Here is a 181,626-nt window from a genome sequence, read left to right as displayed (position 1 = left end):
GAGACGGCCCGGCAAAAGGGGGCGGGCCACCGGAACAGAACGGACAGGACGAGCGCAGACGCATCCGACGGCGACGCGAACTCCGTTTGAAGCAGGCCAAGCTCGGCAGGTCACGGGGCGGGCTGACCAGCAAGGTCCATCTCGCCTCCGACCGCCGGTGCCGTCCGCTGGCACTCGTCCTGACCGCCGGGCAGGCCGGAGACAGCCCGCAGTTCGTCCCCGTGCTCGACAAGGTGCGCGTGCGCCTGCCCGTCGGCCGGCCCCGTACCCGGCCCGGCGCGGTCGCCGCGGACAAGGCCTACTCGTCCCGCGCCAACCGCGCCTACCTGCGTAAACGCGGCATCAAGGCCGTCATCCCGGAGAAGAAGGACCAGGCCGCCAGCCGGAAACGGAAGGGCGGCAGGGGCGGCCGACCCGTCGACCACGACACCGACCTCTACAAGGAGCGGAACACCGTCGAGCGCCTGATCAACAGGCTGAAGGCCTGGCGGGGCATCGCCACCCGGTTCGACAAGAAGCCCGAGAGCTACCTCGCAGGCCTCCACCTCCGCGCCTCAATGATCTGGATAGACGACCTCGTGCGACCACCCAACTGATCACAACATCACACAGGCCCTAGTACGGACACGGCCCGACCGGCATTCACCAGCCCTCCCCGGACCGGGGCGCCCTACCTCTCACGCGAACGACGAAACGGCAAGGCGTGGCTGCCGGGCCCGTGAGGGTCTCGGGCCCGGCAGCCGACCGGCCTACTGTGCCGCCGTCTTCATGTAGGTGCTCCAGATGCGGGTCGGGAGGGCGGCGTCGGAGGTGTCCGGGGTGGCGCCGCCGAGGCCTTCGAGGGAGAGCAGCTTCATGTCCTTCAGGTCCGCGCGGAAGATGGTGACCGCCGTCGACAGCTGCCCGTTGTAGCCGACGAACCACCCTGCCGTACGGTCCGCGGTGGTGCCGGGTTTGGCGGCCAGGCCGGGGCCGGCCTCCGCTGCCGGCTTGGCGGCTCCGTCGCGGACGGAGCCCTTGAGTGCCGCGTCCACCTCGGCCGCGACCGACGGGGTCAGTGCCTGGGTGGCGGCGGGCAGGCGCAGGGGGAGCTGGGCGCCGTTGCGGGAGATCCTGAGGACGGAGTACGGGTCGGTGTGGCTGCCGCCGGCCGCGAAGGCGGCGTACGCGTCGGCGGTGCGGACGGCGCTGGGGGTGGAGTTGCCGACGCCGAGGGCGGGGACGAGTTCGCCCAGGCTGTTGGGGAGCAGGCCGAGGTCGGTGGCGGTCTTCTGCACCCGGTCCAGGCCGACGTCCATGCCGAGCTGCATCAGCGGCCCGTTGACGGACTGTTCGACCGCGTTCCGCAGGGTGACCGTGCCCCAGTTCCGCCTGCCGTCGTTGGCGGTCTTGACGATCTTCCCGTCCCGTCCCCAGTACGGCCCTTCCGGGGTCATCACGTTCACCCCGTCGTCGCCGTTGTAGGGGGTGGCGGGCGTCACCGGGGTGCGGTCGCCGCCCCGGTGACGCTGCACTCCCTGGCCGAGCCCGGCGGCGTACACCACCGGTGTGAAGGCCGAACCGATCGGCACCGTGGTGGTGTTGGCGTTGTTGAAGCCCTGCTTGAGGTAGTCGGTGCCGCCGTAGAGCGCGACGATCCGGCCGTCCGGGGCCACCGAGGCCGCGCCGACCTTCAGGAGCTTGTCGGCCTCCCGGTTGTCCGGGTCGATCCCCGCGGTGCCCTCCCGTACGGCGGCGGCCAGGGCGTCGACCCTCGGCTTCTCGAAGGTGGTGCGGATCTGGTGGCCGCCGAGGTCGAACTGGGCCGGGGTGATGTCGCTGTGGCTCTCCACGTAGGCGCGGGCCATGTCCACCAGGTACCCGGTCTGGCCGCTCAGCCCCGCCGACTTCGGCTGCGGCCTGGGCTCGGGGAACACGGTGTACTTGGCGCGCTCGGCGGCGGACAGCTTGCCGACCTCCACCATCCGGTCCAGGATCCACGACCAGCGCTCCTCGGCCCGCTCCCGGTTCTCCGCGCTGACCGCCGGGTCGTACTGCCCGGCGCCCTTCAACAGCGCTGCCAGGAAGGCGCCTTCGCTCGGGTCGAGCTGGGAGACGTCCTTGCCGTAGTACGCCGCCGCGGCGCGCTCGATGCCGTAACTGCCGCGCCCGAACCAGCTGGTGTTGAGGTAGCCGGCCAGGATGTCCTGCTTGCTCATCCGGTCGTCCAGCTTGATCGCGATGACGATCTCGCTGAGTTTGCGGGACATGTCCTGGCGCTGGTTCAGGTAGATGTTCTTGACGTACTGCTGGGTGATGGTGGAGCCGCCCTGGGTCTCACCGCCGGTGACCATCTGGACGACGGCGCGCCCGATGCCGGTGACGGAGATGCCCGGGTCGTCGTAGAAGGTCTCGTTCTCGGCGGCCAGCACCGCCCACTGCACCGGCTCCGGCACCTGGCCGAGCGGCACCTCCTGCCGGTTGGTCGGACCGATCCGCGCCATCTCGCTGCCGTCCGCCCAGTAGTAGACGTTGTTCTGCTGGGTGGCGAAGGAGTTCAGGTCCTCCGGGACGGCGGTGTGCGCGTAGAACCAGAGCAGCCAGCCGCTCAGCCCGGCCGCGCCCGTCCCGGCCACCAGCAGCAGTTGCCGCCAGGACGGGAGCCAGCGGCGGACGCCGCGCCGTCCGCGGCGCGGGTAGTCGATCCGCAGGGACGGGCGCCGGCCCCGGAACGGACGCGACCCGCGTAACGGCCGGGGGCGCGGGCGCGGCAGGAAACGTCGGCGTCGGCGCCCGGGCGTCTCCTTCTCGGCGGTCTCGCCGGCGGTCTTCTCGGCGGTCTCGCCGGCGGTCTTCTCGGCGGTCTCGCCGGCGGTCTTCTCGGCGGTCTCGCCGGCGGTCTTCTCGGCGGTCTCCTCGGCCACGCCCTCGGCCGTCTCCCCGGCCCCGTCTTCGGCCACGTCTTCGGCCCCGCCGTCTTGCTGAGCACGCACAGTCCGGTCTCCGATTCGCTCGTGGGCTGACCCTCCGTACACATAGACGTGATGAGAACATCAGTACGTATGCCTGGCTTTGGTGTGATCATGGTCATACTGCGCTCAACGGGTGGGACGTGAGCGTCCGGCGGGCGGGCCGCGGACCGTGGACGAACAGCCTGCGGACGCCCGCCCGCGCCGAACCCGGTCCGCGCCAGCCCCGACGTGCCGCCAGAATGGCGCCATGAGGATGATCCAGACCGCGCTCGGCACGCTGCTGCTCCTGCTGATCATCGGCAGCATCCTGCGCACGCTGGTCGTTCCGCGCGGCCTCTACTCGGCGCTGGTGATGCGGCTCTGGCGGGTGCTGCGCACGCTGCTGCGGCTGTCCGCCGGGCCGAACCGCGGCTACCTCGCGCAGGACCGGGCGCTCACCTGGCTGGCGCCGCTGGTGCTCCTCGGCATGCTCGGCGTCTGGCTCAGCTGCATGCTGACCGCCTACACCCTGTTGCTGCACGGCACCTCCGAGCTGAGCTGGTCGGTGTCCGTGCGCGAGGCCGGGTCCAGCCTGTTCACCCTTGGCTTCGCGAGCGGCGAGCGGCTCCACCTCTCCGCGATCGACTTCCTGGCCGCCGCCAGCGGCCCGCTGGTCATCGCCCTCCAGATCGCCTACCTGCCGACCCTCTACGCCGCCTACCAGCGCCGCGAGACCGAGGTGACCCTGCTGCAGTCCCGGGCCGGCGAGCCCGCCTGGGGCCCCGAGCTGCTGGCCCGCCAGTCCCTGGTGGACACCGAGACGGCGCTCCCCCAGCTCTACCGGGACTGGGAGCGGCTGGCCGCCGACATCGGCGAGAGCCACTCCAACTACCCGGTGCTGCTCTCCTTCCGCTCCCCGCAGCCCCACCGCAGCTGGGTGGTCGGACTGATCGCCGTGATGGACGCCGCCGCCCTGCACCTGGCGCTCTGCCCGCGCTCGGCCCCGCCCGAGGCCCGGCTGGTGATCCGGGCCGGCTTCACCGCGCTGCGCGACATCGGCCGCTCGCTGCGGATCGACTTCGAAGCGGACCCGGACCCGGACATCCCGATCCGGCTGACCTACGCCGAGTACCTGGGCGCCGTCGCGATGATCACCGCGGCCGGGTTCCCGCGCGAGCGCCCGGTCGAGGACGCCTGGGCGCACTTCCACGGCTGGCGGGTCAACTACGAGGCGCTGGCGTACGAACTGGCCCGGCGCAGCGACGCCGTCCCGGCGCTGTGGACCGGCCCGCGCGACTTCCGCGCCCCTGTCATCCCGCCGAGCCGCCCCACCGACCGCCGCCCGTCCTCGACCCCGCCTCCGGGGACACCGCTGCCGCCGCTGCCGCCCGCCTGAGCGGACGGACCGGACGGACCGGGTACACTCGTCCGCAGTACGTGCCGTTCAGGAGTACGCAGGAGCAGAGGAGGAAGAGGGAGGTGGGGTTGATGACCGCGCTCAAGGCCGCCATGCGCAGCGTCCGGGTCTCCCTCACGTCCCGGGCCGCGGCCTGACCTCCTCCTGTCCCGCCTCGCCGGGGGCGTGAGCCCGCGGGGCCCGCACGAACACTCCTCAGGAACGGATCTCCGTCCACCATGCGCAACTGGATCACGCGTGCCGAGACCGGCACCGACATCCCGACCATCCGCGACATCAACCTCGCCGCCTTCGGGACTCCCGCCGAGGCCGACCTCGTCGACGCGCTGCGCGCCGACGCCTCCTGGATCGAGGGCCTGTCCCTCGTCGCCACCACCGAGCACGGCACCGACGAGCAGGGCACTGGTGAGCAGGGCACTGGTGAGCACGGCACCGCCGTCGGCCACGCCCTGCTGACCCGCTGCCACATCGGCGACGTCCCGGCCCTGTGCCTGGCCCCGTGCGCCGTGCTCCCCGCGTACCAGCGCACCGGCGCCGGCTCCGCCGCCGTCCGCGCAGCACTGGACGCGGCACGGGACCTGGGCGAGCGCCACGTCGTCGTCCTGGGGCAACCGGACTACTACCCGCGGTTCGGCTTCACCCGCGCCTCCGCCCACGGCATCGGCCTGAGCATCGAGGTCCCGGACGAGGCGCTGATGGCCCTCGCCCTGGACGCCGGCCACCCGCTGCCCGCGGGCACCGTCCGGTACGCCGCGCCGTTCGGCATCTGACGGACGACGCCGGGCGGGGCACGTGGGTGCCCCGCCCGGCGTCCTTCCCTACTGTCAGGGACTGTCAGGGCCCTGCCCGACAGCAGGCCTCAGACGGCCACCGTGGCGCCGGTCGCCAGCGAACGCTCGGCGCCGACCAGGATCTCCACCACCCGCAGGCCGAAGTCCGCCCCGCACGGGTGCGGCTCGCCGGAGGCCGCCGAGGCCCGCAGGGCGTCCAGCGCCCGGTGCAGCGCCGCGGCCGGTCCCTCGCCGCGCGGGGGCAGCTGCACCACGCCGTGCTCGCCGCGCAGCTCCATGCCCGTCCCGCCGGCCGCGAGCGGCGCGGTCAGACTGAGCGCGAGCGTGCTGGAGGCGCCGCCGGCGTGCCGTACCACCAGGTGGACGGTGTCCAGCGGGCCGGCCGCCGCCGTCACGTGCGTCGCGTCGCCCAGGACCGGCAGCAGGACGGACAGCGCGTGCGGACCGACGTCCCACAGCGCGCCCTTCTCGACCCGCCACGGCGAGGCCGCGTACGGGCTGGTGCTGCCGGGCGCGAACACCGAGCCGAGCCAGTCCGAACGGCCGGTGAACCAGCCGCCGAGCTCCGCCTGCCGCTCGATCCACGGGATCTGCTCGCCGCCGAAGCGCACGGTGAAGAAGACCACCGAGGCGACCTTGTGCTCGCGCACCGCCTCGGCCACGGCCTCGGCGTCCGGCACCGTCAGCGCGACCGGCTTGTCCAGCAGCAGGTGGCAGCCCGCCTCGGCGGCCCGCACGGCGAGGCCCGCCTGGACGGTCGGGGGCAGCGCGATGGAGACCGCGTCCACCTCGGCCAGCAGCCGGTCCAGGTCCGCGTACCCGGGCACGCCGTGCGCGGCGCCCAGCGCCTCGGCCGCCTCCGGTCGGCGGCCCCAGACGCCGGTGAACTCCAGCCCGGGGTGCTCGGCCAGGACGGGCGCGTGCACCCGTTCCGCCCAGGGGCCGGTTCCCAGCAGTCCGATCCGCACGATGTCTCCGTTTCCTTCGTGTTCCGTCGCGACGCCCGTGTTCTGTCGCGTTCGTGTTCCGTCGCGCCGCCGCCGCCGCTTGGTCGCGGCGCGTGATTCGCGGCGCGCTCCGTAGGTCAGCCCCGGACGCGGGCCAGGGTGAAGCCGTCGTAGCCCTTGCTGCCGACCGTCTGCACCGAGGTCGCGGTGACCGTCGGCTCGGCCGCGATCAGCTCGTGCAGCGCCCGGGTGCCGACCACCGCCGGGTCGGTGCTGTCCGCGTCGGCGACCGCGCCGCCGCGCACCACGTTGTCGACGATGATCAGCGAGCCGGGCCTGGTCAGCTGGAGCGCCCGGCGGAAGTACTCCGGGTTGCTCGGCTTGTCGGCGTCGATGAAGACCAGGTCGAAGGGCTCCACGCCCTGCTCGACCAGCTCGGCCAGCGAGTCGGCGGCCCGGCCGACCCGTACCTCGGCGACCCCGGCCAGCCCGGCGGCCGCCAGGTTGCCCCGGGCGACCTCGGCGTGCCGGGGGTCCAGCTCCAGGGTGAGCAGGGTGCCGTCCGCGGGCAGCGCCCGGGCCAGCCAGATCGCGCTGTAGCCGCCGAGCGTGCCGACCTCCAGGATCCGCTTCGCACCCTGGGTCAGTGCCAGCAGGTGGAGCAGCTTGCCCTGGTTGGGGGCGACCGCGATCTTCGGCAGTCCGGCCGCGTCGGCGGCGGCGGTGGCGCCCTCCAGCACCGGGTCGTGCCCGACCAGCTGCTCGGAGAAGTAGGCGTCCACGGCGTCCCAGGTCGGCTGCGAAGACATCGGGCCCTCCAGAGTGCAAGATCGGCAGCTACCCGGCCGATGCTACTCCGAGGGCCCGAGGGCACCACGACGGTGGTTGTGGACGGCCGGTCGCACGACCGGCCGTACGGGAGGTCAGTCGGCGACCGGCTCCTTGGTCGCGGCGGCGGCCTTGGCGGCCTCCTCCGCCTCGATCTTGGCGTGCGTCTTGGCGGCGCGGCGCTTCATGATCCAGGCCGAGAGCAGGCCGATCACCAGGGCCGCCCCCAGGCCCGCCCAGGAGAACCGGGCCAGCCAGGGCTCGATGCTCTTGCCGACCTTGTAGACCAGCAGCGTCGTGCCGCCGGCCCAGACCACGCCGCCCAGCACGTTGGCGATCAGGAACTTCCAGTACGGCATCTTCAGCGCGCCCGCGAGCGGACCGGCGAAGATGCGCAGCAGGGCGATGAACCGGCCGAAGAAGACCGCCCACATGCCCCACTTCTGGAAGGAGCGCTCGGCGGTGGCCAGGTGGGAGGGCCCGAAGTGCTTGGGGAACTTGCGTCCCAGCTTCTCGAAGAGCGGCTTGCCTCCCTTGCGCCCGATCGAGTAGCCGATCGAGTCGCCGATGATCGCGCCGGCGATCGCGCAGATGGCGACGCCCCACGGGCTCACCACACCCTTGACCGCCATCAGGGACGCCGTGACCAGGGCGATCTCGCCGGGCAGCGGAATGCCCAGCGACTCCAGCCCGATGATCAGACCGACCACGGCGTACACCGCTGTCGGCGGAATCCCCTCGATCCAGGCGTCGATGTGCAAGGCCAGTCCCTCCGTGGCAGGACGGGACCGGCCGCGCTCCCCCTGGAGCCGCGTGCCCGTCCCGGCAGTTCGTCCGATGGCGGCACCCAGGCCGCTCCCCCGGAAACGAGCCTAACGTGCCGGGCGGCCTGTCCCCCCGGCCGATCACCCGTGGTTACGACGTACGCCCCCGCGCCATGGTTCCAGCTCGACCACCGTTTCTTCAAGATTCGGCAAAAAGCAGTGCGACCACGGACGGGCGCTGCTTGATCCGGCGCGCGAACGGCAGCAGGGCGCTCACCGGCCACCGCCCGCCCTCCGGGTACACCTCGCGCACGTCGGTGACCCCCGGGTGCGCGGTGGCCAGCTCGCCGCGCTCGTCCGCGTCCATCCCGAACGGCATCGGCGGCGCCTGGTAGTACCGGTCCCGCAGCTTGCCCTCGACGGCCCGCCGGCTGAACCAGCGCGGCACCGCGTCCAGCACCATCGCACCGCCCGGGAAGCGCTCGGCGCAGGCCGCGATCAGCGCGCGGACCTCCAGCGGCCGCAGGTACATCAGCAGGCCCTCGGTGCTGATCAGCACCCCGTTCGACGGGTCCACCTCGTCCATCCAGCCCGGGTCGGTGGCCGAGTGGGCGACGATCCGGTGCCGCTCGTCCGGCGGCAGCAGCCGCCGCCGCAGCGCGACCGTCTCCGGCAGGTCCACCGACAGCCAGCTCGCCCGCCCGTTGTCGACCCGCCAGGCCTGGGTCTCCAGGCCGTCCCCGAGCCCGACCACGGTGCCGCGCGGGCAGCGGGTCAGGAAGTCCGCCACCTCGCGGTCGAAGCAGGCGGCCCGCAAGGCCTGGAGCTGGCTCACCAGAGCGCTCTCCCCGAACCGCGCCGCGAACGGGTAGTCGATCCGCTCCACCAGCTCGACCGCCTTCGGGTCCGGCAGCACGGTGTCCGGCCGCCGCGCCTCCACCGCCCGGTGCCACAGCGTCCACAGCGCCGTCTCCGGTACCTGCCCCAGCTCCGGCCGCTCCCCGCCGCCACTCATCGCTCGCTCCTTCGGACGTGGTCCCGTCGCGGTCCGACTCATTCCGTCGCGTTCCCGCCGTGTTCCCGTCATGGGCATGAACCCGCCGATTCTGACACCCCGTCCGCACCTCCCCTCCCGCCGACGCGCCGACTCACCGACCCGTGGAGCTCTACGACGGCAACCATCGACCGGGCCTTCCAGGCGACCTGGAGCGCGCGAACTCGTTCTCCCGCGTGGGCACTTCTCACCCCACGGGGTGGAGAACCGAACGACGGAGGGCCACGTGCTCGGGCACCCGCGCGAACCCGGCACCCGGAACTCCTCGACTTCGCACTCCAGCACACCGGCAAACAGCTGATGGAACGCGGTGACCTCGCGCAGGCCCGGACCCATCTGCAGGAGGCGCTGCGGCTGCGGATCGCCAAGGGGGACGGCGAGTTGATCGAGTCCACCCAGGCCGCACTCGACAGGGTGGAGCTGCTGCTCGACCGCCCCTGACCGCCCCCTGCCGCTGCCCCTGTCCCCGTTCTGCGCCAGGAGGACATAGCGGGGCCGGCGGTCAGCCCAGCCCGTTCGACCAGTCCGCCAGGAGGGCGAAGTCCTCCGCCGTCAGGCCGGCTTTCGGGTCGATGTGGTGGAGGAGTGCCGGGGCCGGGTGGTGGGCTTCGACCCAGGTGCGGTCGGCGTCCGTGATCAGGTCGTCGACCCAGGCGAACGGGCGGCCCTGCGCCCAGGTGACGATCTGTGGGGTCTTCCAGAACACGCCGTCGTCCGGCTCGGGCCGTGGCTCGGACCAGGGGATGTACGGCAGGGCGGGCAGCCCGAGCAGGGGGGCGATGAAGGTGTTGGCCTCCTCCTGCCACGTCGTCGCCCATGCCAGGTCGAAGGGCAGCGCGGCGAGGGCCGGGCCGTGGGCCGGGTTGAGCCAGACCCGCAGGGGCTTCGGGGCCTTGTGGGGAAGGCCCCAGGCGGTGAGTCGGCGGCGCTCGGCCGCTTCCCAGCGTGGTGTCGTCAGCCGGTGGGTCCGGTAGCCCTCGGGCCGCCGGTAGGGCTTCGCCGCGCACGGGTTGAGCGGTCCGTCGACGTCCAGCAGGAGCAGCGGTCGCACCGGCTCACCTCCCTTGATCGTCCCCGCAGGCTACCGGCGGGGACGGGGACGGACCAGCGGATTTCCGCGCCAGGGGCCGCGAGGGGGCCGAGGCTCAGCCGATGCTGAAGGCGCCGTCCGGCGGGGGCGGGGAGTCGGTGGCCTCGGCGTCGGTGACCGGGGCGGTCCGGCCGACCAGGGCGGCCAGGTCGTCCCCGTCGGTGAGCCGGGCCGGGAAGATGTCGCCCGCGAGCAGCCGGGTCAGGTCGGCCACCGGCAGCGGCGCGGTCGAGCCGGCCAGCAGGATGTTGCCGTACCGGCGGCCGCGCAGCACCGGTGCCTCCGCCACCAGGCAGACGTACGGGAACACCGCGCGCACCGTCGCCGCCTGCGCCTTGGCGAAGGCCAGTGGCGGGCCGTCCGCCAGGTTCGCCGCATAGCAGCCGCCGGGGCGCAGCGCGGCGGCCGCCAGGCGCAGGAACTCCACCGAGGTGAGGTGGGCCGGGGTGCGCGAGCCGTGGAAGACGTCGGCGATCACCAGGTCCTGCGAGCCGGCCGGGGCCTCGGCGAGGGCTGCCCGGGCGTCGCCGACGGTCGCGGTGATGTCCGCGCCGGGGCCCTGCCAGGGCAGGTGTTCGGCGACCAGTTCCAGCAGCGGCCCGTCGACCTCCACCACCCGCTGCCGCGAGCCGGGCCGGGTGGCGGCCAGGTAGCGGGGCAGGGTGAGCGCGCCGCCGCCGAGGTGCAGCGCGTCCAGTGGCTGCCCGGCGGGGGCGAGGGCGTCGGCGAGGTGGCCGAGGCGCCGGGTGTACTCGAACTCCAGGTGGGTCGGGTCGGCGAGGTCGACGTAGGACTGCGGGGTGCCGTCCAGGGTGAGCAGCCAGCCGCCGTCCCGGTCGAGGTCGGGCATGAGCTTGGCGAAGCCCAGGTCGGTCCGCCGCCCGACCGGCACCGGCTCGTCCCGCTTGTCCCGCTTGTCCCGCTTGTCCCGCGAATCGTGCTCGGAGGTCACGCGTGCTCTCCGACGGGCTCGACGTCGAGGTACGCGGCGAGCCAGTGGTCCAGCTCGGCGAACACCTCGGTGCGCGCGGCCTCCCCGGAGAGCACCAGGTCGTGCATGCCGCCCTTGATCCGCACGATGGTGACGTGCCGGCCCAGCCGCGGCCCCTGCGCGGCGATGTCGTCGGCGCGCAGCACGGCGTCGGCGTGGTGCAGCGCGCTGTGCCACTTGGTGGTGGAGATGGAGCGGGTCGAGGCCATCAGCAGCACCGGCACGTCGATGCCCAGTCCCCGGTGCAGCCGCCGGTGGCCCTGGTGGATCGCGGACAGCCAGCCCGCGTACAGCGGGAAGCTCTCGGGGCGCTTGAGGGTGAGGTCGAAGTCCCACTCGCCCTGGTGGTCCTTGTGCAGGCTGTGGGTGTAGTGCGGGTTGAGCGCGGACGGCAGGACGCGGGTCGGCGCCAGCCGCCCGAGCGCCGTGACGGCGGGGCCGCCGAGGGTGCGGACGGCGGGCCCGGCCGGCATCGACAGGAACGGCGAGTTGAGGAACAGCCCGTCCACCAGGCCGCGCCCGGCGCGCCGGGCGGCCCACAGCGCGCCGATCAGCCCGCCGGTGGAGTGCCCGTTCAGCAGCAGCTGCCGGTGCCCGTCCACCTCGCGGATGATCCGGACCGCCTCGTCGATCTCCTCGTCGTACTCGGCAAGGTCGCGGACGAAGTTCGGCGACTGGTGCGGGCGCAGGGAGCGGCCGTACTTGCGCAGGTCGAGGGCGTAGAAGGAGAAGCCGAGCGCGGCGTAGTGGTCGGCGAGGTTGGTCTGGAAGAAGTAGTCGTTGTACCCGTGGATGTAGAGCACGGCGCGCTCCGCCCCGGGCAGCGGCCGCCGGACGAGGGTCGCGCACACCGGTCCCTCGTCGTCCGGCCGCAGCGTCAGCTCGGCGGCCTCGTAGGGGGCACCCAGGATGTCTTCACGGAACTCCATCTGCTTGCCGCACCCGTCCTCTGCTCTGTCTGCCTGTACCGGCAGGTGGCCGCCTGTTCCTTCCCCGACCATACCGGCCGGTAGCCGCGGGCCGCTCGGCGGTGGGCCGTCATGTGTGGATCCACACTGCGGCGGCCCGGGTGGTGTCGGGGGCCCGCAGCCACCTGGCGTCCGCCCGCTCCACCCCGAGGGCCCGGAAGATCCCGCGGGCCTGCCCCTGCGCCCGGGCCGCCTCCTCGTTCCGGTCCAGTGCCCGGAGAGCCGATCCCGTGCTCTCCCAGGCCATGGCCTGGCAGAACCGGTCGTCGCACTCCTCGCAGAGCACACAGGCGCGTTCGAGGAACTCGAGTGCTTCATCGAGGCGGCCCATGACCCTCAGCCGCTCGCCGAGGTTGAGCAGCGCGATCGTCTCACCCTCCCGGTCACGACGGCTGCGCGCGACGGCGAGGGCACGTCGATGGGCTTCCACCGCCTCCTCGCAACGGCTCGCGAGGCCGAGCGAGATCCCGTGGTTGTTCCAGACCTCCGCTTCGACGTCGCTGGTCCCCATGGAGTCGGCCGCCCTCAGTGCCGCCTCCGTGACGGCGATCGCCAGATCGGCCCTGCCGCCGTGGATCAGCCCCGGCACCACCACGGGCGAGAGGCGCGCGACCCCTCGGTGGATTCCGACCTCCGCCAGCCCCAGGATCATGGCCACCATGTTGGCGCGCTCGCGGTCCAGCCAGGCCAGTGCGGCGGCCCGTTCCGGGAATGGGCCGGCGTCCGAGCGCCCGGGCGATGACGCGGCCCGCCGGTTGGCGGCGTGGGCGGTCGTCACGTAGTACTCCGTCAACCGGCTCAGCCCGCGCGCCCCCAGCTCCGGGTCCTTCCCCAGCTGTTCCAGCGCGTAGAGCCGGACCAGGTCGTGCAGGTACCACCGGCCCTTCGACGGGCTCTGCTCGATCAGTGCGGCGCCGACCAGTTGGGCGAACAGGGGCCGGGTCTCGCGGACCGTCCTTCCGATGAGCGCCGCCCCGGCTTCGGTCGAGACGTCGCTTCCGACGCAGACCGGGAGGAACCGGAAGAGCTCGGCCTGCGCGGGGGTGAGGCGACGGTAGGAGCGGTCCAGGGTGAGGCGGATGCCGGTCTCGCCGTCGTGCAGGAGGTCGAGGCGGCCCGTCCCCCCGGCCAGGTCGTCGGCGAGTTCGGCCGCCCCGAGGTGCTGGTCGAGGATCAGTTGGGCGGCGGCGAGCCTCAGTGCCAGAGGGAGGTGGCCGCAGAGTCTCGCGGTGCGCCGGCCGCCCTCCACGTCGATGGCGACGCGCCCGTCCGCTGGTCGGGCGGCCCGGACGGCGGTGTCGAGGAGGGCGACGGCCGCCTCGGCGTCGAGGACGCCGAGGCGGTGGAGGCGGGCGCCGAGGCCGGGGAGGGTTTCGCGGGAGGTGACCAGGAGGCGGTGGCGGGTGGCGGGCGGTGGCTGGAGGGGGCGGACCTGGTCGGCGGCGGAGGCGTTGTCGGCGATGACCAGCACGCCGCCGCCGTGCTGCTCCAGTCGGGCGCGGTAGAGGGTGGCGCGGCTCTCCCGCTCCGGCGGGATGTGTTCGGCGGGGACGCCGAGGGCCCGGAGCAGGGTGTCGAGGGCCTGTCCGGCCTCGACCGGGGTCTCGTCGTAGCCGCGGAGGTCGACGAAGAGGGCGGCGGAGTAGCGGCCCTCGCCGAGCAGCGCGTGGCCGGCGGCGAGCGCGAGGGTGGTCTTGCCGATGCCGCCGAGGCCGGTGACCGTCACCGTCGACGGGCCGTCCGGGGCCAGCAGGGCGCGGAGTTCGGCGAGGTCCTGGTCACGTCCGGTGAAGGCGGGGGTGACCGGCGGCAGCCCCGCGATCGTGGGCGGGCGCGCGGTGACCGTGACGTGCGCCGTGGCCGCCTGGACGACCGGGGCGTGGAAGGCTCCCCCGCGAATGCTGTTGTGCACCCCGTGAGCGTAGTCGCCCGCCCCTCGTGCGCCTGCTGTGCGCCGGTGGTTCTGTGGAACGCTTCCGGGACAGACCAGGCGAGTTGGGGAGTTTGCATGCAGCACGGGCACACCGATCCGTCGCTCTACCGTTCGGCCGCCGAGGCGATCGCCGCCCCGCCGGAGAGGCTGGCGTACGTGGCCGGGTTCGACCGGTCGGGGCGGCGGCCGGACGCGTTGCTGAGCGTCGACACCGATCCGGACTCTGCGAGCTACGGGAAGGTCCTGAACTTCGCCGAACTCCCCACGCTCGGCGACGAGTTGCACCACTTCGGCTGGAACGCCTGCTCCAGCGCCCTCGCCCACGCCTGCCACGAGAACCCGGAGCGGCGCTACCTGCTGCTGCCGGGGCTGCGCTCCTCCCGGCTGCACGTCATGGACACCTATCCCGACCCGGTCCGCCCGCGGCTGGTCAAGACGGTGGAGGCGAAGGAGCTCGCCGCCAAGGCGGGCTACTCGCGCCCGCACACCCTGCACTGCGGCCCCGACGGCGTCTTCCTGTCCTGCCTGGGCGGCGGCGACGGCAACGACGGCCCGGGCGGGGTGGCGCTGCTCGACCACACCACCTTCGAGGTGCTGCGCGCCTGGGAGACCGAGCGCGGGCCGCAGCACTTCGCCTACGACGTCTGGTGGCACCTGGGCACCAACGTGGGCATCACCAGCGAGTGGGGCACCCCGTCGATGGTCGAGGGCGGGGTGGTGCCGGAGCTCCTGCTCGGGCGCAAGTACGGCCACGCGCTGCACTTCTGGGAGCTGGACTCCGGCCGCCACCTCCAGCGGGTGGACCTCGGCGACCAGTACCAGATGGTGCTGGAGCTGCGCCCGGCGCACGACCCGCAGGCGGAGTGGGGGTTCGCCGGGGTGGTCACCAACGTCGAGGACCTGTCCTCCTCGGTCTGGCTCTGGTACCGGGACGGGCCGGCGTTCACCGCGCGCAAGGTGATCGAGATCCCCGCCGAGCCGGCCGCGGCCGAGGACCTGCCGCCCGCGCTGCGGCCGTTCGGCGCGGTGCCGCCGCTGGTCACCGACATCAACCTGTCGGTGGACGACCGCTGGCTGTACGTGTCGGCCTGGGGCACCGGCGAGCTGTTCCAGTACGACGTCTCGGACCCGTTCCACCCCCGGCTGGCCGGCTCGGTGCGGCTCGGCGGGATCACCGCCCGCACTCCGCACCCGGCCGAGCCCGGCCGTCCGCTGAGCGGGGCGCCGCAGATGGTGGAGATCAGCCGGGACGGCCGGCGGGTCTACCTCACCAACTCGCTCTACGGCGCCTGGGACGACCAGTTCTACCCGGACGGCATCGAGCCCTGGATGGTCAAGCTGGACGCCGACCCGGAGGCCGGCGGGCTGAGCGTCGACGAGCGCTTCTTCCCGCACGGCGCCGACTTCCGGGGCCTGCGCGTCCACCAGACCCACCTGGCGGGCGGAGACGCCTCCTCCGACTCCTACTGCTTCCGCTGAGCGGTCCTCACCAGCTGAGCCGACCCGACCGGACGGGCAGGCGTCACCGGTCAGGCGGGCGTCACCGGAACAGCGCCTGGTCGAACCGCACCTGCGCCGACGGCAGCCCCGCCGCCGTCAGCCGGGTGCGGACGGAGCCGACCATGCCGGCCGGCCCGGTGACGCAGGCCAGGTGCTCGCGCCAGTCCCCGGCCGTCGCGACGGCGTCGGCGAGTTCGCCGACGGTGACCGGGGTGACGGTCAACCACGGCTTGTGCAGGCCGAGTTCGGACAGCGACTGCCAGTCGTAGAGGTCCCGGCGGTCCCGGGCGCCGACGAACAGGTGGACCCGGCGGCCGGTCGGCCGGTGGGCGGTCTGCTGCTCGATGATCGCCTTCATCGGGGCGAGGCCGGTGCCGCCCGCGACCAGCAGCAGGTCGCGGGCGTCGCCGTCGGGCAGCAGGCTGCCGCGCGGCGGGCCGAGGCGCAGCCGGTCGCCGACGCCGGTGTGCTCGACCAGGGCGGCGCTGACCCCGCCGGGGGCGGTGCGGCGGACGTGGAACTCCAGCTCGTTGTCGGCGCGCGGGGCGCAGCCCATCGAGTACTGCCGCCAGGTGTGCGGCAGCGCCGGGTGCTCGACGGTGCCGTACTGCCCGGCCCGGTACGGGTACGGTTCGCCGGTGCGCACCCGCAGCACGGCGAGGTCGGGGCGGCGGCGCTCGTGGCCGGTCACCACGGCGTGCCAGTACGGGGGTTCGGTGAGCGCGGAGTCGGCGCCGGCCACCATCGCGCCGACGGCGAAACGCAGCATCCGCACCCAGGCGCCCTCCAGCTCCTCCGTCCAGCGCTCGCCGGCCCGGTGCCGGACGGCCGCGCACAGGGCCTCCTCGAAGGCCTCGTAGTGCACCGGCCGGACACCCAGTTTCCGGTGGTCGCGGCCGAGTTGGCGGAGCGTCTGCTCCAGTTCGGCCGGCCGGTCGAGGTGGTCGATGAGATGGTGGAAGATCCGTTCCAGGTGGAGCTGCTGGAACTCCATCGAGGCGGGGAAAAGCGGTCGCAGGTACGGGCGGTGGCTGAACATCACCGCGTAGAGGTGGTCGATCAGGTCCGCGAGCGGGGAGATCAGGTCGAGGTCGCGCCGGATGACGTGCTGGTCCGCGGCGCCGTCGTAGCCGCCCTCCTCCCCGTACGCGTTGCACCCGAGGTCGCCGCCGGCCGAGGTGGAGGGGGCGAGGAGTTGGCGTCGCAGGCGCATCGCGTGATGGCGGGCGATCAGGCGGTCGTACTCGGCGGTGGCGGTGGCGGTGGCGGTGCCAGTGCTCATGCTGCTGCTGTTGTCCATGTCCCGCCCAGTGAACTGCCGGGCCGCCGGACACGAGAAGGGCCGATCGCCCCGGAGAGACCCGGGACCAACGACCCCTTGCGGTGGTACGTCCGGACCGGGACGCTTTTCGGCCACAGCGCGCACGGACCCCCACCGCGCGCACGCACCCCCACCGCGCACGGGCCCCATCGCGCGCACGCCCCCCCGGAACGGGCGGGGAGGACGGAAGGGTGCCCCGCGCCCCGGTGCTCTCCTACCACCAGGACCCGGGGCACCGCCGTCGTCAGACTCCTGCCCGGCGCGCCTCCCGGCGCTCCAGCCGCCGCTGCCGGCCCTGGCGCAGCGGCTGGTCGGGCAGCCACCCGAAGGTGAGACAGGCACCGACCACCCCGAGCAGCATCCCGATCACGAAGCCGCCCAGGTTGGAGGTGACCCAGCTGGCCAGCGAGGCCAGCACGGCGAGGATGGAGTAGAACAGCCGCTGCGCCGGGTTGAACAGGATCAGCAGGCCGCACAGCAGCATCACCGCGGGCACCAGGTACCCGGCCAGCCCCTGCATCCCGATGTGCAGGATGACGGGCAGCGGGGCCTTCAGGGTGAACAGGACCTCGGCGCCGCCGAGTGTCACCAGCAGCCCGCCCCAGAACGGTCGCCGGCCCCGCCAGTCGCGTGTGACCGGGCGTGCGGCGGGCTCGGCGACGGGGGCCGCCACGGCCTGGGCGGGTGCGGCCGCCGTCCCCTCGGCGGCCACCCCCTCGGCCCGTGCCGCGGTACCCTCGCCGGTGCCGGCCGGCTCCGGTACGGACTCCGCCATGCTCAGCAGCCCGTGGAGCTGAAGCTCAGCCGCAGGTTCGGCAGTTTGAACCCGACGGCGGTGCTCGCGTAGTTGTGCTGGTTCAGGTGGGTCAGCGTGACGTGGTCGGCCTGCTGACCGAACACGCCGGGGTTGCCCTTCCCGACCGGGCCGGCCTTGGTGTACGTGCTGGCGTCGCCGCCGATCTCGATGTTCTTGAACTCCGCGTCGCCGGACAGCATGTCGGAGTCGGTGGTGAGGTCGGAGGCGGTGACGGGGGTGCCACCGTCGCCCGCGTGGATCACCAGGTTGATGCCGCCGAGGTCGACGCTCTGGCACAGGTTGGTGATCTCGGCCTTCTTGATCGCCGACACCGCGACCAGCACCTGGCCGCCGGTGGAGCCCGCGTTGGGGCTGTCGGGGATCATCGAGTCCAGCGAGCCGAACTGGGCGAAGCCCTCGCCGTCCAGCTTGTCGGCGGTGATGGTGAACGGCATGCCGGAGATGGAGAACTGGGCGGCGAGCACGCCCTGGGCGGTGAGCGCCATCAGGACGCCACCGGCCGCGATGGCCGGTACGGCCATCAGGGCGCTGCGCTTCAGCCGGACCCGTCCTCTTCTCGGCCCGCTCGGCGTCTGCGGGGTCTCGGCCGCCGTGGCGGCGTCCTCGGACATGGCCATGTGTGTGCTCCCTGTGGGTGGAATGGGTGTGCAGGCACTTGGCACGTTGTCCTGGCGCGGACAGCGTTCCCCGGCCCGACCGGGCTGTCCGCCCCTCGGCAGCGGGGCGGACCGGTCGGCGCCGGTAGGTAACTGGGAAGCTACTGCCCGGTATTGGCCGGGTCAATACAGGTGCACGAAGGATCTTCACCAATCCGCGACCCGCTTCGGCCAGTCCCGCACCCCCAGCCGCTCGGCCGCTTCCGCCGGGCCGAGGAAGGGCGACAGGCAGAACAGGCTCAACAGCGGCAGGAGCTCCAGCAGTTGTTCGGTCCGGCCGGAGTCGATCCGCCGGTAGATCGCGCTGTAGACGCCGCCGACCACGGCATCCACCATCTCCTTCGACCCGACCCCGCCCGGAAGTTGGGGCACCTCGGCGAAGAACGAGCGGAACCTGGTCAGAAGTTGGGCCCGCTCCCGGCGGCCGGCTGGACCGACCGCCTCGATCTCGATCACCGCCATCGTGGCGAACGCCGGTGTCCCCGCCAGCAGTTGCAGCATCACGCCGAGCGCCTTCCGGATGCCCCGGCACCAGTCGGATTCGGCCGCGAAGGCCGCCGCCATCCGCCGGATCACCACGCCGGTGCCGTGCCGGTGCGCGGCCAGGAAGGCGTCCTCCTTGCCGTTGAACAGCTCGTAGAAGACCGGCCTGGTCACGCCCGCCGCGCGGCAGATGTCGCTGATCGTCGCGTGCTGGTAGCCGCGCTCGGCGACGGTCCGCACCAGCCCGTCCAGGAGTCGATCGCGCTGGGTCGCGGCGACCACGCCGGCGGGCAGTCGGCGCGGGCCCGGCTTGATCGAGCGGGCCGGATCGCGGCCGGTCCGGGCACCCGGCAGCAGGACCACGTCGGCTCCGCGGAGGTGTTTCCGATCCATCACCAACTCCTGTGTCCTGTATTGACATTGATGGAACACCGGGTTTACAACACTGACAGGTTTCCAACCGGTGGGCCAGCAGGCGCCCACCGGCCGGACCTCCGGGGGCTCCGCGGACCGGGGCGAAAGCCCGGGCCACGGGACCACGGCGGGGACGGGACCGCGACGGTGGCAGTCGTCGAGGGCCCCGACGGCACCGCACGTCCCCGACCGAACGGCGCGGTGCCGCGGTGTTCCACGCCGCCGTCCGTACGCAAGGCCGCACCGCAGTACCACCGCACCGCAGTTCCACCGCACCGCCGTACGCCCACCCTCGCGTACGTCCGCACCGCCGTACCGCACGGACGGGCCCGTGGCGCCGGGCCCGCCCGCCCTCGGCATGGGCCGAGGCATCCGGTGTGAAGACCGGAGCGCGGCCCGGAGAGCGACCCGGGGAACGGTACGAAGTCTCCGGTGCGAAGCCTCCGGCACCCGTCACGCCCCTCCCCCGTCGTGCACACCACCACACCCGCACGCCGGGTTTCCCCCACCCCCGTCCACCGGACGGAGAGAGGTACCCTCATGCGCATCAGCCGCACCCTCGCCACCGCCGCCCTGGCCGCACTCGCCCTCACCGGCGCGGCCGTGACCCCCGCCCAGGCCGCCGGCGCGGTCCTGACCACCGGAAGTCCGAGCGGCCCGGACGTCGCCGTCGGCGACGTGCTGACCGCCAACCTGGTCTCCGGCACCACCGCGAACTTCAACAACAGCGCCACCGGGTCGACCGGCGTCAAGTGTGCCGCCTCCTCCTTCTCGGCGACCGTCACCGCCAACCCCGCCGCGCCGGGCAGCGCCGTCGAGCGGCTCGACACCCAGACCTTCGGCTCCTGCACCTCCAACGTCATCGGTGTCACCGGCGTCAAGAGCGTCACGGTCACCAGCCTGCCGTTCACCAACACGGTCAGCGACGCCCCTGGCAACCCGGTCAAGCTCACCCCCGGCGCGGCCGGCGTGATGGGCACCACCGTGGTGCTCAACACCATCCTGGGCAGCATCAGCTGCAACTACCAGAACAGCACCGGGATCAACGGCACCACCTCGAACACCGGCAACACCATCGGCTTCGCCGGCCAGCCGTTCGCCCTGGTGTCCGGGCCGAGCCTGTGCTTCTCGACGGGCTACTTCAGCGCCACCTACGGCCCGGTGCTCGACAGCTCCGTCGCCGGCAGCCCGGCACTCTTCGTCAACTGACGCCGGGGCCCCCGCGGCCCGTCGTGACGACGGCGGCGTACGGCACCCTCACCGGGCCGTACGCCGCTGCGCCGGCCCCGTCCCCGAACCGGAACGCCCGCCCCCGAACCCGGGCGCCCGTCCCCGAGACAGCGAAGTGACCGGCCGGTAGGGTGGCGCCGCACGGAGACGGCGAACCGGAACGGGGCAGGCGGATGAGCGACGACGGCGGGCACGGCACGGGCTTCTTCACCTCGGTGGCGGACGCCTCCGAGCAGTTGGCCGCCACCGGCTACCTGGCCTCCACCTCCGTGGCCACCACCGTCTTCCTCGCCGACCGGCTCGGCAAGCCGCTGCTGGTCGAGGGCCCGGCCGGGGTCGGCAAGACCGAACTCGCCAAGGCGGTGGCCGCGATCGGCCGCGCCCGGCTGGTCCGGCTCCAGTGCTACGAGGGCATCGACGAGGCCCGCGCGCTCTACGAGTGGAACCACGCCAAGCAGCTGCTGCGGATCACCGCCGGCCGCGACGAGGGCTGGCAGGAGGCCCGCACCGACATCTTCGGCGAGGAGTTCCTGCTCGCCCGCCCGCTGCTCACCGCGATCCGCGGCGAGGAGCCGACCGTGCTGCTGATCGACGAGATGGACAAGGCCGACGTCGAGGTGGAGGCGCTGCTGCTGGAGGTGCTCAGCGACTTCCAGGTCACCGTCCCCGAGCTGGGCACCATCACCGCCGAGCGCCGCCCCTTCGTGCTGCTCACCTCGAACGCCACCCGCGAGCTCTCCGAGGCTCTGCGCCGCCGCTGCCTCTTCCTCCACCTCGACTACCCCGAGGCCGAGTTGGAGCGCCGCATCGTCCGGCTCAAGGTGCCCGGACTGGACGAGACGCTGGCCGAGTCGCTGGTCCGGGTGGTCGGCGCGCTGCGCGCGATGGAGCTGCGCAAGGCCCCGTCCGTCGCCGAGACCATCGACTGGGCCCGCACCCTGCTGGCGCTCGGCGCCGCCACCCTGGACGAGACGGTCGTCCGGGACACCCTCGGCGTGATCCTCAAGCACCAGGACGACGCCCGCAAGGCCGCCCAGAAGCTCACCCTCGCATGACGACGCCCCGGGAGGCCGACACCGCCGCCCGCCTCACCGGCCTGGTCCGCGCCCTGCGCGGGCACGGCCTGCGGATCGGCCCGGCCGAGACGGTGGACGCCGCCGCCGTCCTGGACGTCCTCGGCTTCGCCGACCGCGAGCAGATGCGGGCCGGCCTGGCCGCCGCCCTGCTCCGCTCGGAAGCCCAACGGACCGTCTACGACGCCGCCTTCGACCTATTCTTCCCGCTCGGTGTCGGCACCCCGGAGGCCGTCCGGGCCGACCCGCCGCCCGTCCCCGACGACCCCGAGCCGCCGCGCTTCGGCCGCCCCGACCCGCTGCGCGAGCAGCTGCGCGAGCGCCTCGCCGCCGCGCTGGCCGCCGACGACCGCGCCGCCCAGGCCCGGCTGGCCGGCGAGCTGATCGAGGCCTTCGGCCGGTACGGCACCGGAGGCTCCCCCGGCAGCGGGGGCTCCCCCGGCTCCGGCGGCTGGTCCGCCCAGCAGGCGCTCGGCCGGCTCGCCCCCGAGACGCTGCTCGCCCGCGTCCTCGCCGCCCTGCGCGAACGGCCCGGCGACCAGGGCCCCGCCGACCGGGACCTCTCCGACCGGGTGCTCGCCGACGAGATCCGCCGCCGCATCCGGGACTTCCGCGCCATGGCCGCCGGCGAGGCCCGCCGCCGGGTCGCCGAGCTGCGCGGCCCCGAGCGGATCGCCGAACGCGCCGTCGCCCCCACCGCCGACCGGGTCGACTTCCTCTACGCCGGCCGCGACCAGCTCGCCGAACTGCGCCGCACCGTCCACCCGTTGGCCCGCAAACTGGCCACCCGGCTGGCCGCCCGCCGCCGCCGAGCCGCCCGCGGCGAGATCGACCTGCGCCGCACCCTGCGCCGCTCGCTGGGCACCGGCGGGGTGCCGCTGCGCCCCGCGTACCGGCGGCGCCGCCCGGCCCGCCCGGAGCTGGTGCTGCTGTGCGACGTCTCCGGCTCGGTGGCGGGCTTCGCCGACTTCACCATGCTGCTGGTGCAGGCGATGGGCGAACAGTTCAGCAAGGTCCGGGTGTTCGCCTTCGTCAACCGCACCGCCGAGGTGACCGGCCTGCTGCGCGGCGGCGACGACCCGGCACGCCTGGCCGCCCGGATCCTCGCCGAGGCCGAGGTCACGGGCTACCACGGCAACAGCGACTACGGCTCCGCACTCGGGGAGTTCGCCGAACGGCACCTGGACGCCGTCGGCCCGCGCACCTGCGTGCTGGTCCTCGGCGACGCCAGGAACAACCACCGCGACCCCAACCCGGACGCGCTGCGCCGGATCGCCGCCCGGGCCCGCCGGGTGTTCTGGCTCAACCCCGAGCAGCCCTCGCTCTGGCCGACCGGCGACTCCGCCGCCCTCGTCTACGCGGGCGTGGTGGAGATGCACTCCTGCCGCAACGCCCGCCGCCTCGGCGAGCTGATCGCCCGCCTCCTGCCGGTCTGACACCGGGCGCGGCCCCCGAGGCCGCGCCCGGTGCTCCCGCCGGCTACTTGTCCAGGTGCGCCAGGAAGTCCAGCAGCGCCTCGGTGACCTCGGCCGGGCGCTCCTGCTGCGTCCAGTGGCCGGTGTCCGGCAGCCGGACGTGCCGGTGCAGCCGGGGCGTCAGGTGCGTCAGCAGGTACTGGACCGCCTCCGGCGCGATCATCGCGTTCACCAGGTCCCGCTCGCCGACCACGAACAGCGCGGGCACGTCGATCCGCTGGCCGACGAACGCCGTCATCAGCTCGCTGTTCCGGTCGATGTTGCGGTACCAGTTGAGGCCCCCGGTGAAGGCGTGCTCGCCGTGCCGGGCGTAGTCGGCGGCGAACACGTCGAGGTCCTCGTCGGTGAGCCAGTCCGGCAGGCTCTCCGGCTCCGGGACGGTGTCCAGCAGCTTCTTTCCCTCGGGGACGATCCACGGTCGCGGCTCGCCGTCGGGCTGGATGCCGCAGAGGATGCGGCGCAGGCTGGACTTGACGTCGGCCGCCAGCTCGGCGTCGGCGCGGCCCGGCTCCTGGAAGTAGATCTGGTAGAAGCCCTCGCCGAAGTTCTCCCGGGCCGCGGACAGGGTGCCGGGCCCGGCCGGCAGCGGCGGCACGCTCAGCCCGGCCACCCCGCGCACCAGGTCCGGCCGCAGCGCCGCGGCGGCCCAGGCCACCGGCGCGCCCCAGTCGTGCCCGACCACGACGGCCTTCTCCTCACCGAGCGCGGCGATCAGCGCCGTCACGTCGCCGACCAGGTGCAGCAGGGTGTAGGCGTCGATCCGCTCGGGCTGCTCGCTGCGGGCGTACCCGCGCTGGTCCGGCGCGACGACCCGGTAGCCGGCCTCGGCGAGCGGCGCGAACTGGTGGCGCCAGGAGTACCAGCTCTCCGGGAAGCCGTGCAGCAGCAGGACCAGCGGCCCCTCGCCCTGCTCCGCGTAGTGCAGCCGTACGCCGTTCACCACGACCTCGCCGTGCTTGATCGCGTCGTTCAACTCGCAACTCCCCATCCGGTGACAACATCCGGTGACAACATCCGTTCACTCCCGACCCTGCCCAGTCGGCCGCCCCCGGAACCCCGGCCGCCGAACGCGGCCGAGTCCGGAAACCCGGTGACCGAACGCGGCCGAGACCGCCCCGGAACCCCGGGACGGCCTCGGCCTGACGTCGGCTGACGTGGCGTCAGTTCACGGTGTAGCTGTACGGGATCGCCGCGAGCACCGAACCGGTGGTGTTCAGGGCGTTGTTGGCGGTGGCCACGCCGGTCGGGCCGGACACCAGGTACAGCACGCCCTTGACGGTGCTGCCCTTCGGGCCGGTCGGGGTCAGCGTCACCTGGAGCGTGCCGGTGGCGCCGGGGGCGACGGTCACCGGGGTGGCGGCCGCGGCCGAGGCGTTCACCGAGGCGGCGTACGGGTCACCGGTGCTGGAGGTCAGCGCCGGGTCGAAGGCCTGGGTGTGCGCGGTGGCCGTGATGGTGGAGGTGCCGGCCGGCGCGCCGCCGGTGCCGAACGGGCCGATCTGCTGGACGAAGGTGCTCCAGGTGCCGGGGACGACCGGCTGCTCGGCGGTGCCGTTGTCGGTGACGACCGAGACGGTGGAGCCGTCCTGGGCCTTCTTCAGGTCGCCGAACAGGTCCGGCGAGCCCGTGGTGGCACTCAGCTCGATCTGCGCCGGCGTCGAGGACGCCGCCACGGCCTTGAGCCGGTCGGTGCCCGGCGGCACCAGGAAGGACGGCACCGCGGAGCTGAGGCTCAGCGGCAGGGTGACGGTCGCCGAGGTGCCCTGCGGCACCAGCGGCACGTCCACCCGGCGGTCCAGCCGGCCGTCGGCCGCGATCCGCTGGGTCGCGACGGTGTTGTTGGTGTAGTTCACCTGGACGGTGACCGGCTTGCCGGCCGCCAGCTTGCTGCGGGCGTCGTTGGGCAGACCGGCCGCGGTGGCCTGGTTCTGGTTGAACGCGATGGTGCCGGTGAAGTCCTGGGCGAGCTCCTGGCCGCTGACCGGGCCGAGCACGTTCAGGACGAACCGCCAGCGGCCGGCGGCCGGGTTGACGGCGGTGGCCGAGACGCCGTTGCCGGTGCCCGCCAGGTTGCCCTGGGCGTCGAACTGCCCGTTGCCCTCGATGTCGACCGGGGTGCCGTTCGGGCTGATCAGCGCGCCCTGCATGAGCAGCTTCGGGTCCTTGCCGACGGTCAGGCCGACCCGCAGGTCCTTCTGGCCCTTCGGGACGTCGAAGGCGTACGAGAAGCTCTGCGTCGGCGAGGCGCTGCGGCCGTTGCCGCCGGTGATGGTGCCGGTGAAGGTGCCCTTGCCCTGGTTGACCGGGACGAGGCTGCGCAGCACGACCGGGACGCTGGTGGTGTTGCCGTTGGAGCCGGAGACCAGGACGGCCGCGCTGGAGTCGCCGCTGGTGGCCGGGGTGGTGAGCTGGACCTTGAGGGTCTTGGTCTGGCCCGGCTTCAGGTCGGTGGTGCCGGGGCTCACGGCGCCGGCCGGCACCGCGCGCTGGGTGGCGGTGCCGAGCTCGACGGCGCCGTTGTAGCCGGTCTGGCCGGCCGGGGTGTAGAGGACGGCGGTCCACTCGCCGGCCACCGGGTGCGGGACGTCCACCAGGCCGAAGTTGGCCGGGGTGGCGCCGCCCTGCGGACGGGTGTTGGTCTCGAAACGGCCCGAGGGGTCGAGCAGCGTCATCCGGACCACCGGCCCGTTGGTGACCGGGTTGGGCGCGCCCTGCCAGGCGATCGAGGCCGCGAGGCGGTCGGCGCCGGCCGGGACGGTGAACTTGACCTGCTTCTGCACCCAGTCCGCGCCGTTGGTCGCGTACTTGAAGGTGTCCTTCGAGGACGGGTCCAGCTGCACGGTCTGCCGGTTGCTCGACTGCGGGGCGAAGCCGCGGGTCGTGGCGCTCACCGTCTGGGTGCTGTCACTGGTGTTGGTGACGGACACGTCGGCGGTGTGGGTCGAGCCGGGGGCGCCGGCGATGTCGACCTGGCCGGTGTTGACCACGACGGTCTTCGCACCGTCGGTGCCGTCCCCGTCGTCGTAGCCGCGGGCGGCCTCGACGGCGGCGCGGACGTTCAGCAGGCCGGCGCCCTGCTCCTCGGCCGGCACGCCGAGGTCGGTGGCGGTGCCGGTGAGGAACTTCTTCACCAGCGCCGGGGCGGGCGAGTCGCCGCCGTGGGTGTCGCGGTAGGCCTGGATGACCAGGGCCGCTGCGCCGGTGACGAACGGGGCCGACTGGCTGGTGCCGCCGAACGGCTGGATCGGCGAGGGCTGCCCGTTGTAGCCCGTGCAGTCCGTGTACTTGCTGGTGTCGGGCGTGCACAGCGCCCAGTCCGACTCGCCCGGCGCGACCAGGTCGACGGTCCGGCCGGCCTGGGTGAAGCCGCCCGAGGAGAGCGCGGAGATGCGGCTGTTGCTCCAGGTCTTGTTGGAGAACTGGGAGGCCGCGTAACCGGTCTGCTGGTAGTTCTGGTTGTCCGTCGAGGCGCCGACCGCGATCACGGACGGGTCGGTGGCCGGGGTGCCGATCGTGCCGCTGAGGCCGGCGTCACCGGTGGAGACCGCGACGGTGACACCGGCCTTGACGGCCTGCTCGTTGAAGAGCGAGATGGTGTCGTGCGCGCCGCTGTCCGGGGTGACGTTGCCGCCGAAGGACTCGTTCAGCACGTCCACGTGGGCGACCCGCACCGCGTAGTCGATCGACTGGAGGATCGACGAGTTGGACATCATCTCGCCGCCGGCCTTCAGCGCGACCAGGTCGGCGTCCGGGGCGAGGCCGCGGATGCGGATGTTGCAGCCGGCCGGCAGCGGGTGCGAGGAGTTGACGAACTTGGAGACGTCGTAGACCTGGCGGCCCTGGGCGATGACCGCCGAGGCGTCGCCGAAGGCCTCGGCCGCGCCGGTCGGCGCGTCCCAGCCGTCGCCCGCGAAGTCCTGGTAGTCGACCACGGCGTGCGAGCCGTCGGCCCGGATGAAGTCCGGGTTGTTCGGGTCGAGGCCGTCCGCGATGTAGGCGACCTTGACGCCCTTGCCGGTGGCGAGGTCCTCAACGCCGGGCTTGCCGTTGCCGGTGACGGCCCGGGTCGAGTAGAGGCCCTCGGGCTCCAGCAGCGGCTTGGCCGGGTCGGCGGGGCAGACCGTGTTGGTCGCGTTCTCCTCCGCCCCCTGGCCGTTACTGCCCGAAACGGCCTGCGGAGCGGCGTCGACCTTGGGCGCCTTGGCGGCGGCGGTGTCCTTGGCCGCCTTCGCCTTGGCGGCGGCCGGCGGGGCGACCTGGACCTGGGCGTCCGCCACCACGGAGGAGACGGCCGGGTCGGCCTGGAGCTGGGCCCGCAGGGCGGGGCTGACCGTGGCCGAGAAGGCGTTGCCGACCACGAAACTCTTGATATCGGTGCCGCCGCCGGCCTTGACCTTGTTCAGCAGCGGCGCCTGTGCGTCGGCGGTCTTCTGCTGCCGGGCGCCGAGGTGGCCGTGGTCGGCCGGGGCGTCCGCGATCTGGTCCTTCATGATGACGATCACCGGCACCGGGGACCCGTCCGTGGACGCCGCCTGGGCGTTCTGCGGTTCGGGGGCCGGGGCCGCGGTCGCGATGGTCCCGAGGCTCAGGACCATGGACGCGGCGGTCACCGTGACGGCGGCCGCTAGCTGGGTTTTCCGCCAGCCGATCATATAAATCCTCTCGTCAGATGGACAGCTGACGCATTCCAACGCACCTGAGAGGATCACGACAAGGGGGTAAATCCCCATCAGAAAGTAAAGTTGACCATCAATCAGTAAAATTCGGAGAGGAAATCGGGTCGAATCCGCATCTTTCAGCCGATCGGCCCTTGCCGGATCCGGACGGCCGGCACGGGAGAGCCCCGGCGGACTCCCTTCCCACGCCGCCGCCCGGCGAAACGGCCGCCACGGCGCCCGGGCGTCCCGCGGCGGGACGCCCGGCCCGGTCTCAGGTGCCGGCCAGCCGCTCCTGAGCGTCCGCCAGGTCCTCGGCGGTGGGCGCGTCGTCCTGGGTCAGCCGGTGGCGCCAGTAGCCGGTGAAGTCGATGTCCTCCTTCGGCACCCCCTGCTCCTCGATCAGGAGCCGGCGGACCTCCCGGACCGCCCCCGCCTCCCCGGCCAGCCAGACGAAGGGCTCACCCCCCGGCAGCACGCCGTCCCGGAACGCCTCGGTCAGCACGGTGCCCGGGGCCGCGCCGTCGCGGTACAGCCACTCCACCTCCAGCTCGGCGCGGCTCTCCAGCTCCTGGCGTTCCGCCTGGTCGGCGACCTCGATCCACACGTACGCCCGCACCCCCTCGGGCAGCACCCCGAGCAGCGTCGCGAGCGCCGGCAGCGCGGTCTCGTCGCCCGCCAGCAGCACCCAGTCGGCCTCCGTGGCGGCCTCGACGAAGGGGACCCGCGGGGCGTACAGCGCGGAGGGGCCGACCATCCCAAGCCGGTCCCCCGGCGCGGCCCGCTCCGCCCAGGCGGCGGCCGGGCCGGAGTCCCCGTGCAGCACGAAGTCGATCTCGACCAGCCGGGTGCCGGGCCGCCGGCCGCGCAGGGTGAAGCTGCGCAGCAGCGGGCGCTCGGCCTCCGGGATCGCCAGGTAGGCCTGGTACCAGCCCATCGGGTCGTCCTGCCGGGCGGGCAGCACCGGCTCGCGCTGCCCGGGGCGCGGGAAGCAGAGCTTCAGCTGCTGGTCCGGGGCGGTCCCGACGGCGTCGGGGAGTTCCTCGGCGGCGAAGGTGATCCGGGCGGTGCGCGGTGTGGTCCGGCGGACCTCGACGACCTCGACGAAGGTGACGGGCAATGTCATCGCGAAACCCCTTCGATTGGTAACCTTACGGCATAAAGAGTTGCCGTCGAACGATACTTTACGCCATAAGGAGATGTCGGATGACCGTCTACGCCGGGCAGGGCGACGCCCACCGCGCGCTCGCCCTGCTCTGGGGCGCGCCCGAGGAGCCGCGCGCCGGGCGCAGCGGCCCCAAACCGGGTCTGAGCGTCGACGCGATCGTGTCCGCCGGAATCGCGGTGGCCGACGCCGAGGGCATGGCCGCGCTGTCGATGCGCGCCGTGGGCGAACGGCTCGGCCGCACCGCGATGGCGCTCTACACCTATGTGCCCGGCAAGGTCGAACTGCTCGACCTGATGCACGACCGGGCGCTCGCCGAACTCGCCACCGAACCCCGCTCGGGAGTTCCCGCCGAATTCCCCGGCGGACTCCCGGTGGCCGACGGCTGGCGGGAAGCCGTCACCGCCTGGGCCGAGGCCCTGTACGCCTGCTACCTGCGCCACCCCTGGGTGCTCCAGGTCTCACAGGCCCGGCCGGTCCTCGGCCCCGCCGAACTCGCCGCGATGGAGGCGCTGTTGCGCGCACTGCGGCCGGCCGGCCTGGCGCCGGCGCGGCTGCGCGGGGCGGTCGCCGCGCTCTGGCAGTTCGTCCGCGGCCTGGCCGCCACCACCGCCGACGCGCGCGGCGCGGCCGCCGCCACCGGGATCGCCGACGAGGACTGGTGGGCCACCCGCTCCGCCCGACTCGCCGAACTGGCACCGGACTTCGCGGAACGCTTCCCCCTGCTCGTCGCCCTGCAGAGCACCGGCGGCGGCGCCCCCGAGGACGGCCACCGGGAGGCCTTCCGTACCGGGCTCGCCGTCCTGCTAGACGGCATCGCGGCGGGGGCGCCCTCAGACGATCCGGGCGTGCGCTGACCGTGCCGGGCGCGTTCCAGCCGTGCCGCGCATCCCCTAGCCGTGCCGGGCGGCGGGGAGCGCCAGCAGGACACCCAGCACCACCAGGGTGGAGTACCCGGCGATCTCGTGGCCGGCCGGCACCAGGACCCGGACGAAGCCGAACAGCCGGAAGCCCTCGATCCAGGTGGACAGCAGGCCGGAGGCGCCGCCGACGATCAACACGGAGCCGAGGTAGCCGAGCAGGGTCTTCATGCTCCCGAGCCTAGGAATCCGGCCCTCCGCCGGACATCCGACTTTCGGTGCGGGCCGACGCCACCAAAGTCGTCCCTTCCGCGCGGCTCCGCCCCGGCTCCGGACGGTTCCTCACCACCCGGCCCGACTCCGGACGGCTCCGGACGGCTCAGCCCGGCTCCGGACGGAGCAGCAGGCCCGGCGGCCCGGCGGCGGCGCGGGTACGTTCGCCGTGTGTTCCCCACCCGCACACCCCTGAAGTCGCCCTCCGCCGCCGTGACCGCGGCCGGAGCCGCCGCCTGCGCCGTCCTGGTCCTCGCCGTCACCGCCCCGGCCTCCCTCGCCCAGGACTCCGTCCCCGCCGTCGGCGGGGAGCGGCTCGGCCGCCCGGCCGTCCAGGTCGCGCCGCTGGCCGGGGCGCCCGCGCTGCCGTCCGACCTGACCGGCCGCTCCTGGCTGGTCGCCGACGCGGCCACCGGCGAGGTGCTCGCCGCCCGCGACGCCCACCTGCCGCTGCCCCCGGCCAGCACCCTCAAGATGCTGTTCGCGGACACCGTGCTGCCCAAGTTCGACCGCACCACCGAGCACAAGGTCACCACGACCGAGCTCGCCAGCCTCGGCGCCGGCAGCAGCCTGGTCGGCGTCAAGGAGAACCTGCCGTACCGGGTCGAGGACCTCTGGCGGGGCGTCTTCCTCAGCTCCGGCAACGACGCCGTCCACGTCCTCGCCCACATGAACGGCGGCATCCAGCAGACCGTCACCGAGATGCAGGAGCGCGCCCGGGCGCTCCAGGCCCGCGACACCAAGGTCGTCTCCCCGGACGGCTACGACATGGACGGCCAGGTCTCCTCCGCCTACGACCTCACGCTCTTCGCCCGGGCCGGGCTGCGCAACGCCGACTTCCGCTCCTACTGCGCCACCCGCACCGCGCGCTTCCCCGGCGGACTGGACAAGCTCACCGGCCAGCGCACCAGCTTCGACATCGCCAACACCGACCGGCTGCTCGGCAAGTACCCCGGCCTGATCGGCGTCAAGAACGGCTACACCACCAACGCGGGCGCCACTTTCACCGGCGCCGCCGAACGCGACGGCCGCACCCTGCTGGTGACGGTGATGCACCCGGACGCGCAGGGCAGGGTCTACGACGAGGCCGCCAGCCTGCTCGACTGGGGCTTCGCGGCCGCCGGGAAGGTCCAGCCGGTCGGCAAGCTGGTCGACGACACCGCCGCCCCCGCCCCCGCCGGGCCGTCCGCCTCCGCTGGCGGGGCCGAGGCCGGCGAGCAGTTGCCGCCCTGGTCCCGTCCCCCGCTGACCAGCGGCTCCGGCTCGGGCCTCGCCCCCGCCGTCTGGACCGCCGCCGTCCTCGCCACCGCCCTCGCCGCCTGGGCCACCGCCCGCGTCTCCGCCCGCCGCCGCACCGCGTCCGCCGCGTCCGCCGCGGCGTACGACGGGGGCGGGGCGACCGCCGTCGGGGGCGCCACCGGCGCCACCGGCGTCGGCGGCCACGGCCGGCACCGCCTCACCCGCCGCGCCCGCACCCTGCTCCGCACCGCCCGGACCCGCGGGCCCCGCTGACAGGACAGGGCGTTCCCGTGGAACTCTGGCTGCTGAACCACTTCTCCACCGCCCTGCTCGCCCTCCTGGTGGTCGGCGGCTTCGTCGTCCTCGCGGTGACCGCCAGCCTCGTCACCACCCGGCGCTTCCCCGCCCTCGTCGGAGGCGAGAACAACGACATGGTCGGCGTGGTGCTCGGCATGTTCGGGGCGATCTACGGGATCATCCTCGCCTTCGTCATCGTCAACCTGTGGACCGAGCTCCAGGACACCCAGAAGATCGTCTCCACCGAGGCGACGGCGGTCTCCCAGATCGCCCGCGACGCCAAGGCCTTCCCGCCCGACGTCCAGACCGCCGTGGACGCCTCGGTCCGCGGCTACGTGCACGGCGTCGTCGAGCTGCAGTGGCCGCTGATGCGGGCCGGCCACGGCGACTTCACCGTGACGGCCTCGAAGATGGACGCGATGTACACGGCGCTGCGCGCGTACGAGCCGCAGTCCCAGTCCGAGCAGGCCTTCTACACCGAGGCCCTGAGCAGCCTCAACGACGCGGTCGGCCAGCGCCGGGACCGGATCAACGCCAGCCGCGAGGAACTGCCCGTCCTGCTCCAGGTCCTGATCGTGGGCGGCGCGCTGGTGATCCTCGCGCTGACCCTGCTGTACGGCATCCGCAGCCTGAAGGTGCGGATGCTGTTCGTCGGCTCGGTGGCCGCCCTGATCGGGTTCAGCCTGCTGCTCGTCCTGGTGCTCGACCGGCCCTTCGCCGGGGAGCTCAGCGTCTCGCCGGCACCGTTCAAGGAGAGCGCGCTGGCCAGGTTCTGGTGACGTGGCCCCTAGAATTCGGGCCATGACCACGCCCGACCCCTCCGCCGCGGACCGGCTCGCCCGGATCGTCCAGCTCTCCTCCGGGAGCTACCTGCTCGTCACCACGTACAGGAAGGACGGCACCGCCGTGCCGACCCCGGTGTGGGTGGTGCGCGACGGGGAGGCGCTCGGGGTCTGGACCGTCGCGGACTCCTGGAAGGTCAAGCGGATCCGCAACCGCGCCGACGTGCTGGTCGGCCCGTGCGACGTCAAGGGCCGCCCGACCGGCGAGCAGTACCCCGCCACCGCCGAGCTCCTCGGCCCCGAGCGCACCGCCGCCTACCGCACCCTGCTGCGCCAGAAGTACGGCCTGCTCGGCGTGCTCACCCTGCTCGGCAGCCGGCTGCGGCGCGGCGAGCGCGGCACCGTCGGCATCCGGATCACGCTGACGGACTGAGCGCTGACGGACTGAGCGCTGACGGACCGGGCTACGGGTGCGGGCCCGCCAGTGCGCTGGGCAGCCCGACGAACCCCGACTCCGGCCCGAACCGCTCCTCCAGCCCGTCCGCCAGGGCGGTCAGCGCGGCCGCGCCGTCGCCGTGGAAGGAGGAACCGTGCATCACCGCCAGGGTGCGCGGGCGCAGCTCGGCGAGGGAGCGCAGCGCGGTCGCGGCGGCCGTCAGGCAGGAGGTCTGGCGGAACAGCCCCTCGGATTCCAGGGCCGATTCGACCAGGTCGGCGTCGGTGACGGCGGGCCCGTTGCCGAGGTGGGTGAACAGGTCGCCGCAGAACAGGGTGCGGGTCTGCTCCTCGAACAGCACCCGCGCCTCCCAGCCGTGCGGCACGTGCGCGGTGTTGATGTTGCGCACCCGTCGGCGCACCTGGCGCCCGCCGAGGTCCAGCACCTCGCCGTCGTCCATCGGCACCGGCGGGCGGTCGGCCAGGTCGTTCAGCGAGACCAGGCAGCCGAGCGTGTTGTGCGCGACCCGCGCGTGCGGGGCCGCGGCGAGGAACTCGTTCATCGCCCCGCACTCGTCCGCCTCGACGTGGCCGAAGGTCACCCACCGCAGCCGCTCCACCGGCAGCACCCGGCCGACCGCCTCGGACACCGCCGGGAACAGCGAGCGCATCCCGGTGTGGAAGATCAGCGGTTCCTCGGCGTCGACCAGGAACTGGTTGAAGGTGAACCCGGCGGGCGGGGCGATCTCCGGGACGAAGGTCGAGATCCGGTAGATGCGTTCGGCGATCTCGTCGATGCGTGTGTCCATGGGCCCGTTGCCTACCCGAGCCGCCCGGGGCCGGCGCTCAGGCGGCACCGGACATGCCGCCCGCGTCGCCGGTTCGGCCGAGCGGCGCGGCTCCGACCGGTCGCCGCGGAACCCGCCCTGGCGGCGTGGCAGGCTGGCGGCCATGGACGAGAACGAGGCCGGGCCGCTCCCGCTGCTGGTGGTGGACGGCGCGAACGTGGTCGGATCGGTGCCGGACGGCTGGTGGCGCGACCGGCGGGGCGCCGCCGAGCGGCTGCGGGACGCGCTGGTGGCCGTCGCCGAGCGGGGCGTGCCGGAGCACCCCGGCCCGTTGGAGGTGGTGCTGGTCGTCGAGGGCGCGGCCCGGGGGGTGGACGGCGTGCCCGGAGTACGGGTGGTGGCGGCGAGCGGCAGCGGCGACGACCGGATCGTGGAGCTGGTCCGGGCCGAGAAGGCCCGAGACCCCGCCCGCACCTGTCTGGTCGCCACCGCCGACCGCGAACTGCGGGCCCGGGTCGGCGTGTCGGGTGCCACCGCCATCGGGCCGCGCAGCGTTCGGCCGTAGCCCTGCGATATGTCTAGTCGGCCTGGGTGGCGTACATGCCCCAGTGGATCGACGGGTCCGAGGTGTGCGCGGTGAACAGCAGGTCCCGGCCCGGGCGGGCGGGGACCTCCACCGAACCGACGCCGGTGGAGTCGACCGGGCACTGGACCGTGAAGTCGACCGGCGCCGCGCCGCCGATGTGCACGTCCACCGAGCCGCCGCCCCGGCAGCCGAGCGTGAACGTGAACGGCTGCGACGGGTTCACCGAGGCCGTCACGGCGCCGCCGTCGCCGATCCAGTCCGGTATCCAGATCAGCCCCTCCGGCCCCGGGTGCGGCAGGATCTCGCCCGTCCCGGGCTGGCCGGGAACCGCGGCGGGCGCCTCGGCCCCGCTCCCGGCCGGCTGCGCCACCGCCGTCCCGGCGAGGGCGAGCACCGCCCCCACCGCCCCGGCCACCGCCGCGAAGCCCTGCTTCCCCGTACGCTTCATCGCTGGTTCCCCCTTCGGTGTTCCTCGGTCCGCACGCCCGGTGTTCGGCGTGCGGAGCAAACCTACGACGCCCCACTGACAAGGGACACCCGCCGGGGCGCCGCCCGGCGGAGCGGCCTGGCACCGCCGGTTCGGGAACGTACGGGAACCGGTTCCGGAACGTACGGGAACCAACCGCGTCGCCCGTCCGACTGCTGGGGGGTGAGTGCGAAGTCGCCGGGAGTCCGGCCGTTGAGTGTGCTGGCGGGGTTCGTCCTGCTGCTGGTGGTGGTGTTCGTGGTGGCCTACGGGGTGGGGCGCCAGGTCGGCCCGGTCGCGCCCGGGTTGCGGCCCGGTAGCGGGGGCGGCGGGTCGCCCGGGATGGACGGGCACGGCATGGGCGGGATGCGGTGAGCGCCGTCGCCGAGCCCGTGGTCGCCACCGATCTGGCGGTCGGCGGGATGACCTGCGCGGCGTGCGTGGGCCGGGTGGAGAAGCGGCTGGCCCGGATCGACGGGGTGACGGCCGGGGTGAACCTGGCGACCGGACGGGCCCGGGTGCTGCACCCGGCCGGGGTGCCGGTCGCGGAGCTGGTGGCGGCGGTCGAGCGGGCGGGCTACACCGCCGAGCCGCTGCCCGCGGGGGCGCCGGTCGGGGTGGCGGCGGAGGAGCCGGACGAGCGGTGGCGGCTGCTGGTCACCGCCCTGCTGGCCGTCCCGGTGCTGGTGCTGTCGATGGTGCCGTCGGCGCAGTTCACCGCCTGGCAGTGGGTCTGCTTCGCGCTCGCCGTCCCGGTGGTGACCTGGGGCTCGGCCGGTTTCCACCTCCGCGCCCTGCGGGGGCTGCGGCACGCGGCGGCGACCATGGACACCCTGGTCAGCCTGGGTGTGGTGGCCTCCTTCGGCTGGTCCGCGTACGCGCTGTTCCTCGGCGGGGCGGGCGATCCGGACATGCGGATGCCGTTCTCGCTGACCGCCGACGGCGGCGGCACCGCGCACGTGTACCTGGAGGCGGCGGTCGGCGTACCGCTGTTCGTGCTGGCCGGGCGGCTGCTGGAGGGCCGGGTGCGGCGGCGCAGCGGGTCCGCGCTGCGGTCGCTGGCCGAGCTGGGCGCCAAGCAGGTGTGCCTGCGGGGGGCGGACGGCGAGGAGCGCCTGGTGCCGATCGAACTGCTGCTGCCCGGGCAGGAGTTCGTGGTGCGGCCGGGCGAACGGGTGGCCACCGACGGGGTGGTGGTCGACGGGGGTTCGGCGCTCGACCTGAGCCTGCTGACCGGGGAGAGCGTGCCGGTCGAGGTCGGCCCCGGGGACCGGGTGGCGGGCGCGACGGTGAACGTGGGCGGCGCCCTGGTGGTGCGGGCCACGGCGGTCGGCGCGGACACCCAACTGGCCCGGATCACCGCGCTGGTGGCGGAGGCCCAGGCCGGCAAGGCGCGGGCGCAGCGGCTGGCGGACGCGGTGGCCGGGGTGTTCGTGCCCTGCGTGCTGGCGGTCGCGGCGAGCGTGCTGGGCTTCTGGCTGGGCGCGGGCGCGGCCCCGCAGGCGGCGGTGACGGCGGCGGTCGCGGTGCTGGTGGTGGCCTGCCCGTGCGCGCTCGGGCTGGCCACGCCGACGGCGCTGCTGGCGGCGACCGGGCGGGGCGCGGAGCTGGGCGTGCTGGTGCGCGGCCCGGAGGTGTTGGAGAGCCTGCGCCGGGTGGACACGGTGGTGATGGACAAGACCGGGACGCTGACCACCGGCCGGATGGAACTGGCCGCCGTCACCACCGCGGACGGTCCCACGCAGGACGAGGCCCTCCGGTTGGCCGGCGCGGTCGAGCACCGCTCCGAGCACCCGATCGGCCGGGCCGTCGCGACGGCGGCCCGCGAGCGCTGCGGGCCACTGCCGGCCGTGACCGGCTTCGCGGCCGCCACCGGGCTCGGGGTGACCGGGACGGTCGAGGGCCGGGCCGTCCGGGTCGGGCGGCCGGACGACGCCGCGCTGCCGCCGGCCCTGGCCGAGGCGGTGGCGCAGGCCGGGGAGGCGGGCCGCACGGCCGTCGTGGTCGAGCTGGACGAGCGGCCGGCGGCCGTCCTGGCGGTCGGCGACACGGTGCGCTCGGGGAGCTGGCGGGCCCTGCACCGGCTGCGCGGGCTGGGCCTGGAGACCGTACTGCTGACCGGGGACGGCCCCGGCGCCGCCCGGGCGGTGGCCGCCGAGCTGGGCATCGAGCGGGTGCACTCCTCGGCCTCCCCCGAGCGCAAGGCCGAGGTGGTGGCCGAACTGCGCGCCGCCGGACGGACGGTCGCGGTGGTCGGCGACGGCGTCAACGACGCGGTGGCACTGGCCTCGGCGGACCTCGGAGTGGCGCTGGCCTCCGGCAGCGACGCCGCGATCGGCGCGGCCGGGCTGACCCTGGTGCGCGGCGACATCGAGGCGGTGGTGGACGCCGTACGGCTGGCCCGGCAGACCCTGGCGACCATCCGGGCCAACCTGCTCTGGGCCTTCGGCTACAACCTGGTGCTGATCCCGCTGGCGGCGGTCGGACTGCTCAACCCGATGCTGGCGGCGGTCGCCATGTCGCTCAGCTCACTGCTCGTGGTGGGCAACAGCCTGCGGCTGCGCACCTGGGAACCGGGGCGGGGACAGCGCAGGGGCCAGGGACAGGGACAGGGACAGGGACAGCGCAGGGGAGGACGACGGTGAAGGCCTGGCAGCGTCTCGGGGCGGTCGGCCCGCCGGTCGGCGCGGCGGCGCTGGCCCTGGTCCTGCTCACCGGCTGGACGGCGTTCGGCGGGGCCGGCCGCGACCGCCCGGTGGAGGCCGGACCGGGCTGGGTGCTGCTGCCGACGGCCGGCGCGGCCTCCGCCACGGCGGCCTTCTTCACGATCCGCAACCCGGGCGACATACCGGACGAACTGACCGGCGCCAGCTGGGAGTTCGGCGGCCGGATCACCCTGAAGCGGCACCTGCACCAGGGCGCGGCGGGCCGCTGGGAGCCGGTCCCGGCGCTGCCGGTGCCGGGCCGCGGCGAGCTGCGGATGACCCCGGAGGACGCGGACCTGATGATCGCCGACCCGCCGCCGCTGCGGGCCGGCCAGTGGGTGGAGTTCACCCTCACCTTCCGGCACAGCCCGCCGCTGCGGCTCGCCGCCCAGGTGCTGCCGGCGGCCGAACGGCCGCGCTGAACGGGCGCGCTGAGCCGGCGCGCTGAAAACGTCAGGGCGTGTCCCGCGGATCCTTCCGGTCTGCGGGACACGCCCTACGTCATCGGCTCAGGAAGGCCGCTCCCCGAGCGTCTCCTCGACCGCCCGGCGCGGGGTGGCCGCCCCGGGCGGGCCGTACCCGGCCCGCAGGACCAGTTGGACGTGGCCCGGCCCGGCGGCCGGGTCGCGCAGCGCCCAGCGGGTGTCCGGCCACTCGATCGCCTGGTGCCAGACCGTGAGCCGGACGCCGTGCAGCGTGGCCAGCAGCCAGACCCGCTCCAGCGCCTGCCCGGTGCGCAGCCAGTCCGGCGGGCCGTCGCCGTGGGTGGTGAGGGTGCACAGCTGGGGCAACGCCTCGAAGCGCTGCGAGGGCGGCTGCTCGGGGGCCTCCGGCGGGCGGCCGCCGAACTCGCGCATCGGCACCCGGGCGTCGTGGTCCTGCGGGCCGAGCGCCGACCGCGGGATGCCGTCCTCGGCGGTGCCGTCGTCGGGCCGCAGCCAGGCACGGGACTCGGCGGCCCTGGCCGGGTCGGCGGCGTTGCGGCGCTCGGCGTCGGCGGTGAGCTGCTGCACCCGCCGTACGCCCTCCTCCTCCAGCGCGGCCAGGGTGACGCCCTCCTCCCGGGCGGCGGCCATCAGCTCGCCGATCACCGCCTCGGGCACGTCGCGCTGGGTGAAGGGCTCGCGGCTGGAGTGCCGGGCGGCGATGGCGGGGTAGAGGTCGCGACCGAAGGGCGCCTCCGCGACGGCCGGGCGGGAGAGGTCGAGCACGGCGAGCAGCCCGGGCTCGGCGACGTCCGGCAGCAGCCGGACCAGCGGTTCCCGGTCCAGCCGCCCGGCCGCCACCCGCAGGTTGAACACGGCCGCGCCGACCGCGATGTGCACGGCCGCACCGGCCGGGTCGGCCAGCGGTACGGAACGATCGGTGTCGGCGTACACGGCGATCCCGCGCCCGTCCGGGGTCGGCACGAAGCGCCAGGGCTGGCTGTTGTGCAGCGACGGCGCCGCGCCGCCGGCGGCGGCGAGCAGGCGCAGGTCGGCCGCGCTGAGCATCTGGGTGAGAGCCGGGTCGAGCGTCATGGCGATCCACTCCTTCAGCCGCTGGGCTTCGGCATCAACCGCGGGGTCAGGACGGGCCCGGAGGTCCCGCTGCTTCCGAGCGTGCGCGCCCGGCCGCGCGGACGACAGGGCCCTTGGGCCCGTCCTCACGAAGGCCGGGCGGGGGGGCCTTGGCGGGCACAGGCCCGTCCGGTGGATCGGGACGGGGGCGGATCCACCGGACGGGCCTCCGTCACCCGTGCGGGACGACCGCGACGGGAGCCTCGGCGTGGTGCAGGACGGCGTGCGCGACCCGGCCGAGCCGGGGGCCGAACTCGATCGGGCGGCGGCCCCGGCCGACCACCACCAGGGCGGCGCCCGCGGAGGCCTCGACCAGGGCGCGGGCGGCCCCGAGCTGCACGTCCTCGACCACCTCGACGTCCGGGTACCGCTCGCGCGGTCCGGCCAGGGCGAGCGAGAGCAGCTCGGCCTCCAGCGCCTCCAGCTGGCCGAGCTCGGCGGCCGGGACGGCGCCGCCCGCGTAGCCGAACACCGGCGGCAGGTCCCAGCCGTGCACCGCCCGGACCCGGGCGCCGCGCAGGGCCGCCGCGCGGAAGGCGAAGTCGAGCACCTCCGGCTCCGGGGTGTGGGCGTCGACGCCGACCACCACCTCGCCCTTGCCGCTCTCGCCCGCCGTTCCGGCCTCGCGCACCACGACCAGCGGCACGGTGCTGCGCCCGGCCACCGAGATGCTGACCGAGCCCAGCAGCAGCCCGGTGAAGCCGCCGCGGCCGCGCGAGCCGAGCACCAGCAGCTCCGCCTCCGCGGCGGCGGCCAGCAGACCGTCCACCGGCGCGTCCAGGACGGCGTCGGTCTCCACGGTCAGGTCCGGGTGCAGGCCGCGGACGTCCTCGGCGGCCTCGGCCAGGGTGCGGCGGACGGCCTCGGGCAGGTCGTCCGACTCGGCGAAGGAGGACACCCCGTCGGTCAGCCACGGCCAGGCGTGCACCAGGCGCAGCGAGGCGCCCCGGCGCACCGCCTCGGCGGCGGCCCAGTGAACGGCCGCGGTGCTCTGCGGCGACCCGTCGACCCCGGCCAGCACGGTTGACGTCATGTCTCTTCCTCCACACTGTCGACACGCTGTCGACGCTCGGCGGTTCGGTGCGGGCCGCGGTGCGCTCTGACGCCCCGTCCGCTCCTCCCCCACCCTGGCACCCGCACACGGCCCGGCGGCAGAGGCCGCAGGACCCTCCGCGACGGGACGAAAGGCCCGCCCGACGGAGCCTACGGCCGACCCCGCCGTCCCGGCCACCGACACCGGGGCACTACCTTGAACACGGCAATCCCGCTGGTCGGACGGCACCCGAGTCGGGTCGGGCGGCGGGGGCCGTCCGGACGGTGGACGGGCTGGTCAGGGCAGGACGACGAGGAGGACAGCGGTGGGCGGAGCGGACGGCGGCGCGGCGGGTGGCGGCGCGCGGATGCCACGGCTGCGCCTGGACGAGCTGCTGGAGGAGCTCCAGTGGCGGATCGACGCGGCGCGCGGCACGCAGAACCGGGTGCACAGCCTGTTGGAGGCGGTACTGGCGGTCGGGCGTGAGCTGGACCTGGCGCAGGCGCTGCACCGGATCGTGGAGGCCGCCGCCGACCTGGTGGACGCCCGGTACGGGGCGCTCGGGGTGATCGGGCCGGACGGGCACACCCTGTCGCAGTTCCTGACGGTGGGCCTGAGCGAGGAGGAGATCGCCGAGATCGGCCCGCCGCCGTCGGGCCGGGGCATCCTGGGCGAGCTGATCCGCGAGCCGCGGCCGCTGCGCTGCCCGGTGCTGTCCGACCACCCGGCCTCGGCCGGCTTCCCGGCGAACCACCCGCCGATGCACACCTTCCTGGGGGTGCCGGTGCGGGTGCACGGCGAGGTGTTCGGCAACCTCTACCTGACCGACAAGCGCGGCGGGCTGGACTTCGACGAGGACGACGAGGCGGTGATCTCGACCCTGGCGGTCGCGGCCGGGGTGGCGATCGACAACGCCCGGCTGTACGAGGAGGCGCAGCTGCGCCAGCGCTGGCTGCGGGCGAGCACCGAGATCACCCGCAGCCTGCTGTCGGGGGCGCCGCGGCTGGAGGTGGTCGAGCTGATCGCCCGCCGGGCCCGGGAGATCTCCGGTGCCGAGCTGGCGGACGTCTCGGTGGCGCTGGCCGGCCCGGAGGAGCGGGCCGAGGAGCTGACGGTGGAGGTCGCGCTCGGCGCCGATCCCTCCGCGCGGCTGGGGGTGACGGTGCCGGTGGACGGCACGCTGTCCGGCGCCGCGTACGCCTCCGGTTCGCCGGCCACCAGTGACGAGCTGGCCTCCGACACCCGTTTCCCGGCCGGTCCGGCGGGCCGCTTCGACGGGCTGGGCGCGGCGGTGGCGGTGCCGCTGGGCACCGGTGCCGGGTACGGGCGGGGCGTGCTGCTGCTGGCCCGGGCGCAGGGGCAGCCGGCCTTCGGGCCGGAGGAGACGGGCCCGCTGCTGGGCTTCGCCGACCAGGCCGCGCTGGCCCTGGAGCTGGCCGAACGGCGGCGCGACGCCGAACAGTTGAACCTGCTGGAGGACCGCGACCGGATCGCCCGGGACCTGCACGACCTGGCGATCCAGCGGCTGTTCGCGACCGGGATGACGCTGCAGAGCGCGGGCCGGCTGATCGAGAGCCCGGCCGCGGCGGACCGGGTGGCCCGGGCGGTGGCCGACCTGGACGAGACCATCAAGATCATCCGCTCGACCATCTTCGGCCTGCGCGCCCACAGCGAGCCGGACCGCGGCCTGCGCGCCCGGGCCACCCGGGTGGTCACCGAGGCCCAGGGGCCGCTCGGCTTCGCACCCCGGCTGAGCATGGAGGGCCTGCTGGACACCGACGTGCCGCAGGAGCTGGCCGGGCACGTGGTCGCGGTCCTCGCCGAGGCGCTCAGCAACGCCGCCCGGCACGCCGGGGCGTCCCGGGTCGAGGTGACGCTGCGCGCGCTGGCTGGGCGGGTGGCCCTGACCGTCACGGACGACGGCGTCGGCGTGCCCGAGGGCGGGCGGCGCAGCGGGCTGCGCAACCTGGCCGAGCGCGCCGACCGGGTCGGCGGCTCGTTCACCGTCGACCCGGCCGAGGGCGGCGGCACCCGGCTGGCGTGGGAGGCCCCGGTCGGGTCCTGAGGCCTGCTCGGACCGCGCGGCCTCCCTCGCCGCGCGGCGGCCGAGCCCGCGGCGGCCGCGGGGCGGTCAGCCCCGCAGGGCGCCCAGGAAGGCGAGCAGGTGGGCGTTGAACTCCGCCGGCCGCTCCATGTTCGGGTAGTGCCCGGTGCCCTCGACGGTCACCGCGCGGCCGTCGACGACGGTGCGGACGACCCGTTCGGCCAGGTTGACGTGGTCCGCCGAGTCGATGCCGCCGTTGATCGCCAGCAGCGGGACGGTGATCCCGGTCAGCCGCTTCCAGGTGTCGGTGACCGGCACCAGGTACTGGGGGTCGTCGGGGGTGTGCTTGGAAATGGTGTTCCGGGTCATCTCCTTGAGCCGGCGCACCACCTCCGGGTCGACCTCGTCCAGGCGGCGGTGCGGCCCTGAGGCGAGCCGGGTGAAGGAGTCGATCCAGCCCTCGCCGTCGCCCTCGGCGAGGGCCGCGGTCTGGTCGGCGGCGAGTTCGCCGAGCCACGGGTCGGTGAACTCGGACTCGCTGGTGCCGTTGCCGCTGATCACCAACGCGCGGACCAGCTCCGGGTGTTCGAGCGCCAGGTCGAGGGCGATCGTCCCGCCCATGGACAGTCCGATCACCGTCAGCGGGCCGAGGCCGAGGTGGCGCAGCAGGGCCGCCAGGTCGTCGGCGGGCCGGAACGGCCGGCTCGCGTTGTCGGAGGCGCCGTGGCCGCGGGTGTCCAACGCGATCACCCGGTACGCGGGCAGCAGGGCGGGGAGCTGGTCCGCCCAGCTCCGGTGGTCCAGCAGGCCGCCGTGCAGCAGCACCAGCGGCTCGCCCGTACCGGCGTCGAGGTAGGCGAGGCGGCCGTGGCCGCTGTCGAAGAAGCACAGGTCATCGGTGGAACCGGTAACAGTGGATTCAGTCATGACGACAATTTTAGGTCGTGTGACCTATATTTGTCTCCATGAGCACCGAACCCGTTTCCGGCGGCATCCCCGTGCACCCCACCTTCCCCTCCGACCGCCTCCGTCACAACCCCGACGGCCCCGTCCTGCTGGTCGGCGGCTACGGCACCGTCGGCACCGAGCTCGCCCGGCTCGCCTCCCCCTCCTGGCCGCTGCTGCTCACCGGCCGCTCCGAGCAGCGCGGCGGCGCCCTCGCCGCCGAACTGGACGACGCCACCGCCCGCCGCTGGGACCTCGCCGACCCCGAGCCGTTCACCGCCGCCGTACGGGCGGTGGTCGGGGTGGTCAACGACCCGGACGACCGGGTGCTGCGGGCCGCCGTCCGCGCGGGCGTCCCGTACGTGGACGTCACCCGCTGGACCGCCCGGCTCCAGCGGGCCGCCACGCTCGCCGCCCTGCTGCGCCCGACCGCCCCGGTGCTGCTCTCCTCGGCCTGGATGGGCGGGGTGACCAGCCTGGTCGCCGCCGCCCTGGCGGACCGGCTGGGCGGGGCCGAGCGGATCGAGACCGCCATCCGCTGGGACCTCGCGGACCGGGCCGGCGCCGACTCGGTCGAGTTCATGGACCGCCTGGGGCTCGACTACGAGGTGGTGCAGGACGGCCGGCGCCGCTCCGTCGTCCCGCTCAGCCGCCCGCGGACCGTCCGGATCGGCGACGCCCCGACGCTGGTCGCCGGGATCGACACCCCCGAGCAGTTCACCCTCCCGCTCACCCTGGGCACCACCACCGCCGCCACCCGGATCGGCTTCAGCTCGCGCTCCTCCACCACCGCCCTGCTCGCGGCCCGGCACGCCGGCTTCTTCCGCTGGGGCCGCGGTGACCGCTGGGAGCCGGCCCGCCGCGCCCTGCTCTACTCCCCCGGCGAGGGCGGCACCGCCCTGCTGCGCACCGACGTCACCTCCGGCGGACGCACCCTCACCGCCACCGTCGAGGACCGGGCCGGCCAGGCCAGGCTCACCGCCGTCGGCGCCCTGCTGGCGCTGCGCCGGGCGCTCGGCACGGACGGCGCCCCGCCGCCCGCCGGGGTGGCCTTCCCGGAGCAGACCCCGCGCCCCGGGCGGGTGCTGGAGGACCTGGCGGCCCTCGGCGTCACCGTCACGGTCACCGCGGCCGACGGCGCGCGCGGCGGGGAGGCGGCGGCATGAGCAGCGTCCGGGGCCTGAGCGGCAAGGGTGCCCAGAAGCGGGAGCAACTGCTGGACACGGCGGAGGAGTTGCTGGTCACCACGGGCAGCGGCGAGCTGTCCATGCGGGCGGTGGCCGCCGCCGCGGGCGTCCGCCTCGGGCACCTCCAGCACTACTTCCCGACCCACGCAGAGCTGGTGGCCGCCGTGCTGGAGCGCGTCCTCGCCCGCTCGGTGGAACGGCTCGCGCCGCTGCTCGACCCGGGCCGCGACGAGGACGCCCTGCTCCGCGAACTGCTCGCCGAGCAGCAGGACGCGCGCCTGGTCCGCCTGTTCGCCGAACTGTGGGCGCTGGCCGCCCGCGACCCCTCGGTGGCCGCCGCCGTCCGGGCCTTCTACGACCGCTACCAGGAGCTGGTCGCCTGCTTCCTCGCCGAACGCCGCCCGGCCCTGACGGAGGAGGAACGGCGGTCCCGCGCCCGGGTGTTCGTGATGCTGATCGAGGGCGCCTCGCTCTTCCGCTCCGGCCTGGCCGGCACCGCGGACGCGGCGGCGGACGCCGAACTCCTGCGCACCGCCGGGGCGTTGCTGGGCCCGTAGGCCCTTTCAGGCCAGGCGGCGGCCGATGACGAGTTCCGGGCGGATGCGGATGCGGACCGTGCCGCCCGGGTCGGCCGCCCTGGTGGCCGGGCGGACCTGGGCGCGGCCGAGGACGGTGACGAACCAGCCGGAGCCGTCCCGGCCGTCCACCTCGTCGGCCTCGAAGGCGATCACGGCGCCGTCCACCGCCCGGGCCAGTTCGGAGCCGGCCGGGGCCGAGAGCAGCACGCCGCCGGGGGCCAGCCGGAACGGCACCGGCAGGACGGCCGGGAGGGCGTCCACGGTGTAGACCACCCGGCCGACGTCGGCCCGGGCCAGCAGCTCCAGCGACCGCTTCCGGTCGAGTTCGCGCAGTTCCGGAAGGTCGGGACGGTCGGCCGGGACGGGGCGGTCGTGCGGGACGGGCCGAGGGGACGGAACAGGCCGGGGGGACGGGACGGGCCGGGGAGACGGGACGTGGTCGCGGTTCATGCGAGCGATGCTCGCCCGGGCCCGGGCCGGGCCGCGAGGGCCGATGGTCCCGGCGGGGCCCGGCGAGGGCCCCGCCCGGCGGGCCGTCGGCCCCGGGCCCCACGGCCCACGGCCCACGGCCCCGCCCGACAGGACCCGGAGGACCCGCCGGGCAGGGCCCGGGCCGGTCTTCGAACTCCCGTCGTCCGCCCGGAGGGCGGGCGGGGCGGCGTTGGGGTGCGTGCATCGCAAGGCGGAGGAGGGAGCCACTGCGGTGGGGGCACCTCCCGGCCGAAGGCTGGGGGCCATTGGCGACCGACGACAACGCGGCGAGGTGCGCTTGTGCCCTGGGGGTACCTCCCGGCCGAAGGCTGGGGGAGCGTCGCCCCGCAGACGCGAGTTCGAAGACAGGCCCGGGATCAGTACCGGCCGGAGCGCAGCACGGAGGGCTGCGGGGCGGCGGAGGCCTGGCGCAGCTCGGTGGCGATCAGGGCGGCCTGCACCCGGCGCTCGACGCCGAGCTTGGCGAGCAGCCGCGAGACGTGGTTCTTGACGGTCTTCTCAGCGAGATAGAGCCGCTCGCCGATCTGCCGGTTGGTCAGGCCCTCGCCGATGAGTTCGAGGACCTCCTGCTCGCGCACGGTCAGGCCCGGTCCGGTGGTGACCGGCTGGGCGGGCTCGGCGTCGCTGCGCAGGCGGTTCAGCAGCCGGGTCGCGGCGCCGGGGTCGAGCATCGAGCGCCCGGAGGCGACGGTGCGGACGGCGGCGACCAAGTCGGTGCCGCTGATCTGCTTGAGCACGTACCCGGCGGCGCCCGCCATCACGGCGTCCAGCAGCGCCTCCTCGTCGTCGAAGGAGGTCAGCATCAGGCAGGCCAGCCCGGGCATCCTCGAGCGCAGCTCACGGCAGACCGAGACGCCGTCGCCGTCGCCCAGCCGGACGTCCAGCACGGCCACGTCGGGCCGCAGGGCCGGCACCCGGACGAGCGCCTGCTCGGCCGTCGCCGCCTCGCCGACCACCTCCAGGTCCGGCTCGCCGTCCAGCAGGTCGTGCACCCCGCGGCGCACCACCTCGTGGTCGTCCAGCAGGAACACCCGGACCGGTGCCGAAGCCTCGGCACCCTCCGTCTTGGTCGCCATCACGCGGCTCCACCTTCGTCACCCCCGCACACTCCCAGCGGGGCCCAGGGCATCATCCCCCCGCGACCGGCCGCGGGCCCAGGGCCCAACGGCCCCATTCGGACCGGGCCGCAGGACCCGTACGGGCCCCGACCCCGACCGGGCCGGTCCGGGCGCCCTCAGCGCCCCTGCCGCCGGACGTTCCCCAGCCCCATCAGCAGGAAGGCGAGCGCGACGCCCGCGCCGCTGACCGCCGCGAGCACCACCCGGGGCACGACCTCGCCGCCGCCGGACAGCAGGATGGCCGCCGCTCCGAGCAGGGCGACGGCCGCACCGACCACCAGCCAGCCCGCCAGGGCCAGCGCCGGCGGCCGGTTGGAGCGCGGGGCGGGCCCCGCGTCCAGGGCGGCCCAGCGGACCGCCGTCTCCCGTACCTCCCGGCGGCGGTCCACCAGGGCCCGCACCCGCAGCGCCGCGCCGCCCACCAGTCCGGCGAGCGCGATCTGGGCGGCGGGCCGCCAGTCCGACAGGACGAGCAGCAGCCCGCCCGCGAGCGCGAGCCCGGCCCACCAGAGCACGCAGGCCGCGGCGGCCGTACGGGTGGAGCGGGGCCGGTCGGCGCCGGCCTGGAGGTCGGCGATGGCGGGCAGGTACCAGACACAGCCGCTCGCGGTGAGGGCGGCGGTGCCGATGGCGAGAACGGTGTGGTTCACGACCCGGCCTTCCTGGTCACGAAGGGGTGAGGAGGGTGAGGAGCGGAGCGGACGGGGCCGTCCCCGCCCGCCCGGGGGCAGCGACGCGGGCGGGGACGGCGTTCGGGGGGAGCGGACTCAGCCGTCCGAGGAGGGCGAGTCGGTGGAGGCGGACGCCACCCGCGCCCGGTCGGCCCGGCTCAGCGGCCGGTCGTACTTCGCCGGCTCCACGTCGCCCAGGTGCGTGGCGGGCTTGCCGCTGTGCTCCAGGACGTCCCGGGCCGCGATGTCCGGGTGGTGGAGGTCGAAGGCCGGGGATTCGGAGCGGATCCGCGGCAGCTTGACGAAGTTGTGCCGCGGCGGCGGGCAGGAGGTCGCCCACTCCAGCGAGCGGCCCCAGCCCCACGGGTCGTCCTCGGTGACCTTCTCGCCGTACTTGGCGGTCTTCCAGACGTTGTAGAGGAACGGCAGGATCGACAGGCCGAGCAGGAACGAGCCGATGGTGGAGACGGTGTTCAGGGTGGTGAAGCCGTCCGAGGCCAGGTAGTCGGCGTAGCGGCGCGGCATGCCCTGGGCGCCCAGCCAGTGCTGGACCAGGAAGGTCGCGTGGAAGCCGACGGTCAGGGTCCAGAAGGTGATCCGGCCGAGCCGCTCGTCGAGCTTCTTGCCGGTCATCTTCGGCCACCAGAAGTGGAAGCCGGCGAACATCGCGTAGACCACGGTGCCGAACAGCGTGTAGTGGAAGTGCGCGACCACGAAGTACGAGTCGGAGACGTGGAAGTCGATCGGCGGGGCCGCGAGCAGCACGCCGGTCAGGCCGCCGAAGAGGAAGGTGACCAGGAAGCCGACCGTCCAGAGCATCGGGGTCTCGAAACTCAGTGAGCCCCTCCACATGGTGCCGACCCAGTTGAAGAACTTCACCCCGGTCGGGACGGCGATCAGGAAGGTCATGAAGGAGAAGAACGGCAGCAGGACCTGCCCGGTGACGTACATGTGGTGCGCCCACACCGTCACCGACAGGCCGGCGATCGCGATGGTGGCCGCGATCAGGCCGGAGTAGCCGAACATCGGCTTGCGGCTGAACACCGGGATGACCTCCGAGACGATGCCGAAGAACGGCAGCGCCAGGATGTACACCTCGGGATGGCCGAAGAACCAGAACAGGTGTTGCCAGAGCATCGCCCCGCCGTTGGCCGGGTCGAAGACGTGCGAGCCGAACTTGCGGTCGCACTCCAGCGCCAGCAGCGCGGCGGCCAGCACCGGGAAGACCAGCAGCACCAGCACCGAGGTCAGCAGCACGTTCCAGCAGAAGATGGACATCCGGAACATGGTCATTCCGGGCGCGCGCATGCAGATGATGGTGGTGATGAAGTTGACGGCGCCGAAGATGCTGCCGAAGCCGGACAGCGTCACGCCCATGATCCACATGTCGGCGCCGACGCCGGGCGAGTGGATCGCGTCGGACAGCGGCGCGTAGAGGAACCAGCCGAAGTCGGCGGCGCCCTGCGGGGTCGCGAAGCCGGCCGCGGCGATCAGCGAGCCGAACATGAACAGCCAGTAGGACAGCATGTTCAGCCGCGGGAAGGCGACGTCCGGCGCGCCGAGCTGGAGCGGCATGATCCAGTTGGCGAAGCCGGTGAACAGCGGCATCGCGAACAGCAGCAGCATCACCGAGCCGTGCATGGTGAACGCCTGGTTGAACTGCTCGTTGGAGAGGATCTGCGTTCCGGGCCGGGCGAGTTCGGCGCGCATGACCAGGGCGAGGATGCCGCCGATCAGGAAGAACGCGAACGAGGACACCAGGTACATGGTGCCGATCGTCTTGTGGTCGGTGGTGGTCAGCAGTCTGACCAGGGCCGAACCGGGCCTCCTGGCCCTGACCGCCCCCACGGGGAGGGTCGTCGGCGGTGAGGTGGGGTCGCCCTGTGCCTGGGTGGCGCTCAAGGACGCACTCCTTCGGAACGTCGTGCGAATGGGTGGCGCTCCATGATCCGAACAGGCCGCCTCCGCACCCCAGGGCCCTTCGGCCCGCCCGTCCGGGGCCGCTGGGCCCGAGTTCCCGGCCCCCGACCGGGACCTCCCGACCGCGCGACCGGGACCTCCTGTCCGCTCGCCCACCGCCTGCCGTCCGCGCGTACGCGGCCTCCTGACCGGCCGTCGGGCCGCCTCCCGCGACCGCGCCGCCCGCTCGGGCCGCGCTCGCCGCGGCGCTGAGCCCCGGTCGAGAACCGCCGGAACGCGCCCCTCCCCACCGCCCCGCGCACCCGTCCGGCGGCGCCCCGCGCGCCCTCCGTCCGCCCGGTCCGGCCGGCCCCCGCCACCCGGCCCGACCTGCCGGAACGCCGTCCGCACAGTCGTACGAAACCCCCCGTCGATCCCACCTTCCGGCACCCCGGTTGTGCGGCCGATGTGACCGAAGCCGGTCGATTCCGTGGCCTTCAGCGCCGATCGGCCGTCAAGTAGCCTGCGCCCACCACCGCACGGCCCCCACCACCTGCTACACCGCCGCACTGCCGCCGCCCACGCCCCGGAGGTACGCCGATGCCCCTGGCCCAGCCCGCCACCCCCACCCGGCTGCGCTTCGCCGTCCTCGGCCCGCTCACCGGCGAGGCCGGCGGCCGCCCGCTGGCCCTCGGCCCGCTGAAGCAGCGGCTGGTCCTGGCCGTCCTGCTGAGCCGCGCCAACACCGCCGTCCCGGTCGACCTGCTCACCGACGCGGTCTGGCCCGAGGAGCCGCCGCGCACCGCCCGGAAGAACCTCCAGGTCTACATCTGCACCCTGCGCACCCTGCTCGGCCGCGAGGAGGGGCCCGACCGGCTGTCGCACTCGGCGGCCGGCTACCTGCTGCGGGTCGCCGAGCCCGAGCTGGACCTGCTCCGGTTCCGGGCCCTCGCCCGGGCCGGCCGGGCCGCCGCCGACGGCGGTGCGCTCGCCCCCGCCGCCCGGCTGCTGCGCCAGGCCCTCGACCTCTGGCAGGGCCCGCCGCTCGCCGACCTGCGCCGCTCCCCCGCCGTCGCGGCGGAGGCCGACCGACTGGAGGCCCGCTGCCTGGGCGTCCACGAGGACTGGGCGGAGACCGAGTTGGAGCTCGGCAACGCCGGCGCCGTCGCCGAGGACCTGGCCGAACTCGCCGAGCGCCACCCGCTGCGCGAACGCCTCCAGGCCGCCCGGATGAACGCCCTCCACCTCTCCGGCCGACAGGCCGAGGCGCTCGCCGTCTACGACACCCACCGCCAGCTGCTCGCGCGCGAGTTGGGCCTGGAGCCGAGCCCCGCGCTGACCGCCCGCTACCGCGAACTGCTGGCCCGCGGCCGCTCCCTGCCCACCGCCGCCCGCCCGGACCGCGGCACCGGCCCGGGCGGCTCCCTGCTGCCCGCCGACACCGCCGACTTCACCGGAAGAACCGACGAACTACGCCAGCTCGTCGACGAGTTGGGCTCCGGCGGCGGACGTGTCGCGGTGCTCACCGGCCCGGCCGGCAGCGGCAAGACCGCGCTCGCCGTACACGCCGGCCACCTGCTCGCCGACCGCTTCCCGGACGGCCGGGTTCTGGTCCGGCTGCGTACCGAGGACGGCGCCGCCCGCCCGCTGCCCGAGGTGCTCGCCGAACTCGCCGCCCTCACCGGCCGCCCGGGCGCCGCACCGGCCGCGGCCGACCGGACCGCCCCCGGCCCCGCCGACCCGGCCCAGCCCGACACCGCCCGGGCCGACACCGCCCGGGCCGCCGCGCTCTGGCGCGCCTCGCTCGCCGGCCGCCAGCTGCTGCTGGTCCTGGACGACGCCCCCGGCGAGGCCGTGGTCCGCGAGCTGCTGCCGGGCTTCGGCCCGAGCGCCGTCCTGGTCACCTCCCGCGGCCAGCTGGCCGGCCTCGCCTCGGTGCGCCGCATCGCCGTCCCGCCGCTCGCCCCCGCCGAGGCCCTGGACCTGCTCGGCCGCATCGTCGGCACCGGCCGCACCGGCGCCGACCGCGCCGCCGCCGCCCGGATCGCGGCCGCCTGCGGGCTGCTGCCGCTCGCCGTACGGGTCGCGGGCACCCGGCTGGCCGTGCTGCGCCACCTCCCGCTGGCCGAATACGCGGCCCGGCTGGAGGACCCGGCGGGCGCCCTGGACGAACTGGTCGCCGGGGACGTCACCGTCCGGGCCCGGCTGGACTCCGGCTGGCGCGACCTCACCGACCAGGGCCGGCTCGCCCTCGCCCGGCTCGCCGCCCTGCCGCTCGCCCTGCTCTTCACCCTCCCGGAGGCCGCCACCGCCCTCGGCCGGCCCGAGCGGCTCGCCCTGCGCACCCTGGAGGCGCTCACCGACACCGGGGCGGTCACCTCTCCCACCGGCGAGGTCACCGCCCACGCCGCGCTGTACGCCCTGCCCCGGCTCACCCATCTGCACGCCCGGGAGCGGGCGGTGCGGACCGCCATCGGGGCACCGGAGACCGTCGGGGCACCGCAGACCGCCGTCGCGGCGCCCGCGCGGTCCCCGGAACCCGTGTGACAGCCCCGGGCCCCGCTCACCCCAGGGTCAGCAGGTCCAGCACGTCCGCCCGCTCCGCCCCGCGCCCCTCCGTCAGCCCGGACAGCGCCAGCAGCACCCCGGCCGCGCCCGTGTGCAGGTCCGCCGAGAAGCGCCGCAGCCGCAACCCCGGCACCAGCAGCCCCTCCGGCCGGGCCACCAGGTGCCACTGGAGCCGGCCCACCTGGCCGAGCACCGCCTCCCGGGCCGGCGCCCCGCCCAGCCGGTCCAGCGCCAGCGTCAGCCCGACCCGGCCCCGGAACAGCCCCGGCTCCCGGATGAACCCGGGCGCGCAGACCTTCCGCACATCGGCCAGGAAGGCCTCCCCGCCCGGCAGTTCGCCGTGCTCCAGGTACTCCCGCAGCACCAGTGCGATCCCGCTGCTGCCCCGGTCCAGGTAGGCCAGCCTGCGCCCGGACTCCAGCACCTGCGCGGACCCGTCGGGCACCCGGACGCACCGCGCCACCGCCCGCTCCAGCGCCACCCGCCCGGAGTCCAGCAGCCACCGCTCCCCGGTCCGCCGGTACAGCCGCAGCTGGAGCAGCGCGACGCCCGCCAGGCCGTACAGCAGCCCGGCGGCCGCGGGCTCGTCCAGCCCGGGCACCGGCCCGCCGCCCAGCACCGCGGCCAACTCCCGTGCGTCGTCCAGCGCGTGGGCCAGCTCCCGGGGGCTGTCCAGCGCGTCCGCCAGCCGCAGCCGGGCCAGCGCCGCGCCGGCCCGGCCGCCGAACAGGCCCGCCGCGCGCGCCGGGAGGGCCGTACGGGCGCGCCCGGCCAGCTCCTCGGCCGCCTCCGTCCGGCCGATCCGGGCCAGCGCCAGCGCGATGCCGAGCGGCCCGTCGTACAGCCCGCCGGCGGCCGGGCGGTCGGCCCGCCGGCGCACCGCCGCGACCAGCCAGTCCGCGTACTCCTGCGGCCAGTCGGCCCCGGCGCGGTGCAGCGCGTACAGCACCCCGGCCGCGCCGTGCGACACGCCCGTCCCGCCGTCGGCGAAGCCTGCCACGTCCCCGGGGAAGAGCCGGTCCGGGCGGTCCGGGGTGGCGCCCGCGTGGATGCCCGCGACCAGCTCCCGGCACACCGGGTCGAGCGAGGGCCCGGCCAGCAGCTCCCGGCCGCGCCGCTCGCTCGCCGACTCCACCCGTGCCACCGCCGCGGGCCGCACCGGCCCCTCCTCCGGTCCCAGTCCGAACCACTCCCGCGCCCGCCGTTCCAGCGCCGGGAGCTTGCCCGGGTCGCAGTCGGCGAGCTCCATCACCGGCATCAGCAGCATCAGCCAGGTGGCCCACAGCAGGTAGCGGTCGGCCTCGGCGCCGCCCAGACCGGGCGGGACGTGCTGCCCGGCGGCGCCGGCCGTCGGCACCCGCCGGTCGTCCAGCTCGGCCGCGTACTCGAAGTCCACCAGCACCACCGACCCGTCCGGCCGGAGCACCACGTTGGCCGGGTGGAGGTCCCCGAACCGCACGCCCCGCGCGTGCAGGGCGTCGAGCGCCTCCGCCAGCCCGTCCACCACCCCGCCGACCCACCGCGCGTACGCGGCGCGCTGCTCGGCGGTGCAGTTCTGGTGCACCAGCGGGTAGCGCCGGATCGCCTCGGCGAACAGCTGGACGCCCTCGATGTGCTCCTGCACCAGGAAGGTGTGCTCCCACACCGTGCGCACCTCGTGCAGCCGGGGCACGCACGCCAGCCCGGCCAGCCGCTCCAGCGCCCACCGCTCGCGCCGCAGCCGGGTCAGGGCGTCCGCCCCGGTGCCGTCCAGCCCGGCGTACGGGCGGGCCTCGCGCAGCACCACCCGCTCGCCCGTGCCGTGCTTCTCGGCCAGGTAGATCCCGCCCGCGTTGGAGACCTGGAGCACCTCGACGATCCGGTACGGCAGCTCCCCGCCGGCCGCCTCCCGGGCGGCCAGGTGCGGGCGCAGCGCCGCCGGCGGCTCGACCCAGGCGGGCAGCCGGAAGGCCGGCTCGCGCGGGTCCGGCACCAGCGCGCCGGACGGGTCCCGCAGGGCCGGGACGGTCCTGCCCTCCGCGTCCCGGCACCACAGCTCGACGAAGGCCCCGTAGCGGGCGTACACCGGGGCGTCGCCGATCCGCAGGTCGGTGAGCACGTACGGCCCGGGGAAGCCCGCCAGCGCCTCGGCCAACTCCTCGGCCAGGGAGAGAAATTCGGCGTCCGTGGCCGGGTAGACGGTGACGAACTTGCCGCTGCCGCCGCGCCCCGCGTACTTGCCGTTGGCCACCCGCAGCGCCACCGGGCTGCGCAGGAACTTGAACGCCACCCGGCGGGCGGTGCAGATCCCCGCGACGACGGCCAGCGTCCGCTCGGCGCCGTCCTGCGCCGCCGACACGTGCAGCTTCCAGCCCTGCTCGGGCAGGTGGCCGCCGTCGGGCCGCAGCACCGTCCACAGCCCGCGCTGCTCCCGCCGCCAGCCCTCGGGCGGCTCGCCGAGGCCCAGCGGGTAGCGGCTGTCCCCGTCCCGCAGCCGTCCGGGGGTGTCGTAGTACGTCGGGTCGGCGAGGCAGTAGAGCTGGGTCTCGTGGACGTCGGCCATCGTGGGCCTCCTGTTCCGAAGTCTTCCGGGGTCGTCCGGGAGCGGGCGGTGCCTCGGTGGGCGGCGCCTCGGCGGGCGATGCGTCGGCGGGCAGTGCGTCGGCGGGCGGTGCGTCAGACGGCGGGGCTGAGCACCGGTCCGCGCCGCACCGGCGGCGCCCAGGTGACCACGGCCGCGCAGAGCGCGATGGCGAGGGCCAGCAGGGCGAAGGTCCGGGTGCCGCCGAGCGAGCCGAGCAGGACGCCGCCGACCAGCGGGCCGAACGGCTGGACCAGGGTGGACAGGAAGCCGGCCGCGCTCTGCACCCGGCCGATCCGGTCGGGCGGCGCGGCGGTCAGCATGCCGGAGACGAAGCCGATGCTGGCGACGGTGGACAGGCACATGCAGACGGCGCAGAGCAGCCCGATCACCAGCGGGGCCCTGGTCAGCACCAGCACCCCGGCGGTGAGCGCGCAGGCCCAGCAGGCGAGCGCGACCAGGCTGCCGTCGCGGGCCCGGGCGGCGAGCCTCGGGGCGAGCAGCGCCCCGGCCAGGGCGCCGGCCGCGGTGCAGGAGACGACGGTGCCACCGCCGAGGCCGGAGCGGCCGCCGTCGGAGGCGACGGCCAGGGTGGTGAACATCAGCGCGCTGAACGCGAAGTTCATCCCGAGGCCGAAGACCAGCAGCAGGGTGCGCAGGTAGGGCCGGTGCCAGACGAAGGCCAGTCCGGCGGTCAGTTCGGCCCGGCTGAACGCCGGTCCGCCCGTCGTGGCGGGCTTCGCGCGGGTCCGGATCAGCGCCACGCAGACGGTGGACAGCAGCAGGCCGACGCCCTCGGCGAGGAACGGCAGCACCGGGTGCCAGGCGAACAGCGCCCCGCCGCCGAGCGGTCCGGCCAGCCGGGCGGCGGCGCCGCGCGCCTGCATCCGGGAGGAGGCCTCGCGGGCCTGCCCGGTGGGCACCACCGCGCGCAGCAGGGCGCCGGCGGCCGGCCCGTAGACGCTGGAGATCAGCGCCCCGGCGGCGGCGACCAGCAGGACCAGCGGCAGCGGGGTGTGCCCGCGCAGCACCGCGACGACCAGGGCGGCGACCGCGAGCAGGCTGAGGACGTCGCAGATCCGCATCAGCCGGCGCCGCTCGATCCGGTCGGCGAGCACCCCGCCGGGCAGCGTGGTGATCAGCAGCGCGCCGACCGAGACGGTGCCGATGGCGCCCGCCCGGGCCGCCGACCCGGTCTCCCGCAGGACCAGCAACGGCAGGGCGATCGAGGCGAGTTGGGAGCCGAGGGAGGCCAGCAGGCCGCCGGCCCAGAGCAGCCGGAAGTCCCGGTTGCGGGAGAGCGGGGTGGGGTCCATGGCCGTCCTCCGTGGTCGGCGGGGCACCCGGGGGTGCGGATCGGGCCGGGGCGGCCCCGTCTCGGCGGGACCGCCCCGGAAGCCTTGCGGTGACCGATTGCCGGTGACCGGTGACCGGTGAACCAGTGACCGGGAACCGGCGACCGGGTGTCGGCGGCCGGGGGCGGCGGTGCGTCCGCCCCCGCGCACGGCCCGGTGTCCGGGCTCCGGTCAGACCGTGGTCTCGGCGCCGTGGACGTAGCTGATCAGGCTGAAGCAGAGACCGTCCGAGGACTCGCTCAGGACCTTCATCGCCTGGAGGTCCAGGATGTTGGCGACGTGCGCCTCGACCTCCGGGGTCTCCTCGCCGCTCTCGCCGACGTTCTGCTGCTCCATGTTCTCGGCCATGGTCGAACTCCCTTCCGCGCGGGGGTGGTTACGGCTCCGGCGGGCGGCTGCCCGCCGTTGCCGACCACCGTGGCCCGAGCCGCCTGCGCCCGGCTTCGGGGCCGGTTGGAAACCGGTATGGCCGCAGGTCGGAGCGGCCGCGCCGGCCCTCCGGGCCCCGGGCGGGCCCGCCCGGGAGGCTGCCGCACCCCGTCCCACCTGCGGCCATACCGCCTACCAGGCGTTCCCGAACCGGGCCCGAAGCCGCGCCCGCGACCCTGGCCCGGAACGCTCGCGCCCCCGTACCACCGCCCCGCCGCGCACACCCCGCACCACCGCCCGGCCCGCACCACCGGGCCGCGCCAACCGCCCCGCCGCGCACACCCGTTCCGCTTCGCCGCGCACGCCCCGCACCGCGAAGGACGACCGAAGGACGGCCACCATGCCCTGCCCACTCTGCGCCCAACTCGTCGGCACCAACGACCAGTTCTGCCCCTCCTGCGGCACCCCCCGGGCCGCCGCCCTCGACCTGGCCGCCGAGGAGCGCAAGCTGGTCACGGTGGTCTTCTGCGACCTGGTCGACTCCACCGCCCTGTCCGGCGCGCTCGACCCGGAGACCCTGCGCGAGGTGGTCCTGCGCTACTTCGAGCGGATGCACCACCGGATCGAGGCGCACGGCGGCACCCTGGAGAAGTTCATCGGGGACGCCGTGATGGCCGTCTTCGGCGTCCCGGTGATCCGCGAGGACGACGCCCACCGGGCGCTGGCCGCCGCGCTCGCCATGCTGGAGGACGTGGAGGACCTCAACACCGAGCTGGACGCCACCCTCGGCGTCCGGCTGGACGTCCGGATCGGTGTCAACACCGGCCAGGTGGTGGCGGGTTCGGACGCCTCGGCGCGCCAGGCGCTGATCTCCGGCGAGACCGTGAACATCGCCGCCCGGCTGCAGACCCGGGCCGCCCCCGGCCAGGTGCTGATCGGCCCGCAGACGCTGCGCGCGGCCGGCCCGGCCGCCCAGGTGGACGAGGTCGGCCCGCTGCACCTCAAGGGCAAGGCCGAGCCGGTCACCGCCTACCGCCTGGTCGGCCTGGACGAGGACGACCCGGAGCTGCTGCGCCGCTTCGACGTCCCGCTGGTCGGCCGGGAGCGCGAACTGGCCCTGCTGGACGCCGCGTTGGCCCGGGTGGCGGGCGGCCAGGGGGCCGAGCTGCTGCTGGTGGCCGGCGAGGCGGGCATCGGCAAGACCCGGCTGGTGCGCGACTGGCGCGAGCGGGTGGGCCGGCGCACCGCGCGCTGCGGCACCGCCCGCTGCCGCAGCTTCGGCGGGCAGGGCGTGCTGGCGCCGCTCGCCGAGGCGGTCCGGACCCTGCTGGACGAGCCCGAGGGCGCCGCCCCCGCCGAGGCGCTGGCCCGGCTGGACGAGGCGACGGCGCCGGGCATCGACGCCGGCCGCTCGCTGGAGCTGCTGGCCGCGATCCTGCGCGGCCGCACCGTCGAGCGCCCGGCCGTCCTGGTCCTGGACGACTGCCAGTGGGCCGGCCCGGTGCTGCTGGACGCCGTCGAGCGGCTGGCCGCCGAACTCGGCGCGGCCCCCGTGCTGCTGCTCTGCCTGACCCGCCCCGAGCTCCCGGCCGCCCGCCCGGAGCTGCCGACGCTGCCGGTCGGCGGCCTGTCCTGGGACGAATCCGCCCTGCTGGCCGCCCAGTTGACCGAGCTGAGCGCCCACCAGGACGCGGTGCCCACCCGGCTGCTGGAGCGCGCCGAGGGCAACCCGCTGCACCTGGAGGAGCTGCTGGCCGCCCTCACCGAGACCGAGGGCCCCGCACTGACGGACGAACTGCCGCCCACCGGACGGGCGTTGCTCAGCGCCCAGATCGACGGGCTGGAGCGCGACGAGCGCGCCACCCTCGACCTCGCCGCCGTCCTCGGCCGCGCCTTCACCGCCGCCGAACTCGCCGAACTCGCCCACGGCGGCAGCGACCAGGACGCCTTCGCCGACCCGCAGGACGACGTCTTCACCGGCCCGATCGACGGCCTGCCGGCCGGCCCGTCCGCCTGGGTCGACGACACCCCGCCGCGGCTGCACGCCGCGCTGGCCCGGCTGGCCGAGCTGCGGCTGGTCGAACCGACCGGCACCGGCTACCGGTTCAGCAGCGGCCTGGTCCAGGAGTCGGTCTACCAGTCCATGTCCAAGCGGGCCCGCGCCGAGCGCCACGAGCGCGCCGCCGACCTGCCGGCCGTCCGCTCCACCGGGGACGCCGCCGTCGGCGGCCACCTGGAGCGCGCCCACCGCTACCGACTGGAACTCGGCCTGCTGGACACCCGCACCGACGTGCTGCGCACCCGCGCGGCCACCGCCCTCGGCACCGCCGGGGCCGGTGCGCTGGCCCGCGCCGACCTGCCCGCCGCCACCGACCTGCTGGAGCGCGCGGTGCGGCTGCACTACCCGGGCGAGCGCGCCACCGGCCCGGTGCTGCGCCGCCTCGGCGAGGCCCGGCTGGCGCTCGGCCGCGCCGAGGAGGCGCTGCCCGTCCTCGCCCAGGTGCGGGACGCGGCCGCCGACCCGCTGGACGCCGCGCACGCCCGGCTCGCGCTGGCCGCCCGCGGCCTGCCGCCCGGCCAGGACCAGCCCGCCGCGACCGCCCGCGCCGTGCTGCCGCTGTTCACCGACACCGGGGACGACCTCGGCCAGGCCCGGGCCGGGCTGCGGCTGGCCGAGGAGCACCTGCTGGCCGGCCGCCACACCGAGGCCGAGCAGCTGCTGGACCGGGCGCTCGGCCAGGTCTCCCGCACCGACGCCGAGCTGGACCGGGCCGCCGTGCTGGCCGCGCTGGCCGCCTCGCTGCTGGCCGGCCCCGAGCCCGTCCCGAACGCGACCTTCCGGCTGCGCGCCCTGCTCGCCGAGCACGGCACCGGCCGGCGGACCGTCCGGGTCGCGCTGAACGGCCCGCTGGCCGTCCTGCTGGCGCTGCGCGACCGCCCCGAGGAGGCCGAGCTGCTGCTCGCCGAGGCCAACGGCCTGGCCGGGGAGCTGTCGCTGGCCGAGGCGATGATCGCGCTGCCCGCGCTGACCGCCCAGGCGGCGGCCGCGCTCGGGCAGGGCGGCCAGGCGCTGGACCTGCTCGCCGACGCCGCCGAGATCGCCCGCCACCAGGGCAGCGCCGCCCCGCTGCCGCGCCTCGCCCTGACCACCGCCCGGGTCCTGCTGGACACCGACCGCCCGGCCCAGGCCGCCCGGCACCTGGACGGCGCGGACGCCGTCGCCGCGCTGCCGCCGGTGCTCGCGATCGAGCTGGACGCGCTGCGCGGCCGGCTCGCGGCCGCCCGTGGCGAGGCCGCGCCGGCGCTGGACCTGACCGCCGCCGCCCTGTCCGCAGCCGAGGCCACCGAGTCGCTGCTGCTCCAGGCGCTGACCGCGCTCGACCGGGCGCACGCCCTGCTGCTGCTCGGCCGCCCCGCCGAGGCCGCGGCGGCCGCCGCCACCGCCCGGGACCGGTTCGCCGCCAAGGGCCACCTGCCGGGCGTTCGGCGCGCCGAGCGGCTCGGGGGCACCCGGTGAGCGGCCCGGCCGGCCTCACCTGGAGCCTGCGCGACCGCACCCCCGCCGACCTCCCGGTGCTCGCCGACGCCGTCGCCAGCGACGCCGGGGCATCCGACGCCGGGGGCACCGGCAAGGGCGTCCGGGTCTGCGTGGTCGACTCCGGGATCGAGCCCGACCACCCGCTGGTCGGGCCGGTGCAGGGCTCCTGGGCGGTGGTCAAGGACCCGGTCACCCGGGAGCTGACCGTCCGCCCCGACAGCGCCGGCGACACCTGCGGGCACGGCACCGCCTGCGCGGGCATCATCCGCCGCACCGCCCCGGACTGCGAGCTCTACAGCGTCCGGGTCCTCGGCGAGCGCTTCACCGGCACCGGCGACATGCTGATCGCCGGGCTGCGCTGGGCCGTCGGGCAGGGCTTCGACGTGGTCAACCTCAGCCTCTCCACCACCCGGACCCGCTTCCTGGAGCAGCTGCACGCGATCGCCGACGACGCCTTCTTCGCCCGCACCGCGATCGTCGCCTCCGCCCACAACACCCCGGTGGAGAGCTACCCGTGGCGCTTCTCCTCGGTCATCTCGGTGGGAAGCCACCAGGAGGAGGACCCGGAGCTGCACCTGTACAACCCGGCGCCGCCGGTGGAGTTCTTCGCCCCCGGCCAGAACGTCCGGGTGCCCTGGCTCGGCGGCGCCACCATCCGCACCACCGGCAACAGCTTCGCGACCCCGTACGTGGCCGGGCTCTGCGCCCGCATCCTGTCCCGGCGGCCGAGGCTGACCACCTTCCAGCTGAAGAGCGCGCTCTACCTCACCGCGGCCAACGTCCAGGTCCCTTCCACCCCCACCCCGGAGGCGCCCGATGACCCTCAGCACTGACCCCGCCGTCGACCCGCTGGCCCGCGAGCTGCTCCAGTCCGTGGTGGACGTCGCCCGGGCGATCTTCGGCGCCCAGGCCGGCTCGGTGTGCCTGCTCGACGAGGCGGCCGGGGAGCTGGTCTTCCAGGCCGTCTCCGGCCGGGGCGAGGAGTCGCTGGTGGGCCGCCGCTTCCCGGCCGGCCGGGGGATCGCCGGCTGGGTGGCCGCCTCGGGCGAGCCGATGGTGGTGGACGACCTGGGCGCCAACCGCACCTTCGACCGGGACTTCGCCGAGTCCACCGCGTACGTCCCGACCGCCCTGATGGCCGCCCCGCTCACCCACGGCAGCCGGGTGCTCGGCGTCCTGGAGGTGCTGGACCCGGCCCCGCAGGCCCGCGCCAGCCTGCCCGAGCTGGACCTGCTGGCCATGTTCGCCCGTCAGGCCGCCGCCGCCCTGCGGGTGATCGCCGAGCGCTCCCCCGCCCCGGAGCCGGCCCCCGACCGGGCCGCCGCCCTCGGCCTGCTCGCCGACCTGGAGGAGCTGCTGCGGCGTCAGCCCTGACCGGGCGCGCCGTCCAGCCGGGCGAGCTGCCCGCGCTCCAGCGCCGCGTACACCGTGCCGTCCGGGGCGACGGCGATGCCGTGCGGTTCGGCGCCCCCGCCCGGGAGGGGGTGGCCGCCGAGCCGCCCGTCCGGGCCGAGCACCCCGATCCGGCCGGCGCCCCACTCGGTGAACCAGAGCCGGCCGTCCGGCCCGGCCGCGATCGCGTGCGGGCGGGCCGCGCGGTCGGCCAGCGGGTACTCGGTCACCTCGCCGTCCACGGTGATCCGCCCGACCAGCCCGCCGCCGATGCCGACGTACCAGAGCGCGCCGTCCGTCCCGGCGGTGATGCCGACCGGCGCGGTGCCCCCGGTGGGCAGCCCGTGGACGGTCACCCGGCCGTCGACGGTGATCCGGGCGACGGCGTCGGCCTGGTTGAGCGTGCACCACAGCGCCCCGTCCGGCCCGGCCGTGATCAGCGACGGGAAGGCCCCGGCGAGCGGCAGCGGGAACTCCGTGACCTCACCGGCCACGGTGATCCGCCCGATCCGGCCGGCGTTCAGCTCGGTGAACCAGAGCGCCCCGTCGGGCCCGGCGGCGATCCCGTACGGCCCGGCCTCCTCCGTCGGCAGCGCGAAGGACGTCGCCGTCCCGTCCACCGTGATCCGACCGATCCGGTGGTCCCGCATCCGGCTGAACCAGAGCGCCCCGTCCGGCCCCGCCGTGATCACCGCGGGCCCGCACCCCGGCGCGCCGAGGCCGAAGCGCTCGACCGTCCCGTCCGCGGCCAGCCGCCCGATCTCCCCGGCGTGCACCAGGGTGAACCACACGCCCCCGTCGGGCCCCACGGCCACCCCGTACGGCCCGGCCCCCGCCTCGGCCACCTCGAACAGTTCCACGCAACCCCTCCGCATCACTATCGCGACTCAAATCGCATTAGCGATGCTCGCACAACGGGTCACGGCCCGGCAACCGACTTCTCCCGCGCGTCCGGGTCCCCCCGCAGCACCGAGATGACGCCCATCACGGCGGCGCAGACCGGCACCGCGAGCAGGGCGCCGATGATCCCGGCGATGCCCGAGCCGGCCACCACGGCGACCATGATGGTGGCCGGATGCAGCTCCACCGTCCGGCTCTGGATGACCGGCTGGAGGACGTTGCCCTCGATCATCTGCACCGCGAGCACCACGCCCAGCGCCCAGAGCGCCGTACCCAGGCCGCCGTCGGCGAGCGCCACCAGCACGGCCACCGTGCCGGACAGGAAGGCCCCGACGAAGGGGATGTAGGCGCCCATGAAGACCAGCGCGCCGAGCCCGGGCGCGCCCGGCACCCCGAGGGCGATCAGGCCGATGGTGATGAAGCCCGCGTCGATCAGCGCGATCAGGGTGGTGCCCCGCATGAACCCGGCCATCGCGTCGAAGGCCCGCTCCGCGCAGGCGATCACCGTCGTGGCGCTGCGCTCGGGCAGGTAGGAGCGGATGGCGTCGCCGGTGCGGTGGCCGTCCCGGAGGAAGAAGAACACCAGGGCCAGCGCCAGCACCCCGCCGGTGACCAGCTGGGTGAGCAGGCCGAGCCCGGAGAGCACGCCGTTGGTGAGGGTGGAGACCAGCGAGTTGGTCTCGCCCTTGGCGTTGTCCAGGCCGTGCCGGATCTTCGCCCCCAGCGGGCCCAGCCAGTCGGCCAGCCGCTGCCCGGCCTCCTGGAGCGAGGAGGCGATCTGCGGGGCGCTGTGCACCAGCGAGTTGACCAGCAGCGCGATCACCCCGCTGACCGCGACCACCAGCACCACGCAGGTCAGCCCGGCCGCCAGGCTCCGGCTCACGCCCCGGCCCACCAGCCACGGCACCACCGGGTAGAGCAGCGAGGCCCCGAGCAGCGCCAGGACGAACGGCACGGTCGCGGCCCGCAGTTCGACCAGCGCGAAGACCACCAGCGAGGCGACGGCGATCAGCAGGATCACCGCCACCGACCAGGCCGCCGCCTGCCGCAGCCCGGGCGGCAGCATCAGGTACGGCCTGCGGTCGTCCGGCTGCCGCTGCTCGCCGGGCGCGCGCTCCACGGACACGGCCACCTCCGCCGGGGGTCGTCGACGATTCCGAACCGCCCCAGCTCAGCAGAGGTTCCGACGGGCCGCGCGGCGGATCGGCCGGGAGCACCCGAACGGGCGACCCGGGCGCCCTCCGGCCGAGCACCGCTCCGGTCAGCGGCGGCCGTCCAGCACCGAGCGCAGGACGCCGATCCGGTTGGAGGTGATGGACGCGACCCCGGTGTCGCGCAGCCGGCGCATGGTGCGGCGCAGGTCGGCGGTCCAGGTGGAGACGGCGAGCCCCCGCTCCGCCGCGGCGGCCGTGAACTCGGGGGTGACCAGGCCGAACGGCGGGTTGAGGTAGCGCGGGCGCAGGTCGTCCAGCAGGGCGCGCACCGGCATCCGGGGCTGCTTCCAGGTGAGCGCGATCTCGGCGTCCGGGCTCAGTTCGCGCACCGCGAGCATGGCGGTGGTGGGGCCGCAGAAGGCGACCGCCGCCTCGGCGCCGAGCCCGGTGACGACCGACCAGGCGGCGGCGGCCGGGCCCGCGTCGTCCAGGTCGATCAGCAGCCGGCGGCCCTCGACGGCCGTCACCGCCTTGACCGCCTCGGCCAGGGTGGGGACGGCGAGCGGCCCCTGCCGCAGCTCCTCCAGCTGGTCGGCGGTGACCCGGTCGATCGACCGCGCGTCGCCCCAGAGCCGCTCCAGGGTGCGGTCGTGCAGCAGGACGGGCACCCGGTCGCGGGTGAGCTGGACGTCCACCTCGACGGCGTCGGCCCCGGCGGCGAGCGCGGACTCGACGGAGGGCAGGGTGTTCTCGCGGAAGCGGTACGGGTCGCCCCGGTGGGCGACGGCCAGCGGCTTGGCGGCGAGCGTTCCGGCGGCGAGCGGCTTGGCGGCGGCGTTCATCGGATCCTTCCCGAGAGCCAGGGGGTGAGGCTGTGGACGCCGATGTCCTCGCGGTGGCTCGGCTCCCCGGGGACGGTGACGATCAGCGTGGTGGACGGCGGGAAGGTGCGCGCCTTGACGTGCACCAGGTCGGACCAGACGGCGTTCAGGAAGCCGGGGACGCGGTCGCGGTCGACGTCGAAGGCGATGCCCTCGACGGTCACGGCGACCTCGTCGTGGGTGAACAGCCGGACGGTGACGGCGGGGCGGCCGTCGAACTCCAGCAGCGCCTCGTGCGGGATGGCGTCCAGTTCCCCGAGCGAGCCGCCCGAGCCGCCCGGACCGTCCGGGCCGACCAGCCCGGCGAAGGTCCGGTCGCGGCCGATGTCGTGCTGGGCGCGGACGGTGCGGCCGTGCCGGGCGGCCACGGCCTCGATCGCGAGCACGGCGCTCTGGGTGGTCGGCAGGTGCGGGGGTGGCATCCGGGCGCCTCTCGGTTCGTTCCGGGACTCGTACGAAGGGGGTTACAGGGGGCTGCGGAGGGATCCGCGGGGATCCACCGGGCCGGCTAGCGGCGTTCGATCATCACATTGGTGGACTTGATGACCGCCGTGGCGGGCGCACCGGGGACCAGGTTGAGCTCCACCGCCGAGTCCCGGCTGATCAGGGACACCACCCGGAACGGCCCGGCCTGGATCTCCACCTGCGCGGCCACGTCGCCCAGCACCACGTCGGTGACGATCCCCGGGAAGCGGTTGCGCGCCGAGGACGGCCGGCCCTCCGCCTCGGCGTTCTCCGGCCGGGCCAACTCCCGCGCGAAGGCGGCGAGTTCGGCCCCCGGGATGATCCGGTGCCCGTGCTCGTCCCGCGCGGCGGCGACCCGCCCGGCGTCCACCCAGCGCCGCATGGTGTCGGCGCTGACGCCGAGCAGCGCCGCGGCCTCGCCGATGCGGTACGGGTTGGCCGGCACCTCGGGCTCGCCCATGTGCGTCTCCTGACGGTGGTTCGGGTTCTCGGGGCGGGCGCCCCCGCGCCATCCTGCCGTACCCGCGGTACGGACGATCATGTGAGGGCCGCCCCACGGCATACCTTATGGCTCGCCGAAGAGGTCGCGCCGTGCCGCGTCCCCGGCGGTGAGCACCGCCCCGGCGAGCACCGCGCCGCCGCCCGCCGTACCGGCCCGCACCTCGGTGCTCAGCGGGGAGAGCAGCGCCAGCCGCCGCTCGACCCGGCCGGCCAGCTCCGGCCCGCCGGCCCGGCCTATCTCGCCGCCGAGCACCACGCAGCCGGGGTCCAGCACCACGCAGACGCTCGCCGCGCCGATCGCGATCCGCTCGGCCAGCTCGTCCAGGAAGCCCCCGCCCGCCTCGCCGGCCGCGAGGGCGGCCCGGACGGCGGCCTCGGCGGCGGGGGCGTCCCCGGCCGGGTCGGCGGGCAGCCCGTGGGCGCGGGCCAGCGCGCAGATCGCGGCGCTGCCGACCAGGCCGTGGAAGCCGCCCTCGCAGCTGTCGGCGCTGGGCAGGCCGACGGTGCCGGGGACGGGCAGGAAGCAGATCTCGCCGGTGCCGCCGGAGAAGCCCCGGCGCAGCCGCCCGTCCAGGATCACGGCGGCGCCGACGCTGTGGCCCAGCCAGAGCAGGACGAAGGTGTCGCGGTCGCGCGCGGCGCCGACCCGGTACTCGGCCCGCCCGGCCAGGTTGACCTCGTTCTCCAGGATCACCTCGGTGCCGGGCAGCCGCCGCAGCTCGGCGAGGAGTTCGGCGTGCCAGGCGGGGAGCTTGCCGGTGCTCTGCAGCCGCCCGGTGGCCGGGTCGACCAGCCCGGGGGCGCCGACCGCGACGGTGTGCAGCCGGTCGACGCCGGCGCCGCGCGCGGTCTCCAGCAGGGTGGCGACGATCTCCCCGGCGGTGTCCGGCCCGCCGTCCCCCTCGACCGGGACCTCGGCGGTGGCCAGGCTGCGCCCGGCCAGGTCGGCGACGACCAGGCTGACGCCGCCGGAGCGGACGTCGAAGGCGGCGAGGTGGGCCCGGGAGGCGACCAGCGCGTAGAGCCGGGCGTTGGGGCCGCGCCGCTGTTCCCCGCGCTCGCCGACGACGGCCACCAGGCCGGTGCGCTGGAGCCGTTCGAGCAGGTCGGCGACGGTCGGCCGGGACAGGCCGGTGAGGCCGCGCAACTCGGTCGCGGTCAGCGGACCCTGTTCGAGCAGGAGGTTGAGTGCCAGCCGGTCGTTGATCGCCCGGGCGGTGCTCGGCGTGGCCGTACGCGCGATGGTCATGGCGGATCATCCTTCCAGAGTGTTTCTATCAGGGTCCCTTCCTGATAGTTTATCGACCGTCACAGGGCACTGTCGCGCCCCACACCGCGCGACCGGGAGGGAACACCCCATGAACGGGACCACCGCGCCACCACCGCCACCGCCGGAACCGCTGAGCGCACCCCGCCGCGCCCGGGCCAGCATCGCCCTGGTCTTCTGCGTGCACGGGGCCGTCAGCGGCAGCTTCGTCACCCGCATCCCGTGGCTCCAGGACCGCCTCGACCTCTCCACCGGCCAGCTCGGCCTGGCCCTGGTCATGCCCGCCATCGGCTCCTCCCTCGCCATGCCGCTGGCCGGCCGCTTCGTGCACCGCTACGGCGGCCGGGCCGCGGTGCGCGGGCTGATCTCGCTCTGGTGCCTGGCCCTCGCCCTGCCCGCGCTCGCCCCCTCGCTGCCGGTGCTGTGCGCGGCCCTGCTGGTGTACGGCGCCGCGGCCGGGATGGCGGACGTCGCGATGAACGCCCAGGGCGTGGAGATCGAGGAGCGGCTCGGCCGCTCGATCATGTCCGGACTGCACGGGATGTGGAGCGCGGGCGGCCTGCTGGCCTCCGCCTTCGGCATCCTCGCCGCCCACCTGGACCTCGACGCCCGGCTCCAGCTGGCCGTCACCGCGCTGGTCCTGCTCGCCCTCGCCCAGCCGGTCTGCCGCGGCCTGCCCGACATCCGGGCGCACGAGGGCGCGGAGGAGCCGCCGCGGTTCGCGCTGCCACCGCGCAGCTCGCTGGTGATCGGGCTGGTCGGCTTCTGCGCGGTCTTCGCCGAGGGCGCCTCGATGGACTGGAGCGGCGTCTACCTGCGGGACGTCACCGGCGCCTCGGCCACCGTCGCCGCCGCCTCGTACACCGCCTTCTCGCTCACCATGGCGGTCAGCCGGCTCGCCGGGGACGCGGCGATCCGCCGGCTCGGCGCCGTCCGCACCACCCGCATCGGCGGCGCCGTGGCCACCGTCGGCGGCCTGCTGGTGGTCGCCGCCGACAGCCCGGCGCTGGCCATCCCCGGGTTCGCCCTCCTCGGCATCGGCATCGCGGTGATCGTCCCGCTCGCCTTCGCCGCAGCCGGCCGGATCGGCAGCAACCCCAGCCAGGCCATCGCGGGCGTCGCCACCGTCACCTACACCTCCGGCCTGATCGCCCCCGCGGTCATCGGCGCCCTCGCCCAGGCCACCTCGCTGACCGTCTCCTTCGGACTGGTCACCGCGCTCGCCTTCGCCCTGCTGCTGAGCGCCGGGGCGCTGCGGCTGGCCGAACGGAATTCCGGCGGCGAAAACGTGACCGCAACGTCACCGGAAAAGCCTTCCGGAAAAGATCTCTCCACGATATGATGATGAATTCCTGAGGGAATTCCCCGCTAAAGTCTCGAACCGCCGGGCGCGCCGCGTCCGGCGGTTTTCGTGCTCCGCGAGAGGGATTCCCCGTGTGCTACGACCCGGACGCCGCCCCGCCCGCCCCCGGTCCCGCCCCGTGGCCGCTGGCCGAGGCCGCCCCACTGACCCTGACCTCGGCCGACGGCACCCGGTTCGGCGCCTTCCTGGCCCGCCCGGAGGTCGCCACCGGAGTCGGCGTGCTCGTCCTGCCGGACAACAGGGGCCTTTCCCCGTTCTACCGGCAGACCGCCGCCCGGCTCGCCGAACAGGGCCACCCGGCGCTCGTCCTCGACTATTACGGCCGCACCGCCGGAGCCTTCCCGGAAAAGCGCCCGGCGGAATTCGGCGAACTGCCGGACCTGCTCCCCCACCTGCTCGCGCTCACCCCCGAGGGATTGGACGCCGACATCACCGCAGCGCTGGAACGGCTGCGCGCCGCCGGGCCCGCCGAGGTGGTCGCGCTCGGCTTCTGCTTCGGCGGCCGACAGGCCTTCCGGACCGCCGCGCCGCGCTTCGGCCTGGCCGGCGCGGTCGGCTTCTACGGCTACCCGGACACCCTCCACGGCGCCCCGGGGCCGACCCAGCTCGCGGCGGAGCTGACCGCCCCGGTCCTCGCCCTCTGGGGCGGCGCGGACGAGCACATCCCGGCCGCCGCCGTCGAGGCCTTCGACGCCGCGCTCACCGCGGCCGGCTGCCCGCACACCTTCGTCACCTATCCGGGGGCGCCGCACAACTTCTTCGAGCTCGCCGCGGTCGACCACGCCGACGCGGCCCGGGACGCGTGGCAGCGCCTGCTGGGCTTCCTCGCCCGGCCGCGCTGAACCCGGATCCGGCCCCCGCCCCAAGCCTTGGACCGGGGCATGGACGGCGGCGGGGCCGGGGCCCGGGACCGGTTAGGCTCGGGCGGTGTTCGAGCCCGATGCCGTTCCCGTCCCGCCCCTCGCACCGCAGGTGCCCGCCATCGCGCCGCGTTCCCCGTGGTGGCGGTTCGCCCTGCTGGTCGCGGTGCTCGCGGCGGCGGCCGGCTCGCTCCTGTTGTGGAGCCCGACGGAGCTGCTGTCCGGCGGGCTGGCGGACCGGATGCCGGGCTACTGGTTCGGCCCGCTGTTCGCCCTGGTCTACGCGGTGGGGACGCTCGCCTTCGTGCCCCGGCCGGCCCTGAACGCCGCGGCCGGGCTGCTGCTCGGCATCCAGCAGGGCGTGCTGCTGGCGGTGCTCGGCACCACGGTCGGCGCCGCCCTGGCCTTCGTGCTCGGCCGGGGCCTCGGCCGCGAGGCGCTCCGCCCGTACCTGCGCGGGAAGGTGCTCGGGGCGCTGGACCGGCGGTTCACCGAACAGGGCTTCCGCAGCGTGCTGGTGCTGCGGCTGCTGCCCGGCATGCCGTTCCAGGCGGCCAACTACGGCGCGGCCTTCTCCGGGGTCCGCTTCCTGCCCTTCGTGCTCGCCACCGCGATCGGCGTGGTGCCGACCACGGCGGTGTACGTCACGGCGGCGGCCAGCGCGGGCCGGCCGGGCTCGGCGGCCTTCCTGCTGTCGGCGGGGGTGATCGCGCTGCTGGTGCTGGGCAGCGTGGTGGGCCTGTGGCGGGCGGCCCGGACCCGCCGCCGGGCGACGGCCGGCTGAACCCGGCCACCCTGTCCACGGCCGCCCACCAGGACAAAATCGTTCGCGCCGGTGCGCCGCCGGAGGCCAGGATGGCGCGCATGACTGCACCGGACCCGCGGGTGGACCCGCCGATGACGGCCGACGAGGCCGCCACCCTGCACGCCTTCCTCGACTACCACCGCCACACCCTCGCGCTGAAGACCGAGGGCCTGACGGACGACCAGCTGCGGCTGCGCTCCGTCCCGCCGTCCAACCTCTCGCTGCTGGGCCTGGTCCGGCACATGGCCGAGGTGGAGCAGTACTGGTTCCAGTCCGTCCTGCTCGGCCAGGAGAACGCCGAGGGGCACTTCTGGACCAAGGAGAACGAGGACGGCGACTTCGACGACGTCGACACCGCCGACGTCGCGGCCGACTTCGCCGTCTGGCGCGCCGAGGTCGAGGCCGCCCGCAGCGCCGCCGCCGGCCTGCCGCTTGAGACCGTCGGCAAGAAGCCGCGCCGCGGCCGGCCGGTGACGCTGCGCTGGATCCTCACCCACATGATCGAGGAGTACGCCCGACACAACGGCCACGCGGATCTTCTGCGCGAATTGATCGACGGATCGACCGGCGAGTGACCCTGCGGGTGACACCGCGGGTGAAATCGTTTCCGCATTGTTGACAGAAGGTCAATTACGCCGTGACCGCGACCGATAAGGTCAACGCGCGCAACCGTACGGCGCTGCGCCGCGTCAGTGGGAGTGCCCGGGTTCGCCCGGGTTTCCGGCGCGGCACGACTCGTACGGGGGTTGCGAGCGGGCACGGGACCGGTGAACAGTGCGATACTCGGACAGTTCCGACGAGTGGATGACGTGTCAAGAACGGCACGCACCCCCGGGGGACCAGGACGGGACGAGGCAGGGAGGCGCGGCATGGGAGCACTTCGCGACGAGCACCACAACGGGTGGCTGATGCCCTCGGGGAACTACCCGGCCGCGGTGTACGACGACGAGTGGGTCGATCAGGAGACGGTTCCGGCCGCCCCCGCGCCCACGAAGATCGTCTCCCTGCGGCCGACGGGCTTCGAGGCGGCCCGGACGGTCGGTGAGCACATCCGGGCGAGCATCCCGGTGGTCATGGACCTCACCGAGATGTCGGAGGCCGAGGCCAAGCGCATGGTCGACTTCGCCTCCGGGCTGATCTTCGGCACCCGGGGCGGCATCGAGCGGATCGCCCGGAGGGTCTTCCTGCTCACCCCGGCCGACGTCGAGGTCATGGTGATCGACCGCCCGATGGACGACACCGGCTTCTACAACCAGAGCTGAGCCGCCGCCCCGCGAGGGCTCACCGCACAGGCATCCCGGAACCGGGGACGGTACACCACCGTCCCCGGTTTTTTGCTGTCCGAGCACCGAGGGTCTGCGCCTCACCTGAGAGCTCGAACAAAAGAATGAGACATCGGTGTCTCATATGAACTAGACTCGGTCCATGGCCACCGACCGCGACACCGTCCTCGAAGCCGCCGTCGGCGTGCTCTCCCGCCGCCCGACCGCCCACCTGGACGAGATCGCGCGCGCCGCCGGCATCAGCCGCGCCACGCTGCACCGGCTCTTCCCGGGGCGCGACGCGCTGATCCGCGAGGTCGGCCTGCTCGGGCTGCGCCGGTTCGCCGCCGCACTGGACACCGCCGAGGTCGAAGAGGGCGACGCCGAGGCCGCGCTGCGCCGTCTGGTGGACGCCTCCGTGCCGGACGCCATGCTCTGCGCCTTCCTGGCCGGAGAGAACCAGCTCTACGAGAACGACGACATCAACGACCTCTGGGAGGTCCAGATCGCCCGGCTGCACGCGCTCTTCCTGCGCGGCCAGCAGCAGGGCGTGTTCCGCATCGAGCTGAGCGCCGCCTGGCTGAGCGAGGCCTTCTTCGACCTGGTGGCCGGCGTCGGCTGGTCCATCCAGGACGGCCGGCTCGCCCCGCGCGACGCCGCCTTCTCGCTCGCCGAGCTGTTCCTCGGCGGCGCGCTGCGCAGACCGGACGCGCGGACGCCCGTCCCTGCCGCCCAAAGCGCCACCCCCAGCGCCGTCGACCGCAGCACCGCTGCCGTCACCACCCCCATCCACAGCACCGCCGACCACAGGCCGGACACCGATACACCATGAACACCCTGACCGCCCGCCAGCGCTGGACCGGCCTCGCCGTCCTCGTCCTGGCCGTGACCGTGGTCGCCCTGGACGCGACCGTCCTCTCCCTCGCCATCCCGTCCATCAGCGAGACGCTGCGCCCCAGCGGCACCCAGCTGCTCTGGATCGGCGACTCCTACTCCTTCGTGCTGGCCGGCCTGCTGGTCAGCATGGGCGCCCTGAGCGACCGGATCGGCCGCAAGAAGCTGCTGCTGGCCGGGTCCGCCGCGTTCGGCGCCGCCTCGCTGCTGGCCGCCTACGCGCCGAGCGCCGGCTGGCTGATCGTGGCCCGCGCCCTGCTCGGCGTGGCCGGGGCGACGATCATGCCCTCCACGCTCTCGCTGATCCGCGGCCTCTTCCCGGACGACCGGGAGCGGGCCACCGCGATCGGCATCTGGGGTGCGGCCGCCACCGCCGGGGCCGCCCTCGGGCCGGTGGTCGGCGGGGTGCTGCTGGAGCACTTCTGGTGGGGTTCGGTGTTCCTGCTGAACATCCCGGTGCTGATCCTGCTGCTGGTGTTCGGCGCCTGGCTGCTGCCGGAGTCCAAGGACCCGAAGCCGGGCCGCTGGGACGTGCTGAGCGTCGTCCTGTCGATGGCCGGCGTGATCGGCGCGGTGTACGCGGTCAAGGAGGCCGCCGCGCACGGCGTGGACCGCTGGGACGTGCCGGTCGCCTTCGTGCTGGGCACCGCCGCGCTGTTCGTGTTCGTCCGCCGCCAGCTGCGGCTGGAGACCCCGCTGCTCGACGTCCGGCTGTTCCGCGACCGGCGGTTCACCGCGGCCGTGTCGGCCTCGCTGATCTCCCTGATCGGGCTCTCCGGCGTGATCTTCGTGGTCTCGCAGTACCTCCAGCTGGTCCGCGGCTACCAGCCGCTCCAGGCGGGCCTGGCCGAGCTGCCGGCCTTCGCGGGATCGGTGGTCGGCGGCCTGCTGACCGCCCTGATCGCCCGCCGCTACGGTGCCCGCAAGGCGCTGACGGCCTGTCTGCTGGCGATGGGTCTGGGCGTGGGCGCGCTCGGCTGGCTGGAGCAGGACACCACCTACCTGCTGCTGGCCGCCTCCTTCCTGCTGGTCGGGACGGCCGAGGGCGTGGTCTACACGCTCGGCGCCGACCTGGTGCTGAACGCCGCGCCCGCCGACAAGGCCGGCGCCGCCTCGGCGGTCTCGGAGACGGCGTACGAGCTGGGCACCGCGCTCGGCATCGCGCTGGTGGGCTCGGTGGTCGGCTCGATCTACGCGAACGGGCTGGCGGTCCCGGCCGGGACGGACCCGGCGGCGGCCGCCCGGGCCGGCGAATCGCTGGGCTCGGCCGTCGAGACGGCGCAGGGCCTCTCCCCGGAGCTCGCCCAGCCGCTGCTGGCGAGCGCCCGGGAGTCCTTCGTCCACGGCATGAACAGCGCCGGGCTGCTGGCCGCCGCGCTGCTGGTCGGCGCGGCCGTGATGGCCTGGCGGCTGCTGCGCGGGCTGTCCGAGCCGACGGCCGGGGCGGAGGCGGGCGCCGGGACCGGCCCGGAGGGCGCCGTCGACGTGTCGGCCGCGCAGCCGAGCGTCAAGGCGTAACAGCGCACCGAGAACGGCCGTTCCCCCGGGGGGAACGGCCGTTCTCGTGTACGGAACCACCGTTCCTTACGGGACCTACGAGACCCCGAAGGGCAGCTCCAGCTCGGCCCAGACCACCTTGCCGTCCCGGGTGAGCCTGCTGCCCCAGCGCTGGGCCAGCTCGCTGACCAGGAACATCCCGCGCCCGCCCTCGTCCTGCTCGGCGAACGGGCGCAGCTGTGGGGTCTGGCCGCCGGCGTCGGCGACCTCCAGGGTGAGCACCCGGTCGCGGAACAGCCGAAGCCGGCGCGGGGCGTCGGCGTGCAGCAGGGCGTTCGTGACCAGCTCGCTGACCAGCAGCTCGGCGTAGTCGGTGAGCGCGGCCAGGCCCCAGGCCTCCAGGGTGGCGCGGGTGAAGCGGCGGGCCCTGCCGGGCAGCCGGCCGCCGCCGGACAGCGGCAGGGTGGCGACCCGGTCGGCGGGCAGCGGCAGCACCCGGGCCATGATCATCGCGATGTCGTCCTCGGTGCCGTCGGTGACCAGCGCCGCGAGGACGGCGTCGCAGTTCTCCTCCAGGGTCCGGCCGGGGCCGGAGAGGGTGCTGGCGAGCCGGTCGATCCCGGCGTCCAGGTCCTCGCCGCGCCGCTCGACCAGGCCGTCGGTGTAGAGCGTGACCATGCCGCCCTCGGGGATGGTGAACTCGATCGACTCGAAGGCCACCCCGCCGACGCCCAGCGGCACCCCGGGCGGCACGTCCACCCGGGCGGCGGTGCCGTCGGGGGCGACCCGGACCGGCGGCAGGTGCCCGGCCGAGGCGACCTGGACGGTGCGCTCCAGCGGGTCGTACACCGCGCAGATGCAGGTGGCGAACTGGCCCTCGCCGATTCCCGAGGCGGTCTCGTCCAGCCGGGTGAGGACCTGCTCCGGCGGCATGTCGAGGGTGGCGAGGGTCCGGGCGACGGTGCGCAGCTGGCCCATCGTGGCGGCGGCCCGGATGCCGTGGCCCATCACGTCGCCGACCACCAGGGCGACTCTCCCGCAGGACAGCGGCACCACGTCGAACCAGTCGCCGCCGACCTCGCTGACCACGCTGCTGGGCAGGTAGCGGTAGGCGATCTCCAGGCCGAGGGTGCGGTGCACCTCCTGCGGCAGCAGGCTGCGCTGGAGGGTGAGGGCGGTCTCCCGCTCGCGGCGGTAGAGCCGGGCGTTGTCGAGGGCCAGCGCGGTGCGGGCGACCAGTTCCTCGGCGAGGGCGACGTCGGCGGCGGTGAACGGCTCGGGGTTGCGCATCCGGATGAACTCGGAGCCGCCGAGCACCATGCCCCGGGCGGTGATCGGCACCATCAGGTACGAGTGGATGCCCGCCGCCATCCCGGGGGCCACCCGGTCCTCGCTGGAGACCAGCCCGCGCAGCACGTCCTCGTCCACGTGGGTGCGCAGCAGCGGCTTCCCGGCGCGCAGGCACTGGGTGTAGCTGCGGTCGGGGGCGTACTCGGAGGTCTCGCCGACCACGTCCACGGCGTGCGCGAGGCCGCTCTCGTAGGACTCCCCGACGGCGACGGCGCGGAGCGTGACGTTCCGGTCGGAGGGGATCGCGGTGGGCTCGGCGCCGCGCAGCACCGGCTCCAGCAGGTCGACGGTGGCGAAGTCGGCGAACCGGGGGACGACGGCCTCGATCAGTTCCTCGGCGGTGCGCTGGAGGTCGAGGGTGGTGCCGATCCGGGCGGTCGCCTCGGCGATGGTGGCGAGCCGTTCCTGGGCCCGGGCGGCACGGGCCTCGGCCTGGAAGCGCTCGGTGACGTCGATGATCGAGGAACAGACCCCGAAGATCCGGCCGGTGGAGTCCTCGAGCCGGAAGTAGGAGGCGGACCAGGCGCGGTCCCGCCGGGGGTCGCCGGGGACCCGGCCGTGCGAGCGGGCGTCGACGACGGGCTTGCCGGTCTTGAGCACCTGGCGCATGATCTGCTCGATCTCGGCGCTGTTGATGCCGGGCAGGACGGCGGATATCCGGCGGCCGAGGTGGGCGGCGACGGGCACCCCGTTCATCCGGGCGAGTGCCTCGTTGATCCGGATGTAGCGCAGTCCGGTGTCGTAGACGGCCATGCCGATCGGTGAGCGGCCGAAGATGCCGTCCAGGACCGCGAGGTCGGCCTCGACGGCGTGCAGGGCGCGGGTGTCGGAGGCGGTGGCGAGCAGCAGCAGGGTGCCGGCCGGGCCGGCTATCGGGTAGGTGCGGAACTCCAGCTCGACCTTGTGGCCGTCGCGGTGGCGCACCGGGAAGACGCCGGACCAGCCGCTGCCGGTCATGATCCGCTGGAAGAGGCCGAGCACCTCGGAGCGGTCGGAGCCGTCGGTGAGCAGCTGGGCGGCGTAGCTGCCGACGGCCTCCTCGGCGGAGTAGCCGAGCAGGGCCTCGGCGTCCTCGCTCCAGTGCAGGATCAGTCCGTCGTCCTGGAGCAGCGCCGTCGCGAGCGGGACGAGCCGGTGGCCTTCGGGGTTCGCGCCCTCGGGACGTACCGGGGCACGGCCCGGTGCCGGGTCGGCGGCGGTCGCGTCCCACTCGTGTCCGTGCATGATCAGGCAGCACCCCGGTTCGGCTCGTGCCCGGCCGGGTGGGCCTCGCGGTCGGTGCCGGCCGGGATTCTTCTCCAGACTGCACGGACATCGGCCGCCCGGCGACCCCTTTGGTCAGGGGGCGTCCGGTCGCTCCGGGTGTACGGGCGTCATGGGCGTACCGGCCGCAGCGTACTCTCCAGAACGCCCGCCCACTGCCGGATCACGCCGGAACGTCGGTGGCTGTCGTCGGTGAGCAGGTTGGCGAGGCCCAGTCCGCGGGCGAGGTCCAGCGTGGCCTGCACGGATTCGCGCACTCCGGGGCGGCTCTCGTCGGCGTCCAGGAACTCGACGGCGGCCCGGTGGGCCTCCCGGCCGACGTGGCCCTCCAGGGCGATGATCCGCTCGCGCAGCGCCTCCTCGGTGGCGGCGGCGGTCCACAGGTGCAGGGCGGCGCGGAACAGCGGGCCGGTGTAGAGCCGCACGATCATGTCGACCACGGCCCCGGTGCGGTCGGGGCCGGCGGTCGGCAGCTCGTCCGCGTGGGCGCGGACGGCTGCCAGCCGCTCGGCGGTGACGTGCTCGACGGCCGCGGTGAAGAGGTCCTCGCGGGTCGGGAAGTGGTGCTGGGCCGCGCCCCGGGAGACCCCGGCCCGTTCGGCGACGACGGTGACGGTGGAGCCGTGCCAGCCGAGCTCGGCCAGGCAGTCCACGGCCGCCGCGAGCAGCCGGGCCCTGGTCGCTCGGCTGCGGTCCTGCTGCGGGGTGCGGGCGGCGGGGTGGCTGGTCATGGCGGCGGGCGGTTCCTGTTCCGGTCGGGGCGCGGCGGGTGCCGGTCGGGGCGCGGCGGGACGATCCTCACAGACGCGCCCCGGTCCCCGGCCGCCGGGGCGGCCCCGGCCGGTCAGCGGGCGGCGGCGCGCCCGGCCTCGCGGGCGCGCAGTTCGCGGCGCAGGATCTTGCCGGCCGCGGACTTGGGGACGGTGTCGACGAACTCCACCAGGCGGACCTTCTTGTACGGGGCGACCTGTCCGGCGACGTACCCGGTGACCTCCTCGGCGGTCAGGGTGCTGCCCGGGGCGCGGACCACGAAGGCCTTGGGGCACTCGGTGCCCTCGGCGTCCGGGACGCCGATCACGGCGGCGTCGGTGATCTGCGGGTGGCCGAGCAGGACGGCCTCCAGTTCGGCGGGGGCGACCTGGTAGCCCTTGTACTTGATCAGCTCCTTGACCCGGTCGACGATGTACAGGTAGCCGCGCTCGTCCACGAAGCCGACGTCGCCGGTGTGCAGCCAGCCCTCGGCGTCGACCACCGCGGCGGTCTCGGAGGGGCGGCCGAAGTAGCCCTTCATCACCTGCGGGCCGCGGATCAGCAGCTCGCCGGGCTCGCCGGGCCCGAGGTCGCCGTCGGAGCCGTCCAGGGCGGTGATCCGCAGCTCGGTGGAGGGGACCATCCGGCCGACCGAGCCGGGCGAGGGGTCGCCCTCGCGCGGGGAGACGACGTGGGTGACCGGGGAGAGCTCGGTCATGCCGTAGCCCTGGAGCAGGTGCGGCAGGCCCAGGCGCCGGGCGCAGGCGTCGGCGAGTTCGTGGTCGAGCGGGGCGGCGGCGCACAGCAGGTACTCGACCGAGGAGAGGTCGTACTGCTCCACGACGGGGTGCCGGGCCAGCGCGAGGGCGATCGGCGGGGCCACCACCAGGGCCTGCACCCGGTGCTCCTGGACGGTGCGGCAGAACTGCTCCAGGTCGAAGCGGGGCAGCACGACCACGGTGGCGCCGCAGCGCAGCGGCTGGTTGAGCAGCGCGGCCAGTCCGTAGATGTGGAAGAACGGCAGGACGGCGAGGACCCGTTCGCCCTCGGCGGGGCGGTAGAGGGCGTCGCACTGGGAGAGGTTGGTGGCGATCGAGCGGTGGGTGAGCATCACGCCCTTGGGCAGGCCGGTGGTGCCGCTGGAGTAGGGCAGCACGGCGATGTCCTCGCCCGGGTCGATGGCGACCTCGGGGGCGGGGCCGGTGGCGGCCAGCAGGTCGGCGAGCGAGCGGTGGCCCTCGGCGCCGTCCAGGACGACGGTCTCGGCCAGCGGGCGGCCCTGTTCGGCGAGGAGTTCGGCGGCCGCACGGGCGGTCGGCAGGAAGCGGGAGACGGTGACGAGCCAGCGGGCGCCGCTGTCGCGCAGCTGGCCGGCGAGGTCGGCGGGGGTGGCGAAGGACGAGACGGTGGTGACGGTGGCGCCGGCCCTGGTCGCGCCGTAGTAGGCCATCGGGTAGGCGGTCGAGTTGGGGCTGAAGAGGGCGACGACGTCGCCGCGGCGGACGCCTGTCTCGGCCAGTCCGGCGGCCACCCGCTCGACGGCGTCGGCGAGTTGGGCGTAGCTGGTGGTCTCGCCGGTGACGCCGTCGATCAGGGCCGGGCGGTCGCCGTACTTCGCCGCGGCGCCGAGCACCGCCTCGTGGATCGGCAGGTCGACCACGGCAACGTCGGGGAACTCGCTTCGGAACACCAAGGTGGGCCTCCAGTATGGAAGTTGACGTAGCAACAAAACCGGCTAGCAGTTCCGTGCGGGGCGCGTTCAGGAGCATACGGACAGTAGGGGGCCTGGCTCGGCCATTGTGGGGAACCCGTAATGGACCATCCGTGGCACGGTCGCTCCCGGGGGGCGCCCGACCGGAGGGCGCGCACCACGGCCGCCCGCCTCCGGGAGCGGCCCCGTCCCCCGAACTCCCCGCTGTGGGGCCCCTGTCCGGCCCCGTCCCGCTCCTGCCGCTCCGGCCGCGCCCGGTGGCGAGGGCTACGTCAAGGCCTGCGCCGGCGCCACCCTGGCGGGCGACACCGAACGGGTGGCCGACCGGGGTGGCGGGTGCGGCGGCGGCTGCTCGGGACCACCGGCGGCGGCCGCTCAGTACGACTTCGGCAGCCCGAGGGTGTGCTGGGCGACGTAGTTGAGCACCATCTCGCGGCTGACCGGGGCGACCCGGCCGACCCGGGTGGCGGTCAGCAGCGCGCCCAGCCCGTACTCCTGGGTCAGGCCGTTGCCGCCGAGGGTCTGCACCGCCTGGTCCACCGTCCGGGCGGCGGCCTCCCCCGCCGCGTACTTGGCCATGTTGGCGGCCTCCCCGGCGGCGAGGTCCTCGCCCGCGTCGTAGAGCAGCCCGGCCTTCTGGGTCATCAGCCGGGCCAGTTCGATCTCCACCGCGCACTGGGCCAGCGGGTGGGCCAGGCCCTGGTGGGCGCCGATCGGGGTGGACCAGACGGTGCGGGTCTTCGCGTACTCGACGGCCTTGCCGAGGGCCTGGCGGGCGAGGCCGAGCGAGAAGGCGGCGGTGAGGACGCGCTCGGGGTTGAGACCGGCGAACAGCTGGAGCAGACCCGCGTTCTCGTCGCCGACCAGGGCGTCGGCGGGCAGTCGGACGTCGTCCAGGAAGACCTGGAACTGCTTCTCCGGGGCGACGAGTTCCATCGGGATCGCCCGGTACTCGAAGCCGGGGGTGTCGCGCGGGACGACGAACAGGCAGGGCTTCAGCTTCCCCGTCCGCGCGTCCTCGGTGCGGGCCACGAACAGCACCGCGTCGGAGTGGTCGATGCCGGAGACGAAGACCTTGCGGCCGGTCAGCAGCCAGTCCTCGCCGTCCCGGCGGGCGACGGTGGATATCCGGTGCGAGTTCGAGCCGGCGTCCGGTTCGGTGATGCCGAAGGCCATCCTGCGGCTGCCGTCGGCCAGGCCGGGCAGCCAGCGCCGCTGCTGCTCCGGGGTGCCGTAGCGGGCGATCACGGTGCCGCAGATCGCCGGGGAGACGATCAGCATCAGCAGCGGGCAGCCGGCGGCGCCGAGCTCCTCCAGGACGATGGCGAGGTCGGTGATGCCGCCGCCCCCGCCGCCGTACTCGGCGGGCAGGTTGACGCCGAGGTAGCCGGCCTTGCCGGCCTCCGCCCACAGTTCGTCGGCGGGCTCGCCGGCCCGGGCCTTGGCGAGGTAGTAGGCGGAGCCGTAGCGGCGGCCGAGGTCGCCGACGGCCCGGCGCAGGGTCTGGCGTTCGGGGGTCTCCAGGAGCTGACTGCCGATGGACATGCGGGGTCCTTCCTCAGGCTTCGGTGGGCCGGACGACGGCCAGCAGGGTGCCGGTTTCGACCTGCCGGCCGGGGGTGGCGCGCAGTTCGACGAGGGTGCCGTCGACCGGGGCGACGACGCGGTGCTCCATCTTCATCGCCTCCAGCACCAGCAGCGGCCGGCCGGCGGTGACGGTGTCCCCGACGGTGGCGGCGACCCGGACGACGGTGCCGGGCATCGGGGCGAGCAGCGCGCCGGGGTCGGTGCGGACGACGGGTTCGGGGAAGCGCGGCAGGGCGGTGAGCGCGGTGCCGCCGGCCGGGGTGTCGACGTGCACCCGGTCGCCGTACCGGGCGACGCGGTAGGTGCGGCGCAGCCCGCCCTCGGACAGCACGACCCGGTCCGGCGCGGCCTCGACGAGTTCGACGTCCGGGTGGTCCTCGGCCAGCAGGCCGGTGCGGGTGTGCCGGTAGCGGACGGCCGCCTCGGTACCGTCCTCGGCCCGGTAGCGCTTGAGCTGCGGCTGGGAGGGCAGGTTGCGCCAGCCGGAGGGCAGCGCGCCGCGGCGGCCGGCGGCGTCGGCGAGGGCGGCGGCCAGCGCGGCGCGGTCGACGCCCTTGGTGTCCGGGGCGGTGAGGTCGGCGGCGTGCTCGGCCAGGAAGCCGGTGTGCAGGTCCGCGGCCAGGAAGGCCGGGTGGCGCAGCGCCCGGACCAGCAGCTCCCGGTTGGTGGCCGGGCCGTGGACGCGGGCGCGGGCGAGCGCGTCGGCGAGCCGGCGGGCGGCGGCCGCGCGGGTGGGCCCCCAGGCGATCACCTTGGCGAGCATCGCGTCGTAGTGCGGGGTGATCTCGCTGCCGGACTCCACGCCGGAGTCCAGCCGGAGGCCGGTGCCGGAGCCCGCTCCGGCACACGTGAACTCCTGGTACGGGAGCGTCAGTTCGAACCGGTGCAGGGTTCCGGTGGCCGGCTGCCAGTCCTTGGCCGGGTCCTCGGCGTAGAGCCGGGCCTCGATCGCGTGGCCGGCGGGGGCCGGGGGGTCGGGCGGCAGCTCCGCGCCCTCGGCGACGGCGAGTTGCAGGGCCACCAGGTCCAGGCCGGTGACGGCCTCGGTGACCGGGTGTTCGACCTGGAGGCGGGTGTTCATCTCCAGGAAGAAGAACCGGCCGTCCCCGGCGAGCAGGAACTCGGCGGTGCCGGCGCCCGTGTAGCCGATCGCCCGGGCCGCGGCGCGGGCCGCCGCGTGCAGCTCGGCGCGGACCTCCGGCGGCAGGCCGGGGGCTGGGGCCTCCTCGATCACCTTCTGGTGCCGCCGCTGCAGCGAGCAGTCCCGGTCGCCGACCGCCCAGACGGTGCCGTGGGCGTCGGCCAGCAGCTGGACCTCGACGTGGCGCCCGGCGGGCAGGTAGCGCTCGCAGAACACCTCGTCCGAGCCGAAGGCCTTGGCCGCCTCCGCGCGGGCGGCGGCGAGTTCGCCGGGGAGCTCGGCCAGGCTCCGGACGACCCGCATGCCGCGCCCGCCGCCGCCCGCCGCGGCCTTGACCAGCAGCGGCAGGTCGGCCTCGGCGGGCTCGGTGAGCGCGCCCAGCACCGGCACCCCGGCCTCGGCCATCAGCCGTTTGGCGGCGGTCTTGGAGCCCATCGCGGCGATCGCGGCGGGCGGCGGGCCGATCCAGGCCAGGCCCGCGTCCAGCACGGCCCGCGCGAAGTCGGCGTTCTCGGAGAGGAATCCGTACCCGGGGTGGACGGCGTCGGCCCCGGCGGCGAGCGCGGCGCGGACGAGCAGGTCGGCGCGGAGGTAGGTGTCGGCGGGCGCGGCGCCGGGCAGCCGGACGGCGGCGTCGGCCTCGCGCACGTGCGGGGCGCCGGCGTCCGGGTCGGAGTGGACGGCGGTGGTCGCGATGCCGAGTTCCCGGCAGGTCCGGAAGACCCGGCGGGCGATCTCGCCCCGGTTGGCGACCAGCAGGTTGGTGATCATCGTCTGGGGTCCCTCACATCCGGAAGACGCCGTAGCCACGCGCGCCCTCGACCGGGGCGTTGTGGATCGCGGACAGGCAGAGGCCGAGCACCGTACGGGTGTCGCGCGGGTCGATGACGCCGTCGTCGTAGAGCCGGCCGGACAGGAACACCGGCAGGGACTCGGCCTCGATCTGCTGCTCGACCATCGCCCGGATCGCCGCGTCAGCGTCCTCGTCGTACGGCCGGCCCTTCGCCGCGGCCGACTGCCGGGCGACGATCGACAGCACCCCGGCGAGCTGCTGCGGGCCCATCACGGCGGACTTGGCGCTCGGCCAGGAGAAGAGGAAGCGCGGTTCGTACGCCCGGCCGCACATGCCGTAGTGGCCGGCCCCGTAGGAGGCGCCCATCAGCACGGACAGGTGCGGGACGGTGGAGTTGGCGACGGCGTTGATCATCATCGCGCCGTGCTTGATGATGCCGCCCTGCTCGTAGTCCTTGCCGACCATGTAGCCGGTGGTGTTGTGCAGGAACAGCAGCGGGGTGTTCCGCCGGTTCGCCAGCTGGATGAACTGGGCGGCCTTCTGGGACTCCTGGCTGAACAGCACGCCCTGGGCGTTGGCCAGGACGCCGACCGGGTAGCCGTGCAGGCGCGCCCAGCCGGTGGCCAGGCTGGTGCCGTAGAGCGGCTTGAACTCGTCGAAGTCGGAGCCGTCGACGATCCGGGCGATCACCTCGCGCGGGTCGAAGGGCACCTTGAGGTCGCCCGGGACGATGCCCAGCAGCTCCTCCTCGTCGTACCTGGGCGGCTCGGCGCCCCGGTCCGGGCCGGGGCCGGGCTTGCGGTGGTCGAGCCGGGCGACGATCCGGCGGGCTATCCGCAGCGCGTCCGCCTCGTCCGCCGCGACGTGGTCGGCCAGCCCGGAGACCCGGGCGTGCATCTCGGCGCCGCCGAGCGACTCGTCGTCGGCCTCCTCGCCGGTGGCCATCCGCACCAGCGGCGGGCCGCCGAGGAAGACCTTGGCGCGCTCCTTGACCAGCACGGTGTGGTCGGACATGCCGGGCACGTAGGCGCCGCCGGCCGTCGAGTTGCCGAACACCACGGCCACGGTGGGGACTCCGGCGGCGGAGAGCCGGGTGAGGTCGCGGAACAGGGCGCCGCCGGGGATGAAGATCTCCTTCTGACTGGGCAGGTCGGCGCCGCCGGACTCGACCAGGTTGACCAGCGGGAGGCGGTTCTCCAGCGCGATCTCGTTGGCCCGCAGGGCCTTGCGCAGGGTCCAGGGGTTGCTGGCGCCGCCGCGCACCGTCGGGTCGTTGGCGGTGATCACGCACTCGACGCCCTCGACCACCCCGATGCCGGTGACCAGGGCCGCACCCACCGGGTAATCGCTCCCCCAGGCGGCCAGCGGGGACAGCTCCAGGAACGGGGAGTCCGGGTCGACCAGCAGCTCGATCCGCTCACGGGCCAGCAGCTTGCCGCGCCCGCGGTGGCGCTCCACGTACCGGGGGCCGCCGCCCGCCAGCGCCTTGGCGTGCTCGGCGTCGAGCTCGGCGAGCTTGGCGACCATCGCGGCGCGGTGCCCGGCGTACTCGGGCCCGGCCGGGTCGACGCGGGTGGGCAGCACGGTCACAGCAGGACCTCCGGGATGTCGAGGTGGCGGGCGCGCAGCCACTCCCCGAGGGCCTTGGCCTGCGGGTCGAAGCGGTGCCGGGCGGCGACGCCCTCGCCGAGCAGGCCGGTGAGGGTGAAGTTGACCGCCCGCAGGTTCGGCAGCAGGTGCCGGGTGACGGGCAACTCCTCGGTCTCGGGCAGCAGTTCGCGCAGCTTCTCCACGGTGAGGACGTGCGCCAGCCAGCGCCAGCCGTCCTCGGAGCGGGCCCAGACGCCGAGGTTGGCGTCCCCGCCCTTGTCGCCGCTGCGGGCGCCGGCCACCAGGCCGAGCGGGGCCCGCCGGGTCGGGCCCTCGGGGAGCGGTTCGGGCAACTCGGCTTCGGGCCGGTCGGGTTGGGCGGCATGGCCGGTGACGGGCGCCGGCGGAACGGCGATCCGGCGGCCGTCCGGCAGGACGGCGGTGTGCTCGACGGCCTTCGGGTCGACGGACACGGCGCTGAACACCCCGTACGGCGTGCCCGGTCCGGGCGGGGCGGTGAGGTGGAAGCCCGGGTACCCGGACAGCCCCGATTCGACCGCGGCCTTGCCTAGTCGGCGCCCGACCTTGGCCGGGTCCTGGTCCCGGGCGGTCAGCCGCAGCAGCGCGGAGGCGGTCTCCTCGGTGGCGGCGTCCGGGTGGTCGGTGCGGACGAGGGTCCAGCGCAGTTCGGCGGGACGGGCGGCGGGCGGCAGCGCGTCGGCGAACTGCCGCTGCACCAGGGCGGCCTTGGCCTCGATGTCCAGGCCGGTGAGGACGTACACCACCTCGTTGAGGTGGCCGCCGAGCCGGTTGAGACCCGCCTTCAGGGTGGGCGGCGGGGCTTCGCCCCGCACGCCGTCGATCCGGACCCGGTCCGGCCCCTCCGCGGTGAGCCGAACGGTGTCCAGCCGGGCCGTGACGTCCGGGCCGAGGTAGCGCGGTCCGCCGGTCTCGTACAGGAGTTGGGCGGTGACGGTGCCGGCGGTGACGGCGCCGCCGGTGCCCGGGTGCTTGGTGATCACGCTGGAGCCGTCGGCGCGCAGTTCGGCCAGCGGGAAGCCGGGGCGGGTCACGTCGTGCTCGTGGAAGAAGGCGTAGTTGCCGCCGGTCGCCTGGGCGCCGCACTCCAGGACGTGCCCGGCCACCACGGCGCCGGCCAGGGCGTCCAGGTCCTCCGGGGTCCAGCCGAAGCGGGCGATCCCGGGGCCGACGACCAGCGCCGCGTCCGTCACCCGGCCGGTCACCACCACGTCGGCGCCGCCGCTCAGGCAGGCGGCGATGCCGAACCCGCCGAGGTAGGCGTTGGCGGCCAACAGGCCTTCCGGCAGCCCGAGTTCGTCCCGGCGCGGGAGCAGGTCGTCGCCCTCGACGTGGGCGACGGCCGCCTCGACGCCGAGCCGCCGGGCCAGCGCGCGCAGCTCCTCGGCGAGCCGGGCCGGGTTGAGGCCGCCCGCGTTGACCACGATCTTCACGTCGCGCTCGCGGGCCAGGCCGAGGCACTCCTCCATCTGGCGCAGGAAGGTCCGGGCGTAGCCCAGCGACGGGTCCTTCAACCGGTCCCGGGCGAGGATCAGCATGGTCAGCTCGGCCAGGTAGTCCCCGGTGAGCACGTCCAGCGGCCCGCCGGTGAGCATCTCCCGCACCGCGGCGAAGCGGTCCCCGTAGAACCCCGAGGCGTTGCCGATCCGCAGTACCGCGCCGTCGCGCACCAATGCGCCTCCCCTGCCGGTGAGTTGGGCGCACCCTTCGACGGGCGCCACCGCCAGCAGCGTGGCACCGCCCGCAGAAAAAAGCAATCACGCTTGCTTGTTTTCTGCGATCCGGTGTACCCCGCCCACGCCGCGCCTCGGTGTCCGTCCCGCGCCGGGCGCGCCCGCGGCGACGGCGCGGGCGCGGGCGCCGGCACCGGGGCGTCAGGCGGGCTGGACGGTGATCGTGCAGAGGCGCTTGGTGGCCCTGGTCAGGGCCACGTACAGGTCCCGCTCCCCGCCGGGGCGGGCCGCGGTGATCTCCTCCGGGTCCACGACGAGGACCCCGTCGAACTCCAGGCCGCGCGCCTCGGAGGCTGGCACGACGCGCGCGTGGTGGGCGACGCCCCGGGCCGTCAGCTCGCCCACCCTGGTGTCCGCGCAGACCACTCCCAGCAGCTCGCCCGGGTGCGCGGCGCTCTGGGCCTGGAGTTCCCGGAGGACGGCGGCGGCCAACCCGTCCGGGGGCGTGGTCACGGTGCGGGGGCTCTCACCGCCGCGCAGCGACCGGGTGGGCTTCTGCTCCGGGGCGATCCGCGCGAGCAGGCCCCGCACGCTCTCCAGGATCTCCTGCGTGGTGCGGTAGCTGACGGTCAGGTCGTGCAGCCTGAACCGCGGTCCGACGTGGGGGGCCAGCGCCTCCTTCCAGTCGCGCGCCGTCGCGACCGGGCCCGCCTGGGCGAAGTCGCCGACCAGCGTCATCGCCCGCGCCGGGCAGCGGCGGACGATCATCCGCCACTGCATGGCGGTCAGTTCCTGTGCCTCGTCGACGACCACGTGCCCGTACGTCCGCTCCGGAGGGCCGTCGACCAGGCTCGCCGCCTCGTCCAGCAGCGGCACGTCGGCGTCGGTCCACGGGGCGTCCGGACCGCGCAGCAGCAGGGACCGCTCCGGCGCGGTCAGCCGGGGCAGCTGCTCGGCGAGGGCGTCGGCGTCCGTCAGCAGCGCCCGCACGAGGTCGCCGGGCGCCAGCCGCGGCCACAGCGCCTCGACCGCCCGGTCGAGGCCGGCGTCGTCGAGGAGATCGGCCCGGAGGGCGTCCAGGTCCAGCTCGTGCGCCGGACCCGTGTCGGCCGCTCCTTCGCCGCGGTGCCGGCCGGCCCCCGTGAACCGGTCGAGGTCCAGGCCCGTCATCGCGACGGTGTCGGCGTCGATCTGCTCCAGGACGTCGCCCATGTCCCGTTGCATCGCGTCGGTGACGGCGTCGACCAGGAGTTCCTTGAACACCTGGCGCGCGGGGTTGTGCCCCGGTACGGCCGCCGCGGCGGCGTCGCGTGCCGTGGCGACCTCCTCGTCGGACAGGTGGACCGGCTCCCGTCCGACCCGCACGGTGAAGTCGCCGGCGGGGGCCTGGTAGGCGCGCAGCAGGCCGGCCAGGGCGTCGGCGAGCTCGGCGCCGCCCTTGAGCCGCGCCGTGTCGAACCGGTCCGCCGCGGCCGGCGACACTCCGGCCAGCTCCCGGCAGGTCGCCAGGACGACGTCGTTCTCGCCGAGCGAGGGGAGGACCTGGGAGATGTAGTCGAGGAACCGGGCGTTCGGGCCCACCACCAGGACGCCCTCCTCCGCGGCGCGCGGGAACGCGTACAGGACGTAGGCCGCCCGGTGCAGGGCGACCACCGTCTTTCCGGTGCCCGGCCCGCCCTGCACCACGGTCACCCCGCGGTGGGCGGAGCGGACCACCTCGTCCTGCTCGGCCTGCAGCGTGGCGACGGCCGCCTCCATCCGGCCCGTGCGCCGTGCCGACAGCGCCTCGGTCAGCGGGCCGTCCCCCACGACGTCCTCCTCGGTCGGGGCGCTCCCGTCCAGCAGCTCGTCGCTCACCGAGACGACCGTGCGCTCCTCCAGGCGCAGGTGCCGGCGCCGCCGCAGGCCCATCGGGTGAACCGGCGTCGCCTCGTAGAACGGCCGCGCCGCGTTCGCACGCCAGTCCACCAGCAGGGGCAGGTCGTCCTCCTCCCGGTGCAGTCCGATCCGCCCGATGCGCAGGGCCGTGCCGTCCGCCCAGTCGATCCGCCCGAATACCAGGCCCCTTTCGGCGCCCGCCAGCCGACCGATTTCCCTGGCCAGCCGATCGGCGGCGATTTCCCTCTCGTACGCCTCACCCGCGCTTTCCACCGGGGCCTTCAGCAGACCCGCCCGGTGCATTCGCGCCTCGGAAAGCCGCTCGGTGAGGAATTCATACAGGGCGGACACATAATTGCGCTCCGACGCAACCGCGCGCACGACGGGATCATTCGTATTCGACATCAGGGGGCTCCTTCGATTCGAGCCACACCATACGGTCAAAGCCCCTCGAAGGTAAGTCTTGACTTACCTGGTGAAGCCATGGCCTTACCGCCGATTCCAGGACGGCCGACCGTGCGGCGCATTACGCATTCCGCCGTTCCGCATATCGCCGATTTGCGTTCCCGATGCCCGTATGCCTTATGGGCGGGCCCGCCCCGGGCGCCGGTGATGTCGTGCCGTGCTCGGGAAAAGGGGAAAGACCCGGCGCGGCGACCGGCGCCGAACGCCACGGACGGGCCGCGGCCCCGTTGACGGCCGCGCCGTACCCCTCTACAACGGAGCACAGGCCCCGGAGACGGTGGACCGTGCCCCGGCACGGCCCGCCCGGGGCAACCCGAGAGATCCTGAGGAGCAACACCATGGCTCCAGATCCAGACGTCAGCCGCTGCCCGGTGCTGGACATGACCGCCCGGGACCCGCACCGGCAGAACGCCGAGCTCCGCTCCGCCGGGCCCGCCGTGCGGGTCGAACTCCCCGGCGGCATCATCGCCTGGTCCGTGACCCGCAGCTCGGTGATCCGCGCCCTGACCGGCGATCCGCGGATCTCCCGCGACCCGCGCAGGCACTGGCCCGGCCTGGCCTCGGTGCCCGAGGGCTGGCCGATGGGGCCGATCGCGTTCCAGCAGAACTTCTTCAACCTCTACGGCGGCGAACACCGCTCGGCCCGGCGCCGGATGGCGCCCTCGTTCGCGCCCCGCCGGGTGTCCGCGCTGCGGCCCGGCATCGAGAAGACCACCGCCACCCTGGTCGGCGCGTTCCGTACGCTCGGCCCCGGCGAGGCCGTGGACCTGCGCCACGCCCTCTCGCGTCCGCTGACCATGACGGTGATCTGCGACCTCTTCGGCGTACCGGCCGACATGCGGCCGCCCATCGGCACGGCGATGGACACCCTGCTGACGACGACGGCCACGAACGAGCAGATGACGCGCTCCCGCGCGGAGATCAACGTGGTGCTGACCGAGCTGCTGGCGCTCAAGCGGCGCGACCCCGGCCCGGACCTCGCCAGCGACGTGGCGGCCGTCGACACCGGCGACGGGACCGGCCGCAGCGAGGAGGAGTCCCGCGACATCCTCTTCCTGATGCTCGGCGCCGGGTACGAGACCGCGGTCAACCTCATCACCAGCGCCGTCCAGGCCCTCCTGGCCCACCCCCGCCACCTGGCCGGGGTCCGCGCGGGCACCCTCGGCTGGGAAGCCGTCGTCGAGGAGACCCTGCGCTACGAGAGCCCGGCGATGCACCTCCCGCTCCGCTACCCGCTGGAGGACGTCGACCTGGGCGAGGGCGTGGTCATCCGGCGGGGCGAGCCGATCCTGCTCGGCTTCGGCGCGGCCGGCCGGGACCCGGAGGTCCACCCTGAGCGGCCGGACGACTTCGACCCGACGCGCCCCGACAAGGAGCACCTGGCCTTCGGCTACGGCCCGCACTTCTGCCTCGGCGCGCCCCTCGCCCGACTGGAGACCGAGGTGGCCCTGGAGGGCCTGTTCGGCGCCTACCCCGACAGCGCCCTGGACCCGTCCCGTCCGACGCCGGCCCGGCTGGAGTCCGCCATCATCAACGGCCCCGCCGAGCTCTGGGTCGTCCCGACGCCCGCCCTGGCCGCCGGGGTGTGACGGCCCACCCCGGTGCCACCCGGGGGCGAGCAGCCCGGCCCGGTGGCCGCTGCGGCACGTCCGCGCCGGGCTGCCCCCTTGTTGCCGGTAGTCGTGCCCGTGACCTGCACACCGGCAAGTGTGCGGACCACAGGAGGTATGGGGGACAGGACCATTGACCCGGAGTCAGCGGCTCCGGAAGTATTCGCGACCATGACTACGCGCGTAAACGTTCTGTCGCGGTGGCTGGTCGCCCCGCTGCGGTGGGCGGCCCTGCTGTCGCTGCTGGTGTCGGTCGGAGTGTTCTTCGCCGGTGCCGGGGCGGCCGAGGCGGCGCCCGCCTGCGGGGTGCTCTCCACCGGTGCGGCGCCGCAGGCGACCGCCGCCGTCCGCTCCGCCTGCGGGCTGATCGGCACCCCGTACTCGTGGGGCGGCGGCCACGGCTCGCGGCCCGGCCCGACGTACGGCCTCTGCGACCCCGCCAACGGCGCCCCCAACGACTGCAACGTCCGCGGCCTGGACTGCTCCGGCATGGTCCGCTACGCCTACGACCTGGCGGTCGGCGACGACGTCATCAACGGCACCACCCGGACCCAGTGGCCGACCTCCCGCGCCGTCGCCCGCTACTACCGGGCGGACGGGACCGCACCGCTGCTCCCCGGCGACCTGGTGTACTTCGGCAACACCGCCTCCACCATCCACCACGTCGCGATGTACCTCGGGCAGGGCTGGATAGTGGAGGCCCCCTACTCCGGCGGCTACGTCCAGGTGGCGACGCTCTCCTCGCACGGCGACTACTACGGCGCCATCCGGCTGTACGGCCCCGGCTCCACCACCCCGCCGCCGACCACGCCCCCGTCGAACAGCGGCCAGTACTGGGTGGACACCCTCGCCAACGCGCCGGTGTACGGCTCCCCGACCTCCACCACCAGCACCGGGACGCTGTACCAGGGCACGAACTACGTCTACTGCAAGGCCTGGGGCCGCGAGGTCTCCAACGGCAGCGCCTTCAACCACTGGTGGCTGAAGACCGACCCGGACTCCGGCCCCGGCGGCCAGTGGGTGTCCGCGTTCTACCTGTCCCGCTGGGGCAACGACACCGCCAAGGACAACAACGGCACGACCATCCCCACCTGCCCCGGCGGCGGCACCCCGCCCGCCACCGGCAAGTACTGGGTGGACACCTTCGCGAGCGCGAGCGTCTACTCCTCGCCGACCTCCACCAACGCCACCGGGACGCTGAACCAGGGGACGAACTACGTCTACTGCAAGGCCTGGGGCCGCGAGGTCTCCAACGGCGGCAGCGTCAACCACTGGTGGCTGAGGACCGACGCCGACGGGGGCCCCGCCGGCCAGTGGGTCTCCGCGTTCTACCTCTCCCGCTGGGGCAACGACACCGCCAAGGACAACAACGGCACGACCATCCCCGACTGCTAGGAACCGTGCTCCGACCCGCGCCGGCCGTCTCCCCCGAGGCGGCCGGCGCGGTCGTTCCTCCCCGAGGAGCGCCCCGGGGAGGAACGCGGGGAGCGCCGCGGGGAGGGACGGGAAGCGATCAGGATTCGAGAAGCGCGCGGCCGGGGTGCGCGCCTAGCGTTGCAGTCATGAGCGACCTCACCATTCACTGGACCTTCCTCCCGCACACCGACCCCGAGGCCTCCCTCGCCTTCTACCGCGACCTGCTCGGCTTCGAGGTACGCAGCGACGTCGGCGGCGGCCCGATGCGCTGGATCACCGTCGGCCCGGCCGGCCAGCCGGACGTCTCCCTGGTGCTGGAGCCGGCCTCCGCCGACCCGGGCCGCACCGAGGAGGAGCAGCGGACCATCACCGAGATGATGGCCAAGGGCACCTACGCCCGGGTCGTCCTGGGCACCCGCGACCTGGACGGCGTCTTCGACCGGCTGAAGTCCGGCGGCGCCGAGCTCGTCCAGGAGCCGACCACCCAGCCGTACGGCGTCCGCGACTGCGCGTTCCGCGACCCGGCGGGCACCATGGTCCGCTTCAACGAGCTGAGCTGAGCCGGGCTGGGCCGGGACAAGCCCGGCCCGGCCCGAGGGCGCCGGGGCCCGTCCCTCCCCGCCGTCGGCCGCACCCGAAAGCCGTTCGATCCCGGCCGGATCGATGGTTGGATCGAAGGGTTCGAGCACACCGACGGCGGCCGCGGGGCGGGCCCTCCGGCCCCTCCCCCGGAGAGGCCTCAGAGAGACCCCCGAGAGACCGCCGAGAGCCAGGGAGCGAAGAGAACGATGCCCAAGCGGACGGACGCGCGGCCGCACGTCGCCGACAGCCACGACCTGATCCGCGTGCACGGCGCGCGCGAGAACAACCTCAAGGACGTCAGCATCGACATCCCCAAGCGCCGGCTGACGGTGTTCACCGGGGTGTCCGGCTCGGGCAAGAGCTCGCTGGTCTTCGACACCGTCGCCGCCGAGTCCCAGCGGCTGATCAACGAGACCTACAGCGCCTTCGTCCAGGGCTTCATGCCCACCCTGGCCCGCCCCGAGGTGGACGTCCTCGAGGGCCTGACCACCGCGATCATCGTCGACCAGCAGCGGATGGGCGCCGACCCGCGCTCCACCGTCGGCACCGCCACCGACGCCAACGCGATGCTGCGCATCCTGTTCAGCCGCCTCGGCACCCCGCACATCGGCTCCCCCAAGGCCTTCTCCTTCAACGTCCCGTCGATCAGCGGCGCCGGCGCCGTCACCGTCGAGCGCGGCGGCAAGACGGTCAAGGAGCGGCGCAGCTTCAGCATCACCGGCGGCATGTGCCCGCGCTGCGAGGGCCGCGGCAGCGTCTCGGACATCGACCTCAGCCAGCTGTACGACGACAGCAAGTCGATCTCCGAGGGCGCGTTCACCATCCCCGGCTGGAAGACCGACAGCTGGTGGACGGTCGGCGTCTACGCCAACTCGGGCTTCCTCGACCCGGACAAGCCGATCCGCAAGTTCACCAAGAAGGAGATGCAGGACTTCCTGTACCGGGAGCCGACCAAGGTCAAGGTCAACGGCGTCAACCTCACCTACGAGGGCCTGATCCCCAAGATCCAGAAGTCGATGCTCTCCAAGGACAAGGAAGCGCTGCAGCCGCACATCCGGGCCTTCGTGGAGCGGGCCGTGACCTTCACCGCCTGCCCCGACTGCGAGGGCACCCGGCTCAGCGCGGCGGCCCGCTCCTCGAAGATCGCCGGGATCAGCATCGCCGACGCCTGCGCGATGCAGATCAGCGACCTCGCCGACTGGGTCCGCGACCTCGACGAGCCCTCGGTGGCGCCGCTGCTCGGCACGCTCCGGCAGGCCCTCGACTCCTTCGTGGAGATCGGCCTCGGCTACCTCTCGCTGGACCGCCCCTCCGGCACGCTGTCCGGCGGCGAGGCGCAGCGGGTCAAGATGATCCGCCACCTCGGCTCCTCGCTCACCGACACCACGTACGTCTTCGACGAGCCCACCACCGGCCTGCACCCGCACGACATCGACCGGATGAACCGGCTGCTGCTGCGCCTGCGGGACAAGGGCAACACGGTGCTGGTGGTGGAGCACAAGCCGCAGACCATCGCGATCGCCGACCACGTGGTCGACCTCGGCCCGGGGGCCGGTGCGGCCGGCGGCACGGTCTGCTACGAGGGCGACGTGGCGGGGCTGCGCGCCGGCGGCACGGTGACCGGCCGCCACCTGTCCGACCGGACGGCGCTGCGCGAGGCCGTACGGAAGCCCACCGGCACGCTGGAGATCCGCGGCGCGAGCACCCACAACCTGCGGGACGTGGACGTGGACGTCCCGCTCGGGGTGCTCACGGTGGTGACCGGGGTGGCGGGCTCCGGCAAGAGCTCGCTGATCCACGGCTCGATCCCGGTCGACGAGGGCGTGGTCTCGGTCGACCAGGGGGCGATCAAGGGCTCCCGGCGCAGCAACCCGGCCACCTACACCGGGCTGCTCGAACCCGTCCGCAAGGCCTTCGCCAAGGCCAACGGCGTGAAGCCGGCCCTGTTCAGCGCCAACTCCGAGGGCGCCTGCCCGACCTGCAACGGCGCCGGGGTGGTCTACACCGACCTGGCGATGATGGCCGGGGTGGCCACCACCTGCGAGGACTGCGAGGGCAAGCGCTACCAGCCGGCGGTGCTGGAGTACCACCTGGGCGGGCGGGACATCGCCGAGGTGCTGGCGATGTCGGTGACCGAGGCGGAGGAGTTCTTCGGCTCGGGCGAGGCGAAGCTCCCGGCCGCGCACCGGATCCTGGAGCGGCTGGCCGACGTCGGGCTCGGCTACCTGAGCCTCGGCCAGCCGCTGACCACGCTCTCCGGCGGCGAGCGGCAGCGGCTCAAGCTGGCCACCCACATGGCGGACAAGGGCGGCGTCTACGTGCTGGACGAGCCGACCACCGGCCTGCACCTGGCCGACGTCGAGCAGTTGCTGGGACTGCTGGACCGGCTGGTCGAGTCCGGCAAGTCGGTCATCGTGATCGAGCACCACCCGGCGGTGATGGCGCACGCCGACTGGATCATCGACCTCGGGCCGGGTGCCGGCCACGACGGCGGGCGGGTGGTCTTCGAGGGCACCCCGGCCGAGCTGGTCGCCGCTCGCTCCACGCTGACCGGCGAGGCGCTGGCCCGGTACCTGGGCTGAGCCGTACCGACTCCGCGCCGCGCCTGCGCGGAGCCGGGGCTCTCCCGCCGGGCCGGTCAGTCCAGCGGGAGGGCCATCTCCAGGATCCGCGCCGAGGGGTCCAGCACGTACGGCGTGGACCCGCCGGTGTGGGCGAACCCGCGCCGCAGGTAGAAGGCGGCGGCGCGGGGGTTGGCCTCGTGCACCCCGAGCAGCATCCGCCCGGCGCCCCGGACCCGCGCCCAGGCGAGCACCGCGTCCAGCAGGGCGTCGGCGACGCCGTGCCCGCGGCCGCGGTGCGCCGGGTCCACCCAGACGCCGATCAGGTCGAGCGCGCCGGGCTGCTCCCGGTTCGGGACGGACAGCATGGTGGCGACCCACTCCCCCGTGGCGTCCACCGCGACCAGGCCCAGCTTGTCGGGCTCGTTGACCCAGTTGCAGCGGGCCCGCCAGTTGCCCTCGCCCTGGTGGCTCGCGTACTCGTGGGTCTCGCCGAACGCCAGGGGCGTGTCGAGGAGTTGGGCCAGCCGTACCTTCCGCAGGCGCTGCCAGTCCTCGCGTCCGATCCGCTCGATCCGGTGGTCCATCGTCTCCCCGTCACACGGCGCTGCCTCCGCCGCCGGTGATCACCGGCGGCGGAGGCAGCGTAACCGGTGCCCGGACTACGGCTTGATGCGGACCACCTGCGGGTCGTGGTCGCTGGCCTGCTGGGCGAACTCGGCGTTGATGTGCACCACGTCGTACTTGGCGTAGCCGACCTCGGGGCTGACCAGGATGTGGTCCAGCACCTGCGAGTTGCCCTGGTAGACGTACGAGTACTGCTCGGTCTCCGGCAGCTCGTTCACCAGGTCGCGCAGCACGCCGTCCTTGGTGAGCGCGGCGAGCGCGGGCGAGAACTGGTAGTCGTTGAAGTCGCCGAGGGAGACGACCTTGGCCTCCTTGTCGGCGGCCAGCAGCTTGGCGACGAAGGACTGCTCGACGGTGGCCTGCTTGATCCGCTGCACCTCGGAGCTGCGGGTCGGCTGCTGGAAGCGGCTGTCGATGCCCTGGTCGCCGCCCTTGCTGTTGAAGTGGTTGGCGATGACGAAGACCTTCTTGCCGCGGAAGGAGAACTGGCCGACCAGCGGCTTGCGGCTGTTGGTCCAGGCCTCGTCGTTCGGCTCGATCCGGCCGGGCGAGGCGGTCAGCGCGGTGCCCGCGCCGGTGCCGGTCACGCCGACGGCGGTGGTGGCGCTGCCGCCGGGGATGTCGGTGAAGGACACCCGCTGCGGGTTGAACAGGAAGACCTGGCGGATGTTGCCGCCGGGCTCGCCGCCGTCCTTGCCGTCCTGCGGGTCGACCGAGCGCCAGTCGTAGGCCGGGCCGCCGGCCGCCTTGATCGCGGCGATGAACTTGGCGACGGTCTGGCTCGCGTCCACCGTGCCGTCGTTCTTGTTGCCGTTGTTGTCCTGGATCTCCTCCAGGGCGACGATGTCGGGCGAGCGCAGGTTGGTGACGACGCCCTGGGCCAGCTCGGCGAACTTGGCGTCCGGGTTGCCCGGGGCCAGGTTCTCCACGTTGTAGGTGGCGAGGGTGAGTTCGCGGTCGCCGGCCTGGGCGGTGACCTCGCGCTGGAGGTGGTTGTCCTTCAGGGTGCCCATGGTGCCGGCGACCAGGGTGTAGCCGCCGAAGTTGTTGTAGTCCAGCGGGCCGGTGGTGGTGCCGGTCAGCTCGTCGCCGACGTTGGCGACCGGGAAGGGCCGCTGGTTCACCGGGGCCTGCTGCTGGATCATCAGCCGGCCGACGTTGGGCTCCTTGTACGACTCGTACAGCAGGCCGCCGCGCTTGCTGCGCTGGTCCTGCTTGTCGGCGGCGACCCACAGCTCGTTGTACTTGTCGGTCGCCTGCACCACCCGGACGTCCTTGACCTGGACGAGCATGCCCTCCAGCGACTCGTAGAAGTCGAGGGTGTACTTCTCCGGCTGGAGCGTGCCGCCGTCGATGGAGCCGTCCGGGCCGGCCGGCGGGGCGTAGGTGCCGGGGATGTTGCGGGTGTCCACGACCACCGGGGCGGGCAGCGGGTTGCCGGCCGACAGGACGGTGATGCCGGGGGCGGTGATCTCGGTGATGGACTGCGAGCCGCCGCTGTAGTTCGGGTAGTACTCGGTGACCTTGCCGCTCACCAGCACCGAGTCGCCGACCTGCACGGTCGGGTTGCCGCCGGTGTAGACGAAGATGCCCTCGCTGGTGGCCGGGTCGGCGTCGGGGTTCGGGTCCTGGAGCCAGAAGCCCTTGACGCTGCCGTACGCGCGCACGCCGGTGACGATGCCGGGCACTCCGGTGACGGGCTTGCCGGCCTGCGGGGATATCCGGGTGCTGCCCTGGATGTCGTGGATCCGCAGCGGGCCGGCCTCGGTCGGGGCCGGGGTCGCGGGCGCGGCGGCGTTCGCCACCGGCAGCGGGACGAGCACCAGCGAGGCGGCCAGCGTGGCCGGGATCAGGGCGGCGCGCAGCAGGGTTCTGCGGGGGCGGGAGGCGGGGGCGGTGGTCACCGGGGCAGGGCTCCTAGCTCCGTCGTGCGGCACGGTCGTGGCACGGCGGTCCGGGCGGAGGCGCGCGTCGGGCGCGCGCTGCTCGCGTGGCGAAGAAGCGGAGGACGGTCTCCCGCCCCCCGCGGCGCCCCTCAAGATACGCGCGTAGAAAATGCCCCGACAAGACCCCGGCGGTGAACGGACGGTTCCCCGCGGGTGACGTGACGGCCGCTCAGCCCGGGTTTCTCACAGCCCGCTCCCAGCGGACTCCCAGGAAGCCTCGATCCGCTCCACCACCAGCTCGCACAGCTCGTGGGTGCGCAGCGCGTCGTGGGCGTCCAGGGTGCGCCCGGCGCGGACGGCCGCCAGGAAGGCGAGCACGCACTGCTCGATGCCGCGCTGACGGGCCACCGGCACCCAGTCGCCGCGGCGGCGGACGGTCGGCTGGCCGCGGTGGTCGACCACCTCGGCCAGGTTGTGCACCTCGCGCTTGGAGTCGCCGCCGGAGACCTCCAGCACCTCCTCGGTGGAGCCGGAGACCCGGTTCATGATGCCGAGGGCGGTGAAGCCCTCGCCGCCGAGGGTGAGCACCACGTGCTCGACCAGCCCGTCCCGGGTGCGGGCGCGGACGTCCACGTGCTCGATCTCGCCGGGGGCCAGGAACCGCAGTACGTCCACGACGTGGATGAAGTCGTCGAACACCAGGGTGCGGGCCGCCTCGGCCAGGCCCTCGCGGTTCTTCTGGAGCACGATCAGGTCGCGCGGGCGCTCCTTGGCCTGGGCGTAGCCGGGCGCGTAGCGGCGGTTGAAGCCGACCATCAGCGAGCGGCCGGTGCGGTCGGCGAGGTCGACCAGGCGGCGGGCGCCGTCCAGGGTGTAGTCGAGCGGCTTGTCGACGTAGACGTCCACCCCGGCGGTGAGCAGCTGCTCGACGATCGGGACGTGCTGGTCGGTGGCGGCGTGCACGAAGGCGGCGCGGATGCCGCTGCCGATCAGCGCGCCGAGGTCGGTGAAGCGGCGCTCGGGGGCGATCCGGTGGGTCTCGCCGAGCCGGTCGAGCTTGGCCGCGTCCCGGGTCATCAGCCGCAGGTCGAGCCCGGGCAGCGCGGTGAGCACCGGCAGGTAGGCCTTCTGGGCGATGTCGCCGAGGCCGATCACCCCGACCGGGAGCGGGGCGTCGGCGGCTGGCGTGCTGGTCATGAGGCCTCCCGGCATGCGGACGATCATCGGCGGACCCACCTTACGCACCGGCCGGCCCGGGCACGCCACCGCCCGCCGTCCGGCCCCGTCCGTGAACTGCTGACCATCCGTCACCAGTGGCTGATCACAGCCCCTTCGGACAACATGACATTGTACTGTCACATTGTCTGGGGTACGGTGATCGAGCGCTGACACCCGGGGGGCCCGGTGTCACGGAACGGAGGGACGCGGCGGAACCAGGGCTCCGAACGCCCCCGCGGCCGACCGCCCGTTCCACTCCTCGTGCCGCTCCACGCGTCCTCGCGGCCGAGACCCCCGCCGGGCGTGTCCGCCGTGCCGCTCACGCGTCACGGCACCGCCGGCGGCCCCTCCGACGCCTCCACCGCACCAACGCCCCGATGAACGCCGGGGGCGCGCGCACAGTCCTGTCCCGTCGCTTTCCCAGGAGCACGCTCATGACCGCCACCGCGCACGTCGTCAGGTCGGCAACGAACGAGATCGCCACCGAACTCACCGCCCGGACCCTGCTCCAGCTGGCCGAGCGCGAGATCGGCGCGATCCACGTACGCGGCTACTACCCCGTCGAGATCGCCGAGCAGGTCGCCCAGAAGGCGATCAACCACCAGGCGCTCGGGCACTACCACAAGCAGTACACCAGCAGTGTCGGACGGGTGTACATGCCGCACATCGACACCAAGTGGGACGCCGAGCTGACGAAGCAGTACCACGACAGCGCCCTGCCGGCCATCGAGGACGTCCGCTCGATGTTCCACCCGTACCTCTCGCCGATCGACCGGGTGCGCCTGGAGCTGCAGGAACTGTGGCCGGCCGGCGCCAACCTGCTGCGGCTGCGCGAGCGGGCCTGCTTCGTCGGCGCCTTCCGCGTCTTCCAGCCCTCGACCTCGAAGTTCTACCCGCACAACGACGCGATCGACCAGGAGACCGACGCCCCCGAAATCGCGGGCGTGCTCAACCAGTTGGTCGCCAACGTCTACCTCCAGGTCCCGAAGAAGGGCGGCGACCTGCACCTCTGGCTGCGCGAGCCGACCCCGGAGGAGACCGCGACGATCCTCGACGTCGAGGGCCTGCAGCCCGACTCCGTGGAGCCCCCGGTCCACGTGATCCACCCCGAGGCCGGCGACCTGATCATCTTCAGCCCCCGGATGCTGCACGCGGTGACCAGCGGCGAGGACGAACACCGGGTCGGCGCGGCCGCGTTCATCGCCACCAAGGGCCCGAAGGAACCGCTCGTCTACTGGAGCTGACGCCGCTCCCGCCACAGCCTTCGAATCGACCGTCGACACGCAGAGAGGACTTCGGCATGCTCCCGGCGCTCGTCCGCGCACACGCGCGAACCCACCCGCATCGAACGGCCGTCGTCGTGGGTCGGGAACGTCTGACCTACGCCCGACTCGCTTCCAGGGCGGACCGTCTGACGGACCTGTTGCGGGCGTCGGGCATCGGTCGCGGCTGTCTGGTCGGCATCCATCTCGACCGCACGGCCGACGCCGTGGTCGCCCAGCTGGCGGTCCTCGGCGCCGGCGCGGCCTTCACCCTCGTCGAGCCCACCGAACCGGTCGCCGAGGGGGCGAACCGGCTCGCCCTCGCCGCCCCCGACCTCGTGCTCGCCGAGCCGCGCCACCACGGCGAGCTGCGCCGGTCCGGACTGCGGGTGGCGGACGGGCACGAGGCCGGCGGCAGCCTCGTGCCCCCGCCGGCCCCCGCCGACGGGCCCGCGGCACCCGGACCCGCCGACGACGACGACACGGCCTACGTGCTCTACACCTCGGGCTCCACCGGGGTGCCCAAGGGCGTGCAGGTCTCGCACGCCAACATCCGGCACTACACCGAGTCCCTGCTCCAGCGGCTCGACATCACCGAACCGCTCTCCTACGCGCACGTCACCACGCTCGCCGCCGATCTCGGCAACACCTGCCTGTTCCTCCCGCTGTGGACCGGCGGCACGCTGCACCTGGTGGACGACGCCACCCGGCGCGACCCGGCGGCGCTCCTGCGCTACCTCCAGGACCACCGGGTGGACGTCCTGAAGACCACCCCCTCGCACTGGAGCGTGGTCTTCCGGGCCTTCGGGCAGGACGGGGCGACCCGGCCCGAGCTGCGTTTCCTGCTGCTCGGCGGGGAGTTGCTGGCGCTGCCGCTGGCCCGCCGGATCCTCGACTCCGGTGTCACCCGGAACCTCGTCAACCACTACGGGCCCACCGAGGCGACGGTGGGCGTCGCCGCGCACCGGCTGACCGCCGCGAGCGACCTCGACGCCCTCGACGGCGCCTCCGTGCCCATCGGCACCCCGCTGGGCCGCACCCGGCTCCTGGTCCGCGCCGACGACGGGACCTTCCACGACCGGGACGCGGTGGGCGAGTTGTACATCGCCGGCCCGTCGGTGGCGCTCGGCTACCGGGACGACCCGCAGGCCACCGCGGCGGCCTTCACGGACGACCTCGCGCGGCTCGACCCGGCCCTCGGACGCGCCTACCGCACCGGCGACCGGGTGCGCGCCGACTCCCGGGGCGTGCTGGAGTTCCTCGGCCGGGGCGACCGGCAGGTCAAGGTCAGCGGGTACCGGATCGAACTCGGCCACGTCGAGGCGGGCCTGCGCCGGCACCCGGCGGTCGCCGACGCGGTGGCCGTCCTGCTCACCAGGGACCGGGCGATGCTGGTCGCCGCCGTGGTGCCGGCCGCCGACGGCCGTCCGGCGGTCCAACCGGCCGCGCTGCGCCGGGAGTTGCGGGAGCTGCTGCCCGCGCACATGGTCCCCGACCGGATCGAGGCCTTCGACGCCTTTCCGCGCAACGCCAATGGGAAGACCGACCAGGCCGCCCTCCGGGAGCTGCTCGAAGCACGGCTCGCCGAGCGCACGCCCCGCCCGTCCGACCCCGCCGCCGACGGCGGCGACCCGGTGCTCGCCGACGTCCTCGCCTCCTGGCAACGGCACCTGGGCCACGGCGACTTCGCGGTCGACCAGGACTTCGACCAGGCCGGCGGCAGCTCGATCGACGCCATCCAGGTCATCGCGGACCTCCAGGCCAAGGGCTACCGGGTGTCGGCCGCGGCCTTCCTCGCCGAGCCGACGGCGGCCGCCCTGGCCACCCGGCTGCGGGAGGACCGCGGGGGCGACGACCACGGCCGCGCGTCCGCCGCCCGGGTCGTCGCGGACGACCGTGCGCTCTCCCCCGCCCAGACCTGGTTCTTCCGGCAGGAGTTCGCCCAGCCCGACCAGTGGAACCAGGCCCTGCTGCTGGAGACCGACAGCACGCCGCGGCCGGCCGAGCTGGCCGCCGCGGTCGCCGACGTGGTGGGCCTGCACCCCATGCTGCGCACCGCGTTCCGCCCGGGAGCCGACGGCCGGCGGCGCGAACTCGTCGATCCCGCCGACGCGTTCAGCTGGTCCCGGCTGCCCGAGGAGGACGGCCCGGCCGCCCGGACCGTCCGGGACGTCGCGGCCGCCCTCCAGCGGGAGATCCGCATCGCGGACGGCAACCTCTTCAAGGTGCACCTCTTCCTCGGCGACGGCCGGGCCGAACTGCTGCTGATCTGCCATCACCTGGCGATCGACGCGGTCTCCTGGCGCATCGTCGTCAGCGACCTCAGCCGCTGCTACAGCGAGCGGCTGCGCGGCGGCGAGCCCACCACCGCCCCCGGCCCGACCGGCTTCGGCCAGTGGGCCACCCACCTGCGCGACCGGGCCGCGCAACTGCGCGGGGACCTCGCGCACTTCGACTCCCTGGCCCGGCTGCCCGCCGTCGCACCACGGCCCGACGCCCCCGGCGACAACCGCGAGGGCGACGCCCAGGCCCTCTGGTTCCGGCTGTCGCGCGCGCAGAGCGCCGCCCTGACCGAGGCCGCGGCCCGCTCCGGCATCCCCGCCCACGCGGCACTGCTGGGTGCCTTCGCCCAGGCGCTCACCGAGCAGCTCGGCACGGACGAACTCGTCGCGGACGTGGAGAGCCACGGCCGGATCTGCTTCGACGAGACGCTCGAAGTCTCCCGCGTGGTGGGCTGGTTCACCTCGACGTTCCCCGTCAGCGTGCGCACCGTCGCCGGGGACCTCGCCGCCACCGGCAAGTCCGCGGCGGCGGCCCTGGCCGAGGTGCCCGCCCTCGGGGTCGCCTACGGCCTGCACGAGCAGCCGCAGCGGGCCGACGTCTGCTTCAACTACCTCGGCCCGTTCGCCCTGCCCTTCGGCGACGACCTGCACCTGCGGCCCTCGCGCCACCCGGTGGGGCCGGTCCGCGGCCCGGAGAACGACCGCGGCTACGGCCTCAAGCTCACGGCGCGCGTCCACGACGGGCAGCTGGTGGCCGACCTGTCCTACACGCCCGCGCGCCACGACCCCGAGCGGATGCTCGACCTGGCCCGCGCCACCCGCGACCACCTGCTGCGCGGCGCGGGGCTCCCGCCCGCCGACGGCCGGTTCGTGCTGGAGTCGGGATCGAGCACCGGGCTCCTCGCCCAGGTGCCGGGCGCCCTGGAGTGCGAGCCGCCCGCCGGGTCCGTCCGCGAGTACGGCACCGTCCTGCTCACCGGCGCGACCGGTTTCATCGGCGCGCACCTGCTCGACCTCCTGCTGGCCCGCACCCGGTCGAAGGTGGTCTGCCTGGTGCGCGCGAAGGAGGGCCGGACACCCGCCGAGCGCCTGGCGGACGCCTACGCCTGGTACGTCCCGGACGGTCGCCTCGACGCGTACGCCGACCGGCTCACCGTGCTGGCCGGCGACCTCGCCGAGCCGGACTTCGGCCTCGCCGAGCCGGACTACCGACGGCTGTGCCACGAGGCGGAGGCGCTCTACCACCTGGCCGCCGACACCAGGCTGTTCGGCGACCGCGAGTCCTTCGACCGGCAGAACACCGAGCCGGTGCGGGCGATGATCCGACTGGCGACCACCGGCCGGCCCAAGGACCTGCACTACGTCTCGACGCTCGCGGTCTGCGGCGGCGGCGCGCCGGGCGAGCCGGCCGTCTTCTCGGAGGACAGCCTGGACATCGGCCAGGAGTTCCTCAACGAGTACGAGCGCAGCAAGTACGACGCCGAGCGCCTCGTGCAGGGCTTCGCCACCCAGGGCGGCAACGCGTTCGTCTACCGCTCCGGCAACGTCAGCGGCCACTCGGTGTCCGGCCGCTTCCAGCGCAACGGCGGCGACAACCGGCTGGTCCAGCTGCTGCGGGCGTCGGTGCGGATCGGCCGGGTGCCCCGGGTCGGCGCCCTGACCCTCGCGCTGAGCCCGGTGGACGTGGTGGCGCGGGGCATCCTGGAGATCTCGCGCAGCGCGCGGGTGCGGGGCGGCACCTTCCACCTCGACACCCACCACGAGGTGTCCTACGAGCGGCTCTTCACGGTCCTGCGCGACCAGGGGTACGCCCTGGCCGAGGACGGGGCGGAAGGCTTCGCGGAGCTGTTCGGCCGCTACCTCGGCGACGGCGGGGAGCAGCTCTCGCTCGCGCACTTCTGGGCCGGCCGACCGGACCGCAACGTGCGGTACGACCACACCCGCACCCGGCGGCTGCTGGCCCGGCTGGGGGTGGAGTTCCCCGAGGTGACGGGCTCCTGGCTGCACGCCTTCTTCACCGGCCTCGGGCAGCAGGGCGAACTCCCCTCCGCGGGCACCAGGTAACCGACATGGACGACAGACAGGGAACAGGCATGGACGAGAAGCGGGTCGCCGTGGTCACCGGGGCCTCCTCCGGAATCGGGCGCGCGATCGCCGCGCGCTTCGCCCGGCAGGGCGTGCGGGTGCTGGCCACCGGCCGCGACGGCAGGAGGCTCGCCGACCTGGCGGCCGAGTCGGACCAGGCCCCGGGGGCGGTCCGGCCCTTCCCGGGCGACGTGACGACGCCCGGGCACGCGCGGGACCTGCTGGCCGCGGCCGCGGCGGAGTGGGAGGCGGCGAGTATCTTCGTCGCCTGCGCCGGGCACGGCCTGCCGGGCACCGTGCTCGGCTCGGACCCCACCCGCTGGGAGCGGCTGATCGAGGTCAACGTCCTCGCCGTCCTCCACCAGCTCCGGGACGCCGCGGCCGAGTTCGTGCGGCAGGCGGAGCTGGACGGGGGGCGGCGGGTCCGCGACATCGTGGTCATCGGCTCGACCGTCGGACGGCAGGTCTCGGCCGCGAACCCGGTGTACGGGTCGACCAAGTTCGCCGTCCACTCGCTGGTCGAGGCGCTGCGCCAGGAGGTCTGCGCCCACAACGTCCGGGTGACCCTGATCGAGCCCGGTTTCGTCCGCTCGGGCTTCCAGGACGCCGCCGGCTACGACAGCGCGTGGTTCGAGGCGGTCGCCGCCGAGAGCGGGCCGCTGCTGACCCCGGAGGACGTCGCGTCGGTCGTCGAGTTCGCTGTCGGCCGCCCGACCCACGTGCACCTCGACGACATCCGGCTCCGCCCCACCCGTCAGAAGGTCTGAGTGCCCCGCGCCACCCGGAGGAGCACGCCGCGGAGGCTTCCGCGCTGAGGCCGTCCGCCCGGCGGGCTCCGTCCGACCGACATGACGAGGAGGAACGTTGTCACAGCTCAGGCCGGTCGCCGTACTGGTCGACGCCTACACCTCCGGCGGCTACCTGCCACCGGAGTTCACCGCCCTGGGTGCGGACCTGGTGCACGTCCAGAGCACCCCCGGGCTGATGCCCTCCATGCCCGCCCCGGACCTGACCGTCTACCGGGCGAACATCGTCCACGAGGACCTCGACCGGACGGTGGCGGAGCTGGCACGGTACGCACCGGTGTGCGTGCTCGCCGGACAGGAGCCGGGCGTGCTGCTCGCGGACCGGCTGTCGGAGCGGCTGGGCCTGGCGACCAACGGGACGGAGCTCTCCGAGGCCCGCCGGAACAAGTACCGGATGATCGAGGTGCTCCGCGCCGCCGGCCTGCACTGCGCCGACCAGTTCAAGAGCGGCGACCCGCAGGCCCTGGTGGACTGGGCGCAGCGTGCCGGGCGCTACCCGGTGGTCGTCAAGCCGCTCGACTCCGCCGCCGGCGACGGGGTCGTCGTCTGCGCCGACGCCGAGCAGGTGCGGTCCGCGGCGAAGGCCGTCCTGGACACCGAGACGATCTACGGCTCGCCCAACCGCGAGGCGCTCGTCCAGTCCTACCTGGAGGGGACGGAGTACGTCGTCGACATGGTCTCCCACGAGGGCCGGCGCTACGTGTGCGGCGTGTGGGAGTACCAGAAGCGCCTGCTGCCCTCGGGCCGCAACATCTACGACCGCGAGCGCCTGCTGTCGCCGGCCGAGCCGCCGGCGGCCGAGCTGACCGACTACGTGGACCGGGCGCTCGCCGCGCTGGGGGTCCGCCACGGGCCGAGCCACGCCGAGGTGATCGTCACCGCCGACGGGCCGGCGCTGGTGGAGGTCGGCTCGCGGATCGCCGGGAACATGCACCCCGGGTTCCACGACCGCTGCACCGGCGCCAACCAGGCGACGCTCAGCGCGCTCGCGTACCTGCGGCCCGAACGGTTCGCCGCCGAGTACGCGGGCCGCGGCTACCACAAGTTCGAGGAGGCCGTCTGCTGCACGACCTCCACCACGCTGTCGGGCGTGGTCGAGAGCGTCGACGAGCGGGCGGTGCGGCGGATCGCCGGGCTGGAGAGCGTGTTCGGCCTGAACCTGAAGCTCGGGCCCGGGGACCGGATCCGGCCGACCGTCGACCTCTACTCCAGCACGCTCAGGATCTTCCAGTGCGCCGGGACCGCGGACGCGATCCACCGCGACCACCGGCGCATCGAGGAGCTCAAGGACCAGGTCTACCGGTTGTCCGACACAGAGTCAGGTGAGAGATGAGCACCGTCGTCGTCGCTGTCGTCCCGGGCGCGGCCGTCGGCCCCGCCGCCATCGCCGCGGCGGTCCGGGCCCGCGGCCTCCGCCCGGTCTTCGTGGCCGTCGCCGGCGCCCTGGGGGCGCCGGAGCGGGCGGCGTACGAGGGGTTCGGGCCGGTCGTCGAGTGCGAGCCCGACGCGCCGGAGCCGGCGCTGGCCCTGCTGCGTCCCCACCGGCCCTGCGGCATCACCACGTTCAGCGAGCCGCTGGTCCCGCTGACCGCGCGGCTCGGCGACGGCCTGGGGCTGCTGTTCCACGAGGCCGAGACGGTCACCCTGCTCACCGACAAGCGGGCGCAGCGCGGACGGCTGGCGCGGGCCGGTGTGGACGCCGTCCGGTCGATCCCGGTGACGAGCCGGGAGGAGGCCCTGGCGGCGGTACGGGACCTGGCCGGTCCGGTGGTCGTCAAGCCGGTCCACAGCCACAGCAGCCGCGACACCCACCTGGTGGCGGACGCCGAGGGCTACCCCGCGGAGCTGACGCCCACCGCCGAGCGCCCGTTCGTGGTCGAGGAGTACCTGCGCGGCCGGGACGAGGGCGACTTCGGCGACTACGTGTCCGTGGAGTCGCTCGTCGCCGACGACGCGGTCCACACGCTCGGCGTCACCGGCAAGTTCCCGCTGCTCGACCCGTTCCGCGAGCAGGGCCAGTTCTTCCCCTCCCAGCTGTCCCCCGCCGAGAGCGGCGAGGTGGCCCGGCTGGCCACCGAGGCGGCCCGCGCCCTCGGCATCCGGCGGGGCCTGGTGCACACCGAGATCAAGCTCACCGCGCGGGGCCCGCGGATCATCGAGGTCAACGGGCGGCTCGGCGCCTTCATCGCCGACCTGCACCGGCGGACCACCGGCCTGGACCTGCTGGAGCTGGGCATCGCGGTGGCCTGCGGACAGCCGGTCGAACCGTCGGCACCCGCCCCCGGGGACGTCGCCTTCCAGTACTGGAACCTGCCGCCGCTGGCCGGCGGCGCGCTCCGCCGGGTGGACGGGGTGCGGGAGGCCGAACGGGAGCCGGGCCTCGTCGACTACGTCACCCGGGTGCCGGTCGGCAGCGAACTCGAACCGAGCGTGATGACGATGCGGCTGGACTTCCTGCGCGGCGGCGCGGCGGACCACGCGGCGATGCTCCGGGCCCTGGACCGCTGCCTGGCCCCGCTGCGGTTCACCTTCGGGCAGCCGGACGGCACGGCCCGTACCTGGCAGGCCTCCCGGGGCGGGCTGTGCTCGCCCGCGTAGCGGCGGCGGCCCGGGTCAGGCCGCCCGAGCGGACCGGTGCGCTGCTCTCGGCCACCCTCGTGCTGTCCGTCGGCAAGGGGGCCTTCCTCGCCACCGTGATGGTCTACCTGCTGCAGATCGTCGGGCTGACGCCGCTGCTCGCGACGGCCGGCCTGACGCTCTGGGGGGCGGCCTCGGCGGCGGTGGCGGTCCCGACCGGCCTGCTCGTCGACCGGGGCCGGGGCCGCGCCGTCGGCAGCGTCGCCGCCGTCTGCGCGGCGCTGCTGGTCCCGCTCTCGGCCCGGGTCCACACGCCGTGGGCCCTGCTGCTCGTGCTCTGCGTGGCCGGGGGCTTCGACAGCGCGGGCAACGTGGTCCGCCGCGCGATGCTGGCCGGCGCCGGAGGCGACAGCGTCAAGGCGCTCGCCTGGGCGCGCACCGTCACCAACATCGGGTTCGCCCTCGGCGCGCTGTGCTCCGTACGGCTGCTGGCCTCCCGTTCGCCGTCCGCCTACGAGACCGCCTACCTGCTGATCGGCGGCGGCTACCTCGTCATGGCGGCGTGCTTCGCCACCACCTCGCTCGGCGCCGGCCGGCGCGGCTCCCCCTCCGTCCGCGCACCGGGGGTGGTCGGCGCGCGGAGTCTGCGCACCGGCGGCGCACTGGCCGCGGCGACGGGGATCCTGACGGTCCACACGACGCTGCTCAGCACCGTGCTGCCGCTCTGGGTCACCCGGCACGCCTCGGTGCCGGTGTCCGTGCTGGGCTGGCTGGTGATGCTCAACTCGCTGATCGCCGTGGGCGGTCAGCTGGCCGTGAGCAGGCGCGCGGCGACGCGCGAGGGAGCGCTGCGCTGCTTCCGGAACTCCGCGGTGTGGACCGCGGGTTGCTGCCTGCTGCTCGGCCTGGTCCGGTTCGCGCCGACCGGCTGGCAGGTGGTCCTGCTCGTCGCGGCCACGATCGCGCTGACCGGCGGCGAACTGCTGGAGGCCGCGGGCGAGTGGGGCCTGTCCGCCGTGCTCGCGGCGGCCGACGAGCACGGCTTCTACCAGAGCGCCTGCGTCCTCGGCGAGACCACCCAGGGCGCCGCCGGCCCACTGCTCGTCGCCGGCCTGGTCACCGCCGCGCCGGTCGCGGGCTGGATCGTCCTGGTGGCGGTGCTCGGAGCCGGCCGGTACATCGCCGGGTTCACCACGCCGCCACCCCACAAAGCCATCGCCATCGACTCATGACACGTCTCAGGACACACGGAATCGGGAGCGGACGATGAAAGGCTCACCCAGCGTCAACCACCCGCGTTTTCGGGCCGTCACCAACTGGATCTTCCTGCGCGGTGCGGGCGGCGAGGGCCGCCCGCGGATCATCCCCCCGCGCACGGTCTTTCCCGAGGTACGCGCCCTGGAGGCCGTCTACCCCGCCGTCCGGGCGGAGGTGGACGCGCTCCTGAGCCGCACGAGCATCCCGACCTACGGGAACTTCGACCCCGTGCGCGCGGCCCAGGTCTCGGAGGACTGGCGCCTCTACTACGCCTACATGTACGGCCGGCCCAACGAGCTGGCCAGGAAGGACTGCCCGGCGCTGCTCGACTTCGCGATGTCCACGCCCAACGTGGTCAACGCGTTCATCTCGATCCTGGACCCGGGCGTCGGCCTGCCGGCCCACCGGGACCCGTACGCCGGTGTGCTGCGCTACCACCTCGGCCTGCGGATCCCGAAGGACAACCCGCCGCGGATCAGGCTCGACCGCGACTACTACACCTGGCGGGAGGGCGAGGGAACGGTCCTGGACGTCTCGTTCGAGCACGAGGTGGAGAACCACAGCGACGAGCCCAGGGTCATCGTGATCGTCGACTTCCGCCGCCCGATGGGGCCGTTCGCCGATCTGCTCAACCGGTACTGCCTGCGCCTGAAGCAGAAGTGGGCCCCGCAGTTCGTCGAGGCCTCGAAGTACGACGTGATGCACAGCTGAGCGGCCGCGGTGCCGCGTGGGTGCGGGGCGTCGGCCTGGCCGGCGCCCCGCACCCGTGTGCCCCGGCGGGCGGGGTGCTCAGCCCGACGGGCGGTGCAGGGCGGCGAGGAAGGCCGCGCCCGCGGGGAGCAGCGGCGGCAGCGGGGCGGCGGCCGGGTGCCAGGGCGCCTCGTACTCCCAGCAGACCCAGGTGTCGGGCGGCAGCAGGCGCAGGCAGTCGGCGATCGGCAGGACGCCGGCGCCCAGCGGGAGCGGGGTGCGGTCGTGCGGGCCGGCGATGTCCTTGACCTGGACGTGGCCGAGGTACGGGGCGAGCGCCGCGTGGGTCCCGGCCGGGGTCTCGCCGGCCAGGTGGGTGTGCATCAGGTCCCACAGGGCGCCGACGGCCGGGTGGGCGACCCGGGCCAGCAGCCCGGCCACCGCCCGGCCGCCCCGGTGGGAGTCGTGGGTCTCGACGAGCACCCGCACGCCCAGCCGCCGGGCCTCCTCCGCGACCTCCGCGAGCCGCCGGACGGCCCGGTCGTCGGCCTCGGCGCGCGGGCCGTCGCCGCCGCGCGGGAAGACCCGCAGGCCGGCCGCGCCCAGGTCGGCGGCGAGCCGCAGGTGGGCGCGGAGCGCGTCGGTCACCGGGCGGTCCGGCCCGGGGGCGGCGACGCCGACGTAGGAGGCGAGCGCGAGCGGGGTGAGGCCGCGGGCGCGCAGGACGCGGGCGGCGCTGCGGCACTCCCCCGGGGTCATCGCCGGGTGGACGGACTCGCCCTCGGCGCAGCGCAGTTCGAGCCCCTCCCAGCCGTGCTCGGCGGCGAGCCGGGCGGCCCCGGCCAGCGGGAGCCCGGGGAGGCCGAGCGTGGAGAGGGCGAGCGGCACGGCGGCTCCGTCGTTCGTCGGGCGCCCCGGGCAGGGCAGGGCGGGCAGGGCGGGCAGGGCGACCCGCGCGGGCGAGGAGGGCAGGGCGGGCCGGGCCAAGGATATATTCAAGCTGAGACAAAGTCCTGACCGTCCGGGCCCGGCCCGGTCCGAGGAGCGCGCGATGCCCCCGAGCCGTACCCCCGCCACCGCCACGACGCAGACCGTCGCCCAGGTGAACCAGACCGTCCTGCTGGAGGTGCTGCGGCGGCACGGCACGCTGTCCCGGCAGCGGCTGGCCGCCGAGAGCGGGCTGAGCACCGCGACCGTGCACCGGCTGGTGGAGGTGCTGCGGGCCGAGGGGCTGGTGGAGGTGGAGACGGAGCGGGCGCCGTCCAGCGGCGGCCGGCCGCCGCAGCTGATCCGGTACAACGCCCGCGCGCAGACCGTGCTGGCGATCGCGGTGCGCCCGCGCCGGATCGTCGGCGTGGTGGCCGCGCTGGACGGCACGGTGCTGCACGAGGCCGAGCACCACTGGGCGTTCCCCGGCCCGGACCGGCCGCGGGAGATCGCCGCCGACGAGCTGACCGGCCCGCTGCTCGCGCTGGTGGACGGCCTGCGGGACTGGGCCGGGCGGCACGCGGGCGCCCCCCGCGCCCTCGTCGTGGGCGTGCCCGGGGTGGTCCGGGACCGCACCGGGCTGGTCGAGTTCGCGCCCGCGCTGGACTGGCCCGGGCTGCGGCTGGGGGTGCTGCTCCAGGAGCGCTACGGCGTCCCGGTGGCGGTCGAGAGCAATGTCAACCTGGTCGCGCTGGCCGTGCGGGAGTCGCCCGCCGCGGCCGGGGTGGGCGACCTGGCGGCCGTCGTGGTGGGCATCGAGGTCGGCGCCGGGATCGTGCTGGACGGCCGGCTGCACCGCGGCCGGCTGGGCGCGGCCGGGGCGCTGGGCCACCTGATGGCCGGGCACGCGGCGCTGGACCGGCCGCTCGGGCGGACCGGCGACACCCAGGCGAGGATCGGCGACCACGCGGTGGACCGGCGGATCACCGAGGCCGGTCTGACGGTGTCCGGCACCCCGGCCGAGCGGGTGGCGGGGCTGTTCCGGCTGGGGCGCGAGGGCGACCCGGCGGCGGTGCGGCTGATCGGCGAGCTCACCGACGACCTGGCGCTGCTGGTGGCCAACCTGAGCACGGTGCTGGCGCCGGAGCTGATCGCCCTCGGCGGGCGGCTGTTCTGGGAGAGCGGGGGCGAGCTGCCGGCCGCGATCGAGAGCCGGCTGCAGGGGCGGGTGCCGGTCCTGCCGCGCCTGGTGGTCGTGCACAGCACCACCACCGAGCTGGTCGGCGCGGCCGCGGCGGCGGTCCGGCTCGCGGACGGGGCGACGTTCATCACCCGCTGAGGACCGGGGCCGACCAGCCCTACCGCCTCCTCCCACTATTTCTCACTGTGATAGAAACTCCTTGTGCGTCAGCGACCCGAGGAGAACCGGATGCCCACCGCCGCCTTCGCGATGGACCCGGAGCGCTTCCCCGACGTCTACGGCCCGCGGGCCCGCGCCCGGGTCGCCGCCCGGGCCGAGGTGCTGGCCGACCCGGCCTCGCCCGACGGGGTGTGGAGCGCCGAGCGGCTGGCCGCCGCCGCGCCGGAGGCGCTGCGGGCCGTCGAGGTGCTGTTCACCGGCTGGGGCGGGCCCGTCCTGGACGCCGACGCCCTGGCCCGGCTCCCCCGCCTGCGGCTGGTGCTCTACGCGGCCGGCTCGGTGCGCCGGATCGCCGGGGAGGCGTTCTGGGCGGCGGGCGTCCCGATCGTCACCGCCGCCCACGCCAACGCCGTCCCGGTCGCGGAGTTCGCCGTGGCCCAGATCGTCTACGCCCTCAAGGGCGGCTGGCGCCACGTCCTCGACGCCCGGGCCGCCCGCGCCGCCGTCCCGGCCGCCCGCACCCCGGGCGGGTACGGCTCCACGGTCGGCGTCCTGTCGCTCGGCGCGGCCGGGCGCCTGGTCTGCGAGATGCTGCGCGGCTACGACGTCGAGGTCCTCGCGCACGACCCGTACGCCCCGGTGCCGCCCGGGGTGCGCGCCGTCGGCCTGGACGAACTCTTCGCCGCCGCCGACGTGGTGAGCGTGCACACCCCGCTGCTCCCGGCGACCCGCGGCCTCGTCGACCGGCGGCTGCTGACCTCGATGAAGCCCGGCGCCACCCTCGTCAACACCGCGCGCGGAGCCGTCCTGGACGAGCCCGCGCTGCTGGCCGTCCTCGCCGAACGCCCGGACCTCTTCGCCGTGCTGGACGTCACCGACCCCGAGCCGCCGCTGCCCGGCTCACCGCTGTTCACCCTGCCCAACGTGGTCGTCACCCCGCACCTGGCGGGCAGCCGGGGGCTGGAGCGCCGCCGCCTCGGCGACCTGGTCGTCGGCGAGTTCGAGCGCTGGCTGGACGGGGCCCCGCTGCGCCGGGCGCTCGACCCGCACACCTACGAACGGATGGCCTGACCCGTGCCGGATCCACAGAGCCCCGACGTCGTCCTGATCCTGACGGACCAGCAGACCGCCGACGCGATGGGCGCCGCCGGGAACCCGTACCTGCGCACCCCCGCGATGGACGCGCTGGCCGACGCCGGCACCCGCTACCCCAACGCCTACTGCGCCCAGCCGCTCTGCACCCCCTCCCGGGCCAGCCTGATGACCGGCCGCCTGCCCAGCACCGTCGGCGTCACCGGCAACACCGGCGGCCCCGAGGACCCGCTGCTCGGGCGCCTGTTCACCGAGGCCGGGTACGACTGCGGCTACGGCGGCAAGTGGCACCTGCCGGAGCTCGACCTGCCCGCCGACCGGGGCTTCCGCCGGATCCACCCGGCGGGCGGGGACGACGCCGGACTCGCCCGCGCCGCCGCCGGGTTCGTCCGCGCGCCGCGCGAGCGGCCGTTCCTGCTGGTCGCCTCCTTCCTGGAGCCGCACGGCATCTGCGAGTGGGCCCGCGGCCAGGACCCGCGCACCGGCCCGCTCCCGCCCGCGCCGCCCGTCCCCGAACTCCCGCCGCTGCCCGCCAACTTCCCGGTCGGGCCGTACGATCCGGCGCTGCCCCGGCTGGCCCGGCTGGCCCAGCCGCACACCCACCCGACGGAGCACTGGCGGGAGGACGACTGGCGCCGCTACCGGCACGCCTACTACGCCCTGGTGGAGCGGGTGGACCGGCACATCGGCCTGCTGCTGGCCGCGCTGGCGGAGCGCGGCGGCGACCGGGAGACCGTGGTGGTGTTCAGCTCCGACCACGGCGACGGCGCGGGCGCCCACCGCTGGAACCAGAAGTGGGCCCTGTACGAGGAGTGCGTGCGGGTGCCCCTGGTGGTCACCGGCCCCGGGGTGGCCGCCGGCGCGGTCGACGAGCGGCTGGTCGCGGCCGGGCTGGACCTCATCCCGACGCTCTGCGACCTGGCCGGGATCGAGGGGCCGGACGGGCTGCCCGGCCGCAGCGTCCGCGCGCCGCGGCCGCACGACAGCGTGGTGGTCGAGACCCGCTGGGAGATCCCCGGCTTCGACAACGCCCTGGGCCGGATGGTCCGCGCCGGGCGGCACAAGTACGTCTGCTACGCCTGGGGCGACCACCGGGAGCAGCTCTTCGACCTCGCCGCCGACCCCGGCGAGCTGGTCAACCTCGCGGTCGACGCCCGGCACGCGGCGCTGCTCGACCGCTTCCGGGGCCTGCTGGCCGGGCACTGCGCCGAGGTCGCCGACCCGTTCGCGCGCTTCGTGCCGCACGCCGCGCGCTGACGCGAAAGGGGCCGGCCCGCCCGGGCCGGCCCCTTCCCTCGCGGTCGTTACGGCCGGACGGCGATCAGCTCGCGCCCGCGCAGCGTGTAGAGCACGCCGTGCTCGTCCGCGGCCAGCCTGGCGCCGCTGTACCACTCGGCGTCCAGCCCGACCAGCACGGTGGCGGCCAGGGTGTCGCGGTCCAGCCGGAACAGGCTGCGCTCGCTGACCCCGTACAGGGCCCCGCCGAGCGCCAGCAGGCGCGGGTTGGCGCCGGACACCGCCCCCAGGTCGGCGCGCCGCCCGATCACCGGCACGAACCCGGCCCGCCGCGAGCCGCACAGGTCGACGGTGAACGCCCGGCCGTTCACGGTCAGGCCGTACAGGGTGTTCCCGAGCACGGCGAGGCTGCTGACGCCCGCGCCGAGGTCGGTCGCGGTGCGCCACAGCTCGCGGCCGGCCACCGGGTCCCAGGCGGCCAGGTCGCCGCGCGGGCCGGTGGGCCGGGCGTTGTCGCCGCCGAGGAAGGCCTGGCCGTGCCCGGCGGCGACGGCGCGCACCAGCTGCTCGGGGCCGAGCGGGTCGGTGTGCACGGTGGGCCGGCCGCTGCCCGGGCGGTAGGTGACGAAGGAGCCGCCGCCGGTGGTGTCGGCCTGGACGCCGAGCAGCAGCAGGCCGCTGTCCGGGTCCCGGCGGATCACCTGCGGCCGGTTCTGCTCCTGCGGCAGCGCGGCCTCCTTGACGGGTGCCGGGTCGCTTCCCGGCCGGTAGCGCCAGATGCCCTGCGAGGAGTAGACGCCCAGGTAGAGGGTGCCGTCGTCGAGGACCACGGTGTCCTTGGCCTCGCCCGGCACCGGGAGCTTGCGGACGGTCCCGGCGGCCAGGTCGTGCAGGGCGAGCGAGCCGTTGCCGCCGACGTAGACCCGCCCGGCGCGGGCCGCGACCGACATGCCGAGCTGGGCGGCGGCGGGGGCGCCCGCCTCGACCAGGTCCCGGGTGGCGACGGCCCCGGTGCCGAGGTCGAGGGTCCAGACGGTGCCGCCCTCGGTGACGCCCGCCAGGGTGTCGCCGAGCCGGCCGAGGCCCCAGGAGTTGCCGTCCGGCACCGGCACGGCGAGCTGGTCGAGCGCGCCGGTGGCGAGGTCGTGGCGCCACAGCACGCCGTGCTCGGTGGAGGTGAACCAGAGGGTGTCCCCCCGGCGCTGGAAGTTGGTGACGCTCTTGGTGCCGGGGACGGCGAAGGAGCGCAGCACCCGGTGGTCGACCGGGTCCAGCAGCGCCACGTGGGCGGGCGCGCCCTCGGTGGACACCGCCAGCAGGTCGTCGCCGAGGACGGTGATCCGGCGGACGATCGTGTCGCCGCGCAGGTCGGTCGGGGTGATGTCGCTGACGGCGCCGGTGGCCCGCTCGACGGCGTACAGGCCGGCCCGGGTCGCCCCGCCGCCGCCCGCGAGGTTGCTGCCGACGCCGAGGTAGGCGTGGGTCGCGGTGGCCGCGACGGCCCGGCCCTGGGTGGCGTTCGGCGCCGGGGAGGCGACCTCGGTGACGGCGCCGGTGGCCGGGCTCCAGGCGTAGAGGCCGGGACCGGCGGCCCGGCCCTTCTGCCGTCCGGTCGCGTAGACCGTCCCGTCGGGCGCGACGGCCACGTCCCGGACGTCGGCGCCGGGGACGCTGCCGAGCGCGGTGAGGGTGCCGTCGTAGCGGTAGAGGTTGGCCGCGCCCGGGGCGTCGGTGACGCCGAGGTGGAGCACGCCGCCATGGGCAGCCGAGCCCTGGACGAAGTTGCCGGTGGGCAGTTCGACGGTGGCGGTGACCCGGCCGGTCGGCAGGTGGTAGCCGATCACCCGGGCGGGGGCGAGGTTGCGCGAGCCGATCCACAGGGTGTCGTCGACCAGTGTGGCGCTCATCAGGGGGAAGTCGCTGTTCCCGGGGCCGAGTCCGGTCACCTCGGGCTCGCGGGCCGCGGGCGCGGCGGGGGCCGCCACGGCGGCGGGCGGGCCGAGCACCGAGAGCGCGGCCACCGCGCCGGTGCCGAGCAGGAGTTGGCGGCGGGAGGGGTTCACGGCAGGCATGGGGCTCCAGGGTCCGGTCATGGGCGGGGCGGTTCGGGCGCGCCGGCGGCCGCCAGCAGCTCCCGGGTGTACGGGTGGGCGGGCGCGGCGAACAGCTCGGCGGCGGGCGCCCGTTCGACCACCCGGCCGTGCCGCAGCACCAGCACCTCGTCACAGAGGTGCCGGACCAGCGCGAGGTCGTGCGAGATGAACACCAGCCCCACGCCGTGCTGTTCGCGCAGGTCGGCGAAGAGGTTGAGGATCTGCGCCTGGACCGAGACGTCCAGCGCGGAGGTCGGCTCGTCGGCGACCAGCACCTGCGGGCCGACGGCCAGCGCCCGCGCGATCGCGACCCGCTGGCGCTGGCCGCCGGAGAGCCGGTGCGGCCGGGCGTCGAGCACCGCCTCCGGCAGGCCGACCAGCTCGCACAGCCCGCGCGGGTCGCGGTCCCGCAGCCCGTGGGTCGTCAGCGGCTCGGCCAGCGCCTCGCGCACCGTCATCCGGGGGCTGAGCGAGGCGTACGGGTCCTGGAAGACCAGCTGCACCCGGCGCCGCAGTTCGCGTTCCTCGGCGCGGTCGGCCCCGGCCCAGGAGCGGCCGTCCACCCGGACCGTCCCGGCCTGCGGGCGCACCAGCCCGAGCAGCGCGCGGGCCAGGGTGGACTTCCCGGAGCCGGACTCGCCGATCACCCCGACCGCCCGGCCGGGCGCGGCGCCCAGGCTGACGCCGTCCAGCGCCGGGGGCCGGCGGCGGCCGTAGCGGACGGTGAGGCCCTCGGCGACCAGGACGGGCCCGGCGGCCCGCTCCACCCGTCGCACCTCGACAATCTGACGTTCTGTCACTACCGCCTGCGCCACCGGACGATGGCAGGCGAAGCCGGAGTCTCCGGTGTCGGTCCACTCCGGCGCCGAGTCCGTGCAGCGGTCGGCGGCGGCCGCGCAGCGCGGTGCGAAGGCGCAGCCGGCGGGCGCCTCCCCCACTGCCGGCGGGCGTCCGCCGATGACGGTGAGCGGCGCGCCGGGCGGGCCGTCCAGCCGGGGCACGCCAGCCAGCAGCCCGGCGGTGTACCGGTGCCGGGGCGCGGCCAACAGGCCTGCGGTGGGCGCCCGTTCGACGATCCGTCCGGCGTACATCACCTGGACGGTGTCGCAGCTGCGGGCCACCACGCCGAGGTCGTGGGTGATCAGCAGGACGGCCGTGCCGGTCTCGTCGCGCAGCCGGACCAGCAGGTCCAGGATCTCCACCCGGGTGCTCGGGTCGAGCGCGGTGGTCGGCTCGTCGGCGATCAGCAGTTCGGGCCGGTTGGCCATCGCCATGGCGATCAGCACGCGCTGGCGCATGCCGCCGGAGAACTCGTGCGGCCGGTCGCGGTAGCGGCGCGCGGGCTCGGCGATGCCGACCAGGTCGAGGAGTTCGAGCGCCCGGGCCCGGGCTTCGCGGCGGCTCGCGCCGTGCACCAGGGCGGCCTCGGCGAGCTGGCGGCCGACCGGCATCCGGGGGTTGAGGTGGGCCAGCGGGTCCTGGAAGACCATGCCGATGCGCCGGCCGCGCACCGCGCGCACGGCGGGCTCGGGCAGGGCCAGCAGGTCGGTGCCGTCGAAGCGGACGGTGCCGCCGGTGGTGCGGCAGCCCGGAGGCAGCATCCGGTTGACGGCCAGCGCGGTGAGCGTCTTGCCGGAGCCGGACTCGCCGACCAGGCCGAGGATCTCGCCCGGCCGCACGGTGAGGTCCACCCCGCGCACCGCCTCGCCGCCGCCCGCCGTGACGCGCAGGCCGCGCACCTCCAGCAGCGGCGGGCCCGGCACGGCAACGGCGGTCTTGGCCCGGGCCGTTGTGAGGGCATCGGTCGTGGTCACCGCAGTCTCTCCCGGTTGAACGAGTCGGCGAGCAGGGTCAGGCCGAACACCAGCAGGCCGAGCAGGACGACCGGCGCCAGTGCGTAACCCGGGTGGAGGAAGAGGTACTTGGAGCCGGTGTTGATCATCGTGCCGAGCGAGGGGGCGGGCGGCTGGATGCCGAGGCCCAGCACGCTCAGGCCGCCCTCGGTCTTGACGGCGTGCGCCATCGCGACGGCCAGCAGCGCGGTGGTGGCGTCGACGACGTTCGGCAGCACGTGGCGGCGCAGGATCCGGCCGCGCGGCACACCGAGCACCCGGGCCGCCACCACGTGGTCGCGGGCCAGCTGGGCGAGCAGGGCCGCCCGCGCCTGGCGTCCGAAGGAGGGCAGCGCGCTGAGCACGATGGTGGCGACCACGGTGCCCAGCCCCGGGCGCACCAGCAGGGCGAGCGCGAGGCCGAGCAGGACGCCGTGCAGGCCGAGCAGCAGGTCGAACAGCCGTTGGACGGCCTCGCCCAGCAGCCGGTTCAGGCCGCCGAGCAGGCCCAGCGCGGTGCCGAGCACGGCGGCCGCGGGCACGGCCAGCAGGCAGACCAGCAGTTCGGTGCGGATCCCGGCCAGCGCCCGGGCGAGCAGGTCGCGGCCGACCTCGTCGGTGCCCAGCAGGTGGGCCGCCGACGGCCCGGCCAGGGCGTCCGGGCCCTGCCGGTAGGGGTCGGCGGCGAACAGCGGGCCGAGCAGCCCCAGCAGCACCACCAGGAGGACGAGGAGCGCGCCGGTGCGCCCGCGCCGGGTGCGCAGCGCGGCCGGGAGCGCGGGCAGGGCGGGCCGGCGGCGTACGGCGAGGGTGCTCGTCACCGGTCCTCCCCGGTGCCGGCGCGGGCGATCCGCGGGTCGAGCCGGCCGACCAGCAGCTCCGAGCCGAGCTGGACGAGTACGGCGACGGCGACGGCGAGCATGATCAGGGTCTGGGCGACCGGGTAGTCCCGCTGGTTGATGGCGTCCAGCAGCAGCTGGCCCAGGCCGTGCCGGGCGAAGAGCTGTTCGGCGACCACCGCGCCGCCGAGCAACTCGCCCAGGTGCAGGCCGAATTCGACACAGAACGGGGCCAGGCTGTTGGGCAGCACGTGGCGCGCCAGGACCCGCCGGGGCGAGGCCCCCTTGGCGACGGCGGTCAGCACGAACTCCTCCTGGCGGGTGCGGCGCAGCTCGGTGGCGAGCAGCCGGGCCAGCACCGCCGCCCCCGGCAGCGCGAGCGCGACGGCGGGCAGGGCGAGGTACTGGACGGCGAGGTCCGGCGCGGTGAACAGGTCCCGCTCGCCGCCGGCGGGCAGCAGGCGCAGCAGGACGGCGAAGACGAAGACGAAGAGCACGGCGGTGACGTACACCGGCAGCGCCAGCAGGGCGGTGGCCAGCGGGTCGAGCACCCGGGCGAGCCGGCCGCGGCGCTCGGCGGCCAGCGCGACGCCCAGCAGCAGGCCGAGGACCAGCATCAGCAGCCCGGCGACGAGGGCGAGTTGGACGGTGCTGCCGACGCTCTGGCCGATCAGCCGGGTGACCGGCTCCCGGTAGTGGAAGGAGCTGCCCGGGTCCCCGGTGAGCAGTCCGTGCAGCCAGCCCAGGTACTGGACGGGCATCGGCCGGTCCACGCCGAGGCTGCCGGCGAGCCGGTCGCGCTGCTCCTGGTCGGCCTCGGCGCCGAGCGCGGCGGAGACCGGGTCGCCGGGGGCGAGGCGGAGCAGCAGGAAGACGGCGACGGAGGCGAGCCAGAGCGTGGCCAGCGCGCCGGCCGCCTTTCTGGTCCAGTAGGGCACGGGGGTACTCCAAGGGGGTCGGAGGAGCCGCCCCAGGGCGGTGGGGGTCGCCCTGGGACGGCCGTCAGGCGGTGCGTCCGACGGTGCGGCGCGGCGACGGCGCCCGGCGGTACGTCCGGCGGTGTGTCAGGCGGTGCGCCGGGTGTCGTCGAGCCGCAGGTAGCCGAGCGCGCTGGTGGCCACGCCGCGCACCGAGGAGGCCAGGGCGTAGGTCTCCCAGGCGTGCGCGAGGGTGATGTGGAAGGACTCGGTGAGCAGGTACTCGGACAGGTCGTGGTTGACCTCGGCCCGGGCCTGCTCGTCGGCGGCGGCGAAGGCGCGGGACTGGAGTTCGGCGTAGGCGGGGTCGGTGACGTGCGAGGTGTTCCGGCCGACCTGGAGCGGGCCGGAGACGGTGATCCCGCTCAGCGGGGAGACGCTGACCATGCCGTGGTTGGCGATGAACAGCCCGTCCAGCGTGCCCTGTTGGATCTTCGGCTGGAGCGCGGCGTTGTCCAGCAGCTGGACGTCGACGCCGAACCCGGCCTGTTCCAGGTCGTACTTGACCAGTTCCACGAGGGAGGCGAAGACCGGCGAGTTGGCGGCGGTGAGCGGCACCCGGGTGCCCTCGGCGCCGGCCTCCCGGAGCAGTCCGCGGGCCTTCTCCGGGTCGTGCGGGTAGCGGGTGACCTGGTCGGGGGTGACGCCGGGGGTGTTGGAGGGCCAGGGCAGGCTGCTCGCCTCGGCGTGGCCGCCGTACACCTGGGCGACGATGCGGTCGCGGTCCACCGCGTACTGGAGGGCCTGGCGCACCCGGCGGTCGCCGAAGGGCCCGCTGGTGACGTTCACGCCGAGGAAGGCCTGCTGGTAGGAGGACCTGGCGGACTGCACGGTGAAGGCCGGGTTCCCGCCGAGCACCTTGAGGTCGCGCCCGGGCACCGCGCCGATCAGGTGGGACTGCCCCGACTGGAGGGCGGACAGCGCGGCCTGGCTGCTGGTCACCGACCGGACGGTGATCCGCTCGAAGTGCGGCCGACCGCTCTGCCAGTAGTGGTCGTAGCGGGCCAGGTCGAGCTGGTTGCCGCCCTTGAACGCCTGCCAGGTGAACGGCCCGGTGCCGTTGACCTTGTCGGCGGCCTTGCCGTCGACGTAACTGCGGGCGTCCACCACGGGGTTGAAGGCCAGCGCGTCGAACAGGTTGCTGGTGGGCCTGGCGAGCGTGAGGGTGACCTCGTTCGGGGCGCTCGCCCGGATGTCGGCGAGCCGTTCCAGCAGCGGCTTGACCTGGGAGGACTTGGCCGCGCCGGTGAGCGAGAAGACGACGTCGTCCGGGCTGAGCGGGCGGCCGTCGTGGAAGGTGACGTCCTCGCGCAGCTTGAGCACGAGCCTGGTGCGGTCGGCGCTCCACTCCCAGGAGGTGGCGAGCCAGGGCACGGGCTGGAGGGTCTGCGGGTCGAGGTCGACCAGCCGGTCCAGCACCAGGTTGACGAACACCGGGGTGTCCGGGCCGCGGTGGAGCAGCTGGGTGGGGTCGGGGGCGGCGCCGTAGACGATCTGGAGGTCCGGCGCGGAGGCGGTGGCGGGGGCGGCGGCCCCGCCTGCGGCGTCCTCGGTGGCGGAGCGGCAGCCCGCCGCCAGCAGGACCGCTCCGGCGCTCAGGCCGAGGAAGCCTCTTCGGGGCAGGCCGTGGTGGCGGGCCGCGTCGCTCATGGTGGTGCTACCTCTTCGGTTCTCGGGGTCTCGGTCGGCGGGTGCGGTGTCAGTACCTGGTCACGACGACGCTGTCGCTCCAGGCCACCACGTCGGGGCCGCCGGTCGGGTAGGGGATGTTCTTGGCCGGGTTCCAGTTGGCCCGGTAGATGCCGGTCTTGAAGTACGGCGACTGGTTCTGGTGGTAGTTGTTGAGGCCGCTGTACGCGCCGACCTGCGCGCCGTCCCGGTAGACGGTGACGGCGCCGGGGGTGGTGTCGGTGGACCAGGTGATGTCGAAGGCCCACTGGTTCCAGTGGCCGAACTGCACGTCGCCGAGCGGGATCACCGCCTCCTGGACGGTGCTCGGGTCGGTCAGCCAGTGCACCTTGAGCCGCCAGCTGCCGTCCTTGACGGTCAGGGCGATCGGCGGCTTGGTGTCGCTGCCGTCGGCGAGCGGGTAGCCGTGCCACTGGGCGAGGATCGTCTCGGTGGACGTCCGCACCCAGTCGGCGGGCAGGTAGTCGGCGAGGGCGAAGCGGTAGCTGCCCCAGCCGAGGGAGTTGACGGCGACCTCGGAGCGGTAGGAGGCGCCGTCGTTCGGGACGCTGAAGCGGGCGGCCTGGCCGGAGCCTCCGGCGGGTGCGGGGGCCACGGTGATGCTGCCGTTGCCGTCGACGCGCTGGCGGGTCCAGGCGGCGAGGGTGCCGGATTCGAAGTCGTCGGCGAAGACCTCGGTGGCGGCGGTCACGGCCGCGGGGGCGGGGGCGGGAGCGGGAGCGGCGGCGTGGGCGGGAGCGGCGGCGGTCACGGCCAGGGCGGCGGTGAGCACGGCGCCGGCGAGGCGGCCGGGGAGTCGGGACACGGGTTCTTCTCCATCTCGGGTTCGGGTACGGGCGACCGGTGGTCGGGGCCGGCTGACGGGATCAACCGGCCCTAGCGACAGGAGCCGGCCGGTCCCACCCAGGTCGGGCTGGACCAGGCCCACTGGTCGTTCACCTGTCGTACCCTCACGTGGTAGAAGTCCCCGTCGCCGCCGGGGCGTTCGTCGGTCAGCTCGAACTCGGCGGTGGTCTCCCGGTCGGGCACGGCCCGGTCGAAGCGGTAGGCGCCGGAGACGAACCCGCCGGTGAAGCCGGTCCGCGCGCCCGCCAGCAGCTCGCCGACGGCGTGGGCGGTCTCGACGCCGTTCACGACGGCGACCAGCCTGGTCCGCTCGTCGCCCTCGACCCGCAGCGAGAAGCCCTGGGTGCTGTCGGTGGCGGTGTTGGGGTTGCCGTCGGTGACGGTCCGCAGCCGGACCTCCCCCGGCCCGGTGCGCTCCCAGTGGGACGGCCGGTAGGTGTCCGGCTCGGCCTCGGCGGGCGCGACCGTCTCCGGGCCGCGCAGCCGGGGCTGGACGTCCAGCAGCCGCCCGCCCTCGATCCGCAACTCCACGTCCCAGTGCACCGGTTCGCCGCGCCGGCCCCAGCCGACGGCGAAGCCCAGGGTACCGGTGAAGGTGTCCTCGGCGGCGGCGCGGGCGAGCAGTTCGGGGCGGCTGACCCGGTGGACGGGGACGCCGTTGCGCAGCAGTTCGACGTGGTCGAGCGCGTCCCGGCCCTGGACGGTGACCTGGATCCGGCGCCGGTCGGCGGAGGGGGCCTCGGCGCCCATCGGGGCGCCGTTGACGGAGGTGGCGAGCAGGATGCGGTCGCCGGTGATCGCGTAGGTTCGGCGCTGCTGGACGGCGGTCCAGATCCCGTCGCGGGTCAGCTCCGGGGCCCAGACCGCGACCCGGCCGTGCCCGTGGCTGCCGGGGAAGGCGCTGTGGTGGTCGGTGGAGCCGATCAGCCCGAAGCGGTGGCCCAGCCGCAGGCCGTGGACGGCCGTCCCGGCGGCGGCGCGCGGGCCCATGGTGTGCAGGTAACTGCGCGGCGCCTCGTCGGACTCCGCGCAGCCGTGCATCGACACCATCTCCACCACCGGGGCGAACTCCTCGGTGTAGGAGGCCCAGTCGATGCCGCGGCGGGCCGGTCCGTAGCCGATGTGGTGCGGCAGGGCCCAGGTCCGTACCCCCTGGGCGGCGAGCTCCCGGAGCCGGGCGCGCAGTTGCTCCAGGTCCGCCGCCCGGATGATCTCGCCGCGCGGGCCGTCGAAGTACACGCAGTGGTCGCCGTAGGCGAGGCTGTGCCACTCGAAGGACTGGAAGGTGACGAAGCGGCCGTCCTCGTGGGCGGCGGCGGTGACGTCCTGGACGTGGTCCCAGAGCCGGGCCAGCCGGGCGAAGCCCTCGGTGTGGTAGTCGACCAGGCTCGCCAGTTCGGGGGTGCGCTCGGGCAGGTCGGGCCACCAGCCGTGGCCGGTGACGCTGGCGAAGTCGAGCTGGAGCCGGGCGTTGGCGTAGGCGTCCTCGATGCTCCCGTGGCCGTAGCTGATGCCGCAGTGGTTGTGGAGGTCGCCGACGTACAGGCCCAGACCGGCGTAGCCGGGCGCGTCGGTGGTGGGGGCGGTCATCGGGGCGGGGCTTCCTCGGGTCGGGGTCGGCGGTGTTTGATCGACTCTGAGAAGAAGCTAGCCGTGATCTCCGGGGGCCGGTCAAGGCCCAGCCGGTCGGTGTCGTGCGATCGCCATCGGGCGAAACATCGGCTTCACAGACATCCGGCAGGTGGGAGCGGGAAGATGCAGGCCAGCCGACCGGGCCCGGCCTACCGCGAGCCGCTCGGACTTTTGATCGATCTGATAGAAACTCTTCTCATCCCCTCCCGACCCCTTCGAAGGACGGTCCCGTGCCGCACCCCGCCGCCCTGCCCGCCGCGCCCGACCTGAGCGCCTCCCACCTGGTCCGCGCCCCCGAGCGCCCCGAACCCGGCTACTGGGCCGGCTGCCCGGGCGTCCGGTACGAGCCGGACCGCGACCGCTTCCTGCTCACCTACCGCGAGCGCCGCCCGCGCGGCGCGGCCGGCGGGCCCGACCGCGGCTGGCGCTGCGCCGTCGCCGAGAGCACCGACGGCATCGCCTTCCGGGACCTGTGGTCCGTCCGGAGCGACGAACTGGGCTCCCCCTCGATGGAGCGCCTCGCCCTGCTGCGCCGCGACGGCGGCTACCTGCTCCACCTCAGCCACGTCGACCCGGCCGACAACCGCTGGCGGATCGACGCCCTGAGCGCCGACACCCCCGACTCCTTCGACCCCGGCGCCCGCACCCCCGTCCTGACCGCCGCGACCACCGGCACCGAGGGCGTCAAGGACCCGTACCTGCTCGAAACCGACGCCGGCGTCCACCTGTTCGCCACCGTCTCCCGGGCCCGGCCGTTCACCCCCGAGGAGCGGGCCCGCGCCCACGCGAGTGCCGACATCCACACCACCGGCCTCACCGTCCAGCCCACCGCCCTCGCGCTCTCCCCGGACGGGCTGCGCTTCACCGCCCCGCCCGGCCGCGCCGCCGAGGCCCTGGACGTCGGCCCGGCCGGCGCCTGGGACGGCTACGAGTCCCGGATCACCACCGTCCTCCCCGACGGCCGGGGCGGCTGGCTCGCGCTCTACGACGGCTCGGCGGACGCCGCCGGCAACTACGAGGAGCGCTGCGGCCTGGCCGCCTCCGCCGACCTGCGCGCCTGGCACCGCCTCACCCCGGACGGCCCCTGGCTGGACGTCCGGTACGCCGACCTCGTCTCGGCCCGCGGCCGCTGGTACCTCTACTACGAGCAGAGCCGCGCGGACGGCGCCCACGAACTGCGGGTGGCCGTCCTGGACGAGTTCGCCGGGGTCCGCCCCGACGGCGGCCCGGTGACGGACCGATGACGCCGGACCGCGACTGAGACGCCCGGCTCACGCGCCCGCGGCGGCCGCCTCGGCGAGGGAGTCCAGCACCGGCCGGACCAGCGGGTGCCCGTCGGCACCGGCCCGGACGGCGGCGAAGACCCGGCGGGTGGCGAGCTCGCTGTCCACCGGGCGCACCGCGACCTCGCCGAGGTCGACGCCGCGCAGCGCCGAGCGCGGCACCAGCGCCACCCCGAGCCCCGCCGAGGCCAGCGCCACCACGGCCCGGAAGTCGTCCGAGGAGTGCAGCAGCCGGGGCTGGAACCCGGCGTGCTCGCAGGCCAGCAGCACCACGTCGTGGCAGGGGTTGCCCGGGTACGGCCCGATCCACGGCTCGTCGGCCAGCGAGGCGACGGCCAGCGGGCCGGACTCGGCGGCCAGCCGGTGGCCGAGCGGCAGCACGGCCTCGAAGGGCTCGGCGTACAGCGGCACCCTGGTCAGCCGGGCGTCGTCGGCGCGCGGGGCGCCCCGGTACTCGACGGCCACCGCGAGGTCGGCCCGGCCGTCCAGCACCATCGGCAGGCTGGCGTCGCCCTCGGCGTCCAGCACCTTGAGCCGCACCCCGGGCGCGCGCCCGGCGAGCAGGCCGACGGCCGGGGCGAGCACGGAGGCGATGGCGGTCGCGAAGGAGGCGACCGTCACCTCCCCGGAGACGCCCGCGCTGTACGCGGCGAGGTCGGCCTCGGCGCGCTCCAGCTGGGCGAGCACCACGTCGGCGTGGCCGAGCAGGATCTCCCCGGCGGCGGTCAGCCGCACGCCCCGGCCCTCCCGGGCGAGCAGGTGGTGGCCGGTCTCCTGCTCCAGGGCGGCCAGCTGCTGGGAGACCGCGGAGGGGGTCAGGTAGAGGGCGGCCGCCGCGGCGGTCACGGTGCGGTGGTCCGCCACGGCCCGCAGGGTCCGCAGCCGTCGTGCGTCGATCACGGACCAATTCTGCCAGCGCGGCACGGCGCACCCGACCGGAGCACGGTTCCACCGGGTCCGCCGACGGCCGCGCGGGCCGGCCCGGACGGCTCCCGCCCACCGACATCCGCCCCGTACGGCGGGACGGTTGTACCGGCGTGGGAGATTTCGGCCGGAGATACGACCGGTGAGGTATTTCCGGACGAGATCGCTCCTGTCCGTTGACCGGACACCCGCACGGCGCTTGGCTCTTCCCCAACCGGGCCACGGGGGTGTCGACGGCCCGGCACCGTCATCTGGGGAGGACGATCCATGACCACCGCACGCACCCGCCGCCGCCTGGCCCGTACCGCCGCCGTCCTGGTGGCCGTGGCCGTGGCCGGCGCCGCGATGCCCGCCGCCGAGGCCCGCCCGCCCAAGGGCGACACCGCCCGGGTCAGCGAGGGCGCCAAGGGCGAGCCGCTGAACGGCACCTCCCTCGCGCTCGGGCTGAGCGGCGACGGCCGCTACGCCCTGTTCTCCTCGGCGGCGACCAACCTGCTGCCGGGCGGCGCCGGGGTCCTCGGCGACGTCTACGTGCGGGACCTGCGCAACGGCCACACCGAGCGGGTCAGCGTCGCCGACGACGGCTCCGCCCTGGACAACGGCAGCAACGACGCGGCGATCAGCGGCAACGGCCGGTACGTGGTGTTCAGCAGCTACGCCTCCAACGCGGTGCCCGGGCAGCCGAAGCACCCCTCGGACGTCTTCGTCCGGGACCGCTGGACCGGCCGCACCGAGCTGCTCTCCGCGGGCGACGGCGTCTCCGGCGCGGGCGACGACCAGAGCATCCGCAACGCCTTCAACGCCGCCATCAGCGCCGACGGCCGCTACGTGGTCTACTCCTCCGACCGCACCGACCTCGCCCCCGGCGTGCGCCGCGGCAAGTTCAACGTCTTCCTCGCCGACCGCTGGACCCACACCACCCGGGTGGTCAGCACCGGCGCGGACGGCACCCCGGCCGACAACAACTCCTTCCGCCCGACGATCAGCGCGGACGGCACCGTCATCGGCTTCACCTCGCGGGCCGGCAACCTGCTCCCGGCCGAGCAGACCCCGCCCGCGCTCGCCGCCGCTTCCGCCGCGGACCCCGCCGACGGCCCGGACCTCGCCGAGGCCGCCCAGGCCCCGCGGACCGCCTCCGCCCGCGCCGAGCTGGCCGCCATCCGCGCCTACCCGTACTACGTCTGGGACGCCCGCACCGGGAAGATCACCGGCGCCAGCTACAACGAGGCCGGCGAGTTCGTCAACAGCGGCAACGACGGGCGGATCAGCCCCTCCGGCCGCTACGCGGCCTACACCGTCTTCGAGGAGGGCGGCCGCCCCGGCTCGCACGGCCGCCACCAGGACGTGTACGTCCGCGAGCTGGCCACCGGCACGACCACCAAGGTCAACAAGCCACTGTCCGGCACCACCCCGCGCGACTCCTCCTACGACCCGGTGATGCCGATGAACGACCGCTGGGTGTACTTCGTCTCCGACGTCGCCGACCTGGTGCCCGGCGACACCAACGAGCAGGCCGACGTCTTCCGCACCGACCTGCGCAGCGGGCACACCGAGCGGGTCTCCCTCGCCCACGACGGCTCCCAGAGCACCACCTCCGCCGCCTTCCCGCAGGTCGACGCCGACGACACGACGCTGCTGTTCAGCGCCCAGGACGGCAACCTGGCGCCCGTCGTCGACAGCGACCTCACGGACGTCTTCCGGCGCCGTCTGTGACGCCCCGACTCCCTCGGTGACGCCCTGACTCCCTTGCCGGATACGCCCGTTGGCGTATTTCCCGGCGGGACCACCCCCGGCCGTTGACCACCGGCCCTCCCGACGGTTGGCTCTGCGAAAGCCCGCCGCCGGGAGGGAGCCCGGCCGGGCGATCCCAGGGGAGGAAGACCTCATGCCCACCGCACGCACCCGCAGGTGGCCGGCCCGGACCGCCGCCGTCCTGGCCGCCACCGCCCTGGCCGCCGGCGCCGCGCTGCCCGCCGCCGAGGCCAAGCCGCCCAAGGGCGACACCGCCCGGATCAGCCAGACCGCCAAGGGCGAGCAGCTCGACGGCCCCTCCAGGGCGCTCGGACTGAGCGAGGACGGCCGCTCCGCCCTGTTCACCTCCGCCGCCACCAACCTGCTGCCCGGAACAGGCACCCCGAACTCCGACGAGGTCTACGTCCGCAACCTGCGCAACGGCCACGTCGAGAAGGTCAGCGTCGCCGACGACGGCTCCCCGCTGAACGCCCCCACCACCGACGCCTCGATCAGTGCCGACAGCCGGTACGTGGCCTTCAGCACCACCGCCACCAACGTGGTGCCCGGCCAGCCGGCCCACCCCAGCGACGTCTTCGTCCGCGACCGCTGGACCGGCCACACCGAACTGGTCACCGCCGACGCCCTGCCGGGCGCCGAGGACCAGAGCGGCTTCGGATCCACCAGCCCCAGCATCAGCCGGGACGGCCGCTACGTCGCCTACGTCTCCAACCGCTCCGACCTCGCCCCGGGCCCCGTGCGACGCGGCAGGAACAACATCTACGTCACCGACCGCTGGACCCGCACCAGCCGCCTGGTCACCGTCGGCGCGGACGGCGAGCCCGCCAGCAACTACTCCCTCGATCCGATGATCAGCGCGGACGGCTCCGCCATCGCCTTCACCTCCCGGGCCGGCAACCTGCTCCCGGAGGCTCCGGCCACCCCCGTCGGCCCCGGTTCCGACGAGACCGGCTCCGACGCCGAGTCGCCGGGAGTGACCGGCGGGCCCATGCACCACCCCTCCTACGTCTGGAAGGCCGCCACCGGCACGATCGTCGCCGGCAGCGTGGACGGCACCGGGCAGCTGAGCGGCAGCAGCGACGGCCGGATCAGCCCCGACGGCCGCTACGCCGTCTACAGCGTCGCCGTCTACGGCACCGGTCTGCCCGGCCACGGCGGCGTCCGGCTGGACGTGTACGTCCACGACCTGGCCACCGGCAAGGTCACCGAGGTCAGCGCCGGCCTGCCGGGCACCACGGCGAACGGGTCCTCCTCCGGCGCCGTCATGACGGCCGACGACCGCTGGGTCTACTTCGACTCCTCCGCCGGCAACCTGCTCCCCGACGACGTCAGGAACCAGAGCAGCGTCTACCGCCGCGACCTGTGGACCGGCCGGATCGAACGGGTCAGCCTCACCCGGGACGGCGCGCCGAGCACCTCCCCCGCCTACAGTCCGTCCGTGGACGCCACCGGAGACGCGGTGCTCTTCACCGCCGACGACGGCGACCTGGTCCCGGGGGACACCAACGCCGTCACGGACGCCTTCCTCCGCCGCCTGTGACGGCCTGACCGCCACTCATCTCCCTTATGGCGTACGACCGGTGGCGTATTTCCGCCCGAGATCGCCGCCGGTCGTTGACCGATGATCCGTACGACGCTTGGCTCTCCTCAAACCGGGCCGCGGGGGTCGTGGGCCCGGGACCGCCACCAGGGGAGGACGATCCATGACGCACACACCCGCCCGACGCCGGCTCGCCCGCGCCGCCGCCGTGCTGGCCGCCACCGCCGTGGCCGCTGGCGCGGCGCTGCCCGCCGCCGAGGCCAAGCCGCCCAAGGGCGACACCGCCCGGATCAGCGAGACCGCCAAGGGCGAGCAGCTCAACGGGGACTCCGTCGCGCTCGGGCTGAGCGAGGACGGCCGCTCCGCGCTCTTCACCTCGACCGCGACCAACCTGCTGCCGGAACCCGGCACCCCGAACTCCGACGAGGTCTACGTCCGCGACCTGCGCAACGGGCACGTCGAGAAGGTCAGCGTCGCCGACGACGGCTCCCGGCTGAACGCGCCCACCAGCGAGGCCTCGATCAGCGCCGACGGCCGGTACGTGGCCTTCAGCACCAGCGCCACCAACGTGGTGCCGGGCCAGGTGGTGCGCAGCAGCGACGTCTTCGTCCGCGACCGCTGGACCGGGCACACCGAGCCGGTCGGCCCGGGCGGCTCCCCCGACGGCGCGTTCTCCGCCGAGCCCTCGCTGAGCCGGGACGGCCGCTACATCGCCTACACCTCCAACCGCACCGACCTCGCCCCGGGCTCGAATCCGCGCTACTTCAGCGTCCTCGTCACCGACCGCTGGACCGGCACCACCCGGGTGGTCACCACCGGCGCGGACGGTGAGGCCCCCAACAACTCCTCCTACGGTGTGACGATCAGCGCGGACGGCTCCACCGTCGGCTTCAGCTCCCGGGCCGGCAACCTGCTCCCGCAGGACCCGGCCGCCACCGAACCGGGCGCCGGCACCGACGGCACCGACGCCGGTGCGCCCGGACTGGCCAAGCCCCGCTTCTACCCCTACTTCGTCTGGAAGGCCGACACCGGCAAGGTCTCCGGCGCCAGCGTGGACGACCAGGGCTACCTGCGCGGCACCAGCATCGGCCCCCGGCTCAGCCCGGACGGCCGCTACGCCCTCTTCGGCCTGCCGGTCCACATCGGCCGGCCCGGTTCCTACCGATACCGGATGGACCTGTACGCCCGGGAGCTGGCCACCGGCAAGCTGACCTGGCTCAACGCCTTCCTGCCCGGCACCACGACCACCGAGGGCGCCCACTACCCCGCCATGACCTTCGACGGCCGCTGGGTCTACTTCGACTCCAGCGCCGACAACCTCGTCCCCGGCGACACCAACGGCGTCAGCGACATCTTCCGCCGCGACCTGAGGACCGGGGCGATCGAACGGGTCAGCCTCACCCGGGACGGCGGGCAGAGCAGCACCGGCTCCACGGCCCCGTTCGTCGACTTCGCCGGCGACACGGTGCTCTTCACCGCCGGTGACGGCAACCTGGTGCCGGGCGACACCAACGGCGCCGCGGACGTCTTCCTGCGCCGCCCCTGATGGCCTGATTCCCTTGCGGCATACGTCTGTTGACGTATTTTCAGCCGAGATCACCCGAGGACGTTGACCCCCCTGCCCTCCCGACGGTTGGCTCTGCGAAAGCCCGCCGTCGGGAGGGAGCCCGGCCGGGCGATCAGAGGGGGGAAGACCTCATGTCCCGTACCACCCGGACGACCCGCAACCGGTGGCTGGCCGGTGGCGGCGGCATCCTGGCCGCGGCCGCCGTGCTCGCCGTCACCGCCGCCCCGGCCCAGGCCGCCCCACTACCGCGCGGCACCACCCAGGTCAGCGTCGGGCTGAACGGCGCGGCGCCCGACAACCTGTCGACCACCCAGGGCATCAGCGCCAATGGCCGCTACGCCCTGTTCACCTCCCGGGCCACGAACCTGCTGCCCAACCCCCCGGTGGGCTGGAGCAACGCCTATGTGAAGGACCTGCGCACCGGCCGCCTCGAACAGGTCAACCTATCCGACGCGGGCGGGGCGCTGAGCGGCTCGACCGACCAGGCCGGGATCAGCGCCGACGGCCGCTACGTCGTCTTCGACAGCGAGGACGAGAACGTGGCGCCCGGCGCGCAGGTCAAGAACCGCACCGAGGTGTACATCAGGGACCGCAGGACCGGCCGCACCGAGCTGGTCAGCGACAGCCCCACCAACACCGACGCCGACCAGTACCACGGCTCGTACAACGCGCAGGTCAGCGGCAACGGCCGGTACGTGGTCTTCGTGTCCTCCCGGAAGGACCTGGACCCGACCGTCGTGGAGGAGCCGGAGCCCGACTCCGGCACCGCCCCCTCGCTCGCCAGGCCCTACACCTGGAAGATCAACGTCTACCTCACCGACCGCTGGACCCACACCACCCGGCTGGTCACCCGCGACGTGCACGGCAAGCCGGGCGAGAGCACCTCCTTCCGGCCGACGATCAGCGCGGACGGCCGCACCATCGGCTTCGGCTCCATCTCCAACCTGCTGCCGGACGAGCAGGCGCCCGGACTCGCCGCCGCGACCACCGCCTCGGCCGCCGCTCCCGCCGACGTGGACCTCACCCCGAGCGCCGCCGAGGCCGCACGCCAGAACGTCCCGCAGAACGCGGCGCAGCCGACCCTGGCCCGTCCGAACGCCGCTCCCTACTACACCTACGACGTACGGTCCGGGAAGATCACGGCGGTGAGCGCGGGCCTCGACGGCCAGATCGGCAGCGCCAGCTTCGAGGCGACGATCAGCCCCGACGGACGGCACGCGGTCTACACCCTGGCCGAGCCCGGCGGCTCGACCGGCGGCCACCGCTCCCACACCGTGCTCTACGTCCGGGACCTCAAGAAGGGCACCGTGACGAAGGTCAGCGGCGGCCTGCCGGGCACCAGCTCGGTCGGCTCCTCCGACCACGGCTCGATCACCGCCGACAACCGCTGGATCTACTTCGAGTCCGCCGCCGACAACCTGGTGCCGGGCCCGCAGCATCCCGGCTGGGACGTCTACCGCCAGGACCTGCGCACCGGCCGCACCGAGCGGGTCTCCACCGCGCCGGACGGCTCGTTCGGCAACGGCTCGTCGCGGGACCCGGTCGTGGCCGCCTCGGGCCGGACCGTGCTGTTCGACTCGACCAGCGGCAACCTGGTCGCCGGCGCCGACGGCCCGGCGGCGGAGGAGAACACCCAGGTGTTCGCCAAGCCCGCGGGCCGCCACCAGGGCCTCGACGCCGCCCAGGACGACGACGGCCAGGGCGACGACCAGGGTGACGGTCAGGGCGAGGGCTGGGACGACTGACCGGCCGCTGCCCGAAAACCGCGACGGGGGCGGGACGTCGGCTGGGCCGGCGTCCCGCCCCCGCAGCGGGAGGGTGGGGCAGGTGGTCTCTGGTCCCTACGGCACGGGGCGGATCGATTCGCCTGCGCCGCACGGCGGTTGGTGAGCCCGTGGGCCGGTCCGATTCCGAGCGGTCCGGCCCACGGGCGGCCTGGGTGGAGGTCAGTCCTCCAGGGCGGCGCGCGCGTCCACGAAGGCCGCGACGGCGCGCTCGACGTCCTCGGTGGAGTGCGCCGCGGACAGCTGCACCCGGATCCGGGCCTGGCCGTGCGGCACCACCGGGAAGGAGAAGCCGATCACGTACACGCCGCGCTCCAGCAGCAGCTCGGCGAGCCGGCCCGCCTTGGCCGCGTCGCCGATCATCACCGGGGCGATCGGGTGGTCGCCGGGCAGGATCTCGAACCCGGCCTCGGTCATCTTCGCCCGGAACAGCGCGGTGTTGGCCGCCAGCCGCTCGCGCAGCTCGGTGGACTTCTCGACCAGGTCGAGCACCTTGAGCGAGGCGGCCGCGATCACCGGGGCCAGCGAGTTGGAGAACAGGTACGGGCGGGAGCGCTGGCGCAGCAGGGCGACGATCTCCCGGCGGGCGGCGACGTAGCCGCCGGAGGCGCCGCCGAGCGCCTTGCCGAGGGTGCCGGTGATGATGTCCACGCGGTCCGTCACGCCGTGCAGCTCGGGGGTGCCGCGGCCGTTCGGGCCGACGAAGCCGACGGCGTGCGAGTCGTCCACCATGACCATGGCGTCGTAGCGGTCGGCCAGGTCGCAGATCTCGCGCAGCGGGGCGACGTAGCCGTCCATCGAGAACACGCCGTCGGTGACGATCAGGCGGCGGCGCGCGTCCTGGGTGTCCTGGAGCTGCTTCTCCAGGTCGGCCAGGTCGCGGTTGGCGTAGCGGTGGCGGCGGGCCTTGCTGAGCCGGATGCCGTCGATGATGCTGGCGTGGTTCAGCGCGTCGGAGATGACGGCGTCCCGGTCGTCCAGCAGGGTCTCGAAGACACCGCCGTTGGCGTCGAAGCAGGAGGAGTAGAGGATCGTGTCCTCCTGGCCGAGGAACGCCGAGAGGCGGTCCTCCAGCTCCTTGTGGACGTCCTGGGTGCCGCAGATGAAGCGGACCGAGGCCATCCCGTAGCCCCAGCGGTCCAGGGCGTCCTTGGCGGCGGCGAGCACCTCGGGGTGGTCGGCCAGGCCGAGGTAGTTGTTGGCGCAGAAGTTCAGCACCTCGCCGGGCAGGCCGCCGGCGGTCACGGTGACGGCGGCGCTCTGCGGGGTGCCGATCACCCGCTCGGGCTTGAACAGCCCGGCCTCGCGGATCTCGTCCAGGGTGGCGGCGACGTCGGCACGCACGTTGTCGAACACTGCGGTCTCCTCAATCAGTTCGGCGGGGCGGTTCGGCGGGTTCGGCGGGGGAGCTTCGGCGGGGCTGAGCCGGGCTCAGGCGGTCCAGTCGAGGATGATCTTGCCGCAGTTGCCGCTCGCGGCGTCGTCGAAGGCGGCCTCGAAGTCGGTGGCGGCGTAGCGGCCGGTGATCACCGGGGCGAGGTCCAGGCCGCCCTCCAGCAGCACGGACATCGCGTACCAGGTCTCGAACATCTCCCGGCCGTAGATGCCCTTGATGGTGATCATCGAGGTGACGATCGAGGCCCAGTCCACCGGGAACTGCTCGGCGGGCAGGCCGAGCATGGCGATCTTCCCGCCGTGGGTCATGTTGGCGATCATCGACTGCATCGCCTCGGGGCGGCCGGACATCTCCAGGCCGACGTCGAAGCCCTCGCGCAGGCCGAGCTTCTGCTGGCCCTCCTCGATGGTGTGCTGCGAGACGTCCAGCGCCAGCGTCACGCCGACCTTGCGGGCCAGGTCGAGGCGGTACGGGGAGACGTCGGTGATCATCACGTTGCGGGCGCCGGCGTGCTTGGCGACGGCGGCGGCCATGATGCCGATCGGGCCGGCGCCGGTGACCAGCACGTCCTCGCCGACCAGCGGGAAGGACAGCGCGGTGTGCACGGCGTTGCCGAACGGGTCGAAGATCGCGGCCACGTCCAGGTCGACCGGCACCCGGTGCACCCAGACGTTGGAGGCGGGCAGCGCCACGTACTCGGCGAACGCGCCGTCCCGGTTCACGCCCAGGCCGACGGTGTTGCGGCACAGGTGGCGGCGGCCGGCCTGGCAGTTGCGGCACTTGCCGCAGACCAGGTGGCCCTCGCCGCTGACCAGGTCGCCGACCGCGATGTCCGTGACACCGGCACCCAGCTCGGCGACCTCGCCGACGAACTCGTGGCCGAGCACCAGCGGGGTCCTGATGGTCTGCTGCGCCCAGCCGTCCCACTTGCGGATGTGCAGGTCGGTGCCGCAGATGCCGGTCCGCAGCACCTTGATCAGCACCTCGCCGGGGCCGATCTCGGGCATGGGGACGTCCATCAGCCAGAGCCCGGGCTCGGCCTGCTGCTTGACGAGTGCCTTCACGGCGGCTCCTGACGTGCGGGTGGGACGGCCTGCGGGTACGGGGGCAGGCCGAGGAGGCCCGGTTCGGCCGCTCCTGGCGGACGCGCTCCGGGCAGGCAGAAATCTGCCTGGTCGGAGGGGGTGCGGTCCATCGAGGAATTCTTAAGGGCGGCCACAGCTGGGCTGAACGATCGTGCCCGAGCGGTGGTCGGCGGCGGGTGCGCGGGCGGGCGCGGCGTGCCGGTGCTCACCCGTCCGGCCGAGCGCGGGCCCGGCGCCGCGACCCCGCGCGGCGGCCGGCCGGCCGACCCGCCCCGGGCCCGTACTCGACCCTTGGAGTGGACGACCACCGACCGCCAGCCGGGCGGGGCACTCGGCTGACGGTGCTCCCGTTCGGTCCAGTCGGCCGCCGACCCGCGCGCGGCGGTACGAGGCGGGTGCTTACGGTGACGACGTTCCCCCACGGCCCCGTGGAGCAGCGCTCCGGCCCGGCCGAGCCGCGCTCCGGGGCCCTTCGCCACGGGGCCGTCCGCCCCAGAGAGGCGCCTGCGCCGATGACCGACACCCGACGGCCGCGACCGTCCGTTCCCCGCTCCGTTCGCGTCCCCCGCTCCGTCCGGGCGGCCTCCGCCGTACGGGTGGCCTCCGCCGCCCTCGCGCTGACCGGCCTGCTCGCCGTCTCCGCCTGCTCCGGGGAGTCGAAGCCCGCACGGCAGGCCGGTCCGGCGGTGACCGCCGAACCGGCCGCGCTCAGCCCGTCCGCCACACCGGGCGGCAGCCCCTCCGGCGGGGTGGTGCCGCTCACCACGGCCGTCACGACCCAGCTGGACGACGCGATCAAGCAGGTGATGGGCCAGGTCGCCATCCCCGGGGTGATCGTCGACTACGCCACCCCCGACGGCAGTTACCAGCGCGCCTTCGGCGTCGCCGACAAGGACGCGGGGACCCCGATGACCCCCGACCTGTACATGCGGATCGGCAGCGTCACCAAGACCTTCACCACCACCGCCGTCCTGCGGCTGGTGGACCAAGGCAAGCTCGGCCTGGACGACCCGGTCTCCAAGTACGTCCCGAACGTGCCCGGCGGCGACGGCATCACCCTGCGCCAGCTCGGCGACATGCGCAGCGGCCTGTTCAACTACACCCTGGACTCCGACTTCCAGCAGGCGTTCTTCAACGACCCGAGCCGTCCCTTCACCCCGGACCAGCTGCTCGCGTACGCGTTCAAGCACCCGGCGAACTTCCAGCCGGACGCCCAGTTCGAGTACTCCAACACCAACCTGATCGTGCTCGGCCTGGTCGTCGAGAAGGTCGGCGGGCAGCCGCTCCAGGACTTCCTGAACCAGCAGGTGTTCACCCCCGCCGGGCTCACCAAGACCAGCCTGCCGACCGACGCCGCCTTCCCCGACCCGCACGCCCACGGCTACACCAACCAGACGCTCACCGGCGCGGTCGAGGACGCCACCACCTGGAACCCGTCCTGGGGCTGGGCGGCCGGCGCCGCCATCTCCACCATCGCCGACTTCCGGACCTGGTCGAAGGTGCTGGCCACCGGCGAACCGCTGCTCAAGCCCGCCACCCAGGCGGAGCGGCTGAAGACCAAGGCCACCGGACCGACCCCCGACCTCGGCTACGGCTTCGGGGTGTTCACCACCCACGGGTGGATCGGCCACAACGGCTCGCTGCCCGGGTACGAGAGCGTGGTGCTCTACCTGCCGCAGGCGCAGGCCAGCCTCTCCATCATGCTCAACACCGACATCCTGCACGACGGTTCGGAGCCCTCGACGTTCGTGGCGCGGGCGATCACCCAGATCGTCTCGCCGAACAACGTCTACACGCTGCCCACCCCGCCCGCCTCGGGCTCGGCCTCCGCCTCCGCCTCCGCGTCTGCGTCTGCGTCTGCGTCTGCGTCTGCCACGGCCTCCCCCACCGCTTCGCCCTCGGTTTCCCCCACAGCCTCCCCGACCGCCTCCCCCACGGCCTCGCCGTCCCCGACGGCCTCGCCCACCGCGGGCGCCACCGCCACGCTGCACATCTCCTGACCCACCCGTTCCGACCGTACGGGAGGCCCGACCCGGCTCACCGGGTCGGGCCTCCGTCACGTCCTCGGCCTCCCGGTCCTCAGATCCCCAGCACCCTGCCGAGGTCGTACGAGACCGGCTCCTCCAGCTGCGCGTAGGTGCAGCTCTCCGGCGTGCGGTCCGGGCGCCAGCGGCGGAACTGCGCGGTGTGCCGGAACCGGGTGCCCTCCATGTGGTCGTACGCGACCTCGACCACCCGCTCGGGGCGCAGCGCGATCCAGGAGAGGTCCTTGCCGCCGGTCCAGCGACTGACCGCGCCGGGCAGCCGGCCCTCGGCGTGCGCGGCCTCGTCCGCCCAGCCGCCCCACGGGTGCCGGGACAGGTCGTCCATCCGCAACGGGGCCAGTTCCTCGGCGAGTTCGCGGCGGCGGGCCATCGGGAAGGCCGCGCAGACGCCGACGTGCTGCAGCCTGCCCCCGTCGTCGAAGATGCCGAGCAGCAGCGAGCCGACCACCGGGCCGCTCTTGTGCTCGCGGTAGCCGGCCACCACGCAGTCGGCGGTGCGCTCGTGCTTGATCTTGTACATGCTCCGCTCCCCCGGCCGGTACGGCTGATCCAGCGGTTTGGCGACCACCCCGTCCAGCCCGGCGCCCTCGAACTCGGCGAACCAGGTCCGGGCGAGGTCGAGGTCGGTGGCGGCGGGGGCGGTGAACACCGGGTCGGCGGCGTCGGCGAGCGCGGCCTCCAGAGCCGGGCGGCGCACCGACAGCGGCTCGTCCACCAGCGAGTCGTCCCCGAGGGCGAGCAGGTCGAAGGCGACGAAGGAGGCCGGGGTCCGCTCGGCGAGCAGCTTCACCCGGCTCGCGGCCGGGTGGATGCGCTCCAGCAGCTCCTCGAAGCGCAGCCGGCCGTCCCGGGCGATCACCACCTCGCCGTCCAGCACGCAGCGCGGCGGCAGCTCCCGCCGGAACGCCTCGACCAGCTCGGGGAAGTACCTGGTCAGCGGCTTGCCGGTACGGCTGCCGAGCTCCACCTCGTCGCCGTCGCGGAACACGATCGAACGGAAGCCGTCCCACTTGGCCTCGTACTGCATCCCGGGCGGGATCTTGGCCACCGACTTGGCGAGCATCGGCGCCACCGGTGGCATCACGGGCAGGTCCATGCGAACGATCCTCGCCCGCTTCGCCCCGGGGCGCGCGCCGGGCGCCCGGCCCTTAGCGTGAAGGGCATGGGCTCAGCCGTGGAACTGGAAGTCGCCGGGCGCACCGTCCGGCTGTCGAACCCGGACAAGGTGTACTACCCCGAACGCGGCTTCACCAAGCTGGACGTCGCGCAGTACTACCTGGCCGTCGCCGACGGGGTGCTGCGCGGACTGCGCGACCGGCCGACCACCCTGCAGCGCTTCCCCGACGGGGTGGACGGCGAGTTCTTCTACCAGAAGCGCGCGCCCAAGGGCCTGCCGGAGTGGCTGCCCACCGCCCGGATCGAGTTCCCCAGCGGCCGCTCCGCCGACGAGATCTGCCCCACCGAGCCGGCCGCCGTCCTGTGGGCCGCCAACCTGGGCTGCCTCACCTTCCACCCCTGGCCGGTGCGGCGCTCCGACACCGGCCACGTCGACGAACTGCGCATCGACCTCGACCCGCAGCCCGGCACCGACTTCCACGACGCCGTCCGCGCCGCCCACGAACTGCGCGCCCTGCTGGAGGAGTACGGGCTGCGCGGCTGGCCCAAGTCCTCCGGCGGGCGCGGCCTGCACGTGTACGTGCCGCTGGTGCCCGAGTGGACCTTCACCGACGGGCGGCACGCGGTGATCGCCCTCGGCCGGGTCCTGGAGCAGCGGATGCCCGGGAAGGTCACCACCGCCTGGTGGAAGGAGGAGCGCGGCGAACGGATCTTCGTCGACTACAACCAGATGGCCCGCGACCGCACCATCGCCTCCGCCTACTCCCTGCGCGCCCGCCCCCGCGCCACCGCCTCCGCCCCGCTGCGCTGGGAGGAACTGGACGACGCCGCCCCCGAGGACTTCGACCTGCGCACCGTCCCCGCCCGCTTCGCCGAACTCGGCGACCTCAACGCCGGGATGGACGGCCAGGCCTTCCGTCTGGAGCCCCTGCTGGAGCTGTACGACAAGCAGCTCCACGACGAGGGCCTCGGCGAACTCCCCTACCCGCCCGACCACCCCAAGGCCGCCGGCGAACCCACCCGGGTGCAACCGAGCCGGGCCAAGAAGAAGTAGGACGCTCCGTCCGCTCCGGAGCCTCAGCCCCGCGCACCCACCGGCGCCAGCTCGGCGACGACGCGGACGGCCTCGGCGATCTGCCCGTCCGTCAGGTCGCCCCGGGCGGTGAGGCGCAGGCGGGAGATGCCGTCCGGGACGGACGGCGGGCGGAAGCAGCCGACGGCGAGGCCCGCGCGGCGGCAGTCGGCGGCCCAGGCGACGGCGGCCTCCGGGCCCGGGGCGCGGACGGAGACCACCGCGGCCTGCGGCTCGCAGGCGTGCAGTCCGGCGGCGGTGAGCTGCCGGGCCAGGGTGCGGGCCACCTCGCGGGCGCGCTCGGCGCGGGCCGGCTCGGCGCGCAGCAGGCGCAGCGCGGCGAGGGCGGCCCCGGCGGCGGCCGGGGCGAGGCCAGTGTCGAAGATGAAGGTGCGGGCGGTCTCGGTGAGGTGCCGGATCACCCGGCGCGGGCCGAGGACGACGCCGCCCTGCGAGCCGAGCGACTTGGACAGGGTGGCGGTGGCCACCGTGTCCGGCTGCCCGGCCAGCCCGGCCGCGGCGAGCGCCCCGGTGCCGCCGGGGCCGAGCACGCCCAGCCCGTGCGCGTCGTCCACCAGCAGCGCGGCGCCGTGCGCGCGGACGGCCTGCGCCAGCGCGGGCAGCGGGGCCGCGTCGCCGTCCACCGAGAACACCGAGTCGGTGACCACCAGCGCCCGCCGCTGCGCCCGCCCGGCGAGCACCTCGGCCACCGCCGCCGGGTCGCTGTGCGGGGCCCGGTGGACGTCGGCGCGGGAGAGCCGGCAGCCGTCGATGAGGGAGGCGTGGTTGTAGGCGTCGGAGACGATCAGGGTGTCCGGGTCGGTGAGCGCGGTCAGCGCCGCGAGGTTGGCCGTGTACCCGGAGGAGAACACCAGCGCGGCCTCCACCCCGCAGAACTCGGCCAGCTCCTCCTCCAGTTCGCTGTGCAGCGCCGTCGTCCCGGTCACCAGCCGCGACCCCGTCGACCCCCCGCCCCACCGCAGCGCCGCGTCCGCCGCCGCCCGGGCGACCACCGGATGCCTGGTCAGCCCCAGGTAGTCGTTCCCCGCGAGGTCCAGCACCGCGTCGTCCGCCCCCCGACTGCGCAACGTCCGCGTCAGCCCGGCCTCCGCCCGCATCGCGGCCGTCTCGTCGAGCCAGTCGAAGACGTGCGCGGGGGCGGGAGCGGCGAGGACGGAGGGGCGCGGCTCGGCCGCGAGCGGATGGTTCATGCCCGGCACTCTGGCATGCCTCCGCGCGTCGGGCAATGTGCGGATCGGCACATATCGACGGGCCACTCCTGTCGTGATTCACCAGTTGTTAACCACATATCAATATCCAATTCATCGAATTCCTCGCCGCATAAATAGTAAGATCCATGCCGATCTTTACCTGGGGGGTATGGAAAAATGACCGACCTCGAATTCGAGCGCCGCATGAATCCGTGGCTCTTCGACGACAAGGGCAATCTGACCGAAGCCGCGAAGAAGCAGTTCCCGGACCTCGCCGGGGCCAACGCCGCCCCGGTCTCACTGGCCCCGGCGGGCGGCGGCAAGACCATCGCCGTGAACGCCGGCGCGCTCCAGCAGGCCGCGCAGAACGCCTTCGCCTTGCGGGACTCCGTCAAGACGGAGTGCGACCAGCCCGGCGAGCACGTCAACGCCGCCGCCGCGTCGCTCAAGGGCTGGAACCTCGGCGGCACGCTCACCGGCACCTGGGGCACCTGGAGCAACCAGTCCGCGAGCCTCCAGACCACCGTCGGCGAGGTCGGGACCAACCTGCAGACCACGGCCCGGAGTTACAGCAGGACCGACTCCGACATCCAGGCCAACTTCAACCAGACGCACGGCGCCACCAGCTAGTCACAGCACACACGGGGGAAGCAGCACCACCATGGTGACGTACAGTCAGCTCAATCAGGTCGACCTCGGCAGCCTCGCCTCCGCGGCGGGCGACTTCGAGAGCCTCGTCCGCAAGTGGGACCTCACCCAGCGGATGCAGAACGAGGTCATCGGCACCATCCAGCAGTCCGGCTGGCACGGCGACGCCGCCGGACTCGCCAACGCCAAGCTCACCTGGGCCCGCGACCAGATCCACGCCGCCTTCGAGGAGGCCTCGGCCCTGGCGAAGACACTGCGCGACGCCCACACCGAGATCACGGCCGCGAAGAACGACCTCACCACCGCGGTCCGGAACGCCACGGACGCCGGCCTCACCGTCGACGGCGAGGGCGCGGTCCACTGGCCGCCGCCCACCAACCAGGCGGACAAGAAGGACGCCGAGTACGCCAAGAGCTGGAAGGCCAAGGCCGAGACCGCCGCCAAGGCCATCGGCGACGCGATCGACCGCGCCACCGAGGCCGACCTCGACGCCTCCAGGGCCCTGGGCGACGACACCGGCAGCGACGGCACCGCGTTCAACGCCAACCCCGTCGGCGGAATCCCGGAGGAGGAGGCCAAGGCGGCCACCTACATCCTCAGCCTGGGCGACCAGGCCTCCGACGCCCAGCTCAAGCACCTCCAGGACATCCTGGACCACCACAAGAACGACCCGCGGTTCGCCACCTCCTTCTACGGCAACCAGGACCCGGCGACCTTCATGGCCAAGTACGGCGCGATGGCGCAGAGCGGCGACTACGCCAACAGCTCGGCCCGCACCGCGGCGATCAAGGGCATCCAGCAGGACCTGGGCCTCACCCTGGCCACCGCGACCGACACCAAGCAGCCGCTGCACGTCTCGGACGAGTGGGAGAAGAGGTTCCGCGCCGCCGGGGCCGCCCAGATCCCGCTCCGGCCCGGTGCCGACCCCGCGAAGAGCCCGTACGGCTACCAGATCATGGCCAACCTGCTGCGGAACGGGTCGTACGACGCGCACTTCCTGAACCCGATCGCCCAGCACGTCACCCAGCTGACCCAGGAGAACCCGACCCGCTGGGAGGTCCCGGCCTACCGCAGCGGCGGCTACCCGTTCGACGAGTTCAAGTTCATCGGCCAGCCGGACAAGGACGGCAACCTCAAGGGCTTCAACCCGCTGTCCGGCATCCTGGACGCGTTCGGCCACAGCCCCGAAGCCGCCACCAAGTTCTTCAACGACCCGGTCACCACCTACAACCCGGACGGCAGCGTCAAGAGCACCGGCGGCCAGAACACCTACTTCAAGCTGTTCACCGACTCCGGGAACAACTCCCTCCTCGTCGACATGAACTACCCGCTGCGCCCGCTCGAAGGCGGCCCGGCCGACCCGTCCAACGTCGGGCCGCTCGGACACGCCCTGGAGGCCGCCGCCACCGGCCGCGCCTGGGACGACACCCAGGGCAAGTACCCGCCGCACACGCCGGAGATGAGCGCGGTGATGCAGCAGGTCGTGCAGCGCTTCGGCAACGGCGACGGACCGAGCCTGCTGCACGGCGGGGTGTTCGCCGACCTCAACGGCAGCGTCGGCAACATGACCGCCAACTACATCGCGGACATCGAGAACTCCCTGGAGGGACCGGGCGCGAAGGAGCCGACTCCGGGCGTGGCACCCGCCCCGGGTGTCGCCACCGAGTTCGCGCAGAAGGACGTCCAGCGGCTCCTGCTGGCCGTCGGTCGGGACACGGACGCGTACGCCTCCATCGCCACCGCCCAGCAGGCCTACCAGACCGCCCAGATCCAGCAGGTCATGGCCCACCCGGAGCTCCACAAGGACCTGGGCATGTCGATCGAGAACGTGACCAAGCCGGGCGGGATCGTCACCGGCCTGATCACCAGCGCCATGTCGGACGAGATCTTCCACAACCACGCGGTCTCCGACCAGGAGGTCAACGACGCGATCGACGCGAAGAAGGACATCGCCAAGACCGTCTGGGACTACACCGGCGGCGTCGCGGCCGAGAAGATACCCAAGGTCGGCGGACTCATCAACGACCAGGTCGACGAGATCATGACCAACGTGGCGAACAGCTACCACGTCGACACGACCAACCAGGCGGCGGACGACGCCGGAACCAAGGTGGCCACCTCGGTCACCGGTTCCCAGCAGGCGGTCGTCGACGCCGTCAAGAGCGCCGGCCGCGACGCCGGGCTCGACCCGAACTACCTGAGCGAGCTGGCCCGCCAGGGCTCGGCCAGCCTCGACGCCGGCTGCAACACCGGCCATCGCCTCTTCCAACAGCAACAGGCGGCAGCAGCCGCCGCCAAGGAGTGATGACCCGTGGTCGACGTCGCACACGTCATCCCGCGTTCGCCCGACGACCCTCCGCCGCCGCCACCGTGGTGGCGGCGGCCCCGGGTGATGCGGCCCCTGGCCGGGGGCCTCGCCGTTGCCGCCGTCGTGGGGGGCGGGCTGTGGGCCTGGCAGCCGTGGCGGTCGTTGGAGATCGCGCAGAGTGCCTGCTGGTCCGCGCTGTCGAGGGACGACCTGAAGCCGCTGGCCGGGCGGTACGGGAAGGTGTACGAGACCGTGCCGCGGGCCCGGATCCAGACGCCGACCGCGCCGGACGAGCCCGGGATCCGCAGTACCGACTGCCGCGTCGTCTGGAATCCGGACGACGGCTCCGGAGGCTTCCTCCTCGAAGCCCAGGTCGCCCCCGCCTGGGACGGTGTCGACGCCGACCGCGCACGGGACACCGGGCAGCACCACGCCGTCGTCGACCTGGACTTCGGCCCCGGCGCGGTGGGGCTGGCCGGCGGCGACCCGGATCATCCCGTCCGGCTCTATGTGCGCTGCGACTTCCAGGTCCCCACGGCGGACAAGCCCGACCGCAAGGCCCCGCCGTACGTCCGCGTCGAGGTCGGTGGCGAACCGGTCGACGGAGTCTCCCCGGCCAAGGCACGCCAGGCGTACGCCGATGCCGCGTTGAAGATCGCCCGGGTCGCCGCCGCCGAGTACCAGTGCACCAACCAGGTGCAGCTGCCCGCCGCCGCCCCGGCCGTGCCGGAGCTGCCGAAGGAGAAGGCCGATGGCTGAGCGTCCGCGCCGCCGCGGAGTCCTGCCGATCGCGCTCGGCGCGGCGGTGCTCGTGGCCGGGGCCGGTGGCGGGCTCTGGTACGTCAAGCCCTGGCAGGGGGTGGACGTGCCGCAGAGCGCCTGCTGGAACGCGTTCACGCACGACGACCTCGCCACGCTGTCCGGCAAGGGCCACAAGACCCTCGCCTGGCAGGACGAGAAGGCGCTCACGGACCGGGAGTACCCCCACGACCCCGCCTGCAACGTCACGTGGAAGGGCGACAGCTCGCTGAGCCACGCGGTCGCGAGCATCGCCACCCGAATTCGCGACGAGAAGTTCCAGCGGGCGAAGACCAAGGCCGAGGCGACGGGCTGGGAACCGAACCTTCCCGTGTCACTGGACTTCGGCCCGGGAGCCCAGGGCTGGTTGTTCCACGAGGGCACCGTGCAGCTGCTGCTGCGCTGCGACTACCTGGAGCAGAACGGACAGCCGTCCAGTTGGCCGTACCGCGAGATCGCGATCACCGGCGACCGCTGGTCCTCGGACACTCCTGTCACCGAGGTCCACCGGATCCGGATCGCCGCCGCCCTGCGCACCGCGAAGGCGATCGTCCGCGCCCAGGGCTGCACGAACGCGCCGCAGCTGGCCGAGCAGCCGCCCACCGCTCCCTTCTGACCCGTCAGTCGCTGCCCCTCGGGTGATGTCGCCGGTCATCCGCTCCGGCGGCTGTTCGGGAGTGCTCCCGAACAGCCGCCGGAAGAGGCGGTCAGAGCGGCAGGCTCTGCCAGGGGTCGAAGGTGGTGGGGGTGGTGGCCGTGCGGAGGTACACCCGGCCGTCGGTGCCGATGGCGAAGAGGTGGAGGACGCCGGTGCCGTCGGTGAGGGCGGCCGGGTGGTCGAGGACGGTGCCGCCGAGGTCCTGCCAGGGGCCGTAGCCGCTGTCGGGGGCGGTCTGGGCGGTGGTGCTGACGCCGCCGGCGGCGTTGCGTTCGAACAGGACGACGCGGCCGGCGAGGGTGGCCGCGGCCGGTTCGCCGACGCCGCCGTGGCCGCCGAGGGGGGCCGGGGTCCGGCTCCACGGTCCGCCGGGCCGGGTCTGGTAGCTGACCAGCACCGCGCCGGTGCCGACCTCGCGGTAGGCGAGCTCGATGCGGCCGTCCTGGTCGAGGGCGGCCTTGGGCGGGCTGGCCGGGCGGGCGTCCGGGATCGGGTCGGGGCCGGTGAGGGCGCCGTTCGGGGTGCTCTGGTGCCAGCCGAGGACGGCGGTGCGGGTGGCGGCGAACACCTCGATCGCCCCGGCGCCGTTGCGGATCGCGGTGACCGGGTCCTGGAGGTCGGTGCCGCCGAAGTCCGTCCAGGTGCCCGTCCACACCCCGCCCGGGGTGGTCTGCCGGATGCCGCTGAGGCCGCCGCCGCCGTTCTTGACGAAGAGTTCCAGCCGCCCGTCCAGGGAGTTGGCGACGGCGGGTACGCCGACCTGGTCCTCGTTGCCGAGCCCGGTGTTGGGGTTGCCGTGGTCGGCCCAGCTGTCCCACCAGCGGCCGTTGGGCACGGCCTGCGGCAGGGAGAGGAGGTGGTGGTCGGTGAGGCGGCGGGCGAAGACCTCCAGCCGGCCGTCGGCGTTGGTGCCGACGGCGATGCCGGGGGCGATCCGCCCGCCGGGGTCGGCCATCCGGAGCGGGCCGCCCCAGCTGCCGTCGGCCTGGCGCCAGTAGGTGTGGAGGGCGCCGGCCCGGACGACGAAGACCTGCGGCCGGCCGTCCTGGTTGAGCCCGGCCCAGGAGGTGCCGCGCGACCAGCGGTAGTACATCCGGGAGAACCAGAGGGCGGAGTAGTTCCCGTCGGAGTGGTCGTGGCCGGCGTACTCGGAGAAGTACACGCCCTTGGCGCCGGCCGTCGCCGGGTCGAGGTTCACCGGGGCGTCGCCGATGTTGTAGTCCCGGTAGTTCACCTGGATCAGGTTGCCGCCGTAGAGGCCGGCGGCCTGGCCGGCGAACTTCGCGGCGGCGACGTGGTCGGAGTGGTCACCGGAGTAGCGGCGGTCCGGGAGTTCGTCCTGGGCCCGGAGCACGGTCGGCCGGTAGGTCGCCATCAGCTGGCGCAGTACTTCGACGACGTCGGCGGCCGTGTAGGTGGACGGCCCGGACAGCGGGCTGTCCTTCGGGACGACGGTGGTGTCGGTGCCGCCGTTCAGCACGCCGCCGAGCCGGGCGTCGTGCAGGTTGAGGAAGATCAGGTGCACCGGCCGGCCCTTGAGGACGTACCGTTCGACCTGCTTGCCGGCGACCGTCCAGGCCTCGGCCGTCCAGTGCCCGACCTCGTCGGTGGCCGGGTCGGTGTCGCCGACCCCGGTCATCCGGGAGTAGGCGTTGACGGCGCCCATCTGCCGGTTCCAGGTGCGCAGCGGTTCGCCGGCGGTGTCCCAGCAGACGGTGGCGCAGGGGTCGCCGGTCGCGTTCCCCGCGGTGACGAAGACGGTGACGGACGGCGTGCCGTCGGCGAGGGCGTTGGAGAGGTCCGGGTTCATGAAGAGGATGTCGTCGTCCTCGTGCGCGACGATCTGCATGAACAGCGGTCCGGAGCCGGTGGCCGCGGCTCCGGGAACGGCTGCGGCTCCGGGCACGGCTCCGGGTTCGGCCGCGGCCGCGCGGGTCGCCGTCGCCTTGGTCAGGACGGGTGCGGCGAGGGCGGTGAGCGCGACGGAGGCGAGGAGTTGTCGTCGTCCGATTGCCATGGGATCCCCCAATTCGAGATCGGGACGTGAGCATGCCAGAAGGAGGTTAACCCATCCCCGGGTCCACAATGCCGTGCGCCGCATTCCGTGAACGTGTCGTACTGGAAAGACAGTTGACGCACGCTCAAACGTCTTCGCCCACTTCCTTCCCGGTATCCTCGTTTCCGGACGAACCCGTTCCTCCGTCGGGCCGCACACCCCGGCCGACCACGGCGTTTCCCCCGTTCCCGCCGGTTTCCCTCCGCTTTCCCGCCGGTCCGCCGCACGGTTTCCCACCGGCTTCCCCCCGGTTTCCCCCTGGTCCACCGCGCGCTTTACCGCCGGTCCGCCGCGACGCCCCGGAGCGGGACGGACGCCCCGCCGCCGTCCCGTACCGCGTGATCGACGTCCGCGGAATCCCGTCCGGCCCTCCCCTCGCGGCACCGGGCTTTGCCCGGGGTGGCGGCGAGCAGGCAAGATAGCCGGGTGACCCTCCTTGATCTGATGCCGAAGCCCGCCACCCCCGACGCGCTGTACGAGACGTTCGCAGCCTGGTCGGAGGAGCGCGGGATCACGCTGTACCCGGCACAGGAGGAGGCGCTGATCGAGCTGGTGTCGGGGAACAACGTGATCCTCGCGACGCCGACCGGGTCGGGCAAGAGCCTGGTGGCGGCGGGGGCGCACTTCGCCGCGCTGGCGGAGGGGAAGCGGACCTTCTACACCGCGCCGATCAAGGCGCTGGTCTCGGAGAAGTTCTTCGACCTGGTGAAGATGTTCGGCACCGAACAGGTCGGCATGATGACCGGCGACGCGAGCGTGAACCCGACCGCGCCGATCATCTGCTGCACCGCCGAGGTACTCGCCCAGATCGCGCTGCGCGACGGCACCCGGGCGGACATCGGCCAGGTGGTCATGGACGAGTTCCACTTCTACGCGGAGCCGGACCGCGGCTGGGCCTGGCAGATCCCGCTGCTGGAGCTGCCGCAGGCGCAGTTCCTGCTGATGTCCGCGACGCTCGGCGACGTCCGCCGCTTCGAGGAGGACCTGACCCGCCGCACCGGCCGGCCGACCACGGTGGTGCGCAACGCGACCCGCCCGGTGCCGCTGTTCTACGAGTACCGCCGCACCTCGATGCACGAGACCCTGGAGGAGCTGCTGCAGACCGGCCAGGCGCCGGTCTACGTCGTGCACTTCACCCAGAAGGAGGCGGTGGACCGGGCCCAGTCGCTGATGAGCATCAACATGTGCTCGAAGGCGGAGAAGGAGGCCATCGCCGACCTGATCGGCGGCTTCCGCTTCACCACCAAGTTCGGCCGCAACCTGTCCCGTTACGTGCGCCACGGCATCGGCGTGCACCACGCGGGCATGCTGCCGAAGTACCGCCGGCTGGTCGAACGCCTCGCCCAGGCGGGCCTGTTGAAGGTCATCTGCGGCACCGACACGCTCGGCGTCGGCGTCAATGTGCCGATCCGCACGGTGCTGTTCACCGCCCTGTCCAAGTACGACGGGCAGCGCGTGCGCATCCTGCGCGCCCGCGAGTTCCACCAGATCGCCGGCCGGGCCGGCCGGGCCGGCTTCGACACCGTCGGCCAGGTGGTGGCCCAGGCGCCGGAGCACGTGATCGAGAACGACAAGGCGATCGCCAAGGCCGGGGACGACCCGAAGAAGAAGCGCAAGGTCGTCCGGAAGAAGGCCCCGGAGGGCTTCGTCGGCTGGACCGAGGAGACCTTCGACAAGCTGATCGGCGCCGACCCGGAGCCGCTGGTCTCCCGGTTCAAGGTGAGCCACGCGATGCTGCTGTCGGTGATCGGCCGCCCGGGCAACGCCTTCGAGGCGATGCGCAAGCTGCTCACCGACAACCACGAGGACCGGGCCGCGCAGCGCCGGCACATCCGCACCGCGATCGCCATCTACCGCTCGCTGCTGGAGGGCGGCGTGGTGGAGCGGCTGCCGGAGCCGGACGCCGAGGGCCGGATCGTCCGCCTCACCCTGGACCTCCAGGAGAACTTCGCGCTCAACCAGCCGCTGTCCACCTTCGCGCTGGCCTCCTTCGAACTGCTCGACCCGACCTCGCCCTCGTACGCGATGGACGTCGTCTCCATCGTCGAGGCGACCCTGGACGACCCGCGCCAGATCCTCGCCGCGCAGCAGAACAAGGCCCGCGGCGAGGCCGTCGGCGAGATGAAGCGCGACGGCATCGAGTACGAGGAGCGGATGGAGCGGCTCCAGGAGATCACCTACCCGAAGCCGCTGGAGGAGCTGCTCACCCACGCCTACGAGGTGTACCGCCGGGCGCACCCGTGGATCGGCGACCACCAGCTCCAGCCGAAGTCGGTGGTCCGCGACCTGTACGAGCGGGCGATGACCTTCTCGGACTACGTCGGCTTCTACGAGCTGGCCCGCACCGAGGGCATCGTGCTGCGCTACCTGGCCGGCGCGTACAAGGCGCTGGAGCAGACCGTCCCCGAGGACGTGAAGACCGACGACCTCAAGGACGTCATCGCCTGGCTCGGCGAGCTGGTCCGCCAGGTCGACTCCAGCCTGCTCGACGAGTGGGAGCAGCTGGCCAACCCGACCGAGCCGCAGGCCGCCGAGGTGCGGCTGGACGACAAGCCCGCGCCGGTCACCGCCAACGCCCGCGCCTTCCGCGTCCTGGTGCGCAACGAGATGTTCCGCCGGGTCGAGCTGTGCGCGCTGGAGCACTACGAGGAGCTCGCCGACCTGGACGGCGAGTACGGCTGGGACGCGGACCGCTGGGCGGACGCCATGGACGGGTACTGGGAGGAGTACGACGACCTCGGCACCGGCCCGGACGCGCGCGGCCCGAAGATGCTGCTCATCGAGGAGGAGGACTCCTCCTGGCGGGTCCGGCAGATCTTCGACGACCCGGAGGGCGACCACGACTGGGGCATCAGCGCCGAGGTCGACCTGTACGGCTCGGACGAGGAGGGCCGCGCGGTGCTGCGGGTGACCTCGGTGGACCGGCTCGGCGGCTGAGCCGGCTGTACGTCGACGCCGGATGTACGTCGACGCCCCCGGAAGCTTCGGCTTCCGGGGGCGTCGTCACGTCAGGACGGGCCGCTGTCGCAGCCGGGGAGCGCCGTCACATCCAGGCGAACGGCGAGCCCGCCGCGTAGGAGAGCGCCCGGGTGGCCTCGTCCAGGGTCTGCTCGGTGCTGGGCGCCGCGCCGGTGGCCGGCTGGCCGGGCGTGGTCGGCGCCCCGGTGCCGCTCGGGGCGGAGCCCGCCGGGCGGCCGTCGCCGGGCCGCGAGCTGGTGACCGTCACGTAGTGCCCGACCGCCTCGACCCGCGGGTCGCCGCCCTGCTTGGCGCCCGGGGCCTGGACGGGGCCGGTGGTGGTGTCGGCGAGCATGAAGGCGACCGCCCCGGGCTTGGTCCGCAGGGCGTCGGCGGCCCTGGCGGCGGAGGGCTGGTCGGGGAAGCGCAGCAGGGTGACGCTGCTGAGCACCGGGTGGTCCTGGCCGCTGAAGCTGACGGTCAGGTAGCCCTGGCAGCCGGTGTCCTTCAGCGGGTCCTGGCCGCGGTCCTGGAGCACCTCGACGCAGTTCTCGCCCTGCCGGACGCCGTTGCGCCGCGCCTTGAAGGCGCCGACCTCGACCGGCCGCTGGGCGGGGAAGAGGTTGTCGACGTTGAGGGCCTCGGGGTCGGTGCGCGGCGGCGGCGCGCCCACCACGCGCGGTGTCGCGGACGAGTCCTTGGTGGACGGGCCGAGCCCGGGTATGTAGTCGCCGGGCATCGGGCGGGTGATGAGCCATCCGCCGGCCGCGACCACTCCGACGACGACGATCCAGCCGGCCGCTCGACGGCCCGTCAGCCGGCGGCCCCGCCTGAGGTCCGTCCCCCCGTCGGTGTCGGCGCCCCCGCCGGTCCGCTGCCCTGCCCGGTCGTCCCGGCCTTCTCCCGGAGTCGGGGTGTGCTCCCCCTGCGTGGTCATGGCGCAGATTCTAAGCACCCCCGGCGTGGCGTGGATCACGGGGTCGGGGGTTGTGGATCATCGTCCGCCGGAGCCCGCCACCGGCCCGCCGCCGGTCGGCCGCCGGCCGTCCGGCACCCCGCTCGCCATCCCGATCGCTACCGGCCGGTAACCGGAGGTCCGGCCCCGCGTCAAGCTCGTGACCAGCGGCGGAGCCGTGACCTTCGACACTGTGGCAATCGGCACATCCTCACACCGATCTTCTGGCGGGTTTGCTCTGGCGCCGCTCGATCGCCACCAGGCAGGATCGCCCCATGGATCTGCTCGATACCCTCACCGCCAAGGGCCTGCGCGGCGAAGTCCCGACCCGCGAGGAGGCCCTGGCCGTCCTCGCCACCACCGACGACGAGCTGCTCGACGTGGTCGCCGCCGCCGGCAAGGTGCGCCGCCGCTGGTTCGGCCGCCGGGTCAAGCTCAACTACCTGGTGAACCTGAAGAGCGGGCTCTGCCCGGAGGACTGCTCGTACTGCTCGCAGCGGCTCGGGTCCAAGGCCGAGATCCTCAAGTACACCTGGCTCAAGCCGGACCAGGCCGCCGACGCCGCCCGCGCCGGGGTGGCCGGCGGCGCCAAGCGGGTCTGCCTGGTCGCCAGCGGCCGCGGCCCGACGGACCGCGACATCGACCGGGTCACCGACACCATGGCCGCCATCAAGGACGCCGACCCCGAGGTCGAGATCTGCGTCTGCCTCGGCCTGCTCTCCGACAACCAGGCGGAGCGGCTCAAGGCGGCCGGCGCCGACGCCTACAACCACAACCTCAACACCTCCGAGGGCACCTACGGGACCATCACCAAGACCCACACCTACGCGGACCGGGTCGACACGGTGCAGAAGGCGCACGGCGCCGGGCTGTCCGCCTGCTCCGGCCTGATCGCCGGCATGGGCGAGAGCGACGAGGACCTGGTCGACGTCGTCTTCGCGCTGCGCGAGCTGGGCTCGGACTCCGTCCCCGTCAACTTCCTGATCCCGTTCGAGGGCACCCCGCTCGCCAAGGAGTGGAACCTCACCCCGCAGCGCTGCCTGCGCATCCTGGCGATGGTCCGCTTCGTCAACCCGGACACCGAGGTGCGGATCGCGGGCGGGCGCGAGGTGCACCTGCGCTCGATGCAGCCGCTCGGCCTGCACATCGCCAACTCCATCTTCCTCGGCGACTACCTGACCAGCGAGGGCCAGGCCGGGCAGACCGACCTCGACATGATCAAGGACGCCGGCTTCGAGGTCGAGGGCGCCGGCGAGGCCACCCTGCCGCGCCACCGCGCGGACGTCGCCGAGGCCGCCCAGGCCGGCCACGCCTCCGGCGGCTGCGGCAGCGCGGCCTCCGCGTGCGGAAGCGGCGGCGGCTGCGGGCCGTGCGGCGGGCACGCCCACGCCCCGTCCGCACCGGCCGGGGAGGCGTCCGAGGCATCGGACGACGAGCTCCGCGGCGACCTGGTGAAGGTCCGCCGCCGCGGCGCCGGCACCGAACTCGCGCCCAACGCCTGACAGTTCCGACTCCTCCGGAGAACGCACCATGCTCCAGCCGCCCGTATCCGCGACCGACCTGCTCGCCCTCGACCGCGCCCACGTCTGGCACCCGTACGGGCCGATGCCCGGGACCGTCACCCCGTACGTGGTCGAGTCCGCCTCCGGGGTGCGGCTGCGCCTGGCCGAACCGGTCGCGGGCGGGCGGCGCGAGCTGGTCGACGGGATGTCGTCCTGGTGGGCGGCGATCCACGGTTACCGGCACCCGGTGCTGGACGAGGCCGTGCGCGACCAGCTGGGGCGGATGAGCCACGTGATGTTCGGCGGGCTCACCCACGAGCCCGCCGTCCGGCTGGCGGCCACGCTGGTGGAGATCACCCCGGAGCCGCTGCGGCACGTCTTCCTCGCCGACTCGGGCTCGGTGGCCGTCGAGGTCGCGATGAAGATGTGCCTCCAGTACTGGCAGTCCACCGGGCGGCCGGCCAAGCGCCGACTGCTCACCTGGCGCGGCGGCTACCACGGGGACACCTTCCACCCGATGTCGGTGTGCGACCCGGACGGCGGGATGCACCACCTGTGGGGCGGGGTACTGCCCGGCCAGCTGTTCGCCCCCGAGCCGCCGGCCGGGTTCGACGCCCCGCTCGACCCGGCGTACGCGGCGCGGTTCGAGGAGCTGATGGCCCGGCACGCCGACGAGCTGGCCGCCGTCATCGTCGAACCGGTGGTCCAGGGCGCCGGCGGGATGCGCTTCCACTCGCCGGCCTACCTGCGGATGCTGCGCGACCTGTGCGACCGGTACGGGGTGCTGCTCGTCTTCGACGAGATCGCCACCGGCTTCGGGCGCAGCGGCGCGCTGTTCGCCGCCGACCACGCGGGCGTCTCGCCGGACGTGATGTGCCTGGGCAAGGCGCTGACCGGCGGCTACCTGACGCTGGCCGCCACGCTGTGCACGAGCGAGGTCGCCGACGGGATCAGCCGCGGCGAGGTGCCGGTGCTCGCCCACGGGCCGACGTTCATGGGCAACCCGCTGGCCTGCGCCGTCGCCAACGCCTCGCTGGAGCTGCTGCTCGGGCAGGACTGGTCGGTGGAGGTCAAGCGCATCGAGTCCGGACTGGCCGAGGGCCTCGCGGCCGCGGCCGGACTGCCCGGCGTACAGGACGTACGGGTCCAGGGCGCCATCGGCGTCGTGCAGTTGGACCACCCCGTGAACGTCCCGGCGGCGACCGAGGCGGCGGCGCGCGAAGGCGTGTGGCTGCGGCCCTTCCGGGACCTGATCTACACCATGCCCCCCTATGTGACGGAGGACGAGGACGTGGCACGCATCGCCGCCGCCGTGACCGCCGCGGCGGTGTCCGGATGAACGCGCGCATCCTGTTCGTGACGGGGACCAACACCGACGTCGGCAAGACCGTCGCCACCGCGGCCGTCGCCTCGGCGGCGCTGCGGGCCGGGCGGAAGGTCGCGGTGCTCAAGCCGGGGCAGACCGGCGTCTCGCCGAATGAGCCCGGGGACGCGGCTGAAGTCCGGCGCCTGGCGGGCGAACTGACGATCCGTGAGCTCGTGCGCTACCCCGAGCCGCTGGCACCCGACACCGCCGCCCGGCGGGCCGGGATGCCGTACCTCTCCCCCGCCGAGGTGGTGACCGAGGTCGCCGAACTCGCCGCCACCCACGACCTGGTGCTGGTGGAGGGCGCGGGCGGACTGCTGGTCCGCTACGACGACGAGGGCCGCACCCTCGCCGACCAGGCCCGGGCGGTGCTCGACGCCGGGCTCCCGGCCGAGGTGCTGCTGATCGCCTCCGCCGGACTCGGCACGCTCAACATCGTCTCCCTGACGGCGGAGGCCCTGGCGGCCCGCGAACTCCCCCTCGCGGGCGTGCTCGTCGGCTCCTGGCCCGCCGAGCCCGGCCTCGCCGAACGCTGCAACCTCGCCGACCTCCCCCGCTCCGCCGGCGCCCCCCTCCTCGGCGCCCTCCCGGAACGCGCGGGCCGCGCCGAGGACTTCGCCACCCTCGCCGTCACCGCACTCGCCCCCGCACTCGGCGGCACCTGGAATGCCGAGCGGTTCGCGCACGCCCACCGGCCCGACTAGGCCGGGCCTCGTCGAGGGCGCGAAGCCGATCCCGGAACCTCCCGCGGTACGGCTGTCGGTCCAGTGCCGCTCCAGTGCGCCACCTGCCCGATCACAAACCCGTCAGTTCCGTCAACGAGGCGATCACCCGGATACCTGCGTCCACGGCACCGGGCCCTCGGGAAACCGAGCGGTCCAGCCAGATGGCCCGCAACCCTGCGTCCCGCGCTCCGACCGCGTCCTTCTCGTAGTCGTCACCCACGTAGGCCACCTCGGCGGGCGCCAATCCCAGGGCCTCGCAGCCCGCCAGGAAGATGCTCGCCGCCGGCTTGGCGGCACCGTGTTCCTGGGAGCAGACCAACGGCTCCGTGAAGTAGCCGAGCAGCCCGATCGCATCCAGCTTCGCGCGCTGGTGCGCGGTCACCGAGTTCGATACGACGCCGAGTCGGAAACGACCCGCCAACGCGCCCAGCGTCGGTTGAGCATCGTCGAACGCCCGCCGGACCGCGTCCCTCCGTACCGCGTAGCTCGCGAACCACGCCGTAGCCGCCTCGTCCGTCACCTCAAGTGCGCCGACCACCCCGGCCTGGGCGAGGAATCGCCGTATTCGTGCGGCCTTCTGGGCGGCGAACGTCAACTCGCCGCTCAGGAAGCGCGGGTACTCCTCCTCCCTGACTTCCCGCCACACACGCAGCGCCTCCGCCGGCGACTCGAACCGGTCGGAGAGCTCTTCGGCCACCAGGTGTTCGTGAAGACCGAACTCCTCGGCCTTCTCGTAGTCGTACAGGGTTCCATCGACGTCGAACAGCACTCCACGGATCGTCATGTCGATCATTCTGGCGGAACGGGCGGGCCGCGCCGAGGACTTCGCCACCCTCGCGTACGCCTCGCTGGCCCCCGGGTCGGGCGGCGGCTGGGATGCGGAGCACTTCGAGGGCGCGTACCGGCCCGAATAGGGCCCGCTTCGCTCGAAGGGGTGATCCCGGCTTCCGCCACTGTCGGAAGCCGGGATGGCTCAATACCGTTCTTCCATGACAGACGGGCTCACCGCAGACGAGGCCCTGCGGGCCTTGGCCGCCCTGGAGGCGGCGTTCAAGGACGACGACGAGGCACTGACCGCCCTGGCGGCGAGCGGCCCCGGTGAACGGCCGCTCCCGGCGCTGGTCGCCGCGTACGGCGAGCACGCCATGGACACCCTGATGGCGCTCGCGTTCGGGCTGCGCGCCACCATGAGCGACGAGGAGATCGCGGAGATCTCCGACGCCGTCAGTTCCAACATCGGTGCCCGGATGAGCGCCCTGCTCACCCAGACCCTCAAGGCCTGGGGCACCCTGGCGCCGGCGGAGGACCTCCCCGTCATCAAGATCATCGCCCACACGGTGATCGACGCGATGCGGGCCGTCACCGAGGACCCGAGCAAGACCGAAGTCCTGCCCCTGCTCGCCACGTTCCGCAGCTACGCCCTCAACGGCACGTGAGGGACGGGGAATTCGGCGCGGGCTTCGAGACGACTCGAAGCCCGCGCTGCTATGCACGTACTCTCATCCAGCCCGCCACGAGCATGAACGCGCCCGTCGAGGCGGCGAGGAAGACGAGGACGAACACCAGGGCGCTCGCCACCGGCGGTACGCGCTCGGGAATCAGCAGGAGGACCGATGCCGCGAACACGAGGCTTCCGGCGGTGATGACGCCGGCTCCGGCTACGGCCGCATACCTCTGCGGAGAACGACGACCAGCCGCTCGATGACGTCCGGCCGGGCGGCCCCGAGGTCGATCAGGATGACGCCGGTGGCCTTGGCCGAGCGCCAGTCGATGCCGAGGGACGGGAGTTTCACGTCGGCGGCGTTCAGGACGGCCTGGAGGTCGTCGAGGACGTCGGCCGCGGCGCGACGGTCCTCCGCCGTGATCTTGTCGATCATGCTGCTCATGGGGCATCTCACTGTTCGGTGTCGGTGAGCCAGCGCGCTTCGGTGTCCCACTCGACGCCGCCGCCGAGCGGCCGGAGGTAGGCGCGGCCGTGCTGCCACCCCATGAAGGCGGCCCAGCGGCCCGAGCGGACGTCGAAGACCCGCTCGCCGACGGTCGAGGGCCGGTAGGGGGTGGTCGGCGGCGCCACCCGTCGCACGGGCGGCGCCGCCGGGGTCATGGCGGAGGCGTTCATCCGCGCTTCGGGGATGGCGTCGCCGCACTGCGCGCATCGGCACGGCGGGAAGTTCCGCCGCAGGACGAGGCTTTCGCCGCATTGACTGTTCGTCATATCCACCGATTAGTTCCTCTCTGTTGCTATCCCCTCACCAAGAGTGGCCAATCACGGCTAGCATCGGAAGAGCTTCACTTTGACAGCGAGCACTGTGGAATCGGGTAATCACCATGCCCCATCGGGAAGTAGACCCCACCTCGTCGCCGGACGCGGCCATCGGCGTTCAGCTCCGGCGCTTCCGCAAGGCCAGGGGGCTCACGCAGGTCCAGCTCGGGCGGCGGACCAACTACAGCGATTCACTCATCTCCATGATCGAGAACGGCGACCGCCCCGCGCCGCTGCCTCTCGTTCGGCGGTGCGACAAGGAACTCGACACCTGCCAGGCACTTGAACTCCTGTACTGGACGGCCAAGAGCAGCGCCTTGATCGGCGGGTTCCTCGCCTACATCGAGCACGAGCGCAAGGCCACCGCCCTCAAGATCTACGAGATGAACGTCATCCCCGGGCTGCTCCAGACGCGGGCCTACGCCTCCGCGCTCATCTACGCCGCGGCCCGGCGGGGCGACATCCCCGAGGAGAAGGCCATCGAGCGCCTGAATGTCCGGATGGCGCGGCAGGCCCTGCTGTACCGGGACCCGGCCCCCTCCGTCCACATCATCATGGAGGAGAGCTGCCTGCGGCCCGTCGGCGGCCCCTTCGTCATGGCCGAGCAGCTCCGTCGACTGGAGAGCGTCGCCGGCCTTCCCCACGTCATGCTGCAGATCGCGCCGTCCAGCCTGGGCGAGAACCTCCCCTCGAGCAAGCCGTTCACGCTCCTGACCTCCCCGGACGGGGACTGGATGGCCTACCTCGAAACCATCCAACGGGGCTACGTCGAGCGAGACGACGAGGACAAGATCCGTTCCCTGTCAAGGGTTTACGATTGGCTCCAGGCCCAAGCCCTCTCATGTGCGGACTCGCTGGCGCTCATCCGCACCCGCCTCAAGGAGATCCAAGCCATGTTCCCCATCGCGACGGTCAAGCCCGCCTCCTGGTTGAAGTCCTCGTACAGCGACGGCGGCGGCCAGTGCATCGAGGTCGCCCCCGGCCTCCCGGGCGTCCTCCCCGTCCGCGACAGCAAGGACCCTGACGGCCCGCAGCTCGCCTTCGGTACGGACGCCTGGCAGTCCTTCATCGCGGGCGTCAAGTCCGGCGAGTTCGGGAGCGTCTGACTCCCTCGCCGCCCTGCCGCTTCGGCAGGGCGGCGGCACCACCGCTCAGCGGGCCCCGGCGACGAGGAAGCGGCCGGAGCGCCAGTGCAGTCGGGCCGGGCCGCCGGTGGGCCAGTCGTGGTTCAGGTGGCGGCGGTCGCGGCCGAGGGCGCCGAGGGCGTGGGGGCGCAGGGTGCCGCTCCTCAGGCCGGTGGCCTCCTCAGGGGTCACCGGCATGATCGTCACGTACTGGGCGTCGTCCCCGCCCATCCAGTCGACGACCTCGGTGAAGATCCACACGAACCGCTGCGAACACCCCAGGCAGCGCCGCAGGTTGACGGCGAAGCGCGAGCCGTCCACCACTTCCGCCTCGTGCTCGAAGCCCTCCCGCTGCCGCCCCCACACCGCCCGTTCGTCCTCGCCGTAGCACTTCGCGCAACCGAACTCCGCCATCGGCCTACCCATCGGTCGACTCCCTGTTCCGCGACGTCCCGTGTCGCGGCCCATGATGCCCGCAGGGCCCCACCGACCGGCCGCACCGTCACCCGACCGGGGAACAATTCACGGGCCGTTCCCGCGCAGTTCGCGCCCCAGGGCGGACATCCGCACGGCGGGTTGACGCACCCGGGGCCCGGCTCGGCCCGGTTCACCCCGGCCCGAGCCGGTTCGCCCCGGCTCGGGCTTCGGGCCGCACACCTCGGAGTGCACGCCGACTGCCCTCGCGCCCGAACGGGTCTTCACGGCGAAGGGTGACACGGACATGTCCCAGATTTCTGGGATTCTCCTCGCCCACCGACCTCGCACAGAATCGGCGTCAGGCACCCAGGTGAGCACGGGAGCCCGCCAAGCCACCCATCGGAGAGGGGAGTTGATCAGCGATGTCACGCTCCTTCAAGCGCGCCGATGACGAGGCCTGGCGGACCCGCTCCCGGTCGCTGACGCTCGGCTGACGAACGGCTCTGACCCCGCACCCCACCCCGCCCGGCGCGCCGCCTCCTCGGCGGCCGCCGGGGGGATCAGGGTCAGGGCAGGGGGCGGCCGGCCGGAGCCTCGGCCGGCCGCCCCCGTCAGTCGGTCTCCAGCAGGAGGGCCGGGAGCTCGGCCTCCCGCACCAGATCACGCGGCAGGGTGAGGCCGAAATGGCGGCCGAGCACCTCCAGGCAGGTGCGGTGGAGGTCGTCGCCCGCGCGGTCGTGGTCGGGCAGGCCGACGGCGGCCAGCTCGGCCGTCAGGGCGGCGGCGGTGGCCGGCTCGCCCTGGACGTCGCCGGGGCCCCAGGAGGGGTCCAGGTGGAGGTTGAGGGAGCAGACCTCCCGCCCGTCCCGGTGGGCGCTGAAGAACGGCGGCACCGGCTTGCCGTTCTCCTCCTCGAACTCCAGGTGGTAGACCTCGGCGCCGCCGCGCGAGACCTCCGGCCGGACGCTCAGCTCCCCCTGCCAGTAGCCGTACGCCACCGCGAAGGCGAGGTCGCCGCTGCGCCCGTGGTGCAGCGCGATGTCCTCGATGCCGCCGGCGAACTCCAGCTCGTACTCCTCCACCAGGTCCTCGGCGGTGAGCTCGTCGAGCGGCCGCGCCGTGCGCTCCGGGAGCCCTTCGGCGAGCCGGGCCGCCAGTTCCTCCGGCTCCAGGCCGCGGGCGAGCACGACGCTGTAACCTCCGTAGGCGATCGATTCGGGTTCGGCGAGCCAGGTGAGTGCGTCCGTCATGATGATCATCCTGCCGCACCCATCCGCTCGTTCGGTATTCCGAACGATCCGACCGTCCATCGAACCGCCCGCCGAGCCGGCCACCGAACCGCCCGCCAGGCCGTCCGATACCGGAGCCCCAGCGCCGGAGCGTCAGTGCCAGAGCCCCCACGCGGCCGGCCGGACCGGCGAGGCCTCGGCGAGGTGGCCGTGCTGCTCGGCCCGGTACTGCAGCACCAGCACCGAGCGGACCGGCTCGCCGTCCAACGCGGTGTAGGCGTGCGGGAGCGCGGCGTCGAAGCCGATGTAGTCGCCCGGTCCCAACTCGATCTCGCGGCCGTCGACCCGGACCCCCAGCCGGCCGGCCTGGACGACGGTGTGCTCGGTGCCGGTGTGCCCGCCGGACTCCTGCGCGGCGCCGGTGCGCACCACCTGGTCGTAGAGCTCGAACACGGTGTCCCCGGACTCGATCCGGCGCAGCGGCCGCAGGTCGACGCCCCGCCCGCTGAGCACCTCGGCCTCGGCCGCCCGCACCACCGTCACCTCGCCGGCCGGCCGGGCCTCGACCAGGTCGGAGATCGGCACGCCGAGCACCCGGGACAGCCCGAGCACCGTCTCCAGGGTGGGGTTGCCGGCCCCGGACTCCAGCTGGGAGAGCGTCGCCTTGCCCACCCCGGCCCGCCGGGACAGCTCGGACAGCGACAGTCCGCGCTGGGCCCGCACCCGCTTCAGGTTGGCGGCGAGGACGCCCCGGACGGATTCCTCGGCGTCGTTCACGCTGGGCCTCTTCTCTTGCGGCAGTGTTCGATATACCGTACGGGACGCACACCGACGGACGGGGCAGCGTAGCGAAACACCCCGCTGCCCTCACCCTCACCAGGAGACCGCAGTGACCGAGCCCGCCGAGACCACCGAGCCCGCCGAGACCATCAAGTACCGGAAGAACGGCCTGACCCGCGGGGTCACGGACGAGCTCGCGGAGAGCATGAAGCAGGGCTGGGCCGACACCGAGCGCACCGCCCTGGAGCCCGTCCCCCAGGCCGCGCACACCGCCCGCCGCCGCGCCGCGCTGTCCGCCGCCTTCCCCGGCGAGCTGCTGGTCGTCCCGGCCGGCAACCCCAAGGTGCGGGCCAACGACACCGACTACCCGTTCCGCCCCTCCTCCGACTACGCCTACCTGACCGGCGACCAGTCCGAGGACGGCGTCCTGGTGCTCACCCCGACCGGGGACAGCGGCCACGAGGCCGTGCTCTACCTGCGCGACCGCTCCCGCACCGACAACGGCGAGTTCTGGCTGGACGGCCACGGCGAGCTGTGGGACGGCCGCCGCAACAGCCTGACCGAGAGCGAGCGGCTGTTCGGCCTGCCCTGCCGGGACGTGCGCACCGCCCGCGCGGACCTGCGCGCCGCCACCGGCCCGGCGCGCGTGCTGCGCCGCCACGACGCGGGCGTCGAGGCGGCCCTCGCGGACCGGATCACCGCCGAGCGGGACGAGGAGTTCGAGGTCTTCCTGTCCGGGCTGCGCCTGGTCAAGGACGCGTTCGAGATCGAGGAGCTGCGCTTCGCCTGCGCCGCCACCGCCCGCGGCTTCGAGGACGTGGTCCGCGTCCTCGGCACCGACTCCGAGACCGCCGAGCGGCTGATCGAGGGCACCTTCTTCGTCCGCGCCCGGGTCGAGGGCAACAGCGTGGGCTACAGCACCATCGCGGCGGCCGGCCCGCACGCCACCACCCTGCACTGGGTGCGCAACAACGGCCACGCCCGCCCCGGCGACCTCCTGCTGCTCGACGCCGGCGTGGAGACCAACCACCTCTACACCGCCGACGTCACCCGCACCCTCCCGGTCAGCGGCCGCTTCACCGAGCTCCAGCGCAAGGTCTACGACGCCGTGTACGCGGCCCAGGAGGCCGGCATCGCGGCCGTCCGGCCGGGCGGGCGGTTCCGCGACTTCCACCACGCCGCCCAGCGCGAGCTCGCCGAACACCTCACCGCCTGGGGCCTGTTCGGCGACCTGAGCGCCGACAAGGTGTACGAGCTAGGCCTGCACCGCCGCTTCACCCTGGCGGGCACCGGCCACATGCTGGGCATCGACGTCCACGACTGCGCCCACTCCCGCACCGAGGAGCACGTCGACGGCCCGCTGGAGCCGGGCATGGTGCTCACCGTCGAGCCGGGCATCTACTTCCAGGAGAACGACCTGACGGTGCCGGAGGAGTACCGGGGCATCGGGGTGCGGATCGAGGACGACATCCTGGTCACCGAGGACGGCAACGAGAACCTCTCCGCCGACCTCCCGCGCCGCTCCGACGAGGTCGAGGCCTGGCTGGCCCGGCTGCGCGGCTGAGCAGTGGAGGAGCGGCACCGGGGCGCACCCGGTGCCGCTCGCGCCGTACGACTACCTGAGCCGCTCCGGCTACTTCAGCTGCTGCAGCGCCACGCCCACCCGCCGCACGGCGGCCTCGACGTCGTCGGGCATCCGGCTGGTGAAACAGAGCCGGAAGAAGCCCGGCTCCGCGTTGTGCATGGTCCCGCCGGGTAGCAGGGAGACCTCGGTGGGCTTGGCGGCGAGGTAGCGGAACAGCCACTCCTCGTTCGGGTCGAGCCCGTCCGGCCCGATGGCCGGCAGCCCGTTCACGTGCTCGCCGGGCGCGCGCTTGCCGAGGTACCTGGTGAGGTCGAGCCAGAAGAACATCGCGGCGTTGTCGCCGTCCTGGTGGACGTACTCGATCCCGGCGGCGTCCAGGGCGTCCTTGGTCCTGCGGAAGCTCGCGCTCAGCAGCGTGCGGTACTCGCGCATCGCGTACACCGGGTAGGGCTCCCCGTCGACGGTGGCCTTGAACAGCTCCCCGATGACGTAGGTCTTCAGCGAGTCGAACGGGGTGAACCAGGGCAGTGCGCGGGTCTGTTCGGCCGGGTCGTCGCTGCCGAGCATGGCGCGGTGCACGGCCTCGTTCTTGGAGACGACGAACCCGGTGCGGAAGCCGGACAGCCCGAAGTCCTTGGCGAAGCCCCAGACCACGTGGACCCGGTCGGTGTGCTCCTGGTACGCGTCCAGGGCCACCGCACTGGTGAACGGCGTCGTCCCGGTGTCGAGTTGGGAGTGGCAGTAGATCTCGTCGGAGATGATGTGGAGGTCGGTGTGCGCGAGCGCCCAGCCGTAGATCTCGTCGAGCAGTTCCTTCGGGTAGTTGACGCCCAGCGGGTTGTGCGGATTGGTGAGGACCAGCAGCCGCGGGTTGTGCCCGGCCTCCTTCCGCGCCTCGTAGGCGTTCACGATCAGGTTCAGGGTGAGCCGGTAGCGGTCCTCCCCGTGGGTGGGCAGGTGCACCGGGACGCACTTCAGCTTGGGCCGTTCCTGGAACGACCAGTTGAAGCCCTGCCAGTACGGCGCCGGGATCAGCACCTCGTCCCCGGGCTTGAGCGGCACACCGCCCGTCCCCTGCCGCCGCATGAGCCCGTAGGCGATGCACTCCAGCGCGGAGGAGACCCCGGCGCAGCCGAAGACGTCCTCCATCACGACCGTGCGGCCGAACGCCCGGGTGAGCAGGTCCGCCGCCTGCTGACGCAGCCACGGGATGCCGACCGGGGCCATGTACTTGATGTTCAGCTCGGGGATCAGCCGGATCTTCTCGAAGACGTCCCGCTGCATCGAGTCGTGGTAGAGCAGGACGTTCTCCGCGACGGACAGGTCGACGGCGGTGTCCGGCGCCAGGTGCTGGTGGTAGAAGGCGAGGGCCTGCTCGAAGTCGGGCAGGCCGGCGTGCAGGTCGGCGATCGCCTGGGGCGAGGCGATCCTGAGTCCGTTCTCGGTGATGGTCATGGTGGGTCCCCTGTCGGGTGGGCGGGTCCGGCAGCGCGCCAGCAAGGGTGCCGGAAGGGTGCCGAACGGCGCCGGACACGGCCGGACGATGCCGTTCGCACACGCATCGGCCCCAGCCGACCACGCCCCGGACCCGGCCGCCAGCGCTCGGCGGCCGTCCGGACGGCGGGCGCGCCCCGGCCCGCCGTCCGGACCGGGAACCCGCTTCGGCCCGTCGCCCGTGATGCTGCTGCCCTTGGCCGGTCAGCCCAGTCGCCACACCGTCGTGGTCTTGACCGCGGTGTCCTCCAGGTCCGCGACCACCGGCACCTGGTACGCCGCCACCGCGGTGAACCGGTCCCGGGGCAGGTAGGCGCGGCCCGGGTCGCCGACGACGACGGTCGCGCCGCGCGCCACGGCCCGCTCCAGGAAGGGCAGGAAGCGGGCGGCCATGGCCCGTTCGTAGAAGACGTCACCCGCGAGCACCACCTCGGCGGGCCCGCCGTCGCCGTCCACCAGGTCCACCAGGGCGCCGTCCACCCGTACCCCGTTGGCCTCGGCGTTCAGCCCGATCGCGGCCACCGCGTAGGCGTCGATCTCGGCGGCGCGCACCTCCGTCGCCCCGCGCAGCGCGGCGGCCACCCCGACCAGCCCGGAGCCGGCCGCGACGTCCAACACCGTACGGCCGTCGACCAGTTCGGGGTGGTCCAGCACGTAGCGGGCGACCGCCACCCCGCCCGCCCAGGCGAAGGCCCAGAACGGCGGCGGCAGCCCGGCCCGCCCGCGCGCCCGCTCGGTGGTCTCCCACAGGGCGATGGCGTCCTCGGCCATGTGGAGGCTGATCTCGGGCACGAAGGGGACGGGCTTCAGCTCGGTCTCCCGCCGGATGAAGGCGAGGTCCTCGGCGGTCCGAGGATCGGACTGAGGATCGGGCTGAAGGGCGGGCGGGAGAGCGGATCGGAGAGTGCGCAGCTCACTCGGCATGTCCGCAGCATAGGGCCCGCGCGGGGGTGCTCCCCGCCACCCGTCCGGCGGGACGCCCCCACCCGTGTGCCCGACGGCCGGATTCACCCCCTCTCGCTCAACCCCCGCTCGTCCACCACCCGCTTGATCTTCCCGACCGAGCGCTCCAGCGTGTACGGGTCCACCACCTCGGCCGCGACGGTGATCCCGACCCCGTCCTTCACCGCCCGGACGATCTCCGCGCGCGCCGCCTCCCGCTGCTCCGCGGGGGCCTCCGGCCGGGCCTCCACCCGGACGGTCATGGTGTCCAGCCGCCCCTGCCGGCCGAGCCGCAGCTGGAAGTGCGGCGCGACGCCCGGGGTGCGCAGCAGGATCTCCTCGATCTGGGTCGGGAAGACGTTCACCCCGCGCAGGATGATCATGTCGTCGCTGCGCCCGGTGACCTTCTCCATCCGCCGGAACGCCGGCCGCGCGGTGCCGGGCAGCAGTCGGCTGAGGTCGCGGGTGCGGTAGCGGATGATCGGCAGCGCCTCCTTGGTGAGCGAGGTGAAGACCAGTTCGCCGCCCTCCCCCTCGGGCAGCACCTCGTCGGTGAACGGGTCGACGACCTCCGGGTAGAAGTGGTCCTCCCAGATGTGCAGCCCGTCCTTGGTCTCCACGCACTCCTGCGCGATGCCCGGGCCGACCACCTCGGAGAGGCCGTAGATGTCGACGGCGTGCAGGTCGAGCCGCTCCTCGATCTCGCGCCGCATCTCCTCCGTCCACGGCTCGGCCCCGAAGATGCCGATCCGCAGCGAGGTGCTCCGCGGGTCGACGCCCTGCCGCTCGAACTCGTCGAGCAGGGTCAGCAGGTAGGACGGGGTGATCATGATGATCTCGGGCTCGAAGTCCAGGATCAGCCGCACCTGGCGGGCCGTCATGCCACCGGAGGCCGGGATGACGGTGCAGCCGGCCCGCTCGGCGCCGTAGTGCGCGCCCAGGCCGCCGGTGAACAGGCCGTAGCCGTACGCGATGTGCGCCTTGTGGCCGGGTCGGCCGCCGGCCGCGCGGATCGAGCGGGCGACCACGTCGGCCCACATGGAGAGGTCGTCGTCGGTGTAGCCGACCACGGTCGGCAGTCCGGTGGTGCCGCTGGAGGCGTGGATCCGGCGGACCCGCTCCATCGGGACGGCGAACATGCCGAAGGGGTAGCCCTCGCGCAGGTCGGCCTTGGTGGTGAAGGGGAAACGGGCGAGGTCGTCCAGGATGCGGCAGTCCTCGGGGCGGACGCGGGCCGCGTCGAACTTGCGACGGTAGAGCTCGACGTTGTCGTACGCGTGCCGCAGGGTGGCCCGCAGCCGGGTGAGCTGGTGGGCGCGCAGCTCGTCCGGACCCATCCGCTCGCCGGCGTCCAGGAGCTCGGGCGGTAGCGGCTCCCCGAGGTGACGGCGCGGGACGGGTGCGGTGCCGGTCATCGTCGCTCCTTCGCTGCTGTGCCGGTTTTGCTGCTCTGCCGATTTCGCTGCTCTGCCGAGGTTCGCCCGCATCGAGGACACCCAGGCCGAGATCACCAACCGATCGTTCGGTCAGCTCCCCTGCGCTCCATTGATCCAGTACCCGAACCACCTGTCAAGGGATCGCGCGGACCTTCCGGAATGTGAAGTTCCGACCGCTTCGCGGCGACTTCGTGTCGAGAGCTTGGCTAGCCGATATGAAAATCATTACAGAAGTTTGACTTGCTTCCGCCCTTCACCGCCCCGCCCCCATGGTTCAGTAGTGCGGTTTCTGTCCCGCACCCCGGAGTGATCACCGTGCCCACGACTCCCGCCCTGGTCAGCGCGCTGCGCGAACTCGGCGACCGACCCGCCGTCGTCGCCGACGGGCGCGCGATCAGCGGCATCGGCCTGCTGCTCGGCGTCTCCCCGCCCGGCGGACTCCCCCAGGCCCTCGCCCGCCGCATAGCCGAGCACGCCGCCCTGCCGCCCTCCGCCGCCCGGGCCGCCGAACAGCGGCTGCGCTACTGGGCCGGCGTCCTCGGCGCACCCCCGATCCGGCACACCGTGCTGCACCCCGTCACCGACCTCGCCGTCGACCTCGCCCTCGCCACCCTGCTCGCCGGCGGCACCGTCCACTGCGGCGACCCCGACCAGCGGCCCGAACAGCAGCTCGAAGCCGTCGCCACCGCCCGGGCCACCCACCTCAGCCTGCCCTCCGCCCTGCTCTGGCGGCTCAGCGGACAGCCCGGCCTCGCCGCCCACGACCTCGCCGCGCTGCGCCTGGTCCTGCACGTCGGCCCCGAACCCCGGCAGGAGGACGTGTACGCCGCCGTCGACGCGCTCGGCGCCGTCCTCGCCCACGTCCGCGCCCCGGACAGCAACGCCGAGGCCGCCGACCGCCGACTGCGCGCCGACGCCGCCAACGCCGCGGCCGCCGCCTGGAAGTACGGCATCGGCGTCACCGCCGAGCAGGTCCACGACTTCGGGGCCCAGCTCGACCGGGCCGTACTCGCCGCCCTCCTGCACACCCTCCAGCAGAACGGCGTGCTCACCGACCCCGCCCGCGGCTACCCCGAGGCCGAGGTCCTCGCCGCCGCCATGGTCACCCCCGCCCAACGCCCCCGGGTCGTCCGCTGGCTGGACGCACTCGCCCGGCACGGCCTGCTCACCCGGCAGGACGGCGGAGCCCAGGGCCCGGTCTTCCGCGGCGGGCCCGGGCCGGACGCCGCCGAGGTCCGGGAGGCCTGGCGCCCCGCCGCCGAGACCTGGGCCGACGGGCTCGGCCCGGCCGCCGCCCTGGACCGGGTCCGGCGCGGCGCCCTGCGGCTGCCCCGGCTGATCACCGGCCAGGAGGCCCCCCGGCCGGACGCCTCCCCCGTCCGCTGGGCCGCCTCCCGCGGCTTCCTCGGCGCCGCCCTCGGCGCGCTGGTGCGCGGCACCGCCGAGGCCCACCAGGGGCCCGGGCCGCTGCGCGTCCTCGAACTGGACGCGGAGGGCGGCGAGCCCGCCGTCGCCCGCGCCCTCGCCACCCGGCCCCGGCCGCACACCGAGCACCACTCGGCCCCCGACGGCGGCCGCTACGACGTCGTCATCGCGAGCGCGGGCGGGGTGGCGGGCGGGGTGGCGAGCGCGGGCGGGCTGGCGGTGGAACCGGTGCAGGACGTCCCGGCGCTGGTCCGGCTGCTCGCCCCCGGCGGCCGGCTCCTGCTGCTCGCCCCCACCACCGAACAGCTCGACCTGCTGATCACCGGCGACGCCCACGGCCTCACCGCCCGCCCGGCCGAGCAGTGGCGGGCGGCGCTCACCGCCGCGGGCTGCCCGACGGTGCTGACCCTGCCGGAGGACGGACACCCGATGGGGCTGCTGGGGCAGCGGCTGTTCGCGGCCCGGGTGGACTGACGGGCGGGCGGGGGTGTGGCTGGCTACGCTCAAAAGTCATGACCACTTCCGCGCGTCCGGCCCGGCCCGCCCGCGGGTCTGTCGGCTCCATCGGTTCCCTCCGCTCGATCCGCTCGATCGTGTCCGTCCGGTCGATCGACTCGATCGGGTCGGTGCTGTCGACCGGCTCGATCGGATCCGCCCTCTCCCTCGGCTCGATCGGCTCGGTGCTGTCCATCGGCTCGATCGGGTCGGTGCTGTCCATTGGCTCGATCGGCTCCGTCCTCTCCCTCGGCTCGATCGGCTCGGCCTGCTCGACCCTCGGCGTCCTGTCGGCCGGCTCCCGGCGCGGCCTCGGCCCGCTGCTGTCGGAACGTTCCCTCCGGTCGGTGCTGTCCCGGCGGCTCCCCTACCGGCCCGCCGTGGCCAGGCGGTGAAGTCCGGATCACGCACCGCCACCCGATCCGTACCATTTCGATACCGAAGCCTGGATGAGCTGCGGAGATCCTCGCCGCCCGGGCCCGTCCCCGGGTAGGCTCCGCTTGTCCTCCGGCCCTCGCGCAGGCGGCCCCCTGCCGCCCTGCCGCGTTCTCCGGGGGCGCACCCCCGCGGGCCATTCGGTGGGCACCGCGCACTCGACACCGCGCGCCAGGGCAGTCGCGCGAACGGCGAAGGGCATCGCATTGGCGGATCGGCTCACCGGAGGAGACTCCTCGCTGCTGCGGCGGATCAACGCGGCGGTCACGCTTCGGGCGCTGCGGAACGGCCACTCCGTGACCCTCACTCAGCTCGTCGGCGAGACCGGGCTCTCCCGCCCGACGGTCGAGGGCGTGATCGAGGGCCTGGTCGAGACCGGACTGGTCGCCGAGGTCGAGCAGCCGAGGGAGGACGGCCAGCCGGGCACCGGCCGCCGCGGCCGCCCCGCCCGCTGGTTCCGCTTCCGCGCCGAGGCCGGGCACATCCTCGGCATCGAGATCGGCGTGCACGACATCCGGGTCATCCTCGCCGACCTCACCGGCGAGGTGGTGGGCAGTCACTTCAAGCCGGTGGACGAGACCCTCGACGCCGAGGACCGGCTCGCCGCCGTCCGCACCGCCGTCGCCGAGGTGCTGCGCAAGGCCGGCATCTCCCGCGACAACCTGTGGGCGGTCGGCATCGGCACCCCCGGCATCGTCGACCGCGAGGGCACCGTCCAACTGGGCACCGCGATGCCCGGCTGGACCGGCCTCGACCTCGGCGCCAAGCTGCGGCGCTCGTTCCGCTGCCCGGTCCTGATCGAGAACGACGCCAACCTGGCCGCCATCGCCGAGCACTGGCAGGGATCGGCGGTCGGCGCCGACGACGTCGTCTTCGTGATGGCCGGCCTCAGCCCGGGCGCCGGCTCCCTCATCGGCGGCCGGCTGCACCGCGGCTTCGGCGGCGCGGCCGGCGAGATCGGCGCCCTGCACCTGCTCGGCCAGGAGGTCACCCCCGAGCGTCTGCTGTCCACCACCGGAAAGCCCCTCAACCCGCTGGACGAGGCCGCCGTGGCCCGCGTGCTGCGGCTGGCCCGGGAGGGCGACGAGGTCGCCAAGGTCGCCATGGACCGCTTCCTCACCCGCCTCGTCCAGGGCGTCGCCGCGCTCGTCCTGGCCATCGACCCCCAGCTGGTGGTCATCGGCGGCTGGGCGGCCGGCCTCGACGGCGTCCTCGACCCGCTGCGCGAACGCCTGGCCCAGTTCACCCTGCGCGCCCCCGAGGTCGCCCTGGCGGCCCTCGGCTCGGAGGTCGTGGCGATGGGCGCCCTGCGCGTCGCCCTCGACCACGTCGAGGAGCAGCTCTTCGCCGTCGACCCGCCCCGGGCCTGACGCCGCGCTCAAGGAGCGGGGGTCACCTCAGGGCGCGAAGTCCGGGTCGGTCAGGTCGAGGGTGAGCGTGCTGCCCCAGTCGTTGACGAAGTGCGCCAACGGCCAGTCGACGGACGCCCCGACGAACGGGTTGCCGGTCGACGTGGTCAGGAGCCACCGCAGTCCGCGGTCCGGTCCGAGCCGACCGATGAAGCCAAGGTGCCCGAGGCCGCTGTCACCGTGGACCACGTAGCCCAGCCCGTCCGGCAGTTCGACCTCGTCGATGACCTCGACGCTGCCCGCGTCCCACGGCGGATCGGCCACCAGAGCCGCCACGTCCACCGGCCCGCCCAGCTCCAGCCGGAGGTGCTCCGGCCCGTCGATCTCCGCCTCCCGGGCCGTGCCGTCCGCCCGGAAGAGGCAGTCGAAGGCCAGCACCTCCGACCTCGCCCACGATGCGAGGACCGCGTTCACCGGTCGCCCCCGTCCTCACCCATTGCGTGGCTGTGCCACTGCCACGCGGACGCTACCAGGCGACCCGGCCCGGTTTACGGCAGGGCCCCAACGGCAAAGGCCCGGACGCCAGTTGGCGCCCAGGCCTCGACCTGAGGGTTTCCGGAAAATGGTTCAGGGGTTCAGGGGTTCAGGGATTCACGGGTGGTGCGTCAGGAGGCGGTACGGACCTCGGCCGTCGCACCGACCGGGGTGACCTCGACGAGTCCGGCCTCGCCGAAGGTCAGCTTGCAGGTGTCCGCCCGATAGGTGGCCACCGCCAGCGCCACCAGCCGGCCGGCCGAGGCGTACTGGGTGGTCATGACCAGGACGGGCGCGCCCGGCGGGCGCTCCAGCAGGGCGGCCTGCTCGGCCTCGGCGACACCCAGCTCGACCGAGCGGGACTCGCCGTCCACCTCCAGGCGCTCCAGCTGGCGCAGCACCGAACGGGCGCGGTCGCTCTCGGCGCGGAAGCCCGGCAGGTGCGGCAGGGCCGCGGCCGGGACGTGCAGCGACTCACTGGCCACCGCGCGGCCCTCCACCAGGCGGACCCGGCGCACGGTGTGCACGGTGGCGCCCTCGGCGATGCCGAGGCCCTTCGCCAGCTGCGCGGAGGCGGGGGCGGTGGTGCAGTCGACCGTCCGCCAGGACTGGTTGCGCGCGGTGCCGGGCCAGCCCTCCTCCTGCCGGTTGACCGGGACGCCGACCCGCGGGGCGGCGATCAGGGTGCCGATCCCCCGGCGGCGCACCAGGCGGCCCTCCAGCTCCAGCTGGTCGAGCGCCTGACGCAGCGTGGCCCGGGCGACGCCGAAGCGGGCCGAGAGCTCGCGCTCGTTGGGCAGCACCTGACCGGTGGAGAACTCCGAGTCGATGGCCCGCAGCAGCACCGTGCGCAGGTGCCAGTACTTCGGCTCCGGCACCGCCGAAAGCTGTCCTGTCGTCCCCACCGCGTCCTCCACCCGTGAGTTTGTCCGCCCTGCGACAAGGAGGGCGGATCCCGAGCCCACTGTCCGCAGTCGCGGCAGGTGGGAGAGCGGGCCTTTATCCGTCCTTCTTTATTAAAGGTCCTTGCAGTAAGTGACCCTAGGTGCTCCGTCCGGAGATGGTCAAGACCAATGGCGGGGCTCGATGGGACTGCCGCACATCTTCATGCCGCGTTCACGACAGCTCCTGTCAGCCGCTGTCACCACCATCGACACCCTCCGACGGGACCCGCCCGACCCCGCGCGTCACGGTTCGGGCCGGGAACGCCCAGTCGGTAGGCTGCTCGGGTGATCGTGGTGACGAGTGTGAACGTGAACGGAATCCGGGCGGCGGCCAGGAAGGGCTTCGTCGAATGGCTGGCCGGCACCGAGGCGGACGTGGTCTGTCTCCAGGAGGTGCGCTCCGAACCCGAGCAGCTACCCGTCGAACTGCGCGACCTGGACGGCTGGCACGCCGTCTGGGCCCCCGCCGCCACCAAGGGCCGGGCCGGCGTCGCCGTCCTCTCCCGCGTGGAGCCGCAGCGCACGGCGATCGGATTCGGCTCGGACGAATTCGACAATTCGGGCAGGTACGTCGAAATCGACCTGCCCGGCCTGACCATTGCCAGCCTCTACCTCCCCTCCGGCGAAGTCGGCACCGAGCGCCAGGAGGAGAAGGAACGCTTCATGGCGGAATTCCTCCTCCACCTCACCGCCCTGCGCGCCCGCGCCGCCGCCGACGGCCGCGAGGTCGTCGTCTGCGGCGACTGGAACATCGCCCACCGCCCCGAGGACCTCAAGAACTGGAAGGCCAACCAGAAGTCCGCCGGCTTCCTCCCCGAAGAACGCGCCTGGCTCTCCCGCGTCTACGACGAGGCCGGCTACGTCGACGTCGTCCGCGCCCTCCACCCCGACCGCACCGGCCCCTACTCCTGGTGGTCCTACCGCGGCCGCGCCTTCGACAACGACTCCGGCTGGAGGATTGACCTTCTGACGGCTAGTCAGAAGCTTGCGGACACCTGCGTCAAGGCCTACGTCGAGCGCCCCGCCTCCCATGCCGAGCGATGGAGTGACCACGCCCCCGTCACCGCCGAGTTCGACTTCGACGTTAACTGACCTGCATATTCCTATAGTTGACGAACAAGCAAAAATCGAGCCCTGGGCTGACCGCATGACATCAGTCCAGGGCCCGCTGGCACCGACTCACGTGGTCTGTGCTCGCGCCTGATCGGCTCCACGGTCAACGGGTCAATGAACGAATCGACCTGCTTTGTAGAATTTTCGGCACCGCCACCAGGCTGGCAGGCATACGCCGGGCGGCCGTCCTTCCACCCCAAGCGGTGGGTTTACCACGCTCTATGAACGTCGCCTACCCTCCCGACAGCATCGTGCATGCGGTTCAGCCGCTTCTTGGCACCGCCTTCCCAAGGGGCACAACTGACTGGCGCATTCTTACCAGGAAGGATCTCGGCCCAGATCGTCAAGCAGGTTGTCTGCGACGGCTTCTTCGTAGAGGGTCTGGTTGGTGCGTTGCATGGCCTCGGCGAGCTGCGGATCCCATGGGGTCGGTTGGGGCTTGCCGCTGAGCGAAATGCGGTCGTCCTCGCCGGTGGCGGAGGTGCCGGCCAGGTAGTCGCTGGCGGTCATGCGCCAAGGGCTGGCCTGGTAGCGGCTGATGAGCTGGTTGGTCATGTCGATGCCGGGCCAGTCGAAGTCACCGTGGTAGCAGAGCGTTCCCCCACCTCGGCTGATTGCACGGGCGAGGCGGTGGAAGGCGGTTGAGGGTCGGCCTTCGGTGCAGACGAGTGGTGGGCTCTTCGGGCCGAGTTCTCCGGCGGCCCGTCGTAGGACGGCGGGGTTCTCGCAGGCGTAGACGGTTGGATGGTTGAGGGAGATCGGCAGGGTGACGAGCTGGTGGAGGGAGATGTGGAAGGGCGTGCCGTGGCGGGCGGCGCCGGTGAGCCATTCGCCCAGGCCCTGGCCGTCAGCGGGCAGGTTGAGAACCAGGACGCGGCTGGCGAGGTCGTCGACGATCACGTCGAACGCGTCCCAGAGGTCGCGGCGGGCTTCGGCGCCGCTCGCGAGGGTGGTGTCCTTCGCGATAGCCAGGGCGCGGAGCACCAGGGTCGGGAGGGCGCCGCTGCTGTGGTTGAGGGATTTGGTGTCTCCGGTGGTCGCTTCGGCAAGGACTGGGAGCATGAGCGGCGGCGCGTCGCCCGGGCGGGTGTGCAGGTGCTCGAGGACGCGGATGGCGCGTGTCAGTGCGGCTCCGTCGTTCTTGTTGATGAGGCTGGTGAGGGTGCCGTCTGTCGTGATGGCGGAGAGCCAACTTCGGTACCACGAGTGCTGTGCGTGGAGAGGGCTGGCTTCGGCCTCGGTGGTCAGTTGTGCTCGCGCCCGTGCCTGTGCTTGCTTCTGTCCCGGGCGGTCGACGAGCGGTCCTCCAAAGCGCGTGAGGAGAGCTGTCAGTGGAGCGCCGGTGGCGGCCTGGACGGCCGCTTCGAGGTTGGCGAGCTTCACCGTGATCTTGGCGACGCCCGGTGGCCGGTAGCTGCCCGTGATGCCGATCAGTGCCTCGCGCTCGGCATCGGTGGGGGCTGTGATGCTCACCGAGCCGTCGAGCCGGCCGCCGGTGCGTTCGAGAGAGCGGCGCGCTGCCGCCAGCAGCCGCTGGTACTCGGGGCCGCCGTAGAGGTTTTGCGGGTCTGCCGGTGTCATTCCTCGTCGTCCTGTCCTTCTGTGAGGTCGTCGAGGTCGGTGTCGGGGTTGATGTCGGTGAGGAGGCCGTCACTGACGGGCGCGTGGCGCCGGGGTGTGAAGCCGAGGATGTCTGCGGCCAGTTCGTCGGAGCCTGGGTAGCCGAGGTCGTCATGGATCTGTTCGCCGTCCCAGAGCATGAGCATGGCGGAGACGGTGTGGGTGGCTTCGTCGTGGAGCATGTCGTAGTGCGAGATGCGCGGGACCGATGGGTAGGTGATCCACAGGTCGTGGCCGGTCATGAAGAGGTCGAGGTCGAACTTGACGGTCAGGGCGAGGAGGTCGGGGCGGTAGCGCTCGTCGATTCCGGCGAATGCCTCGTCCAGCGCGATCAGGCGCGGGCATGTGGGGTGGGCTGACCCGTACTGGGCGTTGGCGGCGGCGAAGAGCGGCAGGTGGATGGAGGCGGACTTCTCACCGCCGGACATTTGGCTGTGCTTGGAGCGCGTGAGCTTCTCTTCCTTTCCTCCGGGGCGGGACAGGAGTAGCTCGAACCGGCGCCAGGATCGGTAGTCGAGGACCTGGGAGATGATCTGTTGGTAGGTCTTGCGGCGGTCGCGGGCTTGTGCGGCCCGGATTTGGCTGCGCAGGTGGGAGCGGAGTTCGGCGAGCCCTGCGGGCCCCAGTGCCCTGGCGTCCTTCTCGAGGAGCTTGTTGACGGCGCGCTGGGAGTCGGTCAGGTTGTCCGACTGGACCCAGCGGATTCCGACCCTGGTTCCGGAGGACATGGGTTTGGCCCGGGTGTCGGCGTCCATGTCCCTGACGAGGTCGCGTGCTTCGATGGTCCGGGAATGGACTCGTTGGGCGAGGCCGGTGAGGAGGGTGTCCTCCAGCACGGTTCGCTCACGTTCTTCCAGGAGTACCTTCTGGTCGGCGACTTGTTCGGCCAGGCGGACGGCGAACTCGACGATGGGCGCGGGGCCGTCGTTGTCACGGACACGGGCGAGGATGATGTCGCCGTCGGGTTCCCATTCGAAGTGGTATCCCTGATCGGATGATGTCAGGGCGCTCTCGAGTGTGCTCAGGGCGCCGGACAGCTTGGTCGTGGTGGTCTTGATGGTGCTGTCGGTGGCTGCCCGGCCGCGGGTGGCCTCGTCGAGGGAGTCGTAGAGGGCACACGTGCTATCGGGAAGGGCGCCACGGGCTCCGGCTTCGGCGGTGAGGTCGGCGCTCGGGGCGGTGAGCCGCGCCATCAGATCCTCTGCGGCTTGACCGGCTGTCGGCCACAACTCGGTGGGAGTCCAGTTGCTGTCGGTGTTCGCGCCCACGACGCGGAGCAGGTCGGGCCTGCTGTACGGCTGGAGGGCAGCTGCCGTGCGCAGTTGTTCGGCCAGTGCCGTGGCAAGGGCTTCGTGGAGGTACTGGAGGGCCTTGTCGGCGCCGGCGAGTGCCAGCTGCTGGGCCGAGTGGTCCTTGTCGGCCAGCCGGTAGGCGTTCCGAGCGTCCTCGAGCTGCCGCTCCAAGGTGCTGATCTCATCGCGGATCCGGCGCAGCGGTGCGCCGAGGGTCTCTTCCTGTTTCTGGAGGCGTTCGGCGAGCGCCGTGTGGTCGATGCGTCGCTCTTCGAGAGCGTCGGCCTGTTCCTGGCAGGCGGTGGCCTGATCGTCGACGGTGTTGCGTCGGTCGGTGAGGTCTTTGCGCAGGTCGGTGATGCTGCTTCTGGTTGTCTCCAGGTCGGCTGCGGCGGTGGTGAAGTCGCGAAGGGCGAGATCGACGGCCTTGATGCCTTCGGTGTCGGTGGGAAGGGTGAGGGATGCTGCGCTCTTGTGGAGTTGGCGTTTGCGCTCGTGGGCTTCCGCGATGGCGTTGTCGAGCGCCTTGCTGGCGGTGGTGAGCCGGCTTCGGGCATCGGCTGCCTTGTTGGCGGCGATGACCACCTGCTGGGCTGCGGTGACGATGCCGGTGGTGCTCGGCAGTTGACCGCGGGCGGTTTCGAAAGCCGCGAGGTTTCCGGCGGCATGCCGGAGGTCGATGGTCAGTGTCTCCATCGTGCTTTCGAGGCCGGCGATGGCGGCGTCGTAGGCGTTGAGCCGCTCACGGCGGCGGGCGGCGCGGGCTGTCGCTCCGATGTACTCGGGCTGGTGCTTGGGGTGGGCGCCGCGATGGACCCCGAGCGAAAACTGGCCTCGCGTGGTGACGGTCGCGGCCGAGTCGTGGTGGGTGCCCGGGCTCGGCATGGCGAGGTCGTCGGCGAGGGCGATCGAGGCGAGGACGGCGCTGATGGCCTGCGCCTCGACATGTTCCTGCTCCTCGGGGACGAGGACGTCGGCGAGGGTGCGGCCGGAAGGGCGCTGTTCGAGGGGAAGCGGGTGCAGGAAGCCGTCTGCCTCCTGGTCCGCGACCGCCTGACGTGTGGCGCTGGGGTGCGGGTGCACCCATGCCGTGAGCAGGCCCGCTCCGTACAGGGCTCCTTCGAGTGCGGCCGTGCTCTCGGAGCTCAGGTGATCGGCGAAGCGGACGAGCTGCCACAGCGGCGCGCCCGGGCGGTCGGTGCGGTCAGCGGGGCGCAGGTCGCTGGGAGGCGGGGCGTCGTCGCGCTGCGCGGCCACAACCGCCCGCTCGGCACGTGTGCTCTTCAGCGTGGTGTCGGCCTCGTCGTATTGGAGTTGGAGTGCGTCCTGGTGTCGGCGGGCCTGGGTGCGACGCTCGTCGGTGGCGTTGTGGAATACCTCCTGCAGAGAGGTTGCGCCGGGTTCGCCGGCCGTTGCCAGGGCCTGGGACAGCAGGGCGGTGTCATCCGGTCCGAGTACGGCGTGCGGGTCAGTGCCGGTCCAACGATTGGTGAATGCTGCCAGCTCGGCGGCGGCCTGCGTTCGCGTGCTGGCCAGCGCTCGGGCTGCCTGGTCGCTTTCGAGTTCACGCTCGGAGACCTCGGCCTCGGCCTTGTCGAGGGCGTCTTGGGCAGTCTTCTGCGCGCCGGACGCGTCCTGGTAGCGGCTCAGGTGGCCCTGGACGACTTGGATGTCGTGGCGCCGGGTGGTGGCTCGGGCGGCGGCTTGGGTCTTGACGTCCTCGGCCAGATCGAGCGGGTCGTCGTCAATCGGGATGCCTGCGTGGCGGGCGTGTTCGAGCAGTGCGGTGGCGTGCCGGCCGGCGGTCTTCTCCGCTGTGGTCAGCCTTTCGGCGAACCGTTCGGCTTCCTCTTCGAGCTTGGCTACATGCTTCTGGGCCCGTGCCAGGTTGGTCGCGGTCTCCCGGATGGCGCCGCCTTCCGCGCTGACGCGGGCGCGCAGCTCGTCGAGGTCCCGCTCGCCCTTGATCGCTTCGTGGTTCTTGAGGCCGTCCAGTTGGGCCTGGGTCGTTTTCTGCTTCTCCGCTGCCATGTTTCGTGCGCCCTGGGCCTTGGCCAGGGCCGCGGTGGCGTCTCGTCGTTGCTGGGCGGCGTCGGTGATCTTCTGGCAGTGCCCGGCCGTGGCCCGGAGCCGCTCGGCGACCTGGTCGATTCGGTGACGCGCGTGAACACGCATGTAGGCGGTGTACTCGCGCAGGAAGTCCTGGACGGCTGTGTCTGCGCCGATCAGTGCGTCGAGGACGTTCTGGATCTCGGCGAGGTTCTCGAAGTCACCGGCAGCCTGCTTGATCAGGTGTTCATCGAGCGGGCGCAGGCCGGCGGTGAGGGTGGCGGAGAGCTTGTCGGGGTCGAGATCCTTGGCGAGCAGCGGGCGGCGCAGCTGCAGGAGGAGGTTGATGAGCTGGGCGTAGCGTTCGCGGCCGAGCCCGAACAGGCGCCCGTCGACGGCGTCTCGGTAGGCGGTGCTGGTGGCGTGGATTGCCTCCTTCCCGATGAGCTTCTCCAGCTCTGTCTTGCGGAGTGGGCGCGAGTCGGCGGTGAGGAGGCCGAAGTCGACGCCGACGCGGCCGTCGGTGACGAAGAAGACGCGGCCGGGGCGTTCCTTCGCCTTGTGGGCGAGCAGGCCGATGCCGATGGTGACAGCCTCGAGGAGTCGGCCTTCGGGGGTGGAGCGGGTGAATTCCATCCATACGTACCCGAAGTTGGACTCTTGGCCGCGGTAGAGCAGGTTGGACTTCATGGTGCGTTCTTCGCCGCTGAACGGGTCGAGGCGGCGGGCGTCGATGCTGCCGTCCAGGACGAGCGGGAAGAGGACTTCGAGGGCTTTGGTCTTGCCGGATCCGTTGTGGCCGCGAAGCACCAGTCGGCCGTCTGCGAAGACGAACTCCTCGTCATCGTAGTCCCACAGGCCGATGATGCCGGCGCGGGACGGCTTGAAGCGGATGGTGGTGTCGCCGGCGGTGGGAGTGGTCATCGGGTGACGTCCTCGGGTGCGCTGAAGTCGAAGGCGAACTGGCCGTCGACGCTCGGGCTGGGGAGGGCTGCGGTGATGTTGCGGTAGCGGCCGGCGGCTGGGCGGATGAGGATTCCGCCGGGGACGCGGTGGACCAGGCGCAGGTCCGCGAGAAGAGTGATCGCTTCGCCGAGGAGGCCGGCGGGGTCGGCCTGCCATTTACTGGTGAAGGAGGACGGCCCGAACTCCTCGTAGAGTTCGGTGATCATTTCCTCCAGCCGGGCCTGTTCGACGAGAGTCGCGGTCGCCAGCGGGTGTGGCGGCTGCGGGTCGTCGACGTACACGGCCACGGGTGGGTGCTGTCCGGGGGCGGGGGATTCGTCGGCCAGGGCGGTCAGGGTAGCTATGTGGGGCAGGGCGACGTCGATGTGGGCGATGAGCATGTGGTGTTCGTCGACGGGGTCGGGCGCGGGAAGCCGGCTCAACCTGCCCGCTTGGGTGGGGTCTTCTTGCAAGTCGGCGACTTTGGCGAGGAGCAGGCCGGCGGTGCGGTTGATAGCTCCGCCTCGTCCGGGGAACCGCTTGTCGGTGAAGTGTCCGGTGGTGTCGACCAGCATGACGCCTTCGGCGCGGCGTTCGATCTTCAGGCCGGTGAACCGTGTGAGGTCTTCCTCCAGTGCGGGCTGGCGCAGTGCGCCGGCCATCTCGGGGTCGGAGTCGGCGTAGTAGACCACCGGGTGCTCGATGACGGCACGGCGGGCGCGCTGGGCGGTGTAGCGTCGGCGGGCGTCGCGGCCGGTACCGGTCGGCGCGGATTCGAGGAGGCCGGCCGCGCTGGTGAGGTGCTGAAGGGGCTTGCCGGGCTTGAACAGCGCCGCGCACAGGCTTTGGTCGATGTCGTAGAGCGCGTCGCCGCGTTCGTGGTCCCGGGCCCAGTGCTGGGTGGAGCCATCGGACAGGCGAAGGGCTCCGCGGTGGACGAGCCAGTCGATGACGTCGACGACGGCGTCCTTGTGTCCCGGGACGGTGGGGTCGAAGCCCAGGTGCTCGATGGTGTTGGCGTACGGGGTGAGTTCCCGCACGAGGTCTGCGAGGTTGATCTCGATGCGTGAGTGGTTCAGGCAGGCGAGGACCAGGCAGAGGTATGCGAGGCGGCGCCGGTCGAAGGGCCGCTTGCTGCTGCCGGCCGCGGTGAAGTCCTGGCTGCTGTCGAGGCTGTCGAGGCGGCGGGTCAGCCGGGCATGGTAGGAGGTGGTGTGCAGGGTGTAGCCCAGAAGGGAGCGAAAGTCCTTCGCCAGCTCGTCGGCCCAGGGAAGTACGGAGGCCAGTGCGCCCTTCCGTGGATAGCTGTCGGTGACGAAGCTGTACCGCAGCATCAGGCGCGCTGCCTGCTGGTAGGAGCCGAGCTGGGCCGTCTCGACGGTCGCGGCGACGCGGTGTGTTGTCATCAGCTGGGCTCCCGGGTACGCGCGCTTCGGCGGGCCGAGATGATCTCCAGGTGGAACCCGGGAAGGTGCAGGGTTCCGTTGACGGTCCGCAGTTGGCTGCCCCTTTGGTCGGGGATCAGGCGCAGCGTCATGACATCGCTGGCTCCGGTCGACGGGTGCAGGCGGCCGGCCACCACGGTGCGGCTCTCCAGGGCGCGGGTGAGCAGCTTCAGTACCGCCCGTGTCTCTGCTTCGTCCAGGATCCTGTCGTGGGCGCCGTGCTCGAGCAGTCCGCTCGCGGCGGCTCTCTCCGCGGCTCGGCTCTGCAGATGCTTCTGCCGCAGCGGTGCGCGGATTCCTCGGCTGGTGCGCACCGGTTGCGGCCCGCCGGGGGCGGGGCGTTTGCCGTGCTTGAACAGGCTGACACTGATCTCGACGCCGGGAGCGTCCCACCAGGTCGAGCGGCTGGAGATCTGCTCGTCATCGTCGTGGGCGCCGGCCAGGTGACGCACGGAGCGCAGGTCGAACGCTGCGGCCATCAGTGCGTTCGCCGCCTGCTGGTCCGGGGCTCCGGCGACCCAGGCCGCCAGGTGGCGGAGCTGGGTGGTGCGGCTGACGCCAGTGCGCCGGGATTCGGTGACCTGCCGCAGGAGAGCAATGACGCCCGAGATCGCGTCGCGGGTGGCGCTCTGCAGCTGGACGGCCTTCGGTTCAGCGGGATACTCGGCGACGAACCACTGGCGAAGCCCCATCCAGCGTCGTCGCCAGTCTTCCCTGCGGGCAGCCACGCTCATCATGGGCCGCCCGTCGACATCGGCAACGCGGTCGAGCATCGTTTCGATGCCGCTGTCCTCGACTTCGCGGACCGCGTCGAGCAGGCGGGGGGTGTAGCGCTCTAGCTCCGCCGAGAAGTCGCTCATGTGAGCGAGAAGGGTGTGCTTGTGGCGCAGGAACGTCTCGGGCGAGATGTCCGTGGTGCGGGCGACGTCGTTCAGCGTGAGGTAGAACCGGGCGGAGCGCTGGGTCATGTCCTCCAGGACCGCGTCCAGTCGGGAGAGCTTCCGGTAGATCTCCTCGCGGTCCGCGCTGCGGTTCGCCGTCGCCAGGGCCGTCAGGTCCGCGAGGATGTCGGCGAAGACGAGCCGCGAAAGGTTCGCGTCCTCCACTCGGGCCCCGATCACGGCCTCCACCGCCGTGTAGGCCCGGTACCCAATCTCCGTGAACTGGTAGACCGACTGCCGGTTGCGGTACGCAGCAAGCGTTCCGGCGCGGGATGCGTCCTCGACCCGGTGAAGAACCTTGCCGCCTTCCCGTCCCCGGTCCTGCTCACCCGAGAGAACATCCAGCATGTTCCGCAGGTTCAGATCATCGGGGGCCGGCGCATCGGCGTGCGTCTCGCCGAGTTCGGTCAGCGCTCGGGCCACATCAGCAGTGTGAACCTGTACCTGGTGAACCGCACGCAGGACGTTCATTGCCCTCAAGACCCACAAGTAGGCCGTCGAATCGTCGCGTTGGGTGAAGTTGAAGAGTCTGAGCCGGTCTCCCACCGCGAGCGAGTCAAGGTCGAATGATGTCGGCGCCGTGTCGCTCGGGCCCTCGTGTTCTGCCATCCAGGCCACTTCCCCTTCCCTCGTCGGCATCCCGCTCAACGGTGGCATGCCCCAGTGACATTCACGGCCCGGTCAGGCCATCAGCAACCGGAAGAATCCGGGTGGCGCTCGATGCGAGCGCTGGCTCCGCCCGCCGCTCGATGCCCATGACCACCGCGTGCTCGACAGAGACTCACACCCTCCGCTCGCATCTCCCCGTCCCGAGCCAGCGCATGATCCGTACCGTAACCGCTGGCACCGGCAGTGCGCCGGGAGTTCACCCAACCGGCAGGCTGGCCAGCCAACTTCACGCACGGGCCGCAGGCCACAACGGGGGCGGCTGCGCGAAGAAGGGAAGATCGCCTGGGGACGACACGAAGAAGGGTGCCGATGACGGGCTGACGGGTGCCCTTTCCCCGCGGAGCGTCGGCGACCTACGGCCCGGCACTCAGGCTACGGCTGTCGTCACGCGGCACCCGGCAGCTGCTCCGACGACATCACCGGTTCGCTCACTAGCTGGAACCCGCAGTCTCCCGGACGCCGACCCAGCCTCTGCAGCGTCAGGGCTGCGAGCAGTCCGGCCCCGGGCCCGATCACGGGAGAGCGCTGAGTCCCGACGAAGAAGATGCCGTCCACGTTCGGCTCGGCGCCACCCAGGTCGCCTCCAGAGGCGAGCGCGACACAGAAGCCCCACAGATCGGCACGCAGCCCGCTCGGCAAGCTGGGGTCGACGTAGACGAGCGGACGGCTCTCGCCGTCCTTGTCGTAGCCGAAGGCGACCGCGGCGCCGATGCCCTCGGGCAATGCGGGCGCATCCGAGGGCAGCTCGTCGGCCAGACCATGGTGGCGATCAACGACGATCGCCTTCAACTCGTCGATCACCTCCTCGTCGGTGCGCCAGCCACGCAGCGGGGCCCAGCGGCTCTCCTCGTAGAGCGCCTCGATGTCCGCTGCAGTGTGCCGGTCAGCGTCGGCAACCGCGTCAGCCACTGTGCCTTCGCGCTTTCTGGGGACGCTGAGGATTTCGAACTCGCCGTCGGACTCGAACGCCGGCGCGGCACACATGCCGGTGCCGGGCTTCCCGAGGTAGTACCCGATGAGCCTGCGGATGAGTCGCGAGAGGTCCTGGTCCGTCTGACCGGGTCGCACGTAGATGCGCAGGCCTCTCGACGGATCGCCGAGCATCGCGCCGAGCGCGTTGTACGGCATCTCCGCTTCGCGAGCTGTGGCGTTGAGAAGGTCAAGGAGGACCTCGAGCGGCAGGGCCCAGGCGTCGTGTGCGCGCAGCACATCGGCCCGCTCGCAGACCTGCGGCTCCTTCGAGCTCGTACGGCCCTCGGAGGCTCGCGGCTCGAAGCTGGTGACATTCTCGGCCATGTCGTGTCCCTTCATCGCAGTGGCAATCGATGAATCCAGTTTCTGCACGACCGACGTGCTGCACGGCCTAATCTGGAGAAGCGTGTCCAGCTGCGCTCTGGCCCCGCCAAGCTCCGGGAGCATTCCTCGGTTGCCGTCAGAGGATTAAGATCGTGTGGAAACCGGCTGTTCGATCTACCAGCTACCGAGTTCGCCACCGGGCAGGCCGAGGTTCTCACCCTGCTCTGAGCGTGAACCTGACCGGCTCGGACAATACGCTCGTCGCCGGATCGAGGTTCGCGAGCCTGGTAGCGAGTGTGGCCATGGCCAGGCGCTCGGGGAGTGCCTCGTGGAACTTCAGACCGCACATGGCCTGCCTTCACGTCGACATCGGGCAGGGCACAGCCGTGCGGCCGCGTCGGCCGTGCCTTGCCTTCCACATCTGCGGAATGAGGTCGGCGCGTAGGCACAGGTATGAGCCGACGAGGGTAGCTTTGAGTGGCCGGGAGTCGCAGACTGGCCTGACTATCCACCAGGCCAAGCGTCCGTAAATGGACCCGTCACGGCCAGCCTCGACCACAGCGACGCTCAGGCCCTCCAGAACGGCCCGAACCGCGGCAGCGAAGACTACTGCAAGGTGTACATCGCACTCCCATACGCCATCGAACCCTCGCGGTGTGATCGGAGATATCGCCTATCGAGCTCGTGGTGGTTCGATCAACTGGTGGGCTCTGCTGGTCGCTAAGGTGTCTGCGGGTGACGCCGGATAATCAACGGGGCGTCCGCGACCCATTGCCGGGTGTCACAGGACAGCGTCGCGTCTGCCGCCATGTTGGTCAGCGTGGCGACGGTGATGCCGCCGCAGGCTGTGTCGATCATCAGCATGAGCCTGGCTGCTTCAGAACGATGGGCGTCCGGCAGCGTGTGGTCCAACGCCAGCCCCGAAAGGCGGGTGAGTGCCTGCGCATGCTCACCTGCCAGGGCCAGCTCCATGCATAGCTGGATCGCTAGGAGCGCGGGCAGCTCCTGCCTAGTTGTCAGCATGCCCAGGACATGTCGGGCAGTCAGTCGACACTGGTCGTCATAGGCCGTGAGCTTTCGGGCGGCAAGCGCACGAATAGCCGGGGTCTCGACGTTGGACTCGGCGAGAGCAGTCAGGATGTCTGAAGCACGAACGCCGGCGCCTCGCCACTCCAGGGTGCCGATTCGCCTGACCGCGGCGATACGGTCGCTGTCACCAGGCGACAACGCATGGTCGACGAGCGCGGATTGCGCGGCTTCATGCAGATCCGGCCCCCAGAGCGCCACGCCTTCGAGTGTGCTAAACCACTCAGGCCATCTCAGTACCGCCTGGCCGGACAGGG

Annotated in this window: 143 protein-coding genes and 2 pseudogenes (1 of these 145 only partly in view); 67 read left to right on the top strand and 78 right to left on the bottom strand. The window is 73.8% G+C overall.

Going from position 1 to position 181,626, the window contains the following annotated elements:
- On the top strand, positions 1-596 hold a 596-nt coding region (locus ACFCY1_RS05995), incomplete at its 5' end, for an IS5 family transposase (RefSeq protein WP_375873684.1).
- Positions 597-749: 153 nt separating this feature from the next.
- On the opposite strand, the gene ACFCY1_RS05990 is transcribed toward ACFCY1_RS05995, so the two are convergent.
- Positions 750-2,939, bottom strand: coding sequence for a transglycosylase domain-containing protein (locus ACFCY1_RS05990; RefSeq protein WP_375873683.1), 2,190 nt, complete (start codon positions 2,937-2,939; stop codon positions 750-752).
- 259 nt (positions 2,940-3,198) lie between these two features.
- Here ACFCY1_RS05990 and ACFCY1_RS05985 point away from each other — a divergent pair, with 259 nt between their 5' ends.
- Both ACFCY1_RS05985 and ACFCY1_RS05980 read left to right on the top strand, forming a co-directional pair.
- Complete coding sequence (locus ACFCY1_RS05985) at positions 3,199-4,326, top strand: hypothetical protein (RefSeq protein WP_375873682.1); 1,128 nt, start codon at positions 3,199-3,201, stop codon at positions 4,324-4,326.
- A gap of 239 nt (positions 4,327-4,565) precedes the next feature.
- The gene (locus ACFCY1_RS05980; protein WP_375873681.1) at positions 4,566-5,117 is read left to right on the top strand and encodes a GNAT family N-acetyltransferase; all 552 of its coding nucleotides are present in this window, start codon (positions 4,566-4,568) and stop codon (positions 5,115-5,117) included.
- A gap of 89 nt (positions 5,118-5,206) precedes the next feature.
- Here ACFCY1_RS05980 and ACFCY1_RS05975 read toward each other — a convergent pair whose 3' ends face one another.
- The 4 genes from ACFCY1_RS05975 to ACFCY1_RS05960 all read right to left on the bottom strand — a co-directional run bounded on the left by ACFCY1_RS05975 (position 5,207) and on the right by ACFCY1_RS05960 (position 8,692).
- Entirely contained in the window at positions 5,207-6,106 is a 900-nt protein-coding gene (locus ACFCY1_RS05975) for a Gfo/Idh/MocA family protein (protein ID WP_049650681.1), read from the bottom strand.
- Positions 6,107-6,222: 116 nt separating this feature from the next.
- Positions 6,223-6,894 (bottom strand): O-methyltransferase, encoded by a 672-nt coding sequence (locus ACFCY1_RS05970; protein ID WP_375873680.1) that lies wholly within the window; start codon positions 6,892-6,894, stop codon positions 6,223-6,225.
- Positions 6,895-7,008: 114 nt separating this feature from the next.
- A complete protein-coding gene (locus tag ACFCY1_RS05965; RefSeq protein ID WP_049650679.1) occupies positions 7,009-7,674 on the bottom strand; it encodes a DedA family protein in 666 nt (221 codons plus the stop codon).
- 202 nt (positions 7,675-7,876) lie between these two features.
- Positions 7,877-8,692: a class I SAM-dependent methyltransferase gene (locus ACFCY1_RS05960; RefSeq protein WP_375873679.1), complete on the bottom strand. Its 816-nt coding sequence runs from the start codon at positions 8,690-8,692 to the stop codon at positions 7,877-7,879.
- A 339-nt stretch (positions 8,693-9,031) separates the two neighbouring features.
- On the opposite strand from ACFCY1_RS05960, the gene ACFCY1_RS05955 reads away from it, so the two are divergent.
- Complete coding sequence (locus tag ACFCY1_RS05955; protein WP_375873678.1) at positions 9,032-9,172, top strand: hypothetical protein; 141 nt, start codon at positions 9,032-9,034, stop codon at positions 9,170-9,172.
- A 61-nt stretch (positions 9,173-9,233) separates the two neighbouring features.
- Here the strand turns inward: ACFCY1_RS05955 and ACFCY1_RS05950 are convergent, their stop codons facing one another.
- The 4 genes from ACFCY1_RS05950 to ACFCY1_RS05935 form a co-directional block, all read right to left on the bottom strand.
- Positions 9,234-9,773 carry a hypothetical protein gene (locus ACFCY1_RS05950; protein WP_117491402.1) on the bottom strand — a complete coding sequence of 180 codons (540 nt, stop codon included), beginning with the start codon at positions 9,771-9,773 and terminating at the stop codon, positions 9,234-9,236.
- A gap of 103 nt (positions 9,774-9,876) precedes the next feature.
- On the bottom strand, positions 9,877-10,671 hold the full coding sequence (locus tag ACFCY1_RS05945; protein WP_375873693.1) for a spermidine synthase: 795 nt from the start codon (positions 10,669-10,671) through the stop codon (positions 9,877-9,879).
- A 98-nt stretch (positions 10,672-10,769) separates the two neighbouring features.
- Entirely contained in the window at positions 10,770-11,741 is a 972-nt protein-coding gene (locus ACFCY1_RS05940) for an alpha/beta hydrolase (protein ID WP_375873677.1), read from the bottom strand.
- 109 nt (positions 11,742-11,850) lie between these two features.
- Positions 11,851-13,692 (bottom strand): NB-ARC domain-containing protein, encoded by a 1,842-nt coding sequence (locus ACFCY1_RS05935; protein ID WP_375873676.1) that lies wholly within the window; start codon positions 13,690-13,692, stop codon positions 11,851-11,853.
- A 96-nt stretch (positions 13,693-13,788) separates the two neighbouring features.
- Between ACFCY1_RS05935 and ACFCY1_RS05930 the strand changes: the two genes are divergently transcribed.
- Complete coding sequence (locus ACFCY1_RS05930) at positions 13,789-15,192, top strand: selenium-binding protein SBP56-related protein (RefSeq protein ID WP_375873675.1); 1,404 nt, start codon at positions 13,789-13,791, stop codon at positions 15,190-15,192.
- Between the two features lie 61 nt (positions 15,193-15,253).
- Here ACFCY1_RS05930 and ACFCY1_RS05925 read toward each other — a convergent pair whose 3' ends face one another.
- The 4 genes from ACFCY1_RS05925 to ACFCY1_RS05910 all read right to left on the bottom strand — a co-directional run bounded on the left by ACFCY1_RS05925 (position 15,254) and on the right by ACFCY1_RS05910 (position 18,883).
- Positions 15,254-16,495 (bottom strand): globin domain-containing protein, encoded by a 1,242-nt coding sequence (locus ACFCY1_RS05925; RefSeq protein WP_375873674.1) that lies wholly within the window; start codon positions 16,493-16,495, stop codon positions 15,254-15,256.
- A gap of 283 nt (positions 16,496-16,778) precedes the next feature.
- Entirely contained in the window at positions 16,779-17,309 is a 531-nt protein-coding gene (locus tag ACFCY1_RS05920; RefSeq protein WP_241852985.1) for a DUF6114 domain-containing protein, read from the bottom strand.
- A 2-nt stretch (positions 17,310-17,311) separates the two neighbouring features.
- A complete protein-coding gene (locus ACFCY1_RS05915) occupies positions 17,312-17,968 on the bottom strand; it encodes a DUF6230 family protein (RefSeq protein WP_049650672.1) in 657 nt (218 codons plus the stop codon).
- Between the two features lie 186 nt (positions 17,969-18,154).
- On the bottom strand, positions 18,155-18,883 hold the full coding sequence (locus ACFCY1_RS05910) for a TetR/AcrR family transcriptional regulator (protein WP_049650671.1): 729 nt from the start codon (positions 18,881-18,883) through the stop codon (positions 18,155-18,157).
- Between the two features lie 561 nt (positions 18,884-19,444).
- On the opposite strand from ACFCY1_RS05910, the gene ACFCY1_RS05905 reads away from it, so the two are divergent.
- The 3 genes from ACFCY1_RS05905 (at position 19,445) to ACFCY1_RS05895 (ending at position 22,643) form a co-directional block, all read left to right on the top strand.
- A complete protein-coding gene (locus ACFCY1_RS05905) occupies positions 19,445-20,113 on the top strand; it encodes a hypothetical protein (RefSeq protein WP_049650670.1) in 669 nt (222 codons plus the stop codon).
- A gap of 194 nt (positions 20,114-20,307) precedes the next feature.
- Complete coding sequence (locus ACFCY1_RS05900; protein WP_375873673.1) at positions 20,308-21,189, top strand: AAA family ATPase; 882 nt, start codon at positions 20,308-20,310, stop codon at positions 21,187-21,189.
- Positions 21,186-22,643, top strand: a complete 1,458-nt coding sequence (locus ACFCY1_RS05895) for a VWA domain-containing protein (protein ID WP_375873672.1) — start codon at positions 21,186-21,188, stop codon at positions 22,641-22,643. The genes ACFCY1_RS05900 and ACFCY1_RS05895 overlap by 4 nt, the downstream gene beginning before the upstream one ends.
- 43 nt (positions 22,644-22,686) lie before the next feature.
- Here the strand turns inward: ACFCY1_RS05895 and ACFCY1_RS05890 are convergent, their stop codons facing one another.
- From ACFCY1_RS05890 to ACFCY1_RS05880, 3 genes are all read right to left on the bottom strand, one after another.
- Entirely contained in the window at positions 22,687-23,655 is a 969-nt protein-coding gene (locus tag ACFCY1_RS05890; protein WP_259316439.1) for an alpha/beta fold hydrolase, read from the bottom strand.
- Positions 23,656-23,842: 187 nt separating this feature from the next.
- Positions 23,843-27,334: a S8 family serine peptidase gene (locus ACFCY1_RS05885; protein ID WP_375873671.1), complete on the bottom strand. Its 3,492-nt coding sequence runs from the start codon at positions 27,332-27,334 to the stop codon at positions 23,843-23,845.
- 277 nt (positions 27,335-27,611) lie between these two features.
- Entirely contained in the window at positions 27,612-28,463 is an 852-nt protein-coding gene (locus ACFCY1_RS05880) for a siderophore-interacting protein (RefSeq protein WP_375873670.1), read from the bottom strand.
- 80 nt (positions 28,464-28,543) lie between these two features.
- On the opposite strand from ACFCY1_RS05880, the gene ACFCY1_RS05875 reads away from it, so the two are divergent.
- Positions 28,544-29,359 carry a TetR/AcrR family transcriptional regulator gene (locus ACFCY1_RS05875; protein WP_375873669.1) on the top strand — a complete coding sequence of 272 codons (816 nt, stop codon included), beginning with the start codon at positions 28,544-28,546 and terminating at the stop codon, positions 29,357-29,359.
- 36 nt (positions 29,360-29,395) lie between these two features.
- Here ACFCY1_RS05875 and ACFCY1_RS05870 read toward each other — a convergent pair whose 3' ends face one another.
- Positions 29,396-29,593 carry a hypothetical protein gene (locus ACFCY1_RS05870; RefSeq protein WP_049660802.1) on the bottom strand — a complete coding sequence of 66 codons (198 nt, stop codon included), beginning with the start codon at positions 29,591-29,593 and terminating at the stop codon, positions 29,396-29,398.
- Positions 29,594-29,806: 213 nt separating this feature from the next.
- Between ACFCY1_RS05870 and ACFCY1_RS05865 the strand changes: the two genes are divergently transcribed.
- Genes ACFCY1_RS05865 through ACFCY1_RS05855 form a run of 3 tightly spaced genes read left to right on the top strand, consistent with a single transcriptional unit; the run spans position 29,807 to position 32,386 of the window.
- Entirely contained in the window at positions 29,807-31,147 is a 1,341-nt protein-coding gene (locus ACFCY1_RS05865; RefSeq protein WP_375873668.1) for a D-alanyl-D-alanine carboxypeptidase family protein, read from the top strand.
- A 17-nt stretch (positions 31,148-31,164) separates the two neighbouring features.
- A complete protein-coding gene (locus ACFCY1_RS05860; protein ID WP_375873667.1) occupies positions 31,165-31,950 on the top strand; it encodes a DUF4239 domain-containing protein in 786 nt (261 codons plus the stop codon).
- A 22-nt stretch (positions 31,951-31,972) separates the two neighbouring features.
- The gene (locus tag ACFCY1_RS05855) at positions 31,973-32,386 is read left to right on the top strand and encodes a PPOX class F420-dependent oxidoreductase (protein WP_117486643.1); all 414 of its coding nucleotides are present in this window, start codon (positions 31,973-31,975) and stop codon (positions 32,384-32,386) included.
- A gap of 31 nt (positions 32,387-32,417) precedes the next feature.
- Here ACFCY1_RS05855 and ACFCY1_RS05850 read toward each other — a convergent pair whose 3' ends face one another.
- Positions 32,418-33,197 (bottom strand): MBL fold metallo-hydrolase, encoded by a 780-nt coding sequence (locus ACFCY1_RS05850; protein WP_375873666.1) that lies wholly within the window; start codon positions 33,195-33,197, stop codon positions 32,418-32,420.
- Between the two features lie 142 nt (positions 33,198-33,339).
- Between ACFCY1_RS05850 and ACFCY1_RS05845 the strand changes: the two genes are divergently transcribed.
- Positions 33,340-33,741 (top strand): NTP pyrophosphohydrolase, encoded by a 402-nt coding sequence (locus ACFCY1_RS05845; RefSeq protein ID WP_375873665.1) that lies wholly within the window; start codon positions 33,340-33,342, stop codon positions 33,739-33,741.
- 13 nt (positions 33,742-33,754) lie between these two features.
- Here the strand turns inward: ACFCY1_RS05845 and ACFCY1_RS05840 are convergent, their stop codons facing one another.
- Positions 33,755-34,210 (bottom strand): hypothetical protein, encoded by a 456-nt coding sequence (locus ACFCY1_RS05840; RefSeq protein ID WP_375873664.1) that lies wholly within the window; start codon positions 34,208-34,210, stop codon positions 33,755-33,757.
- A 231-nt stretch (positions 34,211-34,441) separates the two neighbouring features.
- Between ACFCY1_RS05840 and ACFCY1_RS05835 the strand changes: the two genes are divergently transcribed.
- From ACFCY1_RS05835 to ACFCY1_RS05825, 3 genes are read left to right on the top strand one after another with little or no spacing between them, the layout of a single operon-like run.
- On the top strand, positions 34,442-34,603 hold the full coding sequence (locus ACFCY1_RS05835) for a hypothetical protein (RefSeq protein ID WP_375873663.1): 162 nt from the start codon (positions 34,442-34,444) through the stop codon (positions 34,601-34,603).
- Positions 34,600-36,873 carry a heavy metal translocating P-type ATPase gene (locus ACFCY1_RS05830; RefSeq protein ID WP_375873662.1) on the top strand — a complete coding sequence of 758 codons (2,274 nt, stop codon included), beginning with the start codon at positions 34,600-34,602 and terminating at the stop codon, positions 36,871-36,873. The genes ACFCY1_RS05835 and ACFCY1_RS05830 overlap by 4 nt, the downstream gene beginning before the upstream one ends.
- On the top strand, positions 36,870-37,355 hold the full coding sequence (locus ACFCY1_RS05825; RefSeq protein WP_375873661.1) for a copper chaperone PCu(A)C: 486 nt from the start codon (positions 36,870-36,872) through the stop codon (positions 37,353-37,355). Before ACFCY1_RS05830 ends, ACFCY1_RS05825 begins: the two co-directional genes overlap by 4 nt.
- A gap of 87 nt (positions 37,356-37,442) precedes the next feature.
- Here ACFCY1_RS05825 and ACFCY1_RS05820 read toward each other — a convergent pair whose 3' ends face one another.
- Positions 37,443-38,453, bottom strand: a complete 1,011-nt coding sequence (locus ACFCY1_RS05820; protein ID WP_375873660.1) for an Acg family FMN-binding oxidoreductase — start codon at positions 38,451-38,453, stop codon at positions 37,443-37,445.
- A gap of 211 nt (positions 38,454-38,664) precedes the next feature.
- Positions 38,665-39,525, bottom strand: a complete 861-nt coding sequence (locus ACFCY1_RS05815; protein WP_375873659.1) for a universal stress protein — start codon at positions 39,523-39,525, stop codon at positions 38,665-38,667.
- Positions 39,526-39,892: 367 nt separating this feature from the next.
- Here ACFCY1_RS05815 and ACFCY1_RS05810 point away from each other — a divergent pair, with 367 nt between their 5' ends.
- Positions 39,893-41,590 carry a GAF domain-containing protein gene (locus tag ACFCY1_RS05810; RefSeq protein ID WP_375873692.1) on the top strand — a complete coding sequence of 566 codons (1,698 nt, stop codon included), beginning with the start codon at positions 39,893-39,895 and terminating at the stop codon, positions 41,588-41,590.
- Between the two features lie 66 nt (positions 41,591-41,656).
- Here the strand turns inward: ACFCY1_RS05810 and ACFCY1_RS05805 are convergent, their stop codons facing one another.
- On the bottom strand, positions 41,657-42,496 hold the full coding sequence (locus ACFCY1_RS05805; protein WP_049659241.1) for an alpha/beta fold hydrolase: 840 nt from the start codon (positions 42,494-42,496) through the stop codon (positions 41,657-41,659).
- Positions 42,497-42,534: 38 nt separating this feature from the next.
- Between ACFCY1_RS05805 and ACFCY1_RS05800 the strand changes: the two genes are divergently transcribed.
- Positions 42,535-43,680, top strand: a complete 1,146-nt coding sequence (locus ACFCY1_RS05800; protein ID WP_117486648.1) for a saccharopine dehydrogenase — start codon at positions 42,535-42,537, stop codon at positions 43,678-43,680.
- A complete protein-coding gene (locus tag ACFCY1_RS05795) occupies positions 43,677-44,258 on the top strand; it encodes a TetR/AcrR family transcriptional regulator (RefSeq protein WP_074003715.1) in 582 nt (193 codons plus the stop codon). The genes ACFCY1_RS05800 and ACFCY1_RS05795 overlap by 4 nt, the downstream gene beginning before the upstream one ends.
- A 6-nt stretch (positions 44,259-44,264) precedes the next feature.
- On the opposite strand, the gene ACFCY1_RS05790 is transcribed toward ACFCY1_RS05795, so the two are convergent.
- The 4 genes from ACFCY1_RS05790 to ctaD form a co-directional block, all read right to left on the bottom strand.
- Positions 44,265-44,729: a pyridoxamine 5'-phosphate oxidase family protein gene (locus ACFCY1_RS05790; protein WP_082346202.1), complete on the bottom strand. Its 465-nt coding sequence runs from the start codon at positions 44,727-44,729 to the stop codon at positions 44,265-44,267.
- 398 nt (positions 44,730-45,127) lie between these two features.
- On the bottom strand, positions 45,128-45,847 hold the full coding sequence (locus ACFCY1_RS05785) for a response regulator transcription factor (RefSeq protein ID WP_074003716.1): 720 nt from the start codon (positions 45,845-45,847) through the stop codon (positions 45,128-45,130).
- Between the two features lie 158 nt (positions 45,848-46,005).
- Complete coding sequence (locus ACFCY1_RS05780; RefSeq protein ID WP_074003717.1) at positions 46,006-46,539, bottom strand: hypothetical protein; 534 nt, start codon at positions 46,537-46,539, stop codon at positions 46,006-46,008.
- Positions 46,540-46,656: 117 nt separating this feature from the next.
- Positions 46,657-48,408, bottom strand: a complete 1,752-nt coding sequence (ctaD, locus tag ACFCY1_RS05775; protein ID WP_375873691.1) for a cytochrome c oxidase subunit I — start codon at positions 48,406-48,408, stop codon at positions 46,657-46,659.
- Between the two features lie 651 nt (positions 48,409-49,059).
- Between ctaD and ACFCY1_RS05770 the strand changes: the two genes are divergently transcribed.
- The gene (locus ACFCY1_RS05770) at positions 49,060-51,006 is read left to right on the top strand and encodes a BTAD domain-containing putative transcriptional regulator (protein WP_375873658.1); all 1,947 of its coding nucleotides are present in this window, start codon (positions 49,060-49,062) and stop codon (positions 51,004-51,006) included.
- 16 nt (positions 51,007-51,022) lie between these two features.
- On the opposite strand, the gene lanKC is transcribed toward ACFCY1_RS05770, so the two are convergent.
- From lanKC to ACFCY1_RS05755, 3 genes and pseudogenes are all read right to left on the bottom strand, one after another.
- Positions 51,023-53,569, bottom strand: a complete 2,547-nt coding sequence (gene lanKC / locus ACFCY1_RS05765; protein WP_375873657.1) for a class III lanthionine synthetase LanKC — start codon at positions 53,567-53,569, stop codon at positions 51,023-51,025.
- A gap of 43 nt (positions 53,570-53,612) precedes the next feature.
- Positions 53,613-54,903: pseudogene (locus ACFCY1_RS05760) on the bottom strand (MFS transporter); the annotation flags it as partial.
- Between the two features lie 210 nt (positions 54,904-55,113).
- Positions 55,114-55,290, bottom strand: a complete 177-nt coding sequence (locus tag ACFCY1_RS05755; protein WP_158077737.1) for a hypothetical protein — start codon at positions 55,288-55,290, stop codon at positions 55,114-55,116.
- A gap of 421 nt (positions 55,291-55,711) precedes the next feature.
- On the opposite strand from ACFCY1_RS05755, the gene ACFCY1_RS05750 reads away from it, so the two are divergent.
- Genes ACFCY1_RS05750 through ACFCY1_RS05740 form a run of 3 tightly spaced genes read left to right on the top strand, consistent with a single transcriptional unit; the run spans position 55,712 to position 60,223 of the window.
- The gene (locus ACFCY1_RS05750) at positions 55,712-58,828 is read left to right on the top strand and encodes an adenylate/guanylate cyclase domain-containing protein (protein ID WP_375873656.1); all 3,117 of its coding nucleotides are present in this window, start codon (positions 55,712-55,714) and stop codon (positions 58,826-58,828) included.
- Positions 58,825-59,682 carry a S8 family serine peptidase gene (locus ACFCY1_RS05745; protein WP_375873655.1) on the top strand — a complete coding sequence of 286 codons (858 nt, stop codon included), beginning with the start codon at positions 58,825-58,827 and terminating at the stop codon, positions 59,680-59,682. The genes ACFCY1_RS05750 and ACFCY1_RS05745 overlap by 4 nt, the downstream gene beginning before the upstream one ends.
- Positions 59,666-60,223, top strand: coding sequence for a GAF domain-containing protein (locus ACFCY1_RS05740; RefSeq protein WP_049661076.1), 558 nt, complete (start codon positions 59,666-59,668; stop codon positions 60,221-60,223). The genes ACFCY1_RS05745 and ACFCY1_RS05740 overlap by 17 nt, the downstream gene beginning before the upstream one ends.
- Here the strand turns inward: ACFCY1_RS05740 and ACFCY1_RS05735 are convergent.
- From ACFCY1_RS05735 to ACFCY1_RS05710, 6 genes are all read right to left on the bottom strand, one after another.
- Positions 60,214-61,116, bottom strand: a complete 903-nt coding sequence (locus ACFCY1_RS05735; protein WP_375873690.1) for a virginiamycin B lyase — start codon at positions 61,114-61,116, stop codon at positions 60,214-60,216. The two genes, ACFCY1_RS05740 and ACFCY1_RS05735, sit on opposite strands and share 10 nt — an antisense overlap.
- Before the next feature lie 44 nt (positions 61,117-61,160).
- Entirely contained in the window at positions 61,161-62,267 is a 1,107-nt protein-coding gene (locus tag ACFCY1_RS05730) for an AI-2E family transporter (protein ID WP_375873654.1), read from the bottom strand.
- 135 nt (positions 62,268-62,402) lie between these two features.
- The gene (locus tag ACFCY1_RS05725; RefSeq protein WP_375873653.1) at positions 62,403-63,137 is read right to left on the bottom strand and encodes a glycerophosphodiester phosphodiesterase; all 735 of its coding nucleotides are present in this window, start codon (positions 63,135-63,137) and stop codon (positions 62,403-62,405) included.
- Positions 63,134-63,598 (bottom strand): hypothetical protein, encoded by a 465-nt coding sequence (locus ACFCY1_RS05720; RefSeq protein ID WP_375873652.1) that lies wholly within the window; start codon positions 63,596-63,598, stop codon positions 63,134-63,136. The genes ACFCY1_RS05725 and ACFCY1_RS05720 overlap by 4 nt, the downstream gene beginning before the upstream one ends.
- Before the next feature lie 86 nt (positions 63,599-63,684).
- Positions 63,685-64,101 (bottom strand): molybdopterin-binding protein, encoded by a 417-nt coding sequence (locus ACFCY1_RS05715; protein WP_375873651.1) that lies wholly within the window; start codon positions 64,099-64,101, stop codon positions 63,685-63,687.
- Between the two features lie 105 nt (positions 64,102-64,206).
- A complete protein-coding gene (locus ACFCY1_RS05710) occupies positions 64,207-65,391 on the bottom strand; it encodes an ROK family transcriptional regulator (RefSeq protein WP_375873650.1) in 1,185 nt (394 codons plus the stop codon).
- Positions 65,392-65,500: 109 nt separating this feature from the next.
- Here ACFCY1_RS05710 and ACFCY1_RS05705 point away from each other — a divergent pair, with 109 nt between their 5' ends.
- The 7 genes and pseudogenes from ACFCY1_RS05705 (at position 65,501) to ACFCY1_RS05675 (ending at position 72,111) form a co-directional block, all read left to right on the top strand.
- Complete coding sequence (locus ACFCY1_RS05705) at positions 65,501-66,751, top strand: MFS transporter (protein ID WP_375873649.1); 1,251 nt, start codon at positions 65,501-65,503, stop codon at positions 66,749-66,751.
- A 92-nt stretch (positions 66,752-66,843) separates the two neighbouring features.
- Positions 66,844-67,614 carry a dienelactone hydrolase family protein gene (locus ACFCY1_RS05700; protein ID WP_375873648.1) on the top strand — a complete coding sequence of 257 codons (771 nt, stop codon included), beginning with the start codon at positions 66,844-66,846 and terminating at the stop codon, positions 67,612-67,614.
- Between the two features lie 85 nt (positions 67,615-67,699).
- Positions 67,700-68,416: a TVP38/TMEM64 family protein gene (locus ACFCY1_RS05695; protein WP_375873647.1), complete on the top strand. Its 717-nt coding sequence runs from the start codon at positions 67,700-67,702 to the stop codon at positions 68,414-68,416.
- Positions 68,417-68,496: 80 nt separating this feature from the next.
- Positions 68,497-69,012 (top strand): DinB family protein, encoded by a 516-nt coding sequence (locus ACFCY1_RS05690; protein WP_074003846.1) that lies wholly within the window; start codon positions 68,497-68,499, stop codon positions 69,010-69,012.
- Positions 69,013-69,306: 294 nt separating this feature from the next.
- Positions 69,307-69,699, top strand: coding sequence for a cell division protein SepF (locus ACFCY1_RS05685; RefSeq protein ID WP_053112231.1), 393 nt, complete (start codon positions 69,307-69,309; stop codon positions 69,697-69,699).
- A gap of 163 nt (positions 69,700-69,862) precedes the next feature.
- A pseudogene (locus ACFCY1_RS05680) lies at positions 69,863-70,399 on the top strand (TetR/AcrR family transcriptional regulator); the annotation flags it as partial.
- A 128-nt stretch (positions 70,400-70,527) separates the two neighbouring features.
- Positions 70,528-72,111, top strand: a complete 1,584-nt coding sequence (locus ACFCY1_RS05675; RefSeq protein ID WP_375873646.1) for an MFS transporter — start codon at positions 70,528-70,530, stop codon at positions 72,109-72,111.
- A gap of 75 nt (positions 72,112-72,186) precedes the next feature.
- On the opposite strand, the gene ACFCY1_RS05670 is transcribed toward ACFCY1_RS05675, so the two are convergent.
- The 8 genes from ACFCY1_RS05670 to ACFCY1_RS05635 form a co-directional block, all read right to left on the bottom strand.
- Entirely contained in the window at positions 72,187-74,664 is a 2,478-nt protein-coding gene (locus ACFCY1_RS05670) for a SpoIIE family protein phosphatase (RefSeq protein WP_375873645.1), read from the bottom strand.
- A gap of 149 nt (positions 74,665-74,813) precedes the next feature.
- The gene (locus ACFCY1_RS05665; protein WP_049655195.1) at positions 74,814-75,434 is read right to left on the bottom strand and encodes a TetR/AcrR family transcriptional regulator; all 621 of its coding nucleotides are present in this window, start codon (positions 75,432-75,434) and stop codon (positions 74,814-74,816) included.
- Between the two features lie 113 nt (positions 75,435-75,547).
- Positions 75,548-77,146 (bottom strand): 4-coumarate--CoA ligase family protein, encoded by a 1,599-nt coding sequence (locus tag ACFCY1_RS05660; RefSeq protein ID WP_049659698.1) that lies wholly within the window; start codon positions 77,144-77,146, stop codon positions 75,548-75,550.
- A 393-nt stretch (positions 77,147-77,539) separates the two neighbouring features.
- Entirely contained in the window at positions 77,540-78,709 is a 1,170-nt protein-coding gene (locus ACFCY1_RS05655; RefSeq protein ID WP_375873644.1) for an acyl-CoA dehydrogenase family protein, read from the bottom strand.
- Between the two features lie 13 nt (positions 78,710-78,722).
- Positions 78,723-80,663 carry an acetyl/propionyl/methylcrotonyl-CoA carboxylase subunit alpha gene (locus tag ACFCY1_RS05650; RefSeq protein WP_375873643.1) on the bottom strand — a complete coding sequence of 647 codons (1,941 nt, stop codon included), beginning with the start codon at positions 80,661-80,663 and terminating at the stop codon, positions 78,723-78,725.
- A gap of 13 nt (positions 80,664-80,676) precedes the next feature.
- Positions 80,677-82,275: an acyl-CoA carboxylase subunit beta gene (locus tag ACFCY1_RS05645; protein WP_074003733.1), complete on the bottom strand. Its 1,599-nt coding sequence runs from the start codon at positions 82,273-82,275 to the stop codon at positions 80,677-80,679.
- Positions 82,272-83,909 carry an acyclic terpene utilization AtuA family protein gene (locus ACFCY1_RS05640; RefSeq protein ID WP_375873689.1) on the bottom strand — a complete coding sequence of 546 codons (1,638 nt, stop codon included), beginning with the start codon at positions 83,907-83,909 and terminating at the stop codon, positions 82,272-82,274. Before ACFCY1_RS05640 ends, ACFCY1_RS05645 begins: the two co-directional genes overlap by 4 nt.
- Before the next feature lie 279 nt (positions 83,910-84,188).
- Positions 84,189-86,270, bottom strand: coding sequence for a HelD family protein (locus ACFCY1_RS05635; protein ID WP_375873642.1), 2,082 nt, complete (start codon positions 86,268-86,270; stop codon positions 84,189-84,191).
- Positions 86,271-86,668: 398 nt separating this feature from the next.
- Here ACFCY1_RS05635 and ACFCY1_RS05630 point away from each other — a divergent pair, with 398 nt between their 5' ends.
- From ACFCY1_RS05630 to ACFCY1_RS05615, 4 genes are all read left to right on the top strand, one after another.
- On the top strand, positions 86,669-87,919 hold the full coding sequence (locus ACFCY1_RS05630) for a cytochrome P450 (protein WP_375873641.1): 1,251 nt from the start codon (positions 86,669-86,671) through the stop codon (positions 87,917-87,919).
- Between the two features lie 192 nt (positions 87,920-88,111).
- Positions 88,112-89,335 (top strand): C40 family peptidase, encoded by a 1,224-nt coding sequence (locus ACFCY1_RS05625; RefSeq protein WP_375873640.1) that lies wholly within the window; start codon positions 88,112-88,114, stop codon positions 89,333-89,335.
- 167 nt (positions 89,336-89,502) lie between these two features.
- Entirely contained in the window at positions 89,503-89,916 is a 414-nt protein-coding gene (locus ACFCY1_RS05620; protein WP_049650434.1) for a VOC family protein, read from the top strand.
- A gap of 228 nt (positions 89,917-90,144) precedes the next feature.
- The gene (locus ACFCY1_RS05615; RefSeq protein WP_375873639.1) at positions 90,145-92,520 is read left to right on the top strand and encodes an ATP-binding cassette domain-containing protein; all 2,376 of its coding nucleotides are present in this window, start codon (positions 90,145-90,147) and stop codon (positions 92,518-92,520) included.
- 56 nt (positions 92,521-92,576) lie between these two features.
- Here ACFCY1_RS05615 and ACFCY1_RS05610 read toward each other — a convergent pair whose 3' ends face one another.
- From ACFCY1_RS05610 to ACFCY1_RS05600, 3 genes are all read right to left on the bottom strand, one after another.
- Positions 92,577-93,086, bottom strand: a complete 510-nt coding sequence (locus ACFCY1_RS05610; RefSeq protein ID WP_375873638.1) for a GNAT family N-acetyltransferase — start codon at positions 93,084-93,086, stop codon at positions 92,577-92,579.
- 75 nt (positions 93,087-93,161) lie between these two features.
- Entirely contained in the window at positions 93,162-95,030 is a 1,869-nt protein-coding gene (locus ACFCY1_RS05605; RefSeq protein ID WP_375873637.1) for an endonuclease/exonuclease/phosphatase family protein, read from the bottom strand.
- A 225-nt stretch (positions 95,031-95,255) separates the two neighbouring features.
- The gene (locus tag ACFCY1_RS05600; RefSeq protein ID WP_375873636.1) at positions 95,256-96,209 is read right to left on the bottom strand and encodes a Gfo/Idh/MocA family protein; all 954 of its coding nucleotides are present in this window, start codon (positions 96,207-96,209) and stop codon (positions 95,256-95,258) included.
- 455 nt (positions 96,210-96,664) lie between these two features.
- On the opposite strand from ACFCY1_RS05600, the gene ACFCY1_RS05595 reads away from it, so the two are divergent.
- From ACFCY1_RS05595 to ACFCY1_RS05565, 7 genes are all read left to right on the top strand, one after another.
- A complete protein-coding gene (locus ACFCY1_RS05595) occupies positions 96,665-97,474 on the top strand; it encodes a 2OG-Fe(II) oxygenase (protein WP_049650437.1) in 810 nt (269 codons plus the stop codon).
- A 56-nt stretch (positions 97,475-97,530) separates the two neighbouring features.
- A complete protein-coding gene (locus ACFCY1_RS05590) occupies positions 97,531-101,838 on the top strand; it encodes an amino acid adenylation domain-containing protein (protein WP_375873635.1) in 4,308 nt (1,435 codons plus the stop codon).
- Between the two features lie 5 nt (positions 101,839-101,843).
- Positions 101,844-102,626, top strand: a complete 783-nt coding sequence (locus ACFCY1_RS05585; RefSeq protein ID WP_375873634.1) for an SDR family oxidoreductase — start codon at positions 101,844-101,846, stop codon at positions 102,624-102,626.
- 97 nt (positions 102,627-102,723) lie between these two features.
- Complete coding sequence (locus tag ACFCY1_RS05580) at positions 102,724-103,998, top strand: ATP-grasp domain-containing protein (protein ID WP_049650440.1); 1,275 nt, start codon at positions 102,724-102,726, stop codon at positions 103,996-103,998.
- Entirely contained in the window at positions 103,995-105,263 is a 1,269-nt protein-coding gene (locus ACFCY1_RS05575) for an ATP-grasp domain-containing protein (RefSeq protein WP_375873633.1), read from the top strand. The genes ACFCY1_RS05580 and ACFCY1_RS05575 overlap by 4 nt, the downstream gene beginning before the upstream one ends.
- Positions 105,248-106,474, top strand: coding sequence for an MFS transporter (locus ACFCY1_RS05570; protein WP_074003740.1), 1,227 nt, complete (start codon positions 105,248-105,250; stop codon positions 106,472-106,474). The genes ACFCY1_RS05575 and ACFCY1_RS05570 overlap by 16 nt, the downstream gene beginning before the upstream one ends.
- A gap of 34 nt (positions 106,475-106,508) precedes the next feature.
- Entirely contained in the window at positions 106,509-107,210 is a 702-nt protein-coding gene (locus tag ACFCY1_RS05565; protein WP_375873632.1) for an aspartyl/asparaginyl beta-hydroxylase domain-containing protein, read from the top strand.
- Between the two features lie 78 nt (positions 107,211-107,288).
- Here the strand turns inward: ACFCY1_RS05565 and ACFCY1_RS05560 are convergent, their stop codons facing one another.
- Positions 107,289-108,077, bottom strand: a complete 789-nt coding sequence (locus tag ACFCY1_RS05560) for a sugar phosphate isomerase/epimerase family protein (RefSeq protein WP_375873688.1) — start codon at positions 108,075-108,077, stop codon at positions 107,289-107,291.
- A 163-nt stretch (positions 108,078-108,240) separates the two neighbouring features.
- On the opposite strand from ACFCY1_RS05560, the gene ACFCY1_RS05555 reads away from it, so the two are divergent.
- The 3 genes from ACFCY1_RS05555 to ACFCY1_RS05545 all read left to right on the top strand — a co-directional run bounded on the left by ACFCY1_RS05555 (position 108,241) and on the right by ACFCY1_RS05545 (position 111,825).
- Positions 108,241-109,455, top strand: a complete 1,215-nt coding sequence (locus ACFCY1_RS05555; RefSeq protein WP_049656563.1) for an ROK family transcriptional regulator — start codon at positions 108,241-108,243, stop codon at positions 109,453-109,455.
- 90 nt (positions 109,456-109,545) lie between these two features.
- Positions 109,546-110,547, top strand: a complete 1,002-nt coding sequence (locus ACFCY1_RS05550) for a hydroxyacid dehydrogenase (protein WP_375873631.1) — start codon at positions 109,546-109,548, stop codon at positions 110,545-110,547.
- A gap of 3 nt (positions 110,548-110,550) precedes the next feature.
- On the top strand, positions 110,551-111,825 hold the full coding sequence (locus ACFCY1_RS05545; RefSeq protein WP_375873630.1) for a sulfatase: 1,275 nt from the start codon (positions 110,551-110,553) through the stop codon (positions 111,823-111,825).
- 47 nt (positions 111,826-111,872) lie between these two features.
- Here ACFCY1_RS05545 and ACFCY1_RS05540 read toward each other — a convergent pair whose 3' ends face one another.
- The 7 genes from ACFCY1_RS05540 to ACFCY1_RS05510 form a co-directional block, all read right to left on the bottom strand.
- Positions 111,873-113,876, bottom strand: a complete 2,004-nt coding sequence (locus ACFCY1_RS05540; RefSeq protein ID WP_375873629.1) for a hypothetical protein — start codon at positions 113,874-113,876, stop codon at positions 111,873-111,875.
- A 17-nt stretch (positions 113,877-113,893) separates the two neighbouring features.
- Positions 113,894-115,711, bottom strand: coding sequence for a dipeptide ABC transporter ATP-binding protein (locus tag ACFCY1_RS05535; RefSeq protein WP_375873628.1), 1,818 nt, complete (start codon positions 115,709-115,711; stop codon positions 113,894-113,896).
- Complete coding sequence (locus ACFCY1_RS05530) at positions 115,708-116,550, bottom strand: ABC transporter permease (protein WP_375873627.1); 843 nt, start codon at positions 116,548-116,550, stop codon at positions 115,708-115,710. The genes ACFCY1_RS05535 and ACFCY1_RS05530 overlap by 4 nt, the downstream gene beginning before the upstream one ends.
- Positions 116,547-117,506 (bottom strand): ABC transporter permease, encoded by a 960-nt coding sequence (locus tag ACFCY1_RS05525; protein WP_074003745.1) that lies wholly within the window; start codon positions 117,504-117,506, stop codon positions 116,547-116,549. Before ACFCY1_RS05525 ends, ACFCY1_RS05530 begins: the two co-directional genes overlap by 4 nt.
- A 126-nt stretch (positions 117,507-117,632) precedes the next feature.
- Positions 117,633-119,195 (bottom strand): ABC transporter substrate-binding protein, encoded by a 1,563-nt coding sequence (locus ACFCY1_RS05520; protein ID WP_375873626.1) that lies wholly within the window; start codon positions 119,193-119,195, stop codon positions 117,633-117,635.
- Between the two features lie 49 nt (positions 119,196-119,244).
- Positions 119,245-120,039 carry a polysaccharide lyase gene (locus tag ACFCY1_RS05515; RefSeq protein ID WP_375873625.1) on the bottom strand — a complete coding sequence of 265 codons (795 nt, stop codon included), beginning with the start codon at positions 120,037-120,039 and terminating at the stop codon, positions 119,245-119,247.
- Between the two features lie 71 nt (positions 120,040-120,110).
- Positions 120,111-121,670 carry a DUF3604 domain-containing protein gene (locus tag ACFCY1_RS05510; protein ID WP_375873624.1) on the bottom strand — a complete coding sequence of 520 codons (1,560 nt, stop codon included), beginning with the start codon at positions 121,668-121,670 and terminating at the stop codon, positions 120,111-120,113.
- 272 nt (positions 121,671-121,942) lie between these two features.
- On the opposite strand from ACFCY1_RS05510, the gene ACFCY1_RS05505 reads away from it, so the two are divergent.
- Positions 121,943-122,956 carry a hypothetical protein gene (locus ACFCY1_RS05505; RefSeq protein ID WP_375873623.1) on the top strand — a complete coding sequence of 338 codons (1,014 nt, stop codon included), beginning with the start codon at positions 121,943-121,945 and terminating at the stop codon, positions 122,954-122,956.
- A 27-nt stretch (positions 122,957-122,983) separates the two neighbouring features.
- Here ACFCY1_RS05505 and ACFCY1_RS05500 read toward each other — a convergent pair whose 3' ends face one another.
- The gene (locus ACFCY1_RS05500; RefSeq protein WP_049651227.1) at positions 122,984-123,895 is read right to left on the bottom strand and encodes a LysR family transcriptional regulator; all 912 of its coding nucleotides are present in this window, start codon (positions 123,893-123,895) and stop codon (positions 122,984-122,986) included.
- A gap of 291 nt (positions 123,896-124,186) precedes the next feature.
- Here ACFCY1_RS05500 and ACFCY1_RS05495 point away from each other — a divergent pair, with 291 nt between their 5' ends.
- The 4 genes from ACFCY1_RS05495 (at position 124,187) to ACFCY1_RS05480 (ending at position 130,523) form a co-directional block, all read left to right on the top strand.
- Positions 124,187-125,632, top strand: a complete 1,446-nt coding sequence (locus tag ACFCY1_RS05495) for a hypothetical protein (protein ID WP_375873622.1) — start codon at positions 124,187-124,189, stop codon at positions 125,630-125,632.
- Positions 125,633-125,804: 172 nt separating this feature from the next.
- A complete protein-coding gene (locus ACFCY1_RS05490; protein ID WP_375873621.1) occupies positions 125,805-127,211 on the top strand; it encodes a hypothetical protein in 1,407 nt (468 codons plus the stop codon).
- A 163-nt stretch (positions 127,212-127,374) separates the two neighbouring features.
- Positions 127,375-128,757, top strand: a complete 1,383-nt coding sequence (locus tag ACFCY1_RS05485; RefSeq protein ID WP_049651230.1) for a PD40 domain-containing protein — start codon at positions 127,375-127,377, stop codon at positions 128,755-128,757.
- A 152-nt stretch (positions 128,758-128,909) separates the two neighbouring features.
- Positions 128,910-130,523: a TolB family protein gene (locus tag ACFCY1_RS05480; protein ID WP_375873620.1), complete on the top strand. Its 1,614-nt coding sequence runs from the start codon at positions 128,910-128,912 to the stop codon at positions 130,521-130,523.
- A gap of 201 nt (positions 130,524-130,724) precedes the next feature.
- On the opposite strand, the gene ACFCY1_RS05475 is transcribed toward ACFCY1_RS05480, so the two are convergent.
- Positions 130,725-131,918 carry a glycine C-acetyltransferase gene (locus ACFCY1_RS05475; RefSeq protein WP_375873619.1) on the bottom strand — a complete coding sequence of 398 codons (1,194 nt, stop codon included), beginning with the start codon at positions 131,916-131,918 and terminating at the stop codon, positions 130,725-130,727.
- Between the two features lie 75 nt (positions 131,919-131,993).
- The gene (gene tdh, locus ACFCY1_RS05470) at positions 131,994-133,022 is read right to left on the bottom strand and encodes an L-threonine 3-dehydrogenase (RefSeq protein WP_049651233.1); all 1,029 of its coding nucleotides are present in this window, start codon (positions 133,020-133,022) and stop codon (positions 131,994-131,996) included.
- A 533-nt stretch (positions 133,023-133,555) separates the two neighbouring features.
- Here tdh and ACFCY1_RS05465 point away from each other — a divergent pair.
- Positions 133,556-135,043 (top strand): serine hydrolase domain-containing protein, encoded by a 1,488-nt coding sequence (locus ACFCY1_RS05465; RefSeq protein ID WP_375873618.1) that lies wholly within the window; start codon positions 133,556-133,558, stop codon positions 135,041-135,043.
- Between the two features lie 79 nt (positions 135,044-135,122).
- Here the strand turns inward: ACFCY1_RS05465 and ACFCY1_RS05460 are convergent, their stop codons facing one another.
- The gene (locus ACFCY1_RS05460; protein ID WP_375873617.1) at positions 135,123-136,184 is read right to left on the bottom strand and encodes an ATP-dependent DNA ligase; all 1,062 of its coding nucleotides are present in this window, start codon (positions 136,182-136,184) and stop codon (positions 135,123-135,125) included.
- Positions 136,185-136,250: 66 nt separating this feature from the next.
- On the opposite strand from ACFCY1_RS05460, the gene ligD reads away from it, so the two are divergent.
- On the top strand, positions 136,251-137,258 hold the full coding sequence (gene ligD / locus ACFCY1_RS05455) for a non-homologous end-joining DNA ligase (protein WP_181970480.1): 1,008 nt from the start codon (positions 136,251-136,253) through the stop codon (positions 137,256-137,258).
- 23 nt (positions 137,259-137,281) lie between these two features.
- On the opposite strand, the gene ACFCY1_RS05450 is transcribed toward ligD, so the two are convergent.
- A complete protein-coding gene (locus ACFCY1_RS05450) occupies positions 137,282-138,487 on the bottom strand; it encodes an 8-amino-7-oxononanoate synthase (RefSeq protein WP_375873616.1) in 1,206 nt (401 codons plus the stop codon).
- 177 nt (positions 138,488-138,664) lie between these two features.
- Here ACFCY1_RS05450 and ACFCY1_RS05445 point away from each other — a divergent pair, with 177 nt between their 5' ends.
- From ACFCY1_RS05445 to ACFCY1_RS05430, 4 genes are read left to right on the top strand one after another with little or no spacing between them, the layout of a single operon-like run.
- Entirely contained in the window at positions 138,665-139,117 is a 453-nt protein-coding gene (locus tag ACFCY1_RS05445) for a hypothetical protein (RefSeq protein WP_375873615.1), read from the top strand.
- Positions 139,118-139,148: 31 nt separating this feature from the next.
- Entirely contained in the window at positions 139,149-141,440 is a 2,292-nt protein-coding gene (locus ACFCY1_RS05440) for a hypothetical protein (RefSeq protein ID WP_375873614.1), read from the top strand.
- Between the two features lie 6 nt (positions 141,441-141,446).
- Positions 141,447-142,202 carry a hypothetical protein gene (locus tag ACFCY1_RS05435; protein ID WP_375873613.1) on the top strand — a complete coding sequence of 252 codons (756 nt, stop codon included), beginning with the start codon at positions 141,447-141,449 and terminating at the stop codon, positions 142,200-142,202.
- Positions 142,195-142,857: a hypothetical protein gene (locus ACFCY1_RS05430; protein WP_375873612.1), complete on the top strand. Its 663-nt coding sequence runs from the start codon at positions 142,195-142,197 to the stop codon at positions 142,855-142,857. Before ACFCY1_RS05435 ends, ACFCY1_RS05430 begins: the two co-directional genes overlap by 8 nt.
- Before the next feature lie 91 nt (positions 142,858-142,948).
- On the opposite strand, the gene ACFCY1_RS05425 is transcribed toward ACFCY1_RS05430, so the two are convergent.
- Positions 142,949-144,916 carry a PIG-L family deacetylase gene (locus ACFCY1_RS05425; protein ID WP_375873611.1) on the bottom strand — a complete coding sequence of 656 codons (1,968 nt, stop codon included), beginning with the start codon at positions 144,914-144,916 and terminating at the stop codon, positions 142,949-142,951.
- A 483-nt stretch (positions 144,917-145,399) separates the two neighbouring features.
- On the opposite strand from ACFCY1_RS05425, the gene ACFCY1_RS05420 reads away from it, so the two are divergent.
- Complete coding sequence (locus ACFCY1_RS05420) at positions 145,400-147,892, top strand: DEAD/DEAH box helicase (RefSeq protein ID WP_369808340.1); 2,493 nt, start codon at positions 145,400-145,402, stop codon at positions 147,890-147,892.
- 106 nt (positions 147,893-147,998) lie between these two features.
- On the opposite strand, the gene ACFCY1_RS05415 is transcribed toward ACFCY1_RS05420, so the two are convergent.
- The gene (locus ACFCY1_RS05415) at positions 147,999-148,850 is read right to left on the bottom strand and encodes a hypothetical protein (RefSeq protein WP_143204601.1); all 852 of its coding nucleotides are present in this window, start codon (positions 148,848-148,850) and stop codon (positions 147,999-148,001) included.
- Positions 148,851-149,143: 293 nt separating this feature from the next.
- Between ACFCY1_RS05415 and bioB the strand changes: the two genes are divergently transcribed.
- The 3 genes from bioB to bioD are packed head-to-tail and all read left to right on the top strand — an operon-like array spanning position 149,144 to position 152,440.
- A complete protein-coding gene (gene bioB, locus ACFCY1_RS05410; protein ID WP_375873610.1) occupies positions 149,144-150,370 on the top strand; it encodes a biotin synthase BioB in 1,227 nt (408 codons plus the stop codon).
- A gap of 28 nt (positions 150,371-150,398) precedes the next feature.
- A complete protein-coding gene (locus tag ACFCY1_RS05405) occupies positions 150,399-151,709 on the top strand; it encodes an adenosylmethionine--8-amino-7-oxononanoate transaminase (protein WP_074003763.1) in 1,311 nt (436 codons plus the stop codon).
- Positions 151,706-152,440 carry a dethiobiotin synthase gene (bioD, locus tag ACFCY1_RS05400; RefSeq protein ID WP_375873609.1) on the top strand — a complete coding sequence of 245 codons (735 nt, stop codon included), beginning with the start codon at positions 151,706-151,708 and terminating at the stop codon, positions 152,438-152,440. Before ACFCY1_RS05405 ends, bioD begins: the two co-directional genes overlap by 4 nt.
- 91 nt (positions 152,441-152,531) lie before the next feature.
- On the opposite strand, the gene ACFCY1_RS05395 is transcribed toward bioD, so the two are convergent.
- The gene (locus ACFCY1_RS05395) at positions 152,532-153,245 is read right to left on the bottom strand and encodes an HAD family hydrolase (protein ID WP_375873608.1); all 714 of its coding nucleotides are present in this window, start codon (positions 153,243-153,245) and stop codon (positions 152,532-152,534) included.
- Here ACFCY1_RS05395 and ACFCY1_RS05390 point away from each other — a divergent pair.
- Together ACFCY1_RS05390 and ACFCY1_RS05385 are read left to right on the top strand one after the other, a co-directional pair.
- Positions 153,244-153,375, top strand: coding sequence for a hypothetical protein (locus tag ACFCY1_RS05390; protein WP_375873607.1), 132 nt, complete (start codon positions 153,244-153,246; stop codon positions 153,373-153,375). The genes ACFCY1_RS05395 and ACFCY1_RS05390 overlap by 2 nt on opposite strands.
- A 75-nt stretch (positions 153,376-153,450) precedes the next feature.
- On the top strand, positions 153,451-153,897 hold the full coding sequence (locus tag ACFCY1_RS05385) for a hypothetical protein (RefSeq protein WP_049653015.1): 447 nt from the start codon (positions 153,451-153,453) through the stop codon (positions 153,895-153,897).
- A 222-nt stretch (positions 153,898-154,119) separates the two neighbouring features.
- On the opposite strand, the gene ACFCY1_RS05380 is transcribed toward ACFCY1_RS05385, so the two are convergent.
- Together ACFCY1_RS05380 and ACFCY1_RS05375 are read right to left on the bottom strand one after the other, a co-directional pair.
- Positions 154,120-154,347 carry a hypothetical protein gene (locus ACFCY1_RS05380; RefSeq protein ID WP_049653014.1) on the bottom strand — a complete coding sequence of 76 codons (228 nt, stop codon included), beginning with the start codon at positions 154,345-154,347 and terminating at the stop codon, positions 154,120-154,122.
- 8 nt (positions 154,348-154,355) lie between these two features.
- The gene (locus ACFCY1_RS05375) at positions 154,356-154,580 is read right to left on the bottom strand and encodes a hypothetical protein (protein ID WP_375873606.1); all 225 of its coding nucleotides are present in this window, start codon (positions 154,578-154,580) and stop codon (positions 154,356-154,358) included.
- A gap of 209 nt (positions 154,581-154,789) precedes the next feature.
- Here ACFCY1_RS05375 and ACFCY1_RS05370 point away from each other — a divergent pair, with 209 nt between their 5' ends.
- Positions 154,790-155,830 carry a Scr1 family TA system antitoxin-like transcriptional regulator gene (locus ACFCY1_RS05370; protein WP_375873605.1) on the top strand — a complete coding sequence of 347 codons (1,041 nt, stop codon included), beginning with the start codon at positions 154,790-154,792 and terminating at the stop codon, positions 155,828-155,830.
- Positions 155,831-155,875: 45 nt separating this feature from the next.
- Here ACFCY1_RS05370 and ACFCY1_RS05365 read toward each other — a convergent pair whose 3' ends face one another.
- The 3 genes from ACFCY1_RS05365 to ACFCY1_RS05355 form a co-directional block, all read right to left on the bottom strand.
- Positions 155,876-156,274 carry a hypothetical protein gene (locus ACFCY1_RS05365; protein WP_375873604.1) on the bottom strand — a complete coding sequence of 133 codons (399 nt, stop codon included), beginning with the start codon at positions 156,272-156,274 and terminating at the stop codon, positions 155,876-155,878.
- A gap of 602 nt (positions 156,275-156,876) precedes the next feature.
- Positions 156,877-157,515: a DUF6461 domain-containing protein gene (locus ACFCY1_RS05360; RefSeq protein ID WP_143204604.1), complete on the bottom strand. Its 639-nt coding sequence runs from the start codon at positions 157,513-157,515 to the stop codon at positions 156,877-156,879.
- 132 nt (positions 157,516-157,647) lie between these two features.
- Positions 157,648-158,271, bottom strand: coding sequence for a helix-turn-helix domain-containing protein (locus ACFCY1_RS05355; RefSeq protein ID WP_074003770.1), 624 nt, complete (start codon positions 158,269-158,271; stop codon positions 157,648-157,650).
- A gap of 112 nt (positions 158,272-158,383) precedes the next feature.
- On the opposite strand from ACFCY1_RS05355, the gene ACFCY1_RS05350 reads away from it, so the two are divergent.
- On the top strand, positions 158,384-159,838 hold the full coding sequence (locus tag ACFCY1_RS05350) for an aminopeptidase P family protein (protein WP_375873603.1): 1,455 nt from the start codon (positions 158,384-158,386) through the stop codon (positions 159,836-159,838).
- Positions 159,839-159,907: 69 nt separating this feature from the next.
- Here the strand turns inward: ACFCY1_RS05350 and ACFCY1_RS05345 are convergent, their stop codons facing one another.
- The 3 genes from ACFCY1_RS05345 to paaK form a co-directional block, all read right to left on the bottom strand.
- Positions 159,908-161,314: a pyridoxal phosphate-dependent aminotransferase gene (locus tag ACFCY1_RS05345; RefSeq protein WP_375873602.1), complete on the bottom strand. Its 1,407-nt coding sequence runs from the start codon at positions 161,312-161,314 to the stop codon at positions 159,908-159,910.
- Between the two features lie 243 nt (positions 161,315-161,557).
- Positions 161,558-162,277, bottom strand: a complete 720-nt coding sequence (locus ACFCY1_RS05340) for a methyltransferase (protein ID WP_107086481.1) — start codon at positions 162,275-162,277, stop codon at positions 161,558-161,560.
- 83 nt (positions 162,278-162,360) lie between these two features.
- Entirely contained in the window at positions 162,361-163,710 is a 1,350-nt protein-coding gene (gene paaK, locus ACFCY1_RS05335; protein ID WP_375873601.1) for a phenylacetate--CoA ligase PaaK, read from the bottom strand.
- 336 nt (positions 163,711-164,046) lie between these two features.
- On the opposite strand from paaK, the gene ACFCY1_RS05330 reads away from it, so the two are divergent.
- The 3 genes from ACFCY1_RS05330 (at position 164,047) to ACFCY1_RS05320 (ending at position 167,456) form a co-directional block, all read left to right on the top strand.
- Positions 164,047-165,630: a hypothetical protein gene (locus ACFCY1_RS05330; protein WP_375873600.1), complete on the top strand. Its 1,584-nt coding sequence runs from the start codon at positions 164,047-164,049 to the stop codon at positions 165,628-165,630.
- 38 nt (positions 165,631-165,668) lie between these two features.
- Positions 165,669-166,046 carry a hypothetical protein gene (locus tag ACFCY1_RS05325; RefSeq protein ID WP_375873599.1) on the top strand — a complete coding sequence of 126 codons (378 nt, stop codon included), beginning with the start codon at positions 165,669-165,671 and terminating at the stop codon, positions 166,044-166,046.
- A gap of 246 nt (positions 166,047-166,292) precedes the next feature.
- Positions 166,293-167,456 (top strand): ROK family protein, encoded by a 1,164-nt coding sequence (locus tag ACFCY1_RS05320; RefSeq protein ID WP_049649337.1) that lies wholly within the window; start codon positions 166,293-166,295, stop codon positions 167,454-167,456.
- Between the two features lie 27 nt (positions 167,457-167,483).
- On the opposite strand, the gene ACFCY1_RS05315 is transcribed toward ACFCY1_RS05320, so the two are convergent.
- Both ACFCY1_RS05315 and ACFCY1_RS05310 read right to left on the bottom strand, forming a co-directional pair.
- Positions 167,484-167,909 carry a hypothetical protein gene (locus ACFCY1_RS05315; protein ID WP_375873598.1) on the bottom strand — a complete coding sequence of 142 codons (426 nt, stop codon included), beginning with the start codon at positions 167,907-167,909 and terminating at the stop codon, positions 167,484-167,486.
- 191 nt (positions 167,910-168,100) lie between these two features.
- Positions 168,101-168,874: a GntR family transcriptional regulator gene (locus tag ACFCY1_RS05310; RefSeq protein WP_375873597.1), complete on the bottom strand. Its 774-nt coding sequence runs from the start codon at positions 168,872-168,874 to the stop codon at positions 168,101-168,103.
- A 324-nt stretch (positions 168,875-169,198) separates the two neighbouring features.
- Between ACFCY1_RS05310 and ACFCY1_RS05305 the strand changes: the two genes are divergently transcribed.
- Positions 169,199-170,005, top strand: a complete 807-nt coding sequence (locus tag ACFCY1_RS05305; RefSeq protein WP_375873596.1) for an exodeoxyribonuclease III — start codon at positions 169,199-169,201, stop codon at positions 170,003-170,005.
- A 336-nt stretch (positions 170,006-170,341) separates the two neighbouring features.
- Here ACFCY1_RS05305 and ACFCY1_RS05300 read toward each other — a convergent pair whose 3' ends face one another.
- From ACFCY1_RS05300 to ACFCY1_RS05275, 6 genes are all read right to left on the bottom strand, one after another.
- Positions 170,342-171,607: a TIGR02679 family protein gene (locus tag ACFCY1_RS05300; protein ID WP_375873595.1), complete on the bottom strand. Its 1,266-nt coding sequence runs from the start codon at positions 171,605-171,607 to the stop codon at positions 170,342-170,344.
- Positions 171,604-175,911: a TIGR02680 family protein gene (locus tag ACFCY1_RS05295; RefSeq protein WP_375873594.1), complete on the bottom strand. Its 4,308-nt coding sequence runs from the start codon at positions 175,909-175,911 to the stop codon at positions 171,604-171,606. The genes ACFCY1_RS05300 and ACFCY1_RS05295 overlap by 4 nt, the downstream gene beginning before the upstream one ends.
- Entirely contained in the window at positions 175,908-177,338 is a 1,431-nt protein-coding gene (locus ACFCY1_RS05290) for a DUF2398 family protein (protein WP_375873593.1), read from the bottom strand. Before ACFCY1_RS05290 ends, ACFCY1_RS05295 begins: the two co-directional genes overlap by 4 nt.
- Entirely contained in the window at positions 177,338-178,927 is a 1,590-nt protein-coding gene (locus tag ACFCY1_RS05285; RefSeq protein ID WP_375873592.1) for a TIGR02677 family protein, read from the bottom strand. Before ACFCY1_RS05285 ends, ACFCY1_RS05290 begins: the two co-directional genes overlap by 1 nt.
- A 444-nt stretch (positions 178,928-179,371) precedes the next feature.
- Positions 179,372-180,331 carry a hypothetical protein gene (locus ACFCY1_RS05280; protein ID WP_375873591.1) on the bottom strand — a complete coding sequence of 320 codons (960 nt, stop codon included), beginning with the start codon at positions 180,329-180,331 and terminating at the stop codon, positions 179,372-179,374.
- 672 nt (positions 180,332-181,003) lie between these two features.
- On the bottom strand, positions 181,004-181,626 hold the end of the coding sequence (locus ACFCY1_RS05275) for a trypsin-like peptidase domain-containing protein (protein ID WP_375873590.1). It continues 3,889 nt past the right edge of the window; 623 of the gene's 4,512 nt are visible here — the last part of the coding sequence; its start codon lies beyond the right edge, outside the window; it ends in the stop codon at positions 181,004-181,006.

The organism is Kitasatospora sp. NPDC056273 (genome assembly GCF_042268845.1).
Lineage (GTDB): Bacteria > Actinomycetota > Actinomycetes > Streptomycetales > Streptomycetaceae > Kitasatospora.
The sequence above is the reverse complement of the archived record's forward strand: the minus strand, read 5'-3'. Positions and strand labels throughout refer to the sequence as shown.

What these genes read in the sequence shown, in the direction of transcription:
- ACFCY1_RS05985 (WP_375873682.1), top strand. Translation starts at nt 3,199, where the DNA reads ATGAGGATGATCCAGACCGCGCTCGGCACGCTGCTGCTCCTGCTGATC.
- ACFCY1_RS05980 (WP_375873681.1), top strand. Translation starts at nt 4,566, where the DNA reads ATGCGCAACTGGATCACGCGTGCCGAGACCGGCACCGACATCCCGACC.
- ACFCY1_RS05970 (WP_375873680.1), bottom strand. Translation starts at nt 6,894, where the DNA reads ATGTCTTCGCAGCCGACCTGGGACGCCGTGGACGCCTACTTCTCCGAG.
- ACFCY1_RS05960 (WP_375873679.1), bottom strand. Translation starts at nt 8,692, where the DNA reads ATGAGTGGCGGCGGGGAGCGGCCGGAGCTGGGGCAGGTACCGGAGACG.
- ACFCY1_RS05955 (WP_375873678.1), top strand. Translation starts at nt 9,032, where the DNA reads ATGGAACGCGGTGACCTCGCGCAGGCCCGGACCCATCTGCAGGAGGCG.
- ACFCY1_RS05945 (WP_375873693.1), bottom strand. Translation starts at nt 10,671, where the DNA reads ATGCCCGACCTCGACCGGGACGGCGGCTGGCTGCTCACCCTGGACGGC.
- ACFCY1_RS05940 (WP_375873677.1), bottom strand. Translation starts at nt 11,741, where the DNA reads ATGGAGTTCCGTGAAGACATCCTGGGTGCCCCCTACGAGGCCGCCGAG.
- ACFCY1_RS05930 (WP_375873675.1), top strand. Translation starts at nt 13,789, where the DNA reads ATGCAGCACGGGCACACCGATCCGTCGCTCTACCGTTCGGCCGCCGAG.
- ACFCY1_RS05925 (WP_375873674.1), bottom strand. Translation starts at nt 16,495, where the DNA reads ATGAGCACTGGCACCGCCACCGCCACCGCCACCGCCGAGTACGACCGC.
- ACFCY1_RS05920 (WP_241852985.1), bottom strand. Translation starts at nt 17,309, where the DNA reads ATGGCGGAGTCCGTACCGGAGCCGGCCGGCACCGGCGAGGGTACCGCG.
- ACFCY1_RS05915 (WP_049650672.1), bottom strand. Translation starts at nt 17,968, where the DNA reads ATGGCCATGTCCGAGGACGCCGCCACGGCGGCCGAGACCCCGCAGACG.
- ACFCY1_RS05910 (WP_049650671.1), bottom strand. Translation starts at nt 18,883, where the DNA reads ATGGATCGGAAACACCTCCGCGGAGCCGACGTGGTCCTGCTGCCGGGT.
- ACFCY1_RS05905 (WP_049650670.1), top strand. Translation starts at nt 19,445, where the DNA reads ATGCGCATCAGCCGCACCCTCGCCACCGCCGCCCTGGCCGCACTCGCC.
- ACFCY1_RS05900 (WP_375873673.1), top strand. Translation starts at nt 20,308, where the DNA reads ATGAGCGACGACGGCGGGCACGGCACGGGCTTCTTCACCTCGGTGGCG.
- ACFCY1_RS05895 (WP_375873672.1), top strand. Translation starts at nt 21,186, where the DNA reads ATGACGACGCCCCGGGAGGCCGACACCGCCGCCCGCCTCACCGGCCTG.
- ACFCY1_RS05885 (WP_375873671.1), bottom strand. Translation starts at nt 27,334, where the DNA reads ATGATCGGCTGGCGGAAAACCCAGCTAGCGGCCGCCGTCACGGTGACC.
- ACFCY1_RS05880 (WP_375873670.1), bottom strand. Translation starts at nt 28,463, where the DNA reads ATGACATTGCCCGTCACCTTCGTCGAGGTCGTCGAGGTCCGCCGGACC.
- ACFCY1_RS05875 (WP_375873669.1), top strand. Translation starts at nt 28,544, where the DNA reads ATGACCGTCTACGCCGGGCAGGGCGACGCCCACCGCGCGCTCGCCCTG.
- ACFCY1_RS05870 (WP_049660802.1), bottom strand. Translation starts at nt 29,593, where the DNA reads ATGAAGACCCTGCTCGGCTACCTCGGCTCCGTGTTGATCGTCGGCGGC.
- ACFCY1_RS05855 (WP_117486643.1), top strand. Translation starts at nt 31,973, where the DNA reads ATGACCACGCCCGACCCCTCCGCCGCGGACCGGCTCGCCCGGATCGTC.
- ACFCY1_RS05850 (WP_375873666.1), bottom strand. Translation starts at nt 33,197, where the DNA reads ATGGACACACGCATCGACGAGATCGCCGAACGCATCTACCGGATCTCG.
- ACFCY1_RS05845 (WP_375873665.1), top strand. Translation starts at nt 33,340, where the DNA reads ATGGACGAGAACGAGGCCGGGCCGCTCCCGCTGCTGGTGGTGGACGGC.
- ACFCY1_RS05840 (WP_375873664.1), bottom strand. Translation starts at nt 34,210, where the DNA reads ATGAAGCGTACGGGGAAGCAGGGCTTCGCGGCGGTGGCCGGGGCGGTG.
- ACFCY1_RS05820 (WP_375873660.1), bottom strand. Translation starts at nt 38,453, where the DNA reads ATGACGCTCGACCCGGCTCTCACCCAGATGCTCAGCGCGGCCGACCTG.
- ACFCY1_RS05815 (WP_375873659.1), bottom strand. Translation starts at nt 39,525, where the DNA reads ATGACGTCAACCGTGCTGGCCGGGGTCGACGGGTCGCCGCAGAGCACC.
- ACFCY1_RS05810 (WP_375873692.1), top strand. Translation starts at nt 39,893, where the DNA reads ATGCCACGGCTGCGCCTGGACGAGCTGCTGGAGGAGCTCCAGTGGCGG.
- ACFCY1_RS05805 (WP_049659241.1), bottom strand. Translation starts at nt 42,496, where the DNA reads ATGACTGAATCCACTGTTACCGGTTCCACCGATGACCTGTGCTTCTTC.
- ACFCY1_RS05800 (WP_117486648.1), top strand. Translation starts at nt 42,535, where the DNA reads ATGAGCACCGAACCCGTTTCCGGCGGCATCCCCGTGCACCCCACCTTC.
- ACFCY1_RS05795 (WP_074003715.1), top strand. Translation starts at nt 43,677, where the DNA reads ATGAGCAGCGTCCGGGGCCTGAGCGGCAAGGGTGCCCAGAAGCGGGAG.
- ACFCY1_RS05790 (WP_082346202.1), bottom strand. Translation starts at nt 44,729, where the DNA reads ATGAACCGCGACCACGTCCCGTCTCCCCGGCCCGTCCCGTCCCCCCGG.
- ACFCY1_RS05785 (WP_074003716.1), bottom strand. Translation starts at nt 45,847, where the DNA reads ATGGCGACCAAGACGGAGGGTGCCGAGGCTTCGGCACCGGTCCGGGTG.
- ACFCY1_RS05770 (WP_375873658.1), top strand. Translation starts at nt 49,060, where the DNA reads ATGCCCCTGGCCCAGCCCGCCACCCCCACCCGGCTGCGCTTCGCCGTC.
- lanKC (WP_375873657.1), bottom strand. Translation starts at nt 53,569, where the DNA reads ATGGCCGACGTCCACGAGACCCAGCTCTACTGCCTCGCCGACCCGACG.
- ACFCY1_RS05755 (WP_158077737.1), bottom strand. Translation starts at nt 55,290, where the DNA reads ATGGCCGAGAACATGGAGCAGCAGAACGTCGGCGAGAGCGGCGAGGAG.
- ACFCY1_RS05750 (WP_375873656.1), top strand. Translation starts at nt 55,712, where the DNA reads ATGCCCTGCCCACTCTGCGCCCAACTCGTCGGCACCAACGACCAGTTC.
- ACFCY1_RS05740 (WP_049661076.1), top strand. Translation starts at nt 59,666, where the DNA reads ATGACCCTCAGCACTGACCCCGCCGTCGACCCGCTGGCCCGCGAGCTG.
- ACFCY1_RS05735 (WP_375873690.1), bottom strand. Translation starts at nt 61,116, where the DNA reads ATGCGGAGGGGTTGCGTGGAACTGTTCGAGGTGGCCGAGGCGGGGGCC.
- ACFCY1_RS05725 (WP_375873653.1), bottom strand. Translation starts at nt 63,137, where the DNA reads ATGAACGCCGCCGCCAAGCCGCTCGCCGCCGGAACGCTCGCCGCCAAG.
- ACFCY1_RS05720 (WP_375873652.1), bottom strand. Translation starts at nt 63,598, where the DNA reads ATGCCACCCCCGCACCTGCCGACCACCCAGAGCGCCGTGCTCGCGATC.
- ACFCY1_RS05715 (WP_375873651.1), bottom strand. Translation starts at nt 64,101, where the DNA reads ATGGGCGAGCCCGAGGTGCCGGCCAACCCGTACCGCATCGGCGAGGCC.
- ACFCY1_RS05710 (WP_375873650.1), bottom strand. Translation starts at nt 65,391, where the DNA reads ATGACCATCGCGCGTACGGCCACGCCGAGCACCGCCCGGGCGATCAAC.
- ACFCY1_RS05705 (WP_375873649.1), top strand. Translation starts at nt 65,501, where the DNA reads ATGAACGGGACCACCGCGCCACCACCGCCACCGCCGGAACCGCTGAGC.
- ACFCY1_RS05690 (WP_074003846.1), top strand. Translation starts at nt 68,497, where the DNA reads ATGACTGCACCGGACCCGCGGGTGGACCCGCCGATGACGGCCGACGAG.
- ACFCY1_RS05685 (WP_053112231.1), top strand. Translation starts at nt 69,307, where the DNA reads ATGGGAGCACTTCGCGACGAGCACCACAACGGGTGGCTGATGCCCTCG.
- ACFCY1_RS05675 (WP_375873646.1), top strand. Translation starts at nt 70,528, where the DNA reads ATGAACACCCTGACCGCCCGCCAGCGCTGGACCGGCCTCGCCGTCCTC.
- ACFCY1_RS05670 (WP_375873645.1), bottom strand. Translation starts at nt 74,664, where the DNA reads ATGCACGGACACGAGTGGGACGCGACCGCCGCCGACCCGGCACCGGGC.
- ACFCY1_RS05665 (WP_049655195.1), bottom strand. Translation starts at nt 75,434, where the DNA reads ATGACCAGCCACCCCGCCGCCCGCACCCCGCAGCAGGACCGCAGCCGA.
- ACFCY1_RS05655 (WP_375873644.1), bottom strand. Translation starts at nt 78,709, where the DNA reads ATGTCCATCGGCAGTCAGCTCCTGGAGACCCCCGAACGCCAGACCCTG.
- ACFCY1_RS05650 (WP_375873643.1), bottom strand. Translation starts at nt 80,663, where the DNA reads ATGATCACCAACCTGCTGGTCGCCAACCGGGGCGAGATCGCCCGCCGG.
- ACFCY1_RS05640 (WP_375873689.1), bottom strand. Translation starts at nt 83,909, where the DNA reads ATGCTCACCGGCGGGCCGCTGGACGTGCTCACCGGGGACTACCTGGCC.
- ACFCY1_RS05635 (WP_375873642.1), bottom strand. Translation starts at nt 86,270, where the DNA reads ATGTCGAATACGAATGATCCCGTCGTGCGCGCGGTTGCGTCGGAGCGC.
- ACFCY1_RS05630 (WP_375873641.1), top strand. Translation starts at nt 86,669, where the DNA reads ATGGCTCCAGATCCAGACGTCAGCCGCTGCCCGGTGCTGGACATGACC.
- ACFCY1_RS05625 (WP_375873640.1), top strand. Translation starts at nt 88,112, where the DNA reads ATGACTACGCGCGTAAACGTTCTGTCGCGGTGGCTGGTCGCCCCGCTG.
- ACFCY1_RS05620 (WP_049650434.1), top strand. Translation starts at nt 89,503, where the DNA reads ATGAGCGACCTCACCATTCACTGGACCTTCCTCCCGCACACCGACCCC.
- ACFCY1_RS05615 (WP_375873639.1), top strand. Translation starts at nt 90,145, where the DNA reads ATGCCCAAGCGGACGGACGCGCGGCCGCACGTCGCCGACAGCCACGAC.
- ACFCY1_RS05610 (WP_375873638.1), bottom strand. Translation starts at nt 93,086, where the DNA reads ATGGACCACCGGATCGAGCGGATCGGACGCGAGGACTGGCAGCGCCTG.
- ACFCY1_RS05600 (WP_375873636.1), bottom strand. Translation starts at nt 96,209, where the DNA reads ATGACCAGCACGCCAGCCGCCGACGCCCCGCTCCCGGTCGGGGTGATC.
- ACFCY1_RS05595 (WP_049650437.1), top strand. Translation starts at nt 96,665, where the DNA reads ATGACCGCCACCGCGCACGTCGTCAGGTCGGCAACGAACGAGATCGCC.
- ACFCY1_RS05590 (WP_375873635.1), top strand. Translation starts at nt 97,531, where the DNA reads ATGCTCCCGGCGCTCGTCCGCGCACACGCGCGAACCCACCCGCATCGA.
- ACFCY1_RS05585 (WP_375873634.1), top strand. Translation starts at nt 101,844, where the DNA reads ATGGACGACAGACAGGGAACAGGCATGGACGAGAAGCGGGTCGCCGTG.
- ACFCY1_RS05575 (WP_375873633.1), top strand. Translation starts at nt 103,995, where the DNA reads ATGAGCACCGTCGTCGTCGCTGTCGTCCCGGGCGCGGCCGTCGGCCCC.
- ACFCY1_RS05565 (WP_375873632.1), top strand. Translation starts at nt 106,509, where the DNA reads ATGAAAGGCTCACCCAGCGTCAACCACCCGCGTTTTCGGGCCGTCACC.
- ACFCY1_RS05555 (WP_049656563.1), top strand. Translation starts at nt 108,241, where the DNA reads ATGCCCCCGAGCCGTACCCCCGCCACCGCCACGACGCAGACCGTCGCC.
- ACFCY1_RS05550 (WP_375873631.1), top strand. Translation starts at nt 109,546, where the DNA reads ATGCCCACCGCCGCCTTCGCGATGGACCCGGAGCGCTTCCCCGACGTC.
- ACFCY1_RS05540 (WP_375873629.1), bottom strand. Translation starts at nt 113,876, where the DNA reads ATGCCTGCCGTGAACCCCTCCCGCCGCCAACTCCTGCTCGGCACCGGC.
- ACFCY1_RS05520 (WP_375873626.1), bottom strand. Translation starts at nt 119,195, where the DNA reads ATGAGCGACGCGGCCCGCCACCACGGCCTGCCCCGAAGAGGCTTCCTC.
- ACFCY1_RS05510 (WP_375873624.1), bottom strand. Translation starts at nt 121,670, where the DNA reads ATGACCGCCCCCACCACCGACGCGCCCGGCTACGCCGGTCTGGGCCTG.
- ACFCY1_RS05495 (WP_375873622.1), top strand. Translation starts at nt 124,187, where the DNA reads ATGACCACCGCACGCACCCGCCGCCGCCTGGCCCGTACCGCCGCCGTC.
- ACFCY1_RS05490 (WP_375873621.1), top strand. Translation starts at nt 125,805, where the DNA reads ATGCCCACCGCACGCACCCGCAGGTGGCCGGCCCGGACCGCCGCCGTC.
- ACFCY1_RS05485 (WP_049651230.1), top strand. Translation starts at nt 127,375, where the DNA reads ATGACGCACACACCCGCCCGACGCCGGCTCGCCCGCGCCGCCGCCGTG.
- ACFCY1_RS05480 (WP_375873620.1), top strand. Translation starts at nt 128,910, where the DNA reads ATGTCCCGTACCACCCGGACGACCCGCAACCGGTGGCTGGCCGGTGGC.
- ACFCY1_RS05465 (WP_375873618.1), top strand. Translation starts at nt 133,556, where the DNA reads ATGACCGACACCCGACGGCCGCGACCGTCCGTTCCCCGCTCCGTTCGC.
- ACFCY1_RS05460 (WP_375873617.1), bottom strand. Translation starts at nt 136,184, where the DNA reads ATGGACCTGCCCGTGATGCCACCGGTGGCGCCGATGCTCGCCAAGTCG.
- ligD (WP_181970480.1), top strand. Translation starts at nt 136,251, where the DNA reads ATGGGCTCAGCCGTGGAACTGGAAGTCGCCGGGCGCACCGTCCGGCTG.
- ACFCY1_RS05450 (WP_375873616.1), bottom strand. Translation starts at nt 138,487, where the DNA reads ATGAACCATCCGCTCGCGGCCGAGCCGCGCCCCTCCGTCCTCGCCGCT.
- ACFCY1_RS05445 (WP_375873615.1), top strand. Translation starts at nt 138,665, where the DNA reads ATGACCGACCTCGAATTCGAGCGCCGCATGAATCCGTGGCTCTTCGAC.
- ACFCY1_RS05440 (WP_375873614.1), top strand. Translation starts at nt 139,149, where the DNA reads ATGGTGACGTACAGTCAGCTCAATCAGGTCGACCTCGGCAGCCTCGCC.
- ACFCY1_RS05430 (WP_375873612.1), top strand. Translation starts at nt 142,195, where the DNA reads ATGGCTGAGCGTCCGCGCCGCCGCGGAGTCCTGCCGATCGCGCTCGGC.
- ACFCY1_RS05425 (WP_375873611.1), bottom strand. Translation starts at nt 144,916, where the DNA reads ATGGCAATCGGACGACGACAACTCCTCGCCTCCGTCGCGCTCACCGCC.
- ACFCY1_RS05420 (WP_369808340.1), top strand. Translation starts at nt 145,400, where the DNA reads ATGCCGAAGCCCGCCACCCCCGACGCGCTGTACGAGACGTTCGCAGCC.
- ACFCY1_RS05415 (WP_143204601.1), bottom strand. Translation starts at nt 148,850, where the DNA reads ATGACCACGCAGGGGGAGCACACCCCGACTCCGGGAGAAGGCCGGGAC.
- bioB (WP_375873610.1), top strand. Translation starts at nt 149,144, where the DNA reads ATGGATCTGCTCGATACCCTCACCGCCAAGGGCCTGCGCGGCGAAGTC.
- ACFCY1_RS05405 (WP_074003763.1), top strand. Translation starts at nt 150,399, where the DNA reads ATGCTCCAGCCGCCCGTATCCGCGACCGACCTGCTCGCCCTCGACCGC.
- bioD (WP_375873609.1), top strand. Translation starts at nt 151,706, where the DNA reads ATGAACGCGCGCATCCTGTTCGTGACGGGGACCAACACCGACGTCGGC.
- ACFCY1_RS05390 (WP_375873607.1), top strand. Translation starts at nt 153,244, where the DNA reads ATGTCGATCATTCTGGCGGAACGGGCGGGCCGCGCCGAGGACTTCGCC.
- ACFCY1_RS05395 (WP_375873608.1), bottom strand. Translation starts at nt 153,245, where the DNA reads ATGACGATCCGTGGAGTGCTGTTCGACGTCGATGGAACCCTGTACGAC.
- ACFCY1_RS05385 (WP_049653015.1), top strand. Translation starts at nt 153,451, where the DNA reads ATGACAGACGGGCTCACCGCAGACGAGGCCCTGCGGGCCTTGGCCGCC.
- ACFCY1_RS05380 (WP_049653014.1), bottom strand. Translation starts at nt 154,347, where the DNA reads ATGAGCAGCATGATCGACAAGATCACGGCGGAGGACCGTCGCGCCGCG.
- ACFCY1_RS05375 (WP_375873606.1), bottom strand. Translation starts at nt 154,580, where the DNA reads ATGAACGCCTCCGCCATGACCCCGGCGGCGCCGCCCGTGCGACGGGTG.
- ACFCY1_RS05370 (WP_375873605.1), top strand. Translation starts at nt 154,790, where the DNA reads ATGCCCCATCGGGAAGTAGACCCCACCTCGTCGCCGGACGCGGCCATC.
- ACFCY1_RS05365 (WP_375873604.1), bottom strand. Translation starts at nt 156,274, where the DNA reads ATGGGTAGGCCGATGGCGGAGTTCGGTTGCGCGAAGTGCTACGGCGAG.
- ACFCY1_RS05360 (WP_143204604.1), bottom strand. Translation starts at nt 157,515, where the DNA reads ATGACGGACGCACTCACCTGGCTCGCCGAACCCGAATCGATCGCCTAC.
- ACFCY1_RS05345 (WP_375873602.1), bottom strand. Translation starts at nt 161,314, where the DNA reads ATGACCATCACCGAGAACGGACTCAGGATCGCCTCGCCCCAGGCGATC.
- ACFCY1_RS05340 (WP_107086481.1), bottom strand. Translation starts at nt 162,277, where the DNA reads ATGCCGAGTGAGCTGCGCACTCTCCGATCCGCTCTCCCGCCCGCCCTT.
- paaK (WP_375873601.1), bottom strand. Translation starts at nt 163,710, where the DNA reads ATGACCGGCACCGCACCCGTCCCGCGCCGTCACCTCGGGGAGCCGCTA.
- ACFCY1_RS05325 (WP_375873599.1), top strand. Translation starts at nt 165,669, where the DNA reads ATGACCACTTCCGCGCGTCCGGCCCGGCCCGCCCGCGGGTCTGTCGGC.
- ACFCY1_RS05300 (WP_375873595.1), bottom strand. Translation starts at nt 171,607, where the DNA reads ATGACACCGGCAGACCCGCAAAACCTCTACGGCGGCCCCGAGTACCAG.
- ACFCY1_RS05295 (WP_375873594.1), bottom strand. Translation starts at nt 175,911, where the DNA reads ATGACCACTCCCACCGCCGGCGACACCACCATCCGCTTCAAGCCGTCC.
- ACFCY1_RS05290 (WP_375873593.1), bottom strand. Translation starts at nt 177,338, where the DNA reads ATGACAACACACCGCGTCGCCGCGACCGTCGAGACGGCCCAGCTCGGC.
- ACFCY1_RS05285 (WP_375873592.1), bottom strand. Translation starts at nt 178,927, where the DNA reads ATGGCAGAACACGAGGGCCCGAGCGACACGGCGCCGACATCATTCGAC.